Source organism: Jatrophihabitans sp. sgz311053, from assembly GCF_056135305.1.
Map to the genome: position 1 here is coordinate 1 of NZ_JBWAXP010000002.1, position 223210 is coordinate 223210.

Below are 223210 nucleotides of genomic sequence, written 5' to 3' on the forward strand. Positions count from 1 at the left end.
TGGTGGAGCCGGTGGCCGGGGAGGTGTGGTTGCCGGTGTTGCGGCGGGATCGGGATGAGGCGGTCTCGGCGGTGTCGGCCGCGGCGGGGGTGTATGTGCGGGGCGGCACCGTCGACTGGAGCTCTCTGCACAGCGAGCCGGGCGCCGAGCCGCCGGTCGTCCCCAGCTTTCCGTTCCGCCGCAGCCGGTACTGGCTCGACGCCCCGGCCGCCGCCGTCACCGCCGCGGGGTTCACCGAGCTGGAGCATCCTCTGCTCTCCGGTGGTCTGCAGGTGGCGCCGACCGGCGACGTCGTCCTCACCGGGAGGGTGTCGCGGCAGACGCATCCGTGGCTGGCTGACCACGTCGTCGCCGGCCACACCCTGGTCCCCGGCACCGCCCTGGTCGAGCTCGCCCTGCGCGCCGGCCGCGACCTCGACCTCCCCGGCCTCGACGAACTGCTCGTCGAGACCCCACTCACCCTCCCCGACCACGGCGCCGTCGACCTCCAGGTCGTCGTCGGGACGGCCGGGGACGGCGAACCCCGACCGGTGTCGCTGCATTCGCGACCGGCGGCCGATCCGACCGGCGCCTGGCAGCGGCACGCCACCGGCCGACTGAGCGCCGCGACGGCGGCTGCGCCGACACGGCAGCCGTGGCCGCCACCCGGTGCCGAGCCGCTGGAGATCTCCGCCCTCTACGACGAGCTCGCCGGCGCCGGCCTGGCGTACGGCCCTGCCTTCCGGGGCGTCCGCGCCGCCTGGCGACACGGCCCGGATCTCTTCGCCGAGGTCGCGCTGCCCGCGGCGGTCGAGGCCACCGGTTACGGCCTCCACCCCGCCCTCTTCGACGCCGCGCTGCACCTGTTCGGCCGTCGCGCCGACGGCGAGGCGCCGCGCGTTCCCTTCGCCTGGTCGGACGTCACCGTGCACGCCACCGGTGCGACCACCGTCCGGGCCACCTTGCTCGGCGCCGCCGAACCGGGCGGCGGCCCGGTCTCGCTCGTGCTCACCGACGCCGCCGGGGAACCGGTGGCGACGGTCGGTGGCCTCACCCTGCGCGCCTTCGATGCGGCGGCGGTCCCGGCCGGCCCGGCCCCGGAGCTGCTGCGGGTGCGCTGGCAACCCGCCCCCGCCAGCAGCGCCACCCATCCCCCCGTGACGTGGTGCGACGCGGCGCTCGCCGACCTCGTCACCGCGGCCGCTGCGGAGTCGGCCCCGGCGGTCGCCGCGGTCCGGTGCCCCGACGATGTCGCCGGCACGCTGACCCTGCTGCAGCGGTGGGACGAACTGCGTCGGGGCGACGAGACCGGGCCGGCGCTGGCGGGGACCCGGCTGGTGGTCGTGCTCTCCGGTGGCAGCGACGCCGGCGACGTCCCGGTCGACCCGTCCGCCGCCACCCTGGCCGGGCTGGTGCGGGTCGCCGCCGCCGAGCAGCCGGGCGAGATCGTGCTGGCCGATACCGATACCGACACCGACACCGACACCGACGGTCCCGCCCTCGACGCCCAGCTCGCCGCCGGCGTCGCGCTGGGCGAGCCCGAGTTCGCGCTCCGCCGCGGCGACCTGCTGGTGCCGCGGCTGGTCCGTCCGGACCCGGCCCTGCCGCTGCCGGTCGGGGACCCGACGGATCGGGTGTGGTCGCTGGGTTACGACGGCCAGGGCACCCTGGACCGGCTCGCCCTCGCTCGCACCGAGGCCGGAACCCGCCCACTGGGACCGGGTGAGGTCCGCATCGACGTCCGTGCCGCCGGCGTGAACTTCCGCGACGTCCTCACCGTGCTCGGCGTCTACCCGGGGCCGGCCGGACCCCTCGGGCTGGAGGCGGCCGGGGTCGTCACCGAGGTGGCGCCGGATGTCGACAGCGTCGCGCCGGGCGACGCGGTGATGGGCATCGTCAGCTCGGCGTTCGGGCCGTCGGCCGTGACCGACGCCCGGCTGCTCGTCGCCGTCCCGCCGGGCTGGTCCTGGGCCGAGGCCGCGGCTGCGCCGGTGGCGTTCGCGACCGCCCATCACGCGTTGGTCGGACTGGCGGGGTTACGCCCGGGCGAGACGCTGCTCGTCCATGCCGCCGCGGGCGGGGTGGGGCAGGCGGCCGTGCAGCTGGCGCGGCACCTGGGCGCCGAGGTCCTCGCCACCGCCAGTCCGGGCAAGTGGTCGGCCGTGCGGGCGCTGGGATGTGACCGCATCGCCTCGTCGCGGGACGTGGCCTTCGAGACGCAGCTTGCCGTGGCCGGCGGTGTCGACGTCGTGCTCAACGCCCTCACCGGGGAGTTCGTCGACGCCTCGCTGCGGATGATGGCCGCGGGTGGCCGCTTCGTGGAGATGGGCAAGACGGACCTGCGCGACGGCGACCGGATCCGGTCCTGTTACGGGGTCGAGTACCAGGCCTTCGACCTGCTGGCCGACGGCGTCCCGACGATGGGGCCGGTGCTGGCCGCGGTGGCTCCGCTCTTCGCCGACGGCACCCTCCGGCCGCTTCCCGTCACCTGCTGGGACGTGCGCCGCGCCCCCGACGCCTTCCGCTATCTCAGCCAGGGCCGCAACGTCGGCAAGGTGGTGCTGACGGTGCCCGCGCCCCCGGCACCCGGCGGCGCTGTCCTGGTGACCGGTGCCTCCGGTGCCCTGGGCCGGGTCGTGACCCGCCAGGTCGTCGACGACGCCGGGGCTCGTCTCGCCGTGCTCACCTCGCGCGGCGGGATGACGGGAGCGATGTCCGCGACGGTGGCCGCGCTCGCCGACTCCGGGGTCGAGGTCCGCGTCGTCGCCTGCGACAGCGGGGACCGTGACGCGATGGCCACGCTCCTCGCCGCGCTGCCCGCCGAGGCTCCGCTGCGCACGGTGGTTCACGCCGCCGGCGTCCTGGACGACGCCCCGCTGGGCGCGCTCACCCCCGAGCGGGTGGCGGCCGTGCTGCGACCGAAGGCGGGCGGGGCAGAGCTGCTCGACGAGCTCGTCGACGACCGGGAGCTGGCCCGCTTCGTCCTCTTCTCCTCGGTGACCTCCTCGTGGGCCACGCCGGGCCAGGCCAACTATGCCGCGGCGAACTCCGCGCTGGACGCCCTCGCCGTCCGGCGACGGCGGCGCGGCGTCCCCGCGGTCTCGGTGCAGTGGGGTCCGTGGCGCACTGCCGACGGTATGGCCGGCGCGCTGCGCCCCGAGGACTGGCGCAGGTTGGCCGGACGCGGCCTGGAGCCGCTGGACGACACCGACGGGGCGCGGCTGCTCGACGACGCCCTCGTCGCCGCCGACCCGGTACTGGTCGCCGCGCGGCTCGCCCCACCGGCGGCGGCCGTCGCCGCGCCGGCGCTGCTCGGGGAGCTCGTCGAGCCGGCGGCGCACCGGCGGACCGCGGTCGCCCCGCGCGCGGCGGCGAACGACAGCGACGGCGGGTCGTGGCGGCAGCGCCTCGCCGGACTGCCACCCGTCGCCCGCTTCGACGCCGTCCTCGACGCCGTCCGGACCGAGGCCGCCCGAGTGCTGGGCATGGCGGGTCCGGCCGACATCGGCGCCGAGCGCTCGTTCCGGGAGGTGGGCTTCGACTCCCTCACCGGCGTCGAGCTCCGCAACCGGCTGGCGGCGGTCGCCGACGTGCGGCTGCCGCCTACCCTCGTCTTCGATTACCCCACACCGACGGCCCTGGCCGGCTTCCTCGTCGAGGAGGTACCCGGTGCGTCACCGGCCGGCAGCTCCGCCACCGATCCGTTGCGGCAGGCGCTGGACGGCGTGGCGGCCGCGCTGCGTGACGTCCCCGGCGCGGACCGCCGCGCTGCGTCGGCACGGCTGGAGGAGCTGCTGCGCTCGCTCCGGTCGGCCGAGGGGACACCGGACGACGCCGCGGACGACAGCCTGGACGACGCCTCCGACGACGAGATGTTCGCGCTCATCGACGACGAGATCGGTATCGCATGAGCGGCACGGCGGGGGAGGGGCCGATCCGGCAGCGCAGCGACGAGCGGCCGGCGGCCACGGTGCGCGACGACCCTCGCGACCCGTTCGTCCGGCTCGCTGCCCTGCTCGACGGCGGTATGGAGCATCCGGAGCCCGACGACGGCTGCGGGGTGGTCGTCGTCTCCGGCCGCATCTACGGGCTGCCGGTGGTGGCGTTCTGCACCGACGGCGCCCGCATGGGCGGCGCGCTCGGCCTGGCCGGGTGCCTGCGGATCGCCGCGGCGGTGGACCGTGCCGCGGCCGACGGCGTCCCCGTGATCGGTGTCTGGCACTCCGGCGGCGCGCGCCTGGGTGAGGGCGTCGCCTCGCTGGAGGGCCACGGCGCGATCTTCGCCGCCACCGTCCGCGCCTCCGGTCGGGTGCCCCAGCTGTCGGTCGTGGTGGGTCCGGCCGCCGGTGGCGCGGCCTACGGTCCCGCCCTCACCGACGTCGTGGTGATGGCCGACACCGGACGGGTCTTCGTCACCGGTCCGGACGTGCTGCGGGCGGCGGTCGGTGAGGACGTCGACATGGAGACGTTGGGGGGACCGGGCGCCCACGCGACGCGGTCGGGCGTGGCGCACGTGGTGGCACCCAGCGAGGCCGCGGCCTACGAGAGCACCCGCGAGCTGGTGCGGCTGCTCGCCGACCAGCGCGAGATCTCCCCGGCCCGCATCGGGGCTCCGCGCGACCTGCGGGCCCTGCTCCCGGCCTCACCGGTTCGGGCCTACGACGTCCGTCCCCTCGCTGCCGCGATGGTGGACGAGTCGCCGGGACTGCTCGAGCTGCAACCGGGCTGGGCACCGAACGTTGTCGTCGCCTTCGGCCGGATCGCCGGCCGGACGGTGGGGATCGTCGCGAACAACCCGCTGCGCAAGGCCGGCTGCCTGGACTCGCTCAGCGCCGAGAAGGCGGCGCGCTTCGTGCAGATGTGCGACAGCTTCGGCATCCCCCTGGTCGTCCTCGTGGACGTCCCCGGTTACCTGCCGGGTGTCGAGCAGGAGTGGGGCGGTGTGGTCCGTCGCGGCGCGAAGCTGCTGCATGCGTTCAGCGCCGCGGTCACGCCACGGGTCACCGTCGTGACGCGGAAGTCCTTCGGCGGCGCCTACATCGCGATGAACTCGCATTCGCTGGGCGCCACCGCCGTCTTCGTCTGGCCCGAAGCCGAAGTCGGTGTGATGGGGGCCGATGCGGCAGTGGGGATCCTGCATCGTCGGGCGCTCGCCGCCGCGAAGGCCGCAGGGGAGGCGACCGCGCTCCGGGAGCGGCTGGTGCGAGAGCACCGCGAGCAGGTCGCCGGGCTGCACCGCGGGGTCGAGCTGGGGGCCTTCGACCAGGTGATCGACCCCGCCACGACGCGCCGGCGAGTCGCCGAGGCGATCGCCGCTGCCCCGCGCCGTCGCGGCGAGCACACCAACATCCCGCTCTGAGGTGATTGCCGCGGCGGGGTAGACCCACGGCGTGAGTGATCGCGTCGTCGAACACACGCCGGACGGGCGCTACCTGGTCGTCGACGGGCGCCGGTGGCGCGCGACCGACCCCGGCATCCCGGAGAAGCTGCGCGCCGAGCTCGTCGCCGAGCTGATGGCCGCCCGTCGGGCCGTGCGCAGCGAACCGGAGACGGCCCGCCCCCGCGTCCACGACGCCAAGATCGCCCTCGGGGAGCGGGGTGACCCGTGGTGGGACGAACCGTCCGAGGCCGGTCGTCGGTCACGGGTCGAGGCGACGATCCGCACGCTGCTGCGCCACCGCGGCGAGGCCAAGACCATCTGCCCCAGCGATGTCTCCCGCGTCGTGGGTGGCGAGTCGTGGCGCGACCTCATGGACCTGGTGCGTGACCTCGCCGCCGAGCTCGCCGCTGCCGGCACCGTCGTGGTGACCCAGCGCGGCGAGGCCGTCGATGCCACGCAGGTGAGGGGACCGGTCCGGATCGGGCGCGGCCCCCGCTGGGGCTGAGTCGCCTCAGGCCCAGTCGATGACCTGGTCGTTCTCCAGTCGCGGCAGCCGGTCGAACCACGGGTTCTCGCCGGGGTGTCCGAGATTGACGACGAGCGAGGTCCGGTAGCGGCCGTCGGGGAAGAACTCGCGGTCGATCGCCTCGGCGTCGAAGCCGGCCATCGGCCCGGCGGCCAGGCCCTGGGCACGCGCGGCGAGGATGAAGTAGCCGATCTGCAGCGTGCTGCCGTACTTGGCCATGCCCTCGCGCATGCCCTCGTTGCCCTCGAGCGCGTCCTGCATCTCGGGCTTGATCGGGAAGACGGTGGGGATGTGCTCGTGGAAGCGGGAGTCAAAGGCGAGGATGGCGACCGCCGGGGCGGAGGCGGTCTTGTCCTGGTTGCCCTCGGCCATCAGCGGCACGAGGCGCTGCTTGCCCTCCTCGGTGCGGACGAAGACGACGCGCAGCGGCTGCGTGTTGGCGGCGGTCGGCGCCCACTTGGCCAGCGCCCAGATGCCTTCCAGCTCGGCGTCGGTGACCGGGGTGTCGGCGAAGGAGTTCGCCGTCCGTGCCTCGGTGAAGAGCAGGGCACGCCCGGCGTCGTCCAGGCGGGGCAGGGTCCGAGGGGTGTCGGTGAGCGTCATGAGGGGCTCCTTCCGTCCAGTAGCTACTGTTCGACTGGTCACTTTGTAAATCAAAGTGACCTCGATGAACATAGCACCGTTACGATGGCTCTCATGGCGACGGACAGTGACGTGCAGCACGAGCCCCGGCTCTGCGACGCCGCGCTGACCCGAGCCTTCCGCTTCCTCGGCAAGCGCTGGAACGGGGTGCTGCTGGCGACCCTGGTCAGCGGTCCGATGGGGTTCAGCCAGCTGAAGCGCTCGGTTGCCGGCATCAGCGACTCGATGCTCTCCGAACGACTCGGCGAGCTGGGTCGGGCCGGTCTGGTCGAACGCAGCGTGCAACCGGGACCACCGGTGACGGTCACCTACGAGCTCACGGCCAACGGCCGTGCGCTCACCCCGGCGCTCGCCGAGCTCACCACCTGGGCCTCGAACAACCTGCCGGCAGACGGCTGTGCGGCCGCGACGAGCGAGGGCTGAGACCCCGCACAGGAGCCCCGCACAGTTACCGGGGCGGACCACCGGGGCACGGCAGTGCTATGACCACCGTGACCCGTACGTTCACCGTCGAGCCCGCCCCGGCCACCGTCATCGACTACCTCAAGGACTTCGGTCACGCGACCGAGTGGGACCCCGGCACCGAGAAGTGCGAGCAGCTGGGTGCAGGCCCGGTCGCGGTCGGCACGCAGTGGCACAACACGTCCAAGATCGCCGGCGTCAGCACCGAACTCACCTACACGCTGGAGAAGCTCACCGACGACACCATCGTCTTCGTCGGCAAGAACGACACCGCGACCTCCACCGACACGATCACAGTCCGGCCGCACCAGGCCGGCAGCGAGATCACCTACGAGGCGGTCATCGAGATGTCCGGCGCGGCCAAGCTCGCCAGTCCGCTGGTCAAGCTCGTCTTCGAGAAGATCGGCAGCGACACCGAGGACGACATGGTCAAGGTGCTCAACCGGCTGAGCTGAGGCCGCCTCGCCGGCGGGCCGGGGTGGAGCCTCTACCCTGGTCCGATGAGCACCGCGCAGGCCACGACCACGACCTCGGCGAGGATGACCCGCCACGAGTTCCTCAAGGGTCTGCACGACCTCGTCGCGCCGCGCACCTACCTCGAGACCGGCATCCAGAAGGGGCAGAGCATCACGCTGTCGCGGGTGCCCAGCATCGGGATCGACCCCGCCTTCGCGATCGAGTCCGAGCTGCTGGCTCCGGTCCACCTCGCCCGCACCACCAGCGACGAGTTCTTCGCGCGCAAGCACCCGCTGGCAGCCCTGCCCCTCGACATCGTCGACCTCGCCTTCATCGACGGCATGCACCTGGCCGAGTACGCCCTGCGTGACTACCTCGCCGTCGAGCGCTTCACCACGACGACGAGCGTCCTGCTCTTCGACGACATGCTCCCGCGCAGCGTGCAGCAGGCGGCGCGCTACCGGGTCAGTGCCTCGTGGACGGGCGACGTCTACAAGGCGGGGCTGGCGCTGCGCGAGATGTGCCCCGAGCTGATCGTCCTGGAGATCGACACCGAGCCGACCGGCGTCGTGCTCGTGCTGGCCCCCAACGCCGACCGCGACGGAGTGCTGCCGGGTTACGACGAGTGGGTGGAGACGGCGGCGAATCAGGATCCGCAGGACGTGCCGACGGAGATCCTCGAGCGCAGCCGCGCCAAGAACCCGCACCACGTGCTCGCCAGCCCCGGCTGGAGTGAGCTGGTCCGGCTCCGCGGCCGACGCACCCCGCCGCCGGCCGCCGCGATCCGTGAGGCGTTCAGCGACCTGCTGAACTGAGCCGGGCGGCGCGGGCCCGCGAGACCCGCTCGGGCCTCAGCCGAGGGCGCGCCGGGCGCGGGTGCGGACCGCGCTGCGGATCTTGGTCGCCGACTCCTCCGGCAGTCGCTGCAGCACGGTGTCCAGGGCGCTGCCGGCGTGCGCGGCGATGCGGTTGGCCGGCGGCAGGTGACGCACTGCCTTCGGGACGACCGACCCCGGCGTGGTGCCGCCCCAGAGCAGTACCAGGGGCCGTTCGCCCTGGACCAGCAGCCGGGCGTTGAGGCGTTCGTCGTCACCGCCGTCGGCGCTGCGACGGATGTTCCAGATGCCGTCGCTGAGCTGTGCCCGGGGGGCCCGGGCGACGGAACGGCCGTCGCCGTGCTCGAGGGTGGCGGTGACGTCACGGCCGGCGCGACGCAGGATCAGTGTCGACAGCGCGGTGATCTCCGGTACGGGCGCGACGAAGACGAGCTCCACGTCGCTGCCGCGCCTGCGCGCGTGGCTGCCCACGAGGTCGAACTGTGCCTTCGGCGGCTGCGAGTTACCCACGCCGCCAGCCTAGCCTCCGGCCAACCGGTCACCCGCTGTTCAGGTGGACGTCGGCTTCACCTGGCAGACAGGTAAGACGCGGACCGGACCGTCGGGGCCGTGCGGATCGCATTGATCGCCGAGACCTTCACGCCCGCCGTGAACGGAGTGGTGAACTCCGTCAAGCAGGTGGCCGACCAGCTCGCCGGCCGCGGGCACCAGCCGATCGTGGTGGCGCCCAGCGGAGCGGACTACCGCAGCCGGAGCGGCCACGCCGTGCCGGTGGTGACGGTGCCGTCGATGTCGCTGCCGGGCTACCGCGGACTGGAGGTGACGCGACCCGGCGTCGACCTGGTGCCGCTGCTCGCCGAGCTCGCCCCGGACGTCGTGCACCTCGCCTCGCCTGCGGTCCTGGGGCGGGCGGCGGTGCAGGCCGCGAACAGCCTCGACCTGCCGACGGTGGCGATCTACCAGACCGACCTCTCGTCGTTCGCGCGCCGCTACCACCTGGGCCTCAGCTCGCGGTTCGTCTGGAACTGGCTGCGACGACTGCACAACGCCGCGGACCTCACCCTCGTCCCCTCCAGCGCCTCGGCCTATCAGCTGCGCGGGCAGGGCATCGGACCGCTGGCGCTGTGGCAGCGCGGCGTGGACAACGTGCTCTTCGACCCCCGGCGACGCGACGAGACGTGGCGGGCACAGCTCGGCGGCAGTGACCTCGTCGTCGGCTTCGTCGGACGCCTCGCCCCGGAGAAGCGCGTGCACCTGCTGGAGCCGATCACCCGTCTGCCGGGTGTCACGGTCGTAGTGGTCGGGGACGGCCCGCGCCGCCGGCAGCTCGAACGCTTCATGCCCCGGGCGCACTTCACCGGCCAGCTCACCGGCGACGAGCTCGGCCGTGCCGTCGCCTCGCTCGACCTCCTCGTCCACCCCGGCGCGGACGAGACCTTCTGCCAGGTCGTGCAGGAGGCTTTGTGCGCCGGCGTGCCGGTGGTGGCGACGGCCAGCGGCGGTCCACTGGACCTCGTCCGTCACGGTGACAACGGCCTGCTCTGGGCCGGTGAGGACGCCGACGTGCTGGCCGCCCAGGTCGGCGGGCTGCGCGACGACCGTGCCGGGCTGGCCCAGCTGGCGCAACGAGCCCGACCCTCCGTGGTCCACCGCACCTGGGGCCGGGTCACCGACGAGCTGCTCGGCCACTATCACCGCGTCATCGCGGAACGCGCCGGCGCGAGCGACGTCCGCCGCGCCAGCTGAGCCTCCTCCCGTGCCGCGTCAGCCGGCGTCGGCCTCGTCCGCGGAGCCGACCTTCTCCGGGGTGAGGCCGGCGAGGTCGGAGAGGTAGTCGGCCAGCAGCGCCTCGATCCGCTGCTCGATGGCATGCGCGAGCGTGGCCGTCGCCGAGTCCAGGGCGATGGTGCGGAACCGCAGCATCGCCTCGACCAGGCCCGAGACGTCGGCATCGTCGAGCTCGCCGCGCTCGGGCAGCCGGTCGGCCACGAGCCGTGCGCCGGCGGCCACGAGGACCCGGCTGACGTCCTCCAGCGGTCCGTTGATGCGGTCGTAGACGTCCAGCACGTCGGACATCGGCATGCCATGCCCCCGCATCTCGGCGAAGGCCCGCAGCAGCGCCGGTCGCTGCACCACCGCGTCGCTGCCGCGCGGCTCGACCAGCCGGGCCTGCACCAGCCGTTCCAGGCTCGCGCCGTCGCCGGCGAGATCGCGGACCTCACGCACCGGCATGGTGGTCGGCTCGTCGCTGGCCCACGGCCGCACCAGCCGCTCCAGGCCCAGCACGTCGGCGAGGTCGCGGCCCTCCTGCCAGGCGCCCAGCAGTTCGGCGATGTGCGCGCTGGTGTAGCCACGCTCCAGCATCGAGGTGATGAGCTTCAACCGGGCCAGGTGGCTGTCGTCGAAGAGGGCCACCCGGCCGACTCGCTGCGGCGGATGCAGCAGGCCGCGTTCCTGGTACGCCCGGACGTTGCGCGTCGAGGTGCCGGCGGCGCGGGCCAGGTCGTCCACCCGGAACTGGCGCTGCTCGGCCGCCGGCCGCGGCGCCGACGGCTGCGAGGCCCGCACGAGCAGCTGCCGGACCACCGACTGCACCGCCGCCCGGGGCTTGCGCGTGGCCTGCCCCGGCGCGCGCCGAAGGGTCTCGAGCAGGGTCTCGAGCCCGGACGGGCCGGGGCGGGCGCTCACGTCAGCTCACCAGTCGTGGTCGCCGGGCGACCGCGGCGACCTCCCGCGGGGCCAGGACGTAGTCGCGGGTTCGCAGCGAGCGCATCTGCACAAGGTACTGGCTGGCGAAGCCCGGATACATCGATGCGTTGTGACCGTCCGCGGTGAGGTACCAGCTGCTGCACCCGGACATCCAGGTGGTGCGACCGAGCCGCCGCTGCAGCCGTTCGTTGTGCTCCCGCTCCGCCTCGGGACGGACGTCCAGGTAGCGCAGGTCGCGGTCCAGGACGAGCCGGACGGCCCGTACCGCGTAGTCGAGCTGCGCCTGCAGGTAGACCAGCAGCGAGTTGTGCCCCGGACCCGAGTTCGGCCCCGTGGTGAAGAAGAGGTTCGGGTAGCCGGAGGTGCTGACGCTCTTGTACGCATGCGCGTGCCCGGCCCAGTCGTCGGCCAGCCGACGGCCGTCCAGGCCGATGACCTCGAAGGGCGGACCGTCGAGATGGACGTCGTAGCCCGTGGCGTAGACGATGGCGTCCACCTTGTGCTCGACACCGTCGCTGCTGCGAATCCCCTCGGGGCTGACGGTGGCGATCGGCCAGGTGATCAGCTTGCAGTTGTCACGCTGCAGCGCCGGGTACCAGTCGCTGGACATCAGCATCCGCTTGCAGCCGGCGCGGAACTGCGGGGTCAGCTGCCGTCGCAGCCACGGATCCTTGACCTGCCGGTGCAGGTGCGCCCGGGCGACCTGCTGCACCGCGGTGGTGACCGGCGAGTTCCACACCAGTCCGGTCGCCATCGCCTCGTGGCCGAGGAAGAGCCCGGTCCGCACCGCACGCTGCGCGAGCGGGACCCTCGCGAAGAGCGACCGCGCCGGCGCCGGGATGGGGGCGTCCAGGCGCGGCAGCACCCAGCCCGGCGTCCGCTGGAAGACCTTCACCGACGCCGCGGTCCGGACCAGCTCCGGCACGATCTGCACCGCGCTCGCCCCGCTCCCGACGACGGCGACGTGCTTGTCGCGCAGGTCGACGTCGTGGTCCCACCGCGCGCTCAGGATCGAGGTCCCGGTGAAGGACTCCACGCCGCGGATGTCGGGCAGGCTGGCGTCCGCCAGCGGTCCCGAGGCTGCGACGACGGTGCGGGCCAGGTAGCGCTCGCCGGCGCGGGTCATGACGTGCCAGACACCCTCGTCGGCGTCGAAGCGCAACCCGGTGACCTCACGGCCGAAGCGCAGAAAGGGCCGTAGCCCGTGCCGGTCGGTGAGCTGCTCCAGGTGGGCGCAGATCTCCGCGCCGGGGGCGTAGGCCCGCGACCAGTCCGGATTCGGCGCGAAGTCGAAGGAGTAGAGCACCGACGGGATGTCGCAGGCGACACCCGGATAGGTGTTGTCGCGCCACGTGCCGCCGACCCGGTCGGCGCGCTCGAGGACGACGATGTCCTCGACGCCGGCGTCGCGCAGCTTGATGGCCGCACCGAGCCCGGCGAAACCGGCGCCGATGACGAGAGCGTCGACCGTGCGGTTCCCGTCGCTCACGCCGCGGCGCCCTGCGGAGCGACGACGCCCTCGCTCTGCGGTCGGTAGGTGATCTCGCGGAACCACGTCGGCAGGCCGGGCAGGATCGGCGTCGGGATCTTCTCGCTCGCCCAGACCATGCTGTTGGCGAGCAGGTGGTACGGGTGCTTCGGGTTGACGACCATGCCGGCCTGCCACTTGATCACGTGGTACAGCGGCACCCGGTGCGTCGACTCGCCGCGCTCGCCCAGCTTGGTGAAGCGCCGCATCGCGCTGTACAGCCGCTCGGGCTGCAACCCCATCTCGACGATGTTGTTGCGCATCCGGTTCAGCAGCGGGATGTACATGGCCATGCCGACGATGAGCCCCGGCGAGGCGTTCTTGCCGACGAGGTCGATGATCAGCCGCCGGGTGCTGGCGTGGCCGAGCAGGTTCAGCACCTCGAAGTCGACGGCGATGTGCCGGGACTCGTCGTTGTTGATCTTCTCGAAGACCTGGTGGCAGACCGGGTCGTCCACCTCGTCGAGCAGGAACTTGAGCAGTGCCCCGTCGAGGGCGACCTCGAGCATGGGGATGACGGTGCCGAGGACGGACAGCGGCATGTCGTCGCCGTAGCGATCCAGCCACTCGACGGCGAGCCTGATGTTGACGTTGGGCTCGGGGATCTCGCCGTCGGCGAGCATGCCCCAGCGCTGCATCAGGGCGAGTTCGGCGTTGGCGTGCCGCTGCTCCTCGGCATGGAAGTAGCGGTAGATCTCGGCCAGTGTCGGATTCGGCGCCTTGCGGGCCATGGCGGCGAAGCCGCGCGCACCGACGTTCTCGATCCACGTCAGGTCGGCCATGAAGGCCTTGAGCTTGGGCTTGAAATCGGCGCTGATCGTCTCGGCGCCGGGGGCGTCCCAGTCGATGTCGGCCAGCGCCCACTGGTGGTTCTTGATCTTGGTGAGCATCTGCTCCATGTCCATCGGCACGGCAGGTCCTTTCAGTGGGGGGTGACGCGGCCGAGGAGGCCGGCCGATCGGGTGTACGTGGCGGGGGCGAGGCGCTTGCCCCGCCAGATCGCCTTGGCGTCGAGCTGTGGCAGCACGTGCAGCCGGCCGCGGTCGTGGGCGTCCAGGCAGGTGCGCGCGACGCGTCGTGCCGACATCCCGGTGAGGCTCATCAAGCGCTGCGCCAGGGCGGTGGACGACGAGGTGATCTGCTCGCTATCCAGGATGTTGGTCTTGACGAACGTCGGGCAGAGCACGCTGACGTGGACGCCCGACCCGGCGAGCTCGGCGGCGAGGGTCTCGCTGAGGGCGAGGACGCCGGCCTTGCTGACGTTGTAGGCCGCCATCGACGGCGCGGCGGCGAAGCTCGCCGCGGAGGCGACGTTGATGAGCCCGGCCCGCCCCGCCTCGCGCAGCTGCGGGACGAAGACGTGACAGCCGTGGATCACCCCGTAGAGGTTGACGTCGAGGGTGCGGTTCCAGTCCGTCATCGTGGTCTCGCCGACGAGCGTGCCGCCGGCGCCGATCCCGGCGTTGTTGATCACGAGGTCCGGTGGTGCGCCGAACCAGGCGCGAGCCTCGGTCGAGAGCGCCTCGACCTCCTCCAGGTCGGCGACGTCGCAGCGTGCCGCCGTCGCCTTGCCGCCGGCGTCGGTGATCGCATCCACGGTGAGCTGCGCCCGCGCCGGGTCCAGGTCACTGCAGACGACGCTGCCGCCGCGCGCGGCGAGCTCGACGGCGAAGGCGGCGCCGATGCCGCTGCCGGCGCCGGTCACCACCGCGCGGGTGTCGTGGCTGCGGCGTCTGACGATACCGATCATGCGATCCGCCTTCTGCGTCCGGTCGTGGTGGTGCGGGGAAGCGCGTCGGCGAGGAAGGCGGTGAGCCGCCGCAGGGCGGGCTCGGCCTCGGGGACCAGGCGGGGCAGGGCCTGGAAGACGTGGAGTTGGCCGGGCCAGATGTCGAGCGTGCTGTCGCCGCCGGCCGCGCGGAGCATGCGGTGCAGGCGATGCGCGTCGGCGGCCAGCATCTCGGCGCCGCCGGCCTGGATCAGGGTCGGGGGCAGCCGTTCACCGTCGGCGAGGACGTGGGTGATCCGGGCGTGCGCGGGGTCGGTGTCGCCGACGTAGTGGCGCAGCAGCCGGCGGGCCGCGCCGGAGCCGAGCAGCGGATCGGGGCGCAGCTGCTCGCGCGCGGCGGCGGTGGCGAAGCTCAAATCCACCAGCGGCGACATCAGGGCCATCGCCGCGGGGAGGTCCGTCTCGGCCCGTGCGCCGCCGCGGAGCAGGGCGAGGCAGAGGTCGAGGGCGAGATGCCCGCCGGCCGAGTCGCCGGCCAGCACCACCCGATGGGCCGGCTGCTGGGTGGCAGTGAGCCATGTCCAGGCGGCCATGACGTCGTCGGCCGCGGTGGGGAACCGGTACCGCGGCGCGAGGCGGTAGTCGACGACGAAGACGGGCAGACCGGTCTGCGTCGAGATGCGCGCCGCCAGTGCGCGGTGGGTTCGGGGCGAACAGATCGCGTACCCGCTGCCGTGCACGTAGCAGACGGCGCCGTCCCGGCGATGCGCATCGGGGCCGCGCACCCACTCGCCGCGCACCCGTCCGGCGGCGGTGAGGACGTCCACGGGGGTGACCTGCGTGCCGCGGGGCGCCGGTCCCGACAGTGCCATCGCCGTCGCCACGAGGCGATGTGTGAAGGCGACGCCGGCGGCGTTGGCGGGGACGACCGTCCCCAGCGGTCGCAGCGTGTGCCGGGCGACGACAGCCGTCATCCGGGACCGGCGCGAGATCGCGGGGGTCGGCATGGCTCTACTGCAGCATCGAATGTGCCATTCGTCAATGGTGCAGTTGTCCGTGGTGACGTCGAGGTGCGGTCTCCACCATCGGCGGGTGGGCCTAAGTCGCTCACAGCTTGTCTGCAGGCGTGCGGTTCGTCGCGGTCGGGCGGCCACCGGCTCGTCACCTCGCGGCCACGTCCGCGAACCAGAGTTTCAGCCTGTACTCAGTCACGACATCTCAGGAGACATGTCCTCATGGCCGTTTCTCGGCGACAGATCCTCGGTGGCGGGGCGGCGGGCGTCGGCCTGGCCGTCGCCGGCACCCTGCCCGGCGCGCTGACCGGCGACGCGGTGGCGACCCCGCCCCGCCCCGGCAAGGACGCGGCTCGTCCGGGCAAGCCCCGCGAGCCCAAGCACACCCCGTTCCCGCCGCTGGTAGCCGACCCTGCCGGGCTGCTCGCGCTGCCCGAGGGCTTCCGTTATCGCGTGGTGACCCGCACCGGCGTCACCGCCCTGGAGGGCAACGCCGGCAAGACGCCCGGCGCGCACGACGGCACCTACGCCTTCGAGGCCGGCCGCGGTCGGACGAAGCTCATCCAGAACCACGAGCTCAGCTCGTACCAGCACGAGTACGGCGTCCCCCACGTGCCCGGCACGGTCTACGACGCGGGCGCCATCAACGCCGGCGGCTGCACCGTCGTCGAGACCGATGGTCAGGGTCGTAACCTCGGCGAGCACGTCGGCATCTCGGGCACGCTCACCAACTGCGCCGGCGGCCACACGCCGTGGGGCACGTGGCTGACCTGCGAGGAGACCGAGACCAAGGCCGGCACTGCGTGGAAGGTCGGCGACAAGTCGGGCACCTACCAGCAGGACCACGGCTACGTCTTCGAGGTCTTCCCCGGCAGCTCGACGCGCCAGCTGCCCAAGCCGATCAAGGCCTTCGGTCGCTACGCGCACGAGGCGCTCGCCGTCAGCCCGGACCGCCGGCGGGTCTACCTCTCCGAGGACGCCTCCGGCCCCACCGGCCTCTTCTACCGCTGGACGGCACCTCGCGGCGTGAAGCTCGGCCCCGGCATCGCCCACCAGCTCGGTGACACCGAGGGCAGCCTCGAGGCGATGAAGATCCTGCTGGACGACGGCAGCGTCCTGCCCGACGTCGCCTACGTGACGTCCGCGCAGCTCGGCCGGCCCTTCCGGGTCGAGTGGGTCGAGGTCCCGGACCGCGACGCGAAGACGACGTCGGTCCGCAAGCAGTTCGCCGACGGCACCGTCACCCGCGGCAAGAAGTTCGAGGGTGTCTTCGGCATCGACAGCGGTTGCTACATCGTCAACAGCTACGCCTTCAAGGCCGGCGACCTCCCCGCCGACGCCGTCAAGCACGACGGCCTGGTGTGGTTCTACGACTACGCCGACGAGACGATCTCGCTCGTCTCGTACTTCCCGCACCAGGTCACCGCCGAGGACGGCTCCACGCCGAGGTTCAGCGACATGACCTTCGACGGTCCGGACAACGTCACCGCCACCCCGTGGGGCACGCTCGTCCTCGCCGAGGACGGCGTGGGTGCCTCGCACGTGCTCTCCACGGTGCCGAACGGGCCGACGTACGCCATCGCCCGCAACGAGCTCAACGACAGCGAGTTCACCGGCCCGACCTTCTCGGCCGACGGGAAGGTGCTCTTCGTCAACATGCAGACGCCGGGCATCACCTTCGCCATCACCGGCCCGTGGGAGAAGTACCTGGGCTGACCCCCACCCCTCCCGACCTCCGGTTTTGGCGGCTGACGCTCGGATACGAGCGTCAGCCGCCAAAACCGGCACAGCAGCGAGGGGTGGGGGTCACTCGGCGAGGCCGTGCTCGACGGCCCAGCGGGTGAGCTCGACGCGGTTGTGCAGCTGCAGCTTCTGCAGCGTGTTCTGGACGTGGTTCTGCACCGTCCGGTACGAGACCCCGAGGCGGTCGGCGATGGCGCGGGCCGTCAGCCCCGTCGAGACGAAGCGCAGCACCTCGGTCTCGCGCTCGGTGAGCACCGCGGTGGGCGACGTCTCGTCCCGTTCGATGCGGCGGTACTCGCCCAGGACCAGCGCGGCCAGGCCGGGCGAGAAGACGGCGTGTCCGGCGGCGGTCCGCTCGACGGCGGCCAGCAGCTCCGCCTTGCCGGCCGACTTGACCAGGTAACCGCGGGCACCGACCTTGACGGCGGCGAGGACGTCGGCGTCCTCGCCGGACTGGCTGAACATCAGGATCCGCACCGACGGGTCGGCGGCGACGATGGCGGCGGCCGCCTCGACGCCGGAGATGCCCGGCAGCTGCAGGTCCATCAGGACGACGTCCGGTCGGACGGCAGGAGCGATGCGCACCGCGGACTCGCCGTCGCCGAAGGCGCCGACGACCACGTACCCGGCCTCGGCGAGGTCGCGTTCGAGCGCCTCGCGCCAGATCGGGTGGTCGTCGACGAGCAGGACCTTCACCGTCTCGGTCACGTCAGTGGCACCGCCATCTCGATCTCCGTTCCGTCACCGGGCACCGAGGTGATCCGGCAGCGACCGCCGAGGTGTTCGATGCGCCCGCGGATGGAACGCGCCACCCCGATCCGGCCGTCGCGGGCTGCCTCGGCGAGCCGGCCGGCGGGTATGCCGAGGCCGTCGTCGCGCACCGTGACCCGGACCTCGGCCTCGAGCGCCTCGATCAGCACCCAGACCCGCGCGTCGACTCCGGCGTGCGCGGCCACGTTGTCCAGCGCGGCCCGGACGGCGGCGACGACCTCCCGGACCGTCCCGGCGGGCAAGGCCGTCTCGGTCTGCGGCGCGGAGACGGTGACGGTCGCCGAGCGCAACTCACGCAGCGCCGCGCCGAGATCGCGGTGGCCCGCTTCGGTCGGGGGCCGGGAGGTGATGAGGCCGCGCAGCGCCGCCTCCTGCTCCGCCGCGGCGTCGGCGATGGCGGCCCAGCGTCCACCGTCGTCGCGTCCGGTGCGAGAGACCAGTCCTAGCACCTGCAGCACGCCGTCGTGGATCGAGCGCGCCAGTCGCTCGCGTTCGGCCAGCGCCGCCTGGGCGGCGGCGGCGGCGCGCAGCTCGTCCTCGGCGCGCACGGCATAGGTGGCGACGAGCCCCACGACGGCGCCGACGATGAGGAGCACGGTGCCGCTGTAGAGCGTCTCGCCGGCGTAGTCGCCGCGCACCCCGAAGGCCACGCCGTACTGGGCGAGCGCGGCGAGCGCGCCGGCGACCGGGCCGGCCACGAACGCCGCCTCGACGACCGGCCCGGCCGCCCAGATGGTGGTGAGCGTGACCATGCCGCCCTGGCGCTGCGACGCGGTCTGGGCGGCCACCGTGGCGTAGGTCAGCGCGGCCGTGACGACGACGTCCGCCAGCACGAGCGGGCGCCGGTGTGCCCGCCCCGTCCAGCCGAGGATGACCACGGCGGCGGTGACGATGAGCATGCAGGCGCCGACGGCGAGCGCGGCGCTCGGCCGCTGGTAGATCGGTTGCCACCGGATGATGAGGAAGAGGCACACCGAGAGGGCGGCGACCCGGAAGGCGGCGACGGCCCGCCACAGCGACAGCCGGATGCCGGTCACGGGCAGCCGGAGCGGCGCGGCCGAAGGCATGGCGCGAACGCTAGTGGACGGGGCGCTCACGCCGCTTCGGCATCGAAGGCCGAGTTGGGCTGGCGATAGGGGTCGTACTCGGCGAGGATCCGCTCGACCCGGGCCTGGTCGAGGCGGCTCACCACCGAACCGGACTCCTGCGCGTCGCGGACGCACTTGGCGAGCGTGAACGTCGAGCTGACGAGGAAGACGGTGCCGAGACCCAGGAAGCCGCGGGTCCATGCGGGAACCGGCAGGTAGAGGATGCCGATCGTGACCATGCCGAGGGCGATGGCGAAGGCGACGACGGACTGGACGTAGAAGGCGGTGGTGTTGCCGCTGCGGGGCGGCTGCATGGAGGTCATGCCCATGACCCTGCGCGAGCGGGACCGCCGGCGCCTGAGCATTCCTACCCGGGCGGCGTCGCGAGCTGTGCGAGCGCGCTGCGGATCTCGTCGGGCACCGGGGTGGGTCGCCGACCGTCCCGATCGACGTAGACGTGGACGAAGCGCCCCACCGCCGCCGGCTCCTCGGCCGCGCCGAAGAGCGCCAACCGGTAGACCACGCTAGAGGTCCCCAGCCGCTCGAGGGCGATGCCGGCGGTGATCGTCTCGGGAAAGCGCAGTTCTGCGAAATACCGGCACGAGGTCTCCACGACCAGGCCGATGGCGGGGAGCCGGCGGATGTCGGTACCCGCCGCCTCGATCAGCCAGCCGTTCACGGCGGTGTCGAACATCAGGTAGTGGACCACGTTGTTCACGTGGCCGTAGGTGTCGTCGTCCGACCACCGGGTGGGGATCGTCCGGTGCACCGGGAAGTCGTCGCGTCGCAGCGCCTGCGGGTCGTCGTCGCTCACCGCGGCGATGCTGCCACCTCGTCGTCGATGAAGCGCGGGGTGGTGGACGGGATGCTCGCCGCCGTCATGACCGCCAGCGCCACGAAGAGCAGGGTGATCGGCAGCGCCCACGAGCCGGTCGCCCCGAAGAGCGCCCCGAACAGCAGCGGTCCGATGCCGGCGATGAGGTAGCCGATGGCCTGGACGAAGGCCGAGAGCGTGGCCGTGGTGGCCGGCGTCCGACCGCGCGTCCCCAGCAGGGTGAGCGCCAGCGGGAAGGATCCGCCGCCCACCCCGGCCAGCACCATCCACAGCCAGGCCGTCGCCGCCGGCGCCGTCGCCATGAGGGTGTACGCGCTGCCCAGGCAGATCACGAAGCAGCCGACCGTCGCCCGGTGCAGCGACGGGGGTATCCGCGGGACGACCAGCGAGACCGGGATGGAGAGCGCGGTGAGGACGGCCAGCATCAGCCCCGCCCGTCCCGAGCTCACGCCGTGCTCGGTGAGGAAGCGCGCGAACCAGCCGAAGGCGATGTAGGCCTGGACGGACTGGCAGCCGAAGAAGATCGCCAGCGCGACCGCGGTGCGGCTGCGGAGCATCGCACGGAGCGGGAGGTTGCGCGGGCTGCCGGGGGCGGGCCGGTCCCCCCGGACCATCGGCAACCACGGCAGGACGGCCAGCGCCGAGAGCAGCGCCCAGGAGGCTGCCCCGGTGCGCCAGTCGGCGACCGCGTCGCCGAGCGGCACGGTGAGTCCGGCGGCGGCCGTGACGCCCACGGCCAGCGCCGTGGAGTAGATGGCGGTCATCGCGCCGACCCGGTCGGGGAAGTGCAGCTTCACCAGGCTGGGCATGAGGACGTTGCTGACCGCGCTGCCGGCCAGAGCAGCGATGCTGATGAGGGCGAAGAGCGGCGCGGATCCGCTGAACGGGCGCACCGCCAGCCCGATGGTGGTCGCGACCAGGGCGAGCACCAACAGCCGGTGCGGCCCGAGCGTCCGGGACAGTCGGGGCGTCGCCGCGCCGAACCCGGCGAAGCAGAGGACGGGCAGGGTGGTGATGAGGCCGGCCATCGTGCCGGAGGCATGGAAGTCGTCCTGCAGCTCGTCCAGGGCCGCGCCGACGCTGGTCACTGCGGTCCGCATCGAGAGCCCGGTCACCACCAGCGCCGCCACCAGCACCGGGCGGGCGGCGGCTGCGGTCGGGCGGGGCAGGTCGGCGTCGGCCGGCGTGACGGTCACGTCCGCCCATCCTGCCGGTGGCCGCCGCCGTCGCGGGGCGCGGGTGGTCCTGCGCTCAGGCGGGTGGCCCCACCGGCGCGACCTGCAGCTCGCAGGCCCGCAGCGTGACCGGCGCGGTCACGGCCCGGCCCGGCGCGCCGTTGCGCGCCGGCAGGTGCAGCCGCAGCTTGTCCGACAGTGGGGCGTTGCAGGTGGAGAAGTCCCGCAGCAGGCTCTCGCCCACGTCCCCCGGCTGCAACGTGAAGGGCCGCACGCGGTCCCCGTTGGGTGCCGAGGCCTGGCCGATGCGCGCGCCGTCGCGCAGCAGGTGCGCGGTGGGGGTGCCGGTGATGGTGCAGGCCGTGCTGCCGGTGTTGGTGAACTGCATGGCCGCGATCTCGGCGCCACGGATCGCCCCGCCCTTGATCACCATCACCATGAGGTCGGTGCAGGTGGTGGTGAAGGCGGCGGGCTGCGTCGTCGCCGAGCTGACCGGGCTCGCCGGGCTCGTCCTCGTCACCGTCGGGGTGGCGGACGGGGTCGCGGTGGTGACGGTCGGCGTCGGTGTCGGGCTGGCCGAGGTCACGGGTGCGCTCGACGTCGGCGGCGCGTCGGTGACCGGCGGCATGCTCGGGGCCGCCGTCTGCTTGCCGCCGCCGGAGGCCGAGCAACCGGCGGCGAGCAGGCTCAGCGCGAGGCCGGCGAGCGTCAGGCGGGGTCGGCGGCTCAACTGTCGATCCGCAGGTCGGTGGCATACGGCAGGCTGCCCACCCGCAGCTGCGGGTGCGACTGCAGGTTGGACCACAGCCGCTGCCAGGCCGCCCGGCCGCTGATGCTGTCGCAGCTGCGCGCCTGGGCGCAGGCGGTGACCTCGGTGAGCGGACCGGCGAAGTTGATCCGGGTGAGGCCCCGCTCGACGCCGGTCAGCGAGATGTACTTCCACTGGTCGGCCATCGTGTAGTTGTAGATCTGCGGCAGGTTGACCATCTGCGCGGGGCGCATGCCCGCGGCGAGGTTGTAGAGACCCGCCATGGACCAGCCGTTGTTGCAGCTGCGGTTGGTCACGCTCCAGGCGCAGCCGTCGGCCGAGCCGTTGAAGACGAAGAGCGCCGTGGTGGCGGCCAGGTATCCGGACAGCCAGTTGCGGGTGGCGGCGTACGAGCCGCTGAAGCCCGGCTCGATGTCGTTGGCCCCGGCGATGCGGATGCCGGCGTACTTCCTGGCATAGCTCAGCAGCGGGTTGACGATCTTGGTCGCCCAGTCCCGGCCGGTCTGCGTGTTGACGTCCATGTCGTTGTTGACGCCGATCGCGATCACCGCCGGAGCGGTGGCCTTCATGGCGCCGGCGTATCCGTCGACGTAGGACTTGGAGCAGGTGAGCAGGGCTGCGTAGCTGACGAAGCGGGTGGTCGCGCTCAGCACGACGCCGCCGTACTGCTGGCTCTGGCCGCCGATGTCCAGCAGCATCATGTAGCGGTGACCGCTGACGTTGCGGGCGGCGTCGGAGCGGCCGAAGGCCCGCATCTCGGCCTGTTCGGCAGCGTTGCAGGTACGGATGTTGCGGACGTAGCGGCTCACCGAGACCGGCGCCGGCGTGGTCTGCGGCTTGGGGCCGGTCAGGGTGGTCACGGCACCGGAGACGGCCCCGGGGGAGCGGCCGGCGACGTTCACCGCGGTGACGGTGACGCGGTAGCTCGCCTTGGTGGCGAGGCCGGAGATGGTGCCCGAGCGCGAGGTGCCCGGCACGGTCACGCTGCGGCCGCCGGGGCTGGCGACCAGGCGGTAGGACGAGGGCGGGGCGCCGCCGTCGTTGGCGGGCGCGCTCCACGACGCGGTGACCGCGCCGTAGCCGGCTCGTGCGGAGACGTTCGTCGGGGCGCCGGGCGCCGTCGGGTTGACGGCGATGACGAGCTTGCAGCCCAGGCTGGTGTCGCTGCCGCCGCCGACGTTCTTGGCCGTCGCGCAGACGGTGTGCTTGGCGTCGGTGGTGACCAGTGTCGGTGCGAAGCCGCGGTTGCGGCCGAGCGCGGGGTAGACCTTGGCGACGTCGGGTCGCGCGACGTTCGCCGAGGAGGTCCCGGCGGCCTTGCCGTCCACCGTGAAGGCGACCTTGATCGCGGCTGAGCTGTCCGCGTCGAAGGCCCAGCCGACCGGCTGCAGGTTGCTTCCCACCCGCCTAACGCTGTCGAGCCTGCCCATCGGCGACATGGTGAGCGTGATGGTGCGGCATGCCGCGACCGAGTCGCGGGTGCCGCTGACCTGGTTGACGCCGACGGCGCAGACGGTGTGGCGGCCCGAGCCGGTGCGCAGCGTGGTCACGAAGTTGTGGCCGCTCTTGATCGACCCGGCGCGGTTGGCGGTCACGGTGCCCGCGGGACGGCCGTCGAGGGTGAGGCGCACCGGGATCGCGGCGGAGGTGTCGGGGTCCTTGGCCCAGCCCGCGACCGTGACCCCGGCGACGTCGCGGGTCAGCGCGGTGACCGCGGCGGTCGGCCGGTAGTTCAGCGTAACGCTGCGGCAGCCGAGGGAGCGGTTGGAGCCGTAGCCGATGTTGAGGATCGTGACGCAGGCGGTGTGCGTCGCCTCGGTGGCGGCGTAGCGCAGGTCCACGCCGCGGCCTGCCGCCGGCACCCGGTACTCCGAGGCGATGTCGTCGCGCGTCTTGGTGGAGGTGTGGATCACCGCGGGGCCGTTGTCCACCCGGACCGAGAGCCGCAGCGGCGTGGCGAGGTTGTCCCGGTCGAAGCTCCAGGCGAGGACGCGCAGCTTGCCCGAGCGCTGCTTCACCGAGAAGGCGCCGACCGGACGGTCGTCCACGACGACGGTGCGGCAGGCGAAGCGGTTGTCGGTGCCGATGCCGATGTTGACGGCCGTGACGCAGACGGAGTGCTTGCCCTGCGCGACCGGGAAGCTGGCCTCGAAGCCATGGGCGGCGCCGGCGCTGGGGTAGGCCTTGGCGACGTCGGGACGTGACCGGGTGGCCACGACCGCGGTGGCGACGCCGTCGACGGAGATGCGGGCGGTGACGGGGGACTTGGGACTGTCGTTGTCGACGAGCCAGCCCTTGACGTGGACGTTGCCGGGGCGGGAGTCGACGGCGTCGAGGGCGCCGAAGGGGCCGTAGTCGAAGACGGTGTTGCGCAGGCAGCCGAGGGTGGTGTTGCGCCCCTTGCCGACGTTCTTGGCCAGGACGCAGACGGTGTGCCGGCCCTCGGGCACCGGCACGACGAGGCTGTAGCCATGCGCCGTGCCGACGCCCGGGTTGGTGCGCAGCAGGCTGGTGCGAACGTCCTTGGCGACGATGGCGTTGGTGTACTTGCCGTCGACGCTGGAGAAGACGCTCAGCGGCGTCTTCTTGGCGTTGGGATCGAAGGCCCAGCCCTTGAAGCGCGCGCCGCCCTGGACGCGGTAGGTCCGGCCGACCTTGCCGATCGGGCTGCCGTCGGCGTAGCTGGCGGCGGCGACGCGGGGGGAGTCGCCCGTCGGCTGGTCGGTGGCGGTGCCGCTGGCCGAGAGCACGCCGACACCGGCGGTGACGGCGAGCAGGAAGGTCGGCAGCAGGGTGCCGTACCGACGAAGGAATGGGTGGCGAGCTGAGCTCATGGGTTGTCTTCCCGTCGGGCGTGCGGCCGGGGGAACCGCAGGTCGTCGGGGCGGCTACTCAGGAGACAGCTCGCCCGCCCCCTCGGGGGTGGGGGCGCTGATGATCAAATCATCGAAGTTACGCCTGTGACAAGTGGTGCCCGTGTTGCGACACGCCGGGTCTCGACTTTAGGGCCGAAAGGCCCGAGTTGCCCGGCGGACGGGGCTCGTTCGAGGGCCGTGCCGTGCGTCGCCGGACCCGGTCCGCCGCAACCCGGGGCCCGAGTTGGCGCAGAGTTCGGTCAGGCTGTCGGCAGCTGGTAGTCGCCGTACTTGTCGCGCAGGGTCTTCTTGCTGAACTTGCCGACGGAGGTCTTGGGCACCTCGTCGATGAAGACGACGTCGTCGGGGAGCTGCCACTTGTCCAACGGGCCGGCGAGGAACTCCAACAGCTCGTCGCGGGTGAGCTCCTCGTCGTCCTTGATCACGACGCAGGCGAGCGGACGCTCGGACCACTTGGGGTGGGGCACGGCGATGACGGCGGCCTCGGCGACCTTCGGGTGGCTCATGATCACGTTCTCCAGGTGCACCGAGCTGATCCACTCGCCGCCGGACTTGACGAGGTCCTTGGTGCGGTCGACCAGCCGCACGTATCCCAGCTCGTCGATCGTCGCGACGTCCCCGGTGCGCAGCCAGCCGTCGTCGGAGAACTGCTCACCCGGTTCGTCGGTGCGGTAGTACTGCCGTGCGATCCACGGTCCGCGGGCCTCGAGCTCGCCGCTGACGGTGTCGTCCCAGGGCAGTACCTCGCGGCTGTCCGCGTCGACGATGCGCAGCTCGACGCCGGGCGGGGCGATGCCGGCCTTGGCCCGGACGTCGGCGAGCTCGTCCTCGGGCAGGTCGGCGAGCTCGCCCCGGATGATGCCGACCGACGCGATCGGCGAGGTCTCGGTCATTCCCCAGGCCTGCAGGATGGGGATGCCGATCTTCTCCCGGAAGGCCTCGGAGAGCGACTTCGGCACGGCCGATCCACCGCAGAGCACCCGGCGCAGCGCCAGTCTGCGACCCGCGAGCTCGGGCAGCAGCCCCATCCAGATGGTGGGGACGCCGGCGGTGAGGGTGACCTGCTCGGACTCCAGCAGGTCGGCGATGGCCTTCGGTGAGAGATCGGGTCCCGGCATGACCATCGCCGCACCGGCCATCAGGGAGCCGTAGGGCAGTCCCCACGCGTTGGCGTGGAACATCGGGACCACGGGCAGCACGCGGTCCCGGTCGGAGAGGCCGAAGGTCGCCGTCATGCCGCAGGAGTTCGAGTGCAGCCACGCCGAGCGGTGGGAGTAGAGGACGCCCTTCGGATTGCCCGTGGTCCCCGTCGTGTAGCAGAGGGCGGCGGCCTGCCGCTCGTCGCTGACCCGGTCGGCGAAGTCCACGGGTGCAGCGGTGTCGACGACCTCCTCCCAGCGGACGACGCGGGGGTCGTCGGGGAGCTCGGCCTCGGCGCCGTCGTCCATGACCACGACGTGTCGCACCGACGTCAGCTGCGGCAGGTACTTGCCGAAGAGCGGCAGCAGCGAGCGATCGACGAAGATCACCTCGTCCTCGGCGTGCTCGACGGTGTAGATGAGCTGGTCGGGGAAGTAGCGGATGTTCAGGGTGTGCATGACCCGGCCGGAGCCGGGGATGGCCAGGTAGAGCGCAAGATGGCGCGCCGTGTTCCACGCGAAGGTGCCGACGCGCCCGTCGGGACTGACGCCGATGGCGTCGAGGTACCCCACGATCCGCCGCGCGTCGGCGCAGACGTCGGCGACCGTGCTGCGTTCGATGCCGGTGGCGGTGCGGGTGACGACCTCCTTGTGGCCGTAGTACTGCTCGGCTCGCGAGGCGATCCAGTTGATGGTCAGCGGGGCGTCCTGCATCAGTCCGAGCATGCTTCGATCGTGGCGCAGGTCACGGAGCCGGGCAAGGTCGCGCGCGACTCGCATGGCGGGTACCCGGGTACCGGTCGGGGTCATCGTCGGATCACCGTCGTTCCACGCGGAACGGGTGCCGCTCGGCCGAAGTGGCGTCGAAGAAGCTCCGCGCAGTGTGCAGGAAGTCCCGGACGGAGCGTCCCCCGTTCTGCTGGGCACCCTCGGCCAACGCTCGGTAGGAGCGGCCGATGTCGTGGTCGTCGCCGAGCGAAGCCTGCGGGACCGCGCCGCTGACGGTGACGATGTTGCGCCGGTCCGGGTTGGGGTGGCCGTCGAGGGACGGCACCACGTCGCGGCTGTTCTCCAACGCGAGCACCCGGACCGAAGCGGGGAGATCCCTGGCCGTCCGGGCGATGGGCGAGCCCGCGGTCACCACGTGCGTCACCCGGAACTCGCCGCTGCGGACGGCGTCGCGGGCGGCGGTGACGGCGACCATCCCGCCCTGGCTGTGGCCGACGAGCATCACCGGTTCGTCGCTGCGTACCCCGGCGCGGCGCAGCGCGGCCAGGACGCCGTGGCTGTACGCCCCGCTCCGGCCCAGGAGGGCCATCGAGTTCGTCGTGACGTCGGCGGGGTTGGCCCCACCGGGGCGCCAGGTCCGGGTGCCGGTGATGTCCACGACGGCGCGTCGGGCGCCGTCGCTGCCGACCAGCAGGCGGACGTCGATCCCGCCGCCGCCGCCGCGGCGGTTGGTCTCGGCGAGGCCGTCCACCACGTCGACGAGGCGCCGCGGGGCCGCGACGGCGGCGGGGGCTCCGGTCGGCACCGCGACGCCCCGGCCGTCCCGGGTCGGTGCGCCGGCTGAGGTGATCGTGGTCAGCCCGAGCAGCTCGACCGCGGCATCGGCCTGCCGCGGCCGGGGATCGACCCCGGCTCCGAAGACGCCGGACGTGGCGATGCCGAGGCCGCCACGGCCGAGGAGCAGCTCGACCGGCGCGAGGATCCCGTCACTGAGCACAGAGCTGCCCCAGGGATATCCCTGCGCAGCGGCGGAGAGCTTGTGCCCGAGGTCGGTGAGCTGGTCGCCGGCGGCCCGGAGCCGGATAGCCCCGTCGGCGAGCAGGGCGTTCGCGCGCAGCAGCCCGGCGGCGTCCAGATTGCCGGCGGTGCCGAGGGGGCCGCCGAGGTACGGACTGCCGAGCCCATCGTGGATCCGGTCCACGGCGAAGCCGTCGGCCGAGGTCGTCTCGCCGTCGTGGCCGAGCAGGGTCGCGAGGTGTTCCAGCTCGTCGCGGTTGGCGGTGATGCCGCCGGTGCCGCCGGTCACCCGCACAGCAGGGACGGGTGCCGGCGTCGTCACGGCGGGCCTGCATGCAGCAGGGACCGGAGCCGCTCGAGGTCCTCGCGGTGGCGGCGCAGCTCGTCGGCCCGCTGCCGGTCGAGCTCGTCACCGACGGCCGCCGCGTGCCGGCGGAGCGCGGCGGCGGCGGCCTCGACGTCACCGGTCGCGATCCGTAACCGGGCGAGCGCCGTCTCGGCCGCGACGCGGAACGACCTGGCTCCGGCGCCGTCCCAACGGCAGCCGGCAATCGTGCCGGTGAGCCGGGCCGCCCGCTCCCGCAGCGCCCGCCCGACCTCGTCGAGCCTGGCCGCCGTCGCCGCCACCCGTGCCGGGTACTGCATGTCGAAGGGGTCCATGCGTCGAGCCTTGCCGCCGCGTGCCCGCCGCGGGGAGGTCGGCGCCGGTCTGTGGACGACGGGCCGGTCGTCCACAGGCGCGCCGCGGCCCCTTGACGAGGGCGCTCGTGCTTGAATACGAGCTGGGAATTACACGGGTGGGATTCGGGCCGCGACGACCCGGCGCGCCTGCCCGGTAGCACCCCACGAACGTCGCCCCCGCAGGCAGGAGTAAGCCCCTATGCAGTCCGCGCACGCCGCCTCCGGAGCCGAGGGCTCGGACGAGCCCGACGACGGCCTGACTCGGCGAGACCGCGAGATCCTCGCCTTCGAACGGCAGTGGTGGAAGTACGCCGGTGCCAAGGAGCAGGCCATCCGGGAGCTCTTCGACATGTCGGCCACCCGGTACTACCAGGTGCTCAATGCCTTGATCGACACCCCCGCCGCGCTGGCCGCCGATCCCATGCTGGTCAAGCGTTTGCGAAGATTACGGGCGAGCCGGCAGCGACAGCGGTCGGCACGTCGTCTGGGTATCGAGGTCTAGGAACTGAACGAGAAGCACGGCCGTCTGGCCCGGCAGCAGGCGCGACGTCGCCACCGGGAGCGTGTCACGGGGATCGTCCTGGCTGTTCTGGGCGTCGTCGTGCTCGTGGTTGCGGTGATCGCCCTCAACGCGCCGGACGGCAACGACAAGACCGCCGGTGAGCGGTCTACCGGTGCTGCCTCGACCTCGCCGCGCTCCTCCTCACCGGCGCCCACCTCCGCAGCCACCTCGCCTGCGCCGTCGACCTCGCCGCGGCCGACGTCCCGGCCGAGCGGTCCGACGCTGAGCCTCGGCAACTCCTCGCCCGGAAGCGAGGCGGCAGACAAGACCATCCCGCTGGTGGTGCTGAACAACACCACGACGAACGGCCTGGCCACCGACGCGGCGCGGCAGTTCCGCGAGGGTGGGTGGAAGGTCAGCGAGATCGGCAACCTGCAGAACGAGATCATCTCCACCTGCGCCTACTACGACCCCGGCGTCAAGGGCGCGGAGGCGGCGGCCAAGGCGCTGCGCGATCAGTTCCCGGGGATCAAGCGAGTGGTCGAGAAGTTCCCCGAGCTCCCCAGCGGCCCGATCGTGGTCGTCCTCACCCCCGACTACTCGACGGGCTGAAGCACACACCTCGCTGTGTCATCATGGCTGTCGTTCGACCCACAACTGAACAGCACGCTCATCCAGAGGGGCAGAGGGACCGGCCCGACGAAGCCCCGGCAACCACGTGCGCTCACCTTGCTTCCGCGAGGCCGCCGCCGCAGGTGCCAACTCCGGCTCGCGCACGTTGCGCGGGGAAGATGAGGAGAAAGGCCTCGTACATGACTGCCCTGATCGATCGACACACCGTCCCCTCGCCCGCCTCGGGCCTGGTCTGTCGCAACTGCCTCGCGCAGTACCCCCTCGGCGCGCAGCACGCCTGCCTCGAGTGCTGGGGTCCGTTGGAGATCGGCTACGACCCGGCCGCGCTCGCTCGTGTCACCGCCGACGAGATCGAGGCCGGACCGCATTCGCTGTGGCGCTACGCGGGCCTGCTGCCGGTAGGCCAGAACCCCGCCACCCGCGTCGACTCGGGCACCGGCATGACGCCGCTCATCCGCGCCGACCGCCTCGCCGACGAGCTGGGCTTCACCGCGCCGGTGTGGATCAAGGACGACTCGGCCAACCCGACCCACTCCTTCAAGGACCGGGTCGTCTCGGTAGCGATCACCGCAGCCCGTGAACTCGGCTTCACCCGCATCGCCTGTGCCTCGACCGGCAACCTGGCCAACTCCGTCGCCGCCCACGCCGCGCGGATCGGCATGCCCTCCATCGTCTTCGTGCCCGCCGACCTCGAGCCGGCCAAGATCACGCAGACGGCGATCTACGGCGGCACCCTCGTCGGCATCGAGGGTTCCTACGACGACGTGAACCGGCTCTGCTCGGAGCTCGGCGAGACCGACGAGTTCGAGGACACCGGTTTCGTCAACGTCAACGTCCGGCCGTACTACGCGGAGGGCTCCAAGACCCTGGGCTACGAGGTCGCCGAGCAGCTCGGCTGGCGACTGCCCGGCCAGTACGTCGCACCGATGGCGTCGGGATCGATGCTGACCAAGATCCACAAGGCCTTCAAGGAGCTCGCCGGCGCCGGGCTGGTGGCGTCCAACTCGCAGTGGAAGGTCTTCGGTGCACAGTCGGCCGGCTGCTCGCCCATCGCCACTGCCTTCCAGGCCGGTGTGGACGAGGTCGTGCCGGTTCGCCCCACCGGCATCGCGAAGTCGCTGAACATCGGCAACCCCGCAGACGGCCCGTACGCGCTCGACGCCGTGCGTACCACCGGCGGCGCCATGGCAGCGGTGAACGACGACGAGATCCGCGAGGGCATCAAGCTGCTGGCCCGCACCACGGGCGTCTTCGCCGAGACCGCGGGCGGTGTCACCGTGGCGACGCTGAAGAAGCTCGTCGAGCAGGGTGCGATCGACACGTCCGTCGAGACCGTTGTCTACAACACCGGCGACGGGCTGAAGACCGTCGACGCGGTGAGCGCCGGCGCCCGTCCGACGGCCATCATCAAGCCCACCATCAAGGGGATGCGCGAGGCCGGGCTGCTCTGATCCGCAGGTCCGCGACGGTTGGTCCGGATTCACCCCGTTGTGAGAATTGCGTGAATCGGGGGTTGAGCCGTCGTGGAACTGCCGGGTAGCGTCCGCGGCGGTCGAAGTGACGAACGTAAAGCGACGCGCAGTATCACGCTCCGGTCACCGGATCGTGCAGAGCAGTGAAGCGGCACCGAGGAACGTAGACCCCGAGCATCGTGACGTGCGGTGATCTCGGTCAGTCCCCCAGGGAACGCAGCAGGGAGTGCACGTGGCACAGGGCACCGTGAAGTGGTTCAACGCCGAGAAGGGCTACGGCTTCATCGCCGTGGACGACGGTCAGGACGTCTTCGTCCACTACTCGGCCATCCAGGCCGACGGCTACAAGAGCCTGGACGAGAACCAGCGCGTCGAGTTCGAGGTCGTGCAGGGTCCCAAGGGCCCGCAGGCCGACGCGGTCCGCATCGTCTGACCCAGAACCTCATCCACGTTCGGCCCGAGCCCACCGGCTCGGGCCGAACGTCGTTTCAGCAGGGCGTCAGCCGCAGTCCACGATCAGATCGGCGGCGTCGGCCGACGCCTCGACCAGGGCGGCGTTGCGCTCGTCGACCGCGGCCACCCACGCCCGCGCCGCGGCCGGCGACTTGCCGAAGCGGATGTGACGCGCCACCAGCCGCTCCACCCGGACGGCCGGATCGACCCGGCAGAACCAGACCTCGTCGAAGCAGGCGCGGACCCCGCGCCAGGACGGGTCGTCCAGCAGCAGGTAGTTGCCCTCGCTGACGACGGTGCGCACCTGCTCGCCGACCGGCAGTCCCTGGGCAATGGGCTGCTCCAGGACGCGCTCGAAGTCCGGTGCCCACACCGTCTCTCCGGCGGCGACGCGCTGCAGCAGCGCCGCGTAGCCGCCGGGGTCGAAGGTGTCCGGTGCGCCCTTGCGCTCGCGCCGGCCGAGCCGGTCGAGCTCGGCGTCGGCGAGGTGGAAGCCGTCCATCGGGACGTGCGCGACCGGACCGTCACGCCAGTCGTCGACGTCCGAGAGCCGGCGGACCAGTGCCTGCGCCAGCGTGGTCTTGCCCGAGCCCGGGCTGCCGGCGATGCCGACGACCAGCCGGGGCCGCGACGAGACCGCCTGCAGCCCGGCGATGCGCTCGACGAGCTCGTCGAGCGTGGGGGTGCTCAGCGTGCCGACCACGCCACCGCAATCTGCTCGACCATGAACTCCCGGGCACGCCCGGCCAGATCAGCGCCGTCGTCCCAGAGGTTGCGCCAGATGGCCAGATCGTTCGACAGCGTGGCGGAGACGACCGCCGAGGAGAAGCTCTCGAAGGTCACCGGACCGGTGTACCCGATCTCGGCCAGCGCGCCGAAGAAGGCGGCGAAGTCCAGGTGACCGGAGCCGAGGTAGCCGCGGTGGTTCTCGCCGATGTGGACGTAGCCGAGCCGGTCGCCGACCAGCAGGACCGGCGCCACGAAGTCGTCCTCCTCGATGTTCATGTGGTACGTGTCGAGGTGGATGGTGACGTTGTCGGCGCCGATGTCGTCGGCCAGCCGGAGCGCATCGGCCGCCGTGTTGACGACGTTGGTCTCGTACCGGTTGCAGATCTCCAGGCCGAGGGTCATGTCCCGGCCGGCGGCCTCGGTGGCCAGGTCCCGCAGCACGCTGACGACATTGGCCCGTCCGGCCTCGGAGAGCGGATGGCCGTACTTGCCCAGCGCCGAGTACAGCGCGCCCGTCAGGTGGGTGCCACCGAGGCCGGCCGTGATCAGCAGCGAGTCGTGCAGCAGCTCCGCACCCCGGCGGACCACCGCGGCGTCGTCGCTGGAGACGTCGGCGTCGAAGGCGAGGCCACGCGAGCACGCCACCTGCAGCCCCGCCGCGGACAGCGCCTCGCGGGCCGCCGGGACGTCCAGGTTGACGGCGTCGTGCAGCGAGAGCTCCAGCAGGTCGTAGCCCGCCGCGGCGGTCGCGGTGACCGCCTGCGTCACCGAGGCCGGCGACGTGTCGCCGACCCAGACGAGGGCGTGGACGCCCAGCGGATTCGGGATCGTGGTCATGCCGCCACCGCCCCGGTGATCAGGCCGACGATCTCGTCGCCGGTGGTCTCTGCAGTACGCCGGCCGCCGACGCAGCGTCCCGCGCGCATCACCCAGACCTGGTCGGACAACCGCAGCACCTGCTCGAAGTTGTGGCTGATCAGCAGCACCGAGCGGCCCTCGTCCCGCAGTCGCCGGATGAGGTCCTCGACCTTCGCCGTCTCCTGCACGCCGAGCGCGGCGGTCGGCTCGTCCATGATCACGAGCTGGGAGGTGAAGCCGGCGGCGCGGCAGATCGCGACGGCCTGCCGCTGCCCGCCGGACAGGCGCCGCACCCGCGACGTCACGCCGGGCACGTTGACGGCCAGCGTCGACACCATCTCCTTGGCTTCGCGGCGCATGCGCGGCCGGTCCAGGAAGGCGAGCGGGAACCTGCCCCGCACCAGCTCGCGGTTGAGGAAGAGGTTCTGCCAGACCGTGAGGTCCTCGACGAGGGCGAGGTTCTGGTGCACGGTCTCGATGCCGGCCTCGCGGGCGTCCTCGGGCGAGCGGAAGTCGACCGGGGCGCCGTCGATGCTGATGCGGCCGGCATCCGGGCGGTGCACACCGCAGAGGCAGCGCACCAGCGTGGACTTGCCGGCGCCGTTGTCGCCGACGAGTGCGGTGATCTCGCCGCGGCGCAGGGTGAGGGAGACGTCTCGCAGCGCGCGGACGCTGCCGAAGGAGAGGGAGACGTCGTCGACGGAGACGATGGTGTCGGTGGTCATCGGCGGGTCCTGGAGAGGAAGGCGGCGGCGACGACGACGACGCCGACCGCGAGGGGCTGGTAGAACTCGGGCACCCGCAGGGCGGTGAGTCCGCTGGTGAGGACGGTGAGCAGCAGCGCCCCGGCCACCGGGCCGAAGATCGACCCGCGGCCACCGAAGAGGCTGACGCCACCGAGCACGACGCCGGCGACCGAGTTGAGCAGGAACGTGGTGTTGGACGCGGGCTCGGCGGCACCGACGCGGGAGACGAGCAGGATCGCGGCCAGGCCGGCCAGCGTCCCGCTGATCACGTAGACGGCGATCTTCACACGGTCGATGCGCACCCCGGTGGCCGCGGCAGCCTCGGCCGAGCCGCCGGTGGCCAGGACGTGCGTGCCGAAGCGGGTGTGGAAGAGCACGACGTGGCCGATGGCGGCCACCACCAGCGCGATGACGACGGGGTAGCTCAACACCCCGGCGAACGAGGTCGTCGAGAGCTTGAGCATGAAGGTGTCGATGACGTTGATCGGCTGGCCGTTGGCCAGGATGAGCGCCAGCCCCGAGGCCGCCGACAGCGCGCCCAGCGTGACGATGAAGTCGGCGATGCGGCCCTTGGCGATCACGATGCCGTTGACCGCGCCTACCACCGCCCCGGCCACCACGCCGAGGACGAGCGCCCAGACCAGGCCGGGCGCGCTGGTGACCGTCTTGCCGATGACGATCGCGGCGAAGGTCATCACCGAGGCCACCGACAGATCGATGCCCGCGGTGATGATGACGAAGGTCTGCCCGACGGCGAGCACCATCGGGATGGCGGCGGCGGCGAGGATGGCCTGCAGGTTGCCGGTCGAGAGGAAGTTGTCCGCCGTGCTGCCGAAGAAGATCAGCAGCGCCACCAGCCCGATCGGCGCCGCCCAGTCGACCCAGAAGTTGGGGTCGGTGAGCTTGGTCGCGACTGGACCGCGGCTCTTCTCGGTCGTGCTCGGGCCGCCGTCGGTCTTGCTCTTCGAGACGGCGGATGCCGCCGCCGGGGTCGGGGACGTCGCAGGAGTCATGGTCGGGGCCTCCGTCACTTGGAGAGCAGCTTCGCGAACGGGTCGTCGTAGCTGCCGAACGGCTGCGGCGTCTTGGCGAGCGCCTGCGCAGCGGTGGAGCGGGTCACGAGCTCGACCGGAGCATCGACCTTGCTCGGCAGGTCCTTGCCGGCGTCGGCCGCGCGGCAGGCCTCGATGCCCATCTCGCCGATGACGTAGGGGTACTGCGCCACCACGGCGGTGAGCTGGCCGGCCTGCACCGCCGAGAGCGCGTCCTTGATGCCGTCGACGCTGATGATCTTGACCTTGCCGGTGCGGTTGAGGTTCGCGACGGCGCGGGCGACACCGAGGGCCATGTCGTCGTTGGCGACGAAGAACCCGGAGACCTGCGCGTTGTTCTGCATGATCGTGGTGGCCGCGGTCAGCGCGGTCTGGCGGTCCCAGTTGGCGGCGACGGTCTGGCGCAGCGTCACCTTCGAGCCGGCGACGCCCTTGGTGAAGCCGCTGACCCGGGCGCCGCTGGTGACGTCGCCGGAGGTGCCGCCGATGGCGAAGACGGTGCCGCCCGAGGGGAGCTGCTTGACCATCTCCTTGCCGGCGAGCTCGCCGGCGGCGGTGTTGTCGGTGCCGATGTAGGTGGCGATCTTCGCGTCGGCCTTCGTGGCGGCCGCCGCGTCGATGGGGGAGTCGATGTTGACGATCTTCTTGCCCTTGGCGGCGATGCGGGCGACGCCCTGGACGAGGTTGGTGCCCGAGATCGGGTTGACCACGAAGCAGGAGAAGTCCTGGTTGGCCAGCGTGGTGAGCTTGTCCGCCTGCCCGCTGGTGTCCGAGATGGACTGCGCGGCCTGGACGGTCGCGCTGACGCCGCCGTCCTTGGCGCCGGCGTCCACGCCCTGCTTCATCGTCTGGAAGAACGGGTTGTCCAGGCCCTTGATGACGACGGCGATCTTGCCGTCGCCGCCCGAACCGGAGCCGGAACCGCTGTCGGACGAGCAGCCCGCCAGCGCGAGGGCGCTCGCGGCGCCGAGTGCGGCGGTGATGCGCCAGGCGGCACGGCCGTTGTGCCGGTGGGCGTATCGGGTCATGAGGTTCTCCTCGTGGTCGCCCGGATGGGCTTTCGTCGTTGGCGTTGCAGACTTTAGACTCGCGCTATGCAAAAGTGCTAGAGGTAACAGAAGAAAGTTCCGACGGGACGACGACGAAGGGTGACCGGGTGCTGGCGCACTACTCTCAGGCCGTGGTGCGGCCTCGTGCGGTGAGCGATCCTGTCGCCGTGGGCGGCGCCGAGCCGGAGCCCAATCCGTGGGGCACCGGCCTCTCCGACGTCCTGGCGCTCTTCCGGGCCTCGTCGCCGCTGACCCGCGCCGACGTCATGCGGGTCACCGGGCTGTCGCGCACCACCGTCGGACAGCGCCTCGACGCGCTCCTCACTGCGAACCTCCTCGTCGCCTCGACCGGTGACTCGACCGGCGGACGCCCGGCCGAACGCTTCGCCTTCCACGTCGACCGCGGTGTGCTGCTCGCCGCCGATGTCGGGGCGACCGCGTTCCGGGTCGCGCTCTGCGATCTCTCCGGCGCGGTCGTCGACGAGATCGCGCACGTCATGCCGGTGTCGCGGGGCCCCCGTGCCGTCCTCAAGGCCGTCGAGAGCCGGTTCCAGACGCTGCTGCACCGCGCGGGCCGGCTGCCGGGTGACGTCCTCGGCATCGGTCTGGACGTCCCCGGCCCGGTGGACTTCGCCAGCGGCCGGGTCGTCAGCCCGCCGATCATGACCGACTGGGACGGTTTCGAGATCCGGGCCTGGTTCGCCGAGCGGTACGCGGCACCGGTGCTGGTCGACAAGGACGTCAACGCGATGGTCGTGGGTGAGCGGCAGGCCCACTACCCGCACGTCGGCGATCTCATGATGATCAAGATTGGCACCGGCGTCGGCTCGGGCCTGATCACCGGTGGCCGGGTGCACCGCGGCGCCGACGGGGCCGCCGGGGACATCGGGCACATCCAGCTGCTCGAGGCCGGCGACGAGGAGCCACCGCGCTGCCAGTGCGGCAACGTCGGCTGCGTCGAGGCGCGCGCCGGCGGCTGGGCGCTGGTCCGGGACCTGCGTGCCGCGGGTCGCTCGGTGGAGACTGTCGACGACGCCGTCGGCCTGATCCGGAGCGGGGACGTCCTCGCCCAGCAGTTGCTGCGCCGCTCCGGCCGGGTGCTCGGCCACGCCATCGCCGACGCGGTGAACCTGCTGAACCCCCGCGTTGTTGCGGTCGGCGGCCAGCTGGCGCATGTCGACGAGCAGCTGCTCGCCGGCATCCGGGAGGTCGTCTACCGCCGGTCGCTGCCCCTGGCGACGCGTGACCTGCTCATCGTCCGGAGCCGGCTGGACCCCCGTGCCGGCGTCGTCGGCCTGGCCCACCTGCTGGCCGAGTCGATCTTCACGCCCGAGGGTCTGGCTGTGCTGGTCGCCGGCTGAGGCGGATCAGCCCAGCTCGGAGACCGCCTCCCCCCGCCAGGCCGTCTTGAGCGGTACCCGCGTGCCGCTGTGCAGCACGCTGGCCCGGTAGATGCGGGCGGCGACGACGAGCATGCCGGCGGCGGCGAGGGCCAGCAGCACGGCGGCGAGGACGATGTCGAGCACGGGGACGTCGCCGCGGGCGATCCGGCCCGGCATGGCGATGGACGAGACCGGCGGCAGGATGGACAGCACGCGCGAGAGCGTGGAATCCGGTTCGTTGAGGCCGACGAAGCTGGCCCCGTAACAGAGTGTCAGTGCGATGGTCACCGGCGTGAGGACGCCGGAGACCTCCTCCTGCCGCGAGACGGTGGAGCCGAGTGCGGCCGCCAGCGCGGCGAAGAAGGCATAGCCCAGGACGAAACCGCCGAAGGCGATGAGCACGGTGACCAGCGCCGAGGCCGGGATGGAGATGGTGTCGGCGGCGGTCGCGGCCACGAGGGCCACCACGCCGATCGCCAGGACCTGGGCGGCGGCGAGGATGCCGATGCCGATGAGCTTGCCGGCCAGCAGCTGCAGCGGGCGCACCGCCGAGAGGATGACCTCGACGACCCGAGAGGCCTTCTCCTCCACGACGCCCATGGCCACCCAAGTGCAGAACGAGATGAGCTGGCCGAAGAGCAGGATCACGGTGATCAGGGCGATGGCCTGTCGCTGGCCGTCCGCGGTGGAGTCGGTGCCGGAGACGGCGAGCGGCCGCACGTCGAGCGCGTCCTTGATCTGCCTGTCGGAGAGCTCGGCCTTGCGCAGGTTGCCGACGAGGCTGACGTCGGCCCACACCCGCTGGACGGCGCCGACGACGGCATCGCCGGACTTCGGCACGACCAGCCGGTTGCCCGGCAAGACGGCGGCGTCCCAGTCGCCCTTGCTCACCTTGTGGCGAGCCTCCGCCGCGGAGGCCTCGTGCACCGTGAAGGCCGGGTCGTCGGCTTTCTGCAGCGCCTGCGACAGCGCTGCGTTCGAGGTGGCGACGGCGACGTCGTACCGGGTGGGCGAGTCGTCCTTGTCGAAGAACGCCGGGACGACGCAGACCGCCACCACGATGAGCAGCGTGATGCCGACGCCGATCAGGAATCCGCGCTGCTGCAGCCGGGTCAGGATCTCGCGCTTGGCGATCAGCGCGACGATGCCGTTCATGCCGCGACCTGCGCGTGGGTGGCGTCGTCGCTCTCGGAGACGACCTCGCGGTACAGCTCGGCGAGGCTGGGCTGCCGCCAGCCGAAACGTTCGACGCGGCCCGCCGCCGCGGCAGCCGCGAGGACGCGCTGGTCGTCGTCCGGGTCCTGCAGCGAGAGGACGACCGCGTTGCCGTCCCGCTCGACGACGGTGGCACCGGGCACGCCGGTCACCCACGACGGGTCGGCGTCGACGATGACCTCCAGTGCCTGTCGCGAGGCCGGCCCGCGTAGCTCGTCCAACGTCCCGGAGGCGACGAGCCGGCCGCCCCGGACGATCACCACTCGGTCGCAGAGTCGCTCGACCAGCTCGAGCTGGTGGCTGCTGAAGAGCACGCCGCACCCGGCGGCGCGCCGGTCGGCGAGCTCGGTGGCCATGGTGTCGACGCCGACCGGGTCGAGACCGGAGAACGGCTCGTCCAGGATCAGCAGCTCGGGGTCGTGCACCAGCGCGGCGGCGAGCTGGACGCGCTGCTGGTTGCCCAGCGAGAGCGCCTGCACGAAGTCGGTGGGGGAGCCGGCGATCGCCATCCGCTCGATCAGGGCCGTGGCGGCCCGGCTGGCGTCGCGTGCGGACATGCCCCGCAGCCGACCGAGGTAGGCGACCTGCTCGAGGACGCGCATCTTCGGGTACAACCCGCGCTCCTCGGGCATGTAACCGAAGCGCCGCCGGCCGGCGAAGGTGAGCGGCTGGTCGTTCCAGCGCACGCTGCCGCTGTCGGCGGCGAGCAGGCCCATCGCGATGCGCATGGTGGTCGACTTCCCCGCGCCGTTCGCGCCCACGAAGCCGACGGTCTCGCCGGGAGCGACCCGCAGCGTCACCCCGTCGAGGGCGCGCTTGTCGCCGAAAGTCTTGATCAAGTCCTCGATCGCCAGCATGGACGACAACTACCACAGTGAGGTGGCCGGTCCCTGCGAGCTCGGTGCCGGCCGGCCTCCGTCAGCAGTGGGTAGGCGCCTCTCCGGCTGCTTGCACTCGTCGGGGTCGAGTGCCAGACTCGAATTGGCACTCGGCTAGGCTGAGTGCCAACCGGTGCGCGGTGAGGCTCAGGCGAGCCGTCCGTCGCGGGCACTGCACCGCCGGTCCCTGAACCGAGAACAGTCATCACAGAGTGAGGACAACCGAATGGCCAAGTTGATCGCGTTCGACGAAGAGGCCCGTCGCGGCCTTGAGCGCGGCATGAACCAGCTCGCCGACGCCGTCAAGGTCACGCTCGGCCCCAAGGGCCGCAACGTCGTCCTGGAGAAGAAGTGGGGCGCCCCCACGATCACCAACGACGGTGTCTCGATCGCCAAGGAGATCGAGCTCGAGGAGCCGTACGAGAAGATCGGCGCCGAGCTCGTCAAGGAGGTCGCGAAGAAGACCGACGACGTGGCGGGTGACGGCACCACCACCGCCACCGTGCTCGCCCAGGCGCTGGTGCGCGAGGGCCTGCGCAACGTCGCCGCCGGTGCGAACCCGATGGCGCTCAAGCGCGGCATCGAGACCGCCGTCGCCGCCGTCTCCGAGGTCCTGGGCAACCAGGCCAAGGACGTCGAGACCAAGGAGCAGATCGCGGCCACCGCGAGCATCTCCGCCGCTGACACCACCGTCGGCGAGATCATCGCCGAGGCGATGGACAAGGTCGGCAAGGAAGGCGTCATCACCGTCGAGGAGAGCAACACCTTCGGCCTCGAGCTCGAGCTCACCGAGGGCATGCGCTTCGACAAGGGTCACCTGAGCGCCTACTTCGTCACCGACGCCGAGCGCATGGAGACCGAGCTCGAGGATCCGTACATCCTGATCCACGAGGGCAAGATCTCCAACGTCAAGGACATGCTGCCGCTGCTCGAGAAGGTCATGCAGACCGGCAAGCCGCTGGCGATCATCGCCGAGGACGTCGAGGGCGAGGCCCTGGCCACCCTGGTCGTCAACAAGATCCGCGGCACCTTCAAGTCCGTCGCCGTCAAGGCGCCCGGCTTCGGTGACCGTCGCAAGGCCATGCTGGCCGACATCGCCATCCTCACCGGTGGCGAGGTCATCAGCGAGACCGTGGGTCTGAAGCTGGAGAACGCAGGCCTCGAGCTGCTCGGCCGCGCCCGCAAGTTCACCACCACCAAGGACGAGACCACCATCGTCGAGGGTGCCGGCGAGGCCGACCAGATCCAGGGTCGGGTCAACCAGATCCGCGCCGAGATCGAGAAGTCGGACTCCGACTACGACCGCGAGAAGCTGCAGGAGCGCCTGGCCAAGCTGGCCGGCGGTGTCGCGGTGATCAAGGTCGGCGCGGCCACCGAGGTCGAGCTCAAGGAGCGCAAGCACCGCATCGAGGACGCCGTTCGCAACGCGAAGGCGGCCGTCGAGGAGGGCCTGCTCCCCGGTGGTGGCGTGGCCCTGGCCAACGCGACCGTCTCGGCGTTCGACAAGCTCGACCTGACCGGCGACGAGGCCACCGGTGCCAACATCGTCAAGGTCGCGCTGCTCGCCCCGCTGAAGCAGATCGCCGTCAACGCCGGCCTCGAGGGCGGCGTCGTGTCGGAGAAGGTGCTCAACCTCGAGCCGGGTCACGGCCTCAACGCCGCGACCGGTGAGTACGTCGACATGTTCAAGACCGGCATCGTCGAGCCGACCAAGGTGACGCGGTCGGCCCTGCAGAACGCGGCCTCCATCGCCGCGCTCTTCCTCACCACCGAGGCCGTCGTGGCCGACAAGCCGGAGAAGGCCGCCCCGGCCCCCGCCGGTGACGGTGGCATGGGTGGCATGGACTTCTGAGTCCACCAGCTCCACACGGAAGGGCGGTCCCGGTCACGGGGCCGCCCTTCCGGCTTTCTTATGCCTGCGCCCAGCCGATCGGGGAGTGCCGGTCCCGCTCAGCGGCACCAGCCCTCCCCGATCGGGGGGTCAGACTGGCCAGACGTAGGGCAGGTCCGGTGGGTCGGTCCAGCCGTAGCGGTGGTAGAACTCCGGATCCTTGCGCAGCAGGTTGCTGCGGTGGCTGGCGTGGAAGGCCTCGTCGCCGAACCAGTCAGGCAGGAAGACGCGGCGGCCGGCTTCCCGGGCGTGGGCCGCGAGCTTGACCCGGACGGTGTCGACGTAGCCGCGACGGTCCCACTCGTCACAGACGGCCAGTGCGTACTCGAGGAGGGCGGGCTCGAAGCCGCGCCACATCCGGACCGCGGGATGGTTGCGCCAGCCCCGGGCCACGCCGTCGATGGTGCGGATGATCTGGAAGGCCTCGACCCGCTGCTTGCCGAGGCGGGCGTCGTCCAGGATGCGCGCCGACGCGGCGAAGTCGGGCACGGGCAGGAAGGTCTGCACGCACCAAGACCTACCCCACCGACGCGATCGGGGAGTGCTGGTCCCGCTCAGCGGCACCAGCACTCCCCGATCGTGGGCGCGGGTCAGCGCCGCGGGCGCCCCGCCTGGACCCAGAGCCTGCGCGCCTCGACGGCGGTGTCGGGGTTGTCGGTGAAGATGCCGTCGATGCCGAGCTCGTAGAAGAGCCGGTCCTCGGCGAGGGCGTTGCCGTAGTCAGCCGGGTTCGCGCCGCGCTGGAAGTCGGTCGGCAGGAAGGTGTTCTCGTTGCGGAAGGTGTACGGGACGACCTTCAGCCCGGCGCGGTGCGCATCCGCGACCAGGGTGGTGGGCCGGGCGAGCGCGTTGGTGGACGTCCGGGGCACGATCTGGTTCTTGTCCGGCCCGAGCCAGGTGGCGTACTTGGCGACCTGCTGCAAGCCCGACGCCGAGGTGATGTCGGCGTAGGTGCGCTTGTCGCCGCTCGCGACGAAGTCCGCGGGGGCGCCGGTGGCCTCGGTGAGCTGGACCAACGGCAGCGCGGGGGCCTTGCGGTGGATGTACTGCAGGTTGCCGACCTCGAAGGACTGCAGCACCGCAGGCGTCGTCGAATGCCTGGTCAGCAGTCCGTTGCGCTTCATGATCGCCAGGAAGCGGTCCTCCATCGGCAGGCCGATCGATCGGAAGAACGTGGAGTGCTTGATCTCCGGCACGATGCCGATGGTGCGGTGGTACTCCTTGGACAGCGCGCGGACCTGGTCGATGTCCTCCTGCAGGGTGGGGATCCGGTCCAGGCCGTTGTAGAGGGTGTTGTGCTGCCGGATCGCCGGGATGCGCTCGACGGCGCGCAGCGTCCGCAGCTCCTTGAGCGTGAAGTCGAAGCTGAACCAGCCGGTGGTCTTGACGCCGTCGATGGTGACGGTTCGCTTGCGGTTGGCGAACTCGGGATGGCTGGCGACGTCGGTGGTCTGGCTGATCTCGGGCTCGTGCCGGTCGACGAGCTGGCCGTCCTTGGTGGGGACGAGGTCGGGCTCGAGGTAGTCCGCGCCCTGCTGCGCGCCGACGCGGTAACCGGACGCGGTGTGCTCAGGGCGGTAGCCGGCCGCGCCGCGGTGGCCGAACACCGTCGGGGTGGCGAAGGTCGTGTGGCCGTGGTGCGGCGCGTCGCCGGGTCCGGCGTCGGCCGGGACGGTGGCGACGAGCGTGGCGGTGGCGGCGGCCGTGACGGTCGCCGTCACGCCGATCGTGAGCAGGCGGTGCGGTGTGCGCATGTCTCCCCCGGGAGCGGTGTGGGATTACTGAGAGCAACCCCAACGTCCTGCCCGTGGGTGTCCGGCGCAAATCGGGAAAGCGTCCGATACGGGACGCGGGGGAGAAGTCGGCGTCAGCCGAGCTGCTCATCGACGAAGCACCAGCGCCATGCCTCGCCCGGCTCGATCGAGCGCATGACCGGATGCTCGGTCTCGCGGAAGTGGGCCGAGGCGTGCTTGCCGACCGACGAGTCGCAGCAGCCGACGTGCCCGCAGGTGAGGCAGAGCCGCAGGTGCACCCACTGGGTGCCGTCGCGCAGGCACTCCTCGCAGCCGTTCGGCGTGGTCGGTTCGATGAAGCGGGGGGCGTCCTGCAGGTGCTCACAGTCGCCGGCGCGCTGCTCGTGGGTGGTGAGCTCGTCGTCCAGGCGGTTGGCCGCGTCGGCTACGCGGTCCAGCAGCGACTCCTCCAGGTCGATCGACTGCAGCGCGCGGCGCAGCACCTCGTCGTCGTAGACCCCGCGGCTGCGCGCCTCCAGGACCGACCCCCGCTCGGCGGAGAGCATCTGCAGTCGCAGCCGCCGGTAGGCCGCGGCCGGGGGTTCCAGCTCGGCGTGCGAGCGGCCGAGCTGCTCCCAGATGCGGTTGCTGCGGGCGTTCGCGCGGGCCCGGAGCTCCTCGAGGACCTCCTCGGCGTCGTCCTCGGTGGCGATCTCGTCCAGGGCGGCCAGGCCGGCCTGGGCCGCGGCCTGCACCAGCTGCGCACTCTGCAGCGCGTCCTCGGCCGCGTCCGGCCCCGGCAGGTGCAGCCGACGCACCAGCCACGGCAGGGTCAGCCCCTGGATGAGCAGGGTGCCGGCCACGGTCGCGAAGGCGGCCACCACGAGCAGCGAACGTTCGGGAGTCTCCGCCGGGAGCAGGAAGACCGCCGCCAGCGTCACCACGCCGCGCATGCCGGCCCACGAGATGGCGAAGGAGGCGCGCCACGACCAGGGATTGGCGTGCAGCAGCCGGATGATCCCGGTGGAGCCCAGCACGTAGGCGACGCGGACGGCGATGGTCGTCACCAGCACGACGGCGCAGGCCTGGAGCACCGGGCCGAGGGCGTCGTGGTCGCTGCGCACGCCGTCGATGAGCCGGCGCACCTGCAGCCCGATCAGCAGGAACACCACGTTCTCGAGCAGGAACTGCACCGTCCGCCAGTTGATGTTCTCGGCGATGCGCGAGCTGGCCGTCTGCAGCCGCGGTGCGTTGTGGCCGAGCAGCAGGCCCGCGACGACGACGGCGAGGACGCCGGAGGCGTGGATCTCCTCGGCGGGGAGGAAGGCGACATAGGGCGCGGCGAAGGAGAGCGTGGTGTCCAGCACCGGGTCGTCGATCCGCTTCCGGACGAAGCCGAGCACCAGCGCCACGGCCGCGCCGATGAGCAGGCCGCCACCGGCCGCGATGACGAAGTCCCGACCGACCTCGAACGGCGTGACTGTGGCGGTGATGGCGGCGATGGTGGCGTTGAGCGCAACCAGGGCGGTCGCGTCGTTGACCAGGCTCTCCCCCTCGAGGATGGAGACGATGCGGCGCGGCATGCCGACCCGTCGTGCGACGGTGGTGGCGGCGACGGCGTCCGGCGGCGCGACGACCGCACCCAGGGCGAAGGCGGCGGCAAGCGTGACGCCGGGGACGACCCACCACGTCACCAGCCCCACCGCCACCGTCGAGACGATGACCAGGCCGACCGAGAGCAGCAGGATCGGCCGGCGGTTCGCGCGGAAGTCCACGAGGCTGGTGCGGATCGCGGCCGCGTAGAGCAGCGGCGGGAGCAGGCCGAGCAGCACCAGGTCCGGCGTCAGCTCGACTTCGAGGACGTTCGGGATGTAGCTGATGCCGATGCCGACGACCACCAGGACGAGCGGCTCGGACCAGCCGAACCGTCGGGCGATACCGGCGACGACGCCGACGACGGCGACGAGGCCGAGGATGGTGATGGCGGCGTGCACCGAGTCATTCTGCCCGGCCTGCGCTCAGCCGGTCGTGACCTGTCCGGCAGGCGGGGCGGTGATCGTCACCGGCGCGTCGAATCTGCTGAACGCGACGGTGACCGCGACGGGCTGCCCGGCCACGGCAACGGCGGTCCGCACCTGCGCCGGCCGGTCGCTGTCGTCGACCCAGAGGGTGACGGGGATGTCCTTGCTGCCCAGGGCGGTGGCCAGCTCGCCGGGGAGCTTGGCGGGGGCGATGACGAGCGCGTAGCGGGTGGTGGCCGTCCCCGCGACGGTCTCGGTCCCGGTCGTGCGGACGCTCGTGGCGGCGCCGGCGATCGTGCTCAGCCCTCCGAGGTCGGCCGCCGCCAGCGCGGCGTCCAGCACTCCGGCGAGCTGCTTGACGATCAGGTTGCTGCTGCTGGCGGAGACCGCGACCCACGGCTTGGCGGTGGTGGCGAAGGGCGGTGGCAGCTTGGCGTACTTAGCGCCGCCGGTGACGATCAGCTCGACCTCGCCGATGCCGGCGGGCAGGGCCGCCTGCGCCTGCAGTCCGGTGAGTGTGCCGGCGTCCATCTTCTCCTCGCCCGAGCCGGTGAAACGCTGGCCACCGAGGGTGCCGGTCAGCTCGAAGTGGGCCGACGTCACCCCGGCGAGCCCCGAGCGCAGCGAGGTCGCCAGCGTGCCGGCGGCGGTCGTGGCGGTCGTGGCGGTTCTGGCGGACGATGCCGGTGCCGCGGGTTTCTGGCCGTCGGAGGTGCATGCGGTCGCCGTGGTCGCGACCAGGACGGCGGCGGCGAGCCGGACGAGGAGGGCGTGTCGGCGGCGCATGCGTCATGGGTACCACCCCCGGCCGGGGAACCGTGGGGAGTTCTCACCCGCAATACCGGAAGGCGCCTTTTCCTACACTTTCAGCTATGGCTGATGCTCACGCGGTCGCCGCGCTGCGGCAGATGCGGCCTGCGGTGGTACTGGGACGGGAGCGACCTGCGGTGACGAAGGTTGCCGCCGAGTCTTCCTGTTCCGGAGCGTCGGCCGCTCCTACCGTTCTCGGCAGACGCAGCAGGCATCCGCGAGAAGACGATCTGCCGTGTGCCGCCACAGGGGCGCGGTGCCGGGAGGGACAGATCGTCCCCGGGTGTGGCGTCGAGCCGATGCGTCGGCACCCGGACGGAAGGGTGCCGGCGCACCGGCGATCCGCTCGCCGGGAGTGGCCCTGACATGGGTGCGCGGGAGGGGGCGCGGGCACTGCAGCAGGCGCGCGTCGCGGCCGGGCTGACGCAGGAGGAGCTGGCCGAACGAGCAGGGGTCAGTGAGCGGACGGTCCGTGCGCTGGAATCGGGCCGGGCGCTCAGACCGCACCGTGCGACGTTACTGGGGCTCGGCGCAGCGCTGCGACTGAACGCGGCCGACGCCGACCGGTTGGTCGCGGCCTGGCGGTTCGCCGAGCTGGACATCCTCGATCTCTTCGACGAGGCGCCGACCGAGCAGGCGCTGCGCGACGCGGTGGCACGGCAGCGGAGCGCCATCCGCGCCGTGACCACCGACACCGTCGTCACTATCGGTGAGGATCGGCGCTGGCGCACGCTGGCCGTGACGCGCGTCTTCGATGTCGAGGCCGACATTGCCGAGCTGCTGGTGGTGCTGAGCTACCCGCTCGGGCAGAGCTCGATGGCGCCGATCCCGGAGCAGTGGGTGAACCTCGAGCCGGAGGAGAGCTCGGAGGTGGCCGGTACCGCGGGCCGCGCGTTCCTCGGCTCGCTCGGCCGGCGATATCGCGCCGGGGAGCGGCTGCTCGTCGGCTATGCCGTCGAGTTCGGTCCCGCGGACCCGACGGCACCGACCGACGACGAGTCGCTGTACGTCGATCCGGCGCAGTCGACGACCGTGTCGTTCCAGCTTCGTTTCTCGCCGAACGCCCGTCCTGCCCGCGCTTTCCGGTTGCGATGCGAGACCGTGGACGGTGCCAAGATCAGGGGCGCGGAGCTGCCCGTCTCACCCTTCGGTGTCGTCCACTCGCTGGCGGCCCCGGCGGCAGGAGGGGTGTACGGCATCGGCTGGGAATGGCCGGCGTAGGTCACCGCGTGCGGGTCACGTCCCATGCGTGGTGGGCGAGGTCGTGCAGGAAGTACCGCGCGAACGTGTCGACGGTGAACTCGGAGCCGTTGGAGCGGCGGCCCGTCCGCTGCCACTCGTCGGCGCGGACCACGCCGAAGGCGTCGGCGACGTCGTCCGCAGCCATCCGCAGCTCCCACGACACCGCCTCCGGGTCTTGCTCCCAGTAGCGCTGCTCCAGCGCGGTGGCGTCCTGGTCCCAGTTGGCGAACTCGGGATCGTCCTCGGTGAGCATCAGCCGCAGCCGATCCCGGAACAGCGTGCAGACGTCCCGGACATGGCAGCCGTACTCCAGCGGGGACCACACCGTCGGAGCCGGGCGGCGTACCGCGGCCGACCCGGCCAGGGCGGCGGTGAGCGTCGCGGTGTGGATGAGGGTCAGCGCCGGGACATCGGCACGATCCATCCCCGGCCCGTCGAAGCCGCACTCCGGGCAGGGCCGGGTGAGCGTCCAGGTCCAGTCCTTGCCGTCCGGCTCGGGGACGGCGGGCTCGTTCATGGGCAGACGCTACCGCGCGGTCGCGCCCGGGCTGCCGACGCCGTGACGGTCCCGGTTCGGCAACGCCATTGGCGCGCCCGGGCCCACCATTCGCCGAATAAGCGACGCGCACTCTTGACGTGAGTTGGGCGTGAAACTATGTTCCTCGTCACGAGCTGTCCGAATTGCGTCCGAAGCGCCGGGTGAAAGCCGTCGACGTCGCATTAACGCCGTTTCTCGGCCTCTCGCCATCCTGCGTCCGTTCCCCGGAGGGAAGGCTTCGCCATGCCGTCGCAATTTCGTATTCACCCGGCTATCGGTATCGCTCGGGTCGGTAACAGCTCCGAATTCAACCTCGCACCCGAATCACTGACCGGCCTGGACCAGCCGGGGCAGGGAGCAGTGCTCGGCGGACTGCCGCTGAAGGCGGGCACGGAGGACGAGCACATCACCAGCAGCGACCTGCGCGACGATGGCGGTCGGCTGCGGCGACAGGCAGCCCGGTTCCGGATCTTCGCCTACCCCGAGCCGACCGCCACCTGGCCGTCGGGCGAGGGCGCCGAGATCACCCTCGGCAGCGAGGTGGACGGCAAGGTCGTGGCCGACATCGTCTGGTCGGTGCACGTCGCCAACAAGAAGGCGAACTGGTTCGTGCTGGTCGAGGACGGCGAGCACCAGGGCATCGCAAGCTACTCCGACGGCCGCCTGCCCCCGCTGCGCAACGCGATGTATCCGAAGCCGGGTCACCGGCAGCCGGCCGACAAGCTCGCGGTGCTCAACCATCCCGACCGGGTTCGCGCCCTGACCATCGACCCCGGCCCGCGCACCGTCCACGGCGCCGACAGCGGGCCGGTGGCCTTCGACGCCGCCACCCCGGCCAGCTATCGGGCCCCCGGCGCGGCAGAGACCCGGGAACTGGCCGACTATGCGACCTCGTTTCCCGCCGACACCTTTCCCGACCTCGTCGCCACCGCCGGACCGATCGACACGCTCGGCGAGCTGCGGACCGACGCCGACGGCCGCCTGATCTTCGCCGGGGGCTACGGCAAGGCTGCGGGCTGGCGGGTGGCCGGGGCGGCGCCGCCGCTGGACGACGACGTCAACAACGACCAGTGGTTCGACGACAGCTGCGACGGCCCGGTCGAGGCCACCCTCGTCTTCACCGACGGCACCGTGCAGGCGGTGCACGGCGCGTGGGTCACCGCGACCGATCCCGGCTTCGCGCCGCAGGTGCTGAACATCGTCTCGCTGTGGGACGACCTCTACGACGTCTGGGTGCGCGAGCTCGGTCTCTCCCCGGAGATCTTCCGTCCCGAGACCGGCTACGACGCGAGCTACCGGCCGTCCTTCGACGACCAGGTGCATCCGATCTTCCGGGCTGCGTCGCTGGCGCAGTGGACGACGAACCTCAATCCCGCTGCGCAGTCCGCGCACGCCCAACTGGACACGATCACCGCCGCCACCGATCCGTGGTCCACGCCCGTCTCCGGTCTCGCCGCCATCTTCCGCGACCCCGACAAGGACCAATACCAGAACACCACGCTGATGCCGCTCGCCCTGGGTGATGCCAGCGAGAGCATGCTGGCGCTGCGCCGCACCCAGTACTTCTTCCTGCAGCAGTGGAACGCCGGGACGTACTCCTCGGACCCGGCGCCTGCCCTCGGTCACGGCGAGCTGCTGGACAAGGCGTCGCTGATGAACTGCCTCGGCGGCCGGTTCAGTCCCGGCATCGACATGACCTTCGTGACCCGGGAGCCGGAGGTCTACGTCCGGGACTGGAGCGACGGCGGACCCTTCCGGGTGCGGCGCAAGGAGCTCGACTACGGCGCGGCGGCCACCGGAGCCCCGCTGCTGACCGGCGGTTTCGTCCCGCGTCACGTCACCGACGGCGTCGAGCCGGGCGACCTCTCCAAGTTCATGGCCCTGCCGTGGCACACCGACTACAACTCGTGCTCCACCCACCCGCCGTCGCCGAATCCGAAGGGCAACCGGCTGCTCTTCTGGTCCTGGCCGGCCCAGCGTCCGGTCGCGGTCTTCCCCGCCGACGACCTGCTGGTGGTGGTCGACACCGTCGACGACCCGGGGACGCACAAGCGGACGTTGGAGCTGGGTCCGCAGCGCTGGTCGGTGCGCGGCGCCGGCACCGACTCCGACCTGCCGGAGAACTGGGGGCGCTACCAGGAGCCGATCTCGCAGATGCTGGACAACTGGCATCGCATCGGCACGGTCATGCAGGCCCCGACGATCGACGGCCTGCCCGGCACGCCGCAGCCGAGGTGGCTGCTCGAGGCCGGCAGCCAGCTCATCGACACCGACCTCACGCCCGTCGAGCCGTTCCCCAATCTCTCCTCGACGCCGAATCCGGACGACCCGTCCTCGCCGCCGGACGAACGGCAGCTCTTCTACCGGCTGCTCAACTACGACGAGGACGCCGGGCTGCTGGCGCAGGCCCGGCAGTACACCGACTACTGGCTGGCGTGGGCGCAGCGGCTCTCCGACGACCCCACCGCGGTCGTCGACCAGCGCTTCTTCCCGTACAGCAAGCAGGCGCTGCAGGACCGGCTCGACTTCATCTACCAGGAGCTGGTGGACGCCGCCGACGCCAGCGATCCCAGCGGCGACCCGGTCTTCCGCACCCGCGCCGACATGATCACGCGCATCACGCAGATGGCGCCGCTGAACCTCATGGACGGGGCCTGGCTGCGCAACATCGGCCAGGCCGGGCCGATGGACGAGGTCCGGTCGCTGCTCTTCTCGGTACTGATGGACGAGCTCGGCGACGGTGACATCTCCAAGAACCACTGCAACATCTATCTCGACCTGTGCCATTCGGTGGGTTACTACCCGCCACCGGTCAACAGCGCCGAGTTCGCCTTCGATCCGCAGTTGCTGCAGAGCGCCTTCACCGTCCCGGCATTCGAGCTGGCGATTTCGCAGTTCTCGCAGGAGTACTTTCCCGAGTTGCTCGGCATGACCCTGCAGCTCGAATGGGAGGTCGTCGATCTCAAGCCCACTCGCGACCTGCTCGACCACTTCGGTATCGATTCGCACTTCTATGTCATGCACATCGGCATCGACAACTCCGTCAACGGACACGGTGCGCGTGCCGTCGAAGCGGTGGACATCTATCTGGAGAATGTCAGGGCCACCGGTGGGGACGACGCGGTGCAGCAGGCGTGGCGTCGCATCTGGAACGGCTTCGTCGCCTTCGGCACCATCGGCACGCTGGGTCAGGACATGCAGGACCTGCTCACCACCCCGCCGACGCTGCGCGAGCAGGTGCTGCAGATGATCGCGGCCAAGGCGGAGTACGGCAGCCTGAACCACCAGTGGCACACCGTCGGTGACACCGCCATCAACGAGTGGTTCGCCGATCCGGCCGGGTTCCTCGACGCGCTCGTGGCGCACGACTACCTCACCCCCGGTGACTGGCCGAACAGCAGGCTGAACCAGCTCCTCGACTTCGAGACCGGTCCGATGTACCGGGTCTTCACCGACGACGAGATCGCGTTGTGGGCGAGCTACACCGCATCCCTCGCCGCCCCGCCGGCTCCGCCGAAGCCCCGTCGCAAGCTGGCGGCGAGGGCGATGGCGGATCTGGTCGACGAGCTGCGGCCGGTGCAGGCGGGCAACCCGGCGCACCAGGAGAACTTCCTCGCCGACGCCGACGGGATGGCGCGGTCGGTGCACTGGTGGTTCGGGCGACCGACGTCGGAGCTGATGTCCGCGCTGGCCGATCGCCGCAACGAGATGGTGACGCCGGGCGTTCCGGCGGCGAGCGAGTTCGTCAACCTCATCTCGCCCACCGGCCCGATGGGTTCGGTCTTCGCGCTGGAGAGCGTCAGCAACCCGGGCGAGCTGCGTATCGAGGTGGTGCACCGCTGGATCGCCGAGGGTTGCCCGATGCTCGCCGCGGCGCACACCAGCCTGCGGCTGAACACGCCGAGCGCCGTCGTCAAGGGCCACCGCACCGGTCAGATCCTCGGGATGGGCGCGGTCCACTGACGACGGCATCCTCACGGTCGGAGCTGTCGGCCCCGGTAGACGTCCTGGTCGCCGGGGCCGGCACCGCCGGCTGCGCCACCGCCATCACGCTGGCGGCGGCGCGTCCGGAGCTGCGGATCAGCCTCGTGGACGGCGGCGGTCCACCGCAGCCGGGCGAGAGCATCCCGCCCGTCACCACACCGCTGCTGGACCGGCTGGGCGTGCTCGACGAGATCGTGACCGGCGGTGGGCACCAGCGCTGCGTCGGCAGCGTCTCCTGCTGGGGCGATGACGAACCGGGCCACAACGACTTCCTGCGCAGTGCCTACGGTGTCGGCTGGCATCTGGACCGGGCGCGCTTCGACGGTCAGCTCCGCCGGCGCGCGGCTCGAAGCGGGGTGCTGGTGACCCCGGGACGGGTGGTGACCGTGACCTCCGACGGCGGCCCGTTCGCCGTCGGTCTCACCCGTGGCGACGGGGTCGAGACGCTCCGCGCCGGGTACCTCGTGGACGCCACCGGCCCGTCCGCCAGGGTGGCGCGGCACCTCGGCGCCCGGGTCGAACCCGCCGGCGCCATCGTCCTGGTGACGGCCCGGCTGCGGGCCGGACCGGGTCACCCGCTGATCGAGCGCACCGCCGTGGAGGCCGTCGAGGAGGGTTGGTGGTACGCGGCCGGGGTGCCGGACGGCCGGCTCGTCGTCAGCCTCGCCACGGACGCCGCCGCGATTCGGCGCACCGGTGTCGGCTCGTGGCAGGGCTGGGTGTCGGCGCTCGGCCGTACCCGGCACCTGGCGGGGTGGTTGCTCGGGACGGACCCGGTCGCGCCGTCCCTCGAGGTCCGCACCGCCCGCTCCGGACGCCTCGATCGTGCCGCCGGTCCGGGGTGGCTGGCCGTCGGGGACGCGGCGGCCTCCTACGACCCGGTCTCCGCGCAGGGCATCCACCGGGCGCTCGAGATAGGCATCCGCGCCGGTGAGCTGCTGGCGGGTGAGCGGCCACGTCCCGATCTGGACTGTCGCGGGCACGCCGAGCTGCTCGCCGGGGAATTCGACGACTACCTGGCCGGGGTGGCGGATCTCTACGCCAGCGAGACGCGCTTCCCGGCCTCGCCGTTCTGGCGCGGTCGCAGCCGCGCGCCGCATCCGGTGGCGTGATCAAGAGGCGGTTCCGGTCGTTCCGGCGACCGAAACCGCCTGCTGATCATGGAAACGAGGGGCGGGTCAGGCGGGAAGGGCGGGTCAGGCCGGAGGGGCGGATCTGGCGGGACGGGCGTCAGTCGTCCTCGCCCGGCACCTCGGGGAGGGGCGAGCGGAGGTCGTCGGCGTCCACGATCTTGTAGGCGTAACCCTGTTCGGCGAGGAAGCGCTGCCGGTGGGCGGCGTACTCGGCGTCCAGGGTGTCGCGGGAGATCACCGTGTAGAAGTGCGCCTGCCGGCCGTCGGCCTTGGGACGGAGCACCCGTCCGAGCCGCTGCGCCTCCTCCTGGCGCGACCCGAAGGTGCCGGAGATCTGGATGGCGACGGCGGCCTCGGGCAGGTCGATGGAGAAGTTGGCGACCTTGCTGACCACGAGCACCCGCGACTCGCCGCGACGGAACTCGTCGTAGAGCCGTTCGCGCTCCTTGGTCGGTGTCGAACCTTGGATGACGGGCGCGCCGTCGAGCTCGGCCGAGACGTCGTCGAGCTGGTCGAGGTAGGCGCCGATCACCAGCACCTGCTCGTCCGGGTGCTGCTCGATGATCGAGCGGATCACCGGCAGCTTCGTCCGCGCGGTGGCGGCGAGCTTGTAGCGCTCCTCGGGCTCGGCGGTGGCGTAGGCCATCCGCTCGGCGTCGGTGAGCGTCACCCGCACCTCGGTGCAGTCCGCGGGGGCGATCCAGCCCTGGTTCTCGATGTCCTTCCACGGCGCGTCGTAGCGCTTGGGGCCGATGAGGGAGAAGACGTCGCCTTCGCGGCCGTCCTCGCGGATCAGCGTCGCCGTCAGCCCGAGCCGCCGCCGCGACTGCAGGTCGGCGGTGAGCCGGAAGATCGGCGCGGGCAGCAGGTGGACCTCGTCGTAGATGATCAAGCCCCAGTCGCGGGAGTCGAAGAGCTCCAGGTGGCGGTATTCGCCCTTCCGGCGGGCCGTCATCACCTGGTACGTCGCGATGGTGACGGGACGGATCTCCTTCTTCTCGCCGCTGTACTCGCCGATCTCGTCTTCGGTGAGCGTGGTGCGGGCCAGCAGCTCGCGCTTCCACTGCCGGCCGGCGACGGTGTTGGTGACGAGGATGAGGGTGGTGGCCTTCGCCTTGTCCATCGCGGCGGCGCCCACCATCGTCTTGCCGGCACCGCAGGGCAGGACGACGACCCCCGAGCCGCCGGCCCAGAACATGTCCGCGGCCTGCTGCTGGTAGTCGCGCAGCGACCAGTCGTCCTGCGCGAGGGAGATCTCGTGCGCCTCACCGTCGACGTAGCCGGCCAGGTCCTCGGCCGGCCAGCCGACCTTTAGCAGCGCCTGCTTGAGCCGACCACGCTCAGACGGGTGCACCAGTACGGTGTCGTCGTCCACCCGAGTCCCGAGCATCGGGGCGATCTTCTTCTGCCGCAGCACCTCCTCCAGGACGGCGCGGTCCAGGCTCACCAGCGCCAGTCCGTGCGTCGGGTGCTTCACCAGCTGCAGCCGGCCGTAGCGGTCCATGGTGTCGGCGACGTCGACCAGGAGCGCGTGCGGGACGGCGTAGCGGCTGTAACGGACCAGGGCGTCCACCACCTGCTCGGCGTCGTGGCCCGCCGCCCGCGCGTTCCACAGCCCCAGCGGTGTCAGCCGGTAGGTGTGGACGTGCTCGGGTGAGCGCTCCAGCTCGGCGAAGGGCGCGATGGAGGCGCGGGCCTCACCGGCCAGCGGGTGGTCGACCTCGAGCAGCAGGGTCTTGTCGGACTGCACGATCAGGGGGCCGTCGGTCACGGTGCTCCAAACGGGGGGAAGGCGACTGTCCATTGTCGCAAACATCGGCGACCGCGGGGGTGTTCCGTCGCCCCGATGTGCATCCGGGTGCTCCGTCTTTGCACCTCGCGGCGTCGCTATCGCTTGCCGCGAGACACCGTTAGGCGCGCCGCGGGGTGCAAACCGGGGGACCGCGGGGTGCAAGCCGGGGGACCGCGGGGTGCACACCGGGGGTGAGGGACCGCGCCAGATATCCACGCCGGTCTCCACCCGGCCTCCACCCGGTCTCCACCCCGGGGCCGATCCGATCCGGCGCCGATCGGACGAGGGTTCTCCCCATGACAGCCACCGACTACATCCTCGACATCGCCCTCATCGCCATCGTCTTCCGTCAGATCCGCGAGGCCCGCCTGGACCTCCGGGCGATCCTGCTGCCCCTCGGCATCTGCGCCTGGGTCTGCATGCACTACCTGCGCGACATCCCGACCGGCGGCAACGACCTCGTCCTCATCGGCGGGTTCACCGCCGTCGGCATCGGCTGCGGCCTACTCAGCGGCATGACGACGCGGGTCCGGGCCGACGGCGGAAGGCACGCCCTGGTCCGGGCCGGCTGGATCGCCGCCGGCACCTGGGTCGCCAGCATGGGTTTCCGCTTCGGCTTCGCACTCTGGGCCGAGCACGGCGGCGACGCGTCGCTCGCCCGCTTCTCGCTGCAGCACCACATCACCAGTGGTGACGCCTGGACCGCGGCCCTGGTCCTCATGGCCATGGGCGAGGTCTTCGTCCGCACCGGCCTGCTGGTGGTCCGCGGTCGCCGCGCCGTCGCCGGACGTGCCGTCGGCGAGCGGCAGCTCGTCGCGGCCTGAGGCTGTCGCGGACGTCGCTGTCCGGTTGCTCCCTTTGTCCCCTTGTCCTCCGAATGGTGGATGGTCAGGGCGAGCCCCGCCATTCCAGGATGAACCGACCGACATCCGAGACCGCGCGAGTCCCGGGCCGACATCGGAGGAACCCCATGACCGAGGCGCAGATCACCAACTTCTCCGTCGTCACCGACGACGTGCGGTCCACCTCGTCCTACGTCGTGAACACGGTGCAGGAGATCGAGAACGAGCTGGACCAGCTGCGGTCCTTCGTCGCCGGCACCCAGGAGTTCTGGAAGGGCTCGGACCAGGCCGCCTTCATCGACCTGATGGCGCGCTTCGACCAGAACGCCAAGTCCCTGGACCACGCCCTCTCCGGCATCGCGGACGGCCTGCGGGGCAACGCCGAGAACTACGACGCGACCGGCTCCACCAACACCACCACGATGCAGACGCTGACCAACAACCTGCCGCCGGCGTCGTTCTGATCCCGCCCCGAGACCCCAGGAGAACGAGATGAGCGCACCCGGCAACTTCATGGTCAAGGCCGAGCTCGCCACCGCCGGCTCGACCGTCGCCGCCCGCTCCGGGCAGATCTACGAGCTGCTGCAGTCGCTGAAGGCCCGCACGCAGGGGCTGGCCGAGTTCTGGACCGGCGTCGGCGCCTCCGAGAGCTACCAGCAGCTGCAGACCGAGTGGGACGTCGCCAGCCGCAACCTCTTCGGCGACGGCACCAAGTCCGCCGACTCCATCCTCGGCTCCATCTCCTTCGACCTGGACCGGATCGCCGAGAACTGGGGCGCCACCGAGGGCGCGAACACCAAGACCTGGGCGCACTGACGGTGGTCTCCGCCCCGTACGGGCCACCCGGTCGCGGCCCTGCCGGACCGGGGTCGACGCCGCTGCGGTCCAGCTCGGCGCCGGCCGGCCGACCGGGCGAGACCGTCCGGACGCAGCACCCGCCGGCGCAGCACCCGCCAGCGGCCCAGCCACCCGCCGGGACAGCCGGGTTCCCGGCCGGGGCGCGACCGGTCCTGCCGGCTCAGCGTCCGGACGCCGGACTCACCCGGCCGCTGGTCTCGGAGCGGTACTGCCGGGTCACGGTGGTCCTGCCCGGCAGCGGACGGGTGACGGTGTCGCTGCCCTCGCGGGTTCCGTTGCTCGAGGTCACCCAGCTGGTGGTGCGAGACCTCGCACTCGGCGACGTCATGCTGCCGCCGGTCTGGACGCTGGGGGAGGTCGGCCGTCCGGCCATCGCGCCGATGGCCACCCTCGCCGAGGCCGGGGTGCTGGACGGGGCCGTGCTGGAGGTCCGGGACGCGGCCGCCGACGAGGTCGGCGAGGCCCTCGTGCTGGACATCGGCGAGATGGTGCACGACGCCGAGGAGCGCGACGGTCTCGGCCGCTGGACCCCGGCTGCCGCCACCCGAGCCGTCGAGCGCCTGGGCTACCTCGGCGCCGCGGTGGCCGCGCTGACCGGACTCACCGTCGCCGTCCGCGGGGAGGGACGGGCCGTCCTCGGTCTCGCCACCGCCGTCGTCGGCCTGGTGCTGCTCGCCGCGGCCAACCTGCGCCACCGCGGACCTCGCCCCTCCCGCGGCGACGCCGTCCTCGCCGCCTGGTGCGCGGTGACGGTGCTGGCCGTGGCCGCCCGCTACAGCGCCTCCGCAGGGGACCTGGTCCCGCGGGTGGGCGTCGGCGTGGCCCTGGCCTGCCTGCTCGCCGGGGCCGCCGTCCCGGTACTGCCGGTGATCGGACCGGCGCTCGCCGTCGCCGGCGCCGGCATCACCACCGCCCTGCTGACCGGGACCGGCGCCGACCCGGTCCAGTCCGCCGCTGTCGTCGGCACGCTGGGTGCGCTGCTCGTGACCCTCGCCCCGGCCCTCGCCGGGCGGCTGGGTGCGCTCGTCCCCGAGGCGACCGCGCAGCAGCTGTCCGAGCCCGCCGGACCGCGGGTGCCGGCGGTCCGACGCTCCGCTGTGCAGGCGCGTTGGGAGCGCGCGATGCAGTCCCGCATCGCCCTGGCCGTCGGCCAGGTCCACGTCGTCTTCGTCACCGCCTGCCTCCTCGGCGCCGCCCTCGTGGTGGCTGCCGATGTCGTGCTCGCCCGGGCCACCTCGGTCTACGCCGCGGTGCTCTCGGGCGTGCTCGCCCTCCTCGTCCTGCTGCGGGCGGTGCCCGCGCGCCGCGCCACGGACGGCGCCGTCCTGCTCGTCGGCGGTGCCGCCGCCGCCCTCGTCGTCCTCTCGGTCCTGCCGGGCCGCTGGTGGCCGGCCTGGGTCGGCCCCGTGCTGGTGTCGGTGCTGGTCCTGCTCGCCGTGGCCCTCGGCCTGAGCGGCGCGGGCACCGAGGCCGGCCCTGCCGCCAAGCCCCGGTCGGCGTCGTCGGCGTCGTCGGCGGAGCACGGTCTGGTCCGTGCCGCGCGGATCACCAGCGTGCTGCTGGTGGCCGTCGCCGTCGTGCTGACCGTCGGCAGCTTCGAGGTCTTCGAACACTTCTGGCACGTCGGGCGCTCGCTGTGAGTCGCGGCGACCCGGCATCCGGACGACCGACGAAACGAGAGACACCGTGACCTCCCCGGACCGCACCTCGCGATCGCTGCAGCGCGCCCTCGGCCACTCTTCGGGCGGCTCCGGCGGCAACACCGGCGTGGCCTTCGGGCTCTCCCGCGCCCTGCTGGTCGCCTCGGCCCTCGTCGCCGTCATCGCCGTCTGCGTGGGCGTCGGCGCGCTCACCCGACCCGCGCACGTCCGGCCCGTCGGGGACCCGCAGCCACTCGCCGCGTCCTCGTCGGCAGGACCGTCGCCGGCTCCCACCCCCGGCGTGACCACCCGGTGGCGTACCAAGATCATCCGCGTGCCGGTGCCGGGGGGCACCGAGACCCGCACCGTCTACGTCCGCGTGCCCGGCCCCGGATCGACGGTGACCGAGACCCGGACCGTGACCGCACCCGCCCCGGCTGCGCATCCGGCCGCGGCGAAGGCAGCCCGGTCGACCACGGCGGCCCGCCGGGCGTCAGCCGCGCCTGCTGCGAGGTCCTCCTCGACCGCGGGACGCCGCCTGGCCCAGCGGCTCACCGCGCAGCGCAACGTCACCCACCAGGTGACCGGCTGGGGCTGCTACTCCCGCGACTCTGCCTTCTTCGAGGACGGTCGCTACGAGGACCGGGACCACCCGGAGAACGGCTGGATGTGGCACAACAGCGGCGGCGGTGCCTGCAACGGCGGCTTCGACAGCATGCCGATGTCCGGCGGCTGGGGTGACAGCGGCCGTGACGCCCGGTTCCAGTTCAGCGTCACGCCCGGAACGACCACCTGCTCGGCGGCGACGTGGGTCCCGGACACCGCCGACATCCGCGCCGCCGGCGGCAACCCGACCGGCTACGACTTCGTGGACAGCTGGGACTTCAACGCCGGCAAGCACCTCAAGCTCAGCGGTGTCGACGAGCAAGCCAACCGCGGCCGCTGGGTGGACCTCGGCACCGTGACGACCACGACGGGCAAGCTGATGCTCTTCGAGCACGGCAACGGCTTCCCCTACGACCAGAACCGCACGCCGACCTGGCGCCACCACTCGGTCACGCAGGTCAAGCTGACCTGCTGGCAGTAGGTCGGTGGCGTGAGCACCGCGCAGCTGCGGGTGGCCGCCCACGGGTGGGGGACCCACCGGACCATCGGCGCGGCGGTGCGCGAGGCCCATCCCGGCGCCACCGTCTCGGTGGCGCCGGGGGAGTACGTCGAGTCGGTGCGCTGTGACCGCGACGTGCGCATCGTGGTCGAGCAGGAACCGGGCAGCGTCCGCATCGTCGGCCGCGACGAGGCCGCCGTCGTGGTCGACGGCGGCGACGTCGTCCTGCAGGGGCTGGTGCTGACCAGCGGCGCGGCGAGCGTCGCCACGGTGGTCCTCGAGGCCCGCGCCGGGACGGTGACGATGACCGGCTGCGAGGTCACCGGTCGCGGCGTGCGCATCACCGGCACGGCGACGGCCGAGCTGGGTGCTCTCGCCGCGCACGACGTGAGCGGTCCGGCCATCCGCTGCGACGGCGACGGAGAGCTCCGAGGCCGCGACCTGATCGTGCGGGACATCGACGGCGACGGCGTGCTGGCCGACGCCGGTGCCACGGTGACCCTCGACGGGCTGCGGGCCGAACGAGTGGTGGGCGCGGCGCTGCGCGCCCGGACCGACGCCACCCTGCGGGCCGCCGCGGTGACCGTCGACGCCGCCGGCCTGGCGGCCCTCGCCGAGGACCGGGCCACGCTGGCCCTCACCGGCCTGCAGGCACGGGCCGGCCGCGGTGTGGCCGCCTGCGACCAGGCCAGCGTCGAGGGCGACGCGCTGCGGGTGGAGGCCGACGAGGTCGGCATCCTCGCCACCGGCGCGGCGCGGCTGGAGCTGCACGACAGCGCCGTCACCCGTTGCGGCGACTCCGGCATCGTCGCCGCCGACGAGAGCCTGCTGACGGTCGCCACCACCGTCGTCTCGCACACCGGCGGTAACGGGGTCTTCGTCACCGGGTCCGCCCGCGTCCGGCTGGACCGGGTCGGCGCGCATCACACGACCCTCGACGCCGTCTACGTCGACACCGACGCCGAGCTGGAGGTCCACGACGCCACGATCGCCGACACCTCCCGCGGCGGGGTCACGGTGGCGGGACGGTCGCGGGCGCGACTGCACGGCGGCACGATCCGCTCCTGCGGCGTCGGCCTGGACGTCACCGCCTCGGCCGCCGCCATGGCCGCTGGCACGGCCGTCGCAGAGTGCGGGGTGGGCGTCCGGGTGGCGGCGAGCTGGCCGGTGCTGCTGCGCTCGCTGACCGTCTCGGAGAGCACCGGGCCCGGGGTGCAGGTGGCAGGTGCCGCCTGGTTGCGCGACTGCACGGTCGCCGGCAGCGGGGTCACGGCCGAGACCGGCGCGGAGCTCGAGATGGACGGCGGCCGGCTCGCCGAGATCGCCGGCACCGGGCTGGTGGTGCGCGCGGGCGCGGCTGTCGCCGTCCGCGGCACCGCCATCGAGGACTGCGGCAAGAACGGAGTCTTCCTGGACGACGGGGCCGCCGCCGCGCTGCACCGGGTCACCCTCGCGCGCACCGCATTCCCCGCCGTCTGCGCCGGCGAGCGGGCGCGTCCCGAGCTCATCGACTGCACGGTGCGCGAGGTGGAGCGTGACCTGCTCTTCGCCGACTCGGTCGAGGCCGTCCTCACCGGCAGCACCGCCGAGCGGGTCGCCGACCCGCGGCTGCCGCAGCGGGCAGAGCGGAGTGTCGCCGCCCGTCCGGTCGTTGCCGGGGCCCTGGCCCTCGAACCCCGACCTGCAGCGCCCGCGACGACGGTCGACCACCCCGCCGAGGACGCCGAGGTCGCGCTCGACGCGCTGCTGGCGGAGCTCAACGACCTGGTGGGGCTGGAGCGCGTCAAGCAGGACGTCTCGACCATGGTGACGCTGATGCAGCATGTCCGGCGACGCCAGGACGCCGGCCTCGCCGCCCCGCCGCTGAGCCGCCACCTCGTCTTCGCCGGCAACGCCGGCACCGGCAAGACGACGGTGGCGCGGCTCTACGGCCGCATCCTGTCGGTGCTGGGGTTGCTCCCCTCGGGCCACCTGGTCGAGGTGGACCGCGGCGACCTGGTCGGCGAGTACGTGGGCCACACCGCCCCGAAGACCCAGGCGGCGTTCCGGCGCGCGCTGGGCGGCGTCCTCTTCATCGACGAGGCCTACTCGCTGGTGCCGCCCGGTGTCGGCAACGACTTCGGGCAGGAGGCCATCTCGACGCTGGTGAAGCTGATGGAGGACCACCGCGACGAGGTGGTGGTCATCGTCGCCGGCTACCCCGACGAGATGGCCCGCTTCGTCGGTGCCAACCCCGGCCTGAGCTCGCGCTTCACCCGGACCATGCTCTTCGAGGACTACACGCCCGAGGAGTTGGTCCGGATCGTCCGCGCGGTGGCCGCGCCGCACGAGTACGCCGTCGACGACTCGGCTGCGGCGGCGCTGCTGCAACACTTCGCTGACGCCGAGCGCGACGAGCACTTCGGCAACGGCCGCGCGGCGCGGCAGCTCTTCCAGCGCATGACCGAGCGGCAGGCGCACCGGCTCAGTGCCGAGCCGGACGCCGACACCGAGCAGCTCCGCACGCTCACCGCCGCGGACGTCGCCCCGGCCTGAGCCCGGGAGTCGGGCCGGCGCGTCAGGTCGTCTTGACCGTGCCGGGGTCGACCACGGCCGGGATCTCGGGCAGCCGGGCGGCGTGATCGGCTGAGGCGTAGGCCCCGGCGGACTGGTCGACGCCGGCCATCCACTCGCCGGTGGCCTGCAGGGCGGTCGCGACGCGCTGCAGCGCCTTCTCCTGCATCTCCCTGATGATGGGCGCGAACTGCTTCGCCGGCCCCGCCACCGCGCTGTCGGAGGAGAACTGCATGTCGCCCTCGGGCTGGTTCATGTAGCCGGTGTTGTAGTACGACCAGCCGGCCTTCTCGCCCCAGAAACTGTCGGTGTGGGCGGCGTGGACCGCGTCGACGAGACGGTCCTGCTGGTCGGACAACCCGCGGACCGTGCCGAGCAGGCCGGTGAGCATGTCCCGGACGGCGCCGATGTCCATCGACATCGCCGCTCCGGTGGGCGCGGCCGCGGTCGGGGCGTCGCCACCGCCGCCGGAGTCGGTGGGCGTGATGTGCGGGACCTCGGACCACAGCACCTTCGAGCGGTAGGGATCCTCCTCCGGCGCGGGCGGGGCTGAGTCGCCGCCGCCCTTGTCGTCGGTGAACGGATTCGGGATCGGGCCCGGGTCCAGCGAAGAGGGGTCGCCCATGCGCTGAGCATCGTCGGGGACGGCCGGACCACACAAACCCCCGAAAGGGGGATATCGCCCGACTCGGGCGGCGGCTTAGCGTCGCGGGGTCAAGGCAGGTCCTGTCGGGACGCCCGACCGGCCGCACATCGTCCGAGCGCATCGAGGTGCATCGCAGCGTCATGACCAGCGTCCCCGACCTGCGTGGCGACATCGCCGCCTTCGACCACGCCATCAGTGTCATCAGCGGCGAGATCAGCGGCTTCGCCGGCGAGCTGGCCGGCCTGAAGTCCCACTTCGGCGAGCTGCCGTCGTCCTGGACCTCGCCCTCGGCCGCCACCGCCGGCCAGCTGCAGGACGCGGTCGCCAAACGTTGCGACACGCTGCACTCGCTGCTCGGCGAGGTGCTGCTGCGGGTGCAGAAGACCCGGCAGAACTACCAGCACGTCCTCGACACCAACGCCGCCATGCTCGGTGGTGGTGGGGCATGAGCGCGCCGGCCGACTACGACAGCGCGTCGATCAAGGTCGACCCGCAGACGCTGTGGGCGCTCGCCACGAAGGTCGAGAGCAGCCGGCAGGCGCTGCTCGCCCACGTCAACACCATCTTCGGTGCGCTCGCCGCGCTCAGCACCGGCTGGAACAGCGACTCCGCCCACGAGGCGCAGGCCTTCGCGCAGCAGCTCGGCGCCGCCTGCGACGACGTCTTCGGCTCCGACGGGTCGGACGGGGTGACGACGGCCTCCGGTCCGCTGATCGGGGTGCTCAACCAGTACATGACCTACCTCAAGGCCGCGGCCGACGGCTTCGACAGCACCGAGGCCCAGCTGAAGAAGCAGTGGCAGGACTACAACACCGGTCTGAGCGGCGCGGCGCCGAGCAGCCCGCCGGCCGGCAACGGCGCGATCAACGACCCGAAGCAGACCGCGGTCAGCTACGACACCGTGGGTCGATGAGCAGGTCCCGATGAGCAGGGTCCTGCTGCACCGCCCGGCCCGGCTGACCGGGCAGCGGCTGCCGACCGGGGGGCTCGCGCTCGCGCCCACGCTGCGCGTCAACCGCCGCGCGCAGACCGCCGGCGGCTGGGTGACGCTCGCCTTGCCGCTGCTGTCCAGCCTCACCATGGCCGGCTACATGATCAGCTACGGGCGGCCGGTGCTCATCGCCCTCGGCATCGCCTTCGTCGTGCTCTCGGTCTTCGCCACGCTGGCGCTGCGCTATCAGATGACCAAGACGCAGCGGCAGGATCGTCAGCTCGCGCGCGACAAGTACCTCGCCCACGTCTCCGACGTCCGGCGTCAGGCCCGCGACATCGCCCGCACCCAGAACCGGGTCGCGCTGCAGACCCACCCCGGCCCGCAGCGGCTGCTCGAGCTGGTGGCCGATCGCCGCCGTGTCTGGGAGCGGCGCCGCGAGGACGCCGACTTCCTCAAGGTGCGCGTCGGTTTCGGCGACGGCACCCTCGGCACGCCCGTCGCGGTGCCGGGCCGCGGCGATCCGATGGCCGAGCACGACGACGTGGCCGCGGCCGCGGCGGAGGCGCTGCTCGATGCCACGAGCACGCTGCCGCTGGCGCCGGCCTGGCTGGACCTCGCCCGCAGTGGCGTGGTGAGCGTGCTCGCCGAACCCGGCGTCGGCCGGAGTATCGCCCGCTCCCTGCTCTGCCAGCTGACGGCGCTGCAGGGCCCCGCCGACGTGCGGGTGGCCGTCGCCGCGGGATCGTCCCGCCCCGAGGACCTCGCCGAGTGGGAATGGGCCGGCTGGCTGCCCCACACCCGCCCGCCGGGTGCGGCCGAGGCCGGCGTGCCGATGGTCGGCGCCGATCTGCGCGACCTGGAGGACAGCCTGCTGGGGCTGCTCGCCGACGCCCAGCAGGAGGCCGACGCCCCCGGCACGCCGCTGGGACTGGGCCTCGCCGCGGTCGGCAGCCTCGCCGGCGCGCAGCAGGTGCAGCGCCGCCATCTCGTGGTCGTGCTCGACCGCTTCGACCCGCACGCCGAGTGGGCTCGCCGCGCGTTGCTGCCGTCGCTGCTGGCCGCCGCCGGACCCGGTCTGGGGGTGCACGTCGTCTGCCTCGTGGCCCGCCGCACCGACGAGCCGTCGCGGGTCGACGTCCGCGCGGTGGTCGACGACGCCGGCGTCCTGCATCTGGAGTCCCCGGACCCCACCCTGGTCGCCGATGTCTCCGACGCCGATCCCGACGACGTCCCCGTCGAGCTGGCCGAGCTCCTCGCGCGCCGGCTGGCGCCGCTGGTCCAGGACGGCGAGCAGCCGTCGGCGCTCACCGGCTCGGTCCACCTGCTCGACGTCCTCGGTGTCGACGACGCCGAGCGTTTCGAGCCGTCGCAGCGCTGGGTGCGCGCCGGCTCGCCCGACATGCTGCGCGTCCCGCTGGGTGTGGACGCCGACGGCGACGTCGTGACGCTGGACCTCAAGGAGTCCGCACAGGGCGGCATGGGTCCGCACGGCCTCGTCGTCGGCGCCACCGGCTCGGGCAAGAGCGAGCTGCTGCGGACGCTGGTGACCGGGCTGACGACGACGCACTCGCCGGACCTGCTCAGCCTCGTGCTGATCGACTTCAAGGGCGGCGCCACCTTCGCCGGCGTCACCGAGCTGCCGCACGTCGCGGGGCTCATCACCAACCTCGCCGACGACCTGGCGATGGTGGAGCGGATGCGCGCCGCACTGCAGGGTGAGCAGCAGCGCCGGCAGCAGCTGCTGCGGCAGGCCGGCGACCTGGACTCGGTGCGCGAGTACCAGATGCGGCACGCCGCCGGCATGACCGACCGGGAGGGTCGTCCGCTGGAGCCGCTGCCGGACCTCGTCGTGATCGTGGACGAGTTCGGCGAGCTACTGGCCCAGCGCCCCGACTTCACCGAACTCTTCCTGCAGATCGGCCGGGTGGGGCGCAGCCTCGGCATCCACCTGCTGCTGGCCAGCCAGCGGCTGGAGGAGGGAAGGCTGCGGGGCCTGGACTCGCACCTGTCCTACCGCCTGGCGCTGCGGACCTTCTCGGCTGCCGAGAGCCGGACCGTGCTCGGCACCCCCGATGCCTACCGGCTGCCGGCACAGCCCGGCGCGGCGTATCTCAAGGTGGACGAGAGCGTCTACACCCGCTTCCAGGTCGCCCACGTCTCGGCCCCGTACGTCCCCGACCGGCGGGCCGCCGAGGCGGCGGTCCGGGTGAGCCCGTGGCGGCTGGTCCGCTGCGGCGGCGACAGCGTGCAGGAGGCCGCGCCCGAGCCGGAGCCGACGCCGCAGGTGGAGGCGGCCGATCTCGCCCGGCCGACGGTGATGGCGGTGCTCACCCGGCGCTGCCTCACCGCCGGACGTCCGGTGCACCAGGTCTGGCTGCCGCCGCTGCCGGAGGCGATCCCGCTGGACGCCGTCACCGGTTCGCTGATGACGTCCGCCGACCGCGGGCTGCACATCCGGGGAGGTGGCGGCGGCACCCGGGTGGGCGGCCCCGTCGGCGTCATCGACCTCCCCGTCGAGCAGCGCCAGCACATCTGGAGCATCGAGGTCGAGCGGACCGCCCACTGGGCGCTGGTCGGCGCGCCGCAGACGGGCAAGAGCACGGCGCTCTTCACCTTCCTCACCGGCCTGGCGCTGAGCCACACCCCGGCCGAGCTGCAGTTCACCGGCATCGACCTGGGTGGCGGCGGGCTGGAGGCGCTGGAGCGACTGCCGCACTGCAGCGGCATCGCCGGTCGCCACCAGCCGGACCGCGCCCGCCGCGTGCTGGCCGAGGTGCGCACGCGCATCCAGCAGCGCGAGGCGCTCTACCGCCGCGAGGGCATCGTCTCGAGCGCGGACGCCCGCAGCCGGCGCGCGGCCGGCGCCATGGCCGACCTCGACGAGCTGGCCGACCTCGTGCTCGTGATCGACAACTGGGGTGCCGCGCGCGCCGAGCTCGCCGGGGTCGACGAGCTCGTCCAGGACGTCGCCACGCGCGGACCCGGCGTCGGCGTGCACCTGCTGCTGACGGCCAACCGCTGGGCCGACATCCGCGCCAACCTCCGCGACACCATCGACGGCCGCGCCGAGTTCCGGCTCAACGACCCGACCGAGTCCGAGGTGCACCGGCAGCAGGCACGGCTGGCGCCGGCTGTGCCGGGCCGCTTGCTGACCGCCGGCGGACGCTGGGTGCAGGTCGTCCTGCCGCGGGTGGACGGCCGGATCGACGCCGACACGCTGGCCGCCGCGCGGAACCTGTTGCTGCAGCGCATCGACGAGGCATGGTCCGGTCACCGCGCGCCGGCCGTGCGGATGCTCCCCGACCGGATCGCGCTGGCCGAGCAGCCGGCCGAGCTCGCCCTGGCCGCGCCGGGGGTGCCGGTGGGCATCGGCGAGGACGCGATGGCGGTCGTCCGGCTGGATCTGGCCGGCACCGAGCAGCATCTCGTCGTCGTCGGCGACGCCGCCAGCGGCAAGTCGGCGGCGCTGCGCACCGTGGTCCGGGGCATCGTGGCCCGCGACGACCCGGCCGACGTCAAGCTGATGGTCCTGGACCCGCGTCGCAGCCTGCTCGGCGCCGTCGCCGACGACCACCTCTCCGCCTACGCCGGGGATCGGCAGGCGGCCGAGCACTACGTGCGTCAGCTCTGCACCGAGCTGGACCGGCGGCTGCCACCGTCCACGCTGTCGGCCGACGAGCTCGCCGCGCGGTCCTGGTGGGAGGGTCCCGAGCTCTACTTGGTGGTCGACGACCTGGATCTGTGGGAGGGGGCCACCTCGCCGGTGACGCCGGTGCTCGGCTACCTGGCTCACGCCCGCGACATCGGACTGCACGTGGTGCTGGCGCGGCGCAGCGCCGGCATCTCGCGTTCCGCCTTCGGCGACGGTCTGCTGGCGCGGCTGCGCGACGCCGCCGCGCCGTTCCTGCTGCTCTCGGGCGACCCCCGCGAGGGCGTCGTCGCGCACCAGCAGAAGCTGGCCGAGCTGCCGGTGGGACGGGCCGTCCTGGCCTCGCGCTCCGGTGCGGCGCAGCGGGTGCAGGTCTTCGATCCGGACCCTCGGACCACGGGCGTGCCGGGGTAGCACGTGGGGTACAGCGGGTGGGATTCCGGGCAGGCGCACGCGCTGGCCCAGCAGTGGCTCGCCATGGGCGACGCGCTGTACAACGGCTCGAACACGGTGCGTGGTGCGGCCGGTGCCCTCCCCGGTCACTGGACGGGCGCGGCGGGGGCGCTCGCCTCCTCCGGCGGGTCGCTGACTGCCGATCAGCTCGGTAAGGCCAACGACGTCTACGTCGACAACCCTGATGCGGTGACCGCGGCGCGGGCCTGCTGGACCGTCGGTGAGCTGATCAACGACTACGCCAACAAGATCGACAAGATCATCGCCAAGGAACACGAGATGGAGCTCGTGATGATCTTGGTGGGCGTCTTCTCGCTGCTGCTCGTGGGCCTCGACCTCCTCATCGGCCCGGCGCTGGACGCGCTCATCGCCGGCCTCTCCACCGCGCTGGGACGGGTCCTGGCCACCTTCGCCGTCGGTGCCACCGAGGCGGCGCTGAACTTCGGTCTGGACCTGGCCGCCCAGGGCATCGGGGCCGCCGCCTACGGCATGCCGTTCGAGCCGAACTGGGAGCAGGCCGGCATCGCCGCCGGACTCGCGGGCGGTCTGGGCGTCCTCGGCCGCGGTGCGAACGCACTCGGCGCCGGGGGCCGCCTGCCGGGCATCGGCGGGCGCGCCGGCGAGGGCATCGACCCGCCGAGCATCAGCGGTGCGGGGCCGCGGCCGGTGACCAGCCCCGTCTACAACGGACCACGCTTCGCGCCCGGCGCCGAACCTCCGGTCGTGCCGCCGCCGACTCGGGGCGGTGCCGGCGCGACCGGTGGCGAGACCGTCTCCGCACGGCCCGCCGCGCTCGGCGGCAGCCGCTCCGTCGGCGGGGACGAGGGTGTGGTGGCCCCGCCGCCGGCCGGTGTCACGACGGCCCGGCCGACCCGGGGTGGTGGCGACCAGCCGGGGGTGAGCGAGGAGGCCGCCGTGGCCGCGCCGCGCCCACCGCAGACGCGGGAGAACGCCGCCGCCGAGGGGGTCGTCGCGGCGCCGCCGGTCGCCGCCACGCGCAGCACCCCGACGCAGCCGCCGACACGTGGCGCCACGGAATCGGCACCCGCACCGGTCGCGCCGTCGCGGGCGGCGGGGACGTCCGAGCCGCCCCGATCCGAGGGCGTCACCGACGGCGCCCGGACCTCGCCGGCCGGTCCACCCCGTCCCGCCGACGCCGATCCGCCGGCGACGGCGGGGGGCAGCCCGGCCCGGACGACGGCCACCGACCCGCCGGCGGCTGCCAGCGGCACTGCGCCGCGCACCTCGGCCGGCGACCCGCCCGCCACTGCCGTCGCCGACCCGCCCCGGACCAGCGGTGCGTCAGGCCACGGCGAGCCGACGCACGGTGAGGCCACCACCGGTGGTCCCGGCCGGGACGTCGCACGCGACCAGGCCGCACCCACACCGGTGCGGGCCGAGCCGACGGCCGCGCCGCCGGCCGGTGGTGGTTCGCGGGATGTCGGTGGTGGTGGGTCGACGCAGTCGGCGGAGGCGCGTGAGGTGCGGGCGGCGGCTGCCGAGGCGCGGTTGCGGTCGTCGGGTTCGGGTGACGGCTCGTCGCCGGTGCCGGCGGGGCCGCGGGGTGGTGCCGAGCCGCCGCGGGGGTCGCGTCCGGCTGCCGAGGATGCTTTCGGTGGACGGGGGGAGCGGCTGGGTTCGACGTCGTCGGGTCGTGCAGATCCGCCGCCTGGTTCGGCGGAGGCGCGTGAGGTGCGGGCGGCGGCTGCCGAGGCGCGGTTGCGGTCGTCGGGTTCGGGTGACGGCTCCTCGCCGGTGCCGGCGGGGCCGCGGGGTGGTGCCGAGCCGCCGGGCGGGTCGCGTCCGGCTGCCGAGGATGCCTTCGGTGGACGGGGGGAGCGGCTGGGTGCGACGTCTTCGGGTCGTGCGGATCCGCCGGCAGGTTCGGCGGAGGCGCGGGAGGTGCGGGCGGCGGCTGCCGAGGCGCGGTTGCGGTCGTCGGGTTCGGGTGACGGGTCGTCGCCGGTGCCCGCGGGGCCGCGGGGTGGTGCCGAGCCGCCGCGGGGGTCGCGTCCGGCTGCCGAGGATGCCTTCGGTGGACGGGGGGAGCGGCTGGGTGCGACGTCGTCCGGTCGTGCAGATCCGCCGGCTGGTTCGGCGGAGGCGCGTGAGGTGCGGGCGGCCGCGGCGGAGGCTCGGCGCGCCGCCGAGCCGACCTCGACGCCCGCAACGGCGACGGGTGCGCCCACCGCCACCAAGTCGGTTCCCCCGCCGGCACCGCGCAAGACCGGTCGGGGGTACTCGGCCTCCGATCCGGCGACGCTCTCGAACGCCCCGCACTCGTCGGCGCCGGGTGCCGGACGGCAGGGCGACGGCACGCTGAACCGCGGGCAGGGCTCGTACACGCAGACGGCGACGGCCGCCGACGACGCCGGTCGAGACATTCCCACCCCGGCTCGCGCCACCGGGGCGGATGCGCAGCCCGGCGGGCGACCCGCCGGTGAATCGTCCTCGTCGTTCACCGGTCCCGGCCGGGTGCTGAAGGACGGGTCGACTGTTCCGGGTGACTCGGCGCCGGTGGCCCGTCCGACCGGTCCGCGCGGTGATGGTCAGCAGCTGGGGGAGACCCCGGCGGGGTTCCGACCCAACTCGCGCCCCGCTGCCGAGACCCCGGCCACGTACGGAGGTGGTCGTCCGGCCGAGGGTGCCGAGACCGGTGGTGCCACGACCCGCGTCTCGGCCGTTCCGTCGGCCGGGGTGGCGCCGAAGACGGCGGACGCACCCGTCGAGCATGCGCCGGCCGCGGCCGCACCGCCGAGGACGTCGGGTGTGCAGTCCGAGAGCTCTGCAACGGGGGGTGTTGCGACTCGGAGTGCGCCGGCTGCGGGTGCGACTACTGCGGGTGCGACTACTGCGGGTGCGACGCCGAGGTCGTCGGGTGCGCCGGGCGAGGGCTCGGCGCCGAAGCCGGCGGAGACGACTGCAGCCGCCGAACCGCGACCCGCTGCGCCGTCCGAGTCCTCCGGCGGGCCGACGCCGTCGGTCGCTGAGCGCCCGGCCGGACCGACGCGGAGCCCCTCGTCGTCGTCTGATTCGTCGCCGATTTCGTCGCCTGGTTCGTCGACGAGTTCGTCGTCCGCTGTCAGCTCGACCTCGTCCTCCAGCTCCGGCCGACCCGACGGGGCAGAGACGGCGGAGGCCGACACCGCGCCTGCCGTCCCGCCGCGGTCACCGCTCCGGCCGACTGCGGTGACGAGCGCCGAGGCGCCGCCACCCGTCCCGCCGCGGTCGCCGTTGCGTCCGTCCGGGCCGGCAGCCACCGAGGCTGCGCCTGCCGTCCCGCCGCGGTCGCCGTCGCGTCCGGTTGCGGTGACGAGCGCCGAGACGCCGCCTGCGGTTCCGCCGCGGTCACCGCTCCGGCCGACTGGGGTGACGAGCGCCGACGCGCCGCCTGCGGTTCCGCCGCGGTCACCGCTCCGGCCGACTGGGGTGACGAGCGCCGACGCGCCGCCTGCGGTTCCGCCGCGGTCACCGCTCCGGCCGACTGGGGTGACGAGCGCCGAGACGCCGCCTGCGGTTCCGCCGCGGTCGCCGTCGCGTCCGGATGCGGCGACAAGCAGCGAGGCGGTGCCGGCCACCGAGGCGCCGCCTGCTGTCCCGCCGCGGTCGCCGTTGCATCCGGTTGCGGTGACGAGCGCCGAGGCGGCGCCTGCGGTTCCGCCGATATCGCCCCTTCGTCCGAACGAGCCGATCGAGAGTTCGTCCGTCCCGCCGCCCGCGGACAAGGGCGAGCAACGCGCCACGTCGTCCGCGCCTGACCGCTCGGGTGCGAGCGTCGGCGACAGCACCTCGGCGAAGCCGGCCGACGTGGTGGCCGCCGGACCGACGTCGAAGGGCAAGGCTCCAGCCGAGACCGCCGTCTCGACGAGCAAGGGCAAGGCGCCGGCCGAGACCGCTGGCTCGACGAGCAAGGGCAAGGGCAAGGGGAAGGCGCCGGCAAAGACGTCCGGACCCACGACGTCCGGACCCAAGGGAAAAGGCAAGGCCGCGGCAGCCTCGGGATCCGGCGTGCTCGGCGACCCCAAAGCCCTCATGCGGGCGACCCAGCAGTCCTACCTACCGAATCGGCTCATGGCCGACGCCTTCGAGGTGCTCCGCAACGACCCTCGCGTGATGGACGGCGGCAGCCGCGCCTTCGGCGGGGTCATCGTCCCCGAGCCGGGCACGGCGCAGCCTGCCTACGCGCCGCGCCGCTCGCAGTGGAACGGGGTCAACCAGCCGCTGCGCCACATCGCGACCGCGTTCCGCTTCGGCCACGAGGCGGGCCCCCGCGGCACCGAGGTGCAGGTTCACCTGGACCTGCAGGAGCAGCGCTTCGTTGTCGCCACCAACACCAACGCCGCCAACGCCGCCTTCGCCGGCTGGGTCGCCGGACGCCCCGCACATGACGTCTTGCGCGAGCTCTCGGCCACTCTCGGCGCGCCGAACACCCTCATCGACGTCCACACCTTCGAGCGTGCGATGCAGCATCATCGTGCGCTGCAGACCCTGCTCGACGGGGACGACTCAATGGCGCTCGCCAACGCCAGTGCCGAGCAGGCAGAGGCGTTCCGGCAGGCCATGACGAGGCCGTTCACCGTCGCGGCCGTCGGCACCGGTTCGCTGCACGCCGAGGGTCGCATTCGCCTTTTTCTCGCCCTCTCCCGCGGCGTGCCCGCCGGGCAGATCGGCTCGCTACGGCTGCCGCGCGACCTCACCGGTGGCAACCGCAGGCCCTGCATCACCTGTGACGCCACCGTCTTCGAGCATCGTCCCGGCGCGCACCGCGGCGGCGGCTGGCACCAGGGTGGCAACTCCATCCCGGTGGACCAGTTCTCGCATCCGGACCCGACGCCGCAGGAGGTCGCCGAGTTTCTCATCGGCCTTGGCGGGTCCTCGTACGGCTCACACGAGGACCCCAACCGCCCCCTGGCGTGGGACACCGACTCCACCCGCGGCGAGCAGAGCGACTCCGAACACTCCGACTCTCACGGCGAGCTCGGACCGGTCGTCCCGTCACGGCGTGGGGACGACGACGAGCCGCCGACCCCTGGTCCGTTCGCGCCCCGGGCCGCCGAGACCTCCGTGCTCGACCCGATCGAGGACGTGGTCGAGCGATCTGTGGTCCGGGGTGCGGAGCTGCTGGATCTTCCCGGTGTGACCCACGGACAGCTCTGGGCCGACGACATCCCGTCGCTGGACACCGCGATCGACCAAGCGGTCCGCGCGATCCGGAACCGGGGGGCCGAGGCATTGGAGCACCTCGGGTTGCTGCGCGGACCGGCTGACCTGCCGTTCCTCCACCAGGTCGAGACCACGTTCATCGACGATTTGCTCATCACCGCGCAAAATCTGCTCCGCTCCGGGGAGTTGGCCCACTCCGGCGCGGCTGTCGCCCGCGTCGCCGAGGCGGCGCTGAGCCGCCAGGCCATCCACGACCTCGTCGAGCGACTGCGGCCCGCGATCGGCACGGCTCCCGTCGACACCCCCGTCGACACCCCCGTCGACACCCCCGACGACGACGACGGGTACGCCGCCGACGACGAGGCACCGTCCCCGCCGCGGGCCGTCACCCCGACCACGCCTTCCCACCACGACGACGCGAGGGACCTCGGCGGCGTCGTCCTCGACCAGGTGGCAGCCCGTCGTCCGAGCGGGGCCGCGGCGCCGGACAGCGTGGCGCAGGCGGACCTGGCCGAAGCACTCGCCCCCGTGCGCCGGCTGGCCCGTCGGGCCGCCGACGACGCTGTGGCGGAGCGGGGGGTCGATCCGGGAACCGAGGCCGGTCGGGACGCCGCCGCCGCGACCGAGGCGCTCCTCGTCACGGACATCGTCGACCGCACCGCGGCTGCCATCGCCGAAGGCGGCACCGATGCGGCAGCCCTCGTCGCCGCTGCGGTGCTCGCGACCACCGACCCGCAGACCGTGGCGGCCGTCGCCGGGGAGGTCGTGGCGGCGGTCCGCGCCCCGGCCGCGACGGAGACAGCCGGCGGTGACGCGGACGCCCCGCCGCCTGGTCCCGGCCCGGTGCCCCACGTCGCCTCGGCCGCGGCCGTCAACCCGGTGCTCGCCCGCGTCGAGGAGGTCGGCGACACCGCCCCGGTCGTGCAGCGGGTCGCGGACACCCTGGGGATGGATCCGAGCGCCAGCGCGTCGGCGTGGCAGGACCTGCGCTTCCTGCTCTCCGCGGACGGAGTCCGGGCCAACTACCGGGCCCTCACCGGCGACGGCGTCCCGTTGACGCTGCGCACCCCCGGTGGCGCCGTCACCGCTCACGTCCAGCTCGTCGTCTCGGACCCGACGCCCGCCGAGGCCGGTCGGGACGAGGACATCGAGCTGGAGGCCGAGCAGTCCGCCACCACGTCCATCACCCGCGGTGGCGCGGCGGTGGAGACCACGACGAATCCGCTGCCGGTGATGCTGCCGCTCCCCGTCGGTGCCGCGCCGACCCTCTTCCTGCGTCCCCGGCTGACCGGGCTGCTGACGCGGACCGCGCGCTCGGCGGAGGTCGCCACCGCCCGCAAGCAGACGACCTCCGTCAGCTACGACGGCGTCCGCGCCACCTTCCGGTACGCCGCGCGCTGGATCGTCCGCCTCGACGGTGGCACGCCACGGCCCCCTGTCGTCGTCGACCGGCCGCAGTCGATCACGCTCACCGTGCCGTCGGGGCTGACCACCGCGCCCGAGACCGCCGCGCTCGGAGCCGGCATCGACTCGGCCGTCGCGCTCACCGTCAACGACAGCCGGCTGCTGCAGGACGACGTGCTGGACGCCCTGCCCGACGAGCTCACCGCACCCGGCTCGGCGTCGCGGGAGACGGCGACGACGTTCCTGGGCGGGCAGCGGCTGACCGACCTGCTCACCGACCTGCGGCAGGGACCGCTGCGCTCTGCGCCGCTGCAGGCCCGTCCCGGCGCCGCGGTGCACCAGATCGAGCTCCGCGCCGAGCTGCACACCGGGGACGGCGCTCCGCCCGCCACAGCGGTCAGCGACCCGTTCACGGTGACCTCGCGGGTGCAGCAGACCACCGAGCACACCAGCGGCGCCACCACGACGACCGAGCGCGCGCCCGGTGCCTCGCTGGGGGTCGGGGTCAACGTCCTCAATCACGTCGTAGCCTCCGTGACGGCCGGGACCAGCGGCCGCCGCCGGCAGGTGGCCGAGATCGCCCAGCGCGCCCGCGTCGGCCTGGCGGTGCAGCGCAGCGGCGAGATGCGGCTGTGGGACGTCCCGCTCACCGTGCACTGGAGCGTCACCGGCGCCGGCCGGACTCGCTCCGGTGCCACCACCCTGCCCCGCGGCGCGCGCATGCTGGTGCCCGAGGACACCCGGCGAGAGGCGACCGACGCCGATCGGCAGGTCGTCGCCGCGCTCCCGGACGCCGCACTCGGCGGGGCGACCGTGACGGCGGTCGAGCCGGCCGGCGAGGTGCTGGCGGCGACCGAGTCGCTGCTGCAGCTCACCGGTGACGATCGGGAAGCGGCCGAGGCCCGTCGGGTGCTGTCGGAGGCCCTCTCGGCCTCGGCGCTGGCCAACGGGTCGCAGGCGGTCGCGGTCGTGCGCGTCGGTCGTGCCTGGGCCACCGCGACGAACCGGGACGCGCTGCGGACCGTCACCGTCACCCGCTACCCCACTGGCCCGGCGACGCTCGAGCACGTCGACACCGGTGTCGGCAGTCGGCACGGCCTGCGCAGTGGTCATCGCAGCGGCGAGACCCGCTCCGGCAGCGGCGAGAGCGGCGTGAGCGCCGACGCCACGGCCAGCCTTGGGGCGGGCGGCACCACGGGGACGCTCCGCGGGGGCCTCAACGGGCAGCGGACCACCTCGACCGAGACCGGGCAGCGAACCACCGTCCAGGACGAGCACCGCGTGCAACGCCCCGACGCCACGACGTACCTGCTGCGGCAGCCGGTCGCCTTCGACATCACCGTCCACGACGGCGACGACGTCGTCGGCCACACCGTGGTCACCGGACGGCAGCGGCTCGCGCTGCCGGAGGGGACGGCCGCTCCGGCGCAGGTGGCGACCCTCCCCGCGCGGGACCTCGACCCCGGCGCCGTGCCGCTGCGGTTGTCGCCCCGTGCCGTCGACGAGCTGCGTGACGAGGTCACCGCCGCCGTGCACCGCGCCCGTCGCGGTGCGTCCGAGGCGGCCGGCTGGCTCGGTCGGGCGCTCGGCGGTGGCGTCACCGGTCCGCAGGACGCCACCGGCGTCGGTCGGCGGCTGCGCGAGGCGGACGTGCTGGCCCACCTCCCCGAGATCCTCGCCGGTGGTTGGCGTCCCGCGCCCGGCCTGCGGTCGGGCAGCTTCGGCGACGAGGTCGACGACCTGGTGATCACCGGCCACGTGGTCGGCCGCCGGGTCGTCGCGACCGAGAGCGGTGCGGCGACGGTGCGGCGCAGCGCCGTCACCGAGACCGAGCAGACCTCGACGGCCGGGAGCGGGCTGCGGGGCGAGGTCGAGCTCACCGGCCGGGCGACCTCGTCAGCCGCAGACGGTGGTCGCGTCCGTCCCACGGTCTCCGCCCGAGCCGGTGCCTCGACGGCGAGCGCCGCGCGCGACGGCCTCACCGTCGTCGACACCCGGCATCGCACCAGCTCGGCTCCGCTGCAGGTCGTGGAGTACGACCTCGTGCTCGCCGGCACGGTCCAGACCCGGCGGACCGGGCAGGCCGCCGAGAACCTGCCGCTGGGGACGGCCGCGGGCAGCAGCTCGGTCGCCGAGGTCCGGCTGACCGTGACCGCGGAGGTCCCGCAGGCCCCCGACGAGGTCGCGCCGCCCGCCACCGGCGAGCCGTCGGCCCTCCTCGGCCGGGGTGGGTCGTGGATCGACGAGCTCGACGTCGCCCCGCTGCGGCAGCAGGTGGAGCGGCTGGTCGACGGGCTCGCCACCGACTCGCTGGCGCAGCGCGCGTCGGGTGCCGGGGTGGGACCCGAGCGGCTGGCCCGGATCCGGCAGTCGCTGCGCCACGACCTCGCTCGGCTGACCGCACCGGCTGGCCGGGGCGAGCTGCTCGCGGCGGCGCTGGACGGCGGTGCCCGGCTGCGTGCGGCCGCCGAGAACGGGCCGGGGGCCGTGGTCGTCGAGGTCGTGGTGAGTGCCGTCGCGGACGTCCGTCCCGCCGACGATGTCGCTGCTGCCCCGGTGACGCTGCAGCGGACGCAGGAAGTCCGGCAGGGGCAGCGGCAGACGACCACGCGGGAGGTCGGGGCTCGGGGCACGGTCGGCCTGGACGGGCTCACCTCCTCGTCCTGGTCGCGGGCCCACGGGGCGGCTTCGGCCGGCGGCGAGGTCCGCGCGAATGCCACCGGTACACGCACCACGACCACCGAGCAGACGACGACGGCCGAGGCCGAACACCCGAACACACCGGCCGTGCCGATGACCGGCACCGTCCGCTGGCTGGTGGAGCTGCGTGTCGACGGCAGGCCGCTGGTGCCGGTGCTGCCGACGCCGGCCCGGCCCGAGGCCGCCGGCCCCGGCAGCGCCGTCTCGACGATCAGGCTGCAGGTGCCGCAGGGTGAGTTGGCGGTGCCGCAGCGCGCCGGTGACGCAGCGGTCGCGTTCACCCGGCCGCTGCCCTCGGGTTCGCGCGTGTTGGACGTCTCGCTGAGTCCCGTCGCCGACGAGATCGCCCGGCGCACCGGGTCGGCCCCCGGCCCGGTCCTCACGCCGGCGACGGTGGTGGGCGCGATGAACACCCGTCCTGCGGAGTCACTGCGGCTGCCCGGGCCGCGGCAGGTGACGCTGAGCTTCGGGCTGCGCGACGCGCGGCCGGCCGGGCCGGTCCAGACCGGCGGTGCCGCGACGGTGAAGGTGAGCGGCGAGCGGACGGGCGAGCAGCGCACCACCGGCGCGGTGCAGCTGGACCTCACCCCCACCGGCGCCGCGCCCGGATCGGTGCCGGCGGTCGCGCCCGGAGACCCCGGCACCGCGACGGCGCCGGTGTGGACACCGAGCGCCGAAGCCGTCGCCGGCCGAGGCCGTCGCGAGGGGCAGGTCGCCGGGACGTCGGCGCTGCCGAGCGCGGCGGTCCCCACCGAGACCTCGGCGACGCTGCAGCTGCACGTGGCCGACCTGGTGGTCGAGGTGACGGTCGACGGGGTGGTCACGACGGTTGTGGTCCCCGGTGGGTTGCGGGTCCGTCTCCCGGCGTCGGAGGTCCCGGCGTCGGAGGTCCCGGCGTCGGAGGTCCCGGCGTCGGAGTTCGCCGAACCCATGGTTCGCGAGCCCGTGATCCCCGCGTCGGCCGGCCCGGAGCCCGCCGTCCCCGACCTGGTCGGGTCGGAGGTCGCCGCGGACGGCACCGACGGATGGGTGATCGTCCTCGAGGACACCGACGGCATCACTCCGGCCGAGCGGGAGTCGTGGCTGGAACGGGCGCGGCGGGTGGCGGCGCACGAGCCGGAGCTGCGCGGCGTCACGGTCGTCGCTGCGGCGGCCGACCTCGCCGAGGGGCCAGCCGTCCCTGATCCGAGGACCACCCCCCGGCGCATGGTGGTGCGGATCGCGCCGGGACACGGCCGGCCGATGCGGCGGCGTGTCCACGCCGGGGTGCCCGACCTCCTCGTCGTCGAGCAGCTGCGACGTCTCGTCGATGTCCGGCAGGGACCCCGGCATGAATCGGACGAATCAACTCAGGGCTAACTCTTTGCGTTTTTGTTCGCGCTGTGTACATTCGCCGGGTGTACATCCATAGCCAGTTCATATTGCTGACCGTCGCCCGACGGCCCAGCGTCGAACCAGCTGAGATGTGACCTCCCCCGCCTCGCTTCCGGCCGAGCGCCGGGGCGAGGTCCGTCCGATCGAGGAGACTCAGCGTGCTCCGCCCCGTCCCCGGCTCGCTCCCGACGACTGGCGCGCCGGTGACGGCGAACCTCGCCACCGTCCCCATCGCCACCGAGCTGCGGGCCGTGCCTGACCTCCGACCCGTGTGGGACGCGCCGACCACCCCGGCGGCACCGGTGCCGCCGCGACCGGTGAGCACCGCGCTGCCGAGCGTGGTCGTCGCCGCCGAGCATCCGATGGCGGCCTTCGGCGTCGCCTCCGCCCTGCACGGCCACGCCGTCGACGTCATCGGGACCGTCGAGAACGCGGCCGAGCTCGCCGAGCTCGATCCCGCGCCGGACGTCACCGTCTGGCTCGCCGCCCGCGACGACGACGCCGTCGCCGTCGCCACCGTACTGGCCGGACGCTCCCGGATCGTCGTCGTGCTCCGCCAGCAGGTCGACTCGACTGCGGTGGCGGCACTGCTCGCCGCCGGCGTGCCGTGCCTGCTCACCGCGGACGATGCGATCACCGAGCTGCCCGAGGCCACCCTCGCGGCCTCCCGAGGTGCGGCCTACCTGAGCGAGACGGTGCGTCACCAGGTGCAGCAGCGAGCTGCTGCCGCGTTGGCGGCCAAGGGTGTCGACCCCGACCCGGTGCTGGAGAGCATCACGCCGCGCGAGAGCGAGGCGCTCCGGCTGGTCGCCTCCGGTTTCACGCACGCCCAGACTGCCCGCCGCATGTCGGTGAGCACCGCGACCGTCAACACCTACGTCAAGCGGCTCCGGGTCAAGCTCGACGTCGGCAACAAGGCCGACCTCACCCGGCGTGCCCTGGAGCTCGGCCTGCTCGACGACCCGCCGGCCGACGACCGCTGAGCCGGCGTCAGCTCTGCACCAGGCCGCGTCGCCACGCCCAGGCGACGAGGCCCGGCCGGCCGTCCACGTCCAGTTTGGCCAGCGTGTTGTTCAGATGGGTCTTCACCGTCGCCTCGCTGACGACGAGTCGCCGCGCGATCTGCTGATTGCTCAACCCCTCGGCCACGAGCCGGACCACGTCCACCTCGCGGCGGGTGAGGCCGCCGAGGTCAGGTTCCGCGGCGGGTGCCGCCGGTGCCGGACGCTCCCGGACCAGCTCCACCAGCCGCCGTTGGACGTCGGGGTCGAGCACCGTCCGTCCCGCCGCGACGTCCTTGATCGCGGCGAGCAGGACCTCCCCGGAGGCGTCCTTGGTGAGGTAGCCGACCGCCCCGGCCCGCAGCGCCGGGAGCACGGCGTCGTCGTCGGCGAAGGTCGTGAGGATCAGCACCCGGACCTCCGGCGCCTGCTCGGCCAGCGTGGCCGTCACCTGCGCGCCGTCGAGCCCCGGCATGCGCAGATCCAGCAGCGCGACGTCCGGCCGGTGCTCCAGGACCGCGGCCACCGCGGCGTCACCGTCCGGCGCCGCCGCCAGCACCCGGACCTCGCCCGCCGCCTCGAGCAGCAGCCGCAGCCCGTCGCGGACCACCGCCTGATCGTCGGCCAGCACCACGCTGATGGTCATTGGTCCTCCCTGGTCTCGTCGCGCGGGACGGTGATGCGCACCGTCCAGCCACCCTCGTCGGCCGGTCCCGCCGCCACGCCGCCACCGACGGCTCGCAGCCGTTCGGACATCCCGGAGAGCCCGAGTCCGGTCCCGGCCCCGACCACCGCCGTCCGGCCGGGGGCCGGCCCGGTGTCGCGGACCTCGACCGTGAGTTCGCCGGGCGTCCACGACACCGCCACCGTCGCCGCCGCGCCCGGCGCGTGCCGTGCCACGTTGGTCAGCGACTCCTGGACGGCACGGTAGACCGCGTGCCCCGCCTCCGCCGAGACCGTGCCCGGCTCGCCGGAGGTCCGCAGCACCGCCTGGCCGGGGTGCCGGGCGACGAGGGCGGGCAGCTCGGCGAGGCCCAGACCGGTGGGGTCCCGCAGCGTGCTCACCGCGGCGCGCGCCTCGCCGAGCCCCTCGCGCGCCAGGGCAGCGGCCTTCTCCAACGGTTCGAGCACGGCGGGTCCCGCCTGCTCTCGGGCTGCGATGGCCCGGACCGCCTGCAGCTGCACCGACAGCCCGGCGAGGCTGTGGGCCAGCACGTCGTGCATCTCGCGGGCGATCCGGCCGCGCTCCTGCAGCGCCGCGGCGCGGGCCTCCGCCTCTCGGCCCTGCTGCGCCTCGGCGAGCAGCGCCCGGGCGCGGTCGCGCTCGCGCACCAGCTCCCGGTGCTCGACGGTGCGCTGCACCAGGGTGGGGACGGCCAGCCCCGCCAGCAGGCCGAAGACCGAGTGGCTGATGAGGGCGATGGTGAGGGCGAAGCCGGCAGCGCCGAGGACGACGAAGGCGCGCAGCCAGCGGCCGGCGAGCACCTGCGGCGCCCTCGCCGCGGCGACACAGACGAGGACCGGGGCCGCACCGCTGGTCGCGACGACACAGGTCGCCAGCCCGGTGGCGGTCGCGAAGGCCACCGCCCAGCCGCCCAGCCGCCGCCCCTCGTCGATGAGCTGCAGCGCCAGCCAGGACGAGACCATCAGCACCCCGGCGGCCACCCGGCCAGCCGTGCCGTGGGTGACGAGGACGGTGAGGACCGTCATCGCGATCCACGCCGGGATGCGCCAGAGGGCAGCGGGCGTGCGTGTCGTCAGCAGGCTCATCGAGCCGGGTCGGTGTCGCTGCCGTCGTCGTCGGGCTCGTCCAGCAGCCGGATCGCGGTGATGCGGTGGACGGGGTAGGACGCCAGCCCTTGACGGCCGCGCTCGTACCCGCGGACGGTGCCGGCGGCCAGTGAGATCGGCTGCAGCGTGTGGGCCGTGGTGCTGCCGTCTGCCTCGGCCCAGCCGAACCACACCAGCCTGGCCTCGCGGACGGCGGTCCGCAGCGTCTCCATCGTCCCGGCCGAGGTGACACCCGGGGTCGCGACCGCTATCGCCCGGACCCGGGGATCGTGGCCGGCGAGCGCGTCGCCGGAGCGGATCTTGCGCACCAGCTCGACAGCCTGGGTGGTGGGATCGACTGCGCCGCGACTGGTGACGGAGCGGGCACTCGGCCGCGGCCCGGCGCGGGGCGGTTCCACGCCGAGCGTGATCAGCTCACCGTCCGGGGCCTCGGCCGCGGGGGCGAAGCCCGCCTCGCGCAGCGTCTCCAGGACGTCGGTCACCGGCGCGGTCGCCACCACGACGGTGGGGGCCAGCAGTCGCAGTCCCAGCTTGGCGGTGCCGCGGTCGGCGACGACCCGGGCGAGCAGGGCCTCGTCGTCGCTGCGCAGGTACGCCCCGGCGGCACCGGCCCGGAGCACGCCGTGGCGTCTGGCCGCGTCGTCGACGAGATAGGTCAGGCCTTGCGGCAGCGGGGTGCGCGAGTGCGCAGCCAGGAAGGCGGTGACGCTCTGGCCGGAGCGCCCCGCGTCCAGCGCTCGACGCACCGAGCGCTCGGTGATGCGGTAGACGCTGGCGCCGCCGGTGGACTCCAGCTCGGCGAGCAGCCCCAGCTCGACCCCCAGCTGCGGCGTCGGCGGCCCCGGCACCACGACGGTGAGATCCGGTTGGACGAGGAAGTGGTCGACCGGATCGGGGAGGGCGAGGTCGAGCGCGTGCTCGGCGGCGGTGGCCGAACCCGCCAGCAGGGTTCGGGTGTAGCCGGTGATGCCGCCGGCGGCGGTGACGCCCAGGAGGTCGGCCTCGGCCAGCACGGCCGCCGCGGCCGGTCGCTGGGCCGACGCGCGCCGCGGCTGGTACCAGGCGAGGCGGTTCAGGACGGCGTCGCGCTGGCGCGGCGCAGCCCCCGGCGGCAGGTCGGCCAGGGCCTCCAGGACCTGGCGACGCAGGGTGGGGGCGGTGCCGCGTTCGACGTCCGGGCCGAGGGCGGTGATGACGCGATCACGCTCGTCGCGGCGCCCCACGAGGGACGGCTGCCGCGTCATGCCGATCCAGCCGGCGGCCAGCACCAGCCACCGGGCGGCGACGTCGCGTCCGCGCCAGAGGTCGTACTCGCCGGTCGGCAGGAACACCGGCTCCATGCCGGTGGTCGCGTTGAGCAAGCCGGCCGCGAAGGCGCTCTCGATCACGGCGGCGGTGGAACCCTCGTCCAGGCCGAGGTCCTTGGCCGTGCGGCGCAGTTCCCGGACTCCCAGCCCGCCCGAACGCAGGACGGGCGGGGGATGGGCGGTCCACGAGTCGGCGAGTGTGTCCACGAGGCGCAGCACGTCCATCACCGCGGTCGTACCGAGCCGGTCCAGCTCGTCGGGCCGGCGCTCGACGAGCTCCACCTCCGGCGGCGCCGCGGCGGGTCCGGAACTCAGCGCGCTGCGGACGGCCCGGCCGACCTCGCGGGGCAGCTCGACGCGCTGTGCGTCCAGCGGCACCAGCAGGCCACGGTTGATCAGCCGCTGCGCCGCGGTCGGTTCGGCGGCCGTCGCCGCCGCTCGGGTGTTGCCGACGCTGCCCACCGGCGGTCCCACGGCGAGGGCCTCGACGATCTCTCGTTCGCCGCTGTCGAGGTCGGCCAGCCGCGCCGCCAACCACTGTGGGTCGGCGAGCAGCTCGGCGACAGCGGCGCCGCCACGCGGCTGTGCGGTGGGTGGCACGCCGGCGTTGCGCAGCACCGGCGCGAGCTGCGCGTCCGGAACCTGCCGCAGCAGCCGGGCGGCGGGACGGCCCAACCCGGCGGGATACATCCCCACCGCCTCGCGAGCGGTCGGGACGATGTGGATCAGGTCGGCCGCGCCCCAGACCAGCGCGCGGTCGTAGAGCTCGTCGAGGGCGCTGCCGGAGTCGTCGGCGGTGAGCTCTGCCAGTTCGGGCCGTTCGCTCGGCTCGACGGTGTCGGCGTCGTCCGCGGCCAGGACGAGCGTCTCCAGGGTGCGCAGCGTGAAGGCGTCGAGCGCGTCGACCGCCCGCTGCACCGAGCTGCGGACGACGGCACGCGAGGCCAGTGCCGCGATGTCCGGTGGTGTCGGCAGGCCCAGATCAGGGCGCAGCGTCAGCAGCGTGACGAGCTGCCGGTCCGTGCGTGCCCGGAGCCACTCGGTGAGGGAAGCGGGCCGGACGGGAGGCTCACCGTCGGCCTCGGACCGGGTCGGGGATGCGCTCACGTGGCGAGGTTCCCCGAATTCCGACTGCGGCTCAGCGCTCGCCGGCGAGGTTCGGCCGGTCAGCCGGCCCCGGGTGCACGTAGAAGAGGGACTCGACCGGCATCGGGAACTCGAGATCGCCGTACGGCGAGTGCGCCCCGGCGGAGTCGGAGACCAGCTCGCTCACGTGGAAGTCGTCCACGATGTGGTCGTCGGACGAGCGGAACTGCTCGGGAAGGCGGGGAGTCGACTCAGCCATCACAGGCCCTCTCACGGCGGCGATTGCGGACTGCCCACTGTATCGCTGCGGCCGGGGCTGTGGCCGATCGGTCGCGGGCCGAGCAGGCGCACGAGGTGGCGCGGGCCCGGTAGCCTTGATCTCCGAGGCACCGCCCGACGGCGGTGCCTCGACTCTTGATCGATCCACCATCACCAACGAGGAGCCTGCGGTGCCTTCCGGCAAAGTGAAATTCTTCAACGCGGAGAAGGGTTTCGGCTTCCTGTCCAATGACGAGGGCGACGACGTCTTCGTCCACCGCGACGCACTGCCCGACGGCCTGCAGGAGCTCAAGGCCGGCACCCGGGTCGAGTACGGCATCGTCTCCGGCCGCAAGGGCATGCAAGCCATGCAGGTGCGCCTGCTCGACCCGGTGCCGTCGGTGACGCGCAACGCGCGCAAGCCGGCCGAGGAGATGGCCCCGCTCGTCGAGGATCTGATCAAGCTGCTGGACCACACCTCCAACACGCTGCAGCGCGGCCGCTACCCCGACCGCGCCGAGGCTCGCAAGATCGCCGGCCTGCTGCGGGTCTTCGCCGACAACCTGGAGGCCTGAGCGCCGCCCGTCCGGGCGTGCGGAGGAATATCAGCGGACGGCGGGATTCGCCGGGGTGAGCCCGAGTGAGTGGGCGCGGCCCAACAACGCCTCGACGGCCGCGTAGCCCTCCTCGCCGAGGTCGCGGGTGAAGTCGTTGACGTAGAGGCCGATGTGTTGCCGCTGCACGTCCGGGGACATCTCGGCGGCGTGGGCGGCGACGAACTCGGCCGACGCCTCCGGGTGCGCCCAGGCGTGCTCGACGGAGGCACGGATGGTGCGCGTCAGCGCGTCGGCATCCAACGAGCGGCGCGCCAGGATGGCCCCCAGCGGGATCGGCAACCCGGTGTCGGACTCCCACCACGCGCCGAGGTCGGCCAGCGCCGTCAGCCCGAAGGACGGGTAGGTGAAGCGCGCCTCGTGGATCACCAGGCCGGCGTCGTAGCGGCCGTCCCGGACCGCCGGCATGATCTCGGCGAACGGGACCACGTCGATGCGCGCCGGCCGCTGACCCTGCGCCCAGAGCCGGAAGAGCAGGTACGCCGTCGAGCGCTCGCTCGGCACCGCCACCGTCCGCCCGTCGAGGCTCTCGGACGGCTCGCGGACCAGCACCAGCGGACCGCAGCCGCGCCCCAGCGCGCCGCCGGTCGGGAGCAGCGCATAGTCCTCGAGCAGCCACGGCAGGGCGGCGTAGGACACCTTCACCACGTCGAACTCGCCCCGCTCGGCGGCACCGTTGGTGACGTCGATGTCGGCGAAGGTGACGTCCGGGACGGCGGCCTCGCCGACGAGACCGTGCGTCCAGGCGTGGAAGACGAAGGTGTCGTTCGGACACGGCGAGAACGCCAGTCGCAGCGGGCTCATGTCAGGGGCTCCTTGGTGGCATCGGCGACGGCGCGGCCCAGGGCGGCGAGCGCCTCCGGGATGCGCCAGGTGGCGCGGTCGCGGGGTCCGACCGCGTTGCTGACGGCACGGAGCTCGGCGTGCGGGACGCCGGCCTGCGCCGCCGCGGTCGCGACCCCGGCGCCCTCCATCCCCTCGGCGACGGCGTCGGGGAACCGGGCCAGGAAGCCGCGGGCCCGCTCGGTGGTGCCGGTGACGGTCGCGACGGTCAGCACGCTGCCGAGGTGCCCGCCGGTGCGGTCGGCCAGCTCGACGGCGAGCTTCGCCTCGACGGGGAAGGTCTCGCTGCCGAAGCCGAGCGCGGACAACGGGGTGAAGCCGCGACCGGTGTCGGCGCCGAGGTCGGCGAAGACGCAGGCCGTCGCCACCGCGATCTCGCCGTACCGCAGCGGGGCGAAGCCGCCACCGATCCCGGCGCTGATGACCAGGTCGGCCCTGCCCGCGGTCAGCTCCCGGGCGGTGGTGGCGGCGGCCGCCGCCGGGCCCACGCCACCGGCGACGACCCGGACCGGCGCCGTGGCGGGGAGTGCCTCGGTGATGGCATCGCGTTCGGCACCCACGGCCGTGATCACCAGGACGTCCGTGACATCTCCCGCCGACATGACGCCGACGGCGTCAGAGGACCTTCCGAGGTTCGACGGTACCGAGGGGCGGGATCCGTCCGGACGGGCGGGAGGTCGCCCGGCTGCGCAGCACGACGAGCACCGCAACGGCCCCGATGATCACCGCGGCCACGATCAGGGCCATCGCCCCGTCGCCGTGGTCGTTGCTCGGCAGTGCCACACCGAGGGCCGCCCCCAGCACCCAGGCGAGCTGCAGGAACGTCTCGGAGCGCGCGAACGCGCTGGAGCGCAGCGTCTCCGCGACGTCCTTCTGGATGAGCGCGTCCAACGCGATCTTGGAGAGCGCGTTCGCCACCGCCGAGAGGAACATCGCGACACAGGCGACGACGACGCTGAACAGCAGCGCGCCCAGGACGCAGACCCCGGCCGCGGCGACCGTGCAGATCATGATCACGGTCTCGGGCCGGTTCAGCTTGACCCGGGTGCCGATGGCGGTGCCGACGAAGTTGCCGGCACCGGCGGCCCCCACCACCCCTGCCAGCTGGACGACGCCGGCGAAGCCGTGGCTGGTCGACTCGACGTAGAAGGCCAGGTAGATCGTGAGCATGCCCGACAGCAGCCGCAGCGCGGACTCGCCCTGCAACGCCACCACCAGGTGCGGGTCGAAACCCCGGCGCGCCCAGCCGTGCAGCCGCCGCAGCGGCGGGACGCGCTCCTGTCGGGTGGGGCGGGCCGGCTCCTCGGGATGCCGGGGGGCGCGGGTGGCCGAGTCGACCTGCTTGGGCAGCTTGAAGGCGAACCAGGCGCAGACGCCGAAGGCGATGGCGGTGACGACCAGCCCGATCGTGTAGGACCCCGTCACCTTGATGATCGCGCCGACGAGACCGCCGAGGACCACGGTGGAGCCGAGGCCGAAGACGGTGAGCTTGGCGTTGGCCTCGGTGAGGGTCATCCCGCGCGGCACCAGCCGCGGTGTCGCGGCCGCGCGGATCACGGCGTACGCCTTGGAGAGCACCAGCGACCCCAGCGCGCAGGGGTAGAGCCAGAGGAGCTCGGTGGGGTGCGCGGCCATGATGAGGGCCAGGACCATGCGTCCGAGAGCGGTGCCGGCCATGGTCCAGCGGCGGCCGTGCTGCAGCCGGTCCAGGGCCGGCCCGATCACCGGGGCGACGACGGCGAAGGGCGCCATAGTGACCAGCAGGTAGAGCAGGACGTTGCCGCGCTGGGCGTCGGCCGAGGCGCCGAAGAAGACGGTGCCGGCCAGCGCGACCGTGACCATCGCGTCGGTGCCGTAACTGAGCACCTGGTTCCAGATCAGCGCGGTGAGGCCGGACTCCTCGGCGCCGTCGGACTTGCTGGCGGTGATGACCTTCCGGGTGATGGTGCGCGCCGCGCGGCCGGTTCCCGAGAGGGTGGCCTTGCCGAAGTTCTTCGCCGCGACCCCGACGGTGGGGGCGTTCGCCGCGTCGGTCCGGGCTCCGGTCCGTGCGGCGGTGTCGAGTCGCGTCGGGGCCCCGGCGACCTCGGGCCGGGGAGAGTCCGCCGGGGCGTCGCCGGCCGGCGCGGCCGCTGCCGGACGGTGATAGGTGGGAGCGCCGTAACCGGGCCGCCGTTCCGGCAGCCGGTCGAAGTCGTCCTTGCGGAACTCGAGCTGCGCGGGGTCGGGGATGCGTTCGGTGCGAGCCTCGACCTGCTCCTCCCGACGGACGTACTCGTGCTCCTGCGGGGGGACATAGTCGCGGGTGACGTCCTGTTCGCGGGTGACGCCGTACTCGCGGGTGCCGTCGTGGCCGGCCGCCGGGGGCTTGGCGCCGATGTCGCGTGGCGGGTGGGACGTGTGTCCGGTGCGCGTGAACCGGCCACCCTTTCGCTTCGCCACGGGCCCATTCTGCCGCACCGCGGGTGCCGGAGCGGGGGCGCGATGGCGGCGTGGCGGGGTCGGTGGGGGAGAATGTCCGGCGTGAACGACACCGAGCTGCCCGCGCCTCCCGTCACGCCCGACGACGAGGTCGAGCCCGCCGTCGCCGCCGTGGTCGAGGAGATCGAGCCGGTTCGCGTCTTCGCGCTGCCGGGAGCGCCGGACGAGACGCTGGCCGCCGCCGTCGAGCTGGCGCGCGAGGCGGCGGTCGAAGTCGGTGAGGACGCCGTCGGCGAACACCTCGGTGTCCGGGGCGAGGCCGAACGGGTCGTCACGCACGCCTTCGCCGCCACGCTGCCCGGCTACGTCGGCTGGCACTGGGCCGTCACGCTCGCCCGCACGCCCGACAGCGACACGGCGACCGTCGACGAGGTCGTCCTGCTGCCGGGCGAGGACGCGCTGCTGGCGCCCACCTGGGTGCCGTGGAGCGAGCGGGTGCAGCCGGGTGACCTGAGTCCCGGCGACCTGCTGCCGACGACCGAGGACGACATCCGGCTCGTCCCGGCGTACACGCTCTCGGACGATCCGCAGGTCGAGGCGGTGGCCTTCGAGCTCGGGCTGGGACGGGAGACGGTGCTCTCCCGCGACGGCCGTGAGCTCGCCGCCGAGCGCTGGTACGGCGGCGACCGCGGCCCCGACGCCGCCATGGCCCGGCACGCCCCGGCCGCCTGCGGCACCTGCGGCTTCTTCCTGCCGCTGGCGGGATCGCTCGCTGCCGGTTTCGGCGTCTGTGGCAACGAGGTCGTCGACAGCGACGGCCGGGTCGTCAGCGTGGAGTTCGGCTGCGGCGCCCATTCCAGCGTCCGTCCGCCGGCGACGTCGCTGGCCGAGACCGGCGAGCTCGTCTTCGACGACGGCGAGGAGATCAGCCACGAGCCCCGCGGCCCGCGGGAGATCGAGCCGCCCGCCGCCCCCGCCGCGGAGATCGCCCCCGCCGCGGAGATCGCCGCGGCCCGGGAGGCGCAGCCGTCCGGCGGGGAGGTCGTCGCCGAGCCGGACGTCGAGACGGTCGCTACGGTCGCGGAGCCGGTCGTCGAGGCGGTCGAGCCGGTCGTCGAGACAACCGCACGGGATGCCGCGACCGCCGAGCCTGCCCCCGCCGAGCCTGCCGCCGACGCCCCTGCCGACGCCCCTGCCGACGACCCTGCCGACGACCCTGCCGACGACCCGGTGGAGGTCACCCCGGCCGGTGCCGAGCCGGCCGTGGACCCCGCCGACCCGGTGCCCGGCGACGACTCGCCCGCCGACACTCCCGAGGAACCGCCGACCGAGTCTGCGACCGGGGCGCCCGCCGGCTCCGCCGAGTCGCCGTCGGAGTGAACCGCTAGACGGTGCGCCCCATCGCCCGATGCCGAGTCATGATCGCGTAGCCGCCGAGGCCGAGCAGCCAACCGGCGAGCGACGTCCAGAGCCAGATGCGGTGATCGTGGCGTCCCAGCCAGCCCCAGAACGGCAGCAGCGCCACGAAGGCGACGAAGAAGCAGACCGTGCCGACGGCGACGATGCGGCGCGCGTTCAGCTGCACCGGGGGAGGGACCACGAGTCGCCGCTGCGCTGCCATGCCGGCGAGCCTACCGACGCGTGGGCGCAGCGGGTTCCGCTCGGCGCCGGTCCCGATCCCGCCGAGCTACTGCGCCGCGCGGCGGCCCTGCCCGGCCTGACCGTCCTCTGGGGCGACTGGTTCGGCGGCGGGATGATGGTGACGGCGGAGCCGGTCGCGACGACCACCGACCCGGCCGACCTGGACAGTTTCGGCCCGCTGCCCGACGGGTTACCCGACGACTTCGTCGGCGGCGGCTGGTTCGGAGTGCTGGCCGCCGACGGCAGCGCCCGCTTCGCCCGGCACGACCACGTGCTGCGGCATCGGGACGGGCAGTGGAGCTTCGAGGCGTTGACCACGCCGGCGCGGGCCGATGCCCTCGCTGCCGTGCTGGACCGGTGGCGTGCGCTGCTGGCGATGCCGTCGTCGCACCGTCCGGCGTGGCGGATGGCCGACCTCGAGGTCCCCGACCGGGACCGGCACCTCGCCGCCGTCGAGCGCGCCGTCGACCGGATCCGTGCCGGTGAGCTGTACCAGGTCAACATCTGCACCCGCTTCACGGCCACCTTCACCGGATCCCCGGCGGCGCTCTTCGCCGACCTCGCCGATCGGTTGCGGCCGGCCCGCTCTGCCCTGCTGCCGCGGCCGGACGGTGCGCTCGTCTCGCTGAGCCCGGAGCTCTTCCTCGCCGTCGTCGGTCGCGAGGTCGTCACCGCGCCGATCAAGGGCACGCTGCCCCGTGGCGGCCAGGGTGACGAGCTGGACGACGACCGGGGTGACGACCCGAGCGGCGGCAACGCCCGCCGGCTGCGGGAGTCGGTGAAGGACGCCGCCGAGAACGTCATGATCGTCGACCTACTGCGCAACGACCTCGGCCGGGTCTGCGAGACCGGGAGCGTCCGGGTGACCTCGCTGCTCGGTGTCGAACCCCATCCCGGTGTCTGGCATCTCGTCTCGACGGTGCGGGGCAGGCTGGCCGCCGGGGTCACCGTCCCTGACCTGCTCCGGGCCACCTTCCCGCCCGGCTCGGTGACCGGCGCCCCCAAGGTGGCGGCGCTGTCGGCCATCGCGGAAATCGAGGACGCGCCGCGCGGGCACTACACCGGCGCGATCGGGGCTGTCCTCGGGGACGGTCGCGCCGAGTTCGCGGTGACCATCCGGACCCTCGAGCTCGCGGGCGATCGAATCGGTCTCGGCGTCGGCGGCGGCGTCACCGCTGACAGCGTGCCCATGCTCGAGTGGCACGAGTGCGGTGACAAGGCGGCCCCGCTGCTGCGGGACGCCGGACACCGGCGACGACCGCGCGTGACCCCGCCCGCGGGGGCGGACCGCGGCCTGCTGGAGACCGTTCTCGCCGTCGACGGCGTGCCGCTGCGGCTGGCCGACCATCTGGCCCGCCTCGACCGCTCGGCCCGCGAGCTCCACGGAGCCGGCATCGACCCCGACCTCGCCGCGCGGGTCCGGTCCACCGCGGCCAGCCTGCCGCACGGCCGCGCCGCCGTCCGCATCATGTGGCGTGACGGGGCAGCAGAGGTGACGGCACGGCCGGCGGCCTCGCCACCCGAGAGCTCCGACCTCGTCTGCGTGGTCCGGCCGGAGGGGCTCTGGCGACACAAGTGGGCAGACCGTGGTCCCTTCACCGCTGCCGAGGCCGCCGCGAGGCCACAGGCCCCGCTCTTCGTCGCCGCCGACGGCACCGTGCTCGAGACGAGCCGCGGCAACCTCTTCCTCGTCCGGTCCGACGGCGGTCTCGTCACGCCCCCGCTCCGCGACGACCTGCTGCCCGGCGTCACCCGTCGCGCCGTGCTGGATCTGGCCCGCGACGAGGGGCGCCCCGTCGAGCTGCGCAGCTTCACGACCGACGAGCTGCGGAGTCACCCGGCGTTCTGGACCTCCAGTCTCAGCGGCGCGGTCGCCGTCCGAAGCGTCGACGGTCGCACCCTGCCCGCGGCCGAGGCACTGGTGGATGCTGTGAAAGAGGTCCTGATGCATGGTCCTGCCGCTGGTCGTTAGGTAACCTAACGATGTGGCGACTTCGGGACCGGTGACGACGAGCACCGTCACCGGCGACCCTGACATGGCCGAGCTGGCCGCCCTGCTGCGCCCGGCACTGCTGCGCCTCACCCGCCAGGTCCGGCAGCAGCGGGTCGACACCTCCATCACCCTCACCCAGTTGTCCGCGCTGTACACGCTGTCGGCCCGCGGGCCGCTCAGCGCCGGTGAGCTCGCGGCCAGCGAGAAGGTGCAGCCGCCGTCGATGACGAAGGTGATCGCCAGCCTCGAAGAGCACGGCCTCGTCAGTCGGGACCCGCATCCGACCGACGGGCGGCAGGTCGTCATCACCATCACCGCCGCCGGTGACGAGCTGCTGGAGTCCGAGCGCAGGTCTCGCGACCTCTGGCTCGCACGCCACCTCGCCGAGCTGGAGCCCGAGGAGCGCGTCATGTTGGAGCAGGTCGTCCCGATCCTGGAAAAGCTGGCTCAGCAGTGACGGCCGTCGCGTCGCGGCAGGCGCCGTCCGAGCGGCCCGACGACGCAGGTGGCATGTTCCGCTCGCTGCGGGTGCGCAACTACCGCCTCTACGCCAGTGGCCAGCTGATCTCGCTGACCGGCACCTGGATGCAGCGGGTGGCCCAGGACTGGCTCGTCCTCGAGCTGACCAACTCCGGCACCGCCCTCGGTGTCGTCACCGCCCTGCAGTTCGGACCACAGCTGCTGCTCGGCCTCTGGGGCGGCATGCTCGCCGACCGGATGGACAAGCGGCGCCTGCTGCTGGTGACGCAGACCCTCATCGCCCTGGTGGCGCTGACACTCGGCGTGCTGGACGTGACCGGCGTCGTCACCTACTGGCATGTGCTCGTCCTGGCCGCAGCGCTCGGCGTCGTCACGGCGGTCGACACCCCGGTACGGCAGTCCTTCGTCGTGGAGATGGTCGGCAAGCGGGATCTCACGAACGCGGTGGCCATCAACTCCACCATCTTCAACGCCGGTCGCATCGTGGGGCCGGCGGTGGCGGGCGTGATGATCGCGGCCGTCGGCACCGGCTGGGCCTTCGTCGTGAACGCCGCGTCGAGCCTGGCTGTCCTCACCGGCCTCGCCCTCATGCGCGCCGGCGAGCTGCACCCGGCGCCGCCGCTGCAGCGCGCTCGCGGTCAGCTCCGCGAGGGGCTCGCCTACGTCCGCGGTCGGCGCGACCTGGTCCTCACCATGGTGCTGATCTTCGTCATCGGCACCTTCGGACTGAACTTCGCCATCACCTGTGCCCTGATGGCCAAGCAGGTCTTCCATCACGGCGCCAGCGGCTACGGGCTGCTCTCCACCTCGCTGGCCGTCGGCGCCTTCGCCGGTGCGGTGCTCGCCACCCGCCGTTCCCGGCGCCCCAGCCCCGTCTTCCTGCTGACTGCCGCCGGCGCCTTCAGTCTGGCCGAGATCCTCGCCGGCGTGATGCCGACCTTCTGGTGGACCGCCGCCATGCTGGTGCCGACCGGGCTGGCGATGCTGTCGATCACCACGGCGGCGAACTCCCACGTCCAGCTCGGCGTCGCGCCCACCATGCGCGGCAGGGTGATGGCGCTGTACCTGATCTGTTTCCTGGGCGGCACGCCCTTCGGAGCGCCGCTCGTCGGCTGGCTCGCCGGAGTCGCCGGGCCGCGCTGGGGCCTGGTCGGGGGTGGCCTTGTCTGCCTCGCCAGCGTCGTCGTCCTGGCCGCTGCGCTGGCCCGGCACCGCGGCATCCACGCCGGCGAGGTCGCCGGTCTGGCGGTCGCCCGGCTTCGCGCGAACTGACGCCACGGCAGAATCGTCCGACGTGCACGTCGAGACCGTCACCGATGCCGGTGACCCCCGCCTGGACGACTTCCGCGACCTCATGGACGCCGACGTCCGCCCCGATCGGCGCGGAATCGTCATCGCCGAGGGCGTCAACGTCGTCGAGCGGCTGGGCCGCTCACCGTTCCCGGTGCGCGCAGTCGTCGGAGTTCCGGCCCGACTCGACGCCCTGGCCGGGCCCCTGGCGGACGTGGACGTCCCGGCCTACGCCGTGGACAAGTGGCTGCTGTCGGAGGTCGTCGGCTTCCGGGTGACCCGGGGTGTCCTCGCCTCCGCCGACCGGCTGCCGCCCCGTGATCCGGCGGCGCTGCTGGCCTCGGCGTCTCGGGTGGCGGTGCTGCAGGGACTGAACGACTTCGAGAACCTCGGCGCGCTCTTCCGCAACGCCGCGGGTTTCGGGGTGGAGGCGGTCGTGCTGGACGAGACCTGCGCCGACCCGCTGTACCGGCGCAGCGTGCGCGTCTCGATGGGACACGCGCTCTCGGTGCCCTTCGCCGTCCTCCCCGGCGCATGGCCGGAGGCGCTGACGGCGCTGCGCGGGCTCACCGCGATCGCGCTCACGCCACGGGGTGAGCTGCGGCTGCAGGACGTGGCACCGCCGCCACGCTGGGCGGTGCTGCTGGGTGCCGAGGGTCCCGGACTGCCCGATGCCACCCTCGCGGCCGCGGACGTCCGGGCACGTATCCCGATGGCGAACGGCGTCGACTCGCTCAATGTCGCGACCGCAGCCGCCGTAGCTTTCGCGCACTTCTGCGGTTAAAAGCCGCGGACGGCCGCGGGAGCGAACTCCCACGGCCGTCCGAGTGTGAGGCGTGGTGCTTACTTGCCGGTGGCGCGCACGATCGCGGTGCCCACCTTGGTGCCGCCGACGCCGCCCTTGAGCACGTCGATCTTGAAGGTCTGGTTCAGCAGCTTGGCCGCCGCGTCAGACAGGTAGATCGTGGTGCCCTTGAGGGTGGCCACGCCGCCCGAGAGGGTCGGGGTCTGCAGCGTGCTGCCGTCGAGGTCGAAGAGCTTCGCGTCCTTGACCACGGACTTGCCGTTGGCCGAGACATCGCCGGTCAGCTTCGAGTTGTTGCCCGGGTCGATGACGAAGTTGGTCAGCTCGACCTTGGTGCCGCCGGCGGTCAGCGACAGGCCGCTGCCCTCGTGCTCGATGGTGCCCTGGACGTAGGGGGTGACCTCGCCCTTCTTGTAGATCTTGGCGTTGCCGCCGGTGATCGGGAAGGCGAAGCCTTCGCTGGTCACCTTCGCGGTGCCGACGACGCCGGGCGTCACCTTGAGCTGCGTCAGCGCCTGGACGAAGCCGCTGTCCGGGACGACCGTCGTCGACTGGCCGGTCAGGGTCTTGAACTCGCCCACGGGCTTGGGGCTGCTGCTGCTGCTGTCACTGCCACAGGCGGCCATGGTGGCGGCCAGGCCGAGAACGGCTGCACCGGCAAGGACCTTCTTGGTTGCGTGCATGATCTTTCCTCCTGGTCGGGGTCTCGTGGGGTAATTCGTCGCCGTGACCCGGACCGGTTTCATCAATTCGACACATGATCGTGATCCCGGTCTCGCCGTAGCGTGCGCGGAGCACGGGGCAGACTTCGGACATGCAGCGACCACGGCATCGGATCGTCGTACTGGCAGGGCTTCTCGTGACGGCGGCGGCGGTCTCCGGCTGCGGCGGCGACTCCGGCGGCAAGGGCCCCGGTGCGGCGGAACCGGCCACCGCCGCGGCTCCGAGCACCGCGCCAGCCGGTGCGGTCCGAGCCCTCGGGAACACACCGGAGGGGATCGTCTACGACGCCACCGACAAGGCCGTCGCCGTCGCGGTCCGCAAGCCGGACCGGCTGCTCATCCTGGACCCGGTCACCTCTGCCGTCCGGCGCAGCGTCCCCTTGCCGGGCGACGTCCGCCACCTGCAGGTGGCCGGCAGCAGCGGCGCCGTCCTGGTGCCGGTCGAGTCGGCCAACCAGCTCGTCCGCGTGCCGGTCGGCGGCGGCGCGGTGACCGTCACGAACGTCCGGCGCCAGCCCCACGACGCTGCGCAGGCCGGCAACGGCGACATCGTGGTGGGCAACGAGTTCGGCAAGTCGATCTCGGTGATCCGGCGCGGCAAGGTGATCGGCACGATCGCCGATCTGAAGCAGCCCGGTGGCGTCGTCACCGTCCCCGGCGCCCCGAACTCGATCGCGGTCGTCGACGTCGGCGCCTTCACCCTCTCCACCTACGACCTGACCACCCTGAAGCGGACAGGTCGGGTGAGTGCCGGAAAGGGGCCGACCCACGGCGAACCCCTGCCCGACGGACGGATCATCGTCGCCGACACCCGCGGCGACCGCATCCTCGTCTTCACCACCTCGCCGCTGAAGCAGATCGGCTCGCTCGCGCTGCCCGGCACCCCGTACGGCATGGCGGTCGACCGGACCACCGGCACGGTGTGGGTGACGCTCACCGCCCGGAACCAGGTCGTCGCCCTCGACACCGCACGCGACGACCCGCGCGTCGTGGCGCGCTACCCGGCGGTGCAGCAACCCAACACCGTGGCGGTGGCGCCGGGGTCGAAGCGGGTGTGGGTCACCGGCACGGCGCGCGGCGAGCTCCAGGTCATCACCCGCTGAGTGATATCGGCGCCGTCGCCGTCGCCGTCGCCGTCGCCGTCGCCGTCGCCGGCCGCCGTCGCCGCCGTCCGCTGCTCCCGCGGGGGCGTCCGTCCGCCACCATGCCTGCAGTGCCACGGCCGTCGACTCGGTGCCACGGCCGTCGACTCGGTGCTACGGCCGTCGACTCGGTGCTACGGCCGTCGACTCGGTGCTACGGCCGTCGACTCGGTGCCACGGCCGTCCACCCAGTCCCCGCGGCCCCCGTCCCCACACCGCCTTGTGCGTCCCGTGTTCTGCACCCGTATTCGGGTGCAGAACACGGGGCTGAAAAACGTAGGGGCCGACGTCACGACTTCGAGGGTCCGGCCCCGGCTGGCTCCGCCTGGTGTACGCCCAAGGGGTCGCGCCAGCTTCTGTGCCAGCTTCTGTGCCGGTTCCTGTGCCGGCTCCTGCGACGGCTCATGCGAGGGTGCTGCAGCTTCTGCGATCCTCCTGCGGCGCGGTCGCGGCGGCCGGGCCGTCGACGGTCACACCAGCGAGGTCCGCCACGACTCGTGCAGCCTGGCGAAGTGGCCCTCGCCGGAACCCACCAGGGCCTCCGGGCTGCCGTCCTCGACGACCTGCCCGTCGGCCATCACCAGCACCCGGTCGGCAATCTCCACCGTGCTGAGGCGGTGGGCGATGATCAGCGCGGTCCGGTCGGCGAGCACCGTCCGCAGCGCTCGTTGGATCGCCCGCTCGGTAGGCACGTCGAGCGAGGACGTCGCCTCGTCCAGGATGAGGACCGCCGGGTCGGCGAGGAACGCGCGGGCGAAGGCGACCAGCTGCCGCTGTCCGGCAGAGAGGCGGCCCCCGCGTTTGCGGACGTCGGTGTCGTAGCCCTCGGGCAGCGCGCTGATGAAGTCGTGGGCGCCGACCGCCCGCGCCGCGGCCACGATCTCGTCGCGGGTGGCGTCGAGGCGTCCGAAGCCGATGTTGTCCGCGACCGACCCCGAGAAGAGGAAACCGTCCTGGGTGATCATCACGACGGCGCTGCGCAGCGATTCGTCGGCGATCTCCCGCAGGTCGACACCGTCGAGCAGCACCCGTCCGGCCGTCGGGTCGTAGAAGCGCGACAGCAGCTTGGCCAGCGTCGTTTTGCCTGCGCCGGTGGCGCCCACGAGGGCGACGGTCTCTCCGGCGGGGATGTCGAGATCCAGTCGTCGCAGCACCGGTCGGTCGGCGTGATACCCGAACTTCACCGCGTCGAAGCGGACGCCGCCGCGGACCGGCTGCGGCAGCGCGCGGGGGTCGCTCGGCTCCGCCACCTCGGCCGGCTCGGCCAGCAGCGCGGCGATCTTGTCCATGGCCGCGGTGGCCGACTGCAGCGAGTTGTAGAAGACGCCGACGTCCTGCATCGGGTCGTAGAACTGCCGCAGGTAGAGCAGGAAGGAGGTCAGCACCCCCAGTTCCAGGCCGCCGCCGGCCACCCGGTAACCCCCGACCACGAGCACCGCCACCGTCGCGACGTTGCCGATCAGCGCGGTGCCGGGGATGAACCATGCCTGCAGCCGGAAGGTGTCCCGGTTCGCCAGCCGGTACCGGTCGTTGAGCTCGGCGAAGATCGCGTCGTTGCGCTTCTCGCGGCGGAACGCCTGTACCGCGCGAATGCCGTTGCAGGTCTCGACGATCTCCACGATGAGGGTGGCGACCTTGTCCCTGGTGGCGCGGAACGCCACGGCCGCCCGCGGCGAGAACCAGCGGTAGAGCACCAGCAGCGGCACCAGGGAACCGAAGGCGATGAGGGCGAGCGGGACGTCGAGGAAGAGCAGCAGCGCCGCGATCGCCGCACTGTTGAAGACCGCGGTCAGCAGCCCGTCCAGCCCGGTGTCGAGCAGCTCGGTCAGGGTGTCCACGTCCGAGGTGAGCCGCGAGATGACCCTGCCGGAGGTGACGCGTTCATGGAACGCCACGGAGAGGGCCTGCGCGTGGTCGAAACCGCGACGCCGCAGGTCGAAGAGGATCGCCTGGCCGACCCGTCCGCTGCGCACCACGAAGACCGCGCGCAGCCAGCCCGAGAGCAGCGCCGAGGCGAGGAGCAGGCAGCCCACCAGGGTGAGCGAGCGGTAATCGCCGTCAGCCGCCGCGGGGAGCGCGTCGTCGATGGCGACCCCGACGAGCCACGGCGCCGCCATCGTCGCGGTCACCTGCCCGAGGACGATCAGCAGCACCCCGGCGATCTGACGGCGATACGGACGGATCAGCTCCCGCAGCAGCGCGCGCCCCGCCTGCGGATTGCGCAGATCGGGTGTGTCGGCAGCCGTCTCGACGGTTCGTCCCTGCCACGTGTCGGTCATGGCGCGGCCTCCAGCTCGGCTGTCTGCGCGAGTAGGCGACGGTAGGCCGGCACGGTCTCGAGGAGTTCGCTGTGGGTACCGACGGCAGCGATCCGGCCGTCGTCCAGCATCGCCACCCGGTCGGCGAGCAGCACGGTGGAGGGCCGGTGGGCCACGACGAGGGCGGTGGTGCCGGCGAGCACGCGCCGCAGCGCCGCCTCCACCTGCGCCTCGGTGTGGACGTCGAGGGCCGAGAGCGGGTCGTCCAGCACCAGCACCCGCGGCCGTCCGATGACGGCACGGGCCAGGGCGAGGCGCTGTCGCTGCCCGCCGGAGAGCGACAGCCCCTGCTCGCCGATGCGGGTCTCGAGCCCGTGGGGCAGTTCGTGGACGAAGTCGGCCTGCGCGACGTCGAGGGCCTCCAGGAGGTCGGCGTCGGTGAGCCCGGCGCGACCGAGGGTCAGGTTCTCCCGGACGCTGGCCGAGAAGAGCGTGGCGTCCTCGAAGGCCGTGGCGACAGCGTGCCGCAGCTGGTCCAGGCGCAGCTCGCGGACGTCGACCCCGCCGATGGTCACCCGGCCGCCGGTGACGTCGTAGAGCCGCGGCACCAGGGCGGTGAGCGTCGTCTTGCCGGTGCCGACGGCACCGACCAGCGCCATCGTCTCGCCGGGGGCGATGTCGAGGTCGACGCCGCGCAGGACGTCGCGTTCGGCGTCGGCGAACCGGAAGCGGACGTCCTCGAAACGCAGCGCGGTGCCCTTCTCGGCCGCCACCGGCGCCTCGGGGTCGACGATCGTCGGCGCCGTGTCGAGCACCTCGAAGATGCGGCGGCACGCCGAGGCGGACTCCTCGGTGAGGGACAGCAGCCAGCCGAACATCACGATCGGCCAGACCAGCTGCAGGAAGAGCCCGACGAAGGCGACGAGGTCGCCGAGCGTCATCGCACCGTTGGCGGTCGCGACGACACCCCCCGTGACGACGACGGCCAACGCCAGCTGGGGCAACCCTTCCAGCAGCATCCAGAAACGGGCGAGGGTGCCGATCTTGACCAGCTCCGCGGCGCGCAGCCGCGACGCGTCGCTGGTGAAGCCGCTGAGCATGTGGCGCCGGCGGCCGAAGGACTTGATGACCCGGATCCCCAGCGCCGACTCCTCCACCGAGGTGGCGAGGTCACCGGTGAGGTCCTGGGTGCGGCGCGAGTCGACGCTGTAGCGCTTCTCGAAGCGGACCGTCCCGAGCAGCAGCGGCACCATCGACGCCACAACCACCAGCCCCAGCCACGGCTGGAGGTGGATCATGACGCCGATGATGACGGTGATCGCCAGCGCGTTGGCGAGCAGGAACACTGCGGCCAGGCCGATGAAGCGGCGCAGCGTCGACAGGTCGGTGGTCAGCCGCGACAGCAGCTGTCCGGAGGGCCACTGGTCGTGGAAGGCGACCGGCAGCCGCTGCAGGTGCGCGAAAAGGTCACGCCGCAGGTCAGTCTCGACCCCCAGCGCGGCGCTCGCCATCGCCCAGCGACGGCCGAAGAAGAGCGCAGCCTCGGCCACGCCGAAGAGCAAAGCGAGGCCACCCAGGGCCCACAGGCCGGCGGTGTCCCGGTGCCGGATGGGGCCGTCCACCACCGCGCCGGTGACGAGCGGGACGAGGGCCTGCGCGAGCATCGCGCCGGCCGAGGTGACGAACATGACGGCGACGGCCCGACGGTGGGGCCGCACCCAGCGGCGCAGCCGCCACAGCACCCGCAGGGTGTCGTTCGACCCGACGTGCTGCTGATCGTCCGGGCTCGCCACGTTGAGCGAGGCTACGTCTCACCCCTGACAGCGGGCGAGCGAGTTTCAGGCCGCGTGCTCAGTCCTTGCGGCGGACCCCGAGCAGGATGTCGTCCCAGGAGGGGATGCGGGCGCGCGCGGCCTTGTCGTCCTCGGACTCGTCGCGCTTCTTGTTGACGTTGGTGAGGCGGGCCAGCGGGTGCGGCGGGACCCCCGCGGCCTCCGGGCGCTGGGCCGGGTCGGTGATCCCGAGCGGCAGCGGCGGCTCGTCGTACTCGATGGAGGCGTTGGCCGGCACGAAGGGCGGCAGCTCGCGCGGGCCCTCGGGCGGGGCCTCCTGGTCGAAGACCTCCTGGTAGCGCGGCAGCGGTCCGGTGTGCGCGTCCGGCATGGGCGGGAAGGCGACCACACCCGCCTGCAGTGGGGGAGCGGCGGTGAGGACGGGACGCTCGGGCTGCGGCGGGACGACGGGTCTGATCGGACGGTCGCTGAGGAGGTCCTCGGCGCTATCGTCCAGCGGGGAGACGGTCCGCGAGGCACGGTGGAAGAGCCACTCGGCGCGGTGCCGTCCCTCGCCGCCGGACCACTCGGCCACCACGACCCAGTCGCCGTCCTCGCGGCGCCGGGAGTCCCACTCGACCTCGGTGGCGACGAGGCCGTGAGCAGTGAAGCGGTCGTCCACGGTCTCGCCGAACTGCACCAGCTCGGTCTCGGCGCCGGGGCGGCGGGCGCGGGCCCGGCGCGCTTCGTCGGTGATACGCAGCCGCTCGTCCATGACCGGTCCGGCGAAGCGCATAACGCGATCGAGGGCGACGCCGAGGGAGTCGGCGAGCTCCTGCGGCGACTCGCCGGCCCGGACGCGGACCTGGATCTCCCGCGGTCCGATCTCGACGGGCGCGCTGCTCGGCGCGGGCACCGCGTGCCGCGGCGCCTGAGCCTCGACTGCGGGCACGGCGAGGGAGGCCACGGCGGCGCGCACGGCGTCGTCGACCCGGAGCGAGAAGCTCTCCAGCCCGTCGGCACTGTCCAGGACGAGATCGCCGGTGTCCGCGGCGACGCGGGTGAGACGCAACTGGCGCATACCTCGCGACGATAGGTGGCCCCCGGCGGTTTCGGCGGAGCACACGCCGCCGGCGGAGCTCAGAGGTGGCCGACCACGAAGTCCACGCAGGCAGTCAGGGCGCTGACGTCGTCGGGCTCCACCGCCGGGAACATGCCGATCCGCAGCTGGTTTCGGCCGAGCCCCCGGTACGGCTCGGTGTCGACGATCCCGTTGGCGCGCAGCACCGCCGCCACCCGGCCGGCGTCGATGGCCTCGTCGAGGTCGATGGTGCCGATCACCGGGCTGCGATGGGACGGATCGGCGACGAAGGGCCGGGCATGGGGCGAGGCCTCGGCCCAGCCGTAGAGCCGGCTCGCGGAGTCGGCGCTGCGACCGGCCGCCCACGACAGTCCGCCCTGCTCGAGCAGCCACTCGATCTGATGGGCCAGCAGCCACAGCGTCGCCAGGGCGGGGGTGTTGTAGGTCTGGTCCTGGCGGGAATTGGTCAGCGCGATGGTGAGGTCCAGCGACGGCGGCGTCCAGCGCGCGGCGCCGAGCTCCGCGGCGCGGCTGATCGCCGCCGGGGAGAGGAGCGCCAGCCACAGCCCGCCCTCGGCCGCGAAGGACTTCTGCGGGGCGAAGTAGTAGACGTCGGTCTCGGCGACGTCCACGGTGATGCCGCCGGCCGCGGAGGTCGCGTCGACGAGCATGAGGGCGTCGGGGTCGGCGATCCGCCGGACGGGCAGCACGACGCCGGTGGAGGTCTCGTTGTGCGGCCAGGCGTAGACGTCGACGCCGTCGACCGGACGCAGCTCCGGCGCCGAACCGTAGTCGGCCGAGGTGACCACCGGGTCGGCCAGGAACGGCGCCCCCGCGCTCACCTTGGCGAACTTGCTCGAGAACTCGCCGCAGACGGCGTGGGCGGCGCGCTCGCGGACCAGGCCGAAGGCGGCGATGTCCCAGAACTGCGTCGAGCCGCCGTTGCCGAGCGCCACTTCGTAGCCGTCCGGCACCGAGAAGAGCTCGGCGAGCCCGCGACGGATGCGGGCCACGATGTCCTTGACCGGCTGGCGCCGGTGGCTGGTGCCGAGCAGCGTGCCGCCGGTCTCGCCCAGCGCCCGGACCGTCGCGGCCGGCACCTTGGACGGTCCCGACCCGAACCGGCCGTCGGCGGGCAGCAGGTCGGCGGGGATGGTGAGCTCGGTGGCGGTCACCGGCCCAGTGTCCCGGGTGGCCGCTCGCCGTTTGCACCTCGCGGCGGCCCCACCGTCGCGCGGTTCAGCCGAGCACGCGGTCGAGGTACTCGTTGCCGAACGCGCGACCGGGGTCGAGCTTGTCCCGGAGGGCGACGAAGTCGTCGAAGTGCTCGTAGACCGGTCGCAGTGAGGCGGCGTCGCGCTCGTGCAGCTTGCCCCAGTGGGGCCGTCCGTCCAGCTCGACGGCGAGTGCCTCGACCTGCCGGAAGAACCGCTGGTGGTCGCGCCGGTGGTACTGGTGGACGGCCACGTACCCGGACTCCCGACCCTGCGCGGTGGAGAGCCAGATGTCGTCGGCGGCGGCGAAGCGCACCTCGATCGGGAAGCCGATCTGCTCCCCGCTGGCGGCGAGAGCGGACTCGATGCCGGCGAGCAGCTGCGGCACCGCCGCGCGGGGGACGGCGTACTCCATCTCGCGGAAACGGACGTCTCGATGCGAGGCGAAGACGCGGTAGGAGCGGTCGATGTACCCGCGGGCCGAGAGCGCCCGAGCGGCGACGCGGTTGGCGGCCGGAATCAGCTCGGGTCGTCGCGTGGTCAGCCGGTTGATGCCCTCGAAGACCTTGTTGGAGAGGAACTCGTCGTCGATCCAGCCCCGCAGCCGGCCGACCGGACGCAGCGCCGTCTCGGCGAGCACCCGGTTGTTGGCCTTGGTCAGCACCCGCCGGGTGTGGGGGAACCAGTAGAACTCGAAGTGGTCGTTGCCCGCCACGAGGGCGTCGAGGTCGGCGAGGGTGTCGTCGAGCGAGGCGGGGGCCTCCTGCGCCGCAAGGGCGAAGGCCGGCTCGGCCTGCAGCGTGACGGTGGCGATGACCCCGAGCGCGCCGAGGCCGATGCGCGCCGCGGCGAAGACGTCGGGGTTCTCGACCGCGTCGCAGTGCAGCAGGGAGCCGTCGGGGAGCACCAGGTCCAGGGCGCGGACCTGCGTCGCGAGCCCGCCCAGCCGCAGCCCGGTGCCGTGGGTCCCGGTCGAGATCGCGCCGGAGACGGACTGCACGTCGATGTCGCCGAGGTTGGTGAGGCCGAGGCCGAGCTGCCACAGCGCGGCGTTGAGGTCGTGCAGCCGGGTGCCGGCGAGCACGGTCACCAGGCCGGTGTTGCGGTCGGCGTGGACGATGCCGGCGAGGCGGTCCAACCGCAGCTGCAGGCCGTCGGTGGCGGCGATCGCGGTGAAGGAGTGCCCGGCGCCCACGGCCTTGATGCGCTGACCCCGCGCGGTGGCCTCGGCGACCACCTGCTGCAGTGCCGTCACGGTGGCCGGTCGCGCCACCGCCACGTCCGCGGTCACCGTCCCGGCCCAGTTCGTCCACGTCGTCACCGGAGCATCGTGCCATTCGCCGAGCCGTAGGCTGCCGCGGTGAGCACCCGGCCGACCCCTGACGTGCAGCAGCTGACCCGCGCCACCGCCGATCTCGACGCCCCGCTGGCCGCGCTGGACCTCACCGCCCTGGACGCCAACGCGGCCGATCTGGTGCGGCGGGCCGGCGGGACCCCGGTGCGGGTGGCGTCGAAGTCGGTGCGCTGCCGCTGGGTGCTCGACCGCGTGCTCGCCGTCCCCGGCGTCGCCGGGGTCATGGCCTATTCGGTGGCCGAGGCGATCTGGCTGGTGCGCGGCGGGATGACCGACGTGCTCGTCGGTTATCCGAGCGCGCACGCCGGGGCGCTGCGCGAGCTCGGCTCGGACGACGAGTTGCTCGCCGCGATCACGATCATGGTGGACGGCCCCGAGCAGCTGGCCTTCGTCCGGCGGCAGACGTCGGCTCCGATCCGGGTCTGCCTGGACGTCGACGCCTCGCTGCGGCTCGGCCCCCTGCACCTCGGCGTCCGCCGCTCGCCGCTGCGGACGCCGACCGATGCGGTCATGGTCGCCACTACCGCCGATGCCATGGGGTTCCGCGTCGTCGGCGTGATGTTCTACGAGGCGCAGATCGCCGGGCTGCCGGACAGCTCCCCGGCCGTGCGGCTGGTGAAGCGGCGCTCGGCGGCCGAGCTGCGGGAGCGCCGCGGGGCGGTCGTCGCGGCCGTGGAGCAGGCCACCGGCAGGCTCGAGCTGGTCAACTCCGGCGGCACCGGCAGCCTCGAGGTGAGCTCGGCCGACCCGTGCGTCACCGAGGTGACGGCGGGGTCAGGGCTCTTCGTCCCGACGCTCTTCGACCACTACCGGGCCTTCGCGCCGCGTCCGGCGCTCTTCTTCGCGCTGCCGGTGGTCCGGCGCCCAGCCCCCGGCATCGCCACGCTCTTCGGCGGTGGCTACATAGCCTCGGGCCCGGCGGGCAAGACCCGGGTGCCCTCACCGGTGTTGCGGGGGCTGTCGCTCGTCGGGACCGAGGGGGCGGGCGAGGTCCAGACGCCGGTCCGGGGCGCCGCGGCCGAGACGCTGGCCGTCGGCGACCGGGTGTGGTTCCGGCACGCCAAGGCCGGTGAGCTGAACGAGCGCTTCGCCGAGATCCACGTCGTCGCCGACGGTGCCGTGGTCCAGACCGTGCCGACCTACCGCGGCGAGGGCGTCACCTTCGGCTGACCGCCGATCGTGGACCGACACGCCGAACAATCGAGCGTGTGGGTCCACGATCGGCGCTGGTCTCAGCCGTGGTCGATGTCCGCCCAGCCCTCGACGTCCTCGGGCTTGCGCGGGTCGGGACCGACGTAGCGCGCGGACGGCCGCACCAGGCGACCGGTCTTCTTCTGCTCCATGATGTGCGCCGACCAGCCAGCGGTCCGGGCACAGGTGAACATCGCCGGCATCATGTGCGGCGGCACCTCGGCGAAGTCCAGGATGACCGCGGCCCAGAACTCGACGTTGGTCTCGATGGGGCGGTCCGGACGACGCTCGCGCAGCTCGGCCAGGGCGGCCTGCTCGAGGGCGATGGCGGCGTCGTAGCGACTGGCGCCGAGCTCCTTGCAGGTGCGGCGCAGCACGCGGGCGCGGGGGTCCTCGGCGCGGTAGACGCGGTGGCCGAAGCCCATCAACCGCTCGTGGCGGTCCAGGATGCCCTTGACGAAGCCGCGGGCGTCCCCGGACTTCTCGACCTCCTGGATCATCGGCAGCACGCGCGCCGGGGCGCCGCCGTGCAGCGGGCCGGACATGGCGCCGATGGCACCGGACATCGCGGCGGCGACATCGGCGCCGGTGGAGGCGATGACGCGGGCGGTGAAGGTCGAGGCGTTCATGCCGTGCTCGGCGGCGGAGACGAAGTACGCGTCCACGGCCTTGACGTGGTTGGGGTCGGGCTCGCCACGCCAGCGCGTCATGAACCGCTCGATGATGGTGTCGCACTGGTCGATGCGCGACTGCGGCACCGCCGGGTTCGACAGCCCGCGGGCCGACTGGGCGGCGTAGGAGAGCGCCATGACGGCGGCACGCGCGAGCTGCTCGCGGGCCTCCTCGTCGCTGATGTCCAGCAGCGGGCGGTAACCCCACACCGGGGCGAGCATGGCCAGCGCGGCCTGGACGTCGACGCGCACGTCGCCGGTGTGCACCGGGATCGGGAACGGCTCGGCCGGCGGGAGGCCCGGGCCGAACTTGCCGTCGACGAGCAACGCCCAGACGTTGCCGAAGGTGACACTGCCGGCGAGATCCTCGATGTCGACACCGCGGTAACGCAGCGCGCCGCCGTCCTTGTCGGGCTCGGCGATCTCGGTCTCGAAGGCGATGACGCCTTCGAGGCCCGGGCTGTAGTCGGCTGCCATAGACGCGCTCCGTTCGGGTTGTTCCGGGAATCAAGGCAAGACTGTCGCACCGGCGGGTCACGCCGGCAGGCCCCATTCTTCCCACATCGTTGCCGGACGCTGGCGGGCAGGTGCGAAGATGGCGGGAATGAGCGACGGCACCATCGATCCCGCCGGATTGCGACACAGCTACACCCGCGGCCATCTCGCCGAGGCCGATGTCGCCGACCACTGGCTGCCGCAGCTGCGGTCCTGGTTCGACGAGGCCGTGGCCGACCCCGGCGTCGCCGAGCCCAACGCCATCCAGCTCGCGACAGCCGACGCCGCCGGACGTCCCGATGTCCGGACGGTACTGGCCAAGGCCATCGACGAGCGCGGCATCGTCTTCTACACCAACTACGACTCGGCCAAGGGCCGCGACCTCGCCGCCAACCCGCGCGGAGCCGCCGTCTTCGCGTGGTTGCCGATGGAGCGGCAGGTCCGTCTCGTCGGTGCGGTGACGCAGGTGTCGCGAGAGGAGACCGAGGCCTACTTCGCTTCCCGGCCGCGGGCCTCTCAGCTGGGAGCGTGGGCCTCGCCGCAGTCCGCGGTGGTGGCCTCGCGCGCCGAGCTCGAGGCGGCCGAGGCGGCCGCCGCGGCACGCTTCGGCGACGGTCCGGTGCCGGCGCCGCCGCACTGGGGCGGCTACCTGCTCGCCCCCGACGCCGTCGAGTTCTGGCAGGGCCGGGTGGGGCGCCTGCACGACCGCATCCGCTACCGCCGCGACGGCGCCAGCTGGACGATCGAGCGTCTAGCCCCATGACGAAGGAACCGTGTGCACCTCGCAACGCCGCTGACGTGGCGTCAGCGGAGGAGTTGGAGGCGCCGCCGGGTGCAAACCAGGTGTTGGCCGACGACGTCTCGGCGGATGTCGCCGCAGAGCAGGCCCGGAGACTTCGCGCGATGCTGCGCAAACAGGCGGTGGACACCCGGCCGCTCGCGATCCCCGCCTACAAGCGTCTGCTGATAGGGCAGGGCACCTCGTTCATCGGCTCGATGCTGACCCAGGTCGCGGTCCCGGTGCAGATCTATGCCATCTCCCACTCGTCGCTCTACGTCGGCCTCGTCGGGCTCGCCGGGCTGGTCCCGATCGTCGTCTTCGGCCTCTACGGCGGCGCGATCGCCGACGCCATCGACCGGCGGGTGCTCTACTTCTGGTCCTCGCTGCTGTCCTGGACGGTCACCCTGGCGCTGCTGGTGCAGACGCTGGCCGGCCTGGACAACGTCCCGCTCATCCTCGCCCTCGTGGCGGTGCAGTCCGGGGCGTTCGCGGTGGCCTCGTCGGCACGGGGCGCCATCATCCCGCGGCTGGTGCCGACCGAGCTCGTCCCCGCTGCCAACACCCTGAACTTCACCGTCGGCAACGTTGGGCAGGTGGCCGGACCGCTGCTCGCCGGCGTCCTGGTGACGTTGCCCCACGGCTTCGCCCTGGCCTACGGCGTCGACGCCGTGCTCTTCACCGCCGCGCTCTACTCGGCGCTGCGGCTGCCCGCCATCAAGCCCGACGGCCACGCGCCCAAGCTCGGCCTGCGGTCCGTCGCCGAGGGGTTGGCTTTCATCGCCACTCGCCCGGTGCTGCTGATGTCGTTCTTCGTCGACATCGCCGCCATGGTGCTGGCGATGCCCCGCGCACTCTTCCCCGAGGTAGCCGACGACCGCTTCGGCGGCAACGTCGGTCCGCTCTACGCCGCGATCGCCATCGGGGCCGTCATCGCCGGGCTGTCGAGCGGCTGGATCGGCCGGGTCCGGCGACAAGGCCGGGCCCTCACCTTCGCCATCCTCGGCTGGGGTGCGGCGGTGGCGCTGTCAGGACTGGCGCACCAGCTGTGGCTCGCCGTCGCCCTGCTCGCCGTGGCCGGCGCCGCGGACCTCGTGAGCGCCGTCTACCGGCAGACCATCCTGCAGACCTACGCCCCGGACGAGATGCGGGGCCGCATGCAGGGTGTCTTCATCGCCGTCGTCGCCGGCGGTCCGCGCCTGGGCGACCTCCGGGCGGGCGGGACCGCGGCGGCGGTGAGCCCCACCCTCTCCTGGGTCGGCGGCGGCATCGCCTGCATCGCCGTCGTCGCGGTGGCGGGGTTCGCCGTCCGCTCGTTCTGGACCTACGACACCGCCGCCACCTGACGCTTCCCCTGCGCTCTGGTCGATCGGCGAGCCGGAAATCGACCAGACGACAGGGGAAGGCGACGGTCAGGCGTTGGGGGCGACCTCGGTCCCGGCGCCGCGCTGCCGCGAGACCGGACGGCTGCGGGCCTCGTCGGTGTCGTCGGCGCCCAGGACGTGGAACCCGGCGTCGGCGATCATCGCCAGGTCGGCGGCAGCAGCCTGCCCCTCGCTGGTGAGGTAGTCGCCGAGGAAGAGCGAGTTCGCCAGGTGCAGCGCCAACGGCTGCTGCGAGCGCAGGTGCATCTCGCGACCGCCGGCCATCCGGACCTCGGCGGTCGGGGCGGCCAGCCGCACCATCGCCAGGATGCGCAGGCAGCGGCCCGGCGTCAGCGTCCACTCGTCCTGCAGCGGGGTCCCCTCGAAGGGCATGAGGAAGTTGACCGGGATCGAGTCGCTGTCCAGGTCGCGCAGGGCGAAGACGGCGTCGACGAGCTGGTCGTCGGTCTCACCCATGCCCACGATCAGGCCGGAGCACGGCGACAATCCGGCGGCCTTGGCCTTCTCGACGGTGTCGACCCGGTCGGCGTAGTCGTGGGTGGTGCAGATGTCTTCGTAGCGCGACTCCGCGGTGTTGATGTTGTGGTTGTAGGCGTCGACACCGGCGGCCTTGAGCTGCTCGGCCTGCCCGTCGGAGAGCAGCCCCAGGCAGGCGCAGACCTCGGCCTGCGGGTGCTGCTGCTTCAGCTCGCTGACCACGGCCCCGACCCGGTCGACATCGCGCTGGTGCGGACCGCGCCCCGAGGCGACCAGGCAGACGCGCGAGGCGCCGCCGTCGAGGCCGAGCTTGGCCTGGCGTACCGCCTCGTCCTGCGAGAGCCAGGTGTACTTCAGCACCTCGGCCTTCGAGCCGACGGCCTGCGAGCAGTAGAAGCAGTCCTCGGGGCAGAGGCCGGACTTCAGGTTGACGAGGTAGTTCACCTTGACGCTCGTGCCGAAGTGCTTGCGGCGCACCCGGCCGGCGGCGGCGACGAGGTCGAGCAGGTCGTCGTCGGAGGACTGCAGGATCTCCCGGGCGTCCTCTCGGCCGAGGGTCTCCCCGGCGAGGATGCGGTCGGCGAGGTCGGAGAACGCATTCGACATGGCCCGCAGCCTAGCGAGGCCCCGGCCGGTCGCTACCGTCGCAACCATGACCCTCAGCGGCAAGGAGTGGACGATCACAGCCGAGGAGCACTTGGCCACGGTCGTCGAGGTCGGCGCGGGACCGCTGCGCTACCGGGTCGGCGACCGGGACCTCACCTGCAGCTACGGCGACGGCATCCTGCCGCCCAAGGGCTGCGGCAGCACCCTGGTGCCCTGGCCCAATCGGCTCGCCGGCGGTCGCTACACCTTCGCCGGCGAGGGACAGCAGCTGGCGCTGACCGAACCGGACGCCGGCAACGCGATCCACGGTCTCGGCCGCTGGGTGCGCTGGACGCCGGTCCGCCAGGACGCCCACCTCGTCACCCTCGGTCTCGACATCGTGCCGCAGAAGGGCTACCCGTTCGAGGTCCGCGTCGAGGTCACCTACGAGGTGCACGCCGAGCGCGGTCTCACCGTCACCCTCGCCGCCCGCAACCACGGCACCGGCCCCGCGCCCTTCGGCGCCGGGTCGCACCCGTACCTGTCCAGCGGCGGCACCCGCCTCGACGACGTCGAGCTCACGCTCCCCGTCGCCGAGCAGCTCGTCACCGACGAGCACCAGCTGCCGGTCGGCCGGCGAGCCGTCGACGCCGCCACCGACTTCCGCTCCGGCGCCCGGCTGGGCTCGCGCCGCTTCGACAGCGGCTTCACCGGCGTGCAGCGGGACGCCGACGGCCGGGCGGGCGCGGTGCTCCGGACAGCCGACGGCGCCACGCGGCTCTGGTTCGACGCGGCCTTCGGCTACCTGCAGGTCTTCACCGTCGACGACGTCACGCCGGGGCAGCACGGCATCGCCATCGAGCCGATGAGCTGCGCGCCCAACGCCTTCAACAGCGGCGACGGGCTCGTCGTGCTGGAGCCCGGCGACACCTGGGCCGGCAGCTGGGGCATCCAGCCGCTGTGATCACCGCCGGACGGTGACGCGCTCCTGCTCGGCACGGCGGGCGACGATGTCGTCGGGCACGGGACCCGCCCCGAACCCCTGCCGCAGCATCACGACCGACCCGCCGACGGCCAGCGGCAGCAGCACCGTCTCGTGCCACGAGGCGTCGTCGACGACGAGCAACCGGCCACCCTCGGTGAGCCCGATCTGCTCGGCGCGCTCGGTCGCGGCGGCGAGCAGCTCGCCGCGGGTCGTGCCGACCACGGCCGGGTCGGCGGGTCCCGCCGGCATGCTGACCGCCGCCCACGCGTCGCCCTGCGGCCGGACCGCGCTCACGTAGTCGGTCGTCCCGGCGGGGGCCGCGTAGCCGAAGCCGAAGGCTCCGCGCGCAGGGTCGATCACGAACCGGTCGTCGACGTCGAGGTCGGCCACGGAGTCCGGTGTGCCGAAGGCGGCGTCCACCGCGCCGTCGCTGGCTATCGTCACGCCCGCCGCGAGGCAGCCCAGGACGATCGGTGCAGCGAGCCAGTGCATCGGCAGCGCGACCGCCACCGTGTCGCCGACGCCGAGGCCCAGCTCGTCACCCAGCAGGTTCCGGGTCTTGGCCACCCAGTTCGCCAGCGACTTGCGCGACAGCTCGGACCGCTCGCCGCTGACCTCGTCGTAATAGGTCACGAAGGGCCGCGAGGCGTCCTCGGCGACGAGGGCGGCGAAGCGCCGCTCCGGGGTCAGTTGATGCACTTGCTGTCGATCGCCGCGGGGGACTTCGAGACCTGCGACGACGAGGCCGAGGAGGCGGGGGCCTTGCTGCCGCTCGTCCCGGGCGCGGAGCTCGCCGGTGCCGGCGATGCCGCTGGCGGGTCGATGACCTTGGCGACGAAGCGCTTCACCTTGGCGACGTTCACGCTGCCGTCGTCGGCGACCGGGATGGTCTTGCCGACGATCTTGTTCGCAGTGAGGTTCTGCAGCTGCCGGGCCAGATCCAGGATGTTGAGCGACTCGTCGAAGTAGACCGAGCGCTTGAGCGCGTCGCCGACCTCGCGCAGCTTGAAGAGGATGCCGGCGGAGGCGACCTGGCGGAAGGCGGCGGTGAGGAAGTACTGCTGCCGCTTCACCCGGGCGAAGTCGCCGCCCTGCAGCCCGTGCCGCTGCCGGACGAAGGCCAGGGCTTCCCGGCCGGAGAGGACGTGCTTGCCCTTGCTGAGGTAGAGCCCGGAACCACCCCGGACGCCCTCGCGTGCCATCACGGTCTTGTTGCGGTCGTCGACGTTGTGGCAGAGGTTGACCGGGACACCGCCGATGGCCTTGCTGAGGCGGTAGAAGCCGAGCAGGTCGATCTGCACGTAGTGGTCGACCTGCAGGCCGGTGAGGTTGGTGATCGTCTTGATGAGGAGGTTCGCGCCCGCGGTCCGCGCCTCGGTGTCGGACTTCCCGGCGGCCTTGGCGTCGGTGTACGCGCTGGCGTACGGGGAGTTGAGCTTGTTCGGACGGTAGCCGTCGGGGATGTCGACGACGGTGTCGCGCGGCAGCGAGATGAGCGTGGCGCGGGTGCCGTCGGCCGGGACGTGGATGATCATCATGGTGTCGGTGGCGAGGCTGCCGCCGTCACGCCCGACGTGCAGTTCCTTGACCTCGGCGTCGGTCATGTTCTCGCGGTCGTCGTTGCCGACCACGAGGATGTTCTGGTCCTTGCCGTCGATGTCCGGCGCGGGCGTGCCGCCGGCCTCCTGCGCCCCGACCTTCACACCCAGCCGGGACGTGTTGTTGTTCAGGTCGCGGAACTGGTACCAGACGTAGCCGGCCACCACGAGCAGCGTGACCGAGAGGATGGATCCGACGACCCGGCCGAGCGGCCGCAGGGCGTGCAGGCCGCCGTGCAGGCCGCTGTCCTGGCCACCGCGGTGACGACCGCGAGGGTCGAGATGGGCGGGCAGTTCGGGAGTGGACACCGCGCCACCGTACAAGTTGTTTCGATGTGAGAGGGCTGAAGCGAGCTCTCAGTTGATGCAGCCCAGGCCGTTGGCCGCCTCGGGAGAGACGCCACCGGTGCCGCCGGACGAGCTCGCGGAGCCGCCGTGGGAGCCCGCCGGTGCCGGGGGCGGCGTGACGCCGCGGACCATCACGTCGTTGTCGCCCACCACCACGGTCACCCGCGCCGCGTCGGGCACCAGGGTGGCCTTCGCGCCGGGGACGGCGGCGAGGACGGCCTTGGCCTGCGCCTCGGCGCCGGGCGGGTACTGCACCGTCGTCTTCTTCGTCGGGTCGGCCGTCCCGACCGTGCCCACCCGGAAGCCGAGCCGCTGCAATCCGGAGCCGTTCTTGGCGGCGAGGCCGCTGGTCTCGGTCCCGTTCAGGACGTCGACGGTGACCGACGCCGGCGCGGCGGCCTTGGCCTTACGCATCGCGTCGTCGGTCTTGCCCTCGAGCTGGGCGACGAAGGCGGGGATGGCCTTGGTGTTCACCTGGATGATCGAGGTCTCGATGCCGCCGGGGTAGATCAGCTTGCTGCCGTCGTTGGGGAGGGTGGCGAACTGGATCTTGCCGGCGGTGAGGGACTGGAACTGCTTGGCCAACGACAGCAGGTCCAGGCCGGGGTCGGTGAGCATGGACGAGCTGATGGCGTGCAGCAGATCCCGCATCTTGAAGGGGTTGAGCAGCGTCCCCGCCGAGGTGATCTTGGCAAAGGCGGCCTTGAGGAAGTACTGCTGCCGCTTCACGCGGTCCAGGTCGCCGCCGGGCAGGCCGTGACGCTGCCGGACGAATGCGAGCGCCTGCTTGCCCTTGATGGTCGAGACGCCCTTGGGCAGGTCGATGCCGCTGAAGCCGCGGCGGGTGCCGTCGGTCTCGGTGTACTTGTTCTGCGCCGCGTTCAGGCACACCTCGACGCCGCCGATGGCGTTGCTGATCCGGTAGAAGCCGAGCAGGTTGACCTGCATGTAGTGGTCGATCTTCAGGCCGGTGAGGGCCTGGATGGTGGCGATGGTGGCGCGGATGCCCGCGCTCTCGGACTGCTCCTCGTTCCGCCCGGCGGAGCGGGCGGCGTTGTAGGCGTCCGGATAGGCCGAGTTCAGCTTGCCGGGGCCCTGGCCGGGGATGGTGACCCAGGAGTCGCGGGGGAAGGAGACCAGCGTCGGCCGCGCGTCCGAGCCGGAGGGCAGGTGCAGCACCATCATCGTGTCGGCGTTGACCGTCGTCGTGTCGTGGCCGGTGTGGAGGGCGTCGAGCTCCGCGCGGGTGGCGCCGGCGCGGGTGTCGTTGCCGATGAGCAGGATGTTCTGCTGGCGGCCGTCGGCGTCCCGACCGGCGCCGGGGACGCTCTCGCCGTGCGGCACCTTGTTCTGGAAGTTCTGGAAGGTCGCCCAGGCGACGCCGCTGGCGACGAGGACGAGCAGGGAGATCGAGGCGCAGAGCGCTCGCAGCCCCACGCGGACCTTCCAGGGCATGCCGCCGCCGAGCTCCCGGACGGGCCGGGGCCCGGCCGCGGCGCGGTCGGTGGCCGAGGCGGGATGGTCGTCGTCGCTCATCGGGGCCGAGGCTAACCGCCCCTGCGCCGGTTTCGGCGCACGCCGCGGGGCGGGTCGCCGACTGCTGCGCGAGGATGGCTGGGGACGAGCAGTGGCGCGGGGGTTCCGATCGCCGGGGACATAAACTAACCTCGAATTCACCACGGCGTGTCGCCGACGATCCCCCCGAATCGAGTGGTAAATGAGCCCGTCCCCCCACCGGGTGCCCCGAACCATGCCCGGACGTCTCTCCCGTCAGCTCGTCCTGCCGTTGGCCGGTGCCGCGGCCCTGACCGCGTCCCTGCTAGCCGCCTCAACCCCGCCCGCCGCGGCCGAGACGGTGACCCTCTCGCCCACCGGGACGCTGGTGGTGACGCTGCGCGGCAACGGTCACGGTCACGGCATGAGCCAGTACGGCGCCGAGGGCGCGGCGGCCAAGGGCCTGTCGTTCAGCAAGATCCTCAACTTCTACTACCCCGGTGCCGCCGTGACGCGGCTCGCTGCCTCGACCATCCGGGTGCGGCTCTCCGGATTCCCCAACTCACTGACCGTGGCCGCCTACCGCGGGCTCACCGTCACCGGGCAGCGCAACGCCCTGCCGATCACCGGCATCAAGAAGTACCGCCTCGCGCCGAGCGGGACCGGCTTCACGCTGCAGCAGCTGGGCAGCGCCGCCGGCAGCAGCTGGCGGACCGTGCGCAGCGGGCTGCCCGACGGCAGCGAGTTCTGGCGCACCACCAAGGGCTCGGTGCGGCTGTACCGGGCGGACGGGTCGAGCGTCCGCTATCTCGGCGCGCTGCGGGCGGTCCGCTCGGGCAGTGGTGCCTACCCGGTGAACCGGACGAGCCTGGACAACTACACCGCCGGGGTCGTCCCCAGCGAGATCCCGACCTCGTGGCAGGCGCAGGCCGTCAACGCGCAGGCCGTCGCCGCCCGCTCCTACGGCCGCTACGCCGTGGAGAACGAGGGGACCCGGAACTACGACATCTGCGACACCACCCAGTGCCAGGTCTACGGCGGCCGCGCCCGGTACGACCGTGCCGGTCGCATCGTCGCCCGCGACTACCAGCCCGCCGCCGTGGCGACGGCGAACCAGGTGCTGCGCTACCAGGGTCGGACCGTCTTCGCCCAGTTCTCGGCCTCCAACGGCGGGTACATGGCCTCGGGCGGACAGCCGTACCTGCCCGCCAAGGCCGACCCCTACGACCCCGGCGCGCCCGGCAACCCTTACGTGAACTACACCCGGACGGTGTCGGTCCGCTCGCTGGCCTCGCAGTTCGGCTTCGCGAAGCTGACCCGGCTGGCCATCACCAAGCGGGACGGCGGCGGCGCCTGGGGTGGCCGGGTGCTCTCGGCCCGGCTCACCGGCACTGGCAGCAACGGCAAGGCGCGGACGACGACCGTCACCGGCTACGACCTGCAGTGGGCCATGGGCGTCGGTACGACGCTGTTCACAGTTCGTCGGGGGTGACCGCACACCCCCGCAGGGTGTGGCAGGCTGCGGGGCGACCTCCGGAGGACCGCCCATGACCGACACCGACGCCGTCATCCTCGTCGGCGGGCTGGGCACGCGGCTGCGGCCGCTCACGCTCAGCGCGCCGAAGCCGATGCTGCCGACGGCAGGCGTGCCGTTCCTGACCCATCTGGTGACCCGGTTGCGCGAGGCGGGGGTGACCCACGTCGTGCTCGGTACGAGCTACCGGGCCGAGGTCTTCGAGGAGCACTTCGGCGACGGCGCCGACCTCGGGGTGGAGCTGGAGTACGTCGTCGAGACCGAGGCCCTCGGCACCGGCGGCGGCATCCGCAACGTCGCCGACTCGCTGCGCGGCGACACGGTGCTGGTGCTCAACGGCGACAACCTCGTCGGTGTCGACCTCGTCGCGCTGCTGGCCAGTCACCACGAGCGCGACGCCGACGTCACGCTGACGCTGACGCGGGTGAGCGATCCGCGGGCCTTCGGCTGCGTGCCCACCGACCCCGACGGCCGCGTCACGGCTTTCCTGGAGAAGGACCCGAACCCGGTCACCGATCAGATCAACGCCGGCCTCTATGTCTTCCGGCGCCCCGTCATCGACACGATCCCCACCGGACGTCCGGTGTCGGTCGAGCGGGAGACCTTCCCCGGCCTGCTCGAGGCAGGTGCTGGGGTCTACGGCTACGTCCACGACGGGTACTGGCGCGACTTCGGCACCCCCGCCGACTTCGTCACCGGCTCCTGCGACCTCGTGCTCGGCCGCGCGCCCTCGCCGGCCGTCGCGACGCCGGGAGAGTCACTGCTGCTGCCCGGCGCCGAGGTCGCCGGCACGGTCACCGGTGGCACCACCGTCGGCCGGGGCGCCGTCGTCGCCGAGGGTGCGCAGGTCCATGCCTCGGTGGTCTTCGACGGGGCGCGGATCGGTCCGGGTGCGGTGGTCCGCGCTTCGGTGATCGGTGCCGGCGCGGTGATCGGTGCCGGCGCGGTGATCGAGGACGCGGTCGTCGGCGACCGCGCCACGGTCGGGGAGCGGGTCGAGCTACGCCACGGCGCACGGCTCTGGCCCGATGTCGTGCTACCGGACTGCTCGCTGCGCTTCTCGGCCGACGTCTGAGGCACGCGCCACCGGCTGTCGCCGCCGTGAGTCACAATCGACGGCGTGCTGAGCTGGGATGCCGGGCACCGCATCGACCTGCGGGCCACCCTGGCGCCGCTGCGGCGGGGTCGGGACGATCCCGCCCACCGCTGGGACTCGGCCGGCCGCTTCTGGCGCGCCTGCCTCACCCCGGACGGCCCCGGCACGCTGGCGGTGAGTGCCACCGGCAGCGTCGTGACGGCCGAGGCGTGGGGCCCCGGTGCCGACTGGCTGCTCGCCCGACTGCCGGTGATGCTCGGCCGTGACGACGACTGGTCCGGCCTCGACGTCAGCTCCCATCGGCTGCTGCACGAGACGCACCGGCGTAGCGCCGGGCTGCGGCTGGTGAGCACCGGCCTGGTCTTCGACGCCCTCGTGCCGGCCGTGCTCGAGCAGAAGGTGACCGGTCTCGAGGCGCGCCGCTCCTGGCGCCTGCTGCTGCTGCGCTTCGGCGCGCCCGCCCCCGGACCGCAGCCGGGCCTGCGCGTCCCGCCGTCACCGCAGGCGCTGCTCGAGCTCCCCGGCTGGGAGTGGCACCGGCTCGGGGTGGATCTGAAACGCCAGCGGGCCATCCGGGCCGCGGCCGGCGTCGCGTGCCGGCTGGACGAGGCCGCCGCCATGACCCACGCGGACGCCACCCGGCGGCTGCTGCTGATCCCCGGCATCGGACTGTGGACCGCCGCCGAGACCACCCAGCGGGCCCTCGGCGACCCGGATGCCGTCAGCGTCGGCGACTACCACCTCAAGAACATGGTGGTGCACCTGCTCACCGGACGCGCCCGGGGCACCGACGAGGAGATGGTGGAGCTGCTCGGCGCCTGGCCGGGGCAGCGACAGCGCGTCATGCGGCTCATCGAGGCCACCGGCATCCGGGCGCCCCGCTACGGCCCCAAGTTCAATTACACCGACATCCGCGCAATCTAGGACGCGGTTAGCGGTACTCCGACAGTACCGCGTCCGACAGCGGCGGCCATGCCTGCTTGGCCCAGTCGCCGAAGGGCTCGTCGGCCAGGGCGACGAGCGCCAGCCGGGCCACGGGGTCGACCCAGAACATGGTGCCCGCCTGGCCGAAGTGACCGTAGGTCTGCTCCGAGTTCGCCGAGCCGGTCCAGTGCGGCGACTTCGTCCCGCGCAACTCGAAGCCGAGGCCCCAGTCGTTGGGGGTCTGTCCGCCGTAACCGGGCAGAACGCCACGCAGGCCCGGGTACTGCACCGATCGCAGCTCCGTCAGCGTCTCAGGGGCCAGTAGTCCGGTGGGGGAGAGCAATTCTGCGCAGACCCGCGCAATGTCACCGACAGTGGCACGGCCGGCATGCGCGGGGGAGCCGTCCAGGGTGGCGCCGGACATCTGCAGCGGCGTGAAGACGGCCTCCTGCAGGTACTGCGCGAAGGGCATCCCGGTGCCGCGCTCGACCAGGCCCGCGGCGAGGTCGAATCCCGCGTTCGAGTACACCCGCCGCTCGGCCGGTGCGTACTGGCGACGTGGTTGGTCGCCGGCGATTCCCGAGGCGTGTGCGAGCAGGTGCCGCAGCGTCGCGCCCGGCAGCAGCTCGGGGTCGGCTGCATCGTCCAGGCTCACGGCCTCCTCCTCGACCGCGACCAGGACGGCCAGGGCGGCGAGTGGTTTGGTGACCGAGGCCAGGGCGAAGACGTGGTCGTCCGGGCCACGGGTCGCCAGCACGCCGTCGGGGCCGACGACCGCGGCCGCCGCCGTCCGGACCGGCCAGTCACTGAGCTGGTCGAGCGCGCTCACGTGACCCTGCTGCGGGCCATGGCGACGAGGCTGGAGATCTCCGGCGAGACGTCGTGCGGCAGGTCGTCCCAGGGGAACCACCGCAGGTCCAACGACTCCTCGCTGCGGACCGGCTCCGCCCCCGGCGCGGAGAGCGCCAGGAAGCGGACGTCGAAGTGCCGGGTGGCGACGCCGAGCGAGCAGGTGATGGGGTGGATGCCCAGGTTGAGCGGGGTGGGGTCGAAGGACAGCGACCCGATGCCGCTCTCCTCCCGGGCCTCGCGGGCCGCGGCGTCCAGCAGCGTGTGGTCGCCGGGCTCGCAGTGCCCGCCGAGCTGCAGCCACATGCCGACCCGGGGATGCAGGGTCAGCAGCACGGCGCCGCGCGACGGGTCCACCACCAGCGCGCTCGCCGTCAGGTGGCCCGGCACGCAGGAGCGCCACATCGCGTCGGGACGCGCGGCCAGGAAGCCGAGGAAGGCCTGGCGGATCGCGGCGTCCGCGACCTCGCCGGGGGGCATGGCGCCGATGACGTCCAGGGCATCGGCGTGCAGCGGGGGCGGGGTCGAGTCGGCGCGCTCGGCGTCGGCCCGTCCCACTGCGATGGCCTCGGCGGTGCCGAGCCGGAACATGTCGTCGTCGGCCCCGCGTCGCAGCTCGCGGCTGCCGCGGCCGTCGTCGGCGAGCCGGTTGCCGGCGCCCAGGCCGCGCACGACCGCCACCGGCACCCCGCCGAGCTTGCCCTTCACCAGGTCGGCGGCGGCGGCGACCTCGTCGGCGACGGCGACGATGGTGGCCTCCAGCGTGTTGCCGTAGGCGTCGGTCTGCCCCCGCGGGTCACTGAGCGCGCCGAAGCCGGCGACGCCGATCGCCTGGTCGACGACGCCGCCGCGCCAGGGTCGTCCCATCGTGTCGCTGAGGACGACGCCGACGGTGACGCCGGTCAGCTCCCGCAGCCGGTCGCGCAGCAGCGCCGCCGAAGCGTCCGGGTCGACGGGCAGCAGCGCGAGCTCGTTGCGGGCCACGTTGCTGGCGTCCACGCCCGCGGCCGCCATGACGAGCCCCTGCCGGTTCTCCACGATGCGCAGCGTGCCGCGGCGCGCGACGAGGCGGACGGTCTCGGCGTCGATGGCGGCCTGCCGGGCGGCCTCGCGGACCTCGGGGTCGGCGGAGTCCAGCACCACCATGCGCCCCTCGGCCTTGGAGACGATCTTGGAGGTCACCACCACGACATCGCCGTCGTGCAGCGTCGTGTGGTCGACGATGATGCGGCCGAGGTCGTCGCCGGGGTGGATCTCCCCGATCCCGGTGACCGCCTCGATCTCGATCCGGGGCGCGGCGTGATCGGTGCTCATGCGCGTCCTCGCTTCGCTCCGGGCGCGCACGAGGCTCGGCGTGCGCTGTGCTGCTGAGTCGCTCCGCAAGCGTCGCTCACGCATCCTCGCTTCGCTCCGGGCGCGCACGAGGCTCGGTGTGCGCTGTGCTGCTGAGTCGCTCCGCAAGCGTCGCTCACGCGTCCTCGCCTCGCTCCGGGCGCGTCGCTCATACCACCAGCTCCTGCGCCGCGCGGACCATGGCCGCGGTGGCGTCGTCGGAGGTCATGAGCAGCGGGACGGCCGCCACCCGGACGCCGGGGACGTCGGCGGTGTCGGTGTCGTGGATCAGCCAGCCGTCGAGCAGTCCGCCGTCGCGCCGGGCGCCGTAGTGACGCCCCACCCCCTGCGCGCTCACCTCGACGCCGATCGTCGGCAGGCAGGAGTCAGCCATCCCCCGCACCGGTGCCCCGCCGATGATGGGGGAGAGGCCCACCACGGGCGCCGGCGCGTCCGCGAGAGCCTCCCGGATGCCCGGCACGCCGAGGATGGTGCCGATCGAGACCACCGGATTGCTGGGGGCGATGAGGACCAGATCCGCGGAGGCGACGGCCTCGAGGACGCCCGGCGCCGGTGTGGCGTCGTCGACGCCGACCTGGACGAACGCCTGCGCCGGCAGGCTGGCGCGATGCCGGACCCACCATTCCTGGAAGTGGATGGCCCGCCGTCGCGCGGTGGCCTCGCCCGCCTCGGCGAGCTCCACCACGACGTGGGTCTCGCAGCGGTCGTCCGACATCGGCAGCAGCGTGACGCCGGGCTGCCAGCGCCGGCAGAGCGCCTCGGTGACGGCGCTGAGCGGGTAGCCGGCCTCGAGCATCCGGGTGCGGACGAGATGGGTGGCGATGTCCAGGTCGCCGAGGCCGAACCAGGACGGCTCCGCGCCGTACGCGGCGAGCTCCTCCTTGATCCGCCATGTCTCCCCGGTACGGCCCCAGCCGCGCTCGACGTCGTGGACCTCGCCGAGGGTGTACATGACGCTGTCCAGGTCCGGGCAGATGCGCAGCCCGTGCAGGGTCACGTCGTCGCCGGTGTTCACGATGGCGGTGATCTCGTGGTCGCCGTCGTCGCCGGGGAATGCCGCACGCACTCCACGCAGGAAACGGGCCCCGCCGATACCGCCGGCCAGCACTGCAATTCGCACGGCGACAAACCTACGCGGTGGGGTGCGAGACGATTCGCCCCATGAGTCCGAAGAGCATTCCCGAGGGGCTGACCGTGTCGCTATCACGCGGCAAGGTGCTGCCCGGCGCCTCTGCCGAGGCCGACCGCTGGATGGCCATGCTGGACGAGCGGGTGGACGAGTGCGTCGCCTCGCTCGACCGGGAGCGCATGGCCATCGAGATCGTCTTCCGGTTGCGGGAGGAGGGGGAGGACTACCTGTACTGGGTCTCGGTCCAGGGTCCCGACGGCGCGCGCGACCTCGACCTGACGCAGGCCATCGACCGTGATCATCTGGAGCAGGCCAAGCGCACCAAGCAACCCGGCTGGGTCGAGGCCGAGCCGCAGGTGCTGATGCTGCCCGACCCGGTGCGGCGCGCCGTCCTGCAGTGGGCGATGCGCCCGGCCGACTGAGGCAGTCGGCGCGGAAGCTCAGCGGCGCGCGGCCACCAGCAGTCCGTCGCCCACCGGCAGCAGGGCCGGGACGAGGCGCTCGTCGTCCCGGACGGTCCGGCCGAGGTCGCGCAGCACCGAGGTCTCGGGGTCGCGGTGGGACGGGTCGGCGACCCGGTCGTGCCACAGCGCGTTGTCGAAGGCCACCACGCCGCCGGGGCGCAGCAGCCGCAGCGCCTGCTCGTAGTAGACGCCGTAGGCGGGCTTGTCGGCGTCGACCAGGACGAGGTCGTACGCGTCGTCGCGCAGCCGGGGCAGCACCTCGGCGGCCGAGCCGTTGATGAGCCGGTACCGGCCGGCCGCGACCCCGGCCTCGGTGTAGGCCTGCTTGGCGGCACGCTGGTGCTCGCCCTCGACGTCGATGGTGGTGAGGATGCCGTCGGGCGCCATGCCGCCGAGCAGGTAGAGCCCGCTGACGCCGGCACCCGTCCCGACCTCCACCACGCTGCGCGCGCCGGTCGCGGCGGCGAGCAGGCGCAGGGTCGCGCCGCCGGCCGGACCGATGGGGGTGCAGCCGAGTTCGCGGCCCCGCTCGCGCGCTCGCGCGGTGATGTCGTCCTCGACGGCGAAAGACTCCGCGTAGGACAAGCTCGCCTGGTTCAGCATCGCCTCGGCCATGCGCAGACCCTATCGGTGGAATGATCGTGAATCCGGGTGCCGCAGCACCGCGATCCACTATCGGTCGGTCAGATCATCGAGTCCAGCAGCAGTTCCAGGTCCTGGACGGTCGTCAGCGGGTTGACGATGGCGAAACGCGTGCAGACCTGACCGCGGTGCGTGGTGGGGGTGACGAAGCCGATCTGCTCGTCGAGGATGCGGCTGCTCCAGCGCGCGTACATCTCGGCGTTCCAGCCGATGCGTTCGAAGACGAGCACGCTGAGTTCCGGTTCGAGCAGCAGCCGGACGTGGTCCCGGCTGCGGATCGCCTCCGCGCCCTCCCGCGTCACCTGCAGCGTCTTCTCCAGCGCCGCGGTGTAGGCCTCGGTGCCGTGGACGGCCAGCGAGTACCAGAACGGCAGGCCGCGGGCCCGGCGGGTCAGCTGGATGGCGAAGTCCGAGGGGTTCCACTCGCCGTCCACGGTGACCGGGTCGAGGTAGCCGGCGTGCTGGGTGTGCGCCACCCGCGCCTGCACCGGGTCGCGGTAGATGAGCGCGCAGGAGTCGAAGGGCGCGAAGAGCCACTTGTGCGGGTCGACGATGAAGGAGTCGGCGTGCTCGATGCCGGCGAAGAGATGACGCACGCTCGGCGCGGCCAGCGCGGCACCGCCGTAGGCCGCGTCGACGTGGAGCCACCAGCCCTCCTCGCGGGCCACCTCGCCGATGCCGGCGATGTCGTCGACGATGCCGAGGTTGGTGGTCCCGGCGGTGGCGACGACGGCAAAGATGCCGTCCCGGACCTCGGGGTCGGTGGCGGCAAGCGTCTCCCGCAGGGCCGCCCCCGTCATGCGGCCGCGCTCGTCGCCGGGGACGAGGACCATGTCCACGTCCATGACCACCCGCAGCGCGTGCTCGACCGAGGAGTGCGTCTGCTCGGTGACGACGACCGCCCAGCGGCCGGGCCGCCGGTCACCGCGACGATGCTTGGCCGACTCACGGGCGGCCACCAGCGCCGAGAGGTTGCCGATCGTCCCGCCCTGGACGAAAGCACCCCCGGCCTCAGCGGGCAGGCCGGCCAGAGTGGTGAGCCAGCGCAGCGCCTGGTTCTCGGCGTAGACCGCGCCCGAGCCCTCGAGCCACGAGCCGGAGTAGACGCTCGTCGCACCCACCAGCATGTCGAAGGCCGCGGCGGCCCGGGTCGGCGCGCTGGGGATGAAGGAGAGGTAGCGGGGGTGGTCCACCGACAGGCAGGCCGGTCCGAGCACGTCGTGCCAGAGCCGCAGCGCCTCGTCGATGCCGATACCCGAGGCGGTGATCGTCTCGCCGGCTTGCTCGTCCAGCTCGGCGGGTGTCAACGGGCGGTCGATCGGCGGTGCGGACATCGCCAGTCGCTCCAGGCAGAACCACGCCAGCCGCTGCACGGCCCGTTCGTCGTCCGGTGTCATGCGGTGCACGAGCGCCGAGCCTACGGCGCAACGACCGGCCGCGACACGACAGCCGTACCAGCGGACCGGCAGCCGGGAACGCGCGCCGGGAACGCTGAGAGCGACCTTGACGTTGTGGGAGACGTACAGCTTCGGATGATTGCCTCGTCCCGGCGGGCCGCAGCGGTCCCCGGACGAGCGTGAGGTGAGTGATGACGGTCGACGCGACCGAGCAGACGGTCCCGCAGGCGTGGGTGCCGCCGTCGTGGGACGAGGTCGTCCGCGAACACGCCGACCGGGTCTACCGGCTCGCCTTCCGGCTCTCCGGCAACCGCGCCGATGCCGAGGACCTCACCCAGGAGACCTTCGTCCGCGTCTTCCGCTCGCTGGCCGAGTACAAGCCCGGCACCTTCGAGGGCTGGCTGCACCGGATCACCACGAACCTCTTCCTGGACATGGTGCGCCGGCGGCAGCGCATCCGCTTCGACGCCCTGCCCGAGGACGCGCACGACCGCCTCGCCGGTGCCAACCCCGGCCCCGAGGCGACCTATGACCAGCTCCACCTCGACCCCGAGGTCCAGGCTGCGCTCGACGCGCTCCCGCCGGACTTCCGCGTCGCCGTGGTCCTCTGCGACCTCGAGGAGCTCTCCTACGAGGAGATCGCCGCCACCCTCGGCATCAAGGTCGGGACGGTGCGTTCGCGTATCCACCGCGGCCGGGTGCTGCTGCGCGAGGCCCTCGCCCACCGCGCTCCCGGCCGCCGTCCCGCGGCCGAGCACTGGGAGACGAGCGACGCATGATCGTCCACCCGCAGCACCTCTCGGACGAGGCCGTCGCGGCCTTCGCCGACGGTGTCCTCACCGGTCACGCCCGCGATCGCGCGGCCCGTCACACCCGGTCCTGCGCCGAGTGCGCCGAGGCCGTCCGGGTGCAGCGGGAAGCGGTGCTGGTGCTGCGCACCGCGCCGGCTCCCGAGCTACCGGGGGGCCTCTTCGACCGGCTCTGCGGGCTGCCGCAGGTGACGCCGATCGCGTCGCCGCCCACCGTCGTCATGCCCGACGGCAGCACCATGCTCGCCACCTCCGGTGCGCTCGGCTCGGTCGCGGCGTTCGTCCCGGAGCAGTCGGCTCGGCCGAATCGGTCCCACTCGCGCGCGGGCCTCTTCGGGACCACCGCCGCCGTCGTGGCCCTGGCCGGTGCGCTGGTCACCACCGCCGCGGTCGCCGGTGACAGCGAGGACGGCTCGGGTGAGCGCAGCGGGACCGGCACGGTGACGACGGTGCAGCATCGCAGCACGCCGTCGCCGGCCGCCCCGCGGTCCGCCGATCTCGATGTGTTCCGCGCAGGCGGTCGCTGAGCAAAACCCGGTCGGCTCGTCCTCCGGGCCCATCCCGGGGCAGACTCGACAGCAGGCCAACACCTCGGGCGGCGATCGTTCCTGCCCGGCGGAACGATCACGAGAGGGTGACGTGTGAGCGAGCGCAGCGACTCGGGCAGGCACGCCGCCCCCGACGCCTCCGGCGCGAGCCCCGGCTCCCCGGACGCCGTCGAGCGGACCCCGGACGCGGCCTACGCCCGTCCGGCCGGCGTCTCCGGTGGCTTCGAGTCCCGATCCGACGCGCCGACGGATTACCGGCCGCCGCCGCCCACCGTCAATCCGGCCGAGGCCGCCGTCTTCGGCCGCCCGCAGGGCGCGTCCGCCTTCGCGCCGCCGCAGCAGGAGCGGCTCGTCCCGCACCACACCACCCCTGCCCCGACACCGCGCGTCTTCGCCGACGCCTTCGGCGCTCCCGCCACCGCGCGGGACGGCTTCGACCCGGCGCCCGGCTCGCGGCTGCCGCCGGCCGGCAAGCCTGCCGAGTCGCCCTGGTGGAAGGCCGACGCACCGTCGGACCCGTGGCGGGACCCCTCCGCGCCGTTCTGGCTTGGCCGGGGCGCCGTCTTCGGCCCCGCCGGTCCGAGCCAGTTGGGGCCGGAGCAGGACACCGAGGCGGCAGCCGGGCAGCTCGCCGACGAGGGTGACGACGAGGAGCTCGACGGCGCCGAGTCCGGCGGCGACAACGTCCGCCACGTCAGGTTCGGCCTGCGGTCCTCGCTCGTCCTCGTCCTCGCCCTGTTGCTGGCCGGGACCGTCGGCGGCGTCGTCGGGTGGTTCCTCACCGACCGCGCGAACGACACGCTCTTCCGGCCGGACGCCAGCATCGCCCAGGTGGAGACGCCGACGCAGCGTCCGGCGGGGTCCGTGGCCGGCATCGCCAAGCGGGTGGGGCCGGCCGTCGTCTCGATCGCCGTGACGACGAAGACCCAGTTCAGCATCGGCTCCGGCGTCGTCATCAGCTCCGCCGGCGACGTGCTCACGAACAACCACGTGATCGAGGCGGCCGCCGACGGCAACGGCACCATCGTGGTGACCTTCAGCAACGAGGCCACCGCGGCGGCCCGCATCGTGGGACGGGATCCGCAGAGCGACCTCGCCGTGCTGCGCGTCCCGGACGACCAGCTCACCGTCGCCACGCTCGGCAAATCGTCCCAGCTGGCCGTCGGTGACAGCGTCGTCGCAATCGGCTCGCCGCTGGGTCTGCAGGGCACCGTCACCTCCGGCATCGTCTCGGCGCTGAACCGCCCCGTACGGGTGGACAACGACAGCGGTGGCCTGGACGCGTACCTCAACGCCATCCAGACCGACGCCCCTATCAACCCCGGCAACAGCGGCGGGGCACTGGTCAACAGCAGCGGCGCGGTCATCGGCATCAACTCGGCCGCGGCGCTCGGCACCGTCGGCCCCAACGGCTCGGGCGCGGCCATCACCGGCATCGGGTATGCGATCCCCATCGACTACGCCCGCCGCATCGCCCAGGAGCTGATCCGGACCGGCAAGGCCGAGCACGGCAGCATCGGGCTGCAGGGGCGCACTGTCGTCTCGGCGACACCGGGCAAGCAGGTCGGCGGCTACATCGTCCAGGTCTCGCCCGGCGGCCCGGCAGCCAAGGCTGGTCTTCAGCAGGGCGACGTTATCGTGGCTGCCGACGGCCAGGTGATCCAGACGTTCGACCAGTTGTCCGTCCTCGTTTCCCAGCGGCGCCCCGGCGACCGCATCGAAGTCACGTATTACGTCAAGGGCACGACGCAGAAGAAGACCGTGACGGTCACCCTCGCAAAGGACGACTGATGTTCAACCTCGGGCCGATGGAGATGGTGGTTCTCGCCATCGTCGGCATCGTGGTCATCGGTCCGGAGAAGCTGCCCGGCCTCGCCCGTGACGCCGCCGGCATGCTGCGCACCCTGCGCGAGCTCGCCACCGGGGCCCGACAGCAGCTGCGCGACGAGCTCGGTCCCGAGTTCGCCGACATGGACCTGCGCAATCTCAACCCGCGGACGGCTGTCACCCGGATGGTGCTCGGCGACGACCACGAGGCGGGGCGCTTCGACCCGAAGTCGATGATGCGCGACGCCTTCTTCGGCGACGAGGACCTCCGCGCCGCCGACCCGCGCTCCGATCTGCGCGACCTCCGGGACAGCTACCGATCCTCCTACTCCTTCGACGACCGGGCCGACGGCAGTCCCGCGCCCCGGGTCAACGGAGCGAACGGTCACGCTCACGGCCGGATCGACGTCACCAAGGGCGGTTCCGAGGCCCCCTCGCCTCGTCCTCGTCCGCGCCCGCGTCCCAGCAGCTATGGCGACGACATCACCTGAGTCGGCGTGACGACCCGGCGACGGCCGGGCAGGTACCTGGTATGCGCATCGTCATCGCCGGAGGACACGGCCAGATCGCCCTGCTGCTCACCCGCCGTCTCGCCGACGCCGGGCACCATCCGGTGGGGCTGATCCGCAACCCCGACCACGAGTCCGATGTCGTTGCCGCGGGAGGGGAGGCCGCGGTGTTGGACCTCGAACAGACTGACGTGGACGCGATCGCTGCTGCACTCCGCGGCGCGGACGCCGTCGTCTTCGCCGCCGGTGCCGGCCCGAAGAGCGGCGCGGCGCGCAAGCTCACTCTCGATCGGGACGGCGCGGTCAAGCTCGCCAGGGCAGCGCAGCAGGCCAACGTGCGGCGCTACGTCATGGTCTCGGCCATCAACACCGACGACTTCGACCCGGACTCCGACGAGGTCTACCAGGTCTACCTTCGCGCCAAGAGCGAGGCCGACGCGGCGCTGCGCGACACCGACCTGGACTGGACCATCGTCCGTCCCGGCGGTCTCTCCGACGACGCCGGCACGGGCCGGGTGACGCTGGCCGAGTCAGTCGAGCGGGCCAGCATCCCGCGGGCGGACGTCGCGGCGATCATCGCCGAGGCACTCGAGACCCCGTCGACCATCGGCAAGCAGTTCGAGGCCGTCTCGGGCGAGGACGCCATCCCGGACGCGCTCGCCGCCCTCTGACCCGTCCCACTCCCGACGATCAGGTCGCGGGGCAGCTCTCGATCAGGGGGCCGGCGACCGTCAGCGGACCGGGGTCAGCCCCAGCGAACGGCCGACCAGGCTGCGTGAGCGGGCGGCGAGGGCGTCGGCGACCGAGTTCAGCGCCTGCGCGGCCGGCGACTCCGGCGCCCGCAGCACGACGGGCAGCCCCTCGTCTCCACCCTCGCGAACCTGCTGGTCGATCGGGATCTGACCGAGCAGCGGCACGTTCGTCCCTGTGGACTGCGACAGCGACTCCGCCACCGCCTGGCCACCGCCGCTGCCGAAGAGCTCCATCCGGGAGCCGTCGGGCATCTCCAGCCAGCTCATGTTCTCCACCACGCCGACGATCTGCTGGTGCGTCTGCAGCGCGATGGACCCCGCCCGCTCGGCCACCTCACGGGCGGCGAGCTGCGGCGTGGTGACCACGAGCAGCTCCGCGGACGGCACGAGCTGCGCCACCGAGATTGCGATGTCGCCGGTGCCGGGCGGGAGGTCCATGAGCAGGACGTCCAGATCGCCCCAGAAGACGTCGGCGAGGAACTGGTTCAGCGCCCGGTGCAGCATCGGACCGCGCCACACCACGGCGGTGTTGCCGGGGGTGAACATGCCGATCGAAATGACCTTCACGTCGTGCGCGATGGGCGGCATGATCATGTTGTCGACCTGGGTCGGCTTGTGCTCGACGCCCAGCATGCGCGGCACCGAGAAGCCGTAGATGTCGGCGTCGACGACGCCGACCGAGAGCCCACGCTTCGCCAGCGCGACGGCCAGGTTCACGGTGGTGGACGACTTGCCCACCCCGCCCTTGCCGGAGGCCACCGCGTAGACGCGGGTCCGCGAGCCTGGCTGGGCGAAGGGGATCTCGTTGGCGGGGGCGTCGCCGCGCAGCTGCTCGCGCAGGGCGGTGCGCTGGGCGTCGGTCATGACGCCGAGGCTGACGTCCACGCCGGAGACGCCCGCCACCTTGCTCACCGCAGCCGTGACGTCACGAGTCAGCTGCTCCTTCATCGGGCAGCCGGGGACGGTGAGCAGCACGCCCACGGCGACGCGGCCGTCGGCGTCGACGGTGACCGACTCGACCATGCCCAGCTCGGTGATCGGCTTGCGGATCTCCGGGTCGTCGACGGTGGTCAGCGCTTCGCGGACAGCGGATTCATTCGGGTGCGACACACGGTCGATGGTACGTAGGATCGGCAGTCGTGACCTCGCAGGCTCCCTCCGGTAGCGGTGACCGTGGCCACGCGCTGCGGCCGTCGGACTGGCGGGTGGGGGTGTGGCGCTCGTTCCTGCGGGCGCACGCGACGGTCCTGGGCCGGCTCGAGCGCGAGCTCGCCGACGCCGGGATGCCCATCGCCTGGTACGACGTGCTGCTGCAGCTGGTCGAGGCGCCGGGACACCGGCTGCGGATGGCCGAGCTCGCCGACCGGGTGCTGCTGTCGCGGTCGGGGTTGACGCGGCTGGTCGACCGGCTGCAGGCCGAGGGGTTCGTCCGCCGCGAGCCGGCGCCTCACGACGCGCGGGGCACCTTCACCGTGCTCACCCGCGCCGGCTTCGAGGCGCTGCGTGCCGCGGCACCGGTGCACCTGGCCGGGGTCCGGGACCACTGGCTGAAGCACTTCAGCGACGACGAGCTGCGGGTGCTGGGCGGGCTGCTCGCCCGTATCGCGCCCGCAGCCGAGTGACCGCCGCCGAGTGACCGGGCCCGTCCGACCCGTCGTTCGTGACTCGCTCGGGGTCGGCGTCGCCGTCGGTGCCTACGGCTTCGCCTTCGGAGCGGCCGCGGTCGCAGCCGGGTTGAGCGTGCTGCAGGCCTGCCTGCTGTCGCTGCTCGCCTTCACCGGCGGGACGCAGTTCGCGGTGGTCGGCGTGGTGGCCGGTGGTGGTGGCGTCGGTCCGGCGCTGGCGAGCGGACTGCTGCTGGGATCACGCAACACGCTCTACGCGATGCGGCTGGCGCCGCTGCTGCGCCTCCGTGGCTGGCGGCGCCTGCTCGCGGCGCACGGCACGATCGACGAGTCGACCGGTATGGCGGTGGCGCGGGACCTGCCTGCGGCCGATCCGGCCGACGCTCGCGCCGCGTTCTGGTGGACGGCCGGCGGGGTCTTCGTCTTCTGGAACCTCACCACCGTCGCCGGGGCGGTGGTGGGTGGCGTCGTCGACCCCGTCGACTTCGGCCTGGACGCCGTCGTCCCCGCGGCGTTCCTGGCGCTGCTGGCGCCCCGACTGCGGGCCGGACGCATCGAGAGGCGGGTGGCGGTCGCCGGCGCCGTCATCGCGGTCGTGCTCATCCCGTTGACACCGCCGGGGATCCCGGTGTTGGCGGCGAGCGCGGCACTGCTGCTCGCCACCGCCGTGGGATCGGAGCGGCCGTCATGACGCTCTGGCTGCTCGTCCTCGGCACCATCGCCGGCTGTTATGCCGAGAAGCTCGCGGGCTACCTCGTGCCGGCTCGGGTACTGGACCACCGGCACGTCCGGCGCGCCGTGGAGCTGCTGCCGGTGGCACTGCTGGCGGCCCTGGTCGTCGTGCAGCTGCTCGCCGACGGCCGCCGGCTCGACGCCGACGTCCCGCGGTTGGCCGGCTTCGCCGTCGGCGCGATCGCGGTGTGGCGTCGCGCCCCGTTCCTCGTCGTGGTGGTCGCCGCCGCGGCGACGGCCGCGCTGCTACGCCTCGGTCTCGGCTGAGTCGTTGGCGTCGGCCTGAACCCGCTTCTTGCCCTTCTTGCTGACCTTGACGTCGTCGAAGCGCTCCTCGATGCGCTGCAGCTCCGAGCGCAGGTAGTCGCGGGTCGCGACCTCGCCGAGGGCCATCCGGATCGCCGCGATCTCCCGCGCCAGGTACTCCAGGTCGGCCTTGGACTCCCGAGCCTCCTCGCGGTCGGCGTCGAGGTTGATGCGGTCGCGGTCATCCTGGCGATTCTGGGCCAGCAGGATCAGCGGCGCGGCGTAGGAGGCCTGCAACGACAGCGCGAGGGTGAGGAAGAGGAAGGGATAGGCGTCGGGGTGCGGCAGGCCCGGAATGGCGTTGCCGACCATCCAGATCACGATGATCGCGCTCTGGACGACGAGATAGCGGCCGGTGCCCAGGAAGCGGGCGATCTTCTCGGTGACGCGGCCGAAGGCCTCGGCATCGACCCGGACGCGTGGCCCCCGCGATCCGGTGGCGGGCTGGTCCAGCCGCATCCGCTCCGGCCGCCGACCGCGCTCAGCCATTGCCGACCTCCGACCGGTCGTCGCGCCAGTTCTCCGGCAGCAGGTGGTCCAGGACGTCGTCGACCGAGACGGCGCCGAGGAGCCGCTCGTGGTCGTCGACAACCGGGACGGCGACCAGGTTGTACGTCGCCATGTGCCGGGTCACCTCGTCGATGGAGGCGTTGGGACGCAGCGCGCCGGTGTCCTTCTCGCAGATGCCGCTGACGAGGGCCGACGGTGGTTCGCGCAGCAGCCGCTGCACGTGTGCGGTGCCGAGGAAGCGTCCGGACGGGGTCGCCATCGGCGGTCGCACAACGTAGACCTGCGCGGCGATGGCGGGGGAGAGCTCCGGGTTGCGCAGCCGCGCCAGCGCCTCGGCCACCGTGGCGTCCGGCAGCATGATCAGCGGCTCGGAGGTCATCAGGCCACCGGCGGTGTAGTCGGCGTAGGTCATGAGCCGTCGGACCGGTTCGGCGTCCTCGGGCTCCATCAGCTCCAGCAGCCGCTGCTGGTCCGCGGCGGGGAGGTCGCCCAGCAGGTCGGCAGCGTCGTCGTCGTCCATCGCCTCGAGGACGTCGGCGGCCCGCTCGTCGGCGAGCTGCCGGACGAGGTCGACCTGATCGTCCTCGCTCATCTCCTGCAGGACGTCGGCCAGCCGCTCGTCGTCCAGGGCGTTGGCGATCTCGAGGCGCCGCTTCGGGGTCATGTCCGACAATGCGGCGGCGACGTCGGCGGGCCGGAGGTCCGACAGCATCGCGACGGTGGCGTCGGTGCCCTGGGCCGCGACGTCCTGCGGTTCGTCCAGGGTGAGGCCGGCGACCTCGTTCCACTCCACCTGCGACAGCTGCCCCCGGCGCCGCGACAGGCGGGCCGACGGAGTGCGGACGGCGAGCCGGGAGACCACCCAGTCGCGGGCCCGGTTGGTCTCCATCCCGGCGTCGACGATGGTGACCCGCTGCCCGGAGTCGCGGACCGTGACCGTCCGGTCGAGCAGCTCGCCGAGGATGAGGATCTCGTTGGTGCGGCGCTCGAAGCGGCGCATGTTGACGGTGCCAGAGGCGAGGACGATCTGGTCGGGCTCGATGCGCACCACCCGCCCCATCGGGACGAAGATGCGGTGCCGCTGCGCGACCTCGACGACGAGACCGAGGACGCGCGGCGGCTGCCGATCGGCCCGCAGCATCGTCACGGCGTCACGGACCTTGCCCAGCTGGTCGCCGGACGGGTCGAAGACCTCGATGCCGGCCAGCCGGGCGACGAAGACGCGGTCGCCGGTGCTCACCCGAGCAGGCTACTCAGCCGAGGTGGCTGCCATGCGACCCGTGTGAAGAAGTCTCAGGAGCGCACCCGTCCGAGCCGTCACCTGGTGATCATGAACGCTCGGCGGGGCTACCGCGGCGTCGACCCGGCGTCACTCAGCCCAGCGCGGCGATGGCGTCGGCGATGGCGAGCGTCCGCTGCGCCGACTCGACGTGCAGGTTCTCGATCATCCGGCCGTTGTAGGTGACGACGCCGGTGCCCTTGCCGTCCTCCCACGCCTGCAGGATGCCGCGGGCGTCGGTGACGGCCTGCTCGGACGGCGCGAAGGCCTCGTTGGCACCCTCGACCTGACCGGGGTGGATGAGCGTCTTGCCGTCGAAGCCGAACTCCCGACCCTGGCGGCACTCGGCGAGGAAACCGTCGGCGTCCTTCACGTTGTTGTAGACGCCGTCGAGGATGGCGATGCCGCCGGCGCGCGCGGCGAGGACGGCGAGCGAGAGGCTGGTGAGCACCGGCGCGCGGCCGGGTACGTGCTCGGCGTAGAGCTCCTTGACCAGGTCGTTGGTACCCATGACGAAGACGGCCAGCCGGTCGGAGGCGGTCGCGATCTCGCGGGCGTTGAAGATGGCCTGCGGGGTTTCGATCATGGCCCAGAGCTTGGTCCGCTCGGGGGCGCCGGCCTTCTCGATCGCGGCCACCAGCGAGCGGACCTCGTCGGCGGTGTTGACCTTCGGTACGACGATGCCGTCCGGGCCGGCCTGCGCGGCGGCGACGATGTCCTCGTCGTGCCACTCGGTGCCGATGCCGTTGACGCGGATCGTCAGCTCGCGCTTGCCGTACTCGCCGCTGCTCACCGCTGTCGCCGCAGCCTCGCGAGCCGCCGGCTTGGCGTCCGGGGCGACGGCGTCCTCGAGGTCGAAGATCACGCCGTCGATGGGCAGCGTCTTGGCCTTCTCCAGCGCCTTGGCATTGGACGACGGCATGTACAGGACGGACCGCCGCGGCCGGAACTCGGCGCTCATGCGTCGATCACGATCTTGTCGTACTCAGCCTTGAGCTCCGGGTCGATCGCGGCCAGCTGCTCGGCGAGCTCGACCATGACCAAGCACTGCTTGGTGGAGGCGTCGTCCTCCATCTTGCCGTCGATCATGACCGCGCCGGTGCCGTCGCCCATGGCTGCGACCACACGCTTGGCGTGCGTGACGTCCTCGACCGAGGGGCTGAAGACCTTCTTGGCGATGGCGATCTGCTTGGGGTGCAGGCTCCAGGCGCCGACACAGCCGAGCAGGTAGGCGTTGCGGAACTGGTCCTCGCAGGCCACGACGTCGGCGATGTCGCCGAAGGGACCGTAGTGGGCGTACATGCCGTGCATCGCGCAGGCGTCCACCATGCGCGCGATCGTGTAATGCCAGAGATCCTGCTGGTACGTGGTCCGCTGGCCGGTGATGTCGCCGTCGGTCGGGTCCTGCCGAACGAGGTAGCCGGGGTGGCCGCCGCCGACGCGGGTGGTCTTCATGCGGCGGTCCGCGGCGAGGTCGGCGGGGCCGAGTGAGAGCCCGTGCATGCGCGGCGAGGCGGCGCAGATCTCCTCGATGTTGGCGACGCCGCGCGCGGTCTCGAGGATCGCGTGAATGAGGATGGGTCGCTCGAGGCCCGCCTTGGCCTCGAGCTGGGCGAGCAGTCGGTCGACGTAGTGGATGTCCTCGGCGCCCTGCACCTTCGGCACCATGATGACGTCGAGCTTGTCCCCGATCTCGGGCACCAGCGTGGTGAGGTCGTCGAGCACCCAGGGCGAGTCGAGGGCGTTGATGCGCGTCCAGAGCTGGGTCCGGCCGAAGTCGGTGGTCTTGGCGATCTCCACGAGGCCGTTGCGGGCGGCTTCCTTGTTGTCGGCCTTGACGGCGTCCTCGAGGTTGCCGAGCAGGACGTCGACGGTGCCGACCATGTCCGGGATCTTGGCCGCCATCTTGGCGTTGCTGGGGTCGAAGAAGTGGATCATGCGAGACGGCCGGGCCGGGATCTCCCGCAACGGGGCAGGTGCCCCGACGGCGAGCGGCGTGAAGAAATCTCGGGCGGGTCGCATCGTCTCCCTTTCGGCGAGGTCAGGTCCAGCGGAACGTAGCAGCCGGTCGCACGGGCAGTACCCGTGAAAGCCGTGGATGTCACCGGGATGACAGTCACGCCTGGCGCAGTCGCGTAATCTCGTTGAACTTGGTTCAGTAGGAGGTCGCGCCGTGGCGCTCGCCCGCAACGTCCGCAACGCCTGGGCGCACTACCTCGGCGACGGTGTCGAGCCGGCCGACCCGACGCCGTCGGAGCTCGTCCACGACGCGCCCCATGCGCGGCTGCGGCGCTACGGCGCGGCCGGGGCTGCCGGCGATCCGATCCTGCTGGTGCCGCCGCTGGCCGTGCACATCAGCTGCTTCGACCTGCGTCCGGACCAGAGCCTGGCAGCCTTCCTCGTGGGCGTCGGCCGTCCGGTCTACGTCGTCGACTTCGGCGACATCACCTTCGCCGATCGCCGGATGGGCTTCGAGGACTGGATCGACGGGATCATCCCCGAGACGCTCCGCCGGGTCTCGTCCCGGCACGGCGACCGTCCGGTGGACGTCGTCACCTGGTCGCTCGGGGGCACCCTCACCTTCCTCACCGCGGCGTCCCACGACGACCTGCCGCTGCGGTCGATCGCCGCCGTCGGCACGCCCATCGACTACAGCGCCGTCCCCTACCTGGCGCCGCTGCGGACCCTCGGGAAGTACACCGGCGGCCGGGTGCTGCGGACGACGTTCCGCGCGGCCGGCGGTCTGCCCGCCTGGGCGGTCAAGGGCAGCTTCCGGTTCACCGCGCTGCAGCGAGAGCTCACCAAGCCCTGGTTCGTGCTGCGCAACCTCGGTGACACCGAGACGCTCGGCCGGATGGAGGCCGTCGACCGCTTCATCGGGATGATGCCGGGCTACCCCGGCCGGCTCTACGACCAGCTCTACGCCCACGCCGTGCAGGCCAACCAGCTCAGCAGGGGCTACCTGCAGCTCAGCAGCGACCGCCGGGTCGAGCTCGGCCGGGTCACGCAGGACGTCCTCGTCGTCGCCGGCGAGACCGATGTCATCGCGCCGATCGCCTGCGTCCGCCGGGCCTGCGACGTCCTCACCGCAGCACGATCACTGCGCTACGAGACGGCCCCCGGCAGCCATCTCGGTGTGCTGAGCGGACCGACGGCCAGGAACTCGACGTGGACCTACGTCGCCGAGTTCCTGGCCAAGGTCGGCGCCGGTCAGTAGAGGTAGGGACCGCTCGAGTTCCAGCGCAGCACGCCCACCCAGGCCTGCCGGGTGTTGCCGTCCTTGACGCCGTTGTGGTTCGCGTCGATGTAGGCGTGGAAGGCGATGCGGGTGGTGCTGCCGTCCTGCAGCACGGTGGCGCCGCCCGGTCCGCAGAGCCCGGTGGAGGCCCGCGACATCACCGTCTTGACCCGCTTGAAGGTGCCGCCCCAGAAGGTCGACGCGACCCAGACATCGGTCGAGTAGGTGCAGTTGATGTAGTCGCCGCGCGAGGTGAACAGCCACACCTTGCCGCCGTGCGCGATGGCTGACGGCGCTTCGATCCGCGACGAGGCGAGGAAGATCTTGGACCTGCTCGACCCGATGGTGACGCTGCCCGTGGACGGGTCCATCTGGATGGCACGGATGTCGAAGTTCTTCTGGTTGCGGTAGTTGACCTTGTAGAGCATGTAACGCTTGCCGTCCTTGGCGAGATACGCCGACGGGTCGATGGCCTCGTACCCGGCCTTGCCCGAGCAGACGGTGGGCTTGCTGTTGCTGTCCACGAAGCCACGGTTGGGGCTGCCGGACTTCGCGACACCGACGCAGTGCACGCCGGTCTTGGCGTAGACGCCGGTGTAGTACATGACGTACAGGGCGCGGCCCAGCCCGTCCTTGGTCTTGAAGACGTGCGGCGCCCACAGCTTGGCGTCCTTGGCGACCCACTTCGGCCGGGACTTCATCGACGACACGACCTTGCCGTATCCGCTCGCCGGCGAGGTCGAGGAGGTGGAACCGAAGAGGCCGCCGGTCTTGTAGAGGTAGTAGCGGGACCCGAACTTGGCGAAGCCGGGGTCCGGGAAGTCGCCGCTGACCACGCGCTTGGCGTGGCCGGGGGAGGCGGCACCGGCGGGCGCGGTGACGGCGGGCAGGAGCACGGTGCTGGCCGCGGTCGCGGTGACGAGCAGGGTCGTCAGGCGACGGCGTGGTGTGAGGGGTGTCATGACGCCGACGCTAGGCGCGTCGGCTGCTCGCCGCGCGGTGGACGACCGGGGACGACTGCCCTGCCCGTCGTGGTGCGCTCTCAGTGCCGCCGGGTCAGACTGCCAGCGACGGACACCGCACCAAGGGGGACTTCGTGATCATCTTCGGCTCGCGGACGATGGTGAAGCTGCTCGCCACGCTCTACTTCGTCTGCCGCAACTGCGGGAATCCGGCGGCCCAGCAGTTGGTGAAGCGGAGCACCTGGTTCACGCTGTTCTTCATCCCGGTCTTCCCGTTCCGGATCACGCACTCGACGACCTGCACCTTCTGTGGCGCAGGGACGAAGGTCGCCAAGGCCGAGGTGGAGCAGCTCCTCGCCGCGAACCAGCAGGGTTACCCGCAGCAGCCCTACCAGCAGCAGGGATATCCGCAGCAGCCGCAGCAGGGGTACCCGCAACGCTGAATCTCGCGGTGTGTGTGGGCGAGCGAGCTGCCGGGTAGGTAGCGGCTCATGCGGAGGGCACAGACCACCACCCTGACCACGCTCGCGATCGGCACCGTGCTCGTCACCGTGCTCACCGGTTGCGGCTCCGACACCGACGGTTCCGGGAGACCCGGCGCTACCGGGGGCTCCAGCGCATCCGGCACCGCTGGCGCTTCGGATCCCACATCCGGGAGCTCGAGTACCGGAACCGGGGGATCGCAGGCGCAGCGGGCGATCGCCACGTCGTTGCGAGCCGCGCAGCAGGCCAAGTCCTACAGAGTCGTCGCGTCGGGGCAGGACAACGGCGAGCCGCTGGACCTCGACGTCCACTACGGCAGCAACGGCGCGGCGGGCTCGATCGGGATGTCCGGGGTGCGGGTCGCAGTGCGCACGGTCGGGTCTCTGGTGTACTTCAAGGCGCCGTCGTCGTTCTGGCGGCAACAGGCCGGGGAGGGCGCGGCCAGGCAATTCGCCGGCAAGTGGGTCAAGACCTCCCAGCGATCCGAGGCCGGCAAGGGCTTCGCACAGTTCGCCGACCGCAGCTCGCTGATCTCCGCGTTCTCCAAGAACCTTGACGACCCCGACGTCCAGAACCTGAAGCGGCTGGGTCAGGCGTCCGTCAACGGCGTCGCGACCACGACGTACGGCGACAGCGAGGGCACCATCGACATCGCCTCGTCCGGGACGCCCTACCCGCTCAAGCTCGTCTCTAAAGAGTCCGGCGAAGGTGGGACGCTCGTCTTCTCGGACTGGAACTCGCCGTACACGGTGACACCGCCCCCGGCCGCGCAGACGGTGTCGCTGCCCTCGTAGCCGTCGTGGCCGAAGCGGTCTGAGAGTGATGTCACGGGTGCTCGGCTGGGCCACCCGCGATGCACGAGGGATACTCCGAGTACATCTGTTCGCCACGCGGCTGTGATGCCGCGCGCCCAGTCGCGAAGGAATGACGCATGGCTCGCCTCGCCCAGACCGCCGGCCTCACCGAGGTCCAGACCGAGATCCTCTCGGCCGTCAAGACCTTCGTGGACAAGGAGATCCTGCCGTACGCGAACGACCTCGAGCACAAGGACGAGTTCCCCGAGGCCATCGTCGAGGGCATGAAGGAGATGGGCCTCTTCGGGCTCATGATCGACGAGGAGTACGGCGGTCTGGGGGAGTCGCTGCTCACCTACGCCCTCGTCGTCGAGCAGATTGCCCGCGGCTGGATGAGCGTCTCGGGCGTCATCAACACGCACTTCATCGTGGCGTACATGATCGCCCAGCACGGCACCGACGAGCAGAAGCAGTACTTCCTGCCCAAGATGGCCACCGGTGAGATCCGCGGCGCGTTCTCGATGAGCGAGCCCGACCTCGGCTCCGACGTTTCGGCCATCAAGACCCGCGCCGAGCAGGACGGCGACGAGTTCGTCCTCAACGGCTCGAAGATGTGGCTCACCAACGGTGGCGGTTCCCGCGTCGTGGCCACCCTCGTCAAGGACGACCAGGGCGCCGACTCGGTCTACAAGAACATGTCGACGTTCCTCATCGAGAAGGAGGCCGGCTTCGGCGAGACCCGTCCGGGCCTCACCATCCCCGGCAAGATCGACAAGATGGGCTACAAGGGCGTCGAGACCACGGAGATGATCCTGGACGGCGTTCGCGTCCCCGCCGACCGCGTGCTCGGTGGTACGGAGGCCCGCGGCAAGGGCTTCGCGCAGATGATGGACGGCGTCGAGGTCGGTCGCGTCAACGTCGCCGCCCGCGCCTGCGGCATCGCGATCCGCGCCTTCGAGCTCGCCGTCGCCTACGCCCAGCAGCGCAAGACCTTCGGCAAGCAGATCGCCGACCACCAGGCCATCGCCTTCAAGCTGGCGGAGATGGCGACGAAGGTCGAGGCCGCGCATCTGATGATGGTCAACGCCGCCCGCCTCAAGGACGCCGGCACCCGCAACGACGTCGAGGCCGGCATGGCCAAGCTCATCGCCTCCGAGTACTGCGCCGAAGTCACCCAGGACTCCTTCCGCATCCACGGCGGCTACGGCTACTCCAAGGAGTACGAGATCGAGCGCCTCATGCGCGAGGCGCCGTTCCTGCTCATCGGCGAGGGCACGTCGGAGATCCAGAAGACGATCATCAGCCGGGGCCTGCTGCGGGAGTACAAGGCCTAGGCACCCGCCGCCCGCCGCGGGTTGGCCCCATCCGGGCGCGGTTGGCCCCACCCGAGCACCCCGGGGGTTGGCCCCATTCGGGCGCGGTTGGCCCCATGCGAGCGCGGTCCGGAGCCTCATCCCACCGCGCTGGGCTGGGGCCAACCGCCGGCGATCCAGCGACGTTGCGTCCGATCGGGACGAAGCCCGCGCGCGAACGCGTCCCGGAGCTGGGCCGTCACGACGGAGAAGTTGGCGAGGTCCTGCCACAGCCAACGGACGACGATGAGTCCTGCCTGCTCGAGGGCGGCCTGGCGTCGCTTCTCGGTGACCAGCGTGTCGGGACTGCCGTTGTACTTGACCAAGCCGTCGGCTTCACCGATCACCCCGGGGCCCTGCCAATAGAAGTCCGGCCGGCCGAGGAAGAGCCCCGTCGAGCTGTAGATGGGGACCTGGAGCTCCGGCGCCGGAAGCCCGAAGTCGATGATGCGCAACCGGCTGATGGACTCCAAAGGCGACTCGGCGGCGGCGTCGGCCAGCATCGCGGCGCGCTGTGCACCCGCGACTCCCGGCCAGAACTGCGTGGCCACGACGGCATGTTCGAGGTGAGCCGGGGTCATGAGTCCGAGCCGCAGCGCTGAGTCGGCCGCAACGATCCCGGCATCCGTTCCGTGCTCGTGACCGATGTCCAGCACGGTGCGTGCCGCAGTGGTGAGTCGGATCGCGCCGAGCCGCCCGGTCGAGCCGGGACCGAGCTTGCCGCGGTGTCGGTGGACCTCACTCATGGGACCGCGCCGACCCCGCGGATACGTGGCGCAGACGTGAGAGGGCACGGCGAGCAGGTGGAGCCCGAGGAGCACCCCTGCCGCACTGTGACTGATCTGCACTGTCGGATTGGTCAGCGAGACCGCGGTCGCTCTTGCTCGAAGTTCGTCGACAGCGTCCGCGCGAGGCTGCGAGTAGGCGCCTTCGCGAACCCGGTAGAGCCGGTCGGCACTCACCGCGTGACGTAGCGCGTGCGATGTCCAGCCGGCGTCCAACGCCTGCTGCGTGGTGAAGACGCCGTTCTGACGGAACGCAATGATCGGTAGGGGTCGCACGGACGAAGACCGTGCCACTGATCGGTCCTGAGCGTCGGGCGTTGTCCACAGGCCGCGGTACGCCGCGGGTTGGCCCCACCTCGGCGCGGTCACCGAGTCGGATCCACCGCGCTGACGTGGGGCCAACCGCGCCGACGTGGGGCCAACCGGAGCGAAGCGACCGGTCGGGACCGGCCAGGACCGGTCGGGACCGGCCAGGACCGGCCAGGACCGGCCAGGACCGGCCGGGACCGGCTGCGGGGGGCGCTAGAGCCGGGTCGCCACCGCGCAGTAGTCCCACAGTTTCTCTGCCTCGGCGTCGGAGTAGCGGGTGTACGGCAGGTACGAGGTCGGGCGCGGACGGCGATCGTGCCAGAACAACCCGGTCGTGGCGCCGGCCTCCGGGGCGCCGAGCAGCCAGACGGCGGTGTCGGCTCCCTGCTCAGCGCTGCGCAGGATCGGGCCGACGAGCCTCGCGAAGCCGGGCAGCGAGTCGGTGACACCCGGCGTGTCGGCCCAGCCGGGGTGCATCGCGTGGACGGCGACGCCGGTCATCCGGCGCGACCAGAGCTCGGCCAGCACCACCTGCATCCGCTTGGTGCGGGCGTAGGCAGCCGTGCCGTTGAAGTCGCCCTCGTGGAACTCGGGGTCGTCCACGCGCAGCCGCTGCGCGTACATGCCGCCGGAGGAGACGAAGACGACCCGCGCGTCGGAGTCGGCCGAGAGCAGCGGTCGCAGGTCGGCGGTGAGCAGGTGCGGTCCGAGGACATGGGTCGCGACGGTGAGCTCGTGACCGTCCTCGGTCTCGGTGCGCTCTGGCGGCAACACGCCTGCGTTGTGCACCAGCCCGCGCAGTGAGGGCAGCTCGTCGCGGAGCCGGGAGGCAGTGGCCCGGACGGACTTCAGCGAGCTCAGGTCGCACTCGTCGATCGTGATCGAGGCGCCGGGGACGGCGGCCGCGATCTCGCGCCGGGCCTGCTCCCCCCGTTCGGCGTTACGGCAGAGCAGTCGGACGGCCGCCCCCAGCCGGGCGGCACCGAGCGCCGTCGCCTTGCCCAGCCCCGAGTTGGCGCCCGTGATGGCGACGGTGTGCCCGTCCAGCGCGCCATCGGGGAGGTCGGCCGGCCACCACGAGCGGCGGACGGTGTAGCCGATCCGCGAGTACCCCGGCACGATGGTGCGGTCGAGGGCGGTGTCGACGACCGGCAGCAACGAACGCCATGCCTGCCTCATCGACGCTCCCTCCGGGGCCACGACCTCACCCTAACGAGACGGTACCGACCGGTGCCGTCGTGCGGTGGCTGTCCCGAGTCGGCCGCCACCCTTGTCTCGCGGCTGTGACTACGGTTACATTGGAGGCGCACGGACGATGTCCGTTTCCCGGGCTCGCATCGGCAACGACGCCGATGCGAGCCCGTCATCGTTGTCGGGGACGCGACGAGCCGCTCGGCTCAGGCCGGGACCGCGCGATGCGACGTGATGACGACGTGCGCGAAGCGCAGCTTGTCCAGCACTGTGGGCGTGAGGACGAACGGGTAGAGGTCCTCCTTGCCCATGCTGCGGTTGAGGGCGTTGAGCACCAGCTTCAACGCCAACCACTGCCGAGCCAGCTCGTCGAAGGAGTCGGAATCCTCGGTGGGTTCGACCTCGAGCTGCGCGTCCCAGGCCAGCGAGAGATCCAGGGCCGGACCGTCGCTGCGCACGCCCCACGACGCCGCCGTCTGGGTGGTGTCGCGGATGTGCAGGTAGTGCGCAAAGGTCTCGGCCCAGTCCTCCCACGGGTGGGAGGCCGCGTAGTGGCTGACGTGGGTCCCGACCCAGTCGTCGGTGTCGGTGCCGCGCCCGTAGTGCTCCTTCAGCGCCTGCTGGTAGTCGGCCCGCTCGTCGCCGAAGAGGTCGCGGAAGCGGTCCAGGTAGGGCGAGTCGTCGACCAGGACGTCCCAGTACCAGTGTCCGATCTCGTGCCGCAGGTGGCCGAGCATCGTCCGGTACGGCTCGGCGAGCTTCACCCGCATCGCCTCGCGATGCGGATCGTCGCCCTCGGCCAGGTCGATGGTGATGACCCCGGAGGCGTGACCGGTGATGACGTGCTCGTTGGCGCTGGAGAGCAGGTCGAAGGCCAAGCCGTGGTCGGCGTCCTCGCTGCGTGGTGTCGTCGGCAGACCCAGGTGGTCGAGCTGGAAGACGAGCCGTCGCTTGGCGGCCTCGGTCCGGACGAAGGCCGGCTGGGCATCGACATCGTCGTCGGCGGGACGCGTCCGGGTGAGTCGACAGGAACCGCAGTAGCCCGCGGCGTCGTCCTCAGCAAGCCAATTGCAGCCGGCCAGCGCTGAGTTGCGGCAGTAAGGCCGGCCCTCACGGGCGACCAACTCCCGCGAAGACCGGTCGAAGGCCAGCTCGGTGTCACAGGTCAGGCAGATGAAATTCTCGAAGAAGACGAGGCTGCGGCAGACCGGGCAGGAGAATGCTTTCACCTCAGCCCCGCCGCGCTGGCTGCGGACGCTGACCGCTCACATCGGGTCGCGCTTTGTCGCCCGTCGTCGGGCCCTCGGTCGACACCGCCTTCTCCGCAGCCGCGGGGTCAGCATTGTCCGCCAGCTTCAGTGTGCGGACGGCATTGCGCCCGACGAGCTGCTGGCTGGTGGTGGTGCGCTGGCTGCGGCCCCGGCCGATGAAGCTGACCGCCCAATGCAGCACGGTCGTCACGCGGTTCTTGAACCCCACCAGGTACAGCACGTGGATGGCGAGCCACAGCAGCCAGGCGATGAAGCCGCCGAACCGGAACTTGCCGATGCTGGCGACAGCACGGAAGCGACTGATCGTCGCCATGCTGCCCTTGTCGAAGTAGTGGAAGTCCTTCTGCGGCGCCTTGCCGTTGATCCTGCGACGGATCTGGTTCGCGGCGTACTTGCCCTGCTGCATGGCCACCTGGGCTACGCCGGGGTAGTTCTTCAGCGACATCATGTCGCCGATGACGAAGACCTCGGGGTGGCCGGGGAGGCTGCAGTCCGGCTGCACCTTGATGCGGTTGCCGCGGTCCATCTCCGCCCCGGTCTGCTCGGCGAGGCTGTTGGCCAGCGACGAGCCCTTGACGCCGGCGGCCCAGATGACGGTGCGGGTGGGGATGCGGGTCTTCGCCCCGCTGGCGTCGGCGACGGTGATGCCGCGATCGTCCACCGCCACCACCTTCTCGTCGAGCCAGACGTCCACGCCCAGCTTCTCCAGCTGCTTGGCGGCACTGTGGGACAGCCTGCTGCCGAAGGCGCCGAGGACGCTGTCGAGCGCGTCCACGAGGATGATCTTGGAGCGCTTGGGGTCGATGGCTCGGAAGTCGTGTTTGAGGGTACGGCGGGAGAGCTCGCTGATCTGCCCGGCCATCTCCACGCCCGTGGCGCCGGCGCCCACGACGACGAAGGTCTGCCACTCCTCGCGGATGCGCTCGTCCTGCTCCAGCTCCGCGAACTCGAAGGCGGAGAGGATCCTGCCCCGGAGTTCGAGGGCGTCGTCGATGGACTTCAGCCCCGGTGCGTAGGTCTCGAAGTCGTCGTTGCCGAAGTAGCTGGTGGTCGCCCCGGCGGCGACGATGAGGGAGTCGTAGGAGGTCACGGTCTGCTTGCCGCCGGCCTCGGAGGTGACGGTGTGGGCGTCGACATCGACGGCCGTGACCTCACCCAGCAACGTCTGGACGTTGCGCTGGCGCTTGAGGATCTCGCGGGTCGAGGGCGCGATCTCGCCCTCGGAGAGGATGCCGGTCGCCACTTGGTACAGCAGGGGCTGGAAGAGGTGGTGCGTGGTGCGGCTGATGAGCGTGACGTTCACGTTGGCCCGCTTCAGGCGCTTGGCCGCGAACAACCCTCCGAAGCCCGAGCCGATCACCACCACGTGGTGTTTGCGCGCCATGCTGCTGGTCATGTGAAGCCCTCATTCCTTGCACCGGTATCGCTTACGTCCTCCTGTCTACCCGGCTGGCGGCCTCGCTTCGTCGCGATGTGAGCAGGGATTCGCTTGGACGGGACGAATGGGACGTCAGACGAGCCAGCACCGTCGCATCAGGGTCAGCGAGGTCACCCTGGACGCCGATCCGGGGCGAGGGTGAGTCCGTGGACTTCATGTCCTGACTACACGCTGCGCCGGTACTGCCCGCCCACCTCGAAGAAGGCGTCGGTGATCTGGCCGAGCGAGCAGACCCGCGCCGCGCTCATCAGCTCCTCGAAGACATTGCCGCCCTCGACGACGACCTGCTGCAGCCGGGCGAGCGCCTGCTGCGCGACGGCGGCGTTGCGGGACTGGAAGTCGGCGAGCCGATCCAGCTGCGACCGCTTCTCGGCCTCCGTACCGCGGGCGAGCTCGAGCTCACGGGGCTCGTCGCCGTCGTCCGGCGCGCGGAACGTGTTGACGCCGATCAGCGGCAGCGAACCGTCGTGCTTGCGCTGCTCGTAGAGCATCGACTCGTCCTGGATCTTGCCGCGCTGGTAGCCGGTCTCCATCGCGCCCAGGACGCCGCCGCGGGCCGTGATGCGGTCGAACTCGTCCAGGACGGCCTGCTCGACGAGGTCGGTGAGCTCCTCGACGATGAACGACCCCTGCAGCGGGTTCTCGTTCATCGACAGTCCCCACTCGCGGTTGATGATCAACTGGATGGCGAGGGCACGCCGCACCGACTCCGCCGACGGGGTGGTGACCGCCTCGTCGTAGGCGTTGGTGTGCAGGCTGTTGGCGTTGTCGTACAGGGCGTTGAGCGCCTGCAGCGTGGTGCGGATGTCGTTGAAGCTCATCTCCTGCGCGTGCAGCGAACGTCCGGAGGTCTGGACGTGGTACTTCAGCTTCTGCGATCGCTCGTTGGCGCCGTATTTGTCGCGCATCGCCACGGCCCAGATGCGCCGCGCCACCCGGCCCAGCACGGTGTACTCGGCGTCCATGCCGTTGCTGAAGAAGAACGAGAGGTTCGGTGCGAAGCTGTCGATGTCCATGCCGCGGGCCAAGTAGGACTCGACGTAGGTGAAGCCGTTGGCGAGGGTGAAGGCGAGCTGACTGATGGGGTTCGCCCCGGCCTCGGCGATGTGATAGCCGGAGATCGACACCGAGTAGAAGTTGCGGACCTGGTGCTGCACGAACCACTCGGCGATGTCGGCCATCATCCGTAGCGAGAACTCGGTGGAGAAGATGCAGGTGTTCTGGCCCTGGTCCTCCTTGAGGATGTCGGCCTGCACGGTGCCGCGGACGGTGCGGAAGACGTTTGCGCGGATCTCGTCCAATTCGGCACCGGAGGGCTCGCGTCCTTCGGTTGCGAGGAACTTCTCCACCTGCTGGTCGACGGCGGCGTTGAGGAAGAAGGCCAGGATCGTCGGCGCCGGACCGTTGATCGTCATCGACACCGATGTCGTCGGGGCGAGCAGGTCGAAGCCGGCGTAGAGCTCGCGCATGTCCTCCAGCGTGGCGATGGAGACGCCGGACGTCCCGACCTTGCCGTAGATGTCCGGGCGCTCGCCGGGGTCGCGGCCGTAGAGGGTCACCGAGTCGAACGCCGTGGACAGCCGCGCCGCGGGCAGCCCCTCCGAGAGCAGGTGGAAGCGCCGGTTGGTGCGGAAGGCGTCGCCCTCGCCGGCGAACATGCGGGCGGGGTCCTCGCCGTCCCGCTTGAAGGGGAAGACGCCGGCGGTGAAGGGGAAGCGGCCGGGCAGGTTCTCCGAGCGCAGGAAGCGCAGCAGCTCGCCCTCGTCGCGGAAGCGGGGCAGTGCGACCCGGGGGATGGTGTTGCCCGAGAGCGTCTCGCGCCGCAGCGGCGTGCGCAGCTTCTTGTCGCGGACGGTGACGACCTGCTCGTCGCCCGAGTACGCCTCGACGGTCGCGTCCCATGCCGCGAGCAGGTCGATCGAGTCGGCCGCCATCTTCTTCTCGGCCTCGGCGGCGAGTTCGTCCAGCACAGCCAGGGCCGTCGTGGCCTCGGCGTCGTCGCGGGCGCCGAGCGCGGCGGCCGTCCGGGACCGGAGCGCCCGCTGCCGCGCCAGCTCGGCGTCGCGCATGGTCGTGGCGTGGTAGCCGCGCAGCGTCTCCGAGATCTCGGACAGGTAGCGCACCCGCTCGGCCGGTAGCGCCGTCCAGACGCCGGTGGAGGTCCGCCCCGCCACCCGCGGCAGCGCGGCTTCCCCCACCGTCAGGCCCCGAGGGGCGAGCTCGTCGCGCAGGTGCTGGTAGAGGGCGGTGACGCCGTCGTCGTTGAAGCTCGCCGCGGACGTGCCAAAGACGGGCATGTCCTCCCACGACTTGCCGAAGGCCTCGCGGTTGCGGACGAGCTGCCGGGCGACGTCCCGCCGGGCGTCGTCCGAGCCGCGCCGCTCGAACTTGTTGATGGCGACGACGTCGGCGACGTCGAGCATCTCGATCTTCTCCAGCTGGGACGCGGCGCCGAACTCGGCCGTCATGACGTACAGCGAGAGGTCGACGAGCTCGCCGATCGCGGCGTCGCCCTGACCGATGCCCGGCGTCTCGATGATCACCAGGTCGTAGCCCGCGGCCTTGGCGGCCAGGATCATGTCCGGGACCTGGCTCGGCACCTCGCTGCTGCTGCCCCGGGTCGCCAGCGAGCGGAAGTAGACGCGGTCGTCGCCGAGGACGTTCATGCGGATGCGGTCGCCGAGCAGGGCGCCACCGCCACGCCGGCGACTGGGGTCGATGGCGAGCACGGCGGTGCGCAGCTTGTCCGCCTGGTCGATACGCAGCCGCCGGATCAGCTCGTCGGTGAGTGAGGACTTGCCGGCGCCGCCGGTCCCGGTGATGCCCAGGACGGCAGCGCTGTGCCCGGCGGCGAGCTCCCGCAGTCGGTTGCGCTGGCCGTCGTCCAGGCTGCCGGACTCGACGGCGGTGAGGACGCCGGCGAGCGCCGCGACGTCTCCGGCGGCAACGGCGTCGAGATCGACGCGCCGCTGCTCCGGTGCTGTGGTGGGGTCGGTGTCGCAGTCGCGCAGGATGGTGTTGACCATGGCGGCGAGGCCGAGCTGCTGGCCGTCCTCGGGGGAGAAGATGCGCGCGACGCCGGCGGCGTGCAGCTGGGCGATCTCGTCCGGGACGATGGTGCCGCCGCCCCCGCCGTAGACCCGGATGTGCCCGGCGCCGCGCTCGCGCAGCGTCTGCACCAGGTAGGTGAAGAACTCGACGTGCCCGCCCTGGTACGAGCTGATGGCGACGGCGTCGGCGTCCTCCTGCACTGCGGCGAGCGCGACCTCGTCGACGGAGCGGTTGTGGCCGAGATGGATCACCTCGGCCCCCTGCGCCTGCAGGATGCGCCGCATGATGTTGATCGCCGCGTCGTGGCCGTCGAAGAGCGCGGCGGCGGTGACGACCCGGATCGGGCGCGACGGGGTGTGCAGGTCAGCGGGCATGGACGGCTCCGATGTGTGACGGTGACACCAATTTACTAGGACGTCCTAGTAAATCGTCAACAGGCAGGATCGAGGGATGCGCACCGACGACCTGGGTCATGACGTGCCGGTGGTCGACGACGTGCGTCGGGTCGTGTCGTTGGTGCCGTCGCTGACGGAGGCGATCGCCTCGATCGATCGCAGGCTGCTCGTCGGCTGCACGGACTGGTGCACTCACCCGGCCGACCTCTCGGTCGAGCGGGTGCGCGGCACGAAGAACCCGGACACGTCAAGAATCGTCGCACTTCGCCCGGACCTCGTCGTCTGCAATCGCGAAGAGAACCGCGAGTTGGACGTCCGCCGCCTGCGCGACGCCGGGGTGCCGGTGTGGGTGACGGTCATCGAGGACGTTCCCACGGCGCTGTCGTCGATGCGGCGGCTCGTCGTCGAAGGCCTCGGACGGGAGGTGCCGGCGTGGCTCGTCGAGGCCGAGCGGTGGTGGTCCGGGCCGGTGCCGGCACCCACCCGGTCGGTCGCGATCCCGATCTGGCGCGATCCGTGGATGGTCGTGGGACGCGACACCTTCACCGGCGACCTGGTGGCCCGGCTGGGCTGGCGCAATGTCTTCGCCGACGCCGAGGGCCGGTATCCGCACACGACGGTCGCCGAGATCGAGGCACTCGGTCCGGATGCCGTCCTGCTGCCGGACGAGCCGTACGAGTTCAGCGTCGACGACGGCCCCGAGGTCTTCGCCGTCCCGACCGAACTCGTCAGCGGGCGAATACTCACCTGGTACGGGCCGTCGCTGCTCGACGCTGCGGCGCTGGCCGAGCGTTGACGAGGGGCTGACGCCGGTCGCGTGAAGGTCAGCCGTCGGCGATGGCGGCGGCAGTGCGGCCGAGGATGGCGCGCAGGGCGACGGAGTCGGTCGTGATGACCGCCGAGTCGGGCAGCGCCTCGTGCAGGACGACCACGCCGGCGAAGAGGGCGAGCAACGCCGCGGCGCGAGCATCGCGGCGGTCGTCGGCCACGAGTGCGCCGAAGGAGGTGAGGACACCCCGCAGCACGGTGCGGCGCAGGTCGGACGAGCGCTGATCGGCGCCGATGCCGTGCAGCAGGAGCAGCAGGGGGTGCTGGTGTCCGTACTCCGGCCAGGACTGCGGGGTGAGGCCGTCGAGCAGGTAGTCCACGAGCTCGGCCACCGTGGTGGCCGGCAGCTCCGCGATCGTGCCGGCCGCCTGCTCGACGACCGCCTGGAACAACCCCTCCTTCGAGCCGAAGTAGCGGTTGATGAGGGAGACATTGGCGCCGGCGTCGGTGGCGATGTCACGGACCGTCGTCCGCTCGTACCCGTGCAGGGTGAAGCGGCGCTTCGCCGCGAGCAGCAGCTCGGCGCGGGTCGACTCGGCGTCGCGGGGGCGATGCTCGGTCACGAGAGCTGCGGGCGGCGACGTCATCCCGCCAGTATGAGGCATGTAAACGATCGTTTGACCGCGTCCACATCGCGCTCCTAGGCTGTATGTAAACACTCGTTTGCAAGCGTTGGAGTCGTCGTGTCCGCTTCCGCCCCGTCGCCGTTGCGCGCCAACCTGGAGATCGTCGCCACCGGGCTCGGCGCCCTGATGGCGGCGCTCGCCCAGACGCTGGTCATCCCCGTGCTGCCGAAGATCGGCGCCGATCTCGGTGCCTCGACCACGCAGGCGCAGTGGCTGCTCACCTCGACCCTGCTGGTCGCGGCCGCCGCCGTCCCGGTGCTGGGTCGGCTCGCCGACATGGTCGGACGCCGCAAGATGCTGCTGGTCAGCCTCGGCGCGCTCGCGGTGGGGTCCCTGATCGACGCGCTGACCAGCAACGTCGGGGTGATGATCGTCGGCCGCGCGATCGCGGGGCTGTCGTCGGCGGCGATCCCGCTGGGGATCAGCCTGCTCGCTGCGACGCTGCCCGACGCGAGGAAGGGTTCGGCAACGGCGATGGTCTCGGCGATGCTCGGCGTCGGCGGCGCCTTCGGCCTGCCGCTGGCGGGGCTGATCGCCGAGCACTTCGACTACCACGTGCTGTTCTGGATCGGTTTCGCCGGTGCGGTGATCAGTTTCGTGCTGGTACGGCTGCTCGTGGACGAGCCGCCGGTGACGGCCACGTCCCGCCTCGACCTGCCGGGGACGGTGCTGCTGACCGCGGGGCTGGTGTCGCTCATCCTGCCGTTGTCGGAGGGGTCGAGCTGGGGTTGGACCTCGGCCCGGACAGTGGTCCTACTCGTCCTGGCCGTGGTGTTGCTGGTCGCGCTCGTGCTGGTGGAACGACGCTCGGCGAGCCCCCTGGTGGACATGCGCGCGTTGGCGAACCCGCCGGTCGCCATCACCAACATCGCCTCGCTCTTCGTGGGTTTCGCGCTCTTCGCCAGCTTCGTCGGTACCGCCAGCTACGTGCAGGCGCCCGAGGCCACCGGGTACGGCTTCGGCTCCAGCGTGCTCACCGCCGGCCTCTGCCTGCTGCCCAGTGGCGTGCTGATGCTCGTGCTCTCGCCCCTGGCAGCCTCGTTGATCAACTCGTGGGGTGGCGGCCGGGTGCTCGCGCTGGCCGGCGTCGTCATGGCCGCCGGGCTGCTCGTCCGCATCGTGCTGACCGACTCGCTCTGGCAGGTTGTCCTCGGCACCGCGATCATCGGGGCCGGTACCGGGATCGGCTACGCCACGCTGCCGTCGTTGATCAACTTCCACACGCCGGCCCGGGACCTCGCCGCCGCGAACGGCATCAACGCCCTGGCCCGGTCGCTGGGCAGCACGCTCGCCAGCGCCGTCGGCGGCAGCCTGCTCACCGCGATCACCGTCTCGGTCGGCGGGCTCGCGCTGCCGTCACTCACCGCCTACCGGGTGCTCTTCGGCATCTGTGCGGCGGCGGCCCTGCTGGCGGCCGTGGCCGGGCTCATCGTCTCGTCCCACGCCCCCCGGCACCGCGCGGCACAGGAGCCCGAGCGGCTCGGCGAACTGCGGGTCACCGCCGACCGCTGACCCGGTAGCGGTCGAGCCGGACCGGAGCCGCGCCGTGCCCGCGCCGGCGAGTGATCAGTGCGGCAGCAGCCAGCTCGCCGAGCCGGCAGCAAAGTAGCGGACCAGCCGCGGCGGGACGTTGACCAGGTGCAGCTGGTGACCCTCGGCCTCGAGGTCGACGGCGACACGTGCCAGCGCGTTGAACCCGGCCGCGCAGATGAAGGAGACCTTGCCGAGGTCGACGACGAGGTCACGGCATCCCATGCTGCGGAGCACCTGGGCGGCTTCGGTGAGCCGGGGCGCAGTGAGTGCGTCCAGTTCGCCGGCCAGGGTCATCCGTCCGTCGCAGAAGTCGAGGCCGATCAGCAGATCACAGTCGGTGGCGGAGGGGTCGTGGGGGAGGACTGTCGTCACGTCAGACGTCCGTTCGCGTCGCCCGCGCGGGGCGGGGGAACCGCAGGGTCTCTGCGGGGCATCCCTGCCGGACGTCACACGCTGCCAGCCGATGTCCGATCTGACCAGAGATGGGGTCATCAGCGGGACGAACGCTTCGCACCGGGCACCCTCGTCGACGCGTCCTCGCCTCGGCGCATACCGGCCGCGGACATCGGGCAGCACTGCCGGAACGGATTGCCGAAATGTCCGATTCGGTCTAATGTCTGATCCGACAACAGTCATAGTCGAGAGATGCGCTGTTGTTGCCCGGCCGGGCGCTTTCCCACCCCATCTTTCCGTTCCGAGCCTGCCGCCGCAGAGCGAGCAGGCGAAGGGAGGCACGACTCGCGTGCACCGAATTTCCCATCGACTCGCCAGACCCGTGCTGGCGGTGATCGCGTTGTTCGCCGTTGTCGTCGGCAACTGTTCGGCCCCGGCAGCAGCGTCGCCGCCCGACGTCAGCAGCAGCGCGCGGATCACCTTCTCGTTGGCGAAGGCGCCGACACGACATTCGCTGGGAGCCGCACTCGCCTACTTGCCGGGGAAGCGGTCGTCCGGCCCGAACAAGAACACCAAGGGACAGTGGGCGACCGTCAGCACGATGACCCCGGTCAGGGACTCCCGCGGCTGCCCCACCGGGCGCTACCGGCCGAAACTGACGCTGCATGACAGCCGCACCATCGCCGAGGATGCGGCACTCCCGCAGCGAGTCGCCGCGGCACCTCGTCCGGCTGCCGGGGCCTGTCCGGTGATCGCTCCGAGTCCGGGAGCGCCGGGGGATGCGGCGCAGCCCAGCATTGCCTGGAACCCGTTCGACTGGGACTGGGGCAACATCCTGGGCAAGGTGTGGAGCGGAATCTGGAACAACTGCCTCAAGGGGGCAACGAGTGGACTGGTGGGGACCGCCGGGACGACGCTGGTGGTGAATCTGCTCTCGCGGGGCGCGATGCTGTACCTCGGCCCGCAGGGATACGCCGCCGTGGCGATCGGGGCCTGCTTCGCGAACTTTCTCTGGTAGCAGCCCCATGACTCGTGACGAAAGGCAGAGCCGATGAACAAGCTCCTGGTCAACCTGGGGTGGCGCAAGCCGGCGGACGGCAACTACGTCCATGCCCTGCAGTTCAAGACGTGGAAATCCTGGGCCGCTCTCGGCCTGGCGATCGGCGTGGTCGCCGTTCTCCGTCAGCTCTGGCCCTGATGCGGACGTGCGGGGCCTCGGTGTCTGCCGAGGTCCCGCCGTCGCAGGTGATGCTCAGACCGTGGGCCCGCTGCCGTTCGCGGCGCGACCACCACGCGGGGCGACGGTGAGCGTGACCGAGACGGCATCGCCGTCACCGATGCGCTCCGCAGCTCGGACCACCTGTTTCACCGGGAGCAGGTAGCCGCCGTCACGCGGAAGCAGTGACGTCTCCCATTCCGTCGTCTCGATGCGGGCCCGCACCGGGACGGCCCCCCAGCCGTAGCTTGCATCCTCGCCGCGGACGTAGTCGCACGCCGCTTCGCCCAGCGGCAACCAGTAGTACGGCGCCGGTCCGCGCCATTCGATCAGCGCTGCCGTGAAGGACGTCGACATGCGAAAAACCTACGTGCGGTCGCTGCCCGTGTCGATCGTCGGGTGGCGGAGGCGCCTTTCTGTGCGAAAGGAAAGGAAGTGCTGATTCTCTGGGTCTGACGATCACCGTCGTTCGTTCCGGGAGGTGCGCTGCAGATGGAGAATGACGCCGCAGCATCGCTGTCGATTTCCGATATGGTCGCCATCGTCGAAAGGCAGAGTTCCGCCGCTCCTGCCCTGCATTTCTCACTCGACGACGGTCGGTATCCCGAGGTCACGTTGACGGGTGACCATTCCAGCCGCTTCTTTCGGATATCACTCGACTACGAGATCTTCCGCGTGGAGACCGACGGTGGCTTCACGGGTGCCTTCCCGGAATGGGGCAGGGCCGAGCAGCACGAGCTGTTGCAGGAGCTGGTGGCATTCGCCCGCCTGTACCTCTCGGGCTCGTGTCAGGTGATCCCCGGCAGCAGGTGGCGACAGCGGCGAATCGTGGCGGCGACAGGCGACAGGGAGTTGGTCCTCAGGTGTCGGTAACGCCTTGTCGGGGGGCGGCGTCGTTGCTGCAGGCAAGTGCGGCGATCAGGCGACGTGCCGCAGCGTCGAGGGTGGGTGAACGGTCGCTCGGACCACGGCGTCGGCCGGTGACGACGAGCGCTGCCGTCGCGGGCTCGGTGGCATCGGCCGGGACGGCGATCGCGCGGATGTCGGGGTCGGCGAGGCCATCGCTGCGGGCCACTCGGTGAGTCCGGATGGCTGCCTCCTGCTGCGTGTACTCACGCCACCCCTGCGCATCGGAGTTCGCGAGACGGGCCCTGGCCGAGGTCGGCAGCGATGGCCCGAGGGCGAGCAGCAACCGCCCGGCCGCAGTGCGCAGCGGCGGGCGCGGACGATGCAGGTCGACGACATCCTGCAGCCGGGAAGGCGCGCGAGGGCCCGCATGGTCGAGGTAGTAGATGCTGGTGCCGGCCAGGACCGCGAGCATGACCGGTGCGCGGGCGGCCGCGCTCAGCGTCGACAGCCGTTCGTGTCCAATGCCCGCCGGCGTGGTCCAGCCACCGAGGACGGCCAGCACGTGATTGCGCGGACCTGCGCGATAGCGCGCTCCGTCGCGGACGAGATAGCCGTAGGTCGTCAGCTCGGCCAGCAGGTCCTTGGTCGAGCTGACGGGGAGAGCGAGAGCGGCGGCGATCTCGGTGAGGCGCAGCCCCGAGGCGCTGCGGGCGACCGCGTCCATGACGGAATCGATGCGCTCGACACTGCGGTGCCGGGACGGTTCGGGCATGCAACCATCCTTGCGCATATGCGGAAGGACGCGTCGATCGGTCGTCGTCCTCCGCAGACTGGGGGCATGGCCCAGACACGCTCCGACGACGTCGCGCTCGCCTTGTCCCGGTTGCTGAGCGGGGCCCACGTGCCGCGCTCCGTCGTGGAGGTCGTTGGCGCCGAACCGCTGGTGCCGTCGGTCCATCGGCTCGGTGATGCGTCGGCTGCTGCGATCGCGGCGTTCGGCCACCAGGTTGCCGGTGTCGTCGAGGACCGGGGAGGTGCTGCGCAACGGGTGACTGTCCGCGTCGATCAGGCGATCGACCAGCTTCGCGCGGCGTTCCTGTACACCGTGAACGGGGTGCCGGCGGCGGCCATCGCGGAGGACCCGTCCGCCCTGGCCAACAACGACTTCTACCGGACCCGTGACGGCCGCTGGATCTTTCTCATCACCACCTACCCGCAACAACGCGACGCGGTCTGCACGGTGCTCGGGGTGCCGCCGGTCAAGTCGCTCATCGCCGCCGCGGCGGCCGGGTGGGAGGCGCACGCCCTGGAGACTGCGGTCTGCGCCGCCGGTGGTGTCTGTGCCGTGGCCAGGACCGCTGCCGAGTGGCGTCGCCACCAGGTCGCGCAGCCTCTGCTCGATCGCCCGGTGGTGTCGATCGAGCGTGTCGCCGACGCGGACCCGGTGCCGCTTCCCGGTGGCGGCAGCAGCGGGGTGCTGAATGGGCTGCGGGTGCTGGACAACACGCACGTCATCGCCGGGCCGGTGGCCGCGCAGCTACTGACCACCTTCGGTGCGGAGACGCTGCACATCTCCCGTCCGAACCTCGCGGACCCGACCGCCATGCAGATCCTCACCGGTGCCGGCAAACGCAACGCCTTCTGCGACCTGGCTAACCCGACGGACGCGGACGGCCTGCGACGGCTCGCCACGGCCGCCGACGTCTACGTCAACTCCTACCAGGGCATGGCTGCGCGGGGCTTCGCCGCCGCGGACCTCATCGCCGCGAGACCTGGCGTCGTCACCGTGGAGTTCCACTGCTGGGGAGCCGACGGGCCATGGCGTGACCGCGGTGGGTTCGATCAGCTGGCCTGCTCGGCCACCGGGTTCTCCCTCGAGGAGGGAACCGACCGGCCGTCGCTGCCGCCGACCCATCTGCTCAACGACTATCTGGCCGCCTATCTGGGTGCAGCCGCGACGCTGGCCGCGATCCGCCGGCGGGCAGTCGAGGGGGGCTCGTGGCAGATCCGCATCGACCTGGCACGCGTCTGCATGTGGGTCCAGGATCTCGGCCTCCTCGACCCGAGCGACGTGGCCGGGCTGCCCCGGCCGTCGGCATCGTCACTGCCCACCGTCGTCGTCGAGGGGCCGTTCGGCACCGTCCGCCAGCCCGTCCTGCCGCTGGCCTTCAGCAACCTGTCGACACCGCGGCCTCGCCCCGCGTGTCCGCTCGGTGCTCACCGGCTGTCCTGGTCCGACTGATCCGCGGTGCTCCGCGGCGTGCCGCGGTAACCAGGGCTGCGGTCCTTGCCTGCGTTGCAGCCGGACGTGTGCGCGCGTCCATCACGCGACCGAGGGACCAGTCGGTGTCGCGCGTGTCGGGGCACCAACCCTTCCCGGCACAGACGCCGAGGCCGACGAGCCCACCGAGGGCTATCAGGCAGACGATCAGACCGATCATGGTTCACTCCTTCGACACCGTCATCGTCGGCGGCCTGGTTCATGAAGTCCATGTACAGATTGACGTCGAAAGAGTTAGCTGGGCTTCATGTTGGATGTTCGCCGTCTTCTCGTCCTCCGGGAACTGCACCGCTGCGGGACGGTGACCGCCGCCGCCTCGGCGCTCAACCTGACGCCGCCTGCGGTGAGCCAGCAGCTGGCCGCGCTGGCCCGGCAGACCGACACGCAACTGGTCGAGCGTCGCGGCCGCCGGCTCGTCCTCACCTCGGCCGGCTTGGCGCTGGTCGAGCACGCCGAGGCGATCATGGACGAGCTGGACCGTGCCGAGAGCACGCTCGACGCGCTGGCCGACGGCCGCCGCGGCGTCGTGACGGTCGGCGGTTTCCCGACCGCGATCGCCGCTCTCGTCGTCCCCGCCATGAAACGGCTTCGAGCTGAGCGCCCCGGTCTGGCGCTGCGCGTGCGCGATCTCGTCGGCGACCGGTCCATCGAGGCGGTCATCGACGGCGAGGTCGACCTCTCGCTCTCCCTGGCGTACCCCGGCAGTGCCCCGGTGGAGCAACGTGGCCTGGTCTCGGTGTCGTTGCTCGAGGACGTCATGGACGTCGTGCTACCGGCCGACCACCGGCGCGCCGTCTCGCGCTCCATCCGGCTGCAGCACCTGCGCCACGATGCCTGGGTGGCGGGCATCCCCAGCAACCCGTGCCGAAGGATCAGCGACGCGGCCTGCAACGCGGCCGGCTTCACGCCGAGGGTCGAGCACTGCTCGGACGACTGGGCCACCGTGATCCAGCTGGTGGCGGCCAGCGGTGGTGTGGCTCTCGTGCCACGCATGGCGCAGCCCACCAACCTGGACGGGGTCGTCATCCGGCCCGTAGCCGGGACGGCGCCCCGCCGGCAGGTCCGCGTGCTCAGCCGACCCGCGGTCTCGTCAGCGCCCTACGCCCGGCTCGTCATCGACGAACTGCTGCGCGCCAGCGAGGACGCCGTGTCGACCCCGCTTGCGGCGCGATCTTGACCGTCCCTCGGAGCTCTGATCTCGGGCGCCGACGCCGACGCGGTGACATGAGCGTTCGTGCAGAGACCTTCCTGCCGGTGTTGGTTCGAGCGTCATCTCGGGTAGCTTGCCCGCAACAAGGCAGGACGGCCACGGATGGCAGCTCGGCGGATTCCAGCGAGGTGTCCTTGTTGACGGGCCGGGCCGATCCTGCGGGGGACGATCCGGGCCACCGTTGCGGGCTGGTCGTCGAGGTGGAGCTACCGGCGACTACGCGCCGCACTGCCCGACCTTCGCGCGTGCTTCGCTGGCGGACCTGCTCTCGCGCGGTCGTCAGACCCACCCGCGGCGCCGGGCCTCCGATGCGAGATGGAAGCGCCTGTCGGCGTAGGTCATCGCAACCCGACGCCAACCCCATCGACGGCCCCGGCGGCGGTCCCGGTACCCACGTTGCCTGGACGGCAGAAAAATTCAGGAGAACGCCGACGGCACCACCTTCCGTGGGGGCCCGACCACGCTGACGTCCTCGGCCATGTCGTCGATGACGATCGGCCCCGGATGGGCTGCGGAGGCCGGCCTCTACTCGCTCGAGGTCTTCGGTGATTTTGGCGGCCCGACGAACCTGACGTGCGAGGCCTTGGCCCGGGTCGGCCAGGCCCTGACGTAGCTCCGGTCTCACGAAGTCCGCTTTGCTGGGTCGTCGTGCCGTTCTGTCATGCCTGTTTGCCGTTGTGGCAGATGCAAGCATGGCTAGGCAACCGGCCCGAGTCCGGCGCCGAGTGGGGCTGAGTCGCTGCGGGGACGTGCCGGTCGCAAGGACTGAGTCCGGCTCTCGTGTCTTGTTGGCTCCGGATCAGGATCTGCTGAACCAGCTTGCGACAACGTGCGCGTGTGCCGAGCGCCACCCGCCGCACTGCCAGTGCGCACAGAGGTTTGCTGTGGTATACATCACTAGCTGGCGGCCGCCAGTTTGTCCCCTTTGGGAGGAAGCATGTCGCAAGCCGTGTTGGTGAAGGTTCCGGAGGTTGAGTTCGTTGAGTTCCCGGCCGGAGACTTGGCCGCGGAACTCGAGCAGTTGTCGGAGACCGGTGGGGACCGACGAGTCATGGCGGGCACGTCGACCTGTACGTCGACGTGCACCTGCACCGCCTCGCACTACAGCACGCGACCCTGCTGCTGCTGACTGTGCGATCTGCTGTACGTCTCGCCGGGGTGACGCCGAACCGTTGTGTGTCGCCCCGGCGGGCGACCTGAACCCATGGCTCCAGGTATCGACGCGGTGGAGGACAGTCGTCGCCTTCGCCGGTCGTTGACCCGTGCCTTGTCGCTGGCGGAACGAGCCGAGCAAGCTTCGAGCGCGACTGACGAGGGGCGTCGGCGGGCACGCGCGTGGAGCGAGCAGCCGCCTTTCGGCGACGAGCAGTTGTGGACCCGGCGATTGGGTGCCGACGGCTTGGACCCGGACAGGCTCGCCGAGATTCTGTCCGAGCCTCCGACTGACGCCGGCGTCCGCTACTTACCCGCCGACCTCGATCGGGTCGGGGAACTGCTCGAAATCGACGCGTCAATTCCGGCAGTCGCAGACGAGTACGACTTCATCGCACTGGCCTTTCCATTGCTCGCCGACGAGTACCTAGCACTGGAACGGCTTGCTCGAGCACGGCTGACTGATATTGCTGATTGTGAAGCTGTCGTGGCCGATCTGCTCGACGCGTTGTGTCGTCAGATCAACGACATGCTGACGAGATCGTCGATCGTCGAGCTGCATCGTTTCCGTGCGGCCGGCGGGCTCAGTGGCGACACTCCGCAGGCGCGGTTCGCGAGTTTCACCGCGCGATGCAGCACGGTCGATTACCGCCGTTCGTTTTTCAGCCGCTACCCCGTGCTGGCAAGACAGATTCGTGTCGCGGTTACCAACTGGTCGAACGCTGCGACGGAACTTGTCGGGAGAGTCTCGGCTGACTATGAACTCATCGGGGACTTCGCGGTCGGCGCCGGCCGTTCACTTGGGCGTCTGATGTCTATCCGCACCGGCCTCGGTGATCGCCACCGTGGCGGGCGTTCCGTTGCGCGCCTGGAGTTCGACTCAGGCACGGCCGTCATCTACAAGCCACGAGACCTCTCGATCGACCTGCATTTCCGCGGTCTGGTCGATTGGCTCAATACCCACGATGTCCCGCTGCAGCTGACCACCACGCAGTCGCTCGTACGCCCGGGATATGGATGGCAGCGCGAGGTTGTCGGCCGCACCTGCGGCTCACCGGAGGAGGTGCGTCGCTTCTACGTCCGGCTCGGAATGACGATGGCGTTGCTATATCTGTTGTCCGCCAACGACTTCCACGCTGAGAACGTCATCGCCACAGGCGAGCACCCAATCTTGATCGACCTCGAATCCCTGTGCCAGCCGGTCCTCGACCTCACCGACACCCGACTGCTGGACATCGAGGAGAGCGTTTCGGCACTCACAGCGCAGTCGGTGCTCCGCGTCGGGTTGCTGCCCAACCGGGGCTGGGAACAGGTCGGCCGCGCCGGTGCCGACGTCAGCGGTATCGGCGGGTGGTCGGGTCAACAGGGCGGTCTTCGTGCACCGTTCATCGTCGACGCCGGTACCGACATGATGCGGATCGACTTGCGTACCGGGGAGACTCCGGGAAGCCAGAACCAGCCGACGGATGACTTGCGTCCGTTGGACCTTCTCGAGTTCACAGACGATCTCATCGAGGGGTTCACGGCGGCGTACCAGGCGATGCAGGCTCATAGCAACGAACTCCTGGGCTCGGGCGGGCCGGTGGCGGCGTTCGCCGAAGATCAGGTGCGTGTGCTTGTGCGACACACGATCCACTACGGCGTCCTGCACATGGCCTCGTATCATCCGGACGTGCTGGGCGACAGCATGGCGCGGCTGCGCTTGTACGATCGGTTGTGGATCGACGCAGGCAACGTCCCCAATCTCGTACACCTGATCGACGCTGAACGCACCGACCTGCAGGCGAACGACATCCCGGTCTTCACAGTGCCTGCTAACGGATACGACGTACTCACCGCCCGGGGCGAACGCATCGCAGGATTGGTGACAAAAACGGGGATCGATGCCGTCCGCGACCGCCTCGGCGCACTCGGCGCTGAGGACTTGGCCCGTCAGACCTGGTTGATCCGGGCGTCTCTGGCGGCGGCCGCGACCGACCTGTCACCGAGCTTGGTATATCCGAGCTACCCGTTGAACCGATCGGTCGACGAGCGGGCTGCGTCACCTGCCGATCTCGTCGAGCTTGCCGACGGCATCGGTCAACACCTACTTCGCCTTGCGATTCATCATGGTGACCAGGTGGGGTGGCTCGGGGTGAACTCATCGCACGGTCAGAGTTGGTCGATCGGCGTGCTGGGACCTGACCTCTACCACGGTCTGGCCGGTGTGGCTGTCCTTCTCGCTGCGCTGGGCCGCGCCACCGGTGACGACGCCTACGCGTCGGCGGCCCGGTCCACCCTGGACACGATCAACCTGCAGGTCGAACGCGGCACACTGTTCGGGCTTGGTGGGACTAGCGGTTACCCCGGTTACCTGTACGGGCGCATGTTGATCCGCTCCTTCCTCGCAGATTCCGATGCCGCGCTGGTGACCCGCGACGAGATCGCGCGGCTGTACGAACTCATCGACCGGGACACCGAGTTCGATATCAGTGCCGGCTCGGCCGGCACAATCGTTCAGATCCGCCATCTCCGCGGCGTGGACGGCCCGCTCACCGATGTGATGGCAGCCGCCGCAGATCGGCTCTGTGCCGCGCAGGACACGTCCGGTGGTTGGCTCGCGGACTCGATGCGCAGCGCCGAACTCGCGCTACGTCCGCTTGCTGGACTCGCGCACGGTGCTGCCGGCATCAGCTGGGCGCTGCTGGAGTCTCATCGACGTACGGCCGAGCCGCGCCATCTGCAGGCCGCTCAGCGTGGCATCGCCTACGAGCGCACCCTTTTCGACCCGGATTTCGGTAACTGGACCGATGTGCGCAATACCTATGTGCTGACGGGACGTCGGGACGAGGAGCGACCGCAACCGATCACTGCTTGGTGCCACGGCGCCGCCGGCATCGGGCTGGCCCGAGCACGGAGCGCGGCTCTGCTCGACGATCCATCGATCGCCGGTGAGCTCTCCGTCGCAGCCACCACCATTCTCGCCGAAGGATTTGGACAGAACCACTCTCTGTGCCACGGCGACGTGGGCAACCTGGAGGCCCTCAACGAAGTGCTCGCCGGCATAGGGGCGAGTGCGGCAGACGCCGAATTGGCTCGGCACCGGATTGTGCACAGCATCCGCACCGACGGTTGGCTCTGCGGGATGCCGCGAGGTGTCGAGACTCCGGGGATGATGACAGGGCTGGCCGGCATCGCCTACGGCCTGCTTCGCATGGCGGACCCGATCAGCTATCCGTCCGTTCTGGCCTACGACGCCCCGCCCTCCTCGGTCTGAGCACTGGACGTCGAGATGAAGCGACGGTAACCCGGCGAGCTGGCGAAGAGGGCGGCGTGCGGTCCCATCCCGACCACCCGCCCTTGGTCGAGAAACACGATGTGGTCGGCCTGCCGGGCCAGCCCCGGATTGTGAGTGATGACGACGACCGTGTGCTGATCAAGGGTGGCGCGTAGTCGGAGCCACACCTCGGTCTCCGTGATGGGGTCGAGAGCGCTGGTTGCCTCGTCGAACACCATGACCGGTGGATCAGAGACTAGTAAGCGTGCGATCGACAATCGTTGGGCCTCTCCACCGGACAGGAGCAGGCCGTCCTGGCCGAGGACCGTGTCGAGCCGTTCAGGCAGCGTTGCCACGCGCTCGGCGAGGCCGACGACGGCGAGGGCGGTGTCCAGCACGTCGTCACTGACGTCTACGCCAAACGCCACGTTCGCGCGCACGGAGGCGTTGACCAGATGCGGACGTTGCGTGACCAGCCCGACCACCCCGGCGCCGGGCCGTCCCGATCCGATCCGCACCGCGCCCCTCGTGGGCTCGATCAAGCCGGCGATCAGATGTGCCAGGGTGCTCTTGCCCGAACCGCTGGAACCGACCACAGCCACTACGCTGCCCGCCGGGATGATCAACGATCCCCGCCATCCCGCGCGTTGCCGACCCGATGGCAGAGCTTCGAGGTAGTGGTGCTCGACCTCGTCGAGCACGATCTCTTGTGTCGCCAGCGTTGGTTCGCCAAGGGGCCCCTGCGGCTCAGGCGGCGCTGAGTCGGCGACCGGCCCGAAGGAAACGACCCGTTGTAGCGCGGGTAGCGCTCCGACGGCTTCCGAGTACAGCTGCATGAATTGGCCTAGGGGCCCGAAGAACCGCATCTGGACGGCGACGAAGGCCGCGACCGTGCCAGGATCCAATCGGTGGTGCCATGTCAGCGCAAGGCCGGCGCCGAGGTAGACGAATGCAGGAAGCAACGCGAACAGGACGGTCGCCGCGGCGTCCAGTCGAGCGCCGAGCAGAGCCTGACGGATGCGATCGCGGTAGATCGATTCCGTCAGCCGACCGAACGTTCGCCGCGTCTCGTCCAAGCGCCCGTACAGGCGGGTGTGGACGATGCCGGACGCGCTCAATGTCTCGTCCACGACCACGCTTAGCTGGCCGAGCTGGTCCTGGACCCGCTCGGCCACGGCGCGCCGCTGGCTCGCGATCGCACGGGTCAACACGACGAACACCGGAGAGACGGCCAAGGTGACCAACGTCAACACCGGCGACAGGAACGCCATCGCAGCTACCGACACGACCAGCACGGCCGCGCTGGCGATCAGGCCGACACCGGCGTTGGTGAGGACGGTCTCGACCGTCACTAGGTCGGACGTGAACCGGGACAACACCTCGCCGAGCTGTGCGTCTTGCAAGTACTTCAGCGGCGCACCAGCCAGACGGTCGAACAGTGAGTTCTTCGTGTCTCGAGCCATCGCCTGCGCGACCCGTTCGGTGAGAAACGTGCTCAGCATGCCGAACAATGCAGACGTTCCGGCGACAACGAGCATGATCGCAACGAGCAGCAGCAGCTTTCCCAGATCGACCCCCGAAGGCCCGAACAAGGCGTCGTCAAAAACGTACTTGACCAACACGGGATTGACGGTGCCGACCGCGGCTGCGGAAATGAGCGCGATAACCGCCAACCAGGCAGGCGTGCGATGCCGCCCAAGCTCGGTCAGAAGCCGGGCTCCAAGCTCGGACACCTCACCGCGCCGACGCACCGCCCCTCGTATTCGCATGACTGGCCCTCACCACCCTCGGCGCGTGTGCCTCCTGCAGCAGCCCCATCAATCTGAGCGCCATGAGCCCCCAACGTCGCTGCCCGGCAGAACCCTACGTTTCGCAGGCGACAAGTTGGGTTTCGTGGCGCCACTTGGCGCGGCAGACCTCTGGTCGCGCATCGACGCGCCGCACGATTGTCCACAGGCCGAGACCGTTGGCGTGACCCGCTGCTCTGCCGCGCCCTACGATTTGCGTCTATCGGACATTCGGGAGGGTGTGGGATGACGTCGGCGGTGGCGATCGTCGAGGGTGAGGTGCGCGAGCTGGTTCGGCGGCGGGGGATCGATCCGATCGCCGAGCCCGAGGTGGTGGCGCGGCTCGTCGAGGAGGTGATCGGGGACTACCGCGATCGCTCCATCACCTCGGCGATGCCGCCGATGGGTGACGAGTCGGTGGCCGGTCGGGCCGTCCTCGATGCCGTGGCGGGGTTCGGGCCGCTGCAGCCGCTGCTGGACGACCCCGAGGTCGAGGAGATCTACATCAACGAGCCGGGCCGCGTCTTCGCGGCGCGGCGGGGTCGCTCGGAGCTGACCACCGTCATCCTCACCGCGGAGCAGGTGGCCGAGCTGGTGGAGCGGATGCTGCGTCCCACCGGCCGGCGGATTGACCTGAGCACGCCCTTCGTCGATGCGATGCTGCCCGACGGGTCGCGGCTTCATGTCGTGATTCCCAACATCACCCGCCGTCACATGGCGGTGAACATCCGCAAGTTCGCGGTCGGCTTGCGCGCGCTTGACGAGCTCGTCCGGGCCGGGTCGCTCACTGACCATGCCGCCCGCTTCCTCGACGCGTCCGTCGCAGCCGGGCTCAACATCCTCGTCGCCGGCGGTACCCAGGCCGGCAAGACGACCCTGCTCAATGCGCTCTGCGGAGCGATCCCGGCCCGCGAGCGGGTCGTGACCGTCGAGGAGGTCTTCGAGCTCAACGTCCGTCTGCCCGATGTCGTCGCCATGCAGACGCGGCAGGCCAACCTGGAGGGCACCGGGGAGATCCCGCTGCGTCGGCTCGTGAAAGAAGCCCTGCGGATGCGGCCGTCCCGGCTGATCGTCGGCGAGGTCCGCCAAGAGGAGTGCCTGGACCTGCTCATCGCCCTCAACAGTGGGCTGCCCGGCATGTGCACGCTGCACGCGAACTCCGCCCGCGAGGCGCTGGTGAAGATGTGCACGCTGCCGCTGCTCGCAGGCGAGAACGTCTCCGCCTCCTTCGTCGTGCCGACGGTGGCAGCCAGCGTGGATCTCGTCGTTCACCTCGGCATGGATGCCTCCGGTCGGCGTCGCGTCCGCGAGATCGTCGCCGTCACCGGGCGTGTGGAGGGCGATGTCATCGAGACGTCGGAGATCTACACGAGCCGTGACGGGCGCCTGGAGCGCTCGGACGGATATCCGCCCCACGCCGACCGTTTCCAGGCCGCGGGCATCGACCTGCCGCGGCTGCTCGCCCGTCCGGCCTGACGGTGAAACGGGGTCCGTCTCGGGACTATCCCGAATGGCGGGCCTCGGGGAGTTATCCACAGCTTGTCGACCCCCGGTTCGTGAAGCCGGGCATTTCCGCTTACGCTGCCTACGCATCGGACATTTCGGGAGGGGTGCGGTCGAAGTGGGCGCGCTGGTGGGGCTCATCGGTGGCTTGGGGCTGCTCCTGATCTGGCGCAGCGGTCCGCGGGCTCCCGAGCGCACCGGCTCGCGGACCTCCGGGTGGGTCGCCCGCCGACGTGACCTGCTGCGCCAGGCGGGCGTCGACGGGGTCGGACCCGGCCAGCTCGTCGCGGTCCAGATCATGACCGGCCTGCTCGCTGCTGTCGTGGTGATCGGGCTGACCCGCACCGTGACGGTGGCCGGTTGCTTCGGCGTCTTCGGCTTCGTGTTGCCGGTGGTCGTCGTCCGTCGGATGCGCAACCGCCGCCAGGGCGTGCTGCGCGAACTCTGGCCCGAAGCGATCGACAATCTCGCGTCCGCCGTCCGGGCCGGCATGTCGCTGCCCGAGGGGCTCTCGGCTCTCGCGGTGCATGGGCCCGCCGAGCTGCGGGCGCCGTTTGCCCGGTTTGCCGCGGGGTACCGGGCAACCGGTCGCTTCGGCGAGTGCCTGGACAGCCTGAAGGAGGATCTCAGCGACCCGGTGGGAGACCGTGTCTGCGAGACCGTCCGCGTCGCCCGAGAGGTCGGCGGCAGCGATTTCGGCACCGTGCTGCGGACGCTGTCGGAACTTTTGCGCGCCGACGCGCGAACGCGGTCGGAGCTGGAGACACGCCAGGGTTGGGTCGTCAACGCCGCGCGGCTGGCGGTGGCCGCACCATGGGTCGTCCTGCTGCTGCTCGGTACCCAGTCCGAGACGCTCACCGCGTACGACACCCCCGGTGGCACGCTGCTGCTGGTCATCGGCGCCGCCGTCTGCGTCGTCGCCTACCGGGTCATGCTGCACATCGGCAAGCTGCCCGAGGAACAGCGGGTGCTGCGATGAACGGACTCTGGCTGGTCGGCGCCGCGCTGGGGCTGCTCGCCGGGATCGGGGCCATAGTGGCGGTCCGCGCCACGCCGCCGATGCGTCCGATCCGGCTCGCCGACCGCATCGCACCGTACCTCGGGGACGCGCCGCCGCCGTCGCGACTGCTGGCCCGTCCCGAGGCGACGAGCGCGCCGTTCACGGTGCTGCGTCGCCTCTTCGGCCCGCTGCTCGGCGAGGCGGTCGACCTTCTCGACCGCGCGGTCGGGGGTGCGGCGTCGGTCCGGCGACGGCTGGCCGGACTCGGTGCGCACGCCACCGTCGAAGAGTTCCGGGTCGAGCAGGTTCTCTGGGGTCTCGCCGGGACCATCGGCGCCGCGCTGCTGGTCGCCGGCACCACGCTGGCCCATGGCGACCTCGATCCGTTCCTCGTCGTCCTGGCGGCTGTGGCCGGACTGCTGGCGGGCGTCCTCGGCCGCGACTGGTACCTCGGCAAGCAGCTCGAACGTCGCGAGCAAGCCATGCTAGCCGAGTTCCCCGTCGTCGCGGACCTGCTCGCGCTCTCGGTGGTCGCGGGGGAGTCGCCGGTCGACGCCCTGGACCGTGTCTGCCGGCTCACCGGTGGCGAGCTCGCTCGCGACCTGGACCGTGCCCTGGCCCGCGCCCGCTCCGGTGCCCCGGTGGCCAGGGCGCTCGCCGAGCTCGCCGAGCAGACGACGATGGAGGCTTTCGCGCGGTTCCTGCAGGGCCTCGTCGTCGCCATCGAGCGCGGCACCCCGCTGGCCGACGTGCTGCGTGCCCAGGCCGTCGACGTCCGCGAGACCGGCAAGCGAGCGCTGCTCGAGGCCGGCGGCCGCAAGGAGATCTCGATGATGGTGCCGGTGGTCTTCCTGATCTTGCCGGTGACTGTGTTGTTCGCGCTGTTCCCGGGCCTGCTGACGCTGACGTCGCTGGCGCGGTGACGCGACAGGGAGGAAGAGAAGAATGCAGATGATCACCGCGTGGCTGCTGGTCGTCCTCGCTCGGGTGCGTGGCGAGCGCGACCGCGGCGACGTGCCCGGTTGGGTGATGGTGACGGTCGTGACTAGGGCGTCTTCTCACCGCGGCGCGCGTCCCAGGACGGCCTGACTTCGACGTCGGCGCGCGGTCGCCCTGGCCGCACCAGTATGCGGCCTCCATCGCCCAGCAGCTTGCGCAGCACGTCGCGCCACGGCCCGATGAGCTCGGGGTCGTCGTCAGCCGCCGGCCAGTCCTCGAGGAGCTTGGCTGCGGCTGGGCCGGCGTCGGCGTGGCTGACCGTCTCGACGAGGCGGGCGTGCCGCGCGGCCAGGGCCTTCTGCTGCGCGAGGATCTCGTCGCGGGTGCGCTCGTACACCGACTCCGGCACCAGGCGGCGGGTGAGCTGCAGGGTGAGCGTGACGAGCTGCTCGTCGAGCCGGGTGATTTCTCGCGCAATCGCGTCGGCGTCCCGTTTCGCGAGCGACTGCCCAGGGGCGGCTTCGGCTCGTCGTTGCGCCGGGGCGTCGACCTCGGCGGCCACGTCCTCAAGCCATGTCCGCACCGCGGCCTCGACGGTTCCGGTGAGGACGTAGCCGCCGGCGTGCCTGCGCTCGGCGGCCGCGGCGAGGCACCGGTACTTCGGCTGCCGCTGCGACCCGAACTGGCCACCGCCCATCGATGATCCGCAGGGCTTGCCGTCGACGTCGGCCATGCAGCGCAGCAGGCCGGACAGCAGGTACTGCGAGCGCTCGGAGCGCCGGCGGGTGCGGCGCGCGGCTCGGGCGGCTTGGTATGCCGTCCAGAGCTTCTCGTCGATCACGGCGGTGTGTACGCCTGGCCGCATTTCGCCGCGGACGGTGATGAGGCCGGCGCCGAATCCCGAGTCAAGCACCCGGCGCAGCGTGGTCTGGGTCCACGGTCCTGGTCCGCGGGCGGAGTAGCCGGCCAGGGTGAGGTGGCCTTCGTCGTTGAGCCACCGCACCAGGGAGTAGACGGATTCGCCGGCGACGTAGCGGCGGTAGAGCGATGCCAGGACCGGCGCGAGCTCATCGTCGGGGTGGTGGCGGCCGTCGCGATAGACGTAGCCGAAGCGCGGCCGGCCGTTGGCAGGGAGCCCGCGGGCGACCCGGTGGGCATGCGCCTCGCGCCAGGTGTCGCCGATGCGTTCGGCCTCGAAGGCGGCCATCTCGGCGAGCATGCCGCGGGTGAAGCGGCCGGTGCTGGTGGATGCGTCGATCTGCTCGGTAGCGGACTCGATGCTGCCGCCGGCGGACTCGACCCGGTCCAGCGCGGTCGCCCACCGCAGCCTGTGCCGCGCGGTGCGGGAGTACTTCCACACCACCACGACGTCAACGCGGCCGGCCTCGACGAGCTCTACTGCCTCGTTGAGCCGCGGCCACCACGCCGAGCGGGCGCGCGAGCCGGACTCGTCGATGCCCTCGCGCCAGTTGGTGATGACGTATCCGCGCTGGACGCAGTAGTCGCTGATCGCCGTTCGCTGCACTTCTGGGCTGATCATGACGTCGCGCTCTTTCGAGACGCGGATCAGCCCAAGCGCGCGCCGCGGCGCGTCAGGAACAGGGGCGAGGCGGGGCATGGGTCAGCAACTACCTTGTCTGCACGCGTTGCAACAAAGCCTTGGTGTAGGCCGTCGCTCGCGCAGTCGCTGCTTGACCTTCAATCAGCAGCGCAGCCGCGATGAACCCGTCTTCCTCGCTTGCACTGAGCGCATCCCACTGTGAAGCGAAGGCCCCAGCTTTCTCGTACAGTGCTAGCGCTTCTAGGCGTGACTTGTCGTACTCATCAACCCCTGCCACGGGTAGGTCGAGGGCGTCACGCGCCGCGTGGGCAAGGGCGGCGCCTGCAGTGTTCAGGCGAATCAGGTTCGCCGAGGTCGCTTCGTGAGCAAAACCGGTCGTCGCTTCCACGAACCGATCGAAAAGGGCGGTGATTGCTGTGATTGCAGTCGCACCGTGCTGCTGGTTCCAGATAGCGATTCGCTTGGCAGATTCGATGTCGCGTTGGGTCGGTGTTCGCATCCTCAACTCGTCTCTTGATGGTAGGTTTCTGCGGCCCCGTCAGCCTGTACTGTCGTTTCCCCTGGGTTGGGTCACAGCATGGGCGAAATAGCTGAGATCATCCGAGCGCACGGACAAACTTATCTGCGGCCTTTCTTGCCCCTGCACCCCAGATATCGTCGCTCGCGCCCATGATCTTGATGACGCTGCCGCCGTCCGCTGGCATCACCGCGACGCGGATGCGTGCCCGCTGCAGGCCGTAGCGGATTCGTGCTGTCGCGGTCAGCGTGCGGGAGCTGTGCTCTTCCACGGTTCCCGCCGCGGCGAGCGCATCAAGCGCATCGCGAAACGTGTCGGCGGGAGGTGCGCTGTAGAACACCTCTCGGTTGGACTGGCCCAAGCTCATGCCGCTCCCTCTCTCATGGCTCGTGCGCGCCACAGCGGCCCGCGTTCGGTCGGATGCATCCAGCGCCACCTCATGGCGAGGACGTTGAGCGTGACTTCAAGTTCTTCGGCGATCTCGCGGGGGTCGTCGCACCAGCGGGCGACCTCGGCCAGCCGCTGGGGGTTGATCAGCCGCCGGGCGGCGAGACGGTCGGCGCCAGTCTCCTGCCGGCTGCCGAACCAGCACGACGTCGTGTTGAGGTCGCCGGTGTCCATGTGGGCGAGCTCGTGCGCGAGCGCGCAGCGGCGCTCGGCGCGGGTGATGTTTTCGTCGACGAGGACGATGCCTTCGGACGGCACCCAGGCCGCGTGGAGCGGGGCGATCGGGTGCCACTCGATGTGGACGGCCGGGTACCGCTCGGCGGCGTCGAACCAGGGGTCGTAGTCGTCACCTCTGTGCCTCGTCATCGAGCCGCCTCCGTATCGCGCGCGCCGTCTGTAGGGCGCTGAGTTTCGCTGCAGCGAGCACTTCTTCACGTTCTGCCGGGCCCAGCCCCTCAAGAGCCTCGGGGGGCATGCTCAGCAGCACGCCGTCATCTTGAGTACGAGGTACGACAGTTTCGGAGCCGGCGACGTAGCCAGCGACATAGCCGCCGGACTGGGTTGGCTCCTCGCCGCGGACGATCTGGTCGATGCCAGTGTCGGCCCAACCGAGCGCGGCGGAGATCATTCCGCGCCGCGCGGGCTGGGGCCAGCGCTTGCCGTTGAGGAAGTCGCCGACGGTGTCGAAGTCGACTCCGGCCTCGCGGGCAAGGTCACGAGGACTCATGCGACGACGGACGAGTTCGTCGTTGACGCGGGCTCGTGCTCGGTTCCGCGCTTCCTCGTCGGCTGCCATGGCTGGTGGGCTCCTGTTCTTCGGCTTCATGCGGCGAATGTTTCAAGAAACCCCAAGAAACAGCAAGCAGCCCTCGGCGTACAGCACGGCACCTTTGTCCCGAAATACCGCGGTGTAGTTACACCTGACGGCCCCGTGTGCCGTGGAATCTGACCTGTTTCCGTGAGATGCCTTGACGTGTTTCCGTGAGTTTCCTAGACTTCACGGCATGAAACAGCAGACCGAGCAGCGGCGAGTGCCGGACAACGCGGCACGAGTCGGCGCGACGCTCCGTGAGTTCCGCGAGATGCGCGGGTTCCGGCCGGACGAAGCGGCGAACGAGCTCGGCATCTCACGGCCACACCTCATGAACATCGAGGCCGGACGACGTCCCGTTACGCGGGTACTGCTCGCCTCGTTCGCGCGGGTCTACAACGTCCGCCAGGCGTCCATCGTCCCGGCCGGCTATTTCGCCGATGACGCCGAGCCGGTGTCGGCGTGACCGCCGACGACCGCTCGCTGGGCGAGCGCGTGGCGGACACCGTCTTGGACGACAACGGGTTCGAGACGGTCTACGCCGAGGTCGAACGTCGCATGTCCGCCGTCAGCGGCGACCTATTGCGCGAGCACCTTGAAGTTGCCCTCACTGCCCTCATAGCAGTGGTGGACGAGCGCCTCCGGCTACTCAGCCAGCGGCAGGTGCACGCGTTCCAACAGCAGATCAAGTCCGTCCGCGAGGACTTCTACCGCGCTCCAGAGGACGTCGAACTGCAGGCCCTGAATTCCTCCGAGGTAGGCCGCGGGATCGCTCGCGTCGAGCGCGTCAATGCGACTCCCGATCTCGTTGCTCAATTCGTCAATGCGGTTTCGCAGATCGCCCATGATTTCGCTCCTTCTCGTGATGGTGAAGGCAGCGTAGGTGCTCCCCGGCCGCAGACCCGCTGTCCCGTGGCCGGGGAGCCCCAAGAAGGCGGGGCGCGGTCGTGAGCACCACTCGTGAGGACTGCATCGCCGACGCCGCTGAGGCCTACGGCGCGATGCTCGCCGACCCCGTCATGCGGGAGCGGCTGCTCGCGGCTCGCGCTCGCCGCCGGGCTGCCGAGGCCACCGCACAGACCGCGGGCCCGTCCGTGAGCGCTCGGGGGAGCGCACGGCCGGCCCGGACCACCACCCACCGCAAGTAAGCAGCGGCGCCGGGCTTGGACCCCGACGCCGCTCCGATCGCCCCAGGAGGCGACATGACCATCATGCAGCACCCCACCGCGACACGGCAGCAGCCGACACCCGCAACCCACCCGCTCGTCGGCGCGATCCTCGCGCTCGCCGAGGCATGGGACGGTGACCTGAACGTCGAGCAGGCCGAGACCATCGCCGCGGGCATGGTCGGCCCTGCCCGGGTCGAGACCGTCGAGCACATCGCCGGTGTCCTCGCTGAGGCAGAGCGGGTTCAGGACGGCACGGCCGGGTACGCGGTCCACAGCCGCGTCGACATGGTCGACGGCCTCCGCTCGGACGCGAAGTGGAAGGCGCAGCTGCTCGCCGAGCAGGTCCGCATCGACCGGGCCGGTGCCGCGTGAGCCCCCTGTCTTACGCGGAGCAGCAGGTGATCGGTGTCGTGCTGATCGTCGCCGCGTTGCTGTTCGTGGCTGTGGTTCTGGCGTGGGGTTCCCGCTCCGACCGGAAGCAGCGGCGAGGTGGTCACCGATGAGCGCCCCGAAGGCCGGCCCGAATGCCGGGGACCGGGTCCGGGTCGAGTACGAGGGTCTCGTCTCGGCGCTACCGGGAAGCTGCGACGACGCTTACCTGATCATCCTGCCGGACGGCGCACAGGTCGGTGCGTTCGCTCAGCACCTGACCGTCGTAGCCCCAGTGATAGAGCGCGGTGCTGTTCTCAACGAGGGCAACTTCAACCGGCTTCCCCCCGCATCACTGGCGTGCCGCGACGGCAGCAGCGGCGTCCTCATTTTCGACGGAGTGTGCTGGCGCACGTCGGCCGACCACCCCGCCTCGGCATCGATGGTCTACGGCGCCAAGGTCCTCCGCATCGGTGGCGAGACCCGATGACCCTCACCTCGTTCCTGGCCCGGACTGCTGCCGCCACCATCGGCGCGGTCGCCGTCATCGTCATCATCTGGAACACCGCCGACCAGCACCGCCGGGGGTGGGCGTCATGACCAGCCTCGCGCAGCTGAACTGGCGGGACGTCGCGCACGAGACGGCCGCCGCCGCAGCCTGCCCAACCGACACCAGCCACCGCGACGCGGCGCCTGTCGCCGTCCGTGCGGTCCCGCTGGACGTGCCGTCCGAGTGGGACACCCCACCCGGCCGGAACCCGTTCCCGAGCGAGGTGCCGTGGTGACCGCCGCACCCACACTCCCGGCGACAGGGTGGGCCGGCCCCGGCGTCTACGACCTCACCGCCACCGACTACCACGCCGACACCCTCGCCCCCGGCGGGTCCCTGTCGTCCACCGGCGCCCGCCGCCTGCTGCCCCCGTCCTGCCCGGCCCTGTTCCGGTACGAGCAGGACAACCCGCGCCCGCCGACGAAGGCCCTCGACACCGGGTCGGTCGCTCACGACGAGCTGCTCGGCGGCGGCCCCGAGGTCGTCCGCGTCGAGGCCGACAACTGGCTCACCAAGGCCGCGAAGCAGCAGCGCGACGAAGCCCGAGCCCGCGGGGCCGTCCCAATCCTCGCCGCCGACCACGACGAGGTGAAGGCCATGGTCGCGGCCGTCCGGGCGCACCCCGTCGCCGGCCGCCTCTTCGAACCCGGCACCGGCACCGCCGAACAGTCCCTCTACTGGACCGACGACACCACCGGCATCACCCGCCGCGCCCGACTCGACTGGATCAAGCACCGCCCCGGCCGCCGCACCCTCGTCGCCGACCTCAAGACCGCCCGCTCCGCCGAGACCGACAAGTTCGCCCGCTCCGCCATGGACTTCGGCTACCACCAGCAGGCCCCGTGGTACCTCGACGGCGTCCGCGCCCTCGACCTCGGCGACGACCCGCAGTTCGTGTTCGTCGCCATCGAGAAGCAGCCCCCGTACCTCGTGAACGTCATCCAGCTCGACGTCACCGCCATGCGCATCGGCGCCCACCTCAACCGCCGCGCCATCGCCACCTATGCCGAGTGCATGCGCACGGGAGAGTGGCCGGGCTACTCCCGCGACGTCGAGCTTGCCTCACTTCCGGCGTGGTACGAGAGGCAGTTCGAGGACGTGAGCGTGTGACTCGCCAAATCCCGCTCTCTCGCGGCCTTGTCGCCCTAGTCGATGACGCCGACGAAGACCGTGTCCTCGCCGCCGGGCCATGGCACGCCTACCGCAGTGGTCGAACCTGGTACGCGCGGCACAGCATCTCGTCGTCCAAGCAGATCGTCATGCACCGGCTCATCACCGGCTGGCAGCTCGTCGATCACATCAACGGCAACGGGCTGGACAACCGCAGCGCGAACCTACGTCGGGCGACTCACGCGCAGAACATCCGCGCGAGTCGCACGCCGCGTGGCGCGTCGGGCTACCGCGGGGTTTGCCGCCGACCGAGCGGCCGCTGGGCCGCTCAGATCACGGTCGACGGTAAGTCCATCTGCCTCGGCACCTTTGACACCACCTTGCAGGCCGCGCGCGCCTACGACGCCGCTGCCCTCGCCTACTTCGGCGATTTCGCTCGCCCCAACTTCCCGCAGGAGACCGCGTCATGACCCAGATCGCCACCCGCAACGAGCAGGGCGACCAGCCCACCGTCGGCCAGTTCATCTCCCGCCTGCAGCCGGAGATCGCCCGTGCCCTCCCGCGCGGCATGGACGCTGACCGCATCGCCCGTCTCGCGCTGACCTGCGTGCGTCAGGATCCGGCCCTCGGCCGCTGCGTCCCCGCCTCGTTCGCCGGCGCGCTGCTCACCGCCGCCGCGCTCGGTCTCGAGCCCGGCGTCAACGGCGAGGCGTACCTCGTCGCCTACAAGAACGAGTGCACGCTGATCGTCGGCTATCAGGGCCTCGCGAAGCTGTTCTGGAACCACCCGCTCGCCGCGCACCTCGACGCGCAGGCCGTCCACGAGAACGACGAGTTCGACTACTGGTACGGCGTCAACGCCGACCTGCGGCACAAGCCCGCCAAGGGCGACCGCGGCAAGATCACCCACTACTGGGCCGCGGCCCGCCTGAAGTCCGGCGCGTCGGCGTTCGTGGTCCTCACCGTCGACGAGGTGAAGGCGCTCCGCGGCGGGAAGTCCGGCCCGTCCGGCCGCATCCCGGACCCGATGCACTGGATGGAGCGCAAGACCGCGGTGCGGCAGCTGTTCAAGCTGCTCCCCAAGACGACCACGTTCGTCGCTGCGGTCGAGGTCGACAACCAGTCGGGGTCGCTGCTCGCTGACCGGGGTGTGCCGCAGGGCATCAGCGACGGCGCGGTCCCGGCCCTGCCGCCGGTTATCGAGCGTGAGGCGGGGCAGGACGACGGCCGGGTCACGGCGAACGAGATCACCGGCGAGGTCATCGACCCGTGCCCGGTGTGCAACGCCGGCGAGGGCCAGCCCCACGACGACGCTCTGCACGCGGAGGCTGGGGTATGAGCGCCGAGGAGGGCAACCGCGTCTGGCTGGCCTACTACGGCGACTGGTCCGGATTCGCCGTATTCGACAGGGAGATCGACGCACTGAGGTACGCCGTCGGCAAGTCGATGGACGTCATGCCCATCGAGTACGGCGCTGACATCCGCGAACAGGCGCGTGACGCATGACCTGGCAGGACGGTCCACTGTTCGCGTGGGACCTCGAGACCACCTCGCCGGACCCCGACGACGCACGCATCGTCACCGGCACCGCCGTCTGGATCAACGGCGCCCAGACCGAAGACCGCGCCTGGCTCGTCAACCCCGGCATCGACATCCCCGACGCCGCAGCCGCCATCCACGGCATCACCACCGACATCGCCCAAGCCAACGGCACCAACCCCGCCAGCGCCGCCGTCGAGATCTGGTTCGAGATCTGCGACGCCTGGCGCACCGGCCGCCCCGTCATCGGCTTCAACCTCGCCTACGACTTCACCGTCCTCGACCGCGAACTCCGCCGCCACGACGTCGGCGCCGTCACCATCGGCGGACCCATCATCGACGGCCACGTCATCGACAAGCACGTCGACCCCTACCGCCGCGGGAAGCGCACCCTCACCGCCACCTGCGAGCACTACGGCGTCCGCCTCGACGCCGCCCACGACTCCACCGAAGACGCCAAGGCCGCCGCCCGCCTCGCGTGGCGGCTCGCGAACCTCCACCCCAACCTCCTCGGCGACCTCACCCAGGTCAACGACCTGCAAGCCGCGTGGCGCGCCGGCCAGGCGGCGTCACTGCAGGACTACTTCCGCCGCCAGGGCAAACCCGACACCGTCGACCCCTCCTGGCCCCTCCGGCAGGCCGTCGCATGACCGCCGAGATCGACGACACCGGCCCGGACTGGACCGCCGGCCGCGCCCTCATCGAGAAGCTCGCCCGCACCGGCCAGTCGTTCACCGCCAACGACTGCCGCACCCAGCTCCGCGAGTACGGCTTCTCCCGCTTCACCTCTGGCGTGCTGTTCCGGCAGGCACAGGACGACAAGATCATCCGCCGCATCGGGGTCGACGTCTCCAGCGACAAGCCCTCCCACGGCGCCTTCGTCCGCCGCTGGATCGGCACCCAACACGGCGCCCTCCACACACTCATCCCCACCCAGGACACCCCATGACCTACACCACCGACACCGTCATCACCCGCCGGCAGCCCACCACCATCGCCCCCCAGTACGACCTCCGACCCGCACCCTGGACCGAGCAGGCCGCCTGCGCCAACGTCGACGACCCCGACGTCTTCTACCCCCTCAGCCGCCACGACACCGTCGCCGCCAAAGCCATCTGCATCGACTGCCCCATCGTCGAGCAGTGCCTCACCGCCGCCCTCGACGCCGGCGAAACCCACGGCGTGTGGGGCGGCCTCGACCCCGACGAACGCCGTCAGCTCGCACGGAAGCAGCCACGGCGCCCGGCACGCCCGGCCAGCGCACAGGAACGCATCGAGCAGGTCCGGCGCCTCGCCCGCCGCGGCGTCTCCGACCCCGACATCGCCGCCGCGCTGAAGATGAGCCCGAAGAGCATCTGCGGGCTCCGCGGCCGTCACGGCATCCCCAGCGGCCACAAGCTCGGCCAGGGCATCGTCGGCGAGCGGGAATCCCGCGGCCACACCAGGCGGACCGCATGACCACCGCGACCGAGACTGTGCTCGACGAGCGCACCCGCAACGAATTGCAGCCGCCCTGCGAGGATCCGCGCTGCTCAGGGGTGGCCTCAAACGTCTTGCGTTTCGAGCCCGTCTGTGAGCACGCCGTGATCTTGCTCTGCGATGCGCACACAAACGTCATGCTGCGCTTTGCGTCTCTCAGCGATCACTGGGAGTGCAAGCGCTGTGGAGCTGTCGCGAAGTTGATCAGCGTGGAGCCGCTGCGATGACCCAGCCGGCCGACACCAGCCTCCGGGACTTCACCAGCGCCCTGCCATGGCGGCTCCGCGACGCACTCCGCCTAGACCCCCAGACCGTCCCCGTCATCCGCGAAGCCCTCGACCACGCTGCCAGCCCCGCCGACCTCGCCCGCACCGTCAGCGCCGGCATCACCCGCGCCTACGCCAACCCCTGGCCCCTGCTCTGGCGACGCATCCGCGCCGCCGCCGGACACGACGTCAACAGCAGCGACGTCAACAGCAGCGAGCCACCAGCCGAGGAGGCGCCCAGCCAATGACCCGCGTGTTCCTGCCCCTCGACGTCGACTTCGACGACGACGAGAAAGTAGCCCGCCTCGCCCGCTACACCCGACCCGGCGAAGCCCGCGCCTGCCGCGACCTCCTCGTCGCAATGTGGCGGTACTGCAAGCGCGAGAAGTCCGACGGCCACGTCCCCGCCGAAGTCGTCGGGAAGCTCGTCTACCCCGACACCCCCCGCATCGGGAAGCGCGACGCCGACCGGCTCGTCGACGTCGGCCTCGCCGAGCACACCGACGACGGCTACCACCTTCCCGGCTACCTCAAGCGAAACAAGTCCCGAGCCCAGCTCGAGGCCGAAGCCGAGGTCAAGGCAGCCGCCGGCCGCAAGGGCGGAAAACGAAGCGGACAGGTTCGCCGCTCCGAAGCACCCAGCCAAGCAAACACCGAAGCAGAACGAAGCAGCGTGCTTCGGACGTCCGAAGCCATAGACATAGACATAGACATAGACACAGACAGAGACAACAGCGGTACTTCCGAAGAGGGAGACCGTTACGAAACGCTCCCCCCGCCCGACGCCACGCAGCCCCCACCAGCCACCCCCGCCGACGCCCGCTGCACCACCCACCGAGGCAACCCCGACCCCGGCCCCTGCCGCGGCTGCCAAGCCGCCCGCGAACGCGCCGAAAAACGCGCCGACCGCGACCAAGAACGCGCCGCCCGCCTCGAAGCCGACGCCATCCGCAACTGCCCCGACTGCGGCGGCACCGGCTGGCTCGAGGACCCCCACACCCGAGAACCAGCCGGCCGCTGCACCCACACCAACACCCGGAGAACCGCATGACCGGATCCCAGAAACGCAAGGGCGACCGGGCCGAACGCGAAGCCGCCACCCTCATCGCCGACCACCTCGGCTACCCCGTCCGCCGCAAACTCGGCGCCGGCCGCACCGACGACGAAGGCGACCTCGACGGCATCCCCGACACCGTCGTCCAGGTCGCCGACTGGGCCGACAAGACCCGCGCGCTCCGCGTCAAGCCGCTCGAGGCCGAGCAGCAACGCTGCAACGCCGGCGCCACCCACGCCGCCACCCTCCTCCGCCTCCACGGTGGCGACTACCGCGTCGTCCTCACCATCGCCCAGTGGGCAGCGCTCGTCCGCGACGCCCTCCCTCTCGACACCAGGAAGGCCCAGCGATGAGCGACAAGTACACCGAGATCAGCACGCGCCACGGCGGCATCGGAGTATGGGGTTGGGCCGAACCAGCCGAGGCCATCAACCAGCTACAGGCGCACTACGAAGCGGTCGCACGAGAAGCTGCAGCCGTTCTGAACGAGATCACCGCCGGCCAGGTGCAGGTCTTCCACCAGTACGGGCCTTATGCGGGCCGCCAACGCCGTCAAGTGCATCCTGCTGCTGACACCGGGGAGGCCACGCGATGAGCAGCACGATCTACATCAGCGGCCCGATCAAAGGCGTCACCAATGCGCGGAAGCGTTTCGCCATGGCAGCCGTGCGCCTAGAGGCCGACGGCTTCACCGCGGTCAACCCCTTCCACTGCGACCCAATCTGCCTGCCCGAATGCGGGCCCATCAGCGAGGACGAGACGCGGCACTACGACTGCTACATGCGAGGAGACCTCGCCGCGATGATGGCCTGCACCGGCGTCGCCCTCCTGCCCGGATGGGAGCAGTCCAAAGGCGCGATGCTGGAGTGCTTCACCGCCAGGCAGGTCGGAATACCGGTCCGCACCCTCGAAGCCTGGCTCGCTGCTGCTGACACCGGGGCCGGGACATGAGCAGCGACGATGTTCGAGACCTACTGCACGAGATTTGGCTCGCGGTCCACGTAGAGCGGTCCGAGACCGGTGCCGTGGACAGCTTCTACGCCGGTGTAATCCGGGCCGAGAACGCAATCGCTGACGTCGCGGAGTCACACGGCATCGGCTGGTGCCAACTCCGTCAGCCGTCGTCGCCGGCGGCTGACGGTGACCTGTCGAACAGGGAACAGGCATGAGCGGGCGGCCGAGACTGCTGGACGCTTTCTGCTGCGCTGGCGGCGCAACGAAAGGCTACGAGCGCGCCGGGTTCGATGTCGTCGGCGTTGACCTGTCTCCACAGCCGAACTACTGCGGCAGCGAGTTCATGCAGACCGACGCGGTGCAATTCATCCGCGATCACGGGCACGAGTTCGACGCTATCCACGCGTCGCCGCCGTGCCAGTCGTACAGCGGCATGACGAACTGCCGTCCCGGTGTAGGAGAGACCTACCCGGCCTTGATCGACGTGACCCGGTTCGAGCTTCAGCGCATCGGCAAACCGTGGGTGATGGAGAACGTGCTCGGTTCGGGACTGCCGCACCAGGATGATCTGTTGGGCGCGTCGGGTCTGATGTTGTGCGGCGCGATGTTCGGTCGTGCGCTCTACCGACATCGCCTATTCGAGACGTCCTTCTCAGTGACTGCTCCGCCGCATCCGAGGCACTTGGTTCCAGCGAGCAAGGCCGGCCATTGGAAACCCGGAACCGTCATCTCAGTGGCGGGGAACTGCTACCCGGTGGCGCTCGCTCGCGAGGTGATGGAGATCGACTGGACGAACCGCAACGAGCTGGCTGAGGCCATCCCGCCGTATTTCACCGAGCACATTGGCGAGCAGCTGCTTGAGCAGTTGGCGGTGGCTGCGTGATGGGTGTGTCGGGTGTGGCTGGACGAGACGGAGGACGGATGGACAATGACAGAGAAATTCTTAGCCGCCGGCTGAATCTAGCCGCAGCCGAGTCTGCTCGACTCCGCTCCGCGCTGCACCGCTACATCACCGACGCGCAGCTGCGTGGGGACGTGGAGGACGAACGACGCCTGCGGGACATCCTGGCCCGCTCGGCGCCTCACTGGGATGAGCAGGGTCAGCTAATTCTCGAACACGAGAGCTTGAAGGCCTATCGGGAGGCTCGCCGCTTCGCTCAGCAGATGCGGGACGCGGCCGACTACTTCCGAACCCCCACGCCGCACCGCAAGTCACGGCGTGGGGCCCGAAGGTAACCGCGGGTGTGGCTGGACGAGACGGAGACACGGCGGTGATCGCCGGGCAACTCCCGTCGGGGCCGGGGTTTGCGACGGAGATTGCCCGCGACGTGATCGTGCTGCGTGTCGGCAACCGCGTCTGTATCGCCGCTCCGCAGTGGCTCGACATCAACCAGGCCGCGCGGATTGCGGCATCTCTCAACCGACTTATCGAGGAGGCGTCGTGACGGGTTTGCTGCTCGCGGTTTATGCGCGGACGTGCGAAAATAGAGACAGCCCCGGCGGTGCTGGAAACACCAACCGGGGCCTAACCCACCACTCGCGCACACGAGAAGGGGGCTGGCGATGACGCTACCCAACGAACGACCCACTACGGGCATCAGGCCCGACTGGGACGCTCGCGACAGCTATCTGCTGGGCACGCGAGCAATCGATCACGGCAACTGCACCCAGGGATCATCCGGCGCCTGGTACCCCAACTTCGGTTCAGGTGTCGAAATCTTCGGCTGGGCACATGAACATCAGAGCGCCGCCGCGGCTCGTCGTGCCGAGGTGTCGTCGTGACTGCGCAGCCAGAACAGAACGTGGGAGCCGGCGTCATGACCGGCCTGTGCCCCCGCTGCGGCGAGCCGACCGGTCCCTGCCGCTGGTGTCCCGAGGACAACGTGTGCGAGGTGTGCGGCTGCCCGAGTGGCCCGCACTGCGACGACGACTGCCCTGCCGACTGCATGGCCGACCACCGAGGAGAGTCATGACCGGCCTGGACCTCGACCGCATCGAACAGCAGGCAGCAGCAGCCACCCGCGGGCCGTGGGTTCGCAGCATCGGGGAGGGCGGCATGGTCTTCGTCGGCGCCCCTGACCCACTGGATGTGCATGTCGCGCAGACCGAGCTTTCCGGTATCGAGTCTGCGATTGAGGACGCTGACTTCATCGCTGCGGCCCGTACCGACGTCCCCGCCTTGGTCGCTGCGTTGCGCGCGGTCTTGGCGCTGCACCGCCCGGTGTCGGTGGCCACGGTCGGAGGCACTGACCAGATGTGCGCCGAATGTCAGCGACCGCCGACACGCTACGACGAGACCACCTGGCCGTGCGCTACTGCTCTCGCTGCCGGGGTGTCGTCGTGACCGGGGTGGACCGTGACGGGCTCCGATCAAAGGTCGCAGCCGCAGTAGCGGCTGACCTCGAACGCCACGACGTCACGAACATCGTGGCCGAGTCCCTAGAGATCGCAACGATCATCGAGCCGGCGATCGGCGCGCTGGCCGCTGCTGTGGCTCGTGCTGAGAGCGCCGAGCAACTGTTGCGCGACGCCAACAGCTCGTGCGAGGCCTTGGAGGCGCGAGCCAAGCAGAACGCCGATCAGGCCTACGCCGCCCTGTCCCGTGCTGAGCGTGCCGAAGGGGAAGCGCGGGAGCTGCGAGAACGGCTGAACTGGGCCGAGAACGAGGTAGATACCGCGCAGGGCGAGGCTGACGAGGCCCGCGCCCAACTCGCCAAGATCGATGCCCTCCTATCTGCGGCGTTGCTGGGGTCGACACCGGAGCACAGGCGTATGACCTTCGTCCGCGACGCCCGAGACCTCGCTGGGTATCCCTCGTCACCCGACACCACGGAGGCGGACGCTGCAACCCGAGTTGCAGGAACTTCCAACTCCGCACCCGACACCACGGAGGCGACGGGATGAGCGAGGTCCAAGTGCAATGCACAACTGATCAGCTTCTCGCGTTGCGTGCGCTGCAAGCGCTCGACGAGCGGCACATCACGCGGAACGTGGTTGCATACCGAACCGGGCTCAAAGCCGCTGCGGCTGGCGCCCTACTGGCTCAGCTTGAACACCTCGGCCTGGCCGAGTCCAAGTGGGCGATCTCCTGCGGTAGACACGTGCACGCCTACGCGCGAACCGAAGCCGGAACAGCCGTCCTCGCCTCGTCACCCGACACCACGGAGACGACGGGATGAGCGAGCCGAGCATGGTTACCGAGTTCATCGCCTGCGACGCGGTCTGGTCTCACGGCCTGGACGAGCCGGCGCCGGGGGTGCGCGTGGTGGGTTCAGTCGATCGGCCTGGCTTCTTTGGATTGCAGATTCGCCTGCCGGACGGCCAGGTCGCGACGGCGCGCCTATCGCCGGAGGACGTGGCCGAGCTTCATCGCCAGGCGACGGCGACGCAGCTCCACGGCTTCTACGGAGACGAGACCCGCGAGAACGGAGACAGACGATGAGCGGCGACAAGACCGTGAGTCACACCGACTGGCGAACGGTTCGCTTGCCAGACGGTCGCCTTGTCGAATGCATGGACGTGCAGATCGCAGCGGTGGAGGCGCCCGATCTGGTGTTGGACGTGACCGTGTCAATCGATGGGGCGCTGCAGACGCTGCAGGTACGCATCGACCCCGAGGCTGGCGGTGAGCAGCGATGAGCGGGGTACTGGCGCTGCTGCTGCTCCTGGGCGTCGTCGCGGTCATCACAACGATGGGCTGCACCCTCTCGTACCGGCAGGGGCTTGTCCATGGCCGGGAGCGTGAGCGGGACGACCAGTGGGACCGAGAGCACGGCGTCCGGCGCGACCCTGACGACTACGGCCACGTGTGCCGTCGCAGCGATGTGGCGGGGTGAGCAGCATGGGTGAGGCGACCGACCCGTGGTGGTGGCTGTCTCTCGCCTGCCTGGCCGCGCAGTACGTGCTTCTGTTCCTCGGCGCACGGCGGGGTGGTTCCCGGTGAGCGACCCGAGAAGCGACGAGGCGGGCGGCCTCGACGAGGCATTGCGCGAGCTCGACACGATCAATGCCGCTGTCCGTCGATTCCGCTCGGTCTACGCCCCGGACGAGCCCACCGACTGGCACGCCGAGCTGCGTCGGCTCGACTCGATCGGCTTCGTAGCTATGCGAGACGCGGCTACCGCAGCGATGTGGATGCTGATCGCAACCGAAGCTCAGCGTGACGATCTTGCTTCCCGGTTGGCGGTGGCAGAAGCATGCATCGCCAACTTGACGAAGCTCGCGAACAACGTCATCGACGTTCACGAGCACGTCGTTATGGACACGCCCGAGGACCGCGAACTCCATGACAGGGCGATCGCCACGTTCCGGCGGTACCTCGCCGCTGCTCTCGCCTCAGCCCAGAAGGAGAACACCGAATGACCTGGCTCTGGTTGCTCATCGTCGCGTTCCTCTCCGCCAGCCACATCACCGTCGGGCGGCTCGGCGAGCGCACCGGCTACCTCCAAGGATTCAAGGACGGCCTGCGGGCCCGCGAAGGAGACTCGACGTGAGCTGCCTCGTTCCTGACTGCCAGCGGCCGACGGAGCTCCACCTCTGCGGCCACCACACCAGCGAGGTCGAGACCGCGCTCGGTGACCTGCCCGCGCTGCTCGCCGAGCTCACCGTGACCGCGTCACGGCAGGCCCGCACCTACCGTGCCGGGCGGCGTGCTGCGGCGCCGGACGAGGACTGGCGCGGCGCGACGTTGGCGTTGAAGCCGAACCCGCTCCCGGTGGACTTGACCGCGTCGGACTTGCACCGCGAGACCATCGATGAGCTGCTCAGGTTGGCGTGCCTGGTCGGGGCGGACGAGGTCAGCTCCCGCACGGTGGTCGGGTGGCTGCTGTCGAACATGCGGGAGGTGCGCCGTTCCCCGGACGCTGCCGAGGTCCACGACCGCATCGTGTGGCATCGCTGGCGGATCGAGCGGGTGATCGACCGGTCCCCGTCGCGGGTGTTCGCCGGCCCCTGCCACGCCACCATCGTCGACGAGGTCAGCGAGGACCGCGACGGCACGAAGTGGATCGTCCCCGTGCAGCGACGCTGCGACCGCGACCTCTACGCCCCCGGACGCGTCTTCGACGCCGACTGGCTCGCCACGAAGATCACCGAAGGCCGCGACGTCACCATCACCTGCGACGGCTGGGCACCCGACGGGCAACGCGACGGCTGCGGCACCGTCCACGACGTCGCCGAACGCGAAGAATGGCTCACCGCCTCGCTCGAAGGGGCGCTGGTGCCGCTCGCCCCGTTGCGGGCGTTCGCGCAACGCGTCCTGAAGCTTACCTGGCCGCCGGCGTCCACTGTCCGGTCGTGGATCTACCACCGGCGGCTCGAGGTCCGCGCCGTCGACAAGACCGGTGCCGAGCTGTTCGACGCGCGGCAGCTGCTCGACCTGGTGGAGGCGTACCGTCCGCACGAGTACCCGAAGGACCGAGCACGGAGGGCGTCATGACTGAGCTCCTTGAGCTGTGGCGCCAGGACACCCCGTTACCGCTCAACGGCAGTCCGTTCACGATCGATCGTGCCGATCCCGTCATGCGCGTCACATCGGGGCTGCTGCAAGAGCTGGAGCAGCTCGCCGAGGCGGGAAGTTGGCATCCCTACGCGAGGTACGTGTCGCTGGAAGACGACGTTCTCACGATCCGTGCAAGGAATCGCACCGTCGTCTACGTCATTGAGCGCGACCAATACGACGCCACAAACAGTACGTACCGCGCCCACTGGCCTGACTGATACTGGCGGGAACCGTGACCGTCGTGGTATCAATTAGCGGTCTGGGTGTGTTCGTCATGCCCAGGGACCCCGACCAGGTGTCAGCTGGCCGGGGTTTCGCCGTTCCAGGGAGTGCGTGATGGCGAACCCACGCTCCCAACGTGCCCGCGGTGACGACGTCCCCGTCTGCCAGTCCTGCCGCCAGCAGCACATCGGCCGGAACGGGCTGCAAACCTGCACCAGCCACGTCACCCACGACCGCGACGGGTACGTCCCCGGCCAGGACCGGCCGCTGCTGGACGAGCCGCGGCCGTGCGGCAGGTTCCCGATGCGCGGCCAGGACGTGTGCCCCGTCCACGGCGGCGCCGCACCAGCCAACCGAGCAGCAGGGGAGCGCCGCGTGGCCGAACAGCAGGCTGAACGCGTCCTCCGACGCTTCGGCGAGCCCATCGACACCAACCCCACCGACGCGCTCCTCGACGCGGTGAAGTGGACCGCCGGGTACGTCTCCTGGCTGCGGGACAAGGTCGCCGGCGTCGACACCGACGACGATCTCGTGTGGGGCCGCACGAAGGAGAAGACCGGCGGCGACGACGCCGGCACCACCGACGAGGCCAAGCCGAACGCGTGGCTCGCGTTGCTCGGTGAGTGGCATGACCGGCTCGTGAAGATCTGCGCCGAAGCGATCAAGGCCGGTATCGAAGAGCGCCGTGTCCGCCTCGCGGAAGAGCAGGGCGCGCTCGTCGCCGACGTGATCCGCAAGATCCTCGACGACCTCAACCTCACCCCGGAGCAGGCATCGAAGGCCGGGACGGTCGTGCCGCTCCGTTTGAGGGCGCTCGCCAGCTAGGAGACCAGGATGGCCGACTGGTGGGAGTACGCCGCCCGGTCGTTCGAGCCGGCCCCGCGCCGCTTCGCCACGCCCGGCGAGCTCGCCCGACACTGCGACCCCCTCACCCGGCAGACCGCCCCGCTCGACCTCATCGACCGGGCCGTGGTCAACGTCTTCGACCGCCGCACCACCAAGCAGCAGATCTACGCGCCACCCCAGATCGGCAAGTCCCAGCGGGTGTCACGGTGGACGCCGCTATGGATGCTGACCTGCGACCCCACCACCCGCATCGTCATCGTCTCTGCCGAGAAAGAACTCGCCGTCCGCTGGGGACGGCAGATCAAACGCGACCTCGAGGCCAACGCTGACCTCGGCCTCACCCTGAAGGCCGACTCGCAGGCCGCCGGCCGATGGGAAACCGCTCAGGGCGGCGGGCTCTACTGCACCGGCATCGGCGCAGGCACCACCGGCCGTCCCATCGACGTCCTGATCATCGACGACCCGTTCAAGGACCGCGCCTCTGCCGAGTCGAAGACTATCCGGGACCGGGCGTGGGACTTCTGGGAGAACGACGGCGGAGTCCGCGCCCGCCGCACCATCCTGATGAACACCCGCTGGCACGTCGACGATCTGTCCGGCCGGCTGCTTGAGCGGGAACCGGGCCAGTGGACGGTGCTGTCGATGCCGGCGCTCGCCGAGAACGACGATCCGCTCGGCCGCGAACCGGGGCAGGAGATCGCGTCGGCGAACCCGGACCTGCACCCGCCCGGCTACTACGCGGCCAAGCAGAAGACGACGTCGCCTTACGTGTGGTCGTCGCTGTACCAGCAGCGGCCCACCGCGGCGGAGGGCGGCATCTTCAAACGCGGCGACTGGCGTTACTGGGAGCCGTTCACCGACTCCGGCCGGCAGATGCTGCGGCTCGAGGGTGACAGCTTCGACCTGGCCGACTGCTCACGGTTCATCACCATCGACCTCGCCACCTCGATTAAGACATCTGCGGACTACACCGTCGCCGCTGCGTGGGCGATCACGATCTCCGGTGATCTGGTGCTGCTCGACCGGCGCCGCGACCGGGTGCCCGAGCTGGACCACGCCGCGTTCCTCGCGCCGCTGCGGCAACGCTGGCTCGGGATGTACGACGTCGTCCACATCGAGGCGGCGTCGTTCGGGACGACCCTCACGCACGCGCTCGGCCGCAGCAACGTCCCGATCTCAAAGCTGACCCCGGACAAGGACAAGCTCACCAGGGCACTCGCCGCGGCCGGGTTGGTGCGGCAGCACAAGGTGTGGCTCCCGAACGGTGCCGAGTGGCTCGACACGTGGCTCGACGAGCACGCCGACTTCCCGAACGTGGCCCACGACGACCAGGTCGACGTCATGGCCTACGCCGCCCGCGTCGCCATCGCCCACTGGCTTCCGATGCAGACGGCCCTCGAAGAGCAGGCGCAGCGCCCTGTGCATGACCCCGACGACGTCGACTTCCTGACCGCAGCGTTCTGACCCCTGAGGAGGCGGACCGATGGCCGAGCCTGCCTCCCTCAGCGGCTACCTCGACGACGCTGTTCTCGCCCCGGACATCTTCGGCGTGGCGATGGACCTCGTCCTCGAAGCCAACCCCGACCTCACTCACCCCAAGTCGGTCGAGACGTTCGCCAAGATGCGGCACGACCCCCAGATCGCCGCCGTCCTGCGCGCCTACTACCTCGCCATCACCCGCGCCCGCTGGTCTATCGACGGGTCAGGTTGCCGCGACGAAGTCACGGCCCGCATCGCCGATGACCTCGGCCTGCCGATCAAGGGTGTGGACCCCGAGCCGAAAGGCGCACGTCGACGCGGGTTCACCTGGGCCGAACACCTACGTGTCGCCCTGTCGCTGTCGACCGTGTTCGGTCACGCCCCGTTCGCGCAGCAGTGGAACGACGAGAACGGCGCGTGGCGGCTCGGCATGGTCCAGGAGCGGATGCCGCAGACCATCAGTGCGCTGCGGCTGAACCCGGACGGCACCCTGAAGGCCGCCGAACAGGGCCTGGGCATGGCCGGGAAGCCAGTCCAGATGCAGACGGCCAACCACGAGCTGATCTGGTACGCCCGCGAGCGAGAGGGCAGCAACTACTTCGGCCGATCCATGATCCGTGAGGCCTACGCACCGTGGCTGATGAAGACCGACGCGTTGCGCCGACACGCCACCGCCATCCAACGGTTCTCGATGGGCGTCCCCGGATTCGAGCCGATGCCGGGCGCGAGCATCACACCGCAGCAGGAAGCCGCTGCGCAGCGCGCCCTGTCAACGCTGCAGGCCACGTCTCGGTCGCACATCGTTCCGCCGCCCGGCTACCGGTACACGCTCACCGGCATGACCGGGTCCGTGCCGGACGCTCCCGCGTTCGTGAACATGCTCGACCGCTACATCACCCGCGCCACCCTGACTTCGATCCTGGACATGGCCACCGCCGAGCGCGGTAACCGGTCCCTCGGTGAGACGGTCATGGACCTCATGGTCTACGCGCAGCAGGCCGAGGCTGACCGCATCGCCCAAGACGGCACGCAGCAGATCGTCGTACCGCTGGTGGATGCCAATTGGGGCGACTCGGAGTCGGCGCCGCAGATCGTGTGCGAGGACGTGGGCGCGGACGTTCAGCTCACCGCGGAAGACATCAACTGGCTGATGCAGTACGGCGGCCTCAGGGGCGACCAGCCAGCCCGCGACTGGATCCGCAACCGGTACGGCATCCCCGACGAGGACCCGAACGACCCGGCGAACCAGCCGGTCCCGACCGATCCGACCACAGGCACACCGACGGAGGCGCAGTGACCGAGCACGAGATCGTGCCGCAGTACCGCTACCGCGGTTCAGTGCGGCCGTCCGCCGAGGTGTCACGCCCGGTCGCGATCCACCGACACGCCGCCCGAGCGGAAGCGGCCGGCAGCGTTCCCACCGGCGGCGGCACAGACGCAGCGAGCAGCTCGGCCACGCTGGACATCTTCGACGTGATTGACAGCTACGGCGGCTGGTGGGGCATCTCCTCCCACGACGTCGACGCCGCCCTGGCCGAGATCGGCGCCGTCGACACCCTCTACGTTCGCGTGAACTCGCCCGGCGGTGAGGCCACCGAAGGCGTCGCCATCGCCAACCTCCTCCGCGCCTACCCCGGCGACGTCCGCGTCACCGTCTACGGCATGGCCGCCTCGGCGGCCTCCATCATTGCCGTCGCCGGCAGCACCCTGTCGATGGCGCCCGGCAGCGTGCTGATGGTCCACGACGCGTCCGGATTCGCCTACGGCGACGTCGTTGCGATGCAGGCCGGCCTCAACATGCTCAACGCCATCAGTGACAGCTACGCCAGCCTCTACGCCCTCAAGGCTGGCGGCACCGCCGAGCAGTGGCGGGCCGTCATGCGCGACACCACCTGGTACACGCCCGACGCCGCTGTGACCGCCAAGCTCGCCGACCGCGTCGGCCTGGACCCGATGCTGCCGGCCAACCTGCCGCAGCCTGAGGACGAGCCCGACGAGACCGACGACAGCACCGTCATTGAGATCGACATCGAGCTCAACCCCGCCGCCCGCGCCGCCGCCCGCCGCTTCGACCTCGCCTTGCTCCCGGCCGCTTCAGCCCGCGCCGCCGCGCCCCAGACCCCGGCCACCCCGCCGGTAGCCCCATCCACCGATCCCAAGGAGGCCGACGCCATGTCGGACACCCTGCTCGACGGGCTGCGCAAGCAGCTCGGGCTCTCGGACGACGCGGACGAGGCCACCGTGCTCGCCGCGAACGCCGAGGCCCTCAACGAGAAGGCGGAGCCCGAGCCGGCTCCCGCCACGGCCCAGATCCCTGCAGGCATGACGCTGGTCGACACCCAGCAGTGGGAGGACGTCAAGACCATGGCCGCCAAGGGCGCCGCCGCGTCCGCCCGCCAGTCCGCCGAGGACCGCGACGCCACCATCGCCAAGGCCATCACCGACGGCAAGCTCTCCCGCAACCCCGAGAACGTCGCCAAGCTCAAGGCCGACTGGGACAACGACCCCGAGCTGACCGCCCGGCGCATCGCCGACATGGCCGTTCTCTACCCGGTCGCGAAGAGCGCCCCCGGCACCGCCGGAGCCGAGAGCTCGGTCACCGCCGAGCCGTTCACCGACGACGAGGCCGACGCCCTCGGCGCCCTCGCCGGCCTGCCGAAGGGAGCGCTCCGATGAGCCAGTACCTGCCCCGCTACCTGCCGGGCGACCAGATCCCGCTCACCGCGTCCGCACCGCTGGCCGGTGGCCAGCTCGTCACCTGGGCCGGTGCCGTCGCCGGTGACGCCCAGGTCGGCGTGGCCGGCGTGATCGGACCCGACGTCGCCGTCGGACAGGTCGGCACCGTCTACCGCGTCGGCGTCCATATCGGCACCGCCAGCGGCACCATCGCCGTCGGCGACCCGCTCTGCGCCGCCGCGAACGGCAGCGTCCGGAAGTGGGTCACCGGCACCGACCCGGTGGCCGCGTTCATCGCGACCGCCTGCTCGGCCGCCTCGAACGGCCAGTCCGTCACCTACGCCCTGAACGGAGTCTGACCCATGCCCGACGTCACCTACGACTTCCCGGCACCGGTGGTGTCCGGCCAGTCGATCACCGTGCAGTGGCTGGTGAACGACCCGCGCCGCATCTACCGGCTGCTCAACACCCTCGTCCAGCGATTCCTCATCGGGCACAAGGTCCTCGCCGGCCGCGTCGACCTCACCGGCTCCGGCGCCGGCGTCTACGAAATCGCCGAGGGCATCGTCGCCGACCTCATGTCGGGCACCGTGTCGCCGCTCGCGGAGTACCCGCTCACCGCGACCACGCCCGGCCAGATGGCCGTCGTCAAGCCGCTCAAGGACGGCCTCGACTCCCTCATCAGCGATGAGGACATCGCGCACAACCGAATCGACAAGGTGATGCGCGACCTCACCAAGATCGCGAACACCCTCGTCCTCAAGGCTGACGGTCTGGTCCTCGCCGCGGTCGGCTCGCAGGTGACGGCCTCCCGCGCTGCTGGCGCTGCTCTCACCGCGGCCGGAGCGAACCCGTTCCGCGACGCGATGCTCACCAAGGCCGACATCATCAGCCTCAACAAGGGCTACAACCCCGACGTGGTCGTCTGCACCTTCGTGCAGTTCGCTTACGTCGTCTCGAGCGCCGTCGTCCTGCAGGGCATGCCCCGCGAGACCGCGGACAACATCATCGCCAACGGCAACATGGCCCGCATCGCCGGCCTGACCTACCTGGCCACCAACAACGGGTTCGCCAATCCGTTGGTGCTGGACTCCACCATGCTCGGTTCGCTCGCCTACGAGCGTCTCGGTGGCGGATACCAGGGCTCGCCGGTGCCTCCCGGCGCGAACGAGGATAACCCGACGTCGTCGGGCGTCGAGACCAAGAAGTGGCGCGAGGAGGCCGTGGACGGGGTCCGGTTCCGCGCACGTCTCGTCCGCGCCCCGATGGTGCAGGAGCCCGGCGCGGCCGAGTTCATCACCGGATGGGGGGTCTGATCATGGCCAAGTCCTACGTGATCGTGGCGCAGGCTGCGCTGGTCAACCTCAAGGGCAGCCTCGCGCAGCTCATGCACCGCGGCGCCGTCCTGCCCGACGACGTGGATCCGGAGCAGCTCAACCATCTCATCGCCAACGGCTTCGTTGTCGAGGGCGAGCCGGTCGGCGGTCTCGAGCCGGTCGTCACCGGGGATGGGAAGCAGGTGCTGACCGCTCCGGACGCCGACGAGCTCGACGACGTGGACGGTCCGGATGGCCCGATCCCGCCGAAGTCGGCGGACAAGGCCACCTGGGTCGACTACGCCGTGTCGAAGGGCGCGACCCGTGACGAGGCCGAGGCGTCGACCAAGGACGACCTGATCGCGGCCTACGGGGCTGCGTGATGGCGACCGCCAGGTACCCGGATGGTCGGGTGGTGGAGTTCGAGGACGGCGACGTCGGGCTGGCCGAGTACTACCGGGGCGAGGGTGCAGCGGTGGAGTCGCCGGCGCTGATCGCGCTGGAGCGGGCCACCGCCGCGCTCGCCGACGAGGCGGGCGCTGGCGACCAGGCGCAGTCCGCGACCGCGGATCTCGCCGCCATGGTCGCTGGCATCGACACGCCCCCGGCCGACACCGTTCCGGCTGACGAGCCCGACACCGTCCGGCCGGACGCTCGCCGCTGAGACTCGGGAGCGGGGCGCTGCAGCCCCCGTGCGCGTCCCGCTCCCGACTCACCGGAGGACATCATGATCATCTACGCGACCGCTGAAGATCTGGTCGGCGGGAACTGGCTCGACCGGTCTCCGGACAATGTGGAGGGCCTGCTGCGGTCGGCCACTGTGTTGGTCGCGCTCGCCGCCGGCCGCAACCCCTACACGGACACTGCACCGACCGGGGCCGAGGCCGCGGGGCTGCGGGATGCCACCTGCGCGCAGGTCGCCGCCTGGGTGGTGTCGGGCATCGACCCTACCGGTGGCGTCGCTGGTGAGCAGGCGCCTCTGAAGCGGACCGAGCTGCTGACCGGGCAGATGGAGTACGACACGAAGGCGCTGGTCGATGCTCGGGCGGCGGCGGCGAAGGATCTCGCCGACGAGGCCCGCGCGATCTTGCAGGTCGCCGGTCTGCTTGTGGTGTCGGTGCCGCTGTTCGACACGACGGGTTGCCTCCCGTCGTGGGGGTTGGACTCGCCGGACGCGTACCGGTGGCCGCCGATGCCGTCGTGGCCGACGCTGTGACCAGCCTCGACGAGGTCTGGTTCGTGCATGAGGTGCAGGTCCGCCGGCATCTCGGCGCGGGCGGGTACAGCGACAGTTACGGCGAGCCGGAGACGGTGCGGGGGTTCTACTCCGACCGGACCGAGTATTCCGGCGGCGAGGTGATCGCGGCGGGTCGGTTCGCGTTCGGGATCGACGTCGCGTATGTGCCGGTGGAGTCGCGGGTGACGCTCCCGGACGTGTTCGGGGGCCGAGAGGTGAAGGTCGTGTCGACCGAGGTCGGCGACGCTGGTGGGCTTCCGCTCCCGGCGCATCAGGTGATCGGAGTGCTGTGATGGCTGTCCAGTTCTCGTACCGGCCGCCGAAGATCAACGGTGCCGCGGTCATGGCCGAGCGGGTCAAGCTCGCCGAGATCGCCGGCGCCGAGATGCTGCTGCAGGCCTCCCTGCCGCTCGTCCCGCGCGACACCGGCGAGCTTGCCGAGTCCGGTCACGTCGACCCGCACGCCGGGATCGGCGCCGCCGTCGTCTACGACGCGGTCGCGAAGGACGGCTACCCCTACGGCGTCCGGCAGCACGAGGACGAGCACTTGAACCACCCCAACGGCGGGCAGGCGCACTTCCTATCCGACCCGATGCGCACCGAGGGGCCGGCCATCATTGCCGCGGTCTCCCGGACGTTGAAGTTCTGACCGTGACCGTCCCGGACGGGCTCCGCGCGTTCGCTGAGGGTGTCGCTGAGCAGATCGTCGCGCTCGCCCCGACGGTGAACGGCCGCCCCTTCGCCTGGTCCCCGGACGCCTCCTACACGTCCGGGCAGCGGGGCCTGTACCTCGCGATCCGGCCGGCCAGCCCCGACGAGATCGTCACTCTGTCGCCGCGGCAGCTCACTGCCGACTCGACGCTCGCCGACTCCCAGTACGCGCTGCAGTTCTGGATTCGCGGCACCCGCGACCCCCGCACCGCCTGGGACGTCCGCGACGCCATCCGCGGCGTCCTCCTCGGCCGCTGGCCGACGGTTCTGCCGAACGGCTACCCGATCCGGGTCTGCGAGCACGCCGGCTCCGCGAACCTCGGCTCTGACGCCAACGACCGCGTCGAGGTCACCGACAACTACGTCTTCGCCGTCGGCGAGCACCGCGCCCGCCCTTACTGATCCCCACCCCGTAGACCACCCGCTCACCGTCCGGTGCCGCGGGCCACCGCCATGCCCGCAGCGGGCGCCCGCAACACCCACGAAGGAGAGATCATGACCGCCCCCATCGTCAACACGCTCAACCCGTCCGAGGTCGCCCGCAACTTCGGCCTCGACGTCAAGATCAACGGCCTCTACGTGCCGTTCGCCGGCCTCAAGAACGTCGACCCCACCACCGACGACGCGAACATGGAGGCCGAGAACCGGTACAGCGACGGCGGGTACGCCCGCTCGAACAAGACCGGCACCGGCTGGAACGTCACCGCCACCGTCGCCTACGCGTCCCTCACCTCCGACGCGACCAGCCTCGACCCGGCCCTGCAGTACTGCCTCGACCGGGAGGGCCTGCTCGGCTACGACGGCCTCGTCGACATCCGCTTCTACGAGTTCAACCCGTCCGCGCAGTCGGTGCGGAAGTACGCCCGTCAGGGTCAGGCGCTGTTCACGCTGAAGCTGAACCTGGGCGACCCCACCGCGAACCGTGACGTCACCCTGACCTTCACCGGCCAGGGCAAGCTCAACAAGATCACCCACCCGTACCCGCTGACCGCGGTCGCCCCGAACATCGCCTCCATCACCCCGACCGGCGGCGCGTCGACGTTCGCGGTCGCTGGCGGCACCCGGTTCCGGATGCTCGGCAACGGCTTCACCGGCGCGAGTGCGGTCGCGTTCGGCGGCACCGCGGCCACGTCGTTCGACGTGTGGTCGGACAACGAGATCACCGGCGTCGCCCCCGCCAAGAGCGGGGGCACCGTCCCGGTCACCGTCACCAACGGCGCCGGCACCTCCGCCGCGTTCAACGTGACCTTCGCCTGATCGTGGGGGCCACCTACTCGCTCGGCGCGTACCTCGAGGATGACTCGATCACCCTCGAGGACGTGCCGAGCAAGAAGCACCCCGACGGCAGGGGGTACACGTTCGCGTCGCCGTCGTTCGAGGTCGGGCTCTGGTTGAAGAACCTGCTGGTCTTCGGCCGCCGCGCCGCGCTCGCCACCCAGCTCGGCGACGAGGCGGTCATCGCCGAGTCCGAGTCGCTGGCCGACGACCTCGGCAAGCTCGTCCTCGACGACAACGAAGAGGTCGACGTCTACAAGCGGGTCATGGGCGGCACGTTCGACCAGCTCCGCGCCGACGAGGTGTCGTGGGGGCACGTGCAGGAGATCTTCGGGCTGCTGCTGCGGCACTGGGGCTCGGCGCAGACCATCGACGACGCGCTCGCCGCCGCGGCGGCCGCCAGCGTGGAGGCAGCGGGGGAATCCCAGGCCCAGCCGAACCGGGCGGCGCGGCGAGCGAGCGGGCGCGGCTCCTCGCCGAAGGCTGGGTCGAAATCGAGCCGAACGTCTTCGGCCACAAGGGCGCCCCGAACCGGGACGGGTTCTACCCGCACATCCGGGACCTCCGCGGCCCGCAAGGCGCCGGCCAAGAAGGCGGCGAAGGCGGTCTGACCTGGGCCGACCTGCTCGACCACTGGAACGAGATCGAGCAGGACCTGCAAGACCTCGGGATCGACGTCGGTGATCCGCGGATCAAGCACCACCGCACGTGGCGGTGGGGTGAGGTCCGCATCGCCGGGCTGTTGACCCGTCCGCCGCTGGGTTACCTCCGCGTCAACGACCCCGACGGCACGCACTACCGGCAGCGTCCGCTGTACGCCACTCGGCTGCAGCGGGCGCTGTTCGACACCGCCTAACCCCCATCCGCGACGTCTTCGAGGAGGTGACCCTGCCGTGAGCCTGGACCTTGGTGCCGTCGTCGGCAGGGTCGTCCTCGAGGACGTGCAGTTCCAGCGGGTGTACGTCCGCGTCACCCGGCAGATGAGCGAGATCGGCGCGTCCGGCACGAAGGCCGCGGCGGGGACGGCCGAGCTCGACGGTGCCCTCGCCGCAGCAGGGAAGACCGGCACCACGGCCGCTGCCGGGATGGGGCGGGCGACGAAGGCGTCCGTCGAGCTCGGGACGTCGGCCACACGGACTGCCGCGGCGGAGGAGAAGGCTGCTGCGGCTGCGCAGCGGCGCGCGACGGCGACGGCCGAGGTCGCCGCGGTCATGGGCCGCACCGCGAAGGCGTCGACCCGGCACCGGATCCTGTCGCTACAGGCCGCCGCAGCGGATCAGCGGCTCGCCGGCGCGTCAGCAGAGGCGGGCTCCGCCGCGGAGAAGCAGGCAGCCGCGACGGCCCGTCTAGCGTCCGCTCAGGCCCGCGCGCTCGGCACGTCGAAGAAGATGGCTGAGGCGCAGGCCCTGTCGGCGACGTCGATGATGGCTGCCGGGAAGAAGATGAACCGCGCCATCACGCTCCCGATTGTGGCTTTCGCAGCCTACGGCGCGAAGCAGGCCATCGACTTCCAGCGGCAGATGATGCTGCTGCATACGGCAGCCGGGACCCCCGTCGCGGACCTGAAGGGCATCGCCGACGGAATCAAGGCCATCTCGCGCGCAACAGCCACGGACATCGAGAAGCTGGCCGAGGGTGAGTACGTCATCGCGAAGGCCGCGAAGTCTCGCGGCTGGGGCGTCGCCGATCAAATGATGATCTTGAAGGCGTCCGCCGAGGGCGCGCGAGCCGAGATGGTTCCGATGGCCGAGGCCACCGACGCGCTGACGACGGTGATGACGGACTACCACTCGAAGGCGTCCGACGCGGTCAGCGTGCAGAACCAGCTCGTCCGTGCCTCAGGGCTCGCCAAGACCAACTTCGCTGACTTCTCGCGGTCGCTGTCCAACGTCACCCCGATCGCGGCTGCACTCGGGATCAGCTTCGCCGAGGTCGGCGGAACCCTCGCCACGATGACTCAGCACGGCGTCTCAGCTGAGCGCGCGACGCAGAACATGCGCAACCTGATGTTCAACCTGGCCGGCCAGAACAACGTCGCCAGCGCCGCGATGCAGCAGCTCGGTATCAACACCGTCGACCTCGCGAAGAACCTCGGCAAGCGCGGCCTCACCGGCACGTTGGCGATCGTCGACAAGGCTCTCGCAGACCACACCAAGAACGGCATGGTCGTCGTCGACGTCCACAAGGCCGCGTCTCTCGCCACGCACTCTCTCGACGTCATGCTCGGCTCGATGAGCGGCGCGCTGAAGACCCAATCGGAAGGGTTGCGGTCCGGCAAGGTCGGCATCAAGGACTACACGTCCTTCGCCAAGTCTCTCGGCGGCGTGCAGGGCGCCTCAGCCCTGCAGTTCCTCGCCTTGACGAAGAACGCGCTTGGCTTCTCCAACCAGTTGCGCTCCGGCAAGGGCACCCTCAGCACCAGCGTCCAGCAGTACCAGAAGATGCTCGGGGGCATGACCGGCGCCGCGGTCACCATGCAGTCGGCCGGCAAGTACGCCAAGGACAACGCCAAGAACGTCGCCGAGGTCGCCCAGGCGGCAGAGCACGCCGGCAAGAACACCCACGGCTTCAGCGACACGCAGGAGACGCTGGCCTACAAACTGAGCGACGCCGGGAACAAGGCGAAGCTGCTCGCCGTCGCGATCGGCGAAAGACTGATCCCATTCCTCGGCAACATGGCCGACAAGGCCACTGGCGCTTTCGAGTGGCTCGATAAGCTCGATCCCGCTCAAAAGCGCATACTCGGCTTCTCGGTCGGAATCCTGGCAGCGATGGGGCCACTGGCTTACATCGGCGGCAAGGTCAGCGGAGCCGTTGGATTCGTCAGCCGACAATTCGACATCCTGGCCGGCCGGGGCGAGATGACCGCGACACGCATGCAGCGGGCCATGACGGCAATCGGAACGGCAGCCGTGGGCATCGGCCTGCTCGCGGCCGGTCACTCGGTCGAGAAGGCGAACAAGAAGGGCAGCGTAGGGACCGACCTCGCCTCCATTGGTCTCGACGCTGGCGGTGGCGCCTTGGCTGGCGCTGCGGTGGGCTCCGTGGTCCCCGTCATCGGAACGGGCGTTGGCGCGGCGGTCGGTGCCCTCGCCGGCACAGTCAAGGGCCTCTGGGACGTCTTCAACTCCGCCGGCGACGCCGGCCAGAGCGCTGGCGACAAGGCCGCCGCAGCTGCGCAGCGGGCCAAGCAGCGCATCGACGAGCAGCGGCAGGCAGTTCAGAACCTCAGCGACGCCATCTCCGCCGACAGCGACGCCATCGGACGAAACACCAAGCTCGCCATCGCCAATGACCTGCAGAAAGCGGGTGCGCTCAAACTGGCGCAGCAGGGCGGCATCGACCCTGGGCTCGTGGTCAACGCCGCTGCCGGCGGCAACCGTGCCAACAAGAAGCTGCGCGCCGCCATGGACGCGATCTTCAGCAAGGCCGTGACGTCGCCCGACGGCCTCATGGGCAACGCGCAGTCCCGTGCCCTGTCCAAGCTGCTCCCGCTGCTGAAGCAGGAAGGCGTGCTCCTCGGACGTGCCGGACGCCAAGCCGACCTGTTCCAGGCGGCCACCGGCAAGCTCAACCTGGCCACCCGCACCGTCGCGACGCAGACGAAGTTCTACGGCACCACCCTGAACGAGACCACAGTTGCCGGCCGGATGAACGTCCAGTACATCCGCGACCACGCTGCCGCGCTCGCCAGCCAGTTCAAGGCCGGGAAGATCACCGAAGACCAGTGGCGGTCGCAGATCGGCACGCTGCAGCGGCAGATGGGTCAGTACAAGTTCGCGGCGGGCGACGTAGCGAGGTATGTCGCGCAATTCTCGCGCATCCCGAAGTCTGTGGCGACGCGCCTGCTCGCGGACCCGACTGTCGCCAAGTCGGCGGTCGGCGACGTTCTGCGCCGCATCCTCGGACTCCCGACCAAGCGGGACACGAAGTTCACGGCAACCGACGCCACGCGACCGACGCTTGCCAACCTCGACGTGATCCTGGGCCAGACGGCGAAGCCACGGAACATCAACATCAACGCTCGGGACCAGGCGTCGCCGGCAATCAATGCGGTGCAGGCGCGGCTGAACGCGCTGCGGGACAAGTCGATCACGATCACGACGAACACGGTCACGCACCGGGGCGCTGGCAGCCAGGAGGTTCACAACCGCGGCGGCGGCAAGGTCTACGCCCGCGCGGCCGGTGGTGGTCTGCCGGAGGGTGTGACCGCCGTCGGTGAGGAGGGAACCGAGCTCGCGGTCAAGCGCGGCTCGACGGTCGACATCATCCCTCACGGCCGGGCCAAGAAGATCGCTGCGGGCATGATGGCCGCCGGTATCGCGGTCCCCGGCTTCGCGAAGGGCACGCGCCGCGGCGCTGAGATGCCCCTGGGCACGAGCATGACGCGGCTGTTCTCCGGCACCACGTTCACGTCCGGGCTAATTACCGCCGTCCGGAACGGCGTGAAGTCCGGGGTGACGGTGGCGTTCAAGCCGCTCGCCGCCCCGACGATGGCTCAGTTCCTCGCGTCGGCGCGCCGCAGCGTCGACGCCTCGATCGTTGCCGCGACCCGCCCGGCCCCGACCACGCCCGCGGCGCTGCGTGCCGTGCTGGCGTCCACCCGCGGCACCGCCATCACGAAGACCGAGGCCGCGTCCGTCGCGCAGACCCGCTACCAGCGAGCCCAGACCAACGCGAACACGCTGCAACGCAACGCCGACCGGCTCGCCGCCCAGGTCAAGGACGCCGCCCGGATCTCGGCGAGCAAGACGTCCGATCTGCGGGAGCAGGCGGCGAAGGCGCGGGCCGAGGCGACCCGCGCGTCGCGGCACGGCGGATCCGACGCTGAGGTGAAGCGGCTCCGGGACCGGGCCGACGCGCTGTCCCGCGCCGCGACCTCGAGCTCCCGCGCGAACGCGAAGCGGCTCGCGGACCTCCGTAAGGAGGCCGACGCCGCGTCGAAGGCCGCTCAGCGGGGCAAGGACGCTGCCGCGAAGGCGAAGGACGCCTGGAACACCGCCGGCGACGCGGCGAAGGCCGCCAGCGAGGCCGCAGCCGACGCCGCGAAGTCGCTCGTCGATGCGCTGCAGCAGCAGGCCGACGCGCTCGCCCAGTCCGTCGGCGACTTCAAGAACGCGGTGAAGGAGGGCATGACCTCCGGGTCGGACCTGTCCTCGCTGTGGGACAAGGCGACGGCGGCGGCTGCCGCCTACAACGCCACCACCTCCCGGAAGGACGCTGCGGCCGGTTACGCTACCGCGCAAGCCAACCTCCGCGCGATCCAGGCCCGCATCGCCACCGCCGGCGGCACCCCGGCCGACTACGCCGCCCTCACCGCCGCGCAGCAAGCCCAGACGGACGCGCTGACGAAGCTCACCGCCGCACAGCAGGCCGAGGCCGAGGCCGCCAGCTCGTCGGCTGATGCGCAGAAGGCGGCCGTCCCGACGGCGGCGCAGCTGCAGGCCCAGTTCGACGCCACCCTCGCCAAGACGAAGACGTTCGCCGCCGACCTCGCCGCCCTGGCGAAGAACGGCGCGAACCAGGACCTGATCACCCAGGTTCTCGGGATGGGTTCAGATGCGGGCGACGCGATGGCGAAGTCGCTGCTGCAGGCCGGCCCGGCCGGGATCGCCGCTCTGCAGGCCTCGATGGGGCAGATCAACTCGGTCGCGGCGAAGAGCGGCGACGCGCTGGCCGGCGTCTTCTACGCCAAGGGCCAGAACTCGCTCATGCAGTTGATCAACGGGATGACGTCGCAGTTCCCGGCGCTGAAGGCGGCGCTGGACCCGATCGTGAAGACGATCCGCGACGCCCTGTCGGCCGAAAGCACCGCGGGCGCTGCTGCCGGCACCCGGAAGACGAAGAAGATCGTGCTGACGAAGAAGTACACCGTCGGCAGCATCCTTGGCCTCTACCCGGAGACCCTCGCCCAGTTGATCAAGGACAACCCTTCGCTGAAGGGCGCGACCGCCGGGAAGGTGCTGAACAAGGGCACGAAGCTGACCGTCCCATCCTTCTCGGCCGGCGTCACCGACTTCTCCGGCGGACTGGCGAAGGTCCACCGCGACGAACTGCTCGTGAACCTGCCCCGGCACACCGACGTGATCAACCGGCCCCAGCAGCGCGACCTGTTCGACACCTCCGCGATTGAGCGGCGTCTCGCTTCCATCGAGGCGCACCTTGCCGTCGCTCCCGAGCGGACCGGGCAGGCCGTCGGCGCCGCAACCGTCGACGCCGTCACCCGCAACGGCAAGGCCCAGGGCGACCAGATCGCCCGCGTGGCCCGGCGGCGCGGCTGATGGCCAGCATCACCCTCGGCGGCGTCGTCTGGCTCAACGCCGCCTCCAACCTCGCCGACGCCATGCCGTTCGAGCTGCACGGCTACTCCCGCGCCGCCGCGATCACCACCAGCTCTGCCGCCTACGCCGGCGGCGTGTTCCGGCAGGTCACCACCCCCGGCCGGCAACGATCCGCGCAGCTCACCCTCGGGTTCGTCACCGACGCCGCCGCAGCATGGCTCGAGGCCCACCAAGGCCGCCGGGTCTGCTTCCGCGGCCCCCGTGGGGAGAAGTGGTACGGCTTCTACGCCGAGGTGCCGGTCGACCCGCGGATGCTGCCCAACAGCAACTCGGTGCAGATCACGATCACCGAGACGACCTGGACTGAGGCGGTGTCGGCGTGACCAGCCCGGTCACTCCCGCCCCAGCCTGGTCGACACTCACCCCCGCGCAGCAGCGCACCCTGCTGGACGCCACCGACCCCGAGATCGGAGTCGGCGCCGAGCTGCTCAACTTCGACCTCACCGTCAACTCCGACATCAGCGACAAGATCCAGATCGCCGACGGGGACGTGCAGTGGCAGGGCGACCAGACCGTCAACCGTGACCTGTCGATCACCCTCGCCGTCGAGCTGGCGTGGGGGATCGCGCTGGTCCGCGTCTACCGCACCATCACCGACCGCGTCACCGGCCTGACAGCGAGGGTCGACCGCGGCGTGTTCGTCCTCGACACCCCAGACCAGAAACTCGGCACGGTCGTGATCGACCAGTTCGACGTCGCGCAGCGAGTATGGACGGTCAGCGGACAGGACCGCGCGTCGCTGCTGGACCGGGTGCCCGGTTACTCCGTCGCCTACGACGCCGTCGACACCAGCGGCAACCCCGTCCCCGTCCTCACTGTGCTGCAGCGCGCCTACCAGGACGCCGGTCTGCCGGGCTTCCTCATCGACGGTGCCGCCACCGCGTCGATGATGCCCCGCCCGATGGTGTGGCCGATGCTGCCCAATGGCTCTGGTGAGGCGTCGTCCACCGACGCGCAGACCTCACCGACCGGTGACCCGGCCATCAGCGCCGCGGCCGGCGGATCGGACTCCGCGACGTGGCGGCAGATCATCAACGACCTCCACTCGCTGATCAACTACGCCGCGGTCTGGTGCGACGAGCAGGGTCAGCTCCGCTCCGGCCCCTACTTCGACCCGGCGAACCGGGCCGTCACCGCCGACCTGCGCGCCACGAACGGCCCGGACTCCGCCATCGGGGTCGACCGCACCGTCACCACCGACCCGTGGCATGCACCGAACCGGTGGATCTTCGTCTGGTCCAACATGCCCCCCGCGTCCGACGGGTCCGAACAGACCCCAACTGCCGGCAACGGCGGCGTCATTGTCGTCGACAACCTCAACGACGGCCCCGCATCACAGTCCGCCCGCAACGGCCTCGTCTACGCCACCGTCACCTCCCTCACCTCGGCCACCGCCGCCGACTTCGCCGCCCAGGCCGCGTCCACGGTCGCCGCCGACAAGCGGGCCGTCACCACCTACAAGCTCACCCTGCACCCCGCCTACCTGGCCGTGCTCGGCCACCACACCATCGCGTCGCTCACCGACGCCGACATGCCGGGAGGGCAGGCCAAGGTGCGGATCACCTCGTGGACGGAGACGTTCGACAACGACCTCATCGCGGTCACGGCGGAGTCGGTCTGATGGCCGCGTTCGCCTCCGCCACCGTCGCCGCCGTATCGCCGCTGAAGATCGTCATGCTCGGTGACACGGTGCAGATCCCGGCGCTGAAGCTGTCCAGCTACACCCCCACCGTCGGGGATGTCGTCAGCGTCCAGGTGCGCCGCTCCGGTCTCGTCCCCATCGTGCAGGGCCACCTCGGATGACCGAATCGACCGCCACCGCGCAGGCCAGCGACGCGGACTGGCAGCTCAACGTCCCCACCCGCCGTGTCGAGGCAGACGGCACCGCCCACGTCGTCGCGACCCTGGTCGACCCGGCGACCGGAGAGGAAGGCGACGTGACCGTGCAGCTCACCGCAGACCGGCGCCTCTCCGTCCAGGTCACAGGCATCGCACTGGCCGACTTCCAGGCGTGGAGCGACCGGTGACCAGCACGACCTACAGCTACACCGGCGCGGTCCAGACCTGGACCGTCCCCACCGGCATCGTCAGCCCCATCTACGTCGACCTGCTCGGCGCGTCCGACGTCAACGGTCTCGGCGGCCGGGTCCGCGGCTACCTCGACGTGGTCGCCGGTGACGTGCTCCGCTTCTACGTCGGCGGTGTCGCCGGCGCGCCGTCGGGCGGCACCGGCGGCACCGGCGGCTGGAACGGCGGCGGGACGGGCGGTAACGCCACGGCCACCGGCGGCATCGGAGGCTACGGCGGCTGCGGCGCCACCGACATCCGCAAGAACGGCACCGCTCTGACCAACCGTGTCGCGGTCGCCGCGGGCGGCGGCGCGGGCGGCCGGTCAGGATCCGGCGGCCAGGCTGCAGGCGCCGGCGCGGCCGGTGGCGCCGACACAGGCCAGAGCGGCGGCAACGGCGGCTCCGCATCGGCCCCGAACGGCATCGGCGGCGGAGGCGGCACCCAAACCGCCGGCGGCGCCGGGCCGACCTCGGCCGGCAATGGCGCGCTCGGCGTCGGCGGCAACGGCATCTCGGCCGGCACCGGAGGCTCGAACTACCGCGGTGGCTCCGGCGGCGGCGGCGGCTACTACGGCGGTGGCGGTGGCGGACCGGCGACCGCCAACATGGGCTCCGGCGGCGGCGGCGGCGGGTCGAATTACATCGGCGGCCTCCGCGGCGACATGGACTCCGCCACCCTGCGCGGCGGCAACACCACCGTCGGCGCCGGATCAGCGCTCATCACCTACAACGTCGCCCCGAACGCGCCGACGCTGACGTCGCCGGCGAACAACACCACCCTCGACCGGACCATCACGCAGCGGTTCTCGTGGACGTTCTCCGACCCCGACTCCGGCGACTCCCAGTCGAAGTACGACATCCGGTTCTCCACCGACGGCGGCACCACCTGGACCAGCTACACCGGCACCACGCCGAACAACTACCACGACCTGCCCGCAGGCACCCTGGCCGCGGGGTCGTGGCAGTGGCAGGTCCGCACCTACGACTCCCTCGGCGCCGTCGGCCCGTGGTCTTCCTCTGGGTTCTTCACCGCCGCCACCCCACCCAACGCGCCGACGATCACCGACCCCGTCTCCGGCGGCACGGTCGGGTCTGACCCGTACACGATCGTGTGGTCGACCCCGTCGCAGGCGTCGTTCCAGCTGCAGCGGGTCGCCGACAACGCCGGCAGCATCGACACCAGCACCGTCTACTACGACACCGGTGTCGTCGTCTCCGCGGGCGCTCGGTCGCAGTCGGTGCCGTTCCCGGTGAACAACCGGTACGAGTGGATCCGGCTCCGCATTCGGGACCAGGGCCTGTGGTCGGCGTGGACGCAGATCCGGGTGCAGGTGTCCTACACGCCACCGCCGGTCGCGATCGGCCTCACCACCGTCGTCCCGGCCGCCGGCGCGATCGACGTCTCCTGGACCACACCGACCCCCACGGGCACGCAACCCAACGTCACCTCCGTCGTCGTCTGGCGCTCCCGCAACGGCGGCGCCACCAGCGAGCGGGTCGCCACCGCCCAGCCCGTGAACGGCACCTGGCGGTTCTGGACCCCCGCCTCCGGCACTGAGTACGTCTTCGCGCTCCAAACCATCGGCGACAACGCGATCACCGCCATGAGCGGCTGGTTCGCCTGATGCCTCACCGGGAGGACCCCATGACACCCGCCCCGCGCCGCCCAAGCCCGGCCACGGCCACGGCCACGACATGAAGCTCCGGGCATCCTCGGCCGCCGCGCTCCTGCTGCTGTCGAGTCTCGTCGCCGTGCCCGCGTCACGGGCCGTCGCCGCGTGCACGAACACCAAGCAGCGGCTCACCCAGGCCTACGTGGCGGGCAGCTCGGAGCAGCGGGTCACCGCGACCTGGAACGACTGCCGCAGCGGCGCCCCCTGGCTGATCACCGTCCACGGCGGCGGCTGGCTCGACGGCAACCCCTCAAGCATGGACCCGGCGGTCAGCGACTTCTACGACGACGGCTGGCAGACCTTCAACATCGAGTACCGCCGCTCGGCCGGCACGACGTGGGCTGACCAGGCGCAGGACGTCAACACGATCGTCGACTGGGTCCGGGCCCGCGCCGCGCAGTACCGGCTCGACCCGAACGACGGGACCGTCCTGGGGTTCTCCGCCGGCGGCCACATCGCCATGTACGCCGCCCACACCCCCGGCGTCTCGTCCGTCGTCACGGTCTCCGGGGTGCTCCGGCCGCAGCTGGTCACCGACACCAGCCTGCGGCAGCGCGAGACCGACTTCATCGGCTGCGACCACGACGACGCCGGCCTCGCCCGAACGGCCTGCGACACCGCCTGGGCCGCGTTCGAGCCCGAAACTCGCATCACCCCCGGCCAGGCACCCGTCTACATCGCCCAGGGCGGCGCCGACACCCTCGTCCCGCCCGCAACGGCCGACCAGTACGCCGCGCTGCTGCAGGCCGCCGGCGTCGGCGTCCGGCTGTCCAAGGTCGCCGACCTCGGCCACACACAGGCGCTCATCCTCGACAACGGACCGCGCGAGGCCGCGCTGAAGTCATGGATCCGGGCCCAGTGGTGACCACACTGACGCGGCGGCAGTGGCTGCAGCAGCACCGCTGGCAGCTGGTCGTCCTCACCATCCCGTTCGTCCGGGCCGTGCTGTACGTGATCGGCTACGCGCCCGGACAACTCGCCGAGGTCGTGCTGCCGAAGATCGTGCAGTCCCTCGCGGTTGGGCTGCTCGGCGTGGCCGCGCTGGTCGCGCTCATCGGCGTCGTCGTGCAGAAACCGATCGCCGAGCGCGCCGGCCTGGATCTGCTGTGGCCGCTGTGCCTCATCTACGGCGGCGTGCTCGTCTTCTCCGACTGGCGCCGGGCGCTGCTGTGGGTGGCCATCTACGTCACCATCGCCGCCGCCGCGCGATCACGGTCAGCAGAGATCACCAAGGCTCTACGTCTCACGAATCGGCTGCTGCGGGAGGCGCACCAGCTCGAGGACAGGAACCCCGAGTGAGCGCCGAGACGATCATCACCGCCATCGCCTCGACGGGCATCACCGGCGCGCTGTTCGAGACCGTCCGCCGCGTCTTCGACGCCCGCGCGAAGCGCCGCGAGCTCGTCGAAAGCGAGCCGGAACGTCAGATTGACACTTCCCTCGCCCGAGCACAGCAGGCGCTGCTGGTGATGGAGGGCGCGCTGAAGGCCGCGCAGGACCGCGCCGAGTCTGCCGAGGCGCAGGTGCGCGAGCTCCGCACGATCGTCGACCACCTCGAGGCCGAAATCGAAGAGATCCGCACGCGCGCCGGCAACCTCGCCGGCCAACTCATCGAGCTGCGCCGCCAGCTCCCACCGACCTGACCCTCACCCCTGAACGGAGCTGTCATGGCACCTACCCTGACCAAGCGGCAGCGGACGATCATTCGCGGCACTATCCACGAGGCGAAGCGCCGCTACGGCACCGGCAAGGCGGGCCGCACAGCGGCACAGATCGCCGTCATGACGATGCTCGTCGAGTCCGGCGCCCGAGTGCTGGCCAACGCCAACGTGCCCGAGTCGATCAAGTACCCGCACGACAAGCTGGACTGGACCTACGATGGGCTCGGTCACGACCACGCCTCGATCGGTTCCTACCAGCAGCAGACCGGCTGCAAGTGGACCACGGACGGCTGCGGGTACGGGATGACGCAGAGCACCATGTTCACCCCGAACGGGTGGGGGACGCCGAAGGCGCTCATGACGCCGGAGACCGCGGCCGGGAAGTTCTTCAACGCCATGGAGCGGCGCTACCCGGCCGGCGATTGGCAGACGGTCAACGGCTGGACTGTCGCGCAGCGGGTGCAGGGCTCGATCTACGACGGCAACCCCCGCGCCGGCAACCACTACTCCTCCGTGTACGGCGGCAACTACCTCGGCCAGCGGAAGCGCGCAATCGCCGCGGTCACGCTGCTCTGGGTCACGGTCAACGACCAGAAGCCCGCGCCCGCCCCGCCGCCACCGAAGACACCGGCGAAGCCGAAGCCCACGCCCACGCCGGCCCGCAAGCCCGCCCGGAAGACGGTCACCGTCCGCTCCGGGCAGACGCTCGCCGGCATCGCCAAGAACTGGAAGACGACCTGGCCGCGCCTGGTCGAGCTCAACCGCAAGGCACACCCGTCCCTCGTCGCACGGCCCGACTACATCGAGGCCGGCTGGAAGCTGCGTGTCCGATGACCTATCACGTGATCCACACCCTTGGCGCCGAGCAGGTCGACGTCAACGGCGGCCTGGTGCAGCTGTTCGCCGACATCCCCCTCTCGGCCAAGATCCCCGTCCTGCTGTCGCTGGTCATCCCGGCGGTCTCGGCGCTGCTGTCGCGGCGGCCCTCGTTCGTCACCGGCATGCTCACCGTGCTGCTGTCCGCCGGCGCCGCCTTCGGGTCCGAGTGGATCGCCGCGGGGAGCGGTTTCGACGTCGGCACCGCGCTCGGCGCCGCACTGCCGACCCTCGCGTTGGCCTGGGGGGCGCAGGCGCGCATCTATAAGGACACCCCGCTCGTCGAGTGGCTCTACGCCCACGGCCTCGTCCGCGGCTCCGACGTCGACGTGAGCACGCTGCCGCCCCCCACCCCCGGCTGGGACAGCGACGGCACCGACGACACCCTCAGCAGCGCCAAGGCCGCCACCTCGTCGCCGATGGGCCTGCCGCCCGGCGTCCCGGACCACGCCGCGGCCGACGAGGAAGCCTGACCGGTGCCCACTCTCGGCCACGATCCGGCCACCGGGTACAACCCGGTCCTGGTCCGTGACAGTGACTGGGTGCAGGCCGGGCACCGCGGCGACGGCACTGACTGGCCGGCCGGGACCGTCATCATCCTGCACATCGGCGACGTCGCAGCGTGGCCGGCCACGGTCAGCGGCCCGACCCTCTCGTGGCAGGTCGACAAGTCCGTCGTCAACGCGCTCATCGACCAGCTGGCCACGGCTGGTGTCACCCCGGCAGCCCGGATCACCTACACCGACGGCACCGGCCTGGACCTCATCCTCACGACCGGCCGGACGGTGATCCGTGCCTGACCTCGGTCTCAGCGCGTTCGAGCTCGTCCTCGATGCCGCGCCCGGCCCGTCCGTCGCGATCGCCCCGCCCGGCCCGGCTGACGTCGTCTTCGTCCCACAGACCGGGCCAGCCGGACCCGCAGGCGAATCCGTCCTCCCCGCCGTCATCGACCTCGGCGGCCCCTCCAACACCACAGGAGCCTGACCATGGCCGCCCTCACCAAGCTGCAGCTCCGCCACGGAACCGCCACCGAGTGGAGCAACGCCAACACCGTCCTGCTCGTCGGAGAAGCCGGCGTCGAATCCAACACCGGCCTGTTCAAGCTCGGCGACGGCACCACACCCTGGAACTCGCTGTCCTACGCCGCCATCACCACCGGACAGGGCGACACCCGCTACGTGCTCGCCGCCAGCCGAGGCCAGGCCAACGGCGTCGCCACCCTCGACGGCTCCGGCCGCATCCCCAGCTCACAGCTCGGATCGCTCCGCATCGCCGCCGTCAACAAGGTCGCCAACCAGGCAGCCCGCCTCGCGCTGCCGGTCGACGACGACGCGCAGTTCGTCGTCCAGACCGACAACGCCGTCGCCTACATGCTCGCCGGCGGCGCCGACCCGTCGGTCGACGCCAACTGGGTACCGCTGCCCCAGCCCTCGGTCGCCGGGCTCGAGCAGCAGGCCAACAAGGGGCAGGCCAACGGGTACGCCCCACTCGGGAGCGACGCCCGGCTGCCGTCGGCGTTCCTGCCGGCGGTGATCGACGGCGGAACCCCGTAGCCGATGCCCCGCGACGCGGACATCCGCTTCCGCCGCGGCAGCGCGGCAACCTGGACGTCGACCAACCCGGTCCTCAACGACGGCGAGCTCGCCATCGAGTCGGACACCGATCAGGTCAAGGTCGGCGACGGGGTCACCCCGTGGACCGGGCTGCCCTACGTCGGGTCCATCCAGACCTCCGGGCTGCTGCTGCTGAACAACGGCACCAGCAACCTCGTCGACTTCGGAACGGCCGGCATCAGCAACCCCGGCAACGGCGCGACGCCGCCCGTTGGGCAGAAGATCACCCTGTTCCGTCTCCGGTCGGCCAGCGACGGCGACTTCGCCATCGGCATCGCCGCCACGTCGATGTGGTTCTCGACCGGCAACAACTCCGGCCGGACGATCACGTTCCAGGTGCAGTACACCACCCGCCTGACCGTCACCAACAACGGCATCGTCGTCAACGGCATCGCCAACGCCACGAACTTCCAGAACGGAGTCAGCACCCGCACCGCGGCCTACACCGCGACCACCGGCACCCCGGCCACCACCAACATGGACGCCACCGCCGGGCCGCTGACGTTCACGCTCTACAGCTCCGCCACCACTCCCGGCCAGCGGCTCCTCATCCGCAAGTCCGACTCGTCGAGCAACGCCGTCACCGTCCAGGTGACCGGCGGCGGCACCATCGCCGGCCAGAGCACCTACATCCTGTCCGCGCAGGACGACGTCGTCGAGGTCGAGTCCACCGCCACCGCCGGCGTGTGGATCGTCGTGGGCAGCAACCGCCGCAACCAGAACGTCGGCGCGCTCACCGCCACCGGCGTCGTCTCCCTCAACGCCGGCAGCAAGCTCGGCGCCTACGCCACCTCGAGCGCGAGCTACACCGTCAACGGGTCCGGCGTGAAGTACGTCGAGATCACCGCCGCCGGCGTCACGGTCACGCTCCCGGCCGCCGGGTCGTTCACGGCCTACGACTACTACGTGGTCAACGCGTCGACCGGCGCGATCACCCTCACCGGTGCCGCAGCATCGGAGACCATCGGTAACACCTCCAGCGCCGCGCAGACCTACTCCCTGCCCGCCGGCGCGACGCTGCACGTCGTCTCCAACGGCACGAAGTGGAGGATCCTGTGAGCTACAACCCCCGCTCGACCCTGCTCTACCAGTCCCTCGCCGACGTGCTCGTGGAGAACACCGCCACGGAGACAACGTGCCTGTCGGGCACAGCGATGATGGCCGCCGCCGGCACGCAACCGGTCGTCCCCAGGAACGTGCCCCAGCTCGGAACCAAGCTCGTCCTCCGGGCGTGGGGCGCCTACAAGCTGCCCGCCATCCTCAACGCGCTGTCTCTCGACTTCCGCGTCATCCTCGGCGGCGCGTCGTTCACCGTCACCATCCCGGCGTCCCTGTTCACCCTGCTCAGCCTCGGCGGAACGACGGCCCTGCCCTGCTACTTCAACTGCGAGATGACCTACCGCGGGGTGGGTGCAGCTGCGACCGTGAAGCGGGTGGGGTCGCTGGCGTTCCTCGACACAGGCGGCAACTTCCGCTACCAGGCGCTCCGCGGCGCCGACCTCACCGTCGACACCACGACCGACTGCACCTTCGACGCCCGCGCGAAGTGGTCCGCCGCCAACGCATCCGCCAGCCTCACCGTCGACTCCGCGGAGCTGTCCCTGATCGGTTGACCTGCCCCCCGCACCACGAAGCCGCCCCACCCTTCACAAGGTGGGGCGGCTTTGTCGTGCCGGCATGCACGCGCGAGGGCAGAGAAGTACCATGCCCGGATGGCGAAGCTCGACTACGCGTTCTTGGCGGAGTTCGCGTCGATTCAGAGCAACGGAACCTTGAACGCGATCGGCGCGAGCTACACCCACATCTCGGTCCCGATGACTCCGATGCAGCACTTCCTCTCGGTGGCTGGTCGTGTCAAGGCCAACCTAGGTGAGCCGCCGAACCAGCTGACCACGAGGGTGAAGGCGCCCAGTGGCATGCAGATGTCGTTCGACATGCAGCTCGTGGACCTGCCCAACGCACGACCCTACGGCGATCGGACGGGCCGTCTGTTCACGATCCAAGCTTTGATCCCGATCATGGCGACTGGACTAGTCGAGGTCTTCCTTGAGCTAGACGGCGTCGAGGTGCGGCGGCTGGCCTTCGACGTCGATGTTCAGCCGCTGACCGTCGAGTGAGGATCGTCGTGCTCCCGCACGCCCGTGATCGGATGGCGGAGCGCCAGGTCACCCAGCTCGACATCGTCAAAGCTTTACGCCATCATCACACGGAGAGGCAGACGCCGAAGGACAGCGTCCTCTATGTTGGCCCAGGATTGTCGGGGGATGACCTTAAGGTCTGGGTCAAGCTGCCAGGAATCACCAAAGAGCCCGTGGTTGTTAAGTCGGTAGCGTGGAAGGATTGAGAACATGCCGGAGCTTGCTATCACCGTGACCATCGACGTCACCGCCGACGCGGCGTACATCCGCTTCTGCCACGGCGACGTCGCGAAGACGGTCGAGGTTACCGACGAGATCCAGCTGGACGTCGACAAGTTCGGCATGGTGCTGGGTATCGAGATCCTCGATCTGACCACCGAGATCCCCTTCGCTCGCCTCAACACTGACTTCCACGTGCCGATCGACGCCGTCGAGGTGCTTCGCCAGATCCAGCCGAGCGTCTCGTTGTTCTTCAAGATCGGCCAGGGTGGCGATGGTTCCATGACCTCTACTGGCGTCCGGACGCCGGTGACCGTCTAGCTGCCCCAGCGTCCTCCCGCGACGTCACGAACCGCCCCATCCCTCGCCCAGCGCGAGCGGATGGGGCGGTTTTTGTCGGCGCCCGCCGCTACCGTCCCGGTCGTGAGGTACGAGCGCACCGGCCGCGGCCAGGAGGAACAGCTGGTCCTCGAGGTCACCCACTGCTCGGGATGCGGTGAGCCGTTCGAGCGCGGCCCGCTGTACACCCGGTCGTGGCGGAACTGCTGGTGCACGCCGGGGCTGCGGGGCCACACGATCCACTGCTGCCTCCGCCCCGACTGCCGAGCCCAGACGCCCGAGCCGGAGTGCCACGGGCACGTCAACGAAGGCGGGATCACGACGCACTGACGTGTTCAGGACGCGCGGCGCTGCCGCCCCCGCGAGTCCCGCAGTCGCCGAAGCCGGTTGATCGTCGGCCCCCACGCGAGCGCGACATCGGCCGGCGGGTCGTCCAGCAGCCGATTCACCGCCAGCCAGAAGCGGATCCCGGACAGGCCGAGCTCGACGGCTGCGGCCTGCTCGACCGACCCGCCGACGTCGACCCGCGACGCGACCTCGAGCAGGGTGGCGGGGGAGGGGAGCTGCGGCGTGGCCATGACCCGGACGGTGCCAGCAGGGTCTGACAGTTTCGGGCCGCGGTGAGATCAGGGACGTGTCACGGTGATGACGGCGATCCTCGTGGTGGCGATCCTGGGGATCTTCCAGCCGCAGATCAAGCAGGCGCTGTCGGGGATCCTCGACTCCGTCAGCGGCGGCGACAAGTAGCCGGACCGTGCCGACCCGGACCGGGCGCCGCGGCGACGACGCGGGGGCGGCCGTCGTCGAGTTCGTCATGATCTCGGTGCTGCTGCTCCTGCTGCTCTTCGGTGTCCTGCAGGTCGCCGTGTATTTCTACGCCCGCAACGTCGCCGCCGCCTCGGCCGCCGATGCTGCCCGGTACGCCGCGGCCGAGGATGTCTCGGCGGCGGCAGGGGCGCCGAGGGCCGAGCAGCTCATCGGTGACGGCCTGGACGACGCCGACGCGCGCGCGATCGACTGCCGTAGCGGGCAGACGCGCGACGCCGAGAGCGGGTTGGCCACCGTCACGGTGCAGTGCCGTGGCTACGTCCGGCTGCTCTTCACCCCGCTCGGCCTGCCGCTGACCGTCGACGTCACCTCGCGCGCCCTGAAGGAGGGGCGATGACGCCGGCCGCGCTCCTCGCCCGACGCGGTGGGAGCAGGGAGGACGACGGCAGCGCCATCATCGAGTTCGTCTTCGTGGCGGTAGTCATGCTGGTGCCGCTGGTCTACCTGATCGCCGCGGTGGCGGTCGCGCAGCGCACCAACCTCGCGGTGACGACCGCCGCCCGCGACGCCGGCCGCGCCTACGCGACAGCCGACACGCCCGCCGAGGCGCAGCGGCGAGCCGAGGTGGCAGTACGGCTCGCCCTCGACGACCAGGGCATCGACACCCGCGACGTCCGGTTCCGCGTGACGGCCGCGGCCGGCGACTGCGACGGCGAGCAGGTCAGCCCGTCCCTGCGGCCGGGCGCCGAGTTCGCCTTCTGCGTGATCCGCCGCGTCGAGCTGCCCGGCATCCCCTCCGTCCTCGCCGGCCGGGGCGTCACCAGCGTCGGACGCTATGTCGTCCACGTCGACGACTTCCGGGAGGCGCCCGGTGGACGCTGACCGCGACCGGGGGTCGACCATCCCGCTCATCCTCGGCTTCTTCGTCCTCGCGTTGCTGGTCGTGGCCGGCTCGGTCGCCCTCGGTCAGGCCTTCGTCGAACAGCGCGACCTGCAGTCCATCTGTGACGGCGCCGCCGCTGCGGCCGCCGCCGGTGGTGGCAGCCTCGACCGGGGCGACGGCGTCGGCAGCGGGGAGTCGCTGCAGTTCGCCGACGTCACCCACCAGGTCTCCCGCTATCTGGCCCGTGACGAGGCCCGTCGCGAGGTCCGGGTCCGGGCCGCCCTCTCCGACGACCGCACCCGCGTCACCCTGCGCTGCGAGCAGATCTTGCCGCTCACCTTCGGCGGCCTCTTCGGCCGCGGCGAGGTCCGGCACACGGCCGTCGCCTCAGCACGAGCTGCGGTGGTGGGGTAACAATGGCAGGCGTGGCTGAGCGCGTGATCGAGGTGGCAGCGGACGTCTTCCTGGTCCGCGGCACCGACGTCAATTTCTACCTGCTGCGCGACGGGGAGGCCGTCACCCTCGTCGACACCGGCTGGGCCGGTGATCGCCCGGCGCTGCTCGACTCACTCCGGGCGATCGGACGCGGCCCCCGCGACGTCGCGGCCATCCTCGTCACGCACGCGCACATCGACCACGTCGGCTCGGTCAACCACTTCCACACCGAGTACGGCACCCCCGCCTACTTCGACGGCGTCGAGGTGGCGCACGCCCGCCGCGAGTACCTCGAACAGGCCGGTCCCGCCGCCGTGGTCCGCAACCTCGGCCGGCGCGGCGTCCTCGGCTGGGCGGTACGGATCGCGCGCAAGGGCGGCCTCGCCGACATCACCGTTGCGCACGCCCGACGCCTTCCCGAAGGCGACGCCGACGGCGCCCTCGACCTGCCGGGGCGCCCGGTTCCGGTCCCCACCCACGGCCACACCTCCGGCCACAGCGCCTTCTACCTGCCCCAGGCCAAGGCGGTCATCACCGGGGACGGCCTCGTCACCGGTCACGCCGCCACCGGAGTGCGCGGACCGCACGTCCTCGGCGGGATGTTCGACCATTCGCCGGCCGAGGCGATCACCGCACTCGACGCGTTGGAGCCGCTGGACGCGGACCTCGTCCTGCCCGGCCATGGTGACGTGCACCGCGGACCGGTCGCCGAGGCCGCCGAGACCGCGCGCCGGCGCGCTATCGACGCCGCCATTCGCCGCGCGTGATCGCGTACTCGACCTCGCCCTGCTCGCTGCCCGGGATCGGCACCTCCTGCTCGTCGTGGAAGGTGCCCACGTAACTCAACCCCAGCCGCGCCATCACCGCGCGGGAGCCCTCGTTCACCGTCATCGTCTGGGCGTAGACGCGTTGCAGGCCGAGGTTGTCGAAGGCGTGACGCAGCAGCTCCTGCGACCCCTCCGTGGCCAGTCCGCGCCGCCAGAACTCCGGTCGCAGCCGGTAGCCGAGCTCGGCCTCGTCGGCGGGCGCGCCGTCCGGATCGAGCAGCCACCATCCGGTGAAGGCGCCGTCCAGCAGGCCCGCCCAGAAACCGAGGCCGGGACGCTGCCCCGACCGGCGCAGGCGCTGCGCATGCGTCGCGATCACCTCCTCACGACCGCGGGGCACGCCGCGCCCGAGGTAGCGCATGACCTCCGGCGAGGCGTCGAGTGCGATCTCGTCCTCGAGGTGCTCGTCGCCGAGCGGGACCAGGGTCAGCCGCGCGGTGTGCAGGACGGGCTGGGACACCTGGCCGAGGCTACCGATCAGGCGGTGGTCACCGTGATCGTCGGGTTCCCGCAGCTGCCGGCGTAGTTGCGCAGCGCCGACACCTCGCTGCTGTCGGCGGTGAGGCCCCAGCGCGTCTTCACCGCGACCCACGACTCGATGTAGGTGCAGTAGGCGCTGCTCGCCGGCGGCATCCACTCGGCCGGGTCCTTGTCGCCCTTGGCCTGGTTGACGTTGTCCGTCACCGCGACCAGCGTCCGGTCGTCTCCGAGGTCGTTGGCGTACGACTGCCGCCGCGACGCCGACCAGTCGTAGGCGCCGGAGGTCCAGGCCTCGGCCAGCGGCACGACGTGGTCGATGTCGACATCGGACTTGTCGGTCCAGTACGCCTCGTCGTAGTACGAGTACCACTTGCCGCCGGAGAGGGTGCACCCCGAACCCTTCGTCGGGGCGACGACCGCCTCGTCGAGCAGCACCTCCTCGCGGGTGTCGCAGCCGTCGCCGTCGGCGTCGACCCAGAGCTTGAAGAGGTCGCGGCTGTAGCCGCTGTGCGCGGTGTTCGAGACGGTGAGGTTGCTGATCATGGTGTTCAGCGGCTGGCTGACCGTGGCGGCCGAGGCCGGCGCGGCCAGTGCGAGCAGACCGGCGACAGCGGCGACGACGGCCAGCAGCACGGCAGGCACGGTGACGGGGGAGGCGGCGGGGCGGGAGCGGGGCACAGGGCACCTTCCGGGTCGGCGGCCACGGGGCCGGCGGGCAACTGGTCTAAACCACCACAGATCGGGCGTCGCGTCCAGTACCGTCAGGTGAACATGCGGCGATCTACGCTCTGATGCCGTGCCCCCCGATCCCGCGCCCTCCGCGCCACGCCTGATTGTCCTCAACGGACCGCCGGGTGCCGGCAAGTCGACGATCGCGCAGCGGCTCGCCGACGCGCACCCGATGCTGCTCAACCTCGAGATCGACCTGCTGCGCCGACAGCTGGGCGGCTGGAAGGCCGAGCCGTACGCCGCGGGGATGCGGGCGCGGGACCTCGCCCTGGACCTCGCCCGCAATCACCTGCGGGCGGGTTTCGACGTGGTGGTCGCCCAGTACCTGGGCCGCGGTGACTATCTGCGCTCGCTCGAGGCGGTCGCCAACGAGACCGGTGCCCGCTTCTTCGAGTTCGTCCTGCTCGACACCAAGGACGTCATGCGGGACCGCTTCCTCGCCCGCTCCGCCGCGGCCCGCGAACCTGCCCACGTCGACGCGCAGGAGCTGCTCGACCGGGTCGGCGGGCTGCGGCAGCTCGAGGCCATGTACGACCGGCTGCTGCTCGTCGTCGGCTCGCGTGAGACCGCGGTCGTCGTCCCCGCCCGCGAGGGCGCGGTGGACGAGACCTACGCCGCGATCGTCAGCCGGCTGAATTAGGGCGTGTCCGACAATCCCATGCTCTGCTGCGCGACGCCCGGGCACGCACGCTGCCGCGTTGTCGTCGTCGGCCGTAGCAGGCTACGACCGTCCTCCTCCGCCTTGCATCGCGCGCACCCGACCGCCGCTCGCGACGAGCGAGAATTGTCAGACACGCCCTAGATGTCCAGTTCCACGACCACCGGCGCGTGGTCGGAGGGGCCGGTTCCCTTGCGCGCGTCCCGGTCGACGTAGGCGTCGGTGACGGCGTCCGCGAGCTGTGCCGAGGCGTAGACGAGGTCGATGCGCATCCCCATGTTCTTGTGGAAGGCGCCGGCCCGGTAGTCCCAGTAGGTGTAGGGCGTGTCGTACTTCAGGGCCCGCGGCACCACGTCGCGCAGCCCGACCTCGCGCAGCCGGGTGAGAGCGTCACGTTCGGGGGCGGTGACGTGCGTGCTGGCGGCGAAGACGGCCGGATCCCAGACGTCGTCGTCGGTGGGCGCGATGTTGAAGTCACCCAGCACAGCGAAGGGTGCGGCCGGCACCTCCGCAGCGGCCGTCGTCCGCAGCGCCTCCAGCCAGCGCAGCTTGTAGTCGTAGTGCGGGTGGCCGACCTCGCGGCCGTTGGGGACGTAGACCGACCAGATGCGGACGCCATTGCAGGTCGCCCCCACCGCCCGCGGCTCGTGCGCCTCCAGCAGGGCGTCCTCGGGCTGGAAGCCGGGTTCGTCGACGAGGCCGCGGCGGACGTCCTCGATCCCGACACGGGAGAGGACGGCCACGCCGTTCCAGCGGCCGGTGCCATACACGGCGGCCTCGTAGCCGAGCGCGCCGATCTCGTCGGACGGGAAGCCGTCGGCGGAGGTCTTCAGCTCCTGCAGGCAGAGCACGTCCGGCTCGGCGCTGCTCAACCAGTCGAGCAGCCGTGGCAGTCGCGCACTGACCGAGTTGACGTTCCAGGTGGCGATACGCACGCCCCCGACTGTCCCACGGCGGTCAGTCGAGGTCTGCGGTGCTCTGGACCGGGCGGGGCATGACGACGGGAGCCATCAGCTGACGGCGACACGCCGAGCGGACCAGTTCGGCCCCGGCGACAGCGAGAACGAGCAGCGCGACGGCAAGCATGAGGGTCAGCACGACCATCCGATACCCGGCCCTCACCCGGCACAAACGCCGATGTGAGCTGCGACGGAACCGTTCGGTCATCGGGGAACGATCAGAGTATGCCGGGAAGTCCGGCACCAATCCTCGAAAGGCGGCGCGGTGTCGACGCTGCTGGCGCCGAACCGGCTGCTACCGGGGCCGACCGGGCGGCCGGTGGCCGTCCCGCCGCAGCGGCGAACCGGCCTCGTCGCGGTGGTCGTCGTCGTCACGCTGGTGGCTTTGCTGCTGCGCTGGCAGTGGCTGCGACACGGCTTCGCCCATCAGGTCTCGGACTACGACGAGGGCGTCTACTTCGGGTCGGCGCTGTCGCTGGTGGACGGTCGAGTGCCCTACCGGGACTTCGTCCTGGTCCACCCGCCGCTGATCACGATCGGGCTGTCGCCGATCGCGCTGCTGGCCGGACTCACCGGGACCGGAGTCGGGCTCGCCGTGGCGTCGCTGCTCACCGGTGTGGCCGGGGCGGCGTCGGTGCCGTTGACGGCACGGCTGGTCTGGCATCGCGGCGCCCGCGTCGTGGTGCCGGCGGTGCTGCTCGTCGCGCTGCAAGGCGACGCCATCGCCGGCAGCCGGACACTGCTGCTCGAGCCATGGGTGGTGCTGCTCTGCCTCGGCGGCATGACGCTGGCCTTCCGTGGCGACCACCCCGCCGGGGGACGACGCGCGGTGCTGGCCGGGGTGCTCCTCGGGCTGGCCTGCGCGACCAAGATCTGGGCGGTGGTGCCGCTGCTGGCGGTGGTCGCCGTCTGCTCGTCGCGCCGCCGGCGCCTGCTCGTCGGGGCTGCGTCCGGCTTCCTCGTCCCGGTGCTGCCCTTCGCCGCAGCGGCGCCGGGAGCCTTCGTCCACCAGGTCTTCTGGGACCAGATCGTCCGCTCCTCCCCGGCGCGGACGCCCGCGAGCTTCCGCCTCGTGCATCTCTTCGCCGCCGCGACACCCGACGGCAGCCAGGCGGCCACGGGGCAGCTGTGGCTGCGCGCGACGGCGGTGATCATCGCCGTCGCGCTTGGCGCCCTCGCCCTCAGCGGACTCAGGTCGGCGCCGCCGCTCGATCGGTTCGCCGCCCTCGCCGCGGCCCTCGTGGTGGCCATGCTCGCGGTGCCCGGCACCTTCTACTGGCACTACGCGGCCTTCGCGACGCCGTTCCTCGCCCTGGTCGCGTCGTTGGCGATCTCCCGGCTCGGTCGCCGCGCCGCACGGCTGTGGACCGCAGCCGTCATGGTCATGGCCGTTGCGCTCGCCGGCTTCGCCGTGCGTCAGCTGCTTGTCGACAGCGGTGCCATCGACGAGTACGCGGCCTTCACGGCCGTGGTCCCGCGGGATGCCTGCGTCGTCGCCACCATGCCGACCTTCACCGTGGCCAACGACCGGTACCGGGTCTCGGCGTCCTGCCCGCAGCTCGTCGATCCCTTCGGCTCCGCGCTCGCCTACGGTGACGGTCGCGCGCCGAGCTCGCGACCACCGACCGGGGCGCGGCTGGCCGAGGCGTGGCTGGCGGTGCTGCGGCACGCCGACTTCGTCTACGTCGACCGTCGCGAGACCCGCGTCATGCCGGTCAGCGGGCCGGTCGCCGACCTCATGCGCCGCGAGTTCCGGATCGTCAGGACCGCCGGTCTCAGCGGCACGCTCTACCGACGCGCCGGGTGATGTGGTGGTGACGGCGCCGGGGCTGCGACACCCTCGTCTGATGGACGTCATCGAACGGCTCCGCGAGATCTGCCTGGCGCTGCCCGAGGTCCAGGAGCGTCACAGCCACGGCAGCCCGTCCTGGTTCGTCCGGGGCAGCAAGCAGTTCGTCTCCGCCGACGACCACCATCACGGGGTCGCCCATCGCGGCTTCTGGTGTTCGGCTCCGGCCGGGGTCCAGCAGGAGCTGGTGGCCGAGGACCCGGCCCGCTTCTTCCGGCCGCCCTACGTCGGACACCGCGGCTGGCTGGGGGTGCGCCTCGAGGGCGACGGTCTGCCGACCCCCGACTGGGACGAGGTCACCGAGATCGTCCGCGACGCCTACCGCTGCGTCGCGCCGAAGACGCTCGCGGCGGGGCTGGACTGAGCACCGGCGCGTAGGCTGACCGGTCGTGGACGTCCCGGCCGAGCTCAAGGAACTGTCCGCGACCCTCACCAACATCGAGGCGGTCGTGGACCTGGACGCGCTGCGGCGCGAGATCGCGGACCTCGAGGTCGAGGCGTCCGAGCCCACGCTGTGGGACGACGCGGAGAACGCCCAGCGAGTGACCTCGCGGCTCTCGTCGGTGCAGGCGGAGGTCCGCCGCACCGAGGAGTTGCGCCGCCGCCTCGACGACACCAGCACGCTGTGGGACCTCGCCGAGGAGATGGACGACGCCGACTCGCGCGCCGAGGCCGAGGTCGAGATCGCCGGGCTGCGGCGTGCCGTCGACGAGCTCGAGGTCCGGACCCTGCTCTCGGGTCAGTACGACTCCCGCGAGGCGCTGATGACGATCCGCGCCGAGGCCGGGGGTGTGGATGCCGCCGACTTCGCCGAGATGCTGCTGCGCATGTACGCCCGCTGGGCGGAGCGCCACCACTACCCGATCGAGGCCCTCGACACCTCCTACGCCGAGGAGGCCGGCATCAAGTCGGCCACCATCCAGGTCAAGGCGCCGTACGCCTACGGCACCCTCTCGGTCGAGCAGGGGACGCACCGCCTGGTCCGCATCAGCCCCTTCGACAACCAGGGCCGCCGGCAGACCAGCTTCGTCGGCGTCGAGGTGCTCCCGGTCGTCGAGCAGAGCGACCACGTCGATATCGCCGACGACGATCTGCGCGTCGACGTCTACCGCAGCTCGGGCAAGGGCGGTCAGGGCGTCAACACGACGGACTCGGCCGTCCGCCTCACCCACCTGCCCACCGGCATCGTCGTCACCTGTCAGAACGAGCGGTCGCAGATCCAGAACCGCGCCTCGGCTATGGCGGTGTTGCAGTCCAAGCTGCTGGAGCGGCGCCGCGAGGAGGAGCAGAGCGCCCTCGACGCGCTCAAGGACGGCAGCAACAGCTGGGGCAATCAGATGCGCAACTACGTGCTGCACCCCTACCAGATGGTCAAGGACGTCCGCACCGAGTACGAGGTCGGCAACCCGCAGGCGGTGCTGGACGGCGACATCGACGGCTTCATCGAGGCCGGCATCCGCTGGCGCAAGGCCGCCGAGTCCACCTCCGCGTGATCGTCAGCGCCTGATCGTCACCGCAGCAGCAGGACATCCAGCCGGCGCGCGGTGATCGTCAGCCCGACCACGACCATGCCGACGAAGTAGGCGGCGTGGCCGAGCAGGCCCCAGGTCAGATAGCCGGCGTTCAGCGAGCGCAGCAGCTGGATGGCGTGGTGCAGCGGCAGGCACTCGACCACGATCTGCAGCCATCGCGGGTAGACCGAGAGGTCGTAGAAGGTGCCGCTGAAGAGGAAGAGTGGCAGCGTCGCCAGCTGGACGTAGTCGAGCTGGTTCACCGTCTGCAGCCACGTCGTCGCGGCCATCCCCACCGCGGCGAAGCCGAAGGCGATGAGCAGCGCGGACGGCAGGAGCAGCACCGCCCACCACGAGCCGAAGAGCCCGAGCACGGCCATGACGATCATGAAGCCGGCCGCGTAGAGCCCGCCGCGGATGAGCGCCCAGCCGATCTCGCCGAGGGCGACGTCCAGGGGTCCGAGCGAGGTCGCCAGCATCGAGTCGTAGAGCTTGGCGAACTTCATCTTGAAGAAGACGTTCATCGTCGAGTCGTAGATCGCGCCGTTCATGGCCGAGGTGGCCAGCAGGGCCGGGGCCAGGAACGCGGTGTAGCTCAGCACCTGCCCGCCGGGGCCGACGACCGTGCCGACGAGGCCCTTCAGTCCGGTGCCGAGGGCGAAGAGGTAGAGCACCGGCTCGACGAAACCGGTGAGGATGAGCAGCCAGTTCCGCCGGTACACCCGCACCGCGCGCTCCAGCACGATGTGGGCGCGTCCGGCGTAGACACTGCCCGGCAGCAGCCGCAGCGGCGTGCCGATACGGGACGAGGTCATCTGCTCATCCCCGCTGGACCCGCACCGCGAAGCGCCAGCGGGCCAGCGCCGTGCCGACGACCAGCCACACCAGCAGATAACCGACGTGGCCGAGCGCGGCCCACCCGCCCAGATGTCCCAGGGCCGCGCCTCGGCAGAGCTCGATGCCGTGCCAGAGGGGCGAGACGAAGGCCAGGACCTCACCCCACGCCGGCAGCCGGTCGACCGGATAGAAGGTCCCCGAGAAGAGGAACATCGGTGTCACCACGAACCGGAACAGCACGTTGAAGGCCTGCCCCTCGCTGCGGATCGTCGCCGCGAGCGCGGCCACCGGCGCGGCGAAGGCGAGAGCGGTGAGGACGGCGGCCGGGATGGCCAGCAGCACCCACCAGCGCCGGACCCCGCCGAACGCGGCGATGATCGCGAGGTAGACGATCGCGTTCGCCGCCTGTCGCAGCGCGATGCCCAGCAGGACGCCGTCGGAGAGCTGCCGCGGCGTCAGCGGTGTCGCGGCGATGCCGTGGTAGTTCCGGACCCACTTGAAGCCGGCCATCACCGGGAAGGCGGCGTCGGAGGCCGCGACCTGCAGGGCCGACACGGCGAGGAACGCCGGCGCGACGAAGTCCAGGTAGGGCACGCCGAGGCTGTTGCCGCCGTCGTCCACCAGCGTGCCGAGCCCCACCCCGAGCGCAAGGACGAACGCCACCGGCGTCACCACCCCGACGATGATCGCGTTCTTCCAGTAACCCTTGAGCCGAAGCAGGTTCAGCTCCAGGATGCTGAACGCCGACGCGCGGGGGAGGGCCTCAGTCGACAAGGGTGCGCCCTGTGAGCCGGAGGAAGACGTCCTCGAGTGTCGACCGCCGGACGAGGGAGGCGACCGGGGTGATGCCGTGCTCGTGGGTGGCCCGCAGAGCGGCGTCGCCGTCGTGGACGTAGAGCAGCACGCGATCGGGCAGCGTCTCCACCCGCTCGCCGTCGCCGTCGATCAGCATGGCGAGCTTCTCGGCGGCGGCCTCGTTGTCACCCGGCCGGAAGCGCAGCTCCGCGACCTCGCGGGTGGAGTGATCGGCGATCAGCGAGGCGGGTGAGCCCTCGGCCACGATGCGGCCGCCGTCCATGACGACGAGGCGGTCGCAGAGCTGTTCGGCCTCGTCCATGTAGTGCGTGGTGAGGACGAGCGTCACGCCTTCCTGCTTGAGGCGGTAGAGCCGGTCCCAGAGCACGTGCCGCGCCTGCGGGTCCAGGCCGGTGGTCGGCTCGTCCAGCAGCAGCAGTTCGGGCTGGTTGATCAACGACCTCGCGATGGTCAGCCGGCGCTTCATGCCTCCGGAGAGGGGCTCCACCTTCGAGTCGGCGCGGTCGGCGAGCTGGGCGAAGTCGAGCAGCTCGTCCACCCGGGGTCGCAGCACCTTGCGCGGCAGGCCGAAGTAGCGGCCGTAGACGAAGAGGTTGTCCCGGACGGAGAGCTCCAGGTCGAGGGTGTCCTGCTGCGGGACCACGCCGAGCCGCGCGCGGATCCGCGGCCCGTCCGTGGCCGGATCGAGGCCGAGGATGCGCAGCCGGCCCGACGTCACCGGGGCGACGCAGCCGATCATCCGCATCGTGGAGCTCTTGCCGGCGCCGTTGGGGCCGAGGAAACCGAACGCCTCGCCACGCTCGACCCGGACGTCGATGGCGTCCACCGCGGTGAAGGCGTCGAAGGTCTTGGTGAGCGCGGTCGCCTCGATCATCGGCGACCCGGGGCTGCGCTCGTCGTTCACAGCTCGACGCTAGCAACCGGGGCGGACAACGAATTTCCGCTGACACGATCCTGTGCTCGCCCCGCACGCCTACCCGGCACTTAGATAACGGAGCGGTAAACTTCACCGCCGTGATCAGCCATAGCAGGAGCGGCGTGTGATTCAGCTCGACCAGGTCAGCAAGGTGTACCCGGCCGGGGCCCGGCCGGCCCTGGACTCGGTGACGATCGACATCGCCAAGGGGGAGTTCGTCTTCCTCATCGGCGCCTCGGGCTCGGGGAAGTCCACGGTGCTGCGCCTGCTGCTGCGCGAGGAGCTCGCCACCACCGGCTCGGTGATCGTCGACAGCCGCAACGTCGGCAAGATCTCCCAGCGCAAGGTGCCGGAGCTGCGGCGCCGCATCGGCTGCGTCTTCCAGGACTTCCGCCTGCTGCCGAAGAAGAACGTCTACGACAACGTCGCCTTCGCCCTCGAGGTGATCAACAAGTCGCCCAAGGCGATCCGGCGGACCGTCCCCGAGGTGCTGGACCTCGTCGGCCTCACCGGCAAGGCGCAGCGCATGCCCACCGAGCTCTCCGGTGGTGAGCAGCAGCGGGTGGCGATCGCCCGTGCCTTCGTGAACCGTCCGCTGGTGCTGCTGGCCGACGAGCCCACCGGCAACCTCGACCCCGACACCAGCCAGGGCATCATGAGCCTGCTCGAGCGCATCAACCGCACGGGCACGACGGTCGTCATGGCCACCCACGACAACAACATCGTCGACGCGATGCGCCGCCGGGTCATCGAGCTCGACAACGGCAAGGTCATCCGCGATCAGAACCGTGGCGTCTACGGTGTCGGCCGCTGAGTGCAGCCGCGGCAACGGCCCCTGCGGTGCCATGACGCGCACCGTCCCCGAGCAGTGAGGAAGTAATGCGCGCCAACTTCGTGTTGTCCGGTGTCTGGGAAGGCATCCGGCGCAACCTCTCCATGACGATCGCGCTCATCCTGAACACGGTCATCCTGTTGACGTTCGTCTCGACGGCGATCCTCGCCAACCGCGAGATCGACCGGTTCAGCGACACCTACGAGGGCCGGCTCAACGTCTCGGTGTACCTCTGCGGGAAGTTCAGCAAGGCCCCCTGCGACGGCGTGACGACGGCCGCCGAGACGCAGGCGCTCAAGCAGAAGATCGAGTCCTACCCGGCCGTCCGGAGCGTCAGCTACGTCTCGGAGGCCAAGCAGTTCCAGCGGGCTCGGGACACCGCTCCGGCCAACGCGCGGCAGTTCCTGCAGCAGGGCACCTTCCCGGCGTCGTTCACCGTCAAGCTGAAGGACATCGCCAAGGACTACGTCCCCTTCCGCAACGCCTTCGCCAACCAGCCCCAGATCTCCGGCATCTCGAATCAGGTGGCGGCGATCCAGACCCTGCTCGACATCCTGGACAGCCTCCGCACGGCCTCGATCGTGGTGGCCCTGGTCGTCCTGCTCGCCGCCATCCTGCTCATCGCGAACACCATCCAGGTGGCGGCGGCACAGCGGAAGAACGAGACCAGCATCATGCGGCTGGTCGGAGCGTCGCGCTGGATGACGGAGCTGCCCTTCATCCTCGAGACCATCGTGGCGACGGTGGTGGGCGCCCTCGCCTCCTTCGGCATGGTGGCGGTGGGCAAGTACTTCCTGCTCAACCGCGTCTTCGCCGGTCAGGTCGAGAGCGGCGTCATCCCGGACCTCACCGCCAACGACCTGCTGGTCGCCAGCGGTGTCAGCCTCATCGGCGGCGTCGTGCTCGCCGGCCTCACCGCGTTTGCGACCTTGCGCCTGTACGTCAAGCTGTAAGGATGCCTGCCGCCACCGCCAAGTCCAGCAATCGGCAGGACGCCCGCAAGTTCATCGCGCAGAACCGCAAGGCCCGGCACGACTACTCCGTCCTCGACGTCTTCGAGGCGGGAGTCGTCCTCACCGGCACCGAGGTCAAGTCGCTGCGGCTCGGTCGGGCGTCCCTCGTCGACGGCTTCGCCACCATCGACGACGGCGAGGTCTTCCTCCGCAACATCCACATTCCCGAGTACGAGCAGGGGAGCTGGACGAACCACGAGCCCCGCCGTGTCCGCAAGCTGTTGCTGCATCGGGCAGAGATCGAACGCCTCGTCGGCAAGACCCGCGAGACCGGGCTGACGCTGGTCCCGCTGTCGATCTACTTCTCCGGCGGCAAGGTGAAGGTCGAGCTCGCCCTGGTGCGCGGCAAGCGCAGCTACGACAAGCGGCAGGACCTGGCCAAGCGGGACGCCGACCGCGAGGTCGCACGCGCCATGGGCCGCCGGGTGAAGGGCATGGATTGAGCGACGTCCGGGAGTTCCGGCAGCGCCTCGGCCTGCCGGGGCTCGTGGACATCCACACCCACTTCATGCCCGACCGGGTGCACGCGGCGGTGTGGACGTACTTCGACGAGGTCGAGGCCAGTTTCGGCAAGGCCTGGCCGATCCACTACCGCGAGCCGGTCGAGCGACGGGTCGAGATCCTGCACGAGCTCGGCGTCGAGCACTTCACCGCGCTGCTGTACCCGCACAAGCCCGGCATGGCCGAGTCGCTGTGCCGCTGGGCCCGCGAGTTCGGCGAGCGGACGTCGGGTTGCGTTCCGTCCGGCACCTTCTACCCCGAGCCGTCGGCGGCGCGGTACGTCCGCGAGGCGCTGGAGGCCGGCACCCGGGTCTTCAAGGCTCATGTCCAGGTCGGCGATTACGACCCGCGCGAGGACCTGCTCGACCCCGTCTGGGGGATGCTTGCCGAGTCGGCCGTGCCCGTGGTGGTCCACTGCGGCAGCGGTCCGATGCCGGGGCGGCACACCGGACCCG

General features: G+C 71.5%; 227 protein-coding genes and 1 riboswitch (1 of these 228 cut by a window edge). Of the genes, 143 read left to right on the top strand and 84 right to left on the bottom strand.

The features are described 5' to 3' along the window. From AC0NZQ_RS08920 to AC0NZQ_RS08930, 3 genes are all read left to right on the top strand, one after another. A partial coding sequence (locus tag AC0NZQ_RS08920; RefSeq protein WP_474529450.1) for an SDR family NAD(P)-dependent oxidoreductase occupies nucleotides 1-3890 on the top strand: 3890 nt, incomplete at its 5' end. Next, nucleotides 3887-5338 carry an acyl-CoA carboxylase subunit beta gene (locus tag AC0NZQ_RS08925; protein WP_474529451.1) on the top strand — a complete coding sequence of 484 codons (1452 nt, stop codon included), beginning with the start codon at nucleotides 3887-3889 and terminating at the stop codon, nucleotides 5336-5338. The genes AC0NZQ_RS08920 and AC0NZQ_RS08925, both read left to right, overlap by 4 nt. Before the next feature lie 31 nt (nucleotides 5339-5369). Continuing rightward, nucleotides 5370-5864 carry a DUF3253 domain-containing protein gene (locus AC0NZQ_RS08930; protein ID WP_474529452.1) on the top strand — a complete coding sequence of 165 codons (495 nt, stop codon included), beginning with the start codon at nucleotides 5370-5372 and terminating at the stop codon, nucleotides 5862-5864. Nucleotides 5865-5870: 6 nt separating this feature from the next. On the opposite strand, the gene AC0NZQ_RS08935 is transcribed toward AC0NZQ_RS08930, so the two are convergent. Further along, nucleotides 5871-6488, bottom strand: a complete 618-nt coding sequence (locus tag AC0NZQ_RS08935; RefSeq protein ID WP_474529453.1) for a malonic semialdehyde reductase — start codon at nucleotides 6486-6488, stop codon at nucleotides 5871-5873. A 93-nt stretch (nucleotides 6489-6581) separates the two neighbouring features. Between AC0NZQ_RS08935 and AC0NZQ_RS08940 the strand changes: the two genes are divergently transcribed. Genes AC0NZQ_RS08940 through AC0NZQ_RS08950 form a run of 3 tightly spaced genes read left to right on the top strand, consistent with a single transcriptional unit; the run spans nucleotide 6582 to nucleotide 8260 of the window. Next, a complete protein-coding gene (locus AC0NZQ_RS08940) occupies nucleotides 6582-6950 on the top strand; it encodes a winged helix-turn-helix transcriptional regulator (protein ID WP_474529454.1) in 369 nt (122 codons plus the stop codon). 59 nt (nucleotides 6951-7009) lie between these two features. Beyond that, entirely contained in the window at nucleotides 7010-7444 is a 435-nt protein-coding gene (locus AC0NZQ_RS08945) for an SRPBCC family protein (RefSeq protein ID WP_474529455.1), read from the top strand. A 45-nt stretch (nucleotides 7445-7489) separates the two neighbouring features. Then, nucleotides 7490-8260 carry a class I SAM-dependent methyltransferase gene (locus tag AC0NZQ_RS08950; RefSeq protein WP_474529456.1) on the top strand — a complete coding sequence of 257 codons (771 nt, stop codon included), beginning with the start codon at nucleotides 7490-7492 and terminating at the stop codon, nucleotides 8258-8260. Nucleotides 8261-8296: 36 nt separating this feature from the next. Here the strand turns inward: AC0NZQ_RS08950 and AC0NZQ_RS08955 are convergent, their stop codons facing one another. Beyond that, entirely contained in the window at nucleotides 8297-8791 is a 495-nt protein-coding gene (locus AC0NZQ_RS08955) for a hypothetical protein (protein WP_474529457.1), read from the bottom strand. Between the two features lie 99 nt (nucleotides 8792-8890). On the opposite strand from AC0NZQ_RS08955, the gene AC0NZQ_RS08960 reads away from it, so the two are divergent. Continuing rightward, on the top strand, nucleotides 8891-10027 hold the full coding sequence (locus AC0NZQ_RS08960; protein ID WP_474529458.1) for a glycosyltransferase family 4 protein: 1137 nt from the start codon (nucleotides 8891-8893) through the stop codon (nucleotides 10025-10027). Between the two features lie 18 nt (nucleotides 10028-10045). Here the strand turns inward: AC0NZQ_RS08960 and AC0NZQ_RS08965 are convergent, their stop codons facing one another. The 5 genes from AC0NZQ_RS08965 to AC0NZQ_RS08985 are packed head-to-tail and all read right to left on the bottom strand — an operon-like array spanning nucleotide 10046 to nucleotide 15254. Continuing rightward, entirely contained in the window at nucleotides 10046-10969 is a 924-nt protein-coding gene (locus tag AC0NZQ_RS08965; protein WP_474529459.1) for a MerR family transcriptional regulator, read from the bottom strand. Between the two features lies 1 nt (nucleotide 10970). Beyond that, nucleotides 10971-12479, bottom strand: a complete 1509-nt coding sequence (locus AC0NZQ_RS08970; RefSeq protein ID WP_474529460.1) for a flavin-containing monooxygenase — start codon at nucleotides 12477-12479, stop codon at nucleotides 10971-10973. Continuing rightward, the gene (locus AC0NZQ_RS08975; RefSeq protein ID WP_474529461.1) at nucleotides 12476-13429 is read right to left on the bottom strand and encodes a ferritin-like domain-containing protein; all 954 of its coding nucleotides are present in this window, start codon (nucleotides 13427-13429) and stop codon (nucleotides 12476-12478) included. Before AC0NZQ_RS08975 ends, AC0NZQ_RS08970 begins: the two co-directional genes overlap by 4 nt. Nucleotides 13430-13440: 11 nt before the next feature. After that, nucleotides 13441-14268, bottom strand: a complete 828-nt coding sequence (locus AC0NZQ_RS08980; protein WP_474529462.1) for an SDR family NAD(P)-dependent oxidoreductase — start codon at nucleotides 14266-14268, stop codon at nucleotides 13441-13443. Continuing rightward, nucleotides 14265-15254: an alpha/beta hydrolase fold domain-containing protein gene (locus AC0NZQ_RS08985; protein WP_474529463.1), complete on the bottom strand. Its 990-nt coding sequence runs from the start codon at nucleotides 15252-15254 to the stop codon at nucleotides 14265-14267. The genes AC0NZQ_RS08980 and AC0NZQ_RS08985 overlap by 4 nt, the downstream gene beginning before the upstream one ends. A 228-nt stretch (nucleotides 15255-15482) precedes the next feature. Between AC0NZQ_RS08985 and AC0NZQ_RS08990 the strand changes: the two genes are divergently transcribed. Next, complete coding sequence (locus AC0NZQ_RS08990) at nucleotides 15483-16976, top strand: alkaline phosphatase PhoX (protein WP_474529464.1); 1494 nt, start codon at nucleotides 15483-15485, stop codon at nucleotides 16974-16976. A 90-nt stretch (nucleotides 16977-17066) separates the two neighbouring features. Here AC0NZQ_RS08990 and AC0NZQ_RS08995 read toward each other — a convergent pair whose 3' ends face one another. From AC0NZQ_RS08995 to AC0NZQ_RS09040, 10 genes are all read right to left on the bottom strand, one after another. Then, nucleotides 17067-17711: a response regulator gene (locus tag AC0NZQ_RS08995; RefSeq protein ID WP_474529465.1), complete on the bottom strand. Its 645-nt coding sequence runs from the start codon at nucleotides 17709-17711 to the stop codon at nucleotides 17067-17069. Then, a complete protein-coding gene (gene macS / locus AC0NZQ_RS09000; protein WP_474529466.1) occupies nucleotides 17708-18841 on the bottom strand; it encodes a MacS family sensor histidine kinase in 1134 nt (377 codons plus the stop codon). Before macS ends, AC0NZQ_RS08995 begins: the two co-directional genes overlap by 4 nt. Nucleotides 18842-18867: 26 nt before the next feature. Then, complete coding sequence (locus AC0NZQ_RS09005) at nucleotides 18868-19185, bottom strand: YiaA/YiaB family inner membrane protein (protein ID WP_474529467.1); 318 nt, start codon at nucleotides 19183-19185, stop codon at nucleotides 18868-18870. Between the two features lie 44 nt (nucleotides 19186-19229). Next, nucleotides 19230-19676: an acyl-CoA thioesterase gene (locus AC0NZQ_RS09010; RefSeq protein ID WP_474529468.1), complete on the bottom strand. Its 447-nt coding sequence runs from the start codon at nucleotides 19674-19676 to the stop codon at nucleotides 19230-19232. Further along, on the bottom strand, nucleotides 19673-20893 hold the full coding sequence (locus AC0NZQ_RS09015; protein WP_474529469.1) for an MFS transporter: 1221 nt from the start codon (nucleotides 20891-20893) through the stop codon (nucleotides 19673-19675). Before AC0NZQ_RS09015 ends, AC0NZQ_RS09010 begins: the two co-directional genes overlap by 4 nt. A 55-nt stretch (nucleotides 20894-20948) precedes the next feature. Then, a complete protein-coding gene (locus AC0NZQ_RS09020) occupies nucleotides 20949-21602 on the bottom strand; it encodes a DUF4232 domain-containing protein (protein WP_474529470.1) in 654 nt (217 codons plus the stop codon). Continuing rightward, on the bottom strand, nucleotides 21599-24475 hold the full coding sequence (locus AC0NZQ_RS09025) for a fibronectin type III domain-containing protein (RefSeq protein WP_474529471.1): 2877 nt from the start codon (nucleotides 24473-24475) through the stop codon (nucleotides 21599-21601). The genes AC0NZQ_RS09020 and AC0NZQ_RS09025 overlap by 4 nt, the downstream gene beginning before the upstream one ends. A gap of 281 nt (nucleotides 24476-24756) precedes the next feature. Beyond that, on the bottom strand, nucleotides 24757-26382 hold the full coding sequence (locus AC0NZQ_RS09030; RefSeq protein ID WP_474529472.1) for a long-chain fatty acid--CoA ligase: 1626 nt from the start codon (nucleotides 26380-26382) through the stop codon (nucleotides 24757-24759). 91 nt (nucleotides 26383-26473) lie between these two features. Continuing rightward, nucleotides 26474-27724, bottom strand: a complete 1251-nt coding sequence (locus AC0NZQ_RS09035) for an alpha/beta hydrolase family protein (RefSeq protein ID WP_474529473.1) — start codon at nucleotides 27722-27724, stop codon at nucleotides 26474-26476. Continuing rightward, entirely contained in the window at nucleotides 27721-28062 is a 342-nt protein-coding gene (locus AC0NZQ_RS09040; protein WP_474529474.1) for a hypothetical protein, read from the bottom strand. The genes AC0NZQ_RS09035 and AC0NZQ_RS09040 overlap by 4 nt, the downstream gene beginning before the upstream one ends. 220 nt (nucleotides 28063-28282) lie before the next feature. Here AC0NZQ_RS09040 and AC0NZQ_RS09045 point away from each other — a divergent pair, with 220 nt between their 5' ends. From AC0NZQ_RS09045 to AC0NZQ_RS09060, 4 genes are all read left to right on the top strand, one after another. Then, the gene (locus tag AC0NZQ_RS09045) at nucleotides 28283-28585 is read left to right on the top strand and encodes a DUF3263 domain-containing protein (RefSeq protein ID WP_474529475.1); all 303 of its coding nucleotides are present in this window, start codon (nucleotides 28283-28285) and stop codon (nucleotides 28583-28585) included. A 99-nt stretch (nucleotides 28586-28684) separates the two neighbouring features. Then, nucleotides 28685-29197 (top strand): LytR C-terminal domain-containing protein, encoded by a 513-nt coding sequence (locus AC0NZQ_RS09050; RefSeq protein WP_474529476.1) that lies wholly within the window; start codon nucleotides 28685-28687, stop codon nucleotides 29195-29197. A 55-nt stretch (nucleotides 29198-29252) separates the two neighbouring features. Further along, a riboswitch (SAM riboswitch) is annotated at nucleotides 29253-29383 on the top strand. Between the two features lie 14 nt (nucleotides 29384-29397). Continuing rightward, complete coding sequence (gene thrC, locus AC0NZQ_RS09055) at nucleotides 29398-30669, top strand: threonine synthase (protein ID WP_474529477.1); 1272 nt, start codon at nucleotides 29398-29400, stop codon at nucleotides 30667-30669. 253 nt (nucleotides 30670-30922) lie between these two features. Beyond that, nucleotides 30923-31123, top strand: coding sequence for a cold-shock protein (locus AC0NZQ_RS09060; protein WP_073391939.1), 201 nt, complete (start codon nucleotides 30923-30925; stop codon nucleotides 31121-31123). Nucleotides 31124-31189: 66 nt separating this feature from the next. Here the strand turns inward: AC0NZQ_RS09060 and AC0NZQ_RS09065 are convergent, their stop codons facing one another. From AC0NZQ_RS09065 to AC0NZQ_RS09085, 5 genes are read right to left on the bottom strand one after another with little or no spacing between them, the layout of a single operon-like run. Beyond that, the gene (locus tag AC0NZQ_RS09065; protein WP_474529478.1) at nucleotides 31190-31846 is read right to left on the bottom strand and encodes a nucleoside/nucleotide kinase family protein; all 657 of its coding nucleotides are present in this window, start codon (nucleotides 31844-31846) and stop codon (nucleotides 31190-31192) included. Further along, nucleotides 31831-32709: a sugar phosphate isomerase/epimerase family protein gene (locus AC0NZQ_RS09070; RefSeq protein ID WP_474529479.1), complete on the bottom strand. Its 879-nt coding sequence runs from the start codon at nucleotides 32707-32709 to the stop codon at nucleotides 31831-31833. The genes AC0NZQ_RS09065 and AC0NZQ_RS09070 overlap by 16 nt, the downstream gene beginning before the upstream one ends. Further along, complete coding sequence (locus AC0NZQ_RS09075; RefSeq protein ID WP_474529480.1) at nucleotides 32706-33455, bottom strand: ATP-binding cassette domain-containing protein; 750 nt, start codon at nucleotides 33453-33455, stop codon at nucleotides 32706-32708. Before AC0NZQ_RS09075 ends, AC0NZQ_RS09070 begins: the two co-directional genes overlap by 4 nt. Further along, on the bottom strand, nucleotides 33452-34489 hold the full coding sequence (locus tag AC0NZQ_RS09080; protein WP_474529481.1) for an ABC transporter permease: 1038 nt from the start codon (nucleotides 34487-34489) through the stop codon (nucleotides 33452-33454). The genes AC0NZQ_RS09075 and AC0NZQ_RS09080 overlap by 4 nt, the downstream gene beginning before the upstream one ends. Nucleotides 34490-34503: 14 nt before the next feature. Beyond that, complete coding sequence (locus AC0NZQ_RS09085) at nucleotides 34504-35556, bottom strand: substrate-binding domain-containing protein (RefSeq protein ID WP_474529482.1); 1053 nt, start codon at nucleotides 35554-35556, stop codon at nucleotides 34504-34506. A gap of 152 nt (nucleotides 35557-35708) precedes the next feature. On the opposite strand from AC0NZQ_RS09085, the gene AC0NZQ_RS09090 reads away from it, so the two are divergent. Beyond that, nucleotides 35709-36938, top strand: a complete 1230-nt coding sequence (locus tag AC0NZQ_RS09090; protein ID WP_474529483.1) for an ROK family transcriptional regulator — start codon at nucleotides 35709-35711, stop codon at nucleotides 36936-36938. Between the two features lie 6 nt (nucleotides 36939-36944). Here AC0NZQ_RS09090 and AC0NZQ_RS09095 read toward each other — a convergent pair whose 3' ends face one another. Then, a complete protein-coding gene (locus tag AC0NZQ_RS09095) occupies nucleotides 36945-38114 on the bottom strand; it encodes an ABC transporter permease (RefSeq protein ID WP_474529485.1) in 1170 nt (389 codons plus the stop codon). Next, nucleotides 38111-39031: an ABC transporter ATP-binding protein gene (locus AC0NZQ_RS09100; RefSeq protein WP_474529486.1), complete on the bottom strand. Its 921-nt coding sequence runs from the start codon at nucleotides 39029-39031 to the stop codon at nucleotides 38111-38113. The genes AC0NZQ_RS09095 and AC0NZQ_RS09100 overlap by 4 nt, the downstream gene beginning before the upstream one ends. Before the next feature lie 247 nt (nucleotides 39032-39278). Here AC0NZQ_RS09100 and groL point away from each other — a divergent pair, with 247 nt between their 5' ends. Further along, complete coding sequence (gene groL, locus AC0NZQ_RS09105) at nucleotides 39279-40904, top strand: chaperonin GroEL (protein ID WP_474529487.1); 1626 nt, start codon at nucleotides 39279-39281, stop codon at nucleotides 40902-40904. A gap of 129 nt (nucleotides 40905-41033) precedes the next feature. Here the strand turns inward: groL and AC0NZQ_RS09110 are convergent, their stop codons facing one another. The 4 genes from AC0NZQ_RS09110 to AC0NZQ_RS09125 form a co-directional block, all read right to left on the bottom strand. Next, the gene (locus tag AC0NZQ_RS09110) at nucleotides 41034-41450 is read right to left on the bottom strand and encodes an MSMEG_6728 family protein (protein ID WP_474529488.1); all 417 of its coding nucleotides are present in this window, start codon (nucleotides 41448-41450) and stop codon (nucleotides 41034-41036) included. 83 nt (nucleotides 41451-41533) lie between these two features. Further along, nucleotides 41534-42697: a glycerophosphodiester phosphodiesterase gene (locus AC0NZQ_RS09115; protein WP_474529489.1), complete on the bottom strand. Its 1164-nt coding sequence runs from the start codon at nucleotides 42695-42697 to the stop codon at nucleotides 41534-41536. Nucleotides 42698-42810: 113 nt separating this feature from the next. Next, nucleotides 42811-44670 carry a Na+/H+ antiporter gene (locus AC0NZQ_RS09120; protein WP_474529490.1) on the bottom strand — a complete coding sequence of 620 codons (1860 nt, stop codon included), beginning with the start codon at nucleotides 44668-44670 and terminating at the stop codon, nucleotides 42811-42813. 24 nt (nucleotides 44671-44694) lie between these two features. Then, nucleotides 44695-45483: an SCO4651 family lipoprotein gene (locus AC0NZQ_RS09125; protein ID WP_474529491.1), complete on the bottom strand. Its 789-nt coding sequence runs from the start codon at nucleotides 45481-45483 to the stop codon at nucleotides 44695-44697. A 390-nt stretch (nucleotides 45484-45873) separates the two neighbouring features. On the opposite strand from AC0NZQ_RS09125, the gene AC0NZQ_RS09130 reads away from it, so the two are divergent. After that, nucleotides 45874-46728 (top strand): helix-turn-helix transcriptional regulator, encoded by an 855-nt coding sequence (locus AC0NZQ_RS09130; RefSeq protein ID WP_474529492.1) that lies wholly within the window; start codon nucleotides 45874-45876, stop codon nucleotides 46726-46728. Nucleotide 46729: 1 nt separating this feature from the next. Here AC0NZQ_RS09130 and AC0NZQ_RS09135 read toward each other — a convergent pair whose 3' ends face one another. Continuing rightward, nucleotides 46730-47266 carry a DinB family protein gene (locus AC0NZQ_RS09135; RefSeq protein WP_474529493.1) on the bottom strand — a complete coding sequence of 179 codons (537 nt, stop codon included), beginning with the start codon at nucleotides 47264-47266 and terminating at the stop codon, nucleotides 46730-46732. A 264-nt stretch (nucleotides 47267-47530) separates the two neighbouring features. Here AC0NZQ_RS09135 and AC0NZQ_RS09140 point away from each other — a divergent pair, with 264 nt between their 5' ends. Both AC0NZQ_RS09140 and AC0NZQ_RS09145 read left to right on the top strand, forming a co-directional pair. Next, complete coding sequence (locus AC0NZQ_RS09140; protein WP_474529494.1) at nucleotides 47531-51250, top strand: LodA/GoxA family CTQ-dependent oxidase; 3720 nt, start codon at nucleotides 47531-47533, stop codon at nucleotides 51248-51250. Beyond that, complete coding sequence (locus AC0NZQ_RS09145; RefSeq protein ID WP_474529495.1) at nucleotides 51142-52383, top strand: NAD(P)/FAD-dependent oxidoreductase; 1242 nt, start codon at nucleotides 51142-51144, stop codon at nucleotides 52381-52383. Before AC0NZQ_RS09140 ends, AC0NZQ_RS09145 begins: the two co-directional genes overlap by 109 nt. Nucleotides 52384-52501: 118 nt before the next feature. Here the strand turns inward: AC0NZQ_RS09145 and AC0NZQ_RS09150 are convergent, their stop codons facing one another. Continuing rightward, on the bottom strand, nucleotides 52502-54175 hold the full coding sequence (locus tag AC0NZQ_RS09150; protein ID WP_474529496.1) for a DNA repair helicase XPB: 1674 nt from the start codon (nucleotides 54173-54175) through the stop codon (nucleotides 52502-52504). Between the two features lie 317 nt (nucleotides 54176-54492). Between AC0NZQ_RS09150 and AC0NZQ_RS09155 the strand changes: the two genes are divergently transcribed. The 6 genes from AC0NZQ_RS09155 to AC0NZQ_RS09180 all read left to right on the top strand — a co-directional run bounded on the left by AC0NZQ_RS09155 (nucleotide 54493) and on the right by AC0NZQ_RS09180 (nucleotide 61176). Further along, on the top strand, nucleotides 54493-55020 hold the full coding sequence (locus AC0NZQ_RS09155; protein ID WP_474529497.1) for a hypothetical protein: 528 nt from the start codon (nucleotides 54493-54495) through the stop codon (nucleotides 55018-55020). Nucleotides 55021-55166: 146 nt separating this feature from the next. Further along, a complete protein-coding gene (locus AC0NZQ_RS09160; RefSeq protein WP_474529498.1) occupies nucleotides 55167-55502 on the top strand; it encodes a WXG100 family type VII secretion target in 336 nt (111 codons plus the stop codon). A 28-nt stretch (nucleotides 55503-55530) separates the two neighbouring features. Continuing rightward, nucleotides 55531-55854, top strand: coding sequence for a WXG100 family type VII secretion target (locus AC0NZQ_RS09165; RefSeq protein ID WP_474529499.1), 324 nt, complete (start codon nucleotides 55531-55533; stop codon nucleotides 55852-55854). A 2-nt stretch (nucleotides 55855-55856) separates the two neighbouring features. Then, nucleotides 55857-57536 (top strand): EsaB/YukD family protein, encoded by a 1680-nt coding sequence (locus tag AC0NZQ_RS09170; protein WP_474529500.1) that lies wholly within the window; start codon nucleotides 55857-55859, stop codon nucleotides 57534-57536. A 46-nt stretch (nucleotides 57537-57582) separates the two neighbouring features. Then, a complete protein-coding gene (locus tag AC0NZQ_RS09175) occupies nucleotides 57583-58623 on the top strand; it encodes a hypothetical protein (protein ID WP_474529501.1) in 1041 nt (346 codons plus the stop codon). A gap of 9 nt (nucleotides 58624-58632) precedes the next feature. Beyond that, complete coding sequence (locus AC0NZQ_RS09180) at nucleotides 58633-61176, top strand: AAA family ATPase (RefSeq protein ID WP_474529502.1); 2544 nt, start codon at nucleotides 58633-58635, stop codon at nucleotides 61174-61176. A gap of 22 nt (nucleotides 61177-61198) precedes the next feature. Here the strand turns inward: AC0NZQ_RS09180 and AC0NZQ_RS09185 are convergent, their stop codons facing one another. After that, nucleotides 61199-61819 (bottom strand): hypothetical protein, encoded by a 621-nt coding sequence (locus AC0NZQ_RS09185; protein ID WP_474529503.1) that lies wholly within the window; start codon nucleotides 61817-61819, stop codon nucleotides 61199-61201. Between the two features lie 161 nt (nucleotides 61820-61980). Here AC0NZQ_RS09185 and AC0NZQ_RS09190 point away from each other — a divergent pair, with 161 nt between their 5' ends. The 5 genes from AC0NZQ_RS09190 (at nucleotide 61981) to AC0NZQ_RS09210 (ending at nucleotide 78500) form a co-directional block, all read left to right on the top strand. After that, nucleotides 61981-62289: a WXG100 family type VII secretion target gene (locus AC0NZQ_RS09190; protein WP_474529504.1), complete on the top strand. Its 309-nt coding sequence runs from the start codon at nucleotides 61981-61983 to the stop codon at nucleotides 62287-62289. Next, complete coding sequence (locus AC0NZQ_RS09195) at nucleotides 62286-62753, top strand: WXG100 family type VII secretion target (RefSeq protein ID WP_474529505.1); 468 nt, start codon at nucleotides 62286-62288, stop codon at nucleotides 62751-62753. Before AC0NZQ_RS09190 ends, AC0NZQ_RS09195 begins: the two co-directional genes overlap by 4 nt. Nucleotides 62754-62763: 10 nt before the next feature. Further along, a complete protein-coding gene (eccCa, locus tag AC0NZQ_RS09200) occupies nucleotides 62764-66837 on the top strand; it encodes a type VII secretion protein EccCa (protein WP_474529506.1) in 4074 nt (1357 codons plus the stop codon). A 3-nt stretch (nucleotides 66838-66840) separates the two neighbouring features. Next, nucleotides 66841-77502, top strand: a complete 10662-nt coding sequence (locus AC0NZQ_RS09205) for a hypothetical protein (RefSeq protein WP_474529507.1) — start codon at nucleotides 66841-66843, stop codon at nucleotides 77500-77502. 173 nt (nucleotides 77503-77675) lie between these two features. After that, the gene (locus tag AC0NZQ_RS09210; protein ID WP_474529508.1) at nucleotides 77676-78500 is read left to right on the top strand and encodes a helix-turn-helix transcriptional regulator; all 825 of its coding nucleotides are present in this window, start codon (nucleotides 77676-77678) and stop codon (nucleotides 78498-78500) included. 7 nt (nucleotides 78501-78507) lie between these two features. Here the strand turns inward: AC0NZQ_RS09210 and AC0NZQ_RS09215 are convergent, their stop codons facing one another. The 4 genes from AC0NZQ_RS09215 to AC0NZQ_RS09230 are packed head-to-tail and all read right to left on the bottom strand — an operon-like array spanning nucleotide 78508 to nucleotide 82961. Then, nucleotides 78508-79164, bottom strand: coding sequence for a response regulator (locus AC0NZQ_RS09215; protein WP_474529509.1), 657 nt, complete (start codon nucleotides 79162-79164; stop codon nucleotides 78508-78510). Further along, nucleotides 79161-80288 carry a sensor histidine kinase gene (locus tag AC0NZQ_RS09220; protein WP_474529510.1) on the bottom strand — a complete coding sequence of 376 codons (1128 nt, stop codon included), beginning with the start codon at nucleotides 80286-80288 and terminating at the stop codon, nucleotides 79161-79163. The genes AC0NZQ_RS09215 and AC0NZQ_RS09220 overlap by 4 nt, the downstream gene beginning before the upstream one ends. Next, on the bottom strand, nucleotides 80285-82723 hold the full coding sequence (locus AC0NZQ_RS09225) for a helicase-associated domain-containing protein (RefSeq protein ID WP_474529511.1): 2439 nt from the start codon (nucleotides 82721-82723) through the stop codon (nucleotides 80285-80287). Before AC0NZQ_RS09225 ends, AC0NZQ_RS09220 begins: the two co-directional genes overlap by 4 nt. A 31-nt stretch (nucleotides 82724-82754) precedes the next feature. Then, on the bottom strand, nucleotides 82755-82961 hold the full coding sequence (locus AC0NZQ_RS09230) for a hypothetical protein (protein WP_474529512.1): 207 nt from the start codon (nucleotides 82959-82961) through the stop codon (nucleotides 82755-82757). Between the two features lie 190 nt (nucleotides 82962-83151). Here AC0NZQ_RS09230 and AC0NZQ_RS09235 point away from each other — a divergent pair, with 190 nt between their 5' ends. Next, the gene (locus tag AC0NZQ_RS09235; protein WP_474529513.1) at nucleotides 83152-83535 is read left to right on the top strand and encodes a cold-shock protein; all 384 of its coding nucleotides are present in this window, start codon (nucleotides 83152-83154) and stop codon (nucleotides 83533-83535) included. Nucleotides 83536-83565: 30 nt separating this feature from the next. On the opposite strand, the gene AC0NZQ_RS09240 is transcribed toward AC0NZQ_RS09235, so the two are convergent. From AC0NZQ_RS09240 to AC0NZQ_RS09250, 3 genes are read right to left on the bottom strand one after another with little or no spacing between them, the layout of a single operon-like run. Further along, nucleotides 83566-84378: a 1,4-dihydroxy-6-naphthoate synthase gene (locus AC0NZQ_RS09240; protein WP_474529514.1), complete on the bottom strand. Its 813-nt coding sequence runs from the start codon at nucleotides 84376-84378 to the stop codon at nucleotides 83566-83568. Then, on the bottom strand, nucleotides 84375-85019 hold the full coding sequence (locus AC0NZQ_RS09245; protein WP_474529515.1) for a futalosine hydrolase: 645 nt from the start codon (nucleotides 85017-85019) through the stop codon (nucleotides 84375-84377). The genes AC0NZQ_RS09240 and AC0NZQ_RS09245 overlap by 4 nt, the downstream gene beginning before the upstream one ends. A gap of 13 nt (nucleotides 85020-85032) precedes the next feature. Beyond that, complete coding sequence (locus AC0NZQ_RS09250; protein WP_474529516.1) at nucleotides 85033-86859, bottom strand: MFS transporter; 1827 nt, start codon at nucleotides 86857-86859, stop codon at nucleotides 85033-85035. 81 nt (nucleotides 86860-86940) lie between these two features. On the opposite strand from AC0NZQ_RS09250, the gene AC0NZQ_RS09255 reads away from it, so the two are divergent. After that, a complete protein-coding gene (locus AC0NZQ_RS09255) occupies nucleotides 86941-88218 on the top strand; it encodes a DUF3027 domain-containing protein (RefSeq protein ID WP_474529517.1) in 1278 nt (425 codons plus the stop codon). A gap of 4 nt (nucleotides 88219-88222) precedes the next feature. Here the strand turns inward: AC0NZQ_RS09255 and AC0NZQ_RS09260 are convergent, their stop codons facing one another. Beyond that, complete coding sequence (locus AC0NZQ_RS09260) at nucleotides 88223-88459, bottom strand: DUF2530 domain-containing protein (RefSeq protein WP_474529518.1); 237 nt, start codon at nucleotides 88457-88459, stop codon at nucleotides 88223-88225. A 135-nt stretch (nucleotides 88460-88594) separates the two neighbouring features. On the opposite strand from AC0NZQ_RS09260, the gene AC0NZQ_RS09265 reads away from it, so the two are divergent. The 4 genes from AC0NZQ_RS09265 to AC0NZQ_RS09280 all read left to right on the top strand — a co-directional run bounded on the left by AC0NZQ_RS09265 (nucleotide 88595) and on the right by AC0NZQ_RS09280 (nucleotide 93026). Further along, a complete protein-coding gene (locus AC0NZQ_RS09265; protein WP_474529520.1) occupies nucleotides 88595-90451 on the top strand; it encodes a chorismate-binding protein in 1857 nt (618 codons plus the stop codon). 13 nt (nucleotides 90452-90464) lie between these two features. Beyond that, entirely contained in the window at nucleotides 90465-90929 is a 465-nt protein-coding gene (locus tag AC0NZQ_RS09270; protein WP_474529521.1) for a MarR family winged helix-turn-helix transcriptional regulator, read from the top strand. Next, nucleotides 90926-92224: an MFS transporter gene (locus AC0NZQ_RS09275; protein ID WP_474529522.1), complete on the top strand. Its 1299-nt coding sequence runs from the start codon at nucleotides 90926-90928 to the stop codon at nucleotides 92222-92224. The genes AC0NZQ_RS09270 and AC0NZQ_RS09275 overlap by 4 nt, the downstream gene beginning before the upstream one ends. An 82-nt stretch (nucleotides 92225-92306) precedes the next feature. Beyond that, a complete protein-coding gene (locus AC0NZQ_RS09280; protein WP_474531360.1) occupies nucleotides 92307-93026 on the top strand; it encodes a TrmH family RNA methyltransferase in 720 nt (239 codons plus the stop codon). Nucleotides 93027-93085: 59 nt separating this feature from the next. Here AC0NZQ_RS09280 and AC0NZQ_RS09285 read toward each other — a convergent pair whose 3' ends face one another. After that, a complete protein-coding gene (locus tag AC0NZQ_RS09285) occupies nucleotides 93086-93730 on the bottom strand; it encodes a hypothetical protein (protein WP_474529523.1) in 645 nt (214 codons plus the stop codon). A 131-nt stretch (nucleotides 93731-93861) separates the two neighbouring features. Between AC0NZQ_RS09285 and AC0NZQ_RS09290 the strand changes: the two genes are divergently transcribed. Beyond that, the gene (locus AC0NZQ_RS09290; RefSeq protein ID WP_474529524.1) at nucleotides 93862-94872 is read left to right on the top strand and encodes a YncE family protein; all 1011 of its coding nucleotides are present in this window, start codon (nucleotides 93862-93864) and stop codon (nucleotides 94870-94872) included. Nucleotides 94873-95381: 509 nt separating this feature from the next. Here AC0NZQ_RS09290 and AC0NZQ_RS09295 read toward each other — a convergent pair. The 5 genes from AC0NZQ_RS09295 to AC0NZQ_RS09315 form a co-directional block, all read right to left on the bottom strand. Then, entirely contained in the window at nucleotides 95382-97190 is a 1809-nt protein-coding gene (locus AC0NZQ_RS09295) for an ABC transporter ATP-binding protein (protein WP_474529525.1), read from the bottom strand. After that, complete coding sequence (locus AC0NZQ_RS09300) at nucleotides 97187-98962, bottom strand: ABC transporter ATP-binding protein (protein ID WP_474529526.1); 1776 nt, start codon at nucleotides 98960-98962, stop codon at nucleotides 97187-97189. The genes AC0NZQ_RS09295 and AC0NZQ_RS09300 overlap by 4 nt, the downstream gene beginning before the upstream one ends. A 58-nt stretch (nucleotides 98963-99020) precedes the next feature. Next, entirely contained in the window at nucleotides 99021-100022 is a 1002-nt protein-coding gene (gene sepH, locus AC0NZQ_RS09305; protein WP_474529527.1) for a septation protein SepH, read from the bottom strand. A 59-nt stretch (nucleotides 100023-100081) separates the two neighbouring features. After that, nucleotides 100082-101197, bottom strand: a complete 1116-nt coding sequence (gene serC, locus AC0NZQ_RS09310) for a phosphoserine transaminase (protein ID WP_474529528.1) — start codon at nucleotides 101195-101197, stop codon at nucleotides 100082-100084. A gap of 64 nt (nucleotides 101198-101261) precedes the next feature. After that, nucleotides 101262-102557 (bottom strand): D-arabinono-1,4-lactone oxidase, encoded by a 1296-nt coding sequence (locus AC0NZQ_RS09315; RefSeq protein WP_474529529.1) that lies wholly within the window; start codon nucleotides 102555-102557, stop codon nucleotides 101262-101264. Nucleotides 102558-102596: 39 nt separating this feature from the next. On the opposite strand from AC0NZQ_RS09315, the gene AC0NZQ_RS09320 reads away from it, so the two are divergent. Beyond that, complete coding sequence (locus tag AC0NZQ_RS09320) at nucleotides 102597-103760, top strand: amino acid deaminase/aldolase (RefSeq protein ID WP_474529531.1); 1164 nt, start codon at nucleotides 102597-102599, stop codon at nucleotides 103758-103760. 62 nt (nucleotides 103761-103822) lie between these two features. Here AC0NZQ_RS09320 and AC0NZQ_RS09325 read toward each other — a convergent pair whose 3' ends face one another. Continuing rightward, on the bottom strand, nucleotides 103823-104929 hold the full coding sequence (locus tag AC0NZQ_RS09325; RefSeq protein WP_474529532.1) for a citrate synthase 2: 1107 nt from the start codon (nucleotides 104927-104929) through the stop codon (nucleotides 103823-103825). A gap of 127 nt (nucleotides 104930-105056) precedes the next feature. On the opposite strand from AC0NZQ_RS09325, the gene pdxH reads away from it, so the two are divergent. Together pdxH and AC0NZQ_RS09335 are read left to right on the top strand one after the other, a co-directional pair. Continuing rightward, entirely contained in the window at nucleotides 105057-105710 is a 654-nt protein-coding gene (gene pdxH / locus AC0NZQ_RS09330; protein ID WP_474529533.1) for a pyridoxamine 5'-phosphate oxidase, read from the top strand. Further along, nucleotides 105707-107071, top strand: coding sequence for an MFS transporter (locus AC0NZQ_RS09335; protein WP_474529534.1), 1365 nt, complete (start codon nucleotides 105707-105709; stop codon nucleotides 107069-107071). Before pdxH ends, AC0NZQ_RS09335 begins: the two co-directional genes overlap by 4 nt. A 66-nt stretch (nucleotides 107072-107137) precedes the next feature. Here the strand turns inward: AC0NZQ_RS09335 and bioB are convergent, their stop codons facing one another. Continuing rightward, nucleotides 107138-108193 carry a biotin synthase BioB gene (gene bioB / locus AC0NZQ_RS09340; RefSeq protein WP_474529535.1) on the bottom strand — a complete coding sequence of 352 codons (1056 nt, stop codon included), beginning with the start codon at nucleotides 108191-108193 and terminating at the stop codon, nucleotides 107138-107140. Between the two features lie 46 nt (nucleotides 108194-108239). On the opposite strand from bioB, the gene AC0NZQ_RS09345 reads away from it, so the two are divergent. Next, nucleotides 108240-109136: an aldose 1-epimerase family protein gene (locus AC0NZQ_RS09345; RefSeq protein ID WP_474529537.1), complete on the top strand. Its 897-nt coding sequence runs from the start codon at nucleotides 108240-108242 to the stop codon at nucleotides 109134-109136. Here the strand turns inward: AC0NZQ_RS09345 and AC0NZQ_RS09350 are convergent, their stop codons facing one another. The 3 genes from AC0NZQ_RS09350 to AC0NZQ_RS09360 are packed head-to-tail and all read right to left on the bottom strand — an operon-like array spanning nucleotide 109137 to nucleotide 112639. Beyond that, on the bottom strand, nucleotides 109137-109856 hold the full coding sequence (locus AC0NZQ_RS09350; RefSeq protein WP_474529538.1) for a TIGR03089 family protein: 720 nt from the start codon (nucleotides 109854-109856) through the stop codon (nucleotides 109137-109139). It abuts the gene before it with no gap. Beyond that, on the bottom strand, nucleotides 109844-111064 hold the full coding sequence (locus AC0NZQ_RS09355) for an LCP family protein (RefSeq protein ID WP_474529539.1): 1221 nt from the start codon (nucleotides 111062-111064) through the stop codon (nucleotides 109844-109846). Before AC0NZQ_RS09355 ends, AC0NZQ_RS09350 begins: the two co-directional genes overlap by 13 nt. A 48-nt stretch (nucleotides 111065-111112) precedes the next feature. Further along, on the bottom strand, nucleotides 111113-112639 hold the full coding sequence (locus tag AC0NZQ_RS09360) for an LCP family protein (RefSeq protein WP_474529540.1): 1527 nt from the start codon (nucleotides 112637-112639) through the stop codon (nucleotides 111113-111115). 181 nt (nucleotides 112640-112820) lie between these two features. Here AC0NZQ_RS09360 and AC0NZQ_RS09365 point away from each other — a divergent pair, with 181 nt between their 5' ends. The 3 genes from AC0NZQ_RS09365 to AC0NZQ_RS09375 are packed head-to-tail and all read left to right on the top strand — an operon-like array spanning nucleotide 112821 to nucleotide 116151. Beyond that, the gene (locus AC0NZQ_RS09365) at nucleotides 112821-114089 is read left to right on the top strand and encodes a SpoIID/LytB domain-containing protein (RefSeq protein ID WP_474529541.1); all 1269 of its coding nucleotides are present in this window, start codon (nucleotides 112821-112823) and stop codon (nucleotides 114087-114089) included. A gap of 55 nt (nucleotides 114090-114144) precedes the next feature. After that, nucleotides 114145-115206 (top strand): mannose-1-phosphate guanylyltransferase, encoded by a 1062-nt coding sequence (manB, locus tag AC0NZQ_RS09370; RefSeq protein ID WP_474529542.1) that lies wholly within the window; start codon nucleotides 114145-114147, stop codon nucleotides 115204-115206. A gap of 45 nt (nucleotides 115207-115251) precedes the next feature. Continuing rightward, the gene (locus AC0NZQ_RS09375; protein WP_474529543.1) at nucleotides 115252-116151 is read left to right on the top strand and encodes a DNA-3-methyladenine glycosylase family protein; all 900 of its coding nucleotides are present in this window, start codon (nucleotides 115252-115254) and stop codon (nucleotides 116149-116151) included. A 7-nt stretch (nucleotides 116152-116158) separates the two neighbouring features. On the opposite strand, the gene AC0NZQ_RS09380 is transcribed toward AC0NZQ_RS09375, so the two are convergent. From AC0NZQ_RS09380 to cofD, 3 genes are all read right to left on the bottom strand, one after another. Further along, a complete protein-coding gene (locus tag AC0NZQ_RS09380; protein ID WP_474529544.1) occupies nucleotides 116159-116980 on the bottom strand; it encodes a serine hydrolase domain-containing protein in 822 nt (273 codons plus the stop codon). Further along, the gene (locus tag AC0NZQ_RS09385) at nucleotides 116977-118314 is read right to left on the bottom strand and encodes a coenzyme F420-0:L-glutamate ligase (RefSeq protein WP_474529545.1); all 1338 of its coding nucleotides are present in this window, start codon (nucleotides 118312-118314) and stop codon (nucleotides 116977-116979) included. The genes AC0NZQ_RS09380 and AC0NZQ_RS09385 overlap by 4 nt, the downstream gene beginning before the upstream one ends. A gap of 187 nt (nucleotides 118315-118501) precedes the next feature. Continuing rightward, complete coding sequence (gene cofD / locus AC0NZQ_RS09390) at nucleotides 118502-119473, bottom strand: 2-phospho-L-lactate transferase (RefSeq protein WP_474529547.1); 972 nt, start codon at nucleotides 119471-119473, stop codon at nucleotides 118502-118504. Nucleotides 119474-119514: 41 nt separating this feature from the next. Between cofD and AC0NZQ_RS09395 the strand changes: the two genes are divergently transcribed. Next, entirely contained in the window at nucleotides 119515-119904 is a 390-nt protein-coding gene (locus AC0NZQ_RS09395) for a DUF6176 family protein (RefSeq protein WP_474529548.1), read from the top strand. An 18-nt stretch (nucleotides 119905-119922) separates the two neighbouring features. On the opposite strand, the gene AC0NZQ_RS09400 is transcribed toward AC0NZQ_RS09395, so the two are convergent. Then, complete coding sequence (locus AC0NZQ_RS09400) at nucleotides 119923-120561, bottom strand: O-methyltransferase (protein ID WP_474529550.1); 639 nt, start codon at nucleotides 120559-120561, stop codon at nucleotides 119923-119925. A 68-nt stretch (nucleotides 120562-120629) separates the two neighbouring features. After that, nucleotides 120630-121994, bottom strand: coding sequence for a pyridoxal phosphate-dependent decarboxylase family protein (locus tag AC0NZQ_RS09405; RefSeq protein ID WP_474529551.1), 1365 nt, complete (start codon nucleotides 121992-121994; stop codon nucleotides 120630-120632). 182 nt (nucleotides 121995-122176) lie between these two features. Here AC0NZQ_RS09405 and sigE point away from each other — a divergent pair, with 182 nt between their 5' ends. From sigE to AC0NZQ_RS09430, 5 genes are all read left to right on the top strand, one after another. Further along, entirely contained in the window at nucleotides 122177-122764 is a 588-nt protein-coding gene (gene sigE / locus AC0NZQ_RS09410) for an RNA polymerase sigma factor SigE (RefSeq protein ID WP_474529552.1), read from the top strand. After that, a complete protein-coding gene (locus AC0NZQ_RS09415) occupies nucleotides 122761-123321 on the top strand; it encodes a hypothetical protein (RefSeq protein WP_474529553.1) in 561 nt (186 codons plus the stop codon). Before sigE ends, AC0NZQ_RS09415 begins: the two co-directional genes overlap by 4 nt. Nucleotides 123322-123435: 114 nt before the next feature. Then, nucleotides 123436-125133, top strand: a complete 1698-nt coding sequence (locus AC0NZQ_RS09420; RefSeq protein WP_474529555.1) for a S1C family serine protease — start codon at nucleotides 123436-123438, stop codon at nucleotides 125131-125133. After that, entirely contained in the window at nucleotides 125133-125660 is a 528-nt protein-coding gene (locus AC0NZQ_RS09425) for a sec-independent translocase (RefSeq protein ID WP_474529556.1), read from the top strand. Before AC0NZQ_RS09420 ends, AC0NZQ_RS09425 begins: the two co-directional genes overlap by 1 nt. A gap of 41 nt (nucleotides 125661-125701) precedes the next feature. Beyond that, the gene (locus AC0NZQ_RS09430) at nucleotides 125702-126349 is read left to right on the top strand and encodes an SDR family oxidoreductase (RefSeq protein ID WP_474529557.1); all 648 of its coding nucleotides are present in this window, start codon (nucleotides 125702-125704) and stop codon (nucleotides 126347-126349) included. Between the two features lie 60 nt (nucleotides 126350-126409). Here AC0NZQ_RS09430 and AC0NZQ_RS09435 read toward each other — a convergent pair whose 3' ends face one another. Next, on the bottom strand, nucleotides 126410-127540 hold the full coding sequence (locus AC0NZQ_RS09435; RefSeq protein ID WP_474529558.1) for an Mrp/NBP35 family ATP-binding protein: 1131 nt from the start codon (nucleotides 127538-127540) through the stop codon (nucleotides 126410-126412). A gap of 29 nt (nucleotides 127541-127569) precedes the next feature. Here AC0NZQ_RS09435 and AC0NZQ_RS09440 point away from each other — a divergent pair, with 29 nt between their 5' ends. The 3 genes from AC0NZQ_RS09440 to AC0NZQ_RS09450 are packed head-to-tail and all read left to right on the top strand — an operon-like array spanning nucleotide 127570 to nucleotide 129054. Continuing rightward, nucleotides 127570-128052 (top strand): MarR family winged helix-turn-helix transcriptional regulator, encoded by a 483-nt coding sequence (locus AC0NZQ_RS09440; RefSeq protein ID WP_474529559.1) that lies wholly within the window; start codon nucleotides 127570-127572, stop codon nucleotides 128050-128052. Nucleotides 128053-128062: 10 nt separating this feature from the next. After that, nucleotides 128063-128746, top strand: coding sequence for an AzlC family ABC transporter permease (locus AC0NZQ_RS09445; RefSeq protein ID WP_474529560.1), 684 nt, complete (start codon nucleotides 128063-128065; stop codon nucleotides 128744-128746). Next, nucleotides 128743-129054 (top strand): AzlD domain-containing protein, encoded by a 312-nt coding sequence (locus AC0NZQ_RS09450; RefSeq protein WP_474529561.1) that lies wholly within the window; start codon nucleotides 128743-128745, stop codon nucleotides 129052-129054. Before AC0NZQ_RS09445 ends, AC0NZQ_RS09450 begins: the two co-directional genes overlap by 4 nt. Here AC0NZQ_RS09450 and AC0NZQ_RS09455 read toward each other — a convergent pair. The 4 genes from AC0NZQ_RS09455 to AC0NZQ_RS09470 all read right to left on the bottom strand — a co-directional run bounded on the left by AC0NZQ_RS09455 (nucleotide 129034) and on the right by AC0NZQ_RS09470 (nucleotide 132904). Beyond that, a complete protein-coding gene (locus AC0NZQ_RS09455) occupies nucleotides 129034-129582 on the bottom strand; it encodes a DUF1003 domain-containing protein (RefSeq protein ID WP_474529562.1) in 549 nt (182 codons plus the stop codon). The two genes, AC0NZQ_RS09450 and AC0NZQ_RS09455, sit on opposite strands and share 21 nt — an antisense overlap. Next, entirely contained in the window at nucleotides 129575-130843 is a 1269-nt protein-coding gene (locus AC0NZQ_RS09460; protein ID WP_474529563.1) for a magnesium transporter MgtE N-terminal domain-containing protein, read from the bottom strand. The genes AC0NZQ_RS09455 and AC0NZQ_RS09460 overlap by 8 nt, the downstream gene beginning before the upstream one ends. A gap of 133 nt (nucleotides 130844-130976) precedes the next feature. Next, the gene (locus AC0NZQ_RS09465; RefSeq protein ID WP_474529564.1) at nucleotides 130977-131843 is read right to left on the bottom strand and encodes an HpcH/HpaI aldolase/citrate lyase family protein; all 867 of its coding nucleotides are present in this window, start codon (nucleotides 131841-131843) and stop codon (nucleotides 130977-130979) included. Further along, nucleotides 131840-132904 (bottom strand): HpcH/HpaI aldolase/citrate lyase family protein, encoded by a 1065-nt coding sequence (locus AC0NZQ_RS09470; RefSeq protein WP_474529565.1) that lies wholly within the window; start codon nucleotides 132902-132904, stop codon nucleotides 131840-131842. Before AC0NZQ_RS09470 ends, AC0NZQ_RS09465 begins: the two co-directional genes overlap by 4 nt. A 151-nt stretch (nucleotides 132905-133055) precedes the next feature. Here AC0NZQ_RS09470 and AC0NZQ_RS09475 point away from each other — a divergent pair, with 151 nt between their 5' ends. Beyond that, complete coding sequence (locus tag AC0NZQ_RS09475; protein WP_474529566.1) at nucleotides 133056-134099, top strand: alpha/beta hydrolase; 1044 nt, start codon at nucleotides 133056-133058, stop codon at nucleotides 134097-134099. On the opposite strand, the gene AC0NZQ_RS09480 is transcribed toward AC0NZQ_RS09475, so the two are convergent. Further along, nucleotides 134093-135082 carry a family 43 glycosylhydrolase gene (locus AC0NZQ_RS09480; protein ID WP_474529567.1) on the bottom strand — a complete coding sequence of 330 codons (990 nt, stop codon included), beginning with the start codon at nucleotides 135080-135082 and terminating at the stop codon, nucleotides 134093-134095. The genes AC0NZQ_RS09475 and AC0NZQ_RS09480 overlap by 7 nt on opposite strands. 134 nt (nucleotides 135083-135216) lie before the next feature. Between AC0NZQ_RS09480 and AC0NZQ_RS09485 the strand changes: the two genes are divergently transcribed. From AC0NZQ_RS09485 to AC0NZQ_RS09495, 3 genes are all read left to right on the top strand, one after another. Next, entirely contained in the window at nucleotides 135217-135525 is a 309-nt protein-coding gene (locus tag AC0NZQ_RS09485) for a zinc-ribbon domain-containing protein (protein WP_474529568.1), read from the top strand. Nucleotides 135526-135573: 48 nt separating this feature from the next. Continuing rightward, nucleotides 135574-136359 (top strand): LolA-like protein, encoded by a 786-nt coding sequence (locus AC0NZQ_RS09490; protein ID WP_474529569.1) that lies wholly within the window; start codon nucleotides 135574-135576, stop codon nucleotides 136357-136359. A 137-nt stretch (nucleotides 136360-136496) separates the two neighbouring features. Continuing rightward, a complete protein-coding gene (locus AC0NZQ_RS09495) occupies nucleotides 136497-137693 on the top strand; it encodes an acyl-CoA dehydrogenase family protein (protein ID WP_474529570.1) in 1197 nt (398 codons plus the stop codon). Nucleotides 137694-137809: 116 nt separating this feature from the next. On the opposite strand, the gene AC0NZQ_RS09500 is transcribed toward AC0NZQ_RS09495, so the two are convergent. The 5 genes from AC0NZQ_RS09500 to icmF all read right to left on the bottom strand — a co-directional run bounded on the left by AC0NZQ_RS09500 (nucleotide 137810) and on the right by icmF (nucleotide 146130). After that, nucleotides 137810-138772, bottom strand: a complete 963-nt coding sequence (locus tag AC0NZQ_RS09500) for a type IV toxin-antitoxin system AbiEi family antitoxin domain-containing protein (protein ID WP_474529571.1) — start codon at nucleotides 138770-138772, stop codon at nucleotides 137810-137812. Nucleotides 138773-139018: 246 nt separating this feature from the next. After that, nucleotides 139019-139984, bottom strand: a complete 966-nt coding sequence (locus tag AC0NZQ_RS09505; protein WP_474529572.1) for an SDR family NAD(P)-dependent oxidoreductase — start codon at nucleotides 139982-139984, stop codon at nucleotides 139019-139021. Between the two features lie 218 nt (nucleotides 139985-140202). Then, nucleotides 140203-141225 (bottom strand): zinc-binding metallopeptidase family protein, encoded by a 1023-nt coding sequence (locus AC0NZQ_RS09510; protein WP_474529573.1) that lies wholly within the window; start codon nucleotides 141223-141225, stop codon nucleotides 140203-140205. Between the two features lies 1 nt (nucleotide 141226). Beyond that, a complete protein-coding gene (locus AC0NZQ_RS09515) occupies nucleotides 141227-142663 on the bottom strand; it encodes an NAD(P)/FAD-dependent oxidoreductase (protein WP_474529574.1) in 1437 nt (478 codons plus the stop codon). A gap of 206 nt (nucleotides 142664-142869) precedes the next feature. Beyond that, entirely contained in the window at nucleotides 142870-146130 is a 3261-nt protein-coding gene (icmF, locus tag AC0NZQ_RS09520; protein ID WP_474529575.1) for a fused isobutyryl-CoA mutase/GTPase IcmF, read from the bottom strand. Between the two features lie 76 nt (nucleotides 146131-146206). On the opposite strand from icmF, the gene AC0NZQ_RS09525 reads away from it, so the two are divergent. Continuing rightward, nucleotides 146207-146947, top strand: a complete 741-nt coding sequence (locus tag AC0NZQ_RS09525; RefSeq protein WP_474529576.1) for a helical backbone metal receptor — start codon at nucleotides 146207-146209, stop codon at nucleotides 146945-146947. Nucleotides 146948-146975: 28 nt separating this feature from the next. Here the strand turns inward: AC0NZQ_RS09525 and AC0NZQ_RS09530 are convergent, their stop codons facing one another. After that, the gene (locus tag AC0NZQ_RS09530; protein ID WP_474529577.1) at nucleotides 146976-147566 is read right to left on the bottom strand and encodes a TetR/AcrR family transcriptional regulator; all 591 of its coding nucleotides are present in this window, start codon (nucleotides 147564-147566) and stop codon (nucleotides 146976-146978) included. Nucleotides 147567-147662: 96 nt separating this feature from the next. On the opposite strand from AC0NZQ_RS09530, the gene AC0NZQ_RS09535 reads away from it, so the two are divergent. After that, nucleotides 147663-149117 (top strand): MFS transporter, encoded by a 1455-nt coding sequence (locus AC0NZQ_RS09535; RefSeq protein WP_474529578.1) that lies wholly within the window; start codon nucleotides 147663-147665, stop codon nucleotides 149115-149117. Between the two features lie 54 nt (nucleotides 149118-149171). Here the strand turns inward: AC0NZQ_RS09535 and AC0NZQ_RS09540 are convergent, their stop codons facing one another. Then, a complete protein-coding gene (locus AC0NZQ_RS09540) occupies nucleotides 149172-149510 on the bottom strand; it encodes an STAS domain-containing protein (RefSeq protein ID WP_474529579.1) in 339 nt (112 codons plus the stop codon). Between the two features lie 370 nt (nucleotides 149511-149880). On the opposite strand from AC0NZQ_RS09540, the gene AC0NZQ_RS09545 reads away from it, so the two are divergent. Then, a complete protein-coding gene (locus AC0NZQ_RS09545) occupies nucleotides 149881-150549 on the top strand; it encodes a hypothetical protein (RefSeq protein WP_474529580.1) in 669 nt (222 codons plus the stop codon). 33 nt (nucleotides 150550-150582) lie between these two features. Next, entirely contained in the window at nucleotides 150583-150729 is a 147-nt protein-coding gene (locus AC0NZQ_RS09550) for a hypothetical protein (protein ID WP_474529581.1), read from the top strand. A 54-nt stretch (nucleotides 150730-150783) separates the two neighbouring features. Here AC0NZQ_RS09550 and AC0NZQ_RS09555 read toward each other — a convergent pair whose 3' ends face one another. Beyond that, a complete protein-coding gene (locus AC0NZQ_RS09555; RefSeq protein WP_474529582.1) occupies nucleotides 150784-151104 on the bottom strand; it encodes a DUF1905 domain-containing protein in 321 nt (106 codons plus the stop codon). 135 nt (nucleotides 151105-151239) lie between these two features. Between AC0NZQ_RS09555 and AC0NZQ_RS09560 the strand changes: the two genes are divergently transcribed. Next, nucleotides 151240-151620 (top strand): hypothetical protein, encoded by a 381-nt coding sequence (locus AC0NZQ_RS09560; protein WP_474529583.1) that lies wholly within the window; start codon nucleotides 151240-151242, stop codon nucleotides 151618-151620. On the opposite strand, the gene AC0NZQ_RS09565 is transcribed toward AC0NZQ_RS09560, so the two are convergent. Next, complete coding sequence (locus AC0NZQ_RS09565; protein WP_474529585.1) at nucleotides 151607-152368, bottom strand: helix-turn-helix domain-containing protein; 762 nt, start codon at nucleotides 152366-152368, stop codon at nucleotides 151607-151609. The genes AC0NZQ_RS09560 and AC0NZQ_RS09565 overlap by 14 nt on opposite strands. Nucleotides 152369-152434: 66 nt before the next feature. Between AC0NZQ_RS09565 and AC0NZQ_RS09570 the strand changes: the two genes are divergently transcribed. From AC0NZQ_RS09570 to AC0NZQ_RS09580, 3 genes are all read left to right on the top strand, one after another. Beyond that, nucleotides 152435-153838, top strand: a complete 1404-nt coding sequence (locus AC0NZQ_RS09570; RefSeq protein ID WP_474529586.1) for a CoA transferase — start codon at nucleotides 152435-152437, stop codon at nucleotides 153836-153838. 286 nt (nucleotides 153839-154124) lie between these two features. After that, entirely contained in the window at nucleotides 154125-155054 is a 930-nt protein-coding gene (locus AC0NZQ_RS09575) for a LysR family transcriptional regulator (protein WP_474529587.1), read from the top strand. Between the two features lie 1237 nt (nucleotides 155055-156291). Further along, nucleotides 156292-159495 carry a type 2 lanthipeptide synthetase LanM family protein gene (locus AC0NZQ_RS09580; RefSeq protein WP_474529588.1) on the top strand — a complete coding sequence of 1068 codons (3204 nt, stop codon included), beginning with the start codon at nucleotides 156292-156294 and terminating at the stop codon, nucleotides 159493-159495. Here the strand turns inward: AC0NZQ_RS09580 and AC0NZQ_RS09585 are convergent. Then, nucleotides 159468-161228 (bottom strand): ABC transporter ATP-binding protein, encoded by a 1761-nt coding sequence (locus AC0NZQ_RS09585; protein ID WP_474529589.1) that lies wholly within the window; start codon nucleotides 161226-161228, stop codon nucleotides 159468-159470. The two genes, AC0NZQ_RS09580 and AC0NZQ_RS09585, sit on opposite strands and share 28 nt — an antisense overlap. Nucleotides 161229-161528: 300 nt before the next feature. On the opposite strand from AC0NZQ_RS09585, the gene AC0NZQ_RS09590 reads away from it, so the two are divergent. The 3 genes from AC0NZQ_RS09590 (at nucleotide 161529) to AC0NZQ_RS09600 (ending at nucleotide 164708) form a co-directional block, all read left to right on the top strand. Further along, nucleotides 161529-162758 carry a CpaF family protein gene (locus AC0NZQ_RS09590; protein WP_474529590.1) on the top strand — a complete coding sequence of 410 codons (1230 nt, stop codon included), beginning with the start codon at nucleotides 161529-161531 and terminating at the stop codon, nucleotides 162756-162758. A 145-nt stretch (nucleotides 162759-162903) separates the two neighbouring features. Then, nucleotides 162904-163764, top strand: a complete 861-nt coding sequence (locus AC0NZQ_RS09595; RefSeq protein ID WP_474529591.1) for a type II secretion system F family protein — start codon at nucleotides 162904-162906, stop codon at nucleotides 163762-163764. Next, nucleotides 163761-164708: a type II secretion system F family protein gene (locus AC0NZQ_RS09600; protein ID WP_474529592.1), complete on the top strand. Its 948-nt coding sequence runs from the start codon at nucleotides 163761-163763 to the stop codon at nucleotides 164706-164708. Before AC0NZQ_RS09595 ends, AC0NZQ_RS09600 begins: the two co-directional genes overlap by 4 nt. A 122-nt stretch (nucleotides 164709-164830) precedes the next feature. Here AC0NZQ_RS09600 and AC0NZQ_RS09605 read toward each other — a convergent pair whose 3' ends face one another. The 5 genes from AC0NZQ_RS09605 to AC0NZQ_RS09625 all read right to left on the bottom strand — a co-directional run bounded on the left by AC0NZQ_RS09605 (nucleotide 164831) and on the right by AC0NZQ_RS09625 (nucleotide 168075). Continuing rightward, on the bottom strand, nucleotides 164831-166342 hold the full coding sequence (locus tag AC0NZQ_RS09605) for a recombinase family protein (protein ID WP_474529593.1): 1512 nt from the start codon (nucleotides 166340-166342) through the stop codon (nucleotides 164831-164833). Between the two features lie 10 nt (nucleotides 166343-166352). After that, nucleotides 166353-166784: a hypothetical protein gene (locus AC0NZQ_RS09610; RefSeq protein WP_474529594.1), complete on the bottom strand. Its 432-nt coding sequence runs from the start codon at nucleotides 166782-166784 to the stop codon at nucleotides 166353-166355. A gap of 97 nt (nucleotides 166785-166881) precedes the next feature. Beyond that, nucleotides 166882-167169, bottom strand: a complete 288-nt coding sequence (locus AC0NZQ_RS09615; RefSeq protein WP_474529595.1) for a hypothetical protein — start codon at nucleotides 167167-167169, stop codon at nucleotides 166882-166884. Beyond that, the gene (locus AC0NZQ_RS09620; protein ID WP_474529596.1) at nucleotides 167166-167615 is read right to left on the bottom strand and encodes an ImmA/IrrE family metallo-endopeptidase; all 450 of its coding nucleotides are present in this window, start codon (nucleotides 167613-167615) and stop codon (nucleotides 167166-167168) included. The genes AC0NZQ_RS09615 and AC0NZQ_RS09620 overlap by 4 nt, the downstream gene beginning before the upstream one ends. Then, entirely contained in the window at nucleotides 167596-168075 is a 480-nt protein-coding gene (locus AC0NZQ_RS09625; protein WP_474529597.1) for a helix-turn-helix domain-containing protein, read from the bottom strand. The genes AC0NZQ_RS09620 and AC0NZQ_RS09625 overlap by 20 nt, the downstream gene beginning before the upstream one ends. Before the next feature lie 178 nt (nucleotides 168076-168253). Between AC0NZQ_RS09625 and AC0NZQ_RS09630 the strand changes: the two genes are divergently transcribed. From AC0NZQ_RS09630 to AC0NZQ_RS09950, 65 genes are all read left to right on the top strand, one after another. Further along, nucleotides 168254-168526 carry a helix-turn-helix domain-containing protein gene (locus AC0NZQ_RS09630; protein ID WP_474529598.1) on the top strand — a complete coding sequence of 91 codons (273 nt, stop codon included), beginning with the start codon at nucleotides 168254-168256 and terminating at the stop codon, nucleotides 168524-168526. After that, nucleotides 168523-169011 carry a hypothetical protein gene (locus AC0NZQ_RS09635; protein WP_474529599.1) on the top strand — a complete coding sequence of 163 codons (489 nt, stop codon included), beginning with the start codon at nucleotides 168523-168525 and terminating at the stop codon, nucleotides 169009-169011. Before AC0NZQ_RS09630 ends, AC0NZQ_RS09635 begins: the two co-directional genes overlap by 4 nt. Beyond that, entirely contained in the window at nucleotides 169008-169208 is a 201-nt protein-coding gene (locus tag AC0NZQ_RS09640) for a hypothetical protein (protein WP_474529600.1), read from the top strand. The genes AC0NZQ_RS09635 and AC0NZQ_RS09640 overlap by 4 nt, the downstream gene beginning before the upstream one ends. Before the next feature lie 54 nt (nucleotides 169209-169262). Then, nucleotides 169263-169601, top strand: coding sequence for a hypothetical protein (locus AC0NZQ_RS09645; protein ID WP_474529601.1), 339 nt, complete (start codon nucleotides 169263-169265; stop codon nucleotides 169599-169601). 127 nt (nucleotides 169602-169728) lie between these two features. Continuing rightward, the gene (locus AC0NZQ_RS09650) at nucleotides 169729-170088 is read left to right on the top strand and encodes a hypothetical protein (protein ID WP_474529602.1); all 360 of its coding nucleotides are present in this window, start codon (nucleotides 169729-169731) and stop codon (nucleotides 170086-170088) included. Nucleotides 170089-170194: 106 nt separating this feature from the next. Further along, nucleotides 170195-170383, top strand: a complete 189-nt coding sequence (locus tag AC0NZQ_RS09655) for a hypothetical protein (protein WP_474529603.1) — start codon at nucleotides 170195-170197, stop codon at nucleotides 170381-170383. Continuing rightward, nucleotides 170380-171258, top strand: a complete 879-nt coding sequence (locus tag AC0NZQ_RS09660) for a PD-(D/E)XK nuclease-like domain-containing protein (RefSeq protein ID WP_474529604.1) — start codon at nucleotides 170380-170382, stop codon at nucleotides 171256-171258. Before AC0NZQ_RS09655 ends, AC0NZQ_RS09660 begins: the two co-directional genes overlap by 4 nt. Before the next feature lie 149 nt (nucleotides 171259-171407). Then, a complete protein-coding gene (locus AC0NZQ_RS09665) occupies nucleotides 171408-171728 on the top strand; it encodes an AP2 domain-containing protein (RefSeq protein WP_474529605.1) in 321 nt (106 codons plus the stop codon). Then, nucleotides 171725-172597, top strand: a complete 873-nt coding sequence (locus AC0NZQ_RS09670) for a recombinase RecT (RefSeq protein ID WP_474529606.1) — start codon at nucleotides 171725-171727, stop codon at nucleotides 172595-172597. Before AC0NZQ_RS09665 ends, AC0NZQ_RS09670 begins: the two co-directional genes overlap by 4 nt. After that, on the top strand, nucleotides 172594-172764 hold the full coding sequence (locus AC0NZQ_RS09675; protein WP_474529608.1) for a hypothetical protein: 171 nt from the start codon (nucleotides 172594-172596) through the stop codon (nucleotides 172762-172764). Before AC0NZQ_RS09670 ends, AC0NZQ_RS09675 begins: the two co-directional genes overlap by 4 nt. Next, nucleotides 172761-173447 (top strand): exonuclease domain-containing protein, encoded by a 687-nt coding sequence (locus AC0NZQ_RS09680; RefSeq protein ID WP_474529609.1) that lies wholly within the window; start codon nucleotides 172761-172763, stop codon nucleotides 173445-173447. The genes AC0NZQ_RS09675 and AC0NZQ_RS09680 overlap by 4 nt, the downstream gene beginning before the upstream one ends. Beyond that, nucleotides 173444-173746: a hypothetical protein gene (locus AC0NZQ_RS09685; RefSeq protein WP_474529610.1), complete on the top strand. Its 303-nt coding sequence runs from the start codon at nucleotides 173444-173446 to the stop codon at nucleotides 173744-173746. The genes AC0NZQ_RS09680 and AC0NZQ_RS09685 overlap by 4 nt, the downstream gene beginning before the upstream one ends. Next, a complete protein-coding gene (locus tag AC0NZQ_RS09690) occupies nucleotides 173743-174255 on the top strand; it encodes a WhiB family transcriptional regulator (RefSeq protein WP_474529611.1) in 513 nt (170 codons plus the stop codon). The genes AC0NZQ_RS09685 and AC0NZQ_RS09690 overlap by 4 nt, the downstream gene beginning before the upstream one ends. Beyond that, nucleotides 174252-174503, top strand: coding sequence for a hypothetical protein (locus tag AC0NZQ_RS09695; protein WP_474529612.1), 252 nt, complete (start codon nucleotides 174252-174254; stop codon nucleotides 174501-174503). The genes AC0NZQ_RS09690 and AC0NZQ_RS09695 overlap by 4 nt, the downstream gene beginning before the upstream one ends. Further along, entirely contained in the window at nucleotides 174500-174790 is a 291-nt protein-coding gene (locus AC0NZQ_RS09700) for a hypothetical protein (protein WP_474529613.1), read from the top strand. The genes AC0NZQ_RS09695 and AC0NZQ_RS09700 overlap by 4 nt, the downstream gene beginning before the upstream one ends. Continuing rightward, nucleotides 174787-175593, top strand: a complete 807-nt coding sequence (locus AC0NZQ_RS09705; RefSeq protein WP_474529614.1) for a hypothetical protein — start codon at nucleotides 174787-174789, stop codon at nucleotides 175591-175593. The genes AC0NZQ_RS09700 and AC0NZQ_RS09705 overlap by 4 nt, the downstream gene beginning before the upstream one ends. Then, entirely contained in the window at nucleotides 175590-175949 is a 360-nt protein-coding gene (locus AC0NZQ_RS09710; RefSeq protein WP_474529615.1) for a hypothetical protein, read from the top strand. The genes AC0NZQ_RS09705 and AC0NZQ_RS09710 overlap by 4 nt, the downstream gene beginning before the upstream one ends. Continuing rightward, a complete protein-coding gene (locus AC0NZQ_RS09715) occupies nucleotides 175946-176191 on the top strand; it encodes a hypothetical protein (RefSeq protein ID WP_474529616.1) in 246 nt (81 codons plus the stop codon). Before AC0NZQ_RS09710 ends, AC0NZQ_RS09715 begins: the two co-directional genes overlap by 4 nt. Further along, complete coding sequence (locus tag AC0NZQ_RS09720; protein WP_474529617.1) at nucleotides 176188-176547, top strand: DUF4406 domain-containing protein; 360 nt, start codon at nucleotides 176188-176190, stop codon at nucleotides 176545-176547. The genes AC0NZQ_RS09715 and AC0NZQ_RS09720 overlap by 4 nt, the downstream gene beginning before the upstream one ends. A gap of 214 nt (nucleotides 176548-176761) precedes the next feature. Further along, nucleotides 176762-177433 (top strand): DNA cytosine methyltransferase, encoded by a 672-nt coding sequence (locus tag AC0NZQ_RS09725; protein ID WP_474529618.1) that lies wholly within the window; start codon nucleotides 176762-176764, stop codon nucleotides 177431-177433. Between the two features lie 388 nt (nucleotides 177434-177821). Beyond that, a complete protein-coding gene (locus tag AC0NZQ_RS09730) occupies nucleotides 177822-177995 on the top strand; it encodes a hypothetical protein (protein ID WP_474529619.1) in 174 nt (57 codons plus the stop codon). 118 nt (nucleotides 177996-178113) lie between these two features. Next, nucleotides 178114-178332, top strand: coding sequence for a hypothetical protein (locus AC0NZQ_RS09735; protein ID WP_474529620.1), 219 nt, complete (start codon nucleotides 178114-178116; stop codon nucleotides 178330-178332). Nucleotides 178333-178519: 187 nt separating this feature from the next. Further along, nucleotides 178520-178894 carry a hypothetical protein gene (locus AC0NZQ_RS09740; protein ID WP_474529621.1) on the top strand — a complete coding sequence of 125 codons (375 nt, stop codon included), beginning with the start codon at nucleotides 178520-178522 and terminating at the stop codon, nucleotides 178892-178894. Then, nucleotides 178891-179454: a hypothetical protein gene (locus AC0NZQ_RS09745; protein WP_474529623.1), complete on the top strand. Its 564-nt coding sequence runs from the start codon at nucleotides 178891-178893 to the stop codon at nucleotides 179452-179454. The genes AC0NZQ_RS09740 and AC0NZQ_RS09745 overlap by 4 nt, the downstream gene beginning before the upstream one ends. 271 nt (nucleotides 179455-179725) lie before the next feature. Continuing rightward, a complete protein-coding gene (locus AC0NZQ_RS09750; protein WP_474529624.1) occupies nucleotides 179726-179992 on the top strand; it encodes a hypothetical protein in 267 nt (88 codons plus the stop codon). Continuing rightward, complete coding sequence (locus AC0NZQ_RS09755) at nucleotides 179989-180189, top strand: hypothetical protein (protein ID WP_474529625.1); 201 nt, start codon at nucleotides 179989-179991, stop codon at nucleotides 180187-180189. Before AC0NZQ_RS09750 ends, AC0NZQ_RS09755 begins: the two co-directional genes overlap by 4 nt. Then, complete coding sequence (locus AC0NZQ_RS09760; RefSeq protein ID WP_474529626.1) at nucleotides 180186-180386, top strand: hypothetical protein; 201 nt, start codon at nucleotides 180186-180188, stop codon at nucleotides 180384-180386. The genes AC0NZQ_RS09755 and AC0NZQ_RS09760 overlap by 4 nt, the downstream gene beginning before the upstream one ends. Before the next feature lie 25 nt (nucleotides 180387-180411). Further along, nucleotides 180412-180912, top strand: a complete 501-nt coding sequence (locus AC0NZQ_RS09765) for a hypothetical protein (protein WP_474529627.1) — start codon at nucleotides 180412-180414, stop codon at nucleotides 180910-180912. Next, the gene (locus tag AC0NZQ_RS09770) at nucleotides 180909-181043 is read left to right on the top strand and encodes a hypothetical protein (RefSeq protein WP_474529628.1); all 135 of its coding nucleotides are present in this window, start codon (nucleotides 180909-180911) and stop codon (nucleotides 181041-181043) included. The genes AC0NZQ_RS09765 and AC0NZQ_RS09770 overlap by 4 nt, the downstream gene beginning before the upstream one ends. Beyond that, nucleotides 181040-181987, top strand: a complete 948-nt coding sequence (locus AC0NZQ_RS09775; protein ID WP_474529629.1) for a hypothetical protein — start codon at nucleotides 181040-181042, stop codon at nucleotides 181985-181987. Before AC0NZQ_RS09770 ends, AC0NZQ_RS09775 begins: the two co-directional genes overlap by 4 nt. After that, nucleotides 181984-182268: a hypothetical protein gene (locus AC0NZQ_RS09780; protein ID WP_474529630.1), complete on the top strand. Its 285-nt coding sequence runs from the start codon at nucleotides 181984-181986 to the stop codon at nucleotides 182266-182268. Before AC0NZQ_RS09775 ends, AC0NZQ_RS09780 begins: the two co-directional genes overlap by 4 nt. Nucleotides 182269-182386: 118 nt before the next feature. Next, nucleotides 182387-183097 (top strand): hypothetical protein, encoded by a 711-nt coding sequence (locus tag AC0NZQ_RS09785; RefSeq protein WP_474529631.1) that lies wholly within the window; start codon nucleotides 182387-182389, stop codon nucleotides 183095-183097. Between the two features lie 9 nt (nucleotides 183098-183106). Then, nucleotides 183107-184582, top strand: coding sequence for a phage terminase large subunit (gene terL / locus AC0NZQ_RS09790; protein WP_474529632.1), 1476 nt, complete (start codon nucleotides 183107-183109; stop codon nucleotides 184580-184582). A 19-nt stretch (nucleotides 184583-184601) separates the two neighbouring features. Next, on the top strand, nucleotides 184602-185894 hold the full coding sequence (locus AC0NZQ_RS09795; protein WP_474529633.1) for a phage portal protein family protein: 1293 nt from the start codon (nucleotides 184602-184604) through the stop codon (nucleotides 185892-185894). Next, complete coding sequence (locus AC0NZQ_RS09800) at nucleotides 185891-187273, top strand: head maturation protease, ClpP-related (protein ID WP_474529634.1); 1383 nt, start codon at nucleotides 185891-185893, stop codon at nucleotides 187271-187273. The genes AC0NZQ_RS09795 and AC0NZQ_RS09800 overlap by 4 nt, the downstream gene beginning before the upstream one ends. Beyond that, the gene (locus tag AC0NZQ_RS09805; RefSeq protein WP_474529635.1) at nucleotides 187270-187632 is read left to right on the top strand and encodes a capsid cement protein; all 363 of its coding nucleotides are present in this window, start codon (nucleotides 187270-187272) and stop codon (nucleotides 187630-187632) included. Before AC0NZQ_RS09800 ends, AC0NZQ_RS09805 begins: the two co-directional genes overlap by 4 nt. 3 nt (nucleotides 187633-187635) lie before the next feature. Beyond that, nucleotides 187636-188589 carry a phage major capsid protein gene (locus AC0NZQ_RS09810; RefSeq protein ID WP_474529636.1) on the top strand — a complete coding sequence of 318 codons (954 nt, stop codon included), beginning with the start codon at nucleotides 187636-187638 and terminating at the stop codon, nucleotides 188587-188589. 2 nt (nucleotides 188590-188591) lie between these two features. Further along, nucleotides 188592-188972, top strand: a complete 381-nt coding sequence (locus AC0NZQ_RS09815) for a hypothetical protein (protein WP_474529637.1) — start codon at nucleotides 188592-188594, stop codon at nucleotides 188970-188972. Beyond that, nucleotides 188972-189253: a hypothetical protein gene (locus AC0NZQ_RS09820; RefSeq protein WP_474529638.1), complete on the top strand. Its 282-nt coding sequence runs from the start codon at nucleotides 188972-188974 to the stop codon at nucleotides 189251-189253. Before AC0NZQ_RS09815 ends, AC0NZQ_RS09820 begins: the two co-directional genes overlap by 1 nt. A gap of 63 nt (nucleotides 189254-189316) precedes the next feature. Further along, nucleotides 189317-189805 (top strand): hypothetical protein, encoded by a 489-nt coding sequence (locus AC0NZQ_RS09825; RefSeq protein WP_474529639.1) that lies wholly within the window; start codon nucleotides 189317-189319, stop codon nucleotides 189803-189805. Continuing rightward, nucleotides 189772-190119 carry a hypothetical protein gene (locus AC0NZQ_RS09830; protein WP_474529640.1) on the top strand — a complete coding sequence of 116 codons (348 nt, stop codon included), beginning with the start codon at nucleotides 189772-189774 and terminating at the stop codon, nucleotides 190117-190119. The genes AC0NZQ_RS09825 and AC0NZQ_RS09830 overlap by 34 nt, the downstream gene beginning before the upstream one ends. After that, the gene (locus AC0NZQ_RS09835; RefSeq protein ID WP_474529641.1) at nucleotides 190119-190475 is read left to right on the top strand and encodes a hypothetical protein; all 357 of its coding nucleotides are present in this window, start codon (nucleotides 190119-190121) and stop codon (nucleotides 190473-190475) included. Before AC0NZQ_RS09830 ends, AC0NZQ_RS09835 begins: the two co-directional genes overlap by 1 nt. A gap of 2 nt (nucleotides 190476-190477) precedes the next feature. After that, entirely contained in the window at nucleotides 190478-190939 is a 462-nt protein-coding gene (locus AC0NZQ_RS09840) for a phage tail terminator protein (protein ID WP_474529642.1), read from the top strand. A gap of 93 nt (nucleotides 190940-191032) precedes the next feature. Further along, entirely contained in the window at nucleotides 191033-191794 is a 762-nt protein-coding gene (locus AC0NZQ_RS09845) for a phage tail tube protein (protein ID WP_474529643.1), read from the top strand. 2 nt (nucleotides 191795-191796) lie between these two features. Next, entirely contained in the window at nucleotides 191797-192423 is a 627-nt protein-coding gene (locus AC0NZQ_RS09850) for a DUF7426 family protein (RefSeq protein ID WP_474529644.1), read from the top strand. Between the two features lie 282 nt (nucleotides 192424-192705). Then, complete coding sequence (locus AC0NZQ_RS09855; protein ID WP_474529645.1) at nucleotides 192706-198093, top strand: phage tail tape measure protein; 5388 nt, start codon at nucleotides 192706-192708, stop codon at nucleotides 198091-198093. Further along, nucleotides 198093-198476: a hypothetical protein gene (locus tag AC0NZQ_RS09860; RefSeq protein ID WP_474529646.1), complete on the top strand. Its 384-nt coding sequence runs from the start codon at nucleotides 198093-198095 to the stop codon at nucleotides 198474-198476. Before AC0NZQ_RS09855 ends, AC0NZQ_RS09860 begins: the two co-directional genes overlap by 1 nt. Beyond that, nucleotides 198473-199774, top strand: coding sequence for a hypothetical protein (locus AC0NZQ_RS09865; protein ID WP_474529647.1), 1302 nt, complete (start codon nucleotides 198473-198475; stop codon nucleotides 199772-199774). Before AC0NZQ_RS09860 ends, AC0NZQ_RS09865 begins: the two co-directional genes overlap by 4 nt. Beyond that, nucleotides 199774-199956, top strand: coding sequence for a hypothetical protein (locus AC0NZQ_RS09870; RefSeq protein ID WP_474529648.1), 183 nt, complete (start codon nucleotides 199774-199776; stop codon nucleotides 199954-199956). The genes AC0NZQ_RS09865 and AC0NZQ_RS09870 overlap by 1 nt, the downstream gene beginning before the upstream one ends. After that, the gene (locus AC0NZQ_RS09875; RefSeq protein WP_474529649.1) at nucleotides 199953-200180 is read left to right on the top strand and encodes a hypothetical protein; all 228 of its coding nucleotides are present in this window, start codon (nucleotides 199953-199955) and stop codon (nucleotides 200178-200180) included. The genes AC0NZQ_RS09870 and AC0NZQ_RS09875 overlap by 4 nt, the downstream gene beginning before the upstream one ends. After that, complete coding sequence (locus AC0NZQ_RS09880; protein WP_474529650.1) at nucleotides 200177-201847, top strand: glycoside hydrolase family 78 protein; 1671 nt, start codon at nucleotides 200177-200179, stop codon at nucleotides 201845-201847. The genes AC0NZQ_RS09875 and AC0NZQ_RS09880 overlap by 4 nt, the downstream gene beginning before the upstream one ends. A gap of 70 nt (nucleotides 201848-201917) precedes the next feature. Next, nucleotides 201918-202760, top strand: a complete 843-nt coding sequence (locus AC0NZQ_RS09885) for an alpha/beta hydrolase (RefSeq protein ID WP_474529651.1) — start codon at nucleotides 201918-201920, stop codon at nucleotides 202758-202760. After that, nucleotides 202757-203194: a hypothetical protein gene (locus AC0NZQ_RS09890; protein ID WP_474529652.1), complete on the top strand. Its 438-nt coding sequence runs from the start codon at nucleotides 202757-202759 to the stop codon at nucleotides 203192-203194. Before AC0NZQ_RS09885 ends, AC0NZQ_RS09890 begins: the two co-directional genes overlap by 4 nt. Then, a complete protein-coding gene (locus tag AC0NZQ_RS09895; protein WP_474529653.1) occupies nucleotides 203191-203538 on the top strand; it encodes a hypothetical protein in 348 nt (115 codons plus the stop codon). Before AC0NZQ_RS09890 ends, AC0NZQ_RS09895 begins: the two co-directional genes overlap by 4 nt. A gap of 24 nt (nucleotides 203539-203562) precedes the next feature. Beyond that, nucleotides 203563-204390, top strand: a complete 828-nt coding sequence (locus AC0NZQ_RS09900) for a LysM peptidoglycan-binding domain-containing protein (protein WP_474529654.1) — start codon at nucleotides 203563-203565, stop codon at nucleotides 204388-204390. Beyond that, on the top strand, nucleotides 204387-204905 hold the full coding sequence (locus AC0NZQ_RS09905; RefSeq protein WP_474529655.1) for a hypothetical protein: 519 nt from the start codon (nucleotides 204387-204389) through the stop codon (nucleotides 204903-204905). The genes AC0NZQ_RS09900 and AC0NZQ_RS09905 overlap by 4 nt, the downstream gene beginning before the upstream one ends. 3 nt (nucleotides 204906-204908) lie before the next feature. After that, complete coding sequence (locus AC0NZQ_RS09910; protein ID WP_474529656.1) at nucleotides 204909-205232, top strand: LtfC-like domain-containing protein; 324 nt, start codon at nucleotides 204909-204911, stop codon at nucleotides 205230-205232. Next, the gene (locus tag AC0NZQ_RS09915; RefSeq protein WP_474529657.1) at nucleotides 205225-205416 is read left to right on the top strand and encodes a hypothetical protein; all 192 of its coding nucleotides are present in this window, start codon (nucleotides 205225-205227) and stop codon (nucleotides 205414-205416) included. Before AC0NZQ_RS09910 ends, AC0NZQ_RS09915 begins: the two co-directional genes overlap by 8 nt. 2 nt (nucleotides 205417-205418) lie before the next feature. Continuing rightward, the gene (locus AC0NZQ_RS09920) at nucleotides 205419-205985 is read left to right on the top strand and encodes a hyaluronate lyase N-terminal domain-containing protein (protein ID WP_474529658.1); all 567 of its coding nucleotides are present in this window, start codon (nucleotides 205419-205421) and stop codon (nucleotides 205983-205985) included. Between the two features lie 3 nt (nucleotides 205986-205988). Continuing rightward, nucleotides 205989-207104, top strand: coding sequence for a hyaluronate lyase N-terminal domain-containing protein (locus AC0NZQ_RS09925; RefSeq protein WP_474529659.1), 1116 nt, complete (start codon nucleotides 205989-205991; stop codon nucleotides 207102-207104). After that, nucleotides 207101-207658 (top strand): hypothetical protein, encoded by a 558-nt coding sequence (locus AC0NZQ_RS09930; protein ID WP_474529660.1) that lies wholly within the window; start codon nucleotides 207101-207103, stop codon nucleotides 207656-207658. Before AC0NZQ_RS09925 ends, AC0NZQ_RS09930 begins: the two co-directional genes overlap by 4 nt. Nucleotides 207659-207757: 99 nt before the next feature. After that, nucleotides 207758-208162 (top strand): DUF6941 family protein, encoded by a 405-nt coding sequence (locus tag AC0NZQ_RS09935; protein WP_474529661.1) that lies wholly within the window; start codon nucleotides 207758-207760, stop codon nucleotides 208160-208162. A gap of 8 nt (nucleotides 208163-208170) precedes the next feature. Further along, nucleotides 208171-208389 (top strand): DUF4258 domain-containing protein, encoded by a 219-nt coding sequence (locus AC0NZQ_RS09940; protein WP_474531361.1) that lies wholly within the window; start codon nucleotides 208171-208173, stop codon nucleotides 208387-208389. A gap of 4 nt (nucleotides 208390-208393) precedes the next feature. After that, nucleotides 208394-208723, top strand: coding sequence for a DUF2283 domain-containing protein (locus AC0NZQ_RS09945; protein WP_474529662.1), 330 nt, complete (start codon nucleotides 208394-208396; stop codon nucleotides 208721-208723). Between the two features lie 102 nt (nucleotides 208724-208825). Then, nucleotides 208826-209071 carry a hypothetical protein gene (locus AC0NZQ_RS09950; protein ID WP_474529663.1) on the top strand — a complete coding sequence of 82 codons (246 nt, stop codon included), beginning with the start codon at nucleotides 208826-208828 and terminating at the stop codon, nucleotides 209069-209071. Between the two features lie 5 nt (nucleotides 209072-209076). On the opposite strand, the gene AC0NZQ_RS09955 is transcribed toward AC0NZQ_RS09950, so the two are convergent. Next, on the bottom strand, nucleotides 209077-209319 hold the full coding sequence (locus AC0NZQ_RS09955; protein WP_474529664.1) for a DUF3263 domain-containing protein: 243 nt from the start codon (nucleotides 209317-209319) through the stop codon (nucleotides 209077-209079). 176 nt (nucleotides 209320-209495) lie between these two features. On the opposite strand from AC0NZQ_RS09955, the gene AC0NZQ_RS09960 reads away from it, so the two are divergent. The 4 genes from AC0NZQ_RS09960 to AC0NZQ_RS09975 are packed head-to-tail and all read left to right on the top strand — an operon-like array spanning nucleotide 209496 to nucleotide 211594. Then, nucleotides 209496-209906: a TadE/TadG family type IV pilus assembly protein gene (locus tag AC0NZQ_RS09960; protein WP_474529665.1), complete on the top strand. Its 411-nt coding sequence runs from the start codon at nucleotides 209496-209498 to the stop codon at nucleotides 209904-209906. Then, nucleotides 209903-210391, top strand: a complete 489-nt coding sequence (locus AC0NZQ_RS09965) for a TadE/TadG family type IV pilus assembly protein (protein WP_474529666.1) — start codon at nucleotides 209903-209905, stop codon at nucleotides 210389-210391. The genes AC0NZQ_RS09960 and AC0NZQ_RS09965 overlap by 4 nt, the downstream gene beginning before the upstream one ends. Next, nucleotides 210381-210806 carry a pilus assembly protein TadG-related protein gene (locus AC0NZQ_RS09970; RefSeq protein ID WP_474529667.1) on the top strand — a complete coding sequence of 142 codons (426 nt, stop codon included), beginning with the start codon at nucleotides 210381-210383 and terminating at the stop codon, nucleotides 210804-210806. The genes AC0NZQ_RS09965 and AC0NZQ_RS09970 overlap by 11 nt, the downstream gene beginning before the upstream one ends. Nucleotides 210807-210817: 11 nt before the next feature. Beyond that, a complete protein-coding gene (locus AC0NZQ_RS09975; protein WP_474529668.1) occupies nucleotides 210818-211594 on the top strand; it encodes an MBL fold metallo-hydrolase in 777 nt (258 codons plus the stop codon). Here AC0NZQ_RS09975 and AC0NZQ_RS09980 read toward each other — a convergent pair. Then, a complete protein-coding gene (locus tag AC0NZQ_RS09980; RefSeq protein ID WP_474529669.1) occupies nucleotides 211566-212114 on the bottom strand; it encodes a GNAT family N-acetyltransferase in 549 nt (182 codons plus the stop codon). The two genes, AC0NZQ_RS09975 and AC0NZQ_RS09980, sit on opposite strands and share 29 nt — an antisense overlap. Nucleotides 212115-212131: 17 nt before the next feature. Then, complete coding sequence (locus AC0NZQ_RS09985; RefSeq protein ID WP_474529670.1) at nucleotides 212132-212812, bottom strand: HNH endonuclease family protein; 681 nt, start codon at nucleotides 212810-212812, stop codon at nucleotides 212132-212134. A gap of 118 nt (nucleotides 212813-212930) precedes the next feature. Between AC0NZQ_RS09985 and AC0NZQ_RS09990 the strand changes: the two genes are divergently transcribed. Next, a complete protein-coding gene (locus AC0NZQ_RS09990; protein WP_474529671.1) occupies nucleotides 212931-213503 on the top strand; it encodes an AAA family ATPase in 573 nt (190 codons plus the stop codon). 158 nt (nucleotides 213504-213661) lie between these two features. Here the strand turns inward: AC0NZQ_RS09990 and AC0NZQ_RS09995 are convergent, their stop codons facing one another. Beyond that, on the bottom strand, nucleotides 213662-214456 hold the full coding sequence (locus tag AC0NZQ_RS09995) for an exodeoxyribonuclease III (RefSeq protein ID WP_474529672.1): 795 nt from the start codon (nucleotides 214454-214456) through the stop codon (nucleotides 213662-213664). A 22-nt stretch (nucleotides 214457-214478) separates the two neighbouring features. Then, nucleotides 214479-214688, bottom strand: coding sequence for a hypothetical protein (locus AC0NZQ_RS10000; protein WP_474529673.1), 210 nt, complete (start codon nucleotides 214686-214688; stop codon nucleotides 214479-214481). 57 nt (nucleotides 214689-214745) lie between these two features. Between AC0NZQ_RS10000 and AC0NZQ_RS10005 the strand changes: the two genes are divergently transcribed. Genes AC0NZQ_RS10005 through prfB form a run of 3 tightly spaced genes read left to right on the top strand, consistent with a single transcriptional unit; the run spans nucleotide 214746 to nucleotide 217822 of the window. After that, nucleotides 214746-216287: a glycosyltransferase 87 family protein gene (locus AC0NZQ_RS10005; protein WP_474529674.1), complete on the top strand. Its 1542-nt coding sequence runs from the start codon at nucleotides 214746-214748 to the stop codon at nucleotides 216285-216287. 40 nt (nucleotides 216288-216327) lie between these two features. Next, nucleotides 216328-216693, top strand: a complete 366-nt coding sequence (locus AC0NZQ_RS10010; RefSeq protein WP_474529675.1) for an MmcQ/YjbR family DNA-binding protein — start codon at nucleotides 216328-216330, stop codon at nucleotides 216691-216693. Between the two features lie 25 nt (nucleotides 216694-216718). Continuing rightward, a complete protein-coding gene (gene prfB / locus AC0NZQ_RS10015; protein ID WP_474529676.1) occupies nucleotides 216719-217822 on the top strand; it encodes a peptide chain release factor 2 in 1104 nt (367 codons plus the stop codon). Nucleotides 217823-217839: 17 nt separating this feature from the next. Here prfB and AC0NZQ_RS10020 read toward each other — a convergent pair whose 3' ends face one another. The 3 genes from AC0NZQ_RS10020 to AC0NZQ_RS10030 are packed head-to-tail and all read right to left on the bottom strand — an operon-like array spanning nucleotide 217840 to nucleotide 220367. After that, complete coding sequence (locus tag AC0NZQ_RS10020; RefSeq protein WP_474529677.1) at nucleotides 217840-218655, bottom strand: ABC transporter permease; 816 nt, start codon at nucleotides 218653-218655, stop codon at nucleotides 217840-217842. Nucleotides 218656-218659: 4 nt separating this feature from the next. Then, the gene (locus AC0NZQ_RS10025) at nucleotides 218660-219451 is read right to left on the bottom strand and encodes an ABC transporter permease (protein ID WP_474529678.1); all 792 of its coding nucleotides are present in this window, start codon (nucleotides 219449-219451) and stop codon (nucleotides 218660-218662) included. Continuing rightward, the gene (locus AC0NZQ_RS10030; protein WP_474531362.1) at nucleotides 219441-220367 is read right to left on the bottom strand and encodes an ABC transporter ATP-binding protein; all 927 of its coding nucleotides are present in this window, start codon (nucleotides 220365-220367) and stop codon (nucleotides 219441-219443) included. Before AC0NZQ_RS10030 ends, AC0NZQ_RS10025 begins: the two co-directional genes overlap by 11 nt. Nucleotides 220368-220533: 166 nt before the next feature. Between AC0NZQ_RS10030 and ftsE the strand changes: the two genes are divergently transcribed. From ftsE to AC0NZQ_RS10050, 4 genes are all read left to right on the top strand, one after another. Beyond that, a complete protein-coding gene (gene ftsE / locus AC0NZQ_RS10035) occupies nucleotides 220534-221223 on the top strand; it encodes a cell division ATP-binding protein FtsE (RefSeq protein ID WP_474529679.1) in 690 nt (229 codons plus the stop codon). Nucleotides 221224-221288: 65 nt separating this feature from the next. Continuing rightward, nucleotides 221289-222194 (top strand): permease-like cell division protein FtsX, encoded by a 906-nt coding sequence (gene ftsX / locus AC0NZQ_RS10040; RefSeq protein WP_474529680.1) that lies wholly within the window; start codon nucleotides 221289-221291, stop codon nucleotides 222192-222194. Nucleotides 222195-222196: 2 nt separating this feature from the next. Then, the gene (gene smpB / locus AC0NZQ_RS10045) at nucleotides 222197-222697 is read left to right on the top strand and encodes an SsrA-binding protein SmpB (protein ID WP_474529681.1); all 501 of its coding nucleotides are present in this window, start codon (nucleotides 222197-222199) and stop codon (nucleotides 222695-222697) included. Beyond that, nucleotides 222694-223210, top strand: partial view of an amidohydrolase family protein gene (locus AC0NZQ_RS10050; protein ID WP_474529682.1) — the 5' portion only. Its footprint extends 347 nt past the window's final position; only the first 517 of its 864 coding nucleotides appear in the window; the start codon lies at nucleotides 222694-222696; its stop codon lies beyond the right edge, outside the window. The genes smpB and AC0NZQ_RS10050 overlap by 4 nt, the downstream gene beginning before the upstream one ends.

Excerpts from the sequence above, each read along its gene's own strand:
- AC0NZQ_RS08925 (WP_474529451.1), top strand. The coding sequence starts at position 3,887 with ATGAGCGGCACGGCGGGGGAGGGGCCGATCCGGCAGCGCAGCGACGAG.
- AC0NZQ_RS08935 (WP_474529453.1), bottom strand. The coding sequence starts at position 6,488 with ATGACGCTCACCGACACCCCTCGGACCCTGCCCCGCCTGGACGACGCC.
- AC0NZQ_RS08940 (WP_474529454.1), top strand. The coding sequence starts at position 6,582 with ATGGCGACGGACAGTGACGTGCAGCACGAGCCCCGGCTCTGCGACGCC.
- AC0NZQ_RS08945 (WP_474529455.1), top strand. The coding sequence starts at position 7,010 with ATGACCACCGTGACCCGTACGTTCACCGTCGAGCCCGCCCCGGCCACC.
- AC0NZQ_RS08950 (WP_474529456.1), top strand. The coding sequence starts at position 7,490 with ATGAGCACCGCGCAGGCCACGACCACGACCTCGGCGAGGATGACCCGC.
- AC0NZQ_RS08980 (WP_474529462.1), bottom strand. The coding sequence starts at position 14,268 with ATGATCGGTATCGTCAGACGCCGCAGCCACGACACCCGCGCGGTGGTG.
- AC0NZQ_RS08985 (WP_474529463.1), bottom strand. The coding sequence starts at position 15,254 with ATGCCGACCCCCGCGATCTCGCGCCGGTCCCGGATGACGGCTGTCGTC.
- AC0NZQ_RS08990 (WP_474529464.1), top strand. The coding sequence starts at position 15,483 with ATGGCCGTTTCTCGGCGACAGATCCTCGGTGGCGGGGCGGCGGGCGTC.
- macS (WP_474529466.1), bottom strand. The coding sequence starts at position 18,841 with ATGCCTTCGGCCGCGCCGCTCCGGCTGCCCGTGACCGGCATCCGGCTG.
- AC0NZQ_RS09005 (WP_474529467.1), bottom strand. The coding sequence starts at position 19,185 with ATGACCTCCATGCAGCCGCCCCGCAGCGGCAACACCACCGCCTTCTAC.
- AC0NZQ_RS09025 (WP_474529471.1), bottom strand. The coding sequence starts at position 24,475 with ATGAGCTCAGCTCGCCACCCATTCCTTCGTCGGTACGGCACCCTGCTG.
- AC0NZQ_RS09030 (WP_474529472.1), bottom strand. The coding sequence starts at position 26,382 with ATGCTCGGACTGATGCAGGACGCCCCGCTGACCATCAACTGGATCGCC.
- AC0NZQ_RS09040 (WP_474529474.1), bottom strand. The coding sequence starts at position 28,062 with ATGGACCCCTTCGACATGCAGTACCCGGCACGGGTGGCGGCGACGGCG.
- AC0NZQ_RS09045 (WP_474529475.1), top strand. The coding sequence starts at position 28,283 with ATGCAGTCCGCGCACGCCGCCTCCGGAGCCGAGGGCTCGGACGAGCCC.
- thrC (WP_474529477.1), top strand. The coding sequence starts at position 29,398 with ATGACTGCCCTGATCGATCGACACACCGTCCCCTCGCCCGCCTCGGGC.
- AC0NZQ_RS09070 (WP_474529479.1), bottom strand. The coding sequence starts at position 32,709 with ATGACCACGATCCCGAATCCGCTGGGCGTCCACGCCCTCGTCTGGGTC.
- AC0NZQ_RS09075 (WP_474529480.1), bottom strand. The coding sequence starts at position 33,455 with ATGACCACCGACACCATCGTCTCCGTCGACGACGTCTCCCTCTCCTTC.
- AC0NZQ_RS09080 (WP_474529481.1), bottom strand. The coding sequence starts at position 34,489 with ATGACTCCTGCGACGTCCCCGACCCCGGCGGCGGCATCCGCCGTCTCG.
- AC0NZQ_RS09085 (WP_474529482.1), bottom strand. The coding sequence starts at position 35,556 with ATGACCCGATACGCCCACCGGCACAACGGCCGTGCCGCCTGGCGCATC.
- AC0NZQ_RS09095 (WP_474529485.1), bottom strand. The coding sequence starts at position 38,114 with ATGAACGGCATCGTCGCGCTGATCGCCAAGCGCGAGATCCTGACCCGG.
- AC0NZQ_RS09100 (WP_474529486.1), bottom strand. The coding sequence starts at position 39,031 with ATGCTGGCGATCGAGGACTTGATCAAGACTTTCGGCGACAAGCGCGCC.
- groL (WP_474529487.1), top strand. The coding sequence starts at position 39,279 with ATGGCCAAGTTGATCGCGTTCGACGAAGAGGCCCGTCGCGGCCTTGAG.
- AC0NZQ_RS09115 (WP_474529489.1), bottom strand. The coding sequence starts at position 42,697 with ATGCGCACACCGCACCGCCTGCTCACGATCGGCGTGACGGCGACCGTC.
- AC0NZQ_RS09125 (WP_474529491.1), bottom strand. The coding sequence starts at position 45,483 with ATGCGCCGCCGACACGCCCTCCTCGTCCGGCTCGCCGCCGCCGTCCTG.
- AC0NZQ_RS09130 (WP_474529492.1), top strand. The coding sequence starts at position 45,874 with ATGGGTGCGCGGGAGGGGGCGCGGGCACTGCAGCAGGCGCGCGTCGCG.
- AC0NZQ_RS09135 (WP_474529493.1), bottom strand. The coding sequence starts at position 47,266 with ATGAACGAGCCCGCCGTCCCCGAGCCGGACGGCAAGGACTGGACCTGG.
- AC0NZQ_RS09140 (WP_474529494.1), top strand. The coding sequence starts at position 47,531 with ATGCCGTCGCAATTTCGTATTCACCCGGCTATCGGTATCGCTCGGGTC.
- AC0NZQ_RS09155 (WP_474529497.1), top strand. The coding sequence starts at position 54,493 with ATGACAGCCACCGACTACATCCTCGACATCGCCCTCATCGCCATCGTC.
- AC0NZQ_RS09160 (WP_474529498.1), top strand. The coding sequence starts at position 55,167 with ATGACCGAGGCGCAGATCACCAACTTCTCCGTCGTCACCGACGACGTG.
- AC0NZQ_RS09165 (WP_474529499.1), top strand. The coding sequence starts at position 55,531 with ATGAGCGCACCCGGCAACTTCATGGTCAAGGCCGAGCTCGCCACCGCC.
- AC0NZQ_RS09185 (WP_474529503.1), bottom strand. The coding sequence starts at position 61,819 with ATGGGCGACCCCTCTTCGCTGGACCCGGGCCCGATCCCGAATCCGTTC.
- AC0NZQ_RS09190 (WP_474529504.1), top strand. The coding sequence starts at position 61,981 with ATGACCAGCGTCCCCGACCTGCGTGGCGACATCGCCGCCTTCGACCAC.
- AC0NZQ_RS09195 (WP_474529505.1), top strand. The coding sequence starts at position 62,286 with ATGAGCGCGCCGGCCGACTACGACAGCGCGTCGATCAAGGTCGACCCG.
- eccCa (WP_474529506.1), top strand. The coding sequence starts at position 62,764 with ATGAGCAGGGTCCTGCTGCACCGCCCGGCCCGGCTGACCGGGCAGCGG.
- AC0NZQ_RS09215 (WP_474529509.1), bottom strand. The coding sequence starts at position 79,164 with ATGACCATCAGCGTGGTGCTGGCCGACGATCAGGCGGTGGTCCGCGAC.
- AC0NZQ_RS09220 (WP_474529510.1), bottom strand. The coding sequence starts at position 80,288 with ATGAGCCTGCTGACGACACGCACGCCCGCTGCCCTCTGGCGCATCCCG.
- AC0NZQ_RS09230 (WP_474529512.1), bottom strand. The coding sequence starts at position 82,961 with ATGGCTGAGTCGACTCCCCGCCTTCCCGAGCAGTTCCGCTCGTCCGAC.
- AC0NZQ_RS09240 (WP_474529514.1), bottom strand. The coding sequence starts at position 84,378 with ATGAGCCCGCTGCGACTGGCGTTCTCGCCGTGTCCGAACGACACCTTC.
- AC0NZQ_RS09245 (WP_474529515.1), bottom strand. The coding sequence starts at position 85,019 with ATGTCGGCGGGAGATGTCACGGACGTCCTGGTGATCACGGCCGTGGGT.
- AC0NZQ_RS09260 (WP_474529518.1), bottom strand. The coding sequence starts at position 88,459 with ATGGCAGCGCAGCGGCGACTCGTGGTCCCTCCCCCGGTGCAGCTGAAC.
- AC0NZQ_RS09265 (WP_474529520.1), top strand. The coding sequence starts at position 88,595 with ATGGTGACGGCGGAGCCGGTCGCGACGACCACCGACCCGGCCGACCTG.
- AC0NZQ_RS09280 (WP_474531360.1), top strand. The coding sequence starts at position 92,307 with ATGGACGCCGACGTCCGCCCCGATCGGCGCGGAATCGTCATCGCCGAG.
- AC0NZQ_RS09285 (WP_474529523.1), bottom strand. The coding sequence starts at position 93,730 with ATGCACGCAACCAAGAAGGTCCTTGCCGGTGCAGCCGTTCTCGGCCTG.
- AC0NZQ_RS09290 (WP_474529524.1), top strand. The coding sequence starts at position 93,862 with ATGCAGCGACCACGGCATCGGATCGTCGTACTGGCAGGGCTTCTCGTG.
- AC0NZQ_RS09295 (WP_474529525.1), bottom strand. The coding sequence starts at position 97,190 with ATGACCGACACGTGGCAGGGACGAACCGTCGAGACGGCTGCCGACACA.
- sepH (WP_474529527.1), bottom strand. The coding sequence starts at position 100,022 with ATGCGCCAGTTGCGTCTCACCCGCGTCGCCGCGGACACCGGCGATCTC.
- AC0NZQ_RS09325 (WP_474529532.1), bottom strand. The coding sequence starts at position 104,929 with ATGGCAGCCGACTACAGCCCGGGCCTCGAAGGCGTCATCGCCTTCGAG.
- pdxH (WP_474529533.1), top strand. The coding sequence starts at position 105,057 with ATGAGCGACGGCACCATCGATCCCGCCGGATTGCGACACAGCTACACC.
- AC0NZQ_RS09335 (WP_474529534.1), top strand. The coding sequence starts at position 105,707 with ATGACGAAGGAACCGTGTGCACCTCGCAACGCCGCTGACGTGGCGTCA.
- bioB (WP_474529535.1), bottom strand. The coding sequence starts at position 108,193 with ATGTCGAATGCGTTCTCCGACCTCGCCGACCGCATCCTCGCCGGGGAG.
- AC0NZQ_RS09345 (WP_474529537.1), top strand. The coding sequence starts at position 108,240 with ATGACCCTCAGCGGCAAGGAGTGGACGATCACAGCCGAGGAGCACTTG.
- AC0NZQ_RS09360 (WP_474529540.1), bottom strand. The coding sequence starts at position 112,639 with ATGAGCGACGACGACCATCCCGCCTCGGCCACCGACCGCGCCGCGGCC.
- AC0NZQ_RS09365 (WP_474529541.1), top strand. The coding sequence starts at position 112,821 with ATGAGCCCGTCCCCCCACCGGGTGCCCCGAACCATGCCCGGACGTCTC.
- manB (WP_474529542.1), top strand. The coding sequence starts at position 114,145 with ATGACCGACACCGACGCCGTCATCCTCGTCGGCGGGCTGGGCACGCGG.
- AC0NZQ_RS09385 (WP_474529545.1), bottom strand. The coding sequence starts at position 118,314 with ATGAGCACCGATCACGCCGCGCCCCGGATCGAGATCGAGGCGGTCACC.
- AC0NZQ_RS09395 (WP_474529548.1), top strand. The coding sequence starts at position 119,515 with ATGAGTCCGAAGAGCATTCCCGAGGGGCTGACCGTGTCGCTATCACGC.
- AC0NZQ_RS09400 (WP_474529550.1), bottom strand. The coding sequence starts at position 120,561 with ATGGCCGAGGCGATGCTGAACCAGGCGAGCTTGTCCTACGCGGAGTCT.
- sigE (WP_474529552.1), top strand. The coding sequence starts at position 122,177 with ATGACGGTCGACGCGACCGAGCAGACGGTCCCGCAGGCGTGGGTGCCG.
- AC0NZQ_RS09415 (WP_474529553.1), top strand. The coding sequence starts at position 122,761 with ATGATCGTCCACCCGCAGCACCTCTCGGACGAGGCCGTCGCGGCCTTC.
- AC0NZQ_RS09425 (WP_474529556.1), top strand. The coding sequence starts at position 125,133 with ATGTTCAACCTCGGGCCGATGGAGATGGTGGTTCTCGCCATCGTCGGC.
- AC0NZQ_RS09430 (WP_474529557.1), top strand. The coding sequence starts at position 125,702 with ATGCGCATCGTCATCGCCGGAGGACACGGCCAGATCGCCCTGCTGCTC.
- AC0NZQ_RS09450 (WP_474529561.1), top strand. The coding sequence starts at position 128,743 with ATGACGCTCTGGCTGCTCGTCCTCGGCACCATCGCCGGCTGTTATGCC.
- AC0NZQ_RS09455 (WP_474529562.1), bottom strand. The coding sequence starts at position 129,582 with ATGGCTGAGCGCGGTCGGCGGCCGGAGCGGATGCGGCTGGACCAGCCC.
- AC0NZQ_RS09465 (WP_474529564.1), bottom strand. The coding sequence starts at position 131,843 with ATGAGCGCCGAGTTCCGGCCGCGGCGGTCCGTCCTGTACATGCCGTCG.
- AC0NZQ_RS09470 (WP_474529565.1), bottom strand. The coding sequence starts at position 132,904 with ATGCGACCCGCCCGAGATTTCTTCACGCCGCTCGCCGTCGGGGCACCT.
- AC0NZQ_RS09480 (WP_474529567.1), bottom strand. The coding sequence starts at position 135,082 with ATGACACCCCTCACACCACGCCGTCGCCTGACGACCCTGCTCGTCACC.
- AC0NZQ_RS09490 (WP_474529569.1), top strand. The coding sequence starts at position 135,574 with ATGCGGAGGGCACAGACCACCACCCTGACCACGCTCGCGATCGGCACC.
- AC0NZQ_RS09495 (WP_474529570.1), top strand. The coding sequence starts at position 136,497 with ATGGCTCGCCTCGCCCAGACCGCCGGCCTCACCGAGGTCCAGACCGAG.
- AC0NZQ_RS09505 (WP_474529572.1), bottom strand. The coding sequence starts at position 139,984 with ATGAGGCAGGCATGGCGTTCGTTGCTGCCGGTCGTCGACACCGCCCTC.
- AC0NZQ_RS09515 (WP_474529574.1), bottom strand. The coding sequence starts at position 142,663 with ATGACCAGCAGCATGGCGCGCAAACACCACGTGGTGGTGATCGGCTCG.
- icmF (WP_474529575.1), bottom strand. The coding sequence starts at position 146,130 with ATGCCCGCTGACCTGCACACCCCGTCGCGCCCGATCCGGGTCGTCACC.
- AC0NZQ_RS09525 (WP_474529576.1), top strand. The coding sequence starts at position 146,207 with ATGCGCACCGACGACCTGGGTCATGACGTGCCGGTGGTCGACGACGTG.
- AC0NZQ_RS09530 (WP_474529577.1), bottom strand. The coding sequence starts at position 147,566 with ATGACGTCGCCGCCCGCAGCTCTCGTGACCGAGCATCGCCCCCGCGAC.
- AC0NZQ_RS09550 (WP_474529581.1), top strand. The coding sequence starts at position 150,583 with ATGAACAAGCTCCTGGTCAACCTGGGGTGGCGCAAGCCGGCGGACGGC.
- AC0NZQ_RS09555 (WP_474529582.1), bottom strand. The coding sequence starts at position 151,104 with ATGTCGACGTCCTTCACGGCAGCGCTGATCGAATGGCGCGGACCGGCG.
- AC0NZQ_RS09560 (WP_474529583.1), top strand. The coding sequence starts at position 151,240 with ATGGAGAATGACGCCGCAGCATCGCTGTCGATTTCCGATATGGTCGCC.
- AC0NZQ_RS09565 (WP_474529585.1), bottom strand. The coding sequence starts at position 152,368 with ATGCCCGAACCGTCCCGGCACCGCAGTGTCGAGCGCATCGATTCCGTC.
- AC0NZQ_RS09570 (WP_474529586.1), top strand. The coding sequence starts at position 152,435 with ATGGCCCAGACACGCTCCGACGACGTCGCGCTCGCCTTGTCCCGGTTG.
- AC0NZQ_RS09575 (WP_474529587.1), top strand. The coding sequence starts at position 154,125 with ATGTTGGATGTTCGCCGTCTTCTCGTCCTCCGGGAACTGCACCGCTGC.
- AC0NZQ_RS09580 (WP_474529588.1), top strand. The coding sequence starts at position 156,292 with ATGGCTCCAGGTATCGACGCGGTGGAGGACAGTCGTCGCCTTCGCCGG.
- AC0NZQ_RS09590 (WP_474529590.1), top strand. The coding sequence starts at position 161,529 with ATGACGTCGGCGGTGGCGATCGTCGAGGGTGAGGTGCGCGAGCTGGTT.
- AC0NZQ_RS09600 (WP_474529592.1), top strand. The coding sequence starts at position 163,761 with ATGAACGGACTCTGGCTGGTCGGCGCCGCGCTGGGGCTGCTCGCCGGG.
- AC0NZQ_RS09605 (WP_474529593.1), bottom strand. The coding sequence starts at position 166,342 with ATGCCCCGCCTCGCCCCTGTTCCTGACGCGCCGCGGCGCGCGCTTGGG.
- AC0NZQ_RS09610 (WP_474529594.1), bottom strand. The coding sequence starts at position 166,784 with ATGCGAACACCGACCCAACGCGACATCGAATCTGCCAAGCGAATCGCT.
- AC0NZQ_RS09615 (WP_474529595.1), bottom strand. The coding sequence starts at position 167,169 with ATGAGCTTGGGCCAGTCCAACCGAGAGGTGTTCTACAGCGCACCTCCC.
- AC0NZQ_RS09620 (WP_474529596.1), bottom strand. The coding sequence starts at position 167,615 with ATGACGAGGCACAGAGGTGACGACTACGACCCCTGGTTCGACGCCGCC.
- AC0NZQ_RS09625 (WP_474529597.1), bottom strand. The coding sequence starts at position 168,075 with ATGAAGCCGAAGAACAGGAGCCCACCAGCCATGGCAGCCGACGAGGAA.
- AC0NZQ_RS09630 (WP_474529598.1), top strand. The coding sequence starts at position 168,254 with ATGAAACAGCAGACCGAGCAGCGGCGAGTGCCGGACAACGCGGCACGA.
- AC0NZQ_RS09645 (WP_474529601.1), top strand. The coding sequence starts at position 169,263 with ATGACCATCATGCAGCACCCCACCGCGACACGGCAGCAGCCGACACCC.
- AC0NZQ_RS09650 (WP_474529602.1), top strand. The coding sequence starts at position 169,729 with ATGAGCGCCCCGAAGGCCGGCCCGAATGCCGGGGACCGGGTCCGGGTC.
- AC0NZQ_RS09655 (WP_474529603.1), top strand. The coding sequence starts at position 170,195 with ATGACCAGCCTCGCGCAGCTGAACTGGCGGGACGTCGCGCACGAGACG.
- AC0NZQ_RS09665 (WP_474529605.1), top strand. The coding sequence starts at position 171,408 with ATGCACCGGCTCATCACCGGCTGGCAGCTCGTCGATCACATCAACGGC.
- AC0NZQ_RS09670 (WP_474529606.1), top strand. The coding sequence starts at position 171,725 with ATGACCCAGATCGCCACCCGCAACGAGCAGGGCGACCAGCCCACCGTC.
- AC0NZQ_RS09675 (WP_474529608.1), top strand. The coding sequence starts at position 172,594 with ATGAGCGCCGAGGAGGGCAACCGCGTCTGGCTGGCCTACTACGGCGAC.
- AC0NZQ_RS09680 (WP_474529609.1), top strand. The coding sequence starts at position 172,761 with ATGACCTGGCAGGACGGTCCACTGTTCGCGTGGGACCTCGAGACCACC.
- AC0NZQ_RS09685 (WP_474529610.1), top strand. The coding sequence starts at position 173,444 with ATGACCGCCGAGATCGACGACACCGGCCCGGACTGGACCGCCGGCCGC.
- AC0NZQ_RS09690 (WP_474529611.1), top strand. The coding sequence starts at position 173,743 with ATGACCTACACCACCGACACCGTCATCACCCGCCGGCAGCCCACCACC.
- AC0NZQ_RS09695 (WP_474529612.1), top strand. The coding sequence starts at position 174,252 with ATGACCACCGCGACCGAGACTGTGCTCGACGAGCGCACCCGCAACGAA.
- AC0NZQ_RS09700 (WP_474529613.1), top strand. The coding sequence starts at position 174,500 with ATGACCCAGCCGGCCGACACCAGCCTCCGGGACTTCACCAGCGCCCTG.
- AC0NZQ_RS09705 (WP_474529614.1), top strand. The coding sequence starts at position 174,787 with ATGACCCGCGTGTTCCTGCCCCTCGACGTCGACTTCGACGACGACGAG.
- AC0NZQ_RS09710 (WP_474529615.1), top strand. The coding sequence starts at position 175,590 with ATGACCGGATCCCAGAAACGCAAGGGCGACCGGGCCGAACGCGAAGCC.
- AC0NZQ_RS09715 (WP_474529616.1), top strand. The coding sequence starts at position 175,946 with ATGAGCGACAAGTACACCGAGATCAGCACGCGCCACGGCGGCATCGGA.
- AC0NZQ_RS09720 (WP_474529617.1), top strand. The coding sequence starts at position 176,188 with ATGAGCAGCACGATCTACATCAGCGGCCCGATCAAAGGCGTCACCAAT.
- AC0NZQ_RS09725 (WP_474529618.1), top strand. The coding sequence starts at position 176,762 with ATGAGCGGGCGGCCGAGACTGCTGGACGCTTTCTGCTGCGCTGGCGGC.
- AC0NZQ_RS09735 (WP_474529620.1), top strand. The coding sequence starts at position 178,114 with ATGACGCTACCCAACGAACGACCCACTACGGGCATCAGGCCCGACTGG.
- AC0NZQ_RS09740 (WP_474529621.1), top strand. The coding sequence starts at position 178,520 with ATGACCGGCCTGGACCTCGACCGCATCGAACAGCAGGCAGCAGCAGCC.
- AC0NZQ_RS09750 (WP_474529624.1), top strand. The coding sequence starts at position 179,726 with ATGAGCGAGCCGAGCATGGTTACCGAGTTCATCGCCTGCGACGCGGTC.
- AC0NZQ_RS09755 (WP_474529625.1), top strand. The coding sequence starts at position 179,989 with ATGAGCGGCGACAAGACCGTGAGTCACACCGACTGGCGAACGGTTCGC.
- AC0NZQ_RS09760 (WP_474529626.1), top strand. The coding sequence starts at position 180,186 with ATGAGCGGGGTACTGGCGCTGCTGCTGCTCCTGGGCGTCGTCGCGGTC.
- AC0NZQ_RS09770 (WP_474529628.1), top strand. The coding sequence starts at position 180,909 with ATGACCTGGCTCTGGTTGCTCATCGTCGCGTTCCTCTCCGCCAGCCAC.
- AC0NZQ_RS09780 (WP_474529630.1), top strand. The coding sequence starts at position 181,984 with ATGACTGAGCTCCTTGAGCTGTGGCGCCAGGACACCCCGTTACCGCTC.
- AC0NZQ_RS09785 (WP_474529631.1), top strand. The coding sequence starts at position 182,387 with ATGGCGAACCCACGCTCCCAACGTGCCCGCGGTGACGACGTCCCCGTC.
- terL (WP_474529632.1), top strand. The coding sequence starts at position 183,107 with ATGGCCGACTGGTGGGAGTACGCCGCCCGGTCGTTCGAGCCGGCCCCG.
- AC0NZQ_RS09795 (WP_474529633.1), top strand. The coding sequence starts at position 184,602 with ATGGCCGAGCCTGCCTCCCTCAGCGGCTACCTCGACGACGCTGTTCTC.
- AC0NZQ_RS09805 (WP_474529635.1), top strand. The coding sequence starts at position 187,270 with ATGAGCCAGTACCTGCCCCGCTACCTGCCGGGCGACCAGATCCCGCTC.
- AC0NZQ_RS09810 (WP_474529636.1), top strand. The coding sequence starts at position 187,636 with ATGCCCGACGTCACCTACGACTTCCCGGCACCGGTGGTGTCCGGCCAG.
- AC0NZQ_RS09815 (WP_474529637.1), top strand. The coding sequence starts at position 188,592 with ATGGCCAAGTCCTACGTGATCGTGGCGCAGGCTGCGCTGGTCAACCTC.
- AC0NZQ_RS09820 (WP_474529638.1), top strand. The coding sequence starts at position 188,972 with ATGGCGACCGCCAGGTACCCGGATGGTCGGGTGGTGGAGTTCGAGGAC.
- AC0NZQ_RS09825 (WP_474529639.1), top strand. The coding sequence starts at position 189,317 with ATGATCATCTACGCGACCGCTGAAGATCTGGTCGGCGGGAACTGGCTC.
- AC0NZQ_RS09835 (WP_474529641.1), top strand. The coding sequence starts at position 190,119 with ATGGCTGTCCAGTTCTCGTACCGGCCGCCGAAGATCAACGGTGCCGCG.
- AC0NZQ_RS09845 (WP_474529643.1), top strand. The coding sequence starts at position 191,033 with ATGACCGCCCCCATCGTCAACACGCTCAACCCGTCCGAGGTCGCCCGC.
- AC0NZQ_RS09860 (WP_474529646.1), top strand. The coding sequence starts at position 198,093 with ATGGCCAGCATCACCCTCGGCGGCGTCGTCTGGCTCAACGCCGCCTCC.
- AC0NZQ_RS09870 (WP_474529648.1), top strand. The coding sequence starts at position 199,774 with ATGGCCGCGTTCGCCTCCGCCACCGTCGCCGCCGTATCGCCGCTGAAG.
- AC0NZQ_RS09875 (WP_474529649.1), top strand. The coding sequence starts at position 199,953 with ATGACCGAATCGACCGCCACCGCGCAGGCCAGCGACGCGGACTGGCAG.
- AC0NZQ_RS09885 (WP_474529651.1), top strand. The coding sequence starts at position 201,918 with ATGAAGCTCCGGGCATCCTCGGCCGCCGCGCTCCTGCTGCTGTCGAGT.
- AC0NZQ_RS09900 (WP_474529654.1), top strand. The coding sequence starts at position 203,563 with ATGGCACCTACCCTGACCAAGCGGCAGCGGACGATCATTCGCGGCACT.
- AC0NZQ_RS09905 (WP_474529655.1), top strand. The coding sequence starts at position 204,387 with ATGACCTATCACGTGATCCACACCCTTGGCGCCGAGCAGGTCGACGTC.
- AC0NZQ_RS09920 (WP_474529658.1), top strand. The coding sequence starts at position 205,419 with ATGGCCGCCCTCACCAAGCTGCAGCTCCGCCACGGAACCGCCACCGAG.
- AC0NZQ_RS09925 (WP_474529659.1), top strand. The coding sequence starts at position 205,989 with ATGCCCCGCGACGCGGACATCCGCTTCCGCCGCGGCAGCGCGGCAACC.
- AC0NZQ_RS09935 (WP_474529661.1), top strand. The coding sequence starts at position 207,758 with ATGGCGAAGCTCGACTACGCGTTCTTGGCGGAGTTCGCGTCGATTCAG.
- AC0NZQ_RS09945 (WP_474529662.1), top strand. The coding sequence starts at position 208,394 with ATGCCGGAGCTTGCTATCACCGTGACCATCGACGTCACCGCCGACGCG.
- AC0NZQ_RS09955 (WP_474529664.1), bottom strand. The coding sequence starts at position 209,319 with ATGGCCACGCCGCAGCTCCCCTCCCCCGCCACCCTGCTCGAGGTCGCG.
- AC0NZQ_RS09965 (WP_474529666.1), top strand. The coding sequence starts at position 209,903 with ATGACGCCGGCCGCGCTCCTCGCCCGACGCGGTGGGAGCAGGGAGGAC.
- AC0NZQ_RS10000 (WP_474529673.1), bottom strand. The coding sequence starts at position 214,688 with ATGACCGAACGGTTCCGTCGCAGCTCACATCGGCGTTTGTGCCGGGTG.
- AC0NZQ_RS10010 (WP_474529675.1), top strand. The coding sequence starts at position 216,328 with ATGGACGTCATCGAACGGCTCCGCGAGATCTGCCTGGCGCTGCCCGAG.
- AC0NZQ_RS10020 (WP_474529677.1), bottom strand. The coding sequence starts at position 218,655 with ATGACCTCGTCCCGTATCGGCACGCCGCTGCGGCTGCTGCCGGGCAGT.
- AC0NZQ_RS10030 (WP_474531362.1), bottom strand. The coding sequence starts at position 220,367 with ATGATCGAGGCGACCGCGCTCACCAAGACCTTCGACGCCTTCACCGCG.
- ftsX (WP_474529680.1), top strand. The coding sequence starts at position 221,289 with ATGCGCGCCAACTTCGTGTTGTCCGGTGTCTGGGAAGGCATCCGGCGC.
- smpB (WP_474529681.1), top strand. The coding sequence starts at position 222,197 with ATGCCTGCCGCCACCGCCAAGTCCAGCAATCGGCAGGACGCCCGCAAG.